This is a genomic window from Anaerobacillus sp. ABA4_114 (genome assembly GCF_056159065.1).
The window spans coordinates 1,955,908-2,186,593 of sequence record NZ_JBSWUM010000001.1; the positions used below are offsets into that span (position 1 = coordinate 1,955,908).

Genomic DNA, 230,686 nt, shown 5'->3' on the forward strand with positions numbered 1-230,686 from the left:
GATACTTCTTAAACCAATCACTGCTGACAGAATCGAGTGAGCGTTTTTCCCTACGCGCAATCCCATGAATGATAGTAGAAAGTCTTGATTTTTCGCCAAAAGCGTTATCTTGGCATAGTGCAGCGATACACGTCGCCTGCCTACTCACATCTTTGAAAGGATTCTCTCTTATGACTGTCTCGAACCCTTTTACACCTTCAATGTTGATGTAGCCCGGGTCTTGCATAATATCGAAGGCAGGAAAATGAGTGTTTACTTCTTTTCCAAACGCAGTCGAGAGCAAACGAGACACTTCGACACCACGATCTAGCTCTTTTTGTTGATTGATGCGAAGAGAGTTTGTGATCTTAACCGGTACTGAAAACTTGTACATAAACTCGGAATCTTTGTTGTACACCGTTCGGAACGAAGACGTTGCGGAAAATGGTTTTCCAGCAGGGCCGATATACTGAAGGTCTCCACGTAACAGAAGGGTTTGGACATCTTCTTGTTCGAGTAGCTTCATCGCTTGTAGCGGGTGAACTGGAATCAATACCAGGTGGTCAAATTGCTCCAACCATTCTTGATCAGCGCTAAGTTCCTCTTTAATCAATTCACTTGCGCCACGATCTAGAGCAGAATCCTCTATGATGATTGACGGATGAGCGCTAAAGTAATGAAGTTGAAAGCTTCCTTTCCATTCAGGCGAGTAGGTTTCGTTGTCTCGCTCGCTTAGCCCCTGTTTACTTTTCGGCGTAGGATGTAAGAGATGACCAAGTAACAACGATTGTTCCGTCTCAATAAATTCAAATTCTTCTTCACTTAATTCTTCTCGTTTCTCATAGCGCTCGTTTAACGTTGATTCGATGGACTGTTTGCTTAACAAGACGCGCATAACAAGTTCATCTTCTGAGCCAGATTTGTTTTGATCGAGAAGAATTTCTTTTATGATCAGACTTGTTAACGTCACATAATCAAGCGGTAGTAACGGACCATCTGCGACTTTGTAATACATTGGAAAATGGAACAAATGCCTTCCTGTCAAAGACCAGTATTTAATTGGGATTAAAAGCTCGATCCCTTGACTTGAAAGTGGGCACGAGATGACATGATCGTATGTGCTCAATGCGTCATGAAACTCGTCCACTTTATAGAAATGCGACGTTTCTCTTAGATAGCAATTTAAAAAACTCTGCATTGTTGCGCGTTCAGCGAAATCTTTTGCGTGCTTCAAACGTGTTTCCTCCAATTCTCACCAAGAACTCGAATGCGATTTAGTATTTCTACTACATCAGGAAGTGTCGTCCTCGGGTTTAACATCGTGAATTTCAAATATTGTTTTTCATCAATCGTCGTTTTAGCAATCGCTGCATACGAATGATAAAGTTCCTGTTGTATTTTTCGGTTGAGCGGATTAAGCTTTTTTTCTTCTCCCCTCACATACCGGAATACAACCGTGTTTAATTCAGGTTCCGTATTTAGGAGCTCGAAGTCCTCTTGCTCACGAAGATAGTCTGCTACATCTATTGCGAGCTCGAATGTAGAATCGATCATGTCTGCAAAGAGGTCCAACCCGATTGTTTTGAGAGAAAGATACAGCTTTAATGAGTCAAAGCGCCTCGTTGTTTGGGTGGATTTTGCAACAAGATTCAGGATTCCTTCTTCATCATCTTCTTCTGGATTGAGGTAATCTGCTACATGATTCATAAGATTGAAGTGTTCGCCATTCTTTAATAAAAATGCACCGCATGAAATAGGTTGGTAAAACTGTTTGTGAAAATCAACGGTAATCGAATCGGCTTGTTCAATCCCATTTAGTTTCCATCGGTAAGTATCCGAAAGAATAAGAGCACCACCAAACGCTGCGTCAACGTGAAGCCACATCTTCTCTTCTTTTGCAATGGAAGCAAGGTCTTCTAACGGATCGATGCTTCCAAAATCCGTGGTTCCACATGTTCCTACGATGAGGAATGGAAACAACCCTTCCATCTTCATCTCTTCGATCAACGAACGGAGATGATCCGTACACAAGCGGTGGGACTCATCGGTTCTGACCGATATGACTGCATTTTCACCAAGGCCTAGCTGCCCTGCTGATTTTTTCACTGTAAAATGAGCACTCTCCGAACAAAGAATTCTCATGCGATTGAATTGTTGTGGTAAACCATCACGTTTTACATCGTGATTCCATTTCTTTTTGCAATAGTTGTCTCGTGCTAACAGCACCGCCATATAGTTGGACTGGGTACCACCACTTGTAAAGACACCATCGGAACCTTCGTCGTACTCGAATTGACTCGTTAGCCAATGGATCATTTCTTGATCCATGAACGTAGCAGAAGGACTTTGATCCCATGAGTCTAACGATTGATTCATCGCTCCGATAATGAGCTCACCCACAACGGCTGGGATGACCGGTGGGCAGTGTAAGTGAGCAATGCTTTTCTCATGAGAGACAAACAAACTGTTAGAGAGTACGGTTTTATGTAGGTCCGTTACGATGTCTGTAAACGATTGGTTATCTTGAAAAGATATGAGCTCACGAATCTCTTTCTTTACATCTTCAGGTGCTTTTCCCTGATAAGGATGTTCAGCTTGTTGCAGGGAATGCAAAAGTGTTTCCGTCGCTTGTTGAACCTGGTGCTGAAGTTCTTTTGCACCAGGTCCCTTATTTAATATCGCCGTATCAAACGGATGCGTTCCTAAAAGAGTATTCATCCTAGTTTTCCTACTGCAGATTGAACGGCATCTTGTAGGATTGTAATAACTTCCTCTACTTGTTCCTCCGTGATAATAAGCGGAGGAAGAATACGGATGACGCTGCCGTGGCGTCCGCCAACTTCTAATATTAATCCTCTATCGAAGCATTCTCGCTGAACGAGACTTGCCAAAGCTGGATTTGCAGGTAGGCCGCCAGTTTTTGTTGCTGGTTTGGATGGGTCGACCATTTCAACGCCAAGCATTAACCCTCTTCCTCTAACATCTCCGATTTCTGGAACGTCTTCTTTGAAAGTAGATAGTGCGGAAAGGAATTTTTCACCCATACGATCCGCATGCTCATGAAGACGGTTTTCTTTGATGTATTTAAGAGAAGCTGTTCCAGCTGCCATCGCCATTTGATTTCCACGGAACGTTCCAATATGTGCGCCAGGGTTCCACTTATCGAGTTCTTTATCATAAATCACGACTGAAAGAGGGAGACTTCCACCAATCGCTTTTGATAGAACGACGACATCAGGTGTAATGCCCGCATGTTCAAATGCAAACAGTTTACCAGTTCGACCGATCCCTGTTTGAATCTCGTCAACGATCAACGGAATGCCTCGTTCTTTTGTAATCCGGCGCATCTCTTGCAGCCATTCGATCGGAGCAGGTACAGATCCACCTTCACCCTGTACAACTTCTAGTATCATAGCTGCTGGAGGAAGAATCCCGCTTTCTGGATCATCTAATAGATTCTCAATATAGGTACTTGAAAGTTTGTGTCCTTCTTCACCTACACCATAAGGACAGCGGTATGCATAAGGATAAGGTAGAAAATGCGTATCCGGCATGAGACCAGGAACGCGTTCTTTCGGTGCAAGGTTCCCGCTAATCGACATGGTTCCGTGTGTGGAGCCATGATACCCTCCTTGGAACGTTAAGATCGTGCTTCTACCAGTAGCGGTTTTTACTAGTTTGAGAGCGGCTTCAATTCCATCTCCACCAGTAGGTCCACAGAATTGAATCTTGGCATTGTCAGCCATATTTTCAGGTAAGCTTGAGAATACTTCGCTTACAAACTCTTCTTTTACTGGAGTTGTAATATCTAATGTATGTAAAGGTCGTTTATCGTGTATAACCTGTTTCATCGCTTCAACTGAAACAGGGTGATTATGTCCAAGCGCGAGTGTACCTGCACCTGCCAGGCAATCCAAATAGCGCTTCCCATCCATGTCTGTTACAAAGATACCTTCTGCATGATCGATAGCGATAGGAATACGTCTCGGATAAGATCTCGCGTTAGACTCTCGATTCTCCTGTTGTTGTAACAGCGTATTGTTGGTGGTTTTTTCCTGGGTAATCATAATCAAAACTCCTTTTTCAATTGATAATCATTTTCAATAACTTCTACAGCACTAAGCATAAATGATAATGATTATCATAGTCAACAGTACTTGAGAACTATTATCAATTACATTTTTTTAGTTCCACATGGGTACATATAACCTGAATTCTTGCTATTATTTACAAATTGATAGTGTATGTTCAGTTGTTTATGGAAGTTTATCCATAAAACGGTGAAGATTGAAGGAATCATTATGGTGGGTAAGCTCTTTTCTTTTGTTGTGAAAGAAGGGTATTTAACGAATAATCTGTAATAATTTATTTATGAATCAGCTCAACAAGTTTATGAAGTTCAGGACATATCATTATAGAAGCTGAAGACGACATGAAAGGTGGGTTATCATGCATTCTAAATTAATCCCAACAGGCTATCTTGTCGGACTATCGTTACTGATCAGTAGTATCATCTATTTCTTCGCTTCTAACTGGCAGCTATTTGAGCGAACGGAAAAAGTTCTTCTAGCAGGTATCCTTATGTTGTTTTTCTTTATCCTTTCGTTTGTTTTATCGAATTTTCAACCTGCATACTCGTTCTTAGAAGAATGGATATGGCTAGCGGGAGCAATTGCGTTCGGGGTGAGTGTGGCAGTGATCGGTCAAACATACAATTCACACGCTGACTCTTACATGCTCTATCTCGTTTGGTTCATCCCTGTCGTTGCCTTCTCGTTTTTGACGAGGTATCAACCGCTGTTTGTGCTGAGTTTTCTGTTATCAGTTGCGATCTATTTCTTTTTCATCTTCCCTACTTCTTATGACCCTGGTTGGACAGACGGTCAGGAGTTCTTTTTTCTGCTGCTGTTCCTCTTGTTTTGCCATATGTGGTTCTTTTTTTCACGTTCATCCTATCTAACTTCGAGATGGATTGAATATGGAAGTTTTGGGATCATGCATGTCATATTTTTAACTCAGAGCTTTGGATCCGGTTTTTACACTGGAGTCACTGCCTGGATGTACATTGGGTATATGCTCGTTAGTTTGTACTTATGGAAAAAAACTGAAAATCGAGTGTGGTTCATTGTAAGTGGATTAGGTCTTTCTTTGTTTCTATTCTTTAAAGGCGTGTTTGTCGTATATGATGTGATTGGCATCGGAGTATACTTCATATTTCTTGCCTTAATTATCGTGATCATCGTGTTCACGCTCATCTATTTAAACCGCTTAGAACTTTCTAGCAAAGTGTCTGATCCGTGGAAACAACGAATGAAGTCCTCTTTATCTGTTATTGTTACGGTCTTCTGTACTCTTATGCTGATCAGTTCCTTTACTGGGTTACTAGCACTTTGGACATCTTCCTTTCTCACTGTGTTTCTAGCTTCGATCGGACTACTCATACTTCCATCGATGTTGGTTAAAAAGGGCGTCCCACTCCTTTCTCACGTCCTGCTTTTGGCTGGAATCACCATCATGTTTGGAAGTTCAATGATTCACTATTTCACTTATGTATTTAGTAGTGATGGTACACAAGTCCCTTATTACGCAATCGTCACGATAGGTGCTATTATGCTTTTCATAAAAGTATTCAATCATCGATGGATTGACCTGTATCTCTATTTATTATTGAATGCGTCTCTCCTTCTCTCCCTCTTTGTATTTAGTGAGAATCGTGGATTATTCGATCGCATTGAAATCGATCATTATTTCCTATTGATGGCACTGATCAATATAGGTCTCTTTTTTCTCATTAAAAGAAATTGGCTTCGCTCTAATGCAATTGTTTATACGATATCCCTGTTGTTTGCACTTACATTTATGAATAGTGGCGAATGGGAATATTGGTTTTACAACTCCTTGTTTCTTGTCATCGTGTTTACGATGATTTTCTATAGAACGAAGCGTCACCTTTTTTCCTATTGGGTAGGGATCACCTTTCTATTTGCGTTTCTAGTCTACAAATACTATGACTTTGCATGGGCACTTTTTCATAAATCGATCACCCTATTGATCGCTTCGTTCATCATGTTTGGGGTTACGTGGTACTTATCGAAAAAGGATAAACGAGAGGTTAAAGTCTCTCCTTCATTCGTTAAGACGAAATGGAAACCCCTTCTTCTCATCGTGATCGTCATGACAGCATTCATCTTTTATCAAGGGTTTCAAAATGAAATGATCGTACGGAATGGTACTGAAATGAAGCTTAAGTTAGCCCCAATCGATCCAAGGTCGATGCTTCAGGGTGATTATTTCCATCTTAACTATGAGATTTCTACTTTAAACAATGTAAAAATCGATAGGCAGAAAAAAATAACAGTTGTATTGGAGAAGAATGATGAAGGATATCACGAGTATTCAGGGATCTATGGAGTCGAAGGGAACTGGAACGACGCGTATACACCATCTAGTTCTGATGTGATCATCAATGGCGTGTTAAATGGAAACGGCTCTGTTCACTATGGAATCGAAAGCTTTTTTATACAAGAAGGGACAGGAGCAAAATACGAAGAGATGGAATATGCAATCGTAAAGGTTGGCTCTAACGGAAATGCGATTCTGACGGAGCTGGGTAAATAAACAAAAAAGCGCCTTTTCGGCGCTTTTTTCATTGTACGACTCCATGTTCAATGATCTCAACGGTAGTTTTTACATTGAAATCAGCTTCAGAAAATTCTTCAGGCCACTTATCCTCGAATGTTTTCCATTTATCGTATTCGAAGGCTCGCACATATTTCCCTAACCCAAACGGTTCGATTTTCTCTTCTTGTACTTTTTTCACAAGAGCAATTGTTTTTTTGTCGATTTCTTCTTCTATGATTCGTTTTATCTTTTTCTGATCCTTTTCGAGATCGATTGTAGATGTGTTTTCTGTGATAGCTACCTTTAATTTAAATTTCACGTCAAACGTGAGCTGATCATTTTTATAGGCTACATCAATATTACTTTTGATACGCGTAACCCCGACACTCAAAACTTTATTAGGATCTTCTACAACGAAAGAAATCGGTATTGGTTCCTGTACATCTTTTTTTAACATTTGAAGGATAGAACTATCTAAATGCCCGATTGAAAAGATGTATTTGCCATTATTGTCTAATAAAGCTGTGCCTTGTACCTGAATTTCTTCACCTAACAATTTAATTTCCGTTACAGCAGGCGTTATGCCTTTTTCAAAATTTGCATAGTGATATTCTTGTAACGTTGTTAGTACGGCGTTTTCTCTCAAGTGAGTGGTGTCGATTAAGTCTGATAAGTAAACGGAAATACGCGGTTTATCACTTGGTCTAAACTCCATCACTTCTTGCACAGATCCATCCACCAAAGCAATCCTTGCATTAGGAGAATTTTTTGGATCACGATAAAAGACATCTAACTCGTCGAATATTGGTTGATCTGTCATCAGCTCTTTTCCTAATAACAATACTTGGAGTTTTCCTCCAACGACAGTCCCTGCACTTTGTGAGTCTAAGTTATCTCTAGCTTGCCTAAGAGAATGGGCGATTGTCTCAAGAGTTGCTACGGTATCTTTCGCTTCTCTACTGAATACTGGACTCGTTTGATAGATCTCCATGTCCCCTTCTTCATCACTTTTATCAATTCCCACGACTAATGCAATCGAGGTTCTCTCTAGTGAAAGTTGATCAGATCGGCATCCAACTAACAAAATGAGTGGTACTAATACAACGATCGTTATGTATTTTCTATACTTCACGGTTTATGCCTCCTGACCTTTCGAAATAACCATCCATACACCACTAACAATAGCGGCATGAAGAATGCGATGCCAAGGCCGATTTTATTAAAAATGCCTCCGAGTTTATCTAAATTTGTTAATGAGTTCGTGAAGAAATAGAAGCAAATATAAAGCAGTGGAAGTGTGAGAAACAGAATGATCTGATGATCTTTACGTCCTAAGAGCTGTGCGATACTAAATGAGGAAGCAAAATAATATGGAATCCCAGTAGTAGCCAATATTAGTAAATAAAATGATAAAAAGATAATCTCGAAACGTTCTAGAAATGGAAACTCAATCGGCTTTACTAAGTTTAGCGTTGGCCAAACATATTCAAGTACTTCATATGGTCCATAGAAGATGAAAGAACTGAACGTCACGACCAAATAACTCAATAATGTTATACCGTTGGCAATTAATACTCCTTTTATCGCTTTCGTTTTATCTTCTAAAAATGGATAAAAGATAAATAACAGCTCTAACCCTAAAAACGAAAATGTAATACTAGGCACGGATTTTATAATTGGCATGAACCCATCTTTTATGATCGGTAATAAATTTAGTAAATCACCAGTAAACATTGGGCTCATAAATAAAAAGGCCATCCAAGACGTGAAAAAGAATACGAGAACACTAAAGCGAGAAATAATCCTTAACCCATTTCTAGCTAAATAAAAGCTAGGGATCGTAATGATCAATAGAATGAGATAAGGAGCGGTTTTTGGCAGCACCCATGTATTGATGATGAAGACGGAAGTAGCTGTAATGAGAAACATCCCTAATGCTGTATAGGCGATCCAACAAATTGAGAACACAGAACCTAGCCATTTACCAAAGAAACGTCTAAATAGCTGTATGATCGTATCTTCAGGATATTTTTTCATAACTTGAATGATAATGATCGACGCAACCACACTTAACGCATACCCAAGAAATAGCGCGATCCAACTGCTTGTGTCACCAATTTCGGCCAAGTCTCTAGGCAATGATAAAATCCCAATCCCAGATTGAGTCCCGTATATTAGTAAGGAGAACTGGGTCAAGGTTAACGTATTATTTTTAAAATTTGGCACGCTCACCAACTCCGTTTAATGTGCATCTAATTGCGACGTGATACTCTCACTTTATTAATTGTCCATAGTGGAAAACGGATGATTGAATCTTTTAAGTCTTTCCACTTTAGTGGTCCATATGGAACGCCATATGGTGTACCAACAGATTCGAGACTGACTAAGTGCATCACGATCGTCATAAAACCAATGACGATTCCAACCATTCCAAAGAATGATGCAACAAGCATCATTGGAAAGCGAATGAACCGTATGCCGAATGCCATTTCAGGGTTAGGCATAACGAAAGATGCGATCGCAGTCATTGCAACGACGATAACCATGATGTTGCTCACGATCCCTGCTTCAACCGCGGATTGTCCAATGATAATACCTCCAACGATACCAACCGTTTGCCCGATTGACTTTGGCAGTCGTAACCCAGCCTCTCGTAACATCTCAAGGATAAATTCCATCAGAAATGCTTCGATTATAGGTGGAAACGGTACCTCTCTTCTTGATTGTCCAATGGACAAGAGCAGCTCAAGAGGTAGAATTTCATAATGAAATGAAATAATCGCGATATAAATCGAAGGCAAAAAGATTGCGATGACAAAACTGACAAACCGTAGGATCCTAATAAATGAAGATGAGATCCACCTCGAACTATAATCATCGATACTTTGAAAAAATGAGTTGAAATTAATCGGTGCTACGATGACACTCGGAGATCGATCGACGATGATTGCATATCTTCCTTGTAATAAATCAGCTGCTACACTATCTGGTCTCTCAGAGGAAAGGGACTGAGGAAAAATTGAATAAGGATTATCCTCGATCATCTGCTCTAATTCACCGGAATCTAATATCGTTTTATAGTTTACCTTTTCGATTCGATCCATTAATTCTTCGAGAACTTCAGGGTTTGCAAGGTTTTCCAGGTATAAAATGCCGATCTTGGTCTTGTTTTCACTTCCCACATATGTGTATTTGATCCTTAATTGATCACTTGTTAAAAACTGTCTAAGCATAGCAATGTTATCTTCTAATGGTTCCACAAAACCAATGTGCGACCCTCGGATCGTTCGCTCATTTGCTGGCTCGTCAGGCTTTCTCTTTTGTAAACTCTGAGCATTGATATGCAATGCGTCGTTCTCACCTTCAATGAAGAGAATACAACAGCCGTGCAGTAGATTCGTTATAATATCAGTCCATTTACTCACTGTTTTCAAGTTTGGGACGGGAATAACATCTTTTACAGATTTTTGAGGTGAATGATCACCAAACAATGGACTGAGCACATTTTGGCTTATGTAAGCTGTGTCGGATAGATGATCAATGTACGTTAGAAGTGCACTTCGTCCATCAAAAATCGTAATTTCCCTAATCGATAGTCCTGGCAGGCTCGGTGAATGAATCAGAAACTCCTTGTTTTCAGCAAGGTATGACGAAATCACTTCCTCTTTTGATAAAGAAAGTTGTTTCGTTGGTTCTTTAATTTTTCTCCTTTTTCTTCTCATTCTCGTCACCTCACAAATCTTGCGCCTTTTTACTATGTACATCCCACCATTCCTCTATTCACATCGCCTTTCCGTTGTCATCGTTCATAGTATGAATATTAGTAAGTTTTTTTGAGAAACTATCTTACAAAGAGTCGTAGAGGAGTTTTTACGATGAAAGTGAGACGGCAAAGACGTTCGAAGGGTGAACAACAAAATCAGTCTTCATCCGAATCCCCATTATCAAGAAATCTAGATGAAAATGAGACGTCCATCAAAGAAATTTTTAAGGATTGTGAAGATATTACCTATAACACGTACCAGTATAGTAGTTATTTCAATGAAAATGCGCTGGTGCTCCTTTGTGAAACCATCGTTCAAAATGAAAAAGCGAATCTTCTGAAAGAAGTCATGCAAGATCTTATTCCACATGAAGTTGGTAATGCCACGGAGGTTGAGTTAAAGGATGTAAAGGAGTTTTTTATTGAACGAGGTGTTTCATCTCGAGCAGTTAAGGTGATCGATAAGGTTCAACAAGTAAGTGAGAAGGTATTGGACGGGTATATCGTTGTGCTCTTCGAAGGTTGGAACAAGGCATTAGCATATGAAGCATTTGCAGTGGAAAAACGCTCTGTTGGTGAGCCACAGAACGAAGTGTCGGTAATCGGCCCACGAGAAGGCACGATCGAAAACTTAACGAAGAACTTAGGATTGATTCGTTCTCGATTAAAATCAGATAAGTTAAAAATAAAAATCCAGAAAAAAGGTGAAAAAACGAGGTCAAAGGTTGCATATGCCTTCCTGGATGGAACGGTCCCTGAAGATACGTTAAAAGAGTTCGAAAAACGTTTCGACGAACTTAAAGACGAAGAAATACTGGAGACGTCTTATTTTGCTGAGTTATTAGAGGATTCCACGTATTCTCCATTTCCACAGTTTAAAACAACGGAGCGGCCAGACGTTGCAGTCTCTGCTCTTTTGGGAGGTAAAATCATTGCGCTCGTCGATGGAACTCCGACAATACTCATTTGTCCAGGATTATTCGTAGAGTTTTTTCAATCTCCTTCCGATTATTATCAGCGAACATTGTTTTCTTCCTTAATCAGAATGCTTAGGATTACAGGGTATATCATAAGCTTGAGTTTACCGAGTATCTATATCGCCCTCTCCACTTTTCATACTGAATTAATTCCATCTGTGTTACTACTTGCGATACTAGATACGCGAGAAGGCATGCCCTTTCCCGCTTTAGTTGAAGCACTTATCATGCTGTTCTTCTTTGAACTTTTACAAGAAGCGAGTTTGCGGCTTCCGCGTCCAATCGGTTCTGCCGTGAGTATTGTAGGAGCGCTCGTTATTGGTGATGCCTCGATCAATGCGGGTATTGCATCTCCTATGATGGTTGTAGTTGTCGCTTTAACAGGGATCGCTTCATTCTCGATTCCTCAATATGAATTTGGAACTTCTTCCCGTATCTTAAGAGTTCCTCTTATGATAGGAGCAGCAATCCTTGGAGGGTTTGGTCTAATGATTGGTTTTCTACTCATTTACCTTCATCTGATCAGTTTACGCTCGCTAGGTCAGCCGTACTTTGCACCACTAGGACCGATACGAAATGGGATACTCTATGACTTCATTTTCCGTTCTCCTCTTTCTAAACAATTAAGAAGACATAGGCAAAGTCAAGTCCTACCTGAAGCAAACGATAAAGGAGGAGGCTGAGATGATAAGAAAGAAAGTAATCGTGCTCGTTTGTTTTGTAACAACCTCCCTTCTTTTGACAGGGTGTTGGGACCATGAGGAGTTACCGGAATTTGGATTTGTTCAAGCAGTAGCGATTGATTTGGCTGAAGATGAAGAAAATAAAATCGACCTTACAACACAGTTCATTAAGCCGTCCCCTAAGATTGGTAGTGCAGCTGGCGGTGGAGATAAAGCTTTTTTTAATATTGAGACGACTGGAGATAGCGTGTTCGAAGCGATTCGAGATATTGCGACTCACCTTGGTCGTAAGGCGCAGTGGAGTCATACAAGAATCATATTGATTAGTGAAGAATTAGCAAAAGAGCGGAACGTTGGTGAAATATTAGAGTTTTTCTACCGCGATCACGAACCGCGATTGCTGATCAGTATTGCGATAATGGAAGGAAAAGCGAAAGATTATTTAGAGGATAAACCTTTTATAGAGAATACAATCAGTCAGCAATTAAAGGAACTTGAATACTCGTCTTATATGTATAACGGCAAAACAGTCGATATGAACTTGCTAGTCTTTGGTAGAGAGCTTAAGAGTGAAACAGGGATCGCAAAGCTTCCTTATTATAAATTTGCATCAACTGGTGAACCCATCGTATCAGGCATTTCTTATCTTCAAGATGGCAAGTTAAAAGGAAATCTATCTGCGAAAAAAACAGAGTCTTTACTTAAGTTAATGAATGAAACAGAGTCAGGTATTATCGAAGTTCCTTGCGAGGGTTCAAAAACAAATTTAAACGAGTCTATTGAAATTAGTCATGTAGAAACGGCGATCAAACCGACATTAAAAAAAGATAATTCCGTAGATGTCACTGTCGACATGGACATGTTTGGTGATATTGGTGAGTTGAAGTGTACAAATATCGATACAACTGAAAAAATCAACAAATATAACAAAAAGGTAGCGGGTGTTGTAAAAAAAGCTGTTGAATCAACCCTTACCAAATTGCAAAAAGAAAAGGTTGATTTAGTTGGGATAGGAAATGAAATTTATCGTACTCATCCAAAGAGGTGGAAAGCGATAAAAGCTGAGTGGCCAGGGATTTATAGCGAGGCTACATTTAATGTAAATGTCGAAATGGATATCGGTAATTCGGGGTCAGACGTTGGGAGAGCATTCTTTGAGTAAGGACGTGTCGTATGAACGAAAGAATAATCGTGACCATCATTGTCTATCTACTGCTAGCTTATACATGGTTTCTTGATCGAGATAAAAAAAGTCGAAAAGATTTTCTCTTCTATATGGGTCTAGTTGGTATTTCAGGCTACTTAAGCTTCATTTTTATTAGTGGAAAAGCCATGTTTAATTTAGACGATCTGTTAGACATTCCATTTGAACGTCCTGCTCGCATGATTTTCACCTATTTCACTTCCTAGAAAGGGCGTGCATGAATGAAACAAGTAGAAACGATCGATAAACTACAAATGGTACTATTGTTTCAGGCTTTTATCACAGGGTCTACCATCATCAACATTCAGGGCCCTTTCATTGGGATTGCAGAAAACGGAGCATGGATCTCCATTCTACTCGCTAATGGATTTGGAGCCCTCGTGATGGTTGTTGTCCTTTACATGTACGAAAAGTACCCAACCTTATCGTATATTCAATATACGAAAGTCTTGATGTGGAAACCGGTCGCTTACTTGTTTGGTATTTCTCTTGCATTGATTGTTATTCTTTTTACAGCTAACATCACGTATGGAATGGGACAATTTTTAACCACTTCAATGATGAAGGAAACTCCTTTATACATCTTTCATTTCTTAATCATTATGGTAGCTTCCTTAACCGTTCGACAAGGGATCGAAGTCATGGCTCGGATGTTCCATGGCATCCTCTACTTTCTTTTTTTCATCATATTTTCTATTTTAGTACTTAATGTTACACAGTATCACCCAGAATTTCTTAAGCCGGTTCTCTCAATAGGGTGGAAACCTGTTTTTCACGCGGCATATGTAGGTATCGGATTTCCTTACATAGACATCATGTATTTTGCCATGATCCTTCCTTATCTTAAGAGGGATAATAAGCCTTTTAAGCGCTGGATGTACGGAGGTCTTCTTCTTAATGGCATCATACTAGCTGTAACCATCATTGCATCGATTATGGTTTTCGGTCCAATGGTTACCTATGAAAAATTTCCGATCTTCCAGCTTGCAAGAATTATTGAAATTGGAGAAATCATTCAACGTGTGGAATCGGTTTTCGGAATCGCACTCATCATTGGGTCTTATATGAAAATAACCTTAATGCTATTTATCATCGTTGAGATTGTAACACAGCTATTCGACTTATCGAATAAACGGGCATTCGTCTTTCCGTTGGGGCTGCTCGTGTATCTCTTTTCCACTACAAGCTTCAACAACGAAATTGAACTTGGAGAAAGCGGTTTGATCATGGAAACGATTCTTGCTTTTTCTCTTGGTTTACTACCTTTATTGATTGTCGCTGCGCGAGCTCTCATCAAACGCTAGTTTCGTTCGTGAGCGAATTGAAGCTTGCCTCTTGCGCCGACAACTAATTTTTTCATAGCATCTCTATCACTTGTTATATATCGCGCATATACTCTTTCTTTTTCCTCAACAATTTCGATGAACTCTCCAGCTGGGAAAAGATCATCCATGTCTTCTGAAGAATAGCTTGCTGTTCGTTCTTTCTCTTTGTTGTATACATCTAACCTGTTAAATTGACCATCATCCATAACGACATGAATATGATGATAGCCTGACATTACTCCAATATCATCATGGTCACTGACATATGGTGGCGTGTTGATGTGATGCTGTTTGATCATTCCTGTAAAAACAAGTGCTACGATGAGCACTCCTGTCATGATTAACCCTTTCACTTGCTTCCCCTCATCATTCGTTTTATACAGGTTATTCATCCTAAGGAGAACTGTGAAAAAAGCAGTTTCACACCACAAAAAAGCACACCTATTAAAAGGTGTGCTTAAACTTACTTACCGGTTTTTTCTAACTTTTTCACTTGTTTACTTCTTAGCTGACCACATGCAGCATCGATATCTGTTCCGTTCTCATGACGGATTACACAGTTGATGCCGTGCTTCTTAAGTGTATCGTAGAATCCAAGGATCGATTCTTTTTCACTACGCTGATAAGAATGATCATCGACTGGATTATAAGGGATCAAGTTCACATAGGAAAGTTTGCGCTTATCTTTCAACAGCTGAGCGAGCTGCACGGCTTCTTCCTTATGGTCATTCACATCTCGTAGCATAATATACTCAAACGTTATGCGTCGGTTGGTTTTCTCAAGGTAATAATCGATCGCTGGCATCAGTTTACTTAGTGGATAAGCTTTATTGATCTTCATGATTCTTGTACGCAACTCATCGTTTGGAGCATGAAGAGAGATCGCAAGGTTAACTTGCAAGTCCTCATTTGCGAAATCATAAATCTGATCAGCAAGTCCACTTGTTGAAACCGTAATGTGTCTAGCACCGATCGAAAGTCCTTTTTGAGAGTTAACGACGTGAAGGAAGTCCATCATGTTTTGATAGTTATCGAAAGGCTCTCCGATACCCATTATAACGATATGACTAACACGTTCGTCTTGTCCTTTATCATCTAACGCGTGTTGAACGTTCATGATTTGCTCAACGATTTCGCCACTTGTTAGATCACGACTTTTCTTTAGTAGTCCACTCGCACAGAATGAACAGCCGATATTACAGCCTACCTGAGTCGTTACACATACTGACAAGCCATAATGGAATCTCATGAGTACTGTTTCAATAACGTTCCCATCTTGCAATTTAAACAAGAACTTAATCGTACCATCAGAAGATTCCTGTTTTATTTCTTGCTCTAACGTTTGGATAACAAAGTTTTCTTTCAGTAGTTGGATACACTCTTTATTTACGTTGTTCATTTCAGAAAAGTCTTTTACACGCTTTTTATATAACCAATCCCACACTTGTGAAGCACGGAATTTCTTATGACCATGTTCCATCAGCCAATCAGTTAACTGATCAAAAGTCAGTCCGTATATAGATTGTTTCATTTGTAACCCTCTTTTCAATTCTTAGCCATTCATTCCTATACTACTAGAAGTATGCCCAACAAGCAATGGGTTAAGACGAGTTTCCAAACCTTAATAAAGAGTCGTTCGTCCTGATAACTTATTTACTTTGTGATTTGCATCTTTCTTTTATCGCTGCTAGAGCACTTTCTTTGTCGGTTTCATCAACTTCATGCCATCGAATTTTTCTGCCGAATTCATCCGCTTTTGCATAAGCATAAATTTTATCATCAAATTCCGCTACGCTAATCTCCCAAAAGTAGGAAACTTCTGCACCTGTTGGTTGTGTCACATCAACCTTATACAAGTAATAATCAACTTTGTTTAACATCATGTTCGTCCTCCCCTTCGTTAAAAATTTCATGATATCTGAGTATAGTTTACACTATTAAAAAAACAGCTGCTAACCAGCTGTCTCGATTCATCCTAAGTTTTCAACATCCCAAGTGCGTATCGCGTAATAGCCGCTATTTATTTTGTCTTTTTCAGAAATTAATGTGGCTTGAAGATCTTCTGGTAGTTTCGTAAATGACTCATGTCCTGGGTCGATTCCATCATAACTACTATAGATCGGTACCGTGACGATTTGTTTTTCAATCGTATCGAAACAATGCAGGCATAAGAAGCCGACACTTCTCATTCGATATGAAAACATAATCCTGAATCGTTCGTTCATGTCATTCCCCTCCTCGTGTTTATAGCACAAGTATTGACGAACGTTCGTTCGTTTAAACGAATTTTGCAAAAATAATAATAAAAGCACCTGTCGAAACAGGTGCTTTCCCTTATTTTGCAGACTTATATGGAGGTGAGTTGATTTCTAGTGTTGACGTGCGAGATCGATTTGAAGCAATAATGTAAACTGCTCCTGCTGCAATGACTGTTACAATAATCGTACCGAGGTTAAAGATCCCTTTTTCTGCCGTCCAAACGATTGAATAGCCAAGTGCGCCTGCAAGTGTCGCATAGTAAATGAATGGGATGAGTGTTTTACGAATGACATCCCCTTCTTTTCCAACTAGCCCTACTACTGCAGAAGCTGCAACAACGTTATGAACACAGATCATATTACCTGCAGCACCACCAACAGCTTGCAGAGATACGATCCAAGAAGGATCGACTCCGATTTTCGAACCTACATCGTATTGAAATAGTGAGAACATCATATTACTAACTGTATTACTTCCAGCGATAAATGCTCCGAGCCCTCCTATGAAGGAGGAGAAAAGCGGCCAGAAGTCACCTGTTAAGGATGCGACGCCATCCGCAAGGACTATCGGCATTTTTTCAAAACCAGATGCGCCTCCTCCTGAATTCAAAAATACCTGGACCATTGGAACAGTAAAAACAAGAGCCGTCGATGCAGCGATCATAGTTTTACCAGAATGTGCCCATGCACGTTTATAAGAATTCAAGTTCATTTGATGGATGAAGAATGTAATCAGGGATACCACGATAAAGATCGTTCCAGGCAAATAAAGCGGTTGAAAACTTGACGAAATTTCCGTCCCAAATAGATTGGAGAAACTAACATTCCATGATTTTACCCATTCGAGAAACGGAAGCGTTTTCAATCTTGTGAGAACTAAGAGTAACCCTACAAGAATATACGGGGTCCATGCCCTTACCATCGACATGCTGCCGCTTTTATGAGCGATATCTTTGATTTCGATACTACCTGTCCAGCTCGGATCCCAGTTTTCTTTCTTATCGAAATCCCAGCATTCCTCTTTACTAGGCATTAAAAAGCCTTTTTTAGCTGCGGTGACAACGATTGCTAGTCCAACGAGCCCTCCAATCATAGATGGGAACTCTGGACCTAGAAGGTTCGCTACGATTACATAAGGAATAGTCATAGCAAACGCTGCAAAGAGCGCAAACTTCCAAATCTTTATTCCTTCGCTAAACGATTTGTTTTTCCCAAAAAATCGTGTCATTAGAGCAACTACGAAGAGCGGGACGAGCGTCCCTATAATCGCATGCAAGATTGCGACACGTCCACCGACCATCGTTACTAAAGCAAGAAAGTTATCGGCAATGCTCGCATCAGCTGCTAATCCTGTTTGGACACCAACCAGGATTGGAGTACCGACTGCTCCAAACGATACGGGTGTACTCTGAATAATCATGCCTGCAACAACAGCAGCCATTGCAGGAAAACCAAGTCCAACTAAGAGTGGAACCGCAACTGCAGCAGGTGTACCGAACCCTGCTGATCCTTCGATGAAGGAACCGAAAAGCCAAGCAATAATAATGACCTGGACACGTCTATCTGGTGAAATGTCGATAAACCCTTCACGGATTGTTTTGATTCCACCACTTTCTTGTAGTGTGTTTAATAGAAGTATTGCTCCAAAAATAATATAGAGAAGTGTAGCAGCAACAACTAATCCATTGACTGATGCAGCCGCAACAGTAGCCCCTGGTACCTTCCAAACAAATAACGCAAGAACAACCGCGACAATGTAAGAGACTGGCATCGCTTTACTTGCAGGCCACCGCAGACCAACAAGAAAGATTCCCACCGCCGCAATAGGTAGTAGCGAGAGAATGGCTAGTAAGCCTGTACTCATTCTTTTTCCTCCATTTCTAAATGAATGGTAATCCAATGTTAGAATGATTATTCTCAGATGTTATCGCTTCACTAACTTGCTTTGGCTTTACTGGGGAATTTCGACCTTAGAGCTTGCGATGCTATTGGTTAAGTCTCCAATTTCATCGATTATACACTTGACGACATCTCCGTGTTTTACAAAATGTGCACCTAGTGGGCTACCTGTTAAAATGACATCACCCGTATGTAAGGTCATGACTTTAGAAAGATACGATATCATTTCTTTTAATGGTACGATCATGCATTCAGTTGGACTGTTTTGTTTTTGCTCTCCATTTACTTCAGCTTTAACAAACACTTTTGACGGATCAAGGTCGGTTTCAATCACTGGACCAAGTGGTGTAAAGGTGTCAAAAGCTTTACCAAGCGTCCAATGGCCGTCTGAATGGAAGAATTGTGGTGCAGTAACATCATTACCGATTGTATATCCAAAAATGTGGTCAAGAACATCTTCTTTTTCTATATTTTTCGCTTCTTTTCCAATAACGACAGCAAGCTCTGATTCGAACTTAACTTCATCTAGCCCTTCTGGTATGGAGACTGGTGCTTCAGGTCCAATGATTGAAGAAGTAGGCTTTAAGAAAAAGACTGGTATTTCAGGAAGTTCTTCAGGAAGAGCTTCTTTCTTTTCTACATAGTTCGCTCCTATTCCGATGACCTTTTGAGGGGTAACTGGAGAAAGCAGTTCAGCATGATCTAGTGGAACTTGTTCGCCCGAATAATTCCAATCAGAAAATGGGTTACCATCAATCACTTTAAGGGTATTTCTTTCTACAACTCCAAACGACGTTTTGTTTTGATACGAAAATCTAGCAAATTTCATCGTAACACTCCTTCATCAAATTATTGTGCTGCGGCAGTTTCTTTGATTACTTTCTTGATATCCATACAGCGACTCGGTGTTGGGAACAACTTCCCTTTATTTAATAAATCATTTGGATTAAATACTTCACGAATCGCTATTTGGGCTTCGAGTTCATCATCTGTAAAAATAAATCGCATTTCTTCCTTTTTTTCTATTCCAACACCATGTTCACCTGTAATAGATCCTCCAACATCAGCACATGCTTTTAAGCACGCGGTCCCTGCTTTTAGTGCTTTCTCGGTTTCGCCCTCAATTCTAGAATCAAATAGAATTAATGGGTGAAGGTTACCATCTCCAGCATGAAAGATGTTTGCAATTCTAAGGTTATATTTATTGCTGATTTCCTTAATGTTGTTCAGGACTTTCGGTAACGTACTTCGAGGAATCACGCCATCCTGCACTAAGTAGTCAGGAGAAATCGCTCCCATCGCACCAAATCCAGTTTTCCGATTCGCCCACCATCGCCCTCGTTCTTCTTCGTCTCTCGCTACTTTCACATCGCGTACATTGTGGTTGCGACAAACAGATAAGATCTGGTCGATTTGTTCATCGATTCCTTCTATAATACCGTCAACTTCAATTAATAGCAGAGCTTCGATACCTTTTGGGTGTCCCACTGGAAATGCCCCGGCTTCTACGCCTTCAATCGCTGTATGGTCCATCATTTCAAGTGCGGCAGGCACAATCCCAGCCGAAATAATATCCGATACCGCATGGCTTCCGTCTTCCACACGATCGAAATAGGCTAGCACTGTTTTCTTACCTTCTGGATTTTTCAAAATGCGAACTGTGATTTTCGTAACGATTCCTAACGTACCTTCTGACCCTGTTAAGATTCCAAGTAGATCATAACCTGGCATATCAGGAACACCATTTTCGCTAATCTCTACAATTTCACCTTTTGGGAGAACGAGTTCTAGTCCCAGAATGTGATTCGTTGTCACGCCGTATTTAAGGCAGTGTGCGCCACCAGCATTTTCAGCTACATTACCACCGATCGTGCATACGTATTGACTCGAAGGATCGGGTGCATAATAATATCCTTTTGCAGAGATGGAGTTTGTTAGTTTCAAATTTACGTATCCAGGTTGAACGACAGCTTGTCTGTTCTCGTAATCGACACTTAGTAAGTTCTTCATTTTTACTAAGCTAATAACGACCTCTTCATGTAAGGGAATGGCACCACCGCTCAGTCCTGTACCGGCTCCACGTGCTAAAAACGGAATGTTATGGGTTGAACAGTATGTAACTGCTGCAGCTACTTCTTCTGTATTTTTTGGAAAAATGACTGCTTTCGGTAGTGATTTATGAATCGTAAAGCCGTCGCAATCGTATGATAGCAAGTCTTCTTTATGGTGCAGAATTGATTTTTGCCCGACGATTTTAGCAAGGTTCTTCAGGTGCTCATCCTCGATGTCTTTTTTCTTCTTCTTAAACAACAAGCTGTTTCACTCCTTTCTTGCATCCGTTGTTTGTGGCTGCTTTTTTTGATCTTCTTGATATGCCCAGTCAAGAAGTTGAACAGTGTGCACGATTTCACCACTACGACCATATTTCTGTACACCCATTGCCATTTGAAGCATACAGCCTGGATTTCCCATAGAAATCATATCTACATCGTCCGGCACGTTTTCCATCTTTCGTTCAAGGACGGCAGTGGCCATTTCAGGGTTTGTGATGTTATAAATCCCAGCACTTCCGCAGCACGTATCTGCATTTGGCTGTTCAATAAAGGTAACGCCTGGAATAGCCTTCAGTAGTTGCCTTGGTTCATGTCGAACACCTTGCCCGTGGGCCAAGTGACAAGCATCATGATACGTAATTCGCTTGTTAATAGAGCTTGTTGGCTTTTCATAACCTGTATCATAGAGATACTTAGAAATATCTTCTACTTTCTCAGAAAACGCCTCGGCTCTTTCTTTCCATTCAGGTTCGTTTCTCAGTAGTTCTGGGTACTCTTTAAGTGCACAGCCGCAACCTGCTGCGTTAACTACGACCTTATCGGATTTTTCAAATGCTTCGATGTTTTGCTTCGCAAGCTTTTTACCTGTTTCTCGATCACCTGCATGCACGTGAAGAGCACCGCAGCACGTCTGGTTTTTAGGTAGTTCAACATCGTTTCCATTGTGAGTCAGAACGTTGATTGTAGACTGATTGATGTCACCAAACATCACATCCATGATGCAGCCTTTTAGCATCGCAACCTGTGCCTTTGGTGTCCCTTTCGCAGGGATAACCTCTACGTCTTTATATTTTTTACGAACGGAAGTTGTGATCTCCGGCATAATCGCTTCCATTTCTGCTAAGTGCTTTGGCATTACGCGAAGGGCTCCAGTAGAACGGACTGCTTTTTGAAGGCCGCTTTTTTGGTAAAACTTTAATAAACCGCCGGCCGTTTGCAATCTGTTCGGATGTGGAAACAAGCCTTTTAAGAAAAAGGTACTAATGGCCCCTTTCATTCCGGTTAGTGGCATCGCTTGTCTCACTTGTCCACGAGCTTCTTCAATCAATCCGCCTACATCTACATCTGCTGGGCAAGCAGTTGTGCAGGCGCGGCAGTCTAAGCATTGAAAGACAGGGTCCATAAATTGCTCATTCACTTCAAGCTTTCCTTCTGCCACAGACTTGATGAGATGAACTCGACCACGTGGGGAATGCTGTTCCTGTCCTGTTTCTAGATAAGTGGGACATGATTCGAGACACATGCCACAATGGACACAATCTGCCCATTTGTTTTCATCAGGGTGATCTTCCCATAGGTAGTTGCTTAACTTATTCGTGGCACATGGCGGAGATTCATTCGACAATTCCTTTTCGGTTACAGTCACTCTATATCCCTCCTATGTACCGCTTTTCGTTCAATGTGTTCTTCGGATCATGCTTATGTTTAATTCCTTCAAATATCTTAAAGTAACTAGGTTCGTCTCCCCATACATTCACGCTTTGTCTTAATGAGAACGGTAGATGCTTAACTACTCCATATCCTTTAAGAGTGTGTGCATAGTGTTGAAGGTGATTAATCGTGTTGACAATAGCTGCGTCATCACTTTCTAAGAACACGGTACTTAGTCCGTGACCTGCTCCTCCATGAGCTTCAATGGTCACCTTTCCTTCATGGTGAATACGAGTACACTCAGAGAGAATTGAGAATACGTCCAAGTTTTTTGTACCTACCTTTAATAAAGCTTGCGTTGCTGTACTGTCAGTGAGGGAGTTAGGATGAATTTCTGAAAAGGTATTCCAGAACTCCTTAACATTTGAAATGGTCGTGTAGTTGACGCCCGCAGGCTTATATTGTTCAACCCAATTTGTTTGAAAATCCACAGATTTCTCTACATCTTCAAAAGCAATTAATAGAGAATACCCTTCATCATGAAATAATCTCTGAGATAAAGAAGGAGTAACAAGTTCAAGTGATACTGGTTCTAACATCGAATCTTGTATCTGCTTTGTATAGCCCTTTAATTCATCCAATGCTTCCTCTCGAACGGATAAACGGATAAGGTTTTCACTCTTTGGAACCGGTCTAAGCTTAAGTGTGATTTCAGTAATGATGCCAAGAGTGCCCATTGAACCAACGAGCAGCTTATTCATATCGTATCCTGCCACGTTTTTTACAACTTTTCCTCCGGTTCGAATCACTTTACCATCTGGATAAACAACCCTCATCCCGATAACGTGATCTCGTGCTGATCCATACTTCAAACGCTTAGGACCACTGTCATTCGAGGCAACAATTCCTCCGATCGTTGCTTGTTCAGGCCATGAAGGATCAAGAGCGACCATTTGGTTATGGTTTTGTAAATAATCTTGAAGCTCCTTCATCGTCGTTCCGGGTTTTACTGTGACGGTCATGTCACCCACCGTATGTTCGACAATTCCTTTCAAGTCTTTAAGGGAAAGAGTAAGATCATACTCTGACTTCACTCCTCCATATCCAAGTTTTGTTCCACCGCTAACGAGGCTAACGTGTTGACCCTTTTCATAAGCAGAACGAATGATTTCAACCACTTCTACTTCCGTTGATGGAGATCGAACGTTCTTGCTCCAGTTATTGAAAGTAACGGCAGACTCCTCGATCGAAAGCAGCTTTCGATCAAGCAAAGGCTTGTCCAAACTTAATTCCTCCTATCGTATCATTGAAAGAGTATTCTGAAATCTATGGGTAAAAAAGTTGCAAAAGCAGCTACGTTAGCCGCTTTTGCACAGTCTTTTTAGTTATTTACACGAATCTTTGCTTTCGCTTCTTGTCTTCTTTTGTGCAAGATTGGTTCGGTATACCCGTTAGGCTGATCGATTCCCTTAAATACAAGGTCACATGCAGCTTGGAATGCAATAGAGTTCTCGTAATCGCTAGCCATCGGTCGATATTCTGGATCGTCTGCATTTTGTTGGTCCACTACTTTAGCCATTCGTTTCATCGTTTCCATAACCTGTTCTTCCGTACATACACCCTGGTGTAACCAGTTGGCCATGTGCTGGCTAGAAATTCGTAGTGTTGCACGATCTTCCATCAAGTCGATATTGTGAATGTCTGGTACTTTTGAGCAACCAACGCCATGCTCTACCCAGCGTACAACGTAACCTAAAATACCTTGTGAATTGTTATCAAGCTCTTCTTGGATTTCTTTTTCAGTCCAATTTGCTTCTGTAACAGGAATTTGAAGAATATCCTCTTGATAATTCGAAGTGCTTTTTGCTAGTTCCGTTTGGACAGTTGGTACGTTTACTTCATGATAATGAAGAGCATGCAGGGTTGCTGCAGTAGGAGATGGAACCCAGGCTGTATTTGCTCCTGCCTTCAGTTGACCTCCTTTTTGCGCTAGCATGTCTGCCATCATATCAGGCATTGCCCACATTCCTTTACCAATCTGCGCTACACCCGTGAATCCTGTTTTTAGTCCTTGCTGAACGTTAGACTTTTCGTAGCTTTGTAGCCATACAGAATTCTTCATATCTTGTTTGCGGATCACTGGACCTGCTTCCATCGATGTATGGATTTCATCCCCAGTTCGATCTAGGAACCCTGTATTGATAAAGACGATACGCTCACTAACCTCTTTTATACAGTTGCGAAGGTTTAATGTCGTTCTACGCTCTTCATCCATCACTCCAATTTTCATCGTATTGCGTTCTAATCCTAGAACATCTTCCGTTCTGTTGAACAGTTCATTAGCAAAAGCTACTTCTTTTGAACCGTGCATTTTTGGTTTTACAATATAGATCGAGGCTTTTTTAGAATTTTGGTATTTGCCATTACGTAACACATCATGTTTTGCGATCAGACCGGTAATAACCGTATCTAATATACCTTCAGGGATTTCATTCCCATCTTTATCAAGTACTGCACTGGTCGTCATAAGGTGACCTACATTTCGTGCAAACATGAGGGAGCGGCCTGGTAAGGAGAACTGTTTTCCATCTGGATTTACATAATCTCTGTCAGCATTCAACGTTCTCGAAACTTCTTTTGTTCCTTTCTTAAAGGAAGCAACGATATCGCCTTTAATTAATCCAAGATAGTTCTTGTATACAACAACCTTGTCTTCTGCATCTACAGCTGCGACAGAGTCTTCAAAGTCCATGATTGTTGTAAGAGCGGATTCTACAAATACGTCTTTCACACCAGCTTGATCGCTAGAGCCAATCGGATGCTCGCGATCAATTTGGATCTCAAGGTGAATGCCGTTGTTCTGAAGTAGAATGGTAGTAGGGTTCGGTTCATCCCCCTGGTAACCAACGAATTGATCGGAATTAGATAAAACGCTTTCATTTTTCTCATTCAAACGAGCCTTCAATTGACCGTTCGCTACATAATAGCTCGTCACGTCACGGTGACTACTGCCTTCTAATGGAACAGTTCTATCAAGAACATCCTTCGCATAATCAATCACTTTTTCGCCTCGGCGAGGATTGTATGCTCCTTTACGTTCAGCACCATTTTCTTCACTAATCACATCAGTTCCGTATAATGCATCATAAAGGCTTCCCCATCGAGCATTGGCTGCATTGATCGCGTACCTTCCGTTATTTACAGGTACGACTAACTGAGGCCCAGCTTGCCTAGCGATCTCGTCATCAACATTTTGGGTTGTGATTTGAAAATCGTTTACTTCCTCTTCTAGATAGTTTAGCTCTTGTAAATATGATTTGTACGTATCAAGATCATAGGCTTTGTTCGTTTGATGCCAGCTATCTAAACGCTCTTGAATCTCGTCACGCGTTTTTAGAAGCGCCTTGTTTTTTGGAGCAAGATCTTGGATGATTTCTCCTAAGCCGTTCCAGAATTGTTCTTTTGAAACACCGCTTTCAGGAAGTACGTCTGAATTAATAAATTCATAGAGTTCATTCGCAACCTGTAGATATTCTTCTTGAACATAATCTTTCATACGCTATTCTCCTCCAATGGTTTAGCAGTTCAATAGAACTGTCTTATCGTTATGTAATATCTTATAATAGAAACGAACGATGATATAATACATATTTGGAATATGGACTATTCTTCCTAGTTATAACGCACCCTCTATAATTCTCATATCACAGGTCTATAATTCTCATATCACAGGAGTGATTCGATGGAAATTCGTCACCTTGAACACTTTACAGAAGTTGCGAAACAGCTAAGCTTTACAAAGGCAGCGGCCTCGCTGCACGTATCACAACCTTCAATTAGTAAATCGATTAAGCAGATTGAAGATGAGCTTGGTGTGCCGCTTTTTTATAGATCGAAGCAGTTAGAATTAACGGATGCTGGTGAAGCTGTACTGGTAAACGCGAAAAAAGTCCTTCTTGCCTTTGATGCGATGACAGCAGAGCTATCAGATCTCACTGCGATTAAGAAAGGCCAGATTAAGATTGGAATTCCACCTATCATTGGAGCTGCTTTCTTCTCTAGTCTGGTTAGTCGATTTAAGGAAACTTGTCCGAGCGTCACGATTCTATTAACAGAGGTTGGATCGAAACGAATTAAACAAGGTGTCGAAGATGGTTCTTTAGATGTAGGGATGGTTTGTAATCTACCTCTTCAGAAAGAAAAATTTGAGACCCTTCCTGTGATAAAAGATCCGTTAATGTTAATCGTACCCACTGATCATCCCTTTAACGGAATGGACAATGTGACGATTGCAGATTTAGAAAAGGAACCATTTATCATGTATCGGGATGATTTCACACTCTATGATCGAATCGTTGAAGCTTTTGAGAAGCGAGGTTTTTATCCTAATATCGTTTGCCAAAGCTCCCAAAAAGATTTCATGATCGAGATGGTTGAAGCAAAGCTTGGCATCGCTTTGCTACCCGATAAGATTGCCCTCAGCATCCAAAATCCTTCTATCACCGCCCTTCGTATTGTTGACTCTGAAGTAAACCTTGAACTCGGACTGATTTGGAAGAAAGATAAGTACTTATCCTTCGCAGTAAGAGAATTTATTAAACTTGCTAGGTGCTAAGCGAGCAACCGTTCAGATCCGCTTTAATAGAGCGGATCTGAATTGTTATCAGGTCATCTGATGACCTGGTTTCTAGTACCCATTATAAGGAGATGTTTTGCATAACTCAACCTTATTTTTAAAATTTTCTGAAAAAAGGTATTACGTCTTAGGCATATTTAAGGAGAACACTTTCTACGGTGTTCAAGTGATCAAGCATCGCATGTTGAGCTTCCGAAGCATTTTGGCTTTTGATCGCCAAGAAAATGCGGCGATGCTCATCAAACAGTTTTTCTAACATGGTGGTCTCAGAATAAAAGGATATTTTCCTCGTTTCTCGAATCGAATCATACATTAACTGAGAGACATGATTCATTAGCTCTAAAAGGATGTTATTGTGAGATGCTGAAGTGATTGCCATGTGAAATTTCAAGTCAGCCTGCTCACCAAGTTCATGATTTAACGCTGCTTTTTCCATTTCGTTTAGTGCTTCTTGCATATTCATTAAATCCTGATCAGTCCGTTTTGCAGCAGCACTTGCTGCACATCCAGTCTCAATCACTTTTCTAACTTCTAATAACTCAACGATATCTTCTTTCTTCATTAACATCCCATTGACCGACAGGGATTGGCTGATACTTGAAGGGTCAAATTGTTTTACGTACGTACCTTCTCCTTGCTTCATTTCGATCAGCCCCATCGCTCGAAGTGCGCTTAATGCCTCTCTAACAGCTGATCTCCCCACATTAAATTGTTCTGCTAACAAATGGACAGAATCTAGCTTTTCCCCTGGAGACAGCTCTCCGCTTTTAATTCTATCTAATAGTTGATCGGCAATTTCTTCATATATTTTTCGACGTCTGATTTGTTCATAAGCCATATTTTACACCTCTTCCCTTTCATCTTACTGTTCATTTTAACAGATTTCCTAAAGGCATATAGAAAACCGATGAGTTTTCTCTCATCGGTTTGGATGCGTTATTCCTCTGTTATCTCCCACTTGTGTTCAAACTCCACACACCCTTTTAGGGTTTGGGCGACAGGACAACCTCGTTCAAACACTGCTAACGCTCGCTCGGCAGCATCTCTCTTCCCTTCTGGAATCACAAGGTTATACGTACACTTGATTTTTGTAATCTTTAAGACGCCGTCTGGTGCTTCGATAAGCCCTTCAAATTGTCCAGACAGTTTATTAGGATAAGTTGGTATTTGGCGCGCTTCCAGCGCACCTGATAGGGTACCGGTTAGTCAGCCACCAGCTGCAGCAACGATATGGTCTAGTGTGGATGGGTGTTCTTCTTCAACAGAAACACCGTAAAAATCTTTGACGCCTCCGTGAACACCAAATTCGATCGGTTCTTGGAAATCTGCGATGTAAGCGCGTCGCTTCTTCCCTTTGTCTTGCTCAATTCGTATATTCGATATTTCGATCGGTTTACTCAAACAATCCCTCCTATATTCTTCGTTATTAATCATTTTCCACTGCAACTATTTCGTTAAACAATGTATTGAATCCTTCTGCCGATATTAAGAGAAGGGATAACGAGAAAATGGTAGAATAAAGTATCAAAAGGGGGAATGCTAAATGCCTAAAACGTGGGATCAATCGATCGAAATACATGCACCCATCGAGGTAGTGTGGGGGTATTTAGATGGTTCATTAGAAAACATGCAGAAAATCATGCCTAATGTAGTGGAAAATACACCAATTAAAGTGACTGATGAGGGTGTTGGGAGTATAGCCAGGCAGAAGTATCGTGAAGGAAAACGTGTGATGGAATATGATGTACATACACTAGAGTATATGAGTAAAGAAGAAGAGAAAAAGCTAACGATCGCCTTTAATCTTGGTGGAATGTTTGATATTCAAGGAACATATGAGCTATTTAAGCTTTCTGAGGATACGACGAAGCTTCGATATACGGGCTTTAATAAACCGTTGAAATGGTACATCAAACCGTTCGTGCTCTTTTCCAGTGATAAAGTGGTTAACGAATTTTTAGATAGAGTGAAGCGTGTATCTGAAAATCGAGAATAGAAGCCAGATGAAGTCTGGCTTTTTCATATATCTTTTCGACTGTTCACTTCAAAAGCAGCTCTGACACCTGACTCTATTGCCCCTTCGATCCAGCCATGGAAGGACGAAGTATGTTCGCCAGCAAAGTGCACTCGACCTTCAGGTTGAGTGATAACCTTTTCAAATTCTGTTATCTGGTTCGGTTTATAAAGAGTGAAGCATCCACCAGAAAATTCATTTTGACTCCAACTAAATGAAGCCCCGTTCAAATAATCATCAAATACCCGCTTTCCATGAACCTTCGCAAGATCTTCAAGCGACTGAGTGATTTGTTGTTCTAGCGATAAACTATTCCATAACATTGCATTATCTTCCCAGCTATAACTGGCGAGTAACACCCCGCTAGTTGACTCATCGGCGGTTCGACTAGGTGTATATGTATACCGGTTTGGAAAATCCGATATCAGGTTCGCACCGCCAAGTCCTTCCTCCTCCCAAAAACTCTTTTTAAATTGAATGCCGATCTTCATAGACGCCACGTAATGAAGCTCTCGTATTGCTTTCCACTTTTCAAAAGAAAACGAATGATAAGGGTACACTTCAATAAATTGAAACACAGAAAATGGGACGGTCATGATGACAACATCACTTTTAAACGTGTTGATTTCTCCTGTTTGTTGATTCCTACTTTGAACCACGATATTTCTCGGTCTTTGTACCAACCTGTGTACTTTTTCGCTATAGAGAATGTTTTCTTCTAGATCTTTAAGAAAGGACTTTGGCAAGCGGTCATTTCCGCCAGTTATCTCATTAAATTCTAACTCCGCATTAAACACAGTATTAACGATATCCGTTAAAATATCAACGAAGGATAGTTCTGAGAACCCCTCGATTCCTAATAACACCTTGATCATACGAACGGCATTTGGTGAGAGAGATGGTCCGATGGGGTTGTATCTCAAAAAGTTTTCCATGGAATAGCGATCGAACTTTCTTCTTAAGAAATCTTTTTGGCTTTGATCCCCCTTCTCATATAGCGTATAAAAGGGTTGTACGGCACTTAAAAATAATTCGACAGCTGTTTTTCCCCTTTTCTTCTGGTCGTAATGGGAAGTTAAGGATATCTGGGTTTCGTTCATACTCTTCCCTACTTACCTGAATGCCATTGGCATATAGGATATCTTTCGGTGAGCTGTTAATAAATTTATTTATTGGTAGGTTAAAACGTGAGATATATTCATATGTTAATTTATGGGTAACAGGAATCCTCATAGCACCGACATCAAGGTATTTACCATCAGTAAAAGGCTCTCTCATCGTATAGATTCTTCCACCAATACGCGTGTTTCCTTCAAGAATCGTTACGTTATGCCCCGCACTTTTTAGAAGGGATGCTGATACAAGCCCAGACATTCCTGCACCGATAATCATAACATTCAAAGTTCGATCTGGTTTAGGTAGACCATTTCGTATGATTGTAAGCATATCATCTGGATAACTCAGTGAGTGATCAATCGGTTGACTCATCGTTTCCCCTCCTTTTTTATCACCCTATGTAGAGGAAGGAATTTATATGTTTAAGTCGTACTTTATACTTGCAACACCATCTTATAGTTGACCATAGTGACTCCATTCTTTTTGACCTGCTGCTTTTTCACTTCCCGAAACCCTTGACGTTCAAAGAATGGTTTCGCGGTGATGCTTGCTTCAGTAGTCAATTGTTGTAAACCGAGCTGTTTCGCTTTTGTTAAGAGCTTGTTAACAAGCGCGGTAGCGACACCTTGACGCTGATAATCTTTATGAACATAAAGAAGGTCTAAAACTCCCTCTCCTGTTAAATCAGCAAACCCAATAATAATACCATCCTCGAGAGCGACGTATGTATCATGATCACGAAGCGATTTTAGCCATTTAATCTTTCTTTGTTCTCTTTCGTGAGGATTAGCCCAAGCAGCTATTTGTTCATACGAATAATCTCGAGAGTTAATCGAATGGACAGTATCATAAAATAAATCGATGATGGGTTGGATATCTTCATCATGGAACTTTCTAATCATCATATGAATCCCTCCTATCAATACTTGCTAACCATGCGTTGAAGAAATTTGGAAGACAGTGCACAAGTGCACTGTCTTTCAAGGGTCACCTCATGTTTTCAACGAGCATGGCCATGCCCTGACCTCCACCTACGCACAGCGTTGCGATTCCATAACGTTCATTTCTTCTCTTCATTTCATACATCAATGACGTTAATATTCTAGCGCCTGTAGCTCCGAGCGGGTGCCCGAGCGCGATGGCACCTCCGTTAACATTTACTTTACTAACGTCAAGGTTTAGTTCTCTTATAACAGCGAGTGCCTGCGCGGCGAAGGCTTCGTTAAGTTCAATCAAGCCGATTTCTTGAAGGGACATATTCGTTTTCTCTAGTAACTTTTTTACAGCAGGCACTGGACCAACTCCCATGATCTCTGGGGACACTCCTGAAGTAGTCCAATCCACAACACGAGCGAGGGGTTCTACGTTCAATGCTTTTGCTTTTTCTTCGCTCATGATAAGCATGGCTACTGCACCATCATTTCTTCCACATGCATTCCCGGCTGTTACGGTCCCATTCTCTTTAAAAACGGGATTCAGTTTTGAAAGCTTTTCAAATGTTGTGCCAGGTCTCGGGTGTTCATCTGTATCAAATAGATAAGAATCTCGTTTCGATTTAATCTCTACTGGCGTGATTTCTTCATTGAAGGTTCCTTTTTCAATAGCAACAGCTGCTCTCCTTTGGCTTTCAGCTGCAAAGCGGTCCTGATCTTCTCTTGAAATCTCATAACGATCAGCAACATTTTCGGCAGTTATCCCCATTCCAAGGTTTGAACCGAAAAGTTCGATTGGCTGCTGTCCAGCTTCTGTGTTGGAATCCACCAATTGTGTCCTATCACCTCCGAATCGACTGTTACGTAAGTAGATGGGAGCATTACTTAAGCTTTCGGTCCCGCCTGCAACGACGACTTCTGCTTGGCCAGATTGTACTTGTTGTACAGCAGATGCAACTGCCTGCATTCCAGATGCACAAAGTCTATTTATCGTAAAGCCTGGTGCCGTTTCTGAGATACCAGCGCGTAATCCTGCTACCCTCGCTACGTTTGACGATTCTGTCGTCTGTCTTACTTCTCCTAAGATGACTTCATCAACGGATTCTGGTGAGATTCCTGCCCGCTTAACCGATTCTTTTATAGCGATCGCGGCAAGCTCTCCAGAATTAATGCTCTTCAATGCTCCCCCATATCTTCCGACTGGCGTACGTACTGCTTCAACGATTACGATCCGTTCTTTCATCTTGCTTCCCCCCTATGTTCTCAGCTTCGCTATGAATATGTATAGAACCCTTTTCCGCTCTTCTTACCAAGATGCCCTGCTTTAACGTACTTCGTCAAGATCGGGCAAGGTCTATATTTCTCCCCAAGCGTTTCGTATAGATACTGCATGTTACGGAGTCTTGTATCTAATCCAACTAAATCTGCAAGTTCAAGCGGTCCCATGGGATGGTTTAACCCTAACTTCATCGCCTTATCGATGTCTTCAGGTGACGCCACACCTTCCATCACCATATTCATCGCTTCATTTCCTATCAAACAGTTCATTCGACTTACAGCAAAACCTGGAAATTCATTGATCTTTACACACTCTTTTCCAATCGATTCTCCAAATGCAATTGCTTTTTGGATCGTGTCATCTGACGTCTCAAGTCCGCAAATAACTTCAATTAGCTTCATTCTAGGGACAGGGTTAAAAAAGTGAAGGGCAATGCATTTCTCTGGACGGCTAGTTTGTGCAGCAAGTTCTGTTGGTGACATCGTTGATGTATTTGTTGCAAGAATTGTATGATCAGGTGTCATTTCATCAAGCTGTTTAAAGATGCTCGTCTTTAATTCCATAATCTCTAACACAGCTTCGATCACAAGATCTCGATCGTTCACTGCTGCATTCAACTCAGTCGTGTACTCGATCGAACCCAAGGACGAATCTGCTTCTTCCCTCGTTAGGATTTCTTTCGCAACTGCACGTTCAAACTCTTTTTCATGGTAAGCTTTGGCCTTTTCTAATGAAGATTCGTTTATATCTTGAAGAACAACGGATAAGCCTGATATAGCTACGGAATACGCAATGCCTCGTCCCATCGTCCCTGATCCGATCACTGCTACTTTCTTAATCGTCATTAAGAACCACCTCTCGTTTGATAACGCTTTCAATCTGTATTAAGGACATGCTATTCTCTAGTGAAAATTCCTTTTCCTTTTCCATAAACTTACCTGTTAGTCGATCTCAAAGATCTTTCCAGGGTTCATGATTCCATTTGGATCGAGTGAATGTTTTATTCCTCGCATCACTTCGAATGCTGGGCCATGTTCCATCTGCTGGTATTTCATTTTCCCTGTACCAACACCGTGTTCTCCAGTGCATGTCCCGCCTTTTTCGAGTGCATAGTGCACGAGGTGCTGATTTAGTTTAGTTGCTTTATCGAGTTCTGTCGGGTCATTAGGGTCTAACATGACGATCGCATGATAATTGCCATCCCCAACATGGCCAAGCAATGCGCCGTCTAACCCGTACGCTTCTATCGCTTTTCTTGCATCAATAATCGCGCCTGCTAGTTCAGATATCGGAACGCAAACGTCGGTAACCATCATTTTCTTACCAGGAGAGGCATGGCTAAATGAATAGGCAAGGTTATGACGGGCTTCCCATAGTTGAGCTCGTTTTTTTGAATCATGTTCAAAAATAAATTCATCGCAGTTATTATCTTCCGCAATGCTTTCAGCAAATGCAACGTCTTGTTTTAACCCTGCTTCGTTACCGTGAAACTCAATAAAGACGGTAGGTTTTTCTAAATAATCCGTTTCATTTGTTTTGTTTACTTGTTGAATCGATCTCGCATCAACAAGTTCCATCCTCGCTACAGGTATGCCAGCATGAAGAATGTTTGTGACAGTCGATACCGCATTTTCTATTTCTGGAAAAACGATACGTCCAGCGAGAATTGTTTCTGGTATCCCGTAAACTTTTAATGTAAGTTCTGAAAAAGTACCAAGTGTACCTTCCGAGCCTACAAAAAGACTGTTGAGGTGATAACCTGAGGATGATTTAGCAGTTAAGCTCCCTGTATGTATGATGCGTCCATCAGCAAGCACTACTTCCATATCTCGCACGACATCTCTCATCACACCGTAGCGAACGGATGTTGTGCCACTTGCATTTGTAGAAGCCATCCCACCGATCGTCGCATCTGCACCTGGGTCTACGGTGAAAAATAGTCCGTACTTTTTAAGTTCTTTATTCAATTGTGAACGTGTTACACCAGGCTGTACGCGAACTAAAAAATCATCGGGACGTACTTCGATAATTTTGTTCATAAGTTGAAAATCGATCGAAATTCCGCCTTGGTAAGGAATCACATGTCCTTCAAGGCTTGATCCAAGACCGAATGGTACGATTGGTATTCCATGTTTATTTGCTGCAGATACGACGTTACGAATGTCATCTGCATTCTTTGGAAACACGACGACATCTGGATTATGAGGAGTATGATATGACTCATCCCTACTATGTTGATCGATGATCGTTTCATTCGTACTGATTTGGTCTGGTTCAAGGAGAGCTGAGAGGATCTCAAGGATATTATTCAAAATGAATACACCTTCCAATCTTTTGTGTAAAATTATAAGTATTCTGACAAATATCGTCACTCTTATTATGAACCAAAAGTCGTCAAAGGACAATGGTCGTGCACTACATATAAAAAACCAGGTACATATTATGTACCTGGCGATTCACATTATTTTCCGATGAACATTTGCGTCCAGTAATGACCATCTTGAGCGAGTCCGACACCAATATGGGTGAAATTACCGTTCATGATGTTCTTGCGGTGCCCTTCACTTTTCATCCAGGCATCTACAACAGCTTCTGGTGTTTGTTGTCCTTGGGCGATGTTCTCACCTGCAGTCTTAAAGTCAACACCAAAATCTCTCATCATATCGAATGGTGATCCATACGTTGGACTTGTGTGTGAGAAGTAATTATTCTTCTGCATATCTCGTGATTTTTCTTGAGCTACATCACTTAATTTCGTGAATGCTTTTAGATCAGAAAGTCCTTGCTTTCTTCTCTCTTTGTTCGTTAGGTCGATTACTTGCTGTACTTCTTTGCTAATTTCTCCAGATGGTTCTGCTTGCTTTTCGTCATTCCCTTGAGCAGGTTGCTGATTATTCTGTCCCTGGTTGTTGTCGTTGTTGTTTTGACCATCTCTAGCACGTTGCTTTGCCTGCTCATCTCCCCCACCTATTCCATACTGCTCAGGGAATCCTTCAGGTAGGTACTCTCTAGGGTCAATACCAGGAATCGCTTCTTTGAACTCAAACTGCCCTTTTTTCACAATTTCTCCATGTGGGAATTTGCTACTAGGTGTTTCGGTGCTGTAAGAGTTCGGATCGATTGTAATCTGACCCGAGTTGATTCGCTGAATGCCTTCAGTTGGAGCTGTTGTATTCATATTCATTGCTTCGTTTTTATCGTTATCACCGTTTGCGTTACATGCTCCGAGTAGGATTAACCCGGGAAGTAATAACGGCATTAATTTTTTGTACATGCTTTGCCCTCCTTGTGTAATTTTTCTTACATCCTTAGTTTTTCATCAAAAGGGCAAAGTATTTGTGGTAAAAACCGTGAATTCATAATGAAATACCCATTAATGAAAAAAAGCCTCTCTGCATTAGTTGCAGAGAGGCTTTGTGTTATCAGCCAGTATTACGTAATCCGGCAGCAATTCCATTAATAGTGAGTAAAATTTCTTTTAACAATTCATCATCAGAGCTATTGTCAGCTCTGTATTTTGAAATCAACTCGACTTGAAGTGAGCTCAATGGATCTACGTACGGATTTCTTAGGCGGATGGAATCTTTAATGTTCGGTGTTCCATCCAATAGTTCTTCTTGACCTGTAATCGTAAGGATCACATTTTTCGTCAGATGATATTCTTCTACAATCATGTTAAAAATGCGTGCTGCTACATTTTCGTCTTTAATCAACGCCATATACTTTTCAGCAGTTGGTAAGTCTGCTTTCATTAGCCCCATCTGCAAGTTATCGATTAATGAAGCAAAAAACGGCCATTTTTCATACATCTGCTTAAGTTCGTTCAAGCCTTCTGAAGTCGATGCGTACTGATTGAGTCCAGTTCCAGATGCGTACCACGCCGGCATAAGCTGGCGACTTTGTGTCCAAGCAAACACCCATGGAATAGCACGGAGATCATCGAAGCTATTCGTACCTTTTCTACTCATCGGACGAGAACCGATGTTTAGTGCACCTAATTCAGGTAAAGGCGTCCCGTTTGTGAAATAAGTTAAAAATCCTTCATCTCTGAACACAAGGGACTGATACTTCTCAAGTGAAAGCTCTGACATCATTTCCATCGCTTCCTGCCATTTTTCTTGATCTGGATCTTTTTCTATCCCCGTTACAGCTGCTGAAAGTAATGTAGTTGTTGCTTGTTCAAGGCTTCTGTACGCAATATCGTAGAGAAGGTAGCGAGAAGATAGTACCTCTCCTTGTTCAGTGATTTTCACACCTGCTTTATACGTTTCTGGTGGCTGAGAAAGTAAACTTCTTCTCAATGGTCCGCCGCCACGTCCAAGTGCTCCGCCTCTACCGTGGAAAAATTTAAGCTTAAGGTTTCGTTCTTGTGCGATCTGGCTAATCTCTTGCTGGGCTTGGTAAAGCTTCCAGTTTGCAGTAAGGGTTCCGCCATCTTTACTGCCGTCAGAATAGCCTAGCATGATTTCTTGACGGTTCCCAAGTTGGTTAAGGTGCTTTTGATAGACGTCTAGGTCAAAGAGCACTTTCATCGTATTCCCACCAGCTTTTAAATCATCGATCGTCTCAAGGAGAGGTGCTACGTTAAGATTACTTTCGATACTTCCATCGGAGTGCAATCGGTAGATCCCTGCCTCTTTTGCAAGTACTAAAACCTCGAGAAGATCACTTGCTGTTTGGGTCATACTGATTAAGTAAACTGAGATCGACTCGTTCCCAAACTCATTGTGTGCTTTCTTTATCATCGTGAAGATATCGAGGATTTCTTGAGTCTCGCTCGTATAATCTTCGTATGTCGACAATACCGGTCGAGGATCTTCTAGGACTTCTGTAAGTAGATTAACTTTTTCACTTTCGGATAATGAGGAATAATCATCAGAAAGTTTGACGCGCTGCAATAATTCATGGATCGCACCTTCGTGTTTCCCACTGTGGTTTCGAATGTCTAGTGTTGCTAAGTGGAAGCGGAAAAGTGTAACCTGGCGGATAAGCTTGTGAAGGTCATCAAAATGGAAGCCTTCTGGATAATGTTGACGAAGGCTATTTTCGATTAGCCTTAAATCATCAATGAACTCATCCGCATCTTTGTATCCCATATTTGTACCGATCTTATTTAGTTTCTCAAGAACATAAGATAGCTTCACACGGTAAGATTCATGTGGCACTCCCCACCGTTTAACGTGTGGAAGCGTCTCTTCATCTTGTTCAATCGATGCGATAAGTTCACCGCAAATCGGAACGCGATTAGAAGACTGGCTTAATTTTTTCATGAGCTCTTTTACGGATTGCTTATATTTAGAAATAACGACTTCACGCTGTTTTTCTAGCGTCTTCCAAGTTACTTCAGGCGTAACAAATGGATTGCCATCTCGGTCTCCACCAATCCACGAACCAAAATTTAGGATGTTTGGGATGTTCCATGAGACTTCTGGATAATGTTCTTTTAAGCATTCATCAAGTTCCTCATGGATTTCTGGAAGCACATCAAACAACGTCTCTTCAAAATAAAATAACCCTAAATTCACTTCATCCATAACGGTAGGTTTCTTATGACGGAGCTCGTCTGTTTGCCAAAGTGTTGTAATTTCGTTATAGATTGAGTCCTTGATACTCTTTTTCTCTCTAGAAGTTAGTAATGGGCTGTCCATTTCTCGAAGAGCATTAGCGATTCGCTTATGAATTTCAAGCACTGATCTACGAGTCGACTCAGTTGGGTGAGCTGTCAGAATCAATTCCAATGAAAGGGATTTGAGTGTTTCTTCGATCAACTCTCCGGGCACATTGTTTTGTTTAAGCGTTGATATTGCATGTGGAATAGAGCCAGGCTGTGATTGGTCTTCTTCAAGCATTTGATAATCTCTTCTTCTTCTAATTCTGTGATTTTGTTCAGCAATGTTTACAAGATGAAAATATAATGCAAAAGCACGAATAACCTGTTTCCGTAATGGAGATTGTAGGTTTTGTATCGTCTCTTCTAACTCCTTTGTCATTTCATCCGTTGCATCTTGTCTGATCGACTTCGTCTTTTCACGAATCGACTCCACTTTTTCTAGAAGTTCAGGTCCGCCATGCTGCACTAAAACGTCACCGAGTAAGTTACCTAACATATTGATGTCACGCCTTAGTGCAACGTGGTGGTTTTGTTGTGATGTTGTTGCTGTATCGAGTTTTGCCATCTGCGACCATCCTTTCTTGATTTTAAATTCGAAAATTAAAATTATTTCAATATTTCTATTATATACAAGAAATTTTATTTTTGTCACGTAATAAGAAAGCGTTTGTAGATAGTTGCATTCCCTATAGTAACTAGTGAGAAAGGGATGGAAGCGGATACATTATTTTTGAAATTTTTCTCTGAAACCATTGAAAAACCCGCAATATTTGCGGGTTTCTAAACGACTTTTTATAAGTGGAACTTTTTCCTGAACTGCTCGATCTTTTTGTTTTCCCCTACGATAAGAATCACATCATTACTTTGAAATGCGACTTCTGCATACCGACTTAGAATCGGTGAATCATCCCTCAAGATCAGAGAAACGTTAAGATCATACTTTCTTGAGAAGTCTAATTCTAGAAGTGTTTTTCCGACGAGTTCTTCAGGTACTTTTAATTCAACTGCTGAAACGTTTTTTGTGATTTCGATGTATTCGATCACGTTAGGCATCGTAATCTGTCTTGCTACTTTCATTCCAGCTTCTTCCTCTGGATAAATCACTCGATCTGCACCTAAATTTGATAGGATTTCTCCGATTTCTTTACTTGTAGCCTTTACGATAATTTCCTTTGCATTACGTTCTCTTAGCCTGTTCGTAATAAGGATGGCAGAGTATGAATCTGTCCCGATCGCAACGAATACAGCATCGAATTGGTCGACATTCAAATCGTCCATCACACCATTCTCTCGAAGGTCCCCTACAATCGAATGGGTGGCGTATTTTTCAACATCCTCGAGAGGACCTTCGTCTTTGTCACAAACGATCACATCGCATTTTTGTTCATACAGTTCTTGTATGATTCCCTTCGCGAATCTTCCTGCACCTAATACTAGAAATTGTTTTCTCACATGATCAAACCCCTTCTTATCCCACTGCTAGGTCTTCTTTTAAGTATCGAGTTTTTGATTTTTCAATTTTAAAAACAATATAAATAAAGCTAAAAATACCTATTCTTCCGATGATCATCAAAATGCATAACAGGAGCTTAGAGAAGGTTGCTAGTTCTCCTGTAATCCCCATCGACAGTCCAGTGTTCGTTAGGGCTGAGAGTACTTCAAAAGCGATCAATTCAATTTCCTGCAATTCGAAAAGTGAAAGTGCAACAGTCGATAACCCAAACAGAAATACAAAGCTTACAAAGATTAGAAAAGCTTTATTGATCGAGTCTTGTGAAATCGTCTTCTTCATTAGTGTTGTATGTTCTTGAGATTTTGCAACAGACACCATCTTAGCCATCAAAACGGAGAAAGTTGTTAAGCGTAAGCCTCCACCTGTACTAGACGAAGCGCCACCAATGAACATAAGAATCATAAGAATTAGGACTGTCGTGATGTGAAGTGTAGATATGTCGATCGTCGTTAATCCACCGTTCCGAGTTGTTGCAGATAGAAAGAACACATTGAACAATTTATCTGTAAATGAAAGGTGATGGAACGCTCCATTATGTTCTAGTGTATAATAAATTACTGCTGCTAAAAGAAATAATGACGTATGGAGCCGTATGTTGATTCGTGAGAATAAACTCCTTTTACGGCGAAACGGATTTATGTATTCTACGATCGTGGGAAACCCAAGACTTCCGATAAAAATCATCACCATGGTCGTTAATAAAAACAAACGACTTTCTTGAAATGACATAAGGCTATCGCCAAAGAGGTCGAATCCAGCGTTTGTAAAGCTCGCGACACTGTGAAATACCGTTACGAAGATCGCTTCTTTCAAAGAAGTAAATTCGTCTCGTATTCCGTTGAACATTAAAGCAAATCCTATCGCTTCCACGATAAGCGCGATAACAAGGACTGATATACTTAACGATTTAATCGTTTTTAGTTTGGATTGATTCTGATCTTTTGAAAGGAGAAGCATACTCGACATGGTAAGCTTCTTACCCATCATCATAAATAAGTAACTGATGAGGACGAGTATTCCTACTCCACCAAGCTGCATTTCAATGATGAGGATTGCTTGACCAACCCTCGTTAGCTTTGTAGAAACATCGATAACCGATAATCCAGTCACACTAAGGGCACTGGTTGATACAAACAAAGCATCAACAAATGGCAGGCCTCCTACATTTGCAAAAGGTAGGACATAGAATAGGCTAAACAGTAAAATAGTCCCCACGTACATCATGAAAATATAACGAAAAGATTGAATGGTTGATTTGTTTTTATACATAACATCTCTCCAACTAGTGGGTGTCTTCACATTTATTTACAGCATATACACTATATCATACATTAAAAACAGGCCATGAAAAAACTCCTTATTATTAAGGAGTTTTTGCTTGCTGTTTTATTATATAGTCGTATAATCCCATAGCACATACAGATAAGTCTAGCTCTATGTAGCGATAGATGTGATGGTCGGTTGCGATTCCTTGATTACTGAGTGTTGTTTGCACTTTTGTAAATAAGTCATCCGCAATCAGTTTACTTACATATTCAGGTGCACCCTCGTTAACATCATTTACGATTGTTTCAGCTGAACGAATGAATTCAGGTAACCAATACGTTAATTGTTCGGTTACGTGTTCAGGTGCATCCGATTTCCCGTAGTGTCCAAAATAAATCGCATCAGGGTTGAAAGCCATGATCTTCTCAAGCGAATCAAGCATATCATGGGGGTTGAACTGATTAGGAGATGTTGATGGTAGGTAAAGCTCAACATCTGATAGAGGATAATAAACCCCTATCGTATCGCCTACAAAAACACCGTTTGTTTTAGAGTCATGGATTGAAAAGTGATGCTTCGCATGGCCAGGAGTATCGTTGAATGTAAGAACTCGATCCTCTCCAACCGACAACTTTTCTACATCTTCCATCGTGAGTAAACGATCGGATGGAATCGGAATGATCGGATCAAAAAGTTCATCAAATTTCTCACCGTATACAGCTTTTGCTCCTTGAATTAAGCGTGAAGGATTCTCAAGGTGTCTGTAGCCTTTTTGATGGACGATCACTCTAGCATTAGGACATTTTTCAAGGAAGAGTCCAGTCCCTCCAGCGTGGTCAAGATGAATATGTGTCACGATGATGTTACGTACTTTCTTTAAGTCGATGCTCAGTTCTTCAAGACCGTTTAGTAAATGAGGAATCGATGGACTTGCACTCGTTTCAATAATCGTGATTTCTTCTTCTGCTAGGATATAGCTACCAGTTCTTTTTTCTAGGTTTAGATCATTTAGATCGACAAGGTATAAATCTTCACCAATTTTTTCAGGTTGGGTCATTTTGATCTTCCTTTCATCCAAACTTTTTCTTTTTACCATGAAAGGCTTCTTCAAGACGGCCACAAACTCCTCTAATTCTAGGGAATTGCTAGTATGGTTGCAGTGTATTTTCAATCAATCGAGTAATGTCCTTAAACCTGTTCTTCCCGCCAAATGGACTATCGAGAAGACTACACAATGCTACGAGATCAGCTAGCTTCGCTAATTGCCTCCAGTTGGGCGATAATACAATACTGTTGTTCTTTAAACCAGTTAGGAGCCCCTCTTCAAACGACTCCATATTCGGAAAGTGATCGTAGCGAATCATGTTACCAATATCTAAATAAATGCTCCCCGAAAAAGCGAATTCCCAGTCTAATACAGCACTCACTTCAGTTCCTTCAATCAAGAGGTTAAGTCCGTTAAAGTCACCGTGAACGAGCCTAGCTTCACTTTCGTCTTCTATGAAAAGTGCAGCATGTTTTTTTGCATATGCAAGGATTCGGTGCGTTAAAGACTGTGAGATTCTTGAGGTCATCGGTCCGTTTTGAACAAACGATTCAATTATTCCAATAAAGGACTTTGGAGTTAGACGAAATGGTTCTTTTACTGTTACATTCGCATCTAAAAAGCCATGTGAATCAAACGATAGATTCCGCAACGAAGCGAGTTGTTCACCAACGGAATGACCGATCGAATACATCTCATTAGATGAAGAAGTTAACCGATCCCTTAATAACACTCCTTCTTTCCATTCAACCAGTGCAACACTAAACTCTGGTCGATGTGAGAGGTGTAGGAATTCAGGGGTTCTGACTTCTTTAGGTAGAATTTGATTAAGATTCTGTTCAAGGGTGAGTGTTTTCTTGTTCGTAGTGAACCTGGCAACAAGAGATGACCCATCATGGAGGTCTAATTTGTAATTAGAGTGGCTCAATCCACCTTTTAATAAATGAATGTTTGAGATAGATAATCCGGGTTGATAGCTTTCTACAATAGCAGAAAAGGTCTTTTCATCTGGTTCGATAATCGGCTTATTCCGTTCCCAGTTCGTTTTCATCGAGCACCTCCTACTGTTGTTGCTAAAAAAAGAGCTCTTTCGTTTTTAGAAAGAGCTCTTTGATTAATTCCAACTTATTGGTAATGGCAAAACATCCTGGATGTTTTTTTCATAGCTTGTTCTCTCATTTTCCGTCATCCAAATCGTCACTGATCCCTTATCTTGACTTGTTCGAATCAAGCGCCCCACGCCCTGGCGGAGTCTAAGCAGCATGTAAGGTAGGTCCACATCCCCTTCAGGATTCCCCGCATGCTTGCGCTTTGCTTGGAAAACAGGGTCGTTCGGTGGCATTGGAAGAGATGAAATGATGACGTGTGAGAGTGACTCACCCGGGACATCTAAACCTTCCCATAGGTGATACGAACACAATACTGCAGAAGGATCATCTTGAAATTCTTTAACCGTTTCACTTATTTCACGATCGCCTTCGTAAATCATTTTAAATGACCAGTCTTTCCTGCCTGCCCATGTTTTAAAACGGTTCATTTCTTCTGATGATGAGAATAGGATCAATGAATGACCATTATTCTTCGTAAGTGAATCTCCGATATCGCTCCACTTTTCTTCTTCATCACCTTCAATATTCCCTTTTAACTCCATCTGCTCTTCGTAGTCAAACGGTGAGTTCACAGAAAATGAAGCGTGTTTTTCAATCCCTAAACTGTTAGAGATATAAGAAAAATCCCCTGCTTGTGATAACGTTGCTGAAGAGAAAATGAATGGAATTTTCTGAGAGAAAACTTCTTTTCTTAATATATCTTCAACGAGTCTTGGCATGATGACGAGGCTCGTATCAGTAGTTGTTTCTTCTAGCCAATGAATTCCCTCACCATCTTTAAGGAAGGTTCTTAACCCATAAGCGAAGAACTCTAAATATTCTTCCATGATCTTTACATGATAATCATCCATCACATATAGCTCTGAATCGAATACAAGTTGTTCTAGTAGTGCATCTACTTTATGAACGATGGTCTCAGCTATCGAAACGATCGAATCAGTTCTTGAAACATCTTTTCGTACGGACCCTTCAACGGATTTCGCGTTTTGACTTAACTGTGCGAACCACTCATCGTGAAGTTCGAGGATATCCTCTACAAGCGTGAGTGATTCTTCTCTGACGTCCTGATCCATATATCCTGTAAGGACATTCGAGAGTGTTTCAGAATGAAAACGATAAGTTAGCCCTTTTTGTGCCGAAAACTCAAGTAAATGGCCTTCGTCAAATACAACAGTACTTGCTTCAGGCAAAAGAGGCAGCTGTCCTTCTCTTTTACGTGATTCTTTCGTCCAAATATGTTCCATATAAAAGTCATGTGAGCAAATGATAAGATCGCTTGCTTGACGATAATGCTTACGGTTCAGCGTTTGCCCACAGCGGTGACGCCAATCACAAGTAGAACATTGCTGCAGTGGATCCCATGCGATTTTTTCCCATTTTTCATTAGGAACCCAAGGGTATTCCTTTCGATCACCGTATCGATAAAAGGATTGCATAGAAGCAGCTGGTTCATAGACAAAATCAGGGATTTCGTCATGAACACTTAAGATATCTTCGTCATCCGTGCGATGGGAAAGATAGTCTAGTTTTTTCACACATACATATTGTTCTCTTGCTTTTGCTAGTCGCACATCTACAGTTAACCCAAGTGCCTTCTCAAGCTTTTCGATGTCTCCACCTTTTTTAACAAGCTGCTCGATCAGCGTTTCATCTGCACAGGAAATGATCGCTGGCTTTCTCGAGTATCTCGCATAACAGATGGCATAAAGCAGGTAGACAAATGTCTTCCCGGTTCCTACTCCAGCTTCAGCAAATACAACGCTTTTATTCTTAAAAGCCTGTTCGATTTGAAAGGCCATAAAGATTTGTTCATCTCGGAGCTCATAACCGTGCTCGGGAAGAATGTCATAAAAGACATCACCAATGTAGTCTCCAAGCACATCATAAAATGAATCTTCTTTTGTTATTTCAAATGGTAATGGTTGAGTCATGTACGGTCTCCTCTTCTAGATTGGTACGTCCTCTTTTTCAAGAAAACCAACCCTTATCATAACAGATATCCTAGGAAAAGTGGTGATTAACTCTCGTTGGTATGCCGTAATTTTCTGGTAGATAAGAATCGAAACGATTGTTACCAGAAAAAAACGCCTGACTAGGCGTTTTAAATCAAAAGGTTAAATAAATCCTGATCTTTATTGATCTCAATATAAGAGAAGCCGCTCATCTCCATTCGTTCAATTAAAGGGTGATAATCCTCCACTTTGTTCAATTCGATACCGACTAGAACGGGACCTTTATCTCTATTATTTTTCTTTGTGTATTCAAAACGTGTGATATCATCGGTAGGTCCGAGTACATCCGCCATGAATTCTTTTAGAGCTCCAGCACGCTGAGGGAAATGAACAATAAAATAATGCTTTAATCCTTCATAGATCAATGAGCGTTCCTGGATTTCTTGCATACGATTGATATCATTATTCCCTCCGCTAATGATACAAACAACATTCTTACCTTTAATTTGATCTTGATAAAAATCCAAAGCAGCGATCGAGAGTGCTCCAGCTGGCTCAGCTACAATCGCATTTTGATTGTACAACTCAAGAATCGTCGTGCATATTTTCCCCTCTGGTACAAGAATGACGTCATCTAAAAGCTGTTTGCAAATCTCAAGTGTCAGTTTCCCTACTTGTTTCACTGCAGCACCATCGACGAATTTGTTGATGTATTCAAGAGGAACCATTTCATTACGATCGATGGAACTCTTCATTCCAGGAGCTCCTTCTGGTTCAACACCGATCACTTTCGTCTCTGGGTTAATACTCTTTACGAATGAACCGACACCAGATGCAAGTCCTCCTCCACCGATAGGAGCCATCACAACATCAACATGGTCAAGATCGTTCATGATTTCAAGTCCAACTGTTCCTTGACCTGCAATCGTATGATAATCATCGAATGGATGGATGAAGGTCTTCTCTTCATGATTGCAGAAATCGATCGCTGTTTTGAACGAATCATCGAACGTATCTCCAGTTAGGATGACCTCAACTGAAGAGCCACCGAATAGTTCAACTTGTGATACCTTTTGTCTAGGAGTCGTAGCCGGCATAAAAATATGCCCTTGAATGCCAAGTGTTTTACATGAATACGCCACGCCTTGAGCGTGGTTTCCTGCACTCGCGCATACGATACCGCGTACTTTTTCCTCGTTGCTTAGTCCATGAATGCGGTTATAAGCACCTCGAATCTTAAATGACCTAACGTTTTGTAGGTCTTCCCTTTTTAAGTATATGTTGCATTGATAACGCTCTGATAGGATTTCATTGCGTTGAAGTGGTGTTCTTTCTGCTACGTCCTTCAACACCTGATTTGCGATAATGATATCTTCTACTTGTACTTTGCTAATTGTTTTACTCATTCTCGCTCTCCCTTTATTTAATAAGAATAATCTAACTTTTTAGAAATCATTTTAACATAGTTTAGCACAGTTTTACGTTATTGAATAAAAGAGTTTCATTTCTTTTCACTTTCATGTCGTGCTACAATTCGTTCAAGAGAAAGTGAAGTATGTTAGGGAGGGAACGAGAATGGCTAAATGGGCGTTTGTATCAGATTTTGATGGTACAATCTCAAAAAAAGATTTTTACTGGTTCATTATAGAAAACTACTATCCTGAAGGAAGAGCACTATATAAAGAGTGGAAATCTGAGAAGTTACAAGATATTGAATTTCTCAGCAAAGTCTTCAAATCGATAAACAAAGAGGAAGCACAGATTATTGAGGACATCAAAGCGCTGCCGATCGACCCTCATGTCCCCGACTTTATTAAGGCCGTTCAGCAAAATGGTGGCGACTTCTTTATCCTAAGTGCAGGAACGGATTACTACATCAATCACTTGCTTCGTCACTATAGGGTTAACGATGTTGAGGTCTTCTCGAACACGGGCTACTTTAAAGATAATAATGTCCACTTATCTATCGATTCCACTCATCGACACTTCTCAAAAAGATATGGCATCGATAAATCACTTGTTATTAAAGAATTGAAAGAACGCTATGACGTCGTATATTTTGCTGGGGATAGTGAGCCTGATTCACATGGTGCTAAGGAAGCAGACTTAACGTTTGCTAAAGATGTTCTTCAAGACATCCTGAAAGATCTTAATGTTGCATACATTCCTGTGGATTCATTCATTGACATTGAAGATGAACTGAAAAGCAGAAGTGTTTTAAAGTAAACGTCGCTTCACCCTACAGGAATGTATGAAAAAGACTGTCGGAAATGTTTCCGACAGTCTTTTTTCTACCTAGTTTAGTTAACATAATAAAATTATATTAAATTTCTGTTCGAATATCCCACAGTTCTGGAAAAAATCGGTGATCGAGAACTTTTTTTAAGTATCCAACTCCCGAAGAGCCTCCGGTGCCTTTTTTAAACCCTATTATTCTTTCAACAGTTTTCATATGTCTAAACCGCCATTGTTGCAGCCAATCTTCAATATCTACTAGTTTTTCAGCAAGTTCGTAGAGATCCCAATATTGATCAGTATTCTTATAAACAGTGAGCCACGCGTTTTTGACAGATTCATTGCCTTCGTATGTGTTTGTTACGTCTCTCTCAAGCACTTCTTTGTCGATCGTAATTCCTGCACGATCAAGTGCTCGAATAGCAGCATCATAAATGCTTCTTTCACTGTATGCTTCCTTTAATATTTTGTGGAGCGATTGATCTTTTTCATAAATTTTCAGAACGTGAGGTGTTTTGTACCCAAGTGCAAATTCAATCATCCGATACTGATAGGATTGAAAACCTGATGCTTGCCCTAATGAATCTCGAAATTCCATATATTCTGATGGAGTGAGTGTAGACAACACATCCCACGCTTGTATGATCTGTGTTTGGGTTTTTGACACTCTAGCAAGCATTTTAAAAGCTGTAGATAGTTCATCAGTTTCTATGGCTTTGATAGCCCCTTTTAACTCATGCAAAATCAGCTTCATCCACAGTTCGCTCACCTGGTGTATCACGATGAACAACATCTCATCATGGTGATCCGAAAGACGATTTTGACCGGAGAGTATTTTATCAAGGCTTAAATACTCACCGTAGGTCATGTTTTCTGTGAAATCAGTGTGGACCGATGACTCTGTAGGATCAATGTGTTTTTTATCCAAGTAATAACCTCCTGACTGAATTTGAAAGCGTATTTAATTGTAAGCAAGTATAGATGCAGCCCTCTTGCAAAATTATATCATTCTACCTTTTAATGTGAATCCTTGATTTACCAAAGAAAATGAAGAAGCATCAGGTTTCACTGATGCCCTTAGCTTTTGTTCCTTGATGAAAAAATAATTGCCATGCTCCCCTGCTCTGTTTCCAAATTGAGCTTCTTAGGCTTCTAGATTCACTCTCTTTTCTTGTCAATGTGTACGTAATCAGGATAATGTCATCTGATAATTTCACTACGTTTGAGTGCGTCATAATTAATTCCGATGGTTGCTCTTCTACTAACCCTTTTAGAATATCAGCCTTACTCAATCTTACTCCAGAACTACCAAACTCTTCAAATTCATCTGCGATCAGTTCATCTAAGGCTTTCTTGGACTTTCTGATTTGTGGCAATAACAACTTATTCTCAAGTTCAGTAATCAAATCTTCTATTTTTTTCTCTGTTTTCATTGATTTTTCAACCACCTTATGGTTTTTAAGTAACTAGTAACTGTATATTTTATTATCAATACGGTAATTGAAATTTTAGAATAATGCATTAATTTTAAAGGGAGGTTATCCCTCCCCTTCATTATGATAAAACGTTACTAACGTCTTTCCACCGTGTATCGTAAGCTTGTACAACAAAGTCATTTTTCTTTGCGTACTCTCTAATCACGTCCTTTATCTCATCGGGTTGATACGTGAAATTCCGATTATTAGCTAATGCGGGATAGCCTGATCCTCTCAATAAGTAATCGGATGAAGCTATGCTATACCATCTTTCTTCGTCTATTGGCTCTCCGTTAATTGTAATCGAATTGACCTCTGTACCATCATATTCGATTTCTGCCCCGGAAACATGCAACCTTCCAACATATTTACCTCTGAATCCTGGTCCCCTTCCGTCAGCCATACAAACGGAACTGTCGAGAGAATGCTCAAACGCTTCTTTCAAATACTTCCCCTGTATTTCGAAATAAGTAGGGTTTAAAGGAGATGGACAGATTTCAATCAACTTCTTCTCAGAAACAAATTGAATGATTCCTGCATTCGCTATTCCGCTGTTGATTAAACCGATCTCGCATTTAAATCGATCTCTTAATCCATCCGCAATCAAATTAGATAGTGGGTTCTCTTCCAAGATATCATGCCAGAGCGGCTTTTCCACTGTATACAGAGGTGTGCTTAAATTCTTAACAGCCTCTTCTTTACTACTTTCAAAAATACGTACGATTTCTTCATCTTGTTGTGCTTTGGAGGTAGAGATTGTTGAAGAAGCTAATAGTTCGATGCCTTCTTCAGCTATTTCTAATTCTACAATCCCAATATATTCACCATAGTTACCTGCTGAATTAATAATCGTACCATTCACAACTCTTGCCTGGTCATATAAAACGTGATCATGAGCGGATAGAATAAGGTCGATCCCATCGATGGCTTCAGCGAGTTCAATATCCGCTTCAGTTCCAACATGATTTAAAACGATGCATAGATCATACTTTCCTTGATGTTTGTTCATCTCATCTTTAATCGCCTGCTTGAAGTCTGAAATTGTAAAACCCATCAGTTCATTAAATTCTTGAAGATCAGGGGAAGCACCCGTTATTAAAATGTTAATCTCATTATGTCGTATAATTACGCTACTTCTAACACCTTGGATCGGTTCTCCGGTGACTTTACGTAAATTACAGCTAATAAAAGGGAGAGAACTGTTTGTTGCCATATGTTCAAGTGTTTCGATTCCGTTGAACAATTCATTATTACCGATCGTGATAGCAGAATACCCTACACTTTCGAGTAGCTTGACCGCTGCTAAACCTCTTGTCCCCTGTAGTTCTATACTTTTAAAATCAGCAAAGTCTCCACCATCCAGTAATATGGTGTTTTCATCCATGTAATGTCGAATCAATGAAGCCGCTTTAACGAAATTTTCAAAATGGCTATGTACATCGTTTGTGTGTATAATGTTTACCTTCATGAATGCCTCCAATAGTATGTAAAAAACTCTTATTTTCTTCCAATAGTACGTATTCTTAACTAACGGATAAAGTCCTGCTCTTACTTACAATTTTCTTATTATAGGATAAAGAAAAAACCCCGCATAAAATGCGAGGTTTTATTTCATCTGTACTGCTTCATGTTGATGATGTGATGCTTGGCGCTTCACGTATACCACATAAATAACCATCGCAATTGCAACAGACGTAGCAGATGCTAAGTAAATATCTGAATAACTAAACGTAGAAGCGATTAAGCCGAATAATATTGCTCCTAAACCAACACCTAGGTCAAAAAATGAAAAGAACGTAGCGTTTGCCATCCCTTTTCTGTTTAATGGAGCTTCTTGAACAGCCCATGCTTGAAGAGCTGGTAACACCGTGCCAAAACCTGTTCCAAACAATACTGCTGCGAGTAAAAGCATAAATTCATTACTTAACAAGGTCAAATCGATCATCGCAAAAAGGACGAGCATAGTCCCTGGAATAAATACAGCTTTATGCCCTTTACGATCATATATTTTTCCAGCGAACGTTCTGACGATCATTAGTGAAAAGGCAAATACAACAAAATACAGTTCGATGCCTTCTATGTTTAAGCTTGTTGTATACAATGGTAAGAACGTAGCGATTCCACCGAATACCATCGTTATGAAAAACAAGAGAATCGAAGGCATAAGAGCTGTTTTTTCAAAGAGATCCCACTTTTTTCTTTTAACGATCGTTTTTTCTCTAGGTTTGTAGTGGATGGTCGCTGCAATAAGAAATGCAGCTAAACCACCGCCAGCTGCAATCATAAACAAACCAGAAAAATTGATAAAAGGGATAAGAAATAGTCCAAGAGCAGGCCCAAATGCCATCGCTAAGTTACCGGCAAGTCCAAAATACCCCATTCCTTCTCCTCTTCGCTTAGGTGGGATTAAATCTGTAGCGATCGTTCCAACTGCTGTAGTAGACATTCCCCACCCTAACCCTTGAACGATACGCATCAAAAATAGTAAGGCTAGACTTCCAGTGAAAGCATAGGAACCAACAGAAACGACAAAAACAAAAAGACCGATTAAGTAAACGAACCTTCTCCCTAAAGACTCTAACATATGACCACTCCATGGCCTTATAAGAAGTGCAGAGAGTGTAAAGACTCCGACTACGAGTCCTATAAGCTGATCACTTCCTCCTAGATCATTCACAAAAAGAGGAAGCGTTGGTAAGGTCATTTGAAATCCAGCAAAAATAAAAAAATTAGAAAAACATATAAAGATAAAGTCTTTAGTCCATATCTTTTCTTCTGCGTGCGGCCGACTCATCAAATTCCTTCTTTCTCATTTCATTCTTGTCTACATCATACCTCATTAAAAGCTTCGACTCCCGAAATATGCTCATAAAAAAAGTGTAGCTCTATGAGCGTGAGCTATCACTTAACAAGACTTGATTAAGAAACTCTCGTATGACTTTGGGAGATTCTAACCTAGCCGCTACGGCTGGTGGGAGCGTTCCTCTCATCCCTTCAAAAGGCGTACCGATCCACATTCTTTCACGGTCGGTCACCACAAACGGGAAGGACACGGTACAATTTATGTACTCTTTGTCTTCTACTCCCTTAATCTTTGAACTTGAGATGATCGTGACGTTATCTTCTAGTTGGTTGATTACTCGTTTCCACTCTTTGTTTAGTTTCGTACCATAAGGAATGGAGATTAAAACTTCACCTGCTGATTTCATTTCTTTAAATAATTGCTCTGTTTTAATCGCATGGAACCACGTTAATTTAGGGTGTGGATGTTTAATCCAACTACCAATTTGTGATGGACTCACTAACTCTCCTCGATCGATTTGGTGAGAAACAAGTTTCCGCAGTGTTTTTGTTGACGATATCCTTTTTTGAATAAAATCAACATTGGAGACGTGAATAAACTTTCCTCTCGTTCTCGTCATCGCAACATTTATGAGCCTTTCACTATTCGCACCTGTAATTAACATACCTGCTCGATCTTCAGGATCACCATCAACCGTATCGAATACCATCATATCTTTTTCGCTTCCTTGAAAACGATGAACTGTTGCTGCTAACAAATCTAGGTTATCTACTTCTAGTAGATCTTCTATTAAAAAGTTCATTAGATTTGCCTGAGCTCTATATGGTGTGACGTAACCGATCGATGTCATTCCACTTTTAATTGCTTCATAGATAGCTTGAAAGGATAATAGAAGCTGCCAAATGTTCATTCTTGATTTCGATGAGTGGCCAATAAAACAAAAGTGACCTGTAGCGCTTGTATCGATTAGAGCAGAAGGTTGATCTTTGAAAGGGTGCATCCTTGCAATCCCTTCTCTCGAAGAACGTGTCGAAGGATGGTCCTTAACAAGAGAGTGGTAAATGTGGTGATTCGTAAAGGATGATATAGCAGGATGCGTTCGTCGTTGTTCATTCAAAAGGAATAAGTTTGGATGGATATTAGCTCCATCGATCCCCTTAACGATTCCCGAACAATGAAAGATGTCTTCTCGCAACCATTTCGTAATAAAAGGGCTTCTCCCTGAAGCGATTGGGGGGAGTTGTTTAAAATCACCGCAGATGATTACTTTTTTACCAAGGGAAGCGGCAAATGCGGCCTGTGGCACATAAGCCATGCTTGACTCATCAACGATCACTAAATCAAAGCGTTTCTTATAGATCGTTTCATCGATTGCTGCCCGAGATAGTGTTGTACCAACAACTGCTGCCTCTTTTACAAATTTTGCTTCTTTTACACGTATCTTTTCGAGTACGTATGCGAGTTTTGATTCGAGCCTTACTAACTCCTCTGAATCACGTCGACTGAAAGATTTCGATAAATCCTGCTTTAAGTTCTTACGCTCTTCAACTAGTCGTTCTTTTTCTCCTGCTAAACCAGGGTGTTTCTCCAGTAAGAGTTGGTCCGTAAATATGGGAAGATGAGAGCTGATATTTCGTTGCGATCCATACCTCATAATTTTGCCTTCTTCAAACTTGTCCTTAGTATCTGTGAACTGAACCGTTTCTTTCATAAGTACATCTACAGCTTGATTACTATGTGACAGAATAAGAACCCTTGCCCCTTTAAAATAATGGTTAGCTGCGGTTCTGGCTAATTTATGCGTTTTTCCTGTACCAGGCGGTCCCCACACATACGTCACAGGATTGTATTTCGAGCGTAAAATCAGCTCGTGCAGGCTGTTCTTTATTTTGTTCTCTGGGTGTTTAGTGGTTTTAGAAGGGGTCATTAACCTCTTCACTCGTTCTGTTCTTACTTTACTCTCTTTGATTTCATCCAACCTTAGGATTAATTCCTCTAACAGCTCCCACGGATCGTGGAACAGCCTTGCTTCTTTAATGATAGTTCCAAAACCGCCTTCTAATTTTACGATCACGTTACTACCTTCTGAAGACAGGATCCGCCCTTCTCTTTTAATATCTTTTATTTCTAACCGAACTTTAGAACCTGTAGGTATTTGAACGCTACTAGTCGTCTCAAAATAATATCTGTATTCTCCATTATTACTCGATAACAGTTGCCCATTAATGATCCGGTGTGGTTTACTTCCAAATTTTTTTAAATAGAGTATCTCTGATTGCAGTGCTTTCTGCCATTCTTCAAGTATCTGTTTCATCTTACATCTCTTCCTTTTCAAAAGCCTTAATGGCTTTTAACACTATATCACGGACTGTCTATTCTCTCTACCTAGTTCGTGTGATTTTTTATATGTTGGAGAAAAACTTCCAGCGCTTTTGTTTGAAAAGGTGATCTCATGACGATTGAGAACATTCGTTTATATAGAAAACCTGGCAGCTCGATCACTGCTAATGTACCTAGTTTTAGTTCTTTTCGTATCGCCCATTTCGATAGAAAGCTTATGCCTATGCCTGCTTCAACAGACTCCTTTATTAGCTGTGTACTTCCGAATTCCATTTTGTTTGAAGGAGATAGATCTAACTGATGCCACATGTTTTCAGTCGCTTCTCTTGTACCAGACCCACTTTCACGCACAATCCATGTTTCTGATGATAAGGTGTTTAATTCCCCTGTTACTAGGGGATGATTCGGCTCAGAGACGATGACCATTTCATCTTCCGTAAAATTTGTTACCGAGAGTTCTTTTAACGGATGATCTCCCTCAATAATGCCTACATCCAACTGATGTGAGTAAACTAAATCTCCTATCTCTTTCGAATTTCCAATCGTTACGGTTGGAGATATTAAAGGGTATTTTTGATGAATATGTGCTAACACGTGAGGAAGTACATATTCCCCGTACGTATAACTCGCTCCGATACTGATTTTCCCACTTGTTTGATTCGTAAGTTCATCGATTAGATCAGTCATTTTAGAATATACGTTCAATAATTCCTTCGCATGATGATAGACGATTTCACCAGCTCTGTTTAACGACATCGTTCGATTATCCCGTTCAAGTAGCCTCGTGCCAAGCTTCTGTTCAAGATTCTTTATGTATTGACTAACTGCAGGTTGCGTCATATGTAAATCGTTTGCAGCTTTAGAGAAATTTTTGTTCTCTACGACCGAAACAAACACTTTTAATTGCTGATCCATTTTTATACCCCCATTATAAGTAATAACTTATATACATCATTATAATTATTTATTTCACTTATAACAAATGACGTTATAAAATGGAAGAGGAATGGAGAGTGCGGTTATGAACATAAATACAATGAAACATGAGGCACAGCTGTCACATAGAACACGCTGGTTTGCCGGAATACTATTTACTTTCGTTATAGCGACGCTAGGGTATTTTCTAGCAAAATTACCAGGGTTCCAACTAACCGGTCAGCTTGCATCAGCAATATTTATCGCCATTGTTTATCGACAAGTAGCAGGCTATCCAGAACTATTTCGTGAAGGCATAACGTTTTCATCAAAAAAGATTCTGCGATTTGCCATCGTTCTTTATGGCATCAAACTTAACGTGGGTTTTATTGTACATGATGGCTTATCGATCATCTTGATGGGATTAGGAGTTATTCTGTTTTCATTTATAGCAAGCCACTGGCTATCAAAGCTATTGAAAGCGGATCGTTCGATAACAACATTGCTCGCTGCTGGAACTGGTATATGTGGAGCAGCTGCGATTGCAGCTGTTGCACCGATATTCCGATCAAAGGATGAAGATACCGCAATTGGTGTAGGAATCATCGCTTTGTTCGGAACGATCTTCTCTGTGGGATATACAGTGATTCGTCCTTTACTTTCCTTTAGCCCGAGTGAATATGGTGTATGGGCAGGTATTTCTCTTCATGAGGTAGCGCATGTTGCTCTTGCCGCTGCCCCTGCTGGAGAAGAAGCTTTAGCGATGGCACTTCTCGCAAAGTTGGGCCGTGTATTCTTACTGGTCCCCGTCTGCTTGATCCTTATCTATTTGAGCAGTAGAAAACGAGATAAGGGAGAGTCAAGTACGATTCCTTTTCCATGGTTTTTAGTTGGGTTTGTGGTGATGAGCCTCGTGGGTACGTATGTATTAGGTCCGGTCGTTCCATTTACTGAAGATGCCATGCAGATGGTAAATACAATCACAACCTGGTGTCTAACAGCTGCGATGGTTGGTCTTGGATTAAATGTAAGCTTGAAAGATTTAAAAACAAAAGCATTAAGACCGGTCTTCGTCCTGTTGATCGTGTCGACTAGTTTATCAACACTCACATATGTACTTGTAAAGGTCATTTATTAATTCGACCATATTAAAAAAGAGGCAACGTCTATGACGTTGCCTCTTCAGGCTGTCGAGAAAGTCTCAACAGCCTGTTTTTTGTTTTTTCCTCTTTCTCCCTCATTTCGCTCTCTCGTTTTGTTACCCTATAGATAGATTCTTTATAGGCGGTGATTTCTTTGTTTCAATCTAGAAAAGCGCGACAAAACGAATTAGAAATGGTAACGATTGATGAACTAGTCCCTGAAAACCACTTACTTCGCAAAATCGATCACTACATAGACTTTTCCTTTATTCCAGAGAAAGTACGTCCCTACTATTGTGAAGACAACGGACGTCCCTCGCTAGATCCTCTAGTGCTGTTCAAGATGATGTTTATCGGTTACATCTATGGCATTCGGTCTGAACGAGAATTGGAACGTCAAATTCAAACCAATGTCGCTTATCGTTGGTTTCTAGGATTAAATCTTACAGACACTGTGCCTCATCACTCCACGATCAGCTGGAATCGTCGAATGAGATTCCATGAGACGGATATCTTTCAAGAGGTCTTCGATGAAATCGTTCATCAGGCGATGAACCATCGTATGGTTTCAGGGCGTGTGCTTTATACAGATTCAACTCACTTGAAAGCCAACGCCAATAAGAAGAAGTTCTCCAGAAAAGAAGTGAACGTTGAAACGGTAGACTACATTGAAGAGTTGAATGAAGCCGTCGAACAGGATCGGACTGATCATGGAAAAAAGCCTCTAAAAGAAAAGAAGGAGGTGAATAAGACGAAAGAAATCAAAGTCAGTGACACAGATCCAGAGAGTGGCTATTTGTATCGAGAACACAAGCCTGAAGGGTTCTTTTACTTGGATCATCGCACGACAGATATGAAATTTAACATCATCACAGACGTTCATATTACCCCAGGTAATATTCATGATTCCAAGCCTTATTTACAACGATTAGACCGACAGATGAAACGATTTGGATTTAACGTTGAAGCTGTAGGCTTAGATGCCGGTTACTTGACCACGCCAATATGTCATGGATTAGAACAACGAAATGTGTTTGGGGTGATTGCCCACCGTCGTTATAAATCCAGAAAAGGAATAATGCCGAAATGGAAATATACATACGATGAAAACGTAGACCAGTATGTCTGTCCGCAGGGTGAATCATTAACATACGCGACAACCGATCGAGAAGGCTATCGTCACTATAAATCTGACCCAACTATATGTAAGGCCTGTCCACTGTTAGCCCAGTGTACGCAAAATCATAAACATCAGAAAACCATCACCCGACATGTGTGGGAAAGTGCGAAAGAACAAGTTCGGGAGAACCGGCTTTCCAATGAGGGAAAGTGGATATATCGCATGAGAAAAGAGAAAGTCGAGCGTAGCTTCGCAGATTCAAAAGAACTGCATGGGCTGCGTTATTGTCGTTTGCGAGGAAAACAAAAAGTCCGCGAACAAGCGTTACTAACAGCTGCCTGTCAGAACATGAAGAAGATTGCCCTTCACCTAGACCGGATGAGCTAGGTGAAGGAGAGTTTTTTTCATATGAATACCACCAAGATCAAAAGACGAAGACCAAGAAAAGAAAGATAAAAGAAAAAGCTTGTAGAGGAACCGGGGGTTCCTCTACAAGCTGAAGAGGCAACGTCTATGACGTTGCCTCTTCTTGTTTACTCGAAATCATACTCTGCGAGCGCAATTGCAATTCGATTTTCGATATCTTCAATTTTGTCTTCATCTAAAAATTGATTGATGATGATTGAGAAAACAAGTGGCTCTTTCTTCATGACATAGCCCGACAAAGAAGAGACACCTTGCAATGTACCTGTTTTAGCAATCACGATGTTTTCGGCTGCTGTGTCAATCATACGGTTTCTCAGTGTTCCACCAACTAATCTGCCATTCGCTCCAGCGATCGGTAATGACTTTAAATAATAGTCAAACCATTCCTTAGCCTGCAGCTTGTAGAGTAATAGACTAAGCTGATTCGGCTGCACCAACGTAACGTGAGATATTCCTGATCCATCACGAAGTAACATCTCTTCGGGGTTTAGACCTTCTTCAGTGAGGTATTCATTCACAACCTCTAGTCCTGCTTCCCAACTTCCCTCGTGTTTCGTTAACTTACCCATCTCTTTGACTAAAATCTCCCCATGCCCATTGTTGCTTAGTTTCATAAAAGGAATGAGTAATTCATGAAGGGGCATCGATTTTTTTTCGATCAAACCATTCATTTCATCTGCAGCTTTACCGAGTCTTACGTCTCCCTCAATCGCTATACCAACATCCTTTAGCAATCGTTCAAACAAGTGAAGTGCATAGGCTGCAGGGTTTGAAACAGAGATCCAACTTTTCTCTAATGAGTCGTTTAGTGAAATGACACCTTCGATGGTAATGATATTCGTTCCATGTTTACGGTTTATCGTTAAATCCGTTTCTACATCTTGGCTAGTTGTCGTCGCCGTATTTTGAACCAATACGTAATCGGTATCAGGAGAAGTACGTACTATAGCTCGCTCCCCTTCCTTACTACCCGGATAAACTTCTATAATAATCGTACCTGCGTCATAATCGGTATTCGGAGATAGGGTTAACGCAGAAACTTGTGAACCATAATACTCACTTTCATCCGTCCAAATCATATCTTCAGAAAGCTTTGTGGAATCGTACCAAGATTCGTCTCCAATAAGGTTTCCTTCGATACTCTTAATTCCCTTTTCTCTTAGTGTTCTCGCAAAATGTTGATAATCTTCTAAAAGTAATGTTGGGTCTCCCTGTCCAATAAGAAAAAGGTCACCCTTTAACGTATTTCCTTTTATCGTTCCATTCGTAGCGATTTCTGTCGAAAATTGATAATCATGACCAAGTGTCTCTAGCGATGCTGCTGCTGTAATCAATTTCATGTTCGAAGCAGGAGTTAACCTCGTGTCTCCATGATGGTCGAAGAGTAATTCTCCTGAATGCGCCGATCGCACGCTTATGCCTGCAATCGATCCTTTGAGACCTTCTTCTGAAAGAATCGTATTGAGGCTAGTTGATAAATCTTGTTTCTTTTCTGCTTCCGATTGATTTCCTTTGCCGAATGATAGATTGGAGAGTAACAGTATTGCACTAATCATGATGCCAACGCCCACCTTACATCTAAATTTCAATAGTTGATCTCTCCCCTTTAGTTCTTTGTTAAATTTCATAAAACCTTCTTATTATGCAAAAATAAAAATGGAGTCATAGCGATTATATTCACGTCGCTTGACTCCATTACAATTTATAATTTATTAGAATGAACGATATCATTTAGTATGTTTCAGCTCCTGTTCTGGTTTCATTCGTGACACTTTTTCTTCTTTCTTATGCTCTTCTTGCATCTGAAGTCCCCAGCCGTCAGGAAAAAGCAAGCTTCCGCTCAGCGATACGGTCCTTCTTTCACGCATTTTCTCATCTCCTTTTCGATTATTTGTATAGTATTTCGTCAACCGAATGTTTTTTTCCTCTTTATAAGTCAAAAATATATCTTTTTACCTAAAACCTTGTCTAAAGTACTATACCGCTGGTGAAGTTTGACTATTTATCAATAAAAAAGCCAGGAACCATTAAGGCTCCTGGGGGTCTTCCAATGCTTTCTTTGCAAGTAGGGAAATGACGGCATCATCCATCGGTGGATTGTGAAGCCCTGCCCGAACATCGCGATAATAACGTTGCATCGGGTTATCATTAAATAAACCTCTAGCTCCTACGATTCTCATTGCAAGATCCACAACATTAGCCGCTCCGTTTGTTGCGACATGTTTAACTGCTGCAAGCTCTTCACCCATGTTCTTTCGCTTTTCTGGCTCAGTCACCCATCTAAAAGCTATACTATACATCATCTCTCTCGCTCTTAAGAGTTCTAACTCCATTTCCCCTATTTTACGTTGTACTTCAGCGACATCTTTTATTGGACCAGGTAAGCTGTTAGGACTGTAAACAGTCGCGAATTTCACCGCATAATTTCTTGCAGCGATTGCAACCCCTAGATAGCATGCGGGTATATGGAGTAACCACGCTTTTGGTAGCTTCATTCCCTTAGAGTTTAGCGAATCTTCGATGAGTGCATCGTTAGGTAATTGAACGTTTGTTAATACAAGATCATCGCTTCTTGTCCCTCTCATCGACATGGTATTCCATTTTTCTTCAATGGTAATTCCGTTTGACTTCATGTTTACTAGAAAGAAACCTTTATTCCCGGAATCATTGATCTCAGCGGATACTAGAGCGTAATCAAGAGCTGGTGCCATCGAAGTGAAGCTTTTTCTTCCACTAATGATCCATCCGTTTTCATGTTCGATGGCTTTCGTTTCGGGCATTCCACCTCGTGTAGGACTACCGCTCGCAGGCTCTGTAGCCGCTCTATTCAACAACGCTTGTTCATTGACCACCAAATTAGCCATACGTTCAAACAACTCGTCAGACCATTCTTGGTCATCAACCATCTCGAGCATGATACCAAGATGCCAACCGACCGATAAAGCGGTGGAAGCATCACCTGATGCAATTCTTTCTTGTAACATGACAAACTCATATAGATCGATCCCTTTTCCCCCGAACTTTTCCGGGACGGTAAGAGAAGTATATCCTTTTTCTTTCATGGCCTTAAAATTCTCAAAAGGAAAGCGACCTTCTTCGTCTATATCATTCGCATTTTCCGAAAACGTATCAGCTAGATCGTCTGCGAGTTCTAACAGGTTTCGTTGACGCTGGTTTTTTACATATGGGTCATATAAATGCATGTCACTGCCTTCCTTTCCAATCCGTTCTTCCCATCATCATACAACAACGAAGAACATAATCTCTAGTAAATTGATCGGAAATAGAAAGCCTTACTTGTTCTGAAAGCGATACACAAGATCTTTATAATAAAATTCAGGAGATACGATGAGATCCATCTCTTTTACATCTTTTTCAATAGCATAGATCAGAATCATTTTAACGTGCCCTTCAGATTCCAGCCTGAACTTATTCCACCCTTTCTTATCAACAACAACAAAGTCCACAGGCTCTACTTGTTCACCTTGTACTTTCAATTTAGTATAGTAGCCTTTAAAAGCCTTTCCATATTCTTCGAAATTTTCTACGAACAGTTCAAAAAAGGCATACTCTTTGTTTGCAGGAAGTTCATTCAATTCAGCATCTTCAGGTGGCTCTTGTAGCCTTGTTACTTGTAACGTTAGTAATTTATTATCATCCATATCTTCTTCAACAAAGCTTTCGCCGTCTTCATATATTTTTTCTTCTTTTACAATCGGCTCTTCTTCAACAACTTTACTAGCTGCTTCAGGATCGCTGATCATGGTATACCAGGCTCCTGTAAAAAAAGCTGTAATCAAAATTGCCATCGTGATTCCAACTAAGATCACCCTCATCAACCATTCCCCCTCTATCCTTATAGACGAATGCACGTTAGAAAAGTTGCAATTAAAAAAACAGCCTTTTCAATAAGGCTGCCTTCTTTAAAACTTGACTTCTTCATTTGTATTTTCTCCAACCAGATCACGTACAGTTTTACTCTTATCGACTTCTTTACCATCCTTATGTGTACCAAAAAGCATATCGATAAACGGATTAGAGACACCATACCAATAATTTTCATTTTTATAGTGATGTAACAAATGAGTTTGTTTCAACCACTTTCCAAATTTGGTTTTAGGAGTAAGAGGCTGATGTGCAACAAAGTGTTTCCACTCATACACGAGAAGCATCGTCATCAAGCCTGAAGCAAACGCGATCGTATTCACGATAGAAGGAAATAAAAGGTAGTATATGAAAGAAATAACAAGCATTTGAGGGATACTATACCATACTGGTAAAAACATTAAATGTAGGTCGTTTGGGTCTTTGTGATGGTCATAATGCAGTCTTTTTAATAGTTTAAGTGCAAAGAGGTTTTTTGGTGGCTTCAAATGAAAAAGAAATCTGTGGGTGATATATTCATTAAAGATAAAGAGAATCAACCCAGCGATAAATGAAAGGACAATGAAATGTGATCGTCCATTAACGAATAGGTAGATTAGGCATATGGAAAGTAACGCCAATATGAGCATAATATCCTTTATCCTAATAAATTTTTGAAATCCTGTTTTTTTCAATAAAATTCCTCTTCCCCTATTTTTTTGATGAAACATACGACATAGTGAAATAATATTTATTAGGGTTATTCTCGATTCATGATTAAAAACCTTCAAAAAAAACCATCCAATAAGGATGGTTAAATTTTCGTAGGTTTTTGTTTAAGCTTTGACTTGCGATTTTGGTGAGCGGCTGGTGAAGTTTTTACCCTTTCCTTCTCCGTCTTCGCGTCCTGTTCAAATGCTGCCATACCTTTCCCGAATAAAAGGCTCATAGTGAATCCTCCTTAAAATAACATTACACACCAATTTCCGATTTATCGACGGTTAAAACTTAAATTTGGAAATTTCTTATAGAAAATTTTTAATGCTCTTCAAGCTTACTTTCTGTTTCACTACAGTAGGCTTGTACAGCCTGCAACTGACTTAAAGATTCTTCAATTCGTTGCTTGTTATGCTCTTTTTCAACAGTTTGTAATGCTTGTTGTAAACTCGCTTCGGCTCCTTTTAAATCTCTGCATGTATCCTGTACGTACCCTCTTGCATTCTTTTCCATCGTCCCACCCCTTTAATAGTAGTATGGAGATAACCTTATTTTTTCATTCAAAAAAGACAGGCTATGTGCCTGTCTTCAAGTTCCGTCTACTTGATCTTTGAGATCTTCAAGCTCTTTTAGGAGTGTTAGAACCATTTCGTCACTTTGCTTTAACTCTTCATTCAACAAGGTGATCGTATCTTCTTTCCAGGTGAACGGTTCACCGTCGTCAGGGATTTTCTTTACCTGCTCGAACTTTTCACCTTCTTCAATTCCAGGTACAAAAGCGATTAACACTTCACAGCCTGCGTCGCCGAGCGCAATTCTTTTCCTTAAACTAACTTCGCCGTAGTCAAAGTGTCTAGCTGCTATACCACCAAATACGCTTGACGTCATCATACAAAGGTGTGGGGCGTCCTTTACAAACTCACCAAAAGGGCACGAATGGGCTTTAACAATGACATAGTGAGGTGTAGCTTCCGAGATATAAAATTCTCCTCCGATGGAATTTTTAATATCTACGATGACGTCCGCATAGTGATCAGGAGTCCAATCATGTATTTGATAGTAAGATTCAAACCACTCTCCTGTGCGGAGACCTAACTGTTTGATGTATTCTTGAGCCTTAGACCCAATTGTTCGATGATGGATATGAGCATACTGAGTAATCAGCTTACAGAGAAATTTTTTTGCTGACAAAGACTGGTTAACAGTCATACTCACCACCTGTCCTTTATGCTGTTTCTTTCATCATAATGCATAAACGACAAAAATAATAGAATTTTTAGAAAATTAACTGTTAAGTTCAAATTTTTGAAAGATATTATCTTCTAAAGGTGGATAGATTTCTTTACCTGCAATTTGATTTATTATAATTTTATTTCGGTTAACTGAAAGGCCCAGATTCGTAGAACCAACGCCATGAGTATGTTGCATGCCGCTATGCACAAATATTTCTCCAGTGGTATCCTCGTTTAACATCAACTTGTAATCCTTTGAGACATTGTATCTTCCTAAGTCATCCCACTGAATCAAGTTACTCAATCCGCTAATGCAGTTCGGTACGAACGGACGGTATCCTGTTGCAGCGACAACCACTTCGCTTTCAATGAGAAATGACTCGCCCTTTTCCCACTGTCGACATTTCAGTTCATATCCACTTTTCGCTTCCTTTTCAGATATGCCATTCACTTCAGTCAATGGCATTAAGGTCACATCCATTTCTTTACCGCCAACCGTTTGTTCATATAAAAGATTATAGATATCTGTAATCGTATGAGGACTTATTCCCTTATACAGAAGCTGTTGGTTACTGAAGATCTCATCTTTTTGTTCCTGAGGCAGTTCATAAAAGTAATCGATATACTCAGGTGAGAAATGTTCAAGACTTAACTTTGTTTCTTCCATCGGGAAAAACCCTTTTGACCTCGTTATCCAATTGATCGAATATCCATGTTCTGTTCTCTCTTTCAAAAGCTCCCTGAAAATTTCAGCAGCACTTTGCCCTGAACCAATAACCGTTATACTTTTCGCTTTCTTGCAACGATCTTCATGTTGTAGATACGTTGAAGAATGGAAGACATCTTCTTCAGACATTCCTTGTAGTGATTTAGGTAAAGAAGGAATCGTTCCTACACCTAATATCAGGTTTTTCGTAAGGTATGAATGTGTCTCTCCAGTTTTCGTATTTTCGATTTCAACTTCATAGCGGTCGATCGGCGTTCCTAAAGGCGTTACCGAGGTAACTTTACTACTGAACTGACAGCTCTTCAATCGTTCAGACGCCCATTGACAGTAATGATTGTATTCATTTCTAGGCATTTCAAGCCTTTGAAGGAAGTAAAAGTTGTATAATCTGTTTTGGTGTTTTAGATAATTTAAATAGCTAAATTCATTTGTAGGGTCAGCCATCGTAACAAGATCCGCCATAAATGGAACTTGTAGCCGCGTCCCTTCAATAAGCATCCCAGGATGCCAATCAAATTCTTCTTTTTGTTCAAAAAACAGTGAATCGATCTCCTTGATAGGGTCTAATAAAGCAGCAAGTCCTAGATTAAATGGTCCAATTCCGATACCGATGACATCATATACTTTCTCTCTCATATAATCCTATCCTTTCTATCTTCTCTCTAAGAATAAGTATAGCAGAAATGTGCCTGATTTATTTTTCAAACAAAAAAAGACAGCCCTCTTAGACTGTCTTACATAGAATGTTGCGTTCTTTTATATTGATATTTTTTCCACTGAAAACGTACGAAGCATCCAATGCAAAATCCGAGGATCGCAATAAATGAGGCGAGGGCTACCATGATAGAAGCAGTGATGGCTAACCAGTTGATGCTTGAAAGAACAGCGAGTAATGCTATTGTGAGTAAACTAACAGCGATTTTTTGGTTGAACGCTTGTTGATCTTTGTCTTCTAAAATGTAAGGTGGTTTACCTATGAACAATTTACCAGCGGACATGATCGGATTGAAACCAAACAACAAACTCGAAATACCAATCAATAAAGGGATGACTAAAAATATATAGTGAAGTGTGAAAACGAATGCAGTAGCAAATAAAAAGATGAACCATTGATTAATTCGAACTAAAGGACGTGGAATACCAGACATTTTAATCCAACCTTTCTTATAGGAATATACTTCTTTTATTTTAAACATCTGCTCAAGAATTGTATAGTTATTTGCCCATAAAAAAACCCGCATTAAGCGGGTAAATTAATCGGTGGTTATCGGAACTAGATGCTCCATCTCAACATTTTTTAAGAAAGGATCCATCAACGATACAAACTCATTGAACCGATCTGACTTCATAAAGCCTTCGGTGTGGGCAGAGAGAGAGTCCCACTCCACAAATATTACGTATTTGCTTTCAGTCTCGATCGACTTTGTTATTTGATGGCTTATAAAACCTGGAGAAGCTGATATGTATTGAACTGCCTTCAAGAATGTTTCTTCAAAGTCTTTCTCCATTCCTTCATTTACGATAAAAGCTGCTTTTTCAATGACCACGAACGTTCCCACTTTCTTTAATAAGGTTTTTCTTGATAAAAATAATTTGGAGATACAATCGTATTCTTATACGGTTTATGGAAAATATGAGTTGTTGCTGGAGAAATCGGTGGAATTAACCATGTCCAATTTCCTGTTACTTTCCGCTCAGCTCGCGCTTCATTTGTCTCGAACTTATGAAACTGTCGAGCAGCTGTATGATGGTCTACGATACTAACGTTATCTTCTTGAAATGAGTATAATACAGCTCTGTTAAGCTCGACCAAGGCCCTATCTTTCCATAACGAGGCATTTGAAGAAGTGTCTAAATTCATGATCTCAGCCATTTCTGGAATTAAATTGTAGCGTGTTTCGTCCGCTAAGTTTCGTGCACCGATCTCTGTTCCCATATACCACCCATTAAATGGAGCTGCAACGTAATCGATACCGCCAATTTCAAGCTTCATGTCAGATATGATTGGTACCGCATACCAACGAGCTTGTAAGGAAGAGATATCAATTTCTGGGTGTCTAAGCTCCACTTGAAGAACGATTTCAGGTGGTATGGTAATGACGGTAGGCTCGTTATCATCTAGTTGGAAAATAATTGGTAACACATCATGTGGCGTACCCTTTCCTCTCCATCCGAGTTTAAGAGCTTGCTTAGTTATTTCTATCGAATCAGGATCACCGATCGTACCCTTTTCTAACTCATAACCAGCATAGCGAATGAGTTGGTGATTCCATATTCTAATTCTTCCAGGCTGGAAAATCGTAATTGTTGGTCGAATTCTTCCATAGTTTGTAGCTGAGTGAATATGATGGAGTAAAGCGTCCGCTACCTCTTCAACTGTTGTTGCAGAGCGCTTGTCAATTACGGTTAGAGTATTCCAAAACAGCCTTCCGATACATTTATTACTATTACGCCATGCCATCTTTGCTCCGTGCTGTAACTCTTCAAATGTATGCTCATACACACCTGTTTTTTCAATTTGGTCTTTAACCTCGTGTTTGCGTTCTTTTAAACGTTCAGGTGTATGATTTAATTCGTAATATGCTTGCTCTAAAAAAGAGTAAGCTTCTTCTAGCAATGTAGCATTGTTCACGTTCATGTCCCTCCTGCAGCTAGAGACGGTCTTATCGCCTGTTTAATTGCTCTTATGTAAGAGTCCAAGAGTATCATACCACAATGTTGGTTGATCCTATAATAAATACGTTTTACGAGAGGAAAAGGTATGGATCTACAACAGAAACGTCCAGGTCATCGTGACCTGGACGTTTACATTATTTTACTTCCTCGAAGTACTCCTTGTAGAAACCTCCGACCTTACCTGTGTTATCAACTACAAATAAGAATTCTTCAGTTTCATTTTTAACTTCGTAGGTTTTCCCTTCAGTCAACACACGGTTCACCATGTATTTTTTTGCGTCAGTGTGCACGCATTTTACTTCTCTTAGAGTTGGGCCATCTTTCCAATTTTCATGAATCATAACGTTCACTCCCTTTCCATTTCTTATTCTACTACAAGTTAGATTCAATCCTCAAACGAATACACGATCGAATCTCCTACAGGTTTATATCCCATCTTCATATAGATCGAATTAGAAGTTGGGTTTGATAGATCTGTATATAGACAGCAATAACGGTTCCCTTTATCTAATAAATATTGGCTAAAAGCTGCTACGCATGCAGAGGCATACCCTTTCCGTTCATGCTCAGGAGGTGTAAAAACAAAGTTAACCGTTGTTCCTCTCATGGTCGGTCTAGATTCATTTGCCATCGAAACCACTTCTCCATCAACCTCCCAGAGTACGGCTGATTTTTCATCGATAAATTGTTGTGCTCTTTCATGACTATCTTCGTCAGAGAATGGTTCACCCATCGCACATGAAAAAAGATAAACCCATTCTTTCAACAGAGTAAAATCCTCATTTCTGATTTTTCTTAATTTTCCACCTACACGTTTAGGAGGAATGACGGTATCTAATCGATAGATACGCTGGTTCATTTTTAGATTCCGCTTGCAGCTCGTAAGCTCGCAGTACCTCTTTGAAAAATATTCTACAATTGTTTTCTCACCTAAAACACCTGGAAACAAATAATCTTGTTGAAGTTTTTTAACTGCAAAATCTAATGTTTCGTGTGATACTTGTTCACCTGCAAGTATAAGATTATGAGGCGGTGTTTGAATAAAGCAAAGTGTAATACGCCCTGCCTCTTCAATTGTACCGAGGAGAACCTTCTCTAGTTCTTCACCATTTTTTTGATTTTTTACAAGTCTAACCAGAAGCCCTAAAGGGAGACTATGTAATGCTTCGTTTTGCTCAAGAAAATCCTGGACATAACCTAGATACTCACTTGGATCAGTAAATGTACGTAATTCCACTTAAATTCCCCCTGGTTACAAATCAACTATTATTAAAAGAGAACCTGAATCATTATGATTCAGGTTCTCGATTATTACCCTTCTAAAAGCAATTGTTCTGGATCTTCAAGAAGATCTTTAATCTTCGCTAGGAAGCTAACGGCTTCACTACCATCTACAATTCGATGATCGTAAGAAAGCGCAATATACATCATAGGACGATTTTCCATTCGATCTTGGTCAATCGCTACAGGGCGCCACTGGATTTTATGCATTCCAAGAATTCCAACTTGCGGAGCGTTTAGAATTGGTGTGGAAAGCATAGAACCAAATATACCGCCATTTGTTATTGTAAAGGATCCGCCTTGAAGTTGATCTAGTGAAAGCTTGTTATCGCGAGCTTTCTTAGCTAGCTCACTAATCTCGCTCTCGATTCCTGCAAATGATAGTTTGTCTGCGTCACGCACAACAGGAACGACTAGTCCTTCCTCAGATCCTACTGCAATACCGATGTCGTAGAATTTCTTAAGAACCATTTCTTTGTCCTGAATTTCTGCGTTTAGACGAGGATATTTCTTCAATGCCCCAACTACCGCTTTTGTAAAGAAGGACATAAATCCAAGTTTTACATCATTATCTTCTAGGAATTTGTCTTTACGACGCTTACGCAAGTCCATGATCGCAGTCATGTCTACTTCATTAAACGTTGTTAACATAGCAGCAGTGTGTTGCACCTCTACTAAGCGTTTTGCAATCGTTTGACGACGACGAGACATCTTCACTCTTTCTACTGGTTTACCGTTAAATTCGTCCTTAGCCTGCGCAGCTTTTTCAGGTTGCTTCTCTTGCTTTTTCTCTTGCTTTGGAGCTTCTTTTTCTTTCTTACTAGAGTCAGCATGAGCTTTTACATCGTCTGGACGAACGCGGCCGTAAGGATCTTGAGTTTGAACTTTATCTAGATCGACACCTAGTTCACGAGCAAGCTTTCTTGCAGAAGGAGATGCTACTGTACGTCCGTTACCTGACTTTTCTTCTGAAGCTTCAGGTGCAGCGTGTGCAGAAGCTTCCTCGTCAGACTTAGATTCTTCAGGCGTTTCGTTTTGCTGTTTTTTCGCTTCAGCCTTCTCTTCTTTATTGTCAGAAGAAGGTTGTTCAGAGGAAGAGTCTTCCTCGCTTGCGTCACCAAGGTAAGCAATGATTTCTCCAACTTCTACGTTGTCACCAGGCTCTTTCAATAATTCCTTGATTACTCCGTTGTTTTCAGCGCTTACTTCGATATTTACTTTATCAGTTTCAAGTTCAACAAGGTTATCACCTTTTTCAACTTTGTCGCCTACTTTAATTAACCATTCGGAGATTGTGCCTTCTGTAATAGATTCTGCTAGTTCAGGTACTTTAACTTCGATCACGACGATTTACCTCCTTGGTGGGATACTGTTTTAGATGGCTCTAAGACTTCTTGAATGATACGTTCTTGGTCTCTCTTATGGATATTAGGCTCTCCACCTGCTGGACTAGATCGATCAGGACGACCGATATAATCGATCGAAACTCCCTCAGGAGCAATTTCACGAATTCGTGGAGAAATGTAATTCCATGATCCCATATTTTTTGGTTCTTCTTGTAACCAAACGATTTCTTTTACGTTAGAATAGCGTTCGAAAATCTTCTTAATTTCTTCTTCAGGGAATGGGTACAGCTGCTCTACACGTAGAACATGTAGCCAGTCCATGTCTTTATCTGAAGATTCGATTTCTGCTGCTAGATCTACAGCGACTTTACCAGTTGAAAGAACGATACGCTCAACTTTATCTTTCTTTTCACCGAGTCCTTGTTGTTCGATCACACTTAAGAATTGTCCTTGGCTGAACTCAAAACCTGGTGAAGAAGTACGTTGATTACGCAGTAAGCTCTTTGGAGTCATGATAACGAGTGGTCTAACCTCTTGCTCTCCAAGTATAGCCGCTTGTCTTCTTAAAATATGGAAGTATTGCGCTGCGCTCGTCAAGTTCGCAACTGTCCAGTTGTTCTCAGCAGCAAGTGTTAAGAAACGCTCAACTCTTCCGCTGGAGTGCTCAGGACCCTGTCCTTCATAACCGTGTGGAAGCAAGAGTACCATTCCAGATTTTTGACCCCATTTCGCTCTTCCTGCGGATACAAACTGATCAAAGATGACCTGTGCAGCATTCGCAAAGTCACCGTACTGGGCTTCCCATATCACGAGGGATTCTGGTGCGAATACATTGTATCCATATTCGAAACCGACAACGGAAGCTTCAGATAAAGGACTGTTATGAATAGCAAAGGAAGCTTTAGCTTCTGGTAATTCGTGTAATGGACAGAACGTTTCACCTGTTTCCTTGTCGTGTAAAACAAGGTGACGCTGCGCGAAGGTTCCTCGCTGTGAATCTTGCCCTGTTATACGGATAGGTGTACCTTCGCTTAAAATAGTAGCGAATGAAAGCGTCTCACCTAATGCCCAATCAACTTTTCCGCCTTCTTCTAACATATCTAATCTACGCTTAAGAATTCTTTCAAGTTTAGGGTAAACGTTGAAATTATCCGGACGTGTAAGTAGATTGTTATTAATTTCTTTTAATGTATCTAGCGGCACGGATGTATCGATCGCTGGTATTCCTTTAACGATTTCTTTCGGTGGCTGTATTTCCTGAACATCTCCACCATCTTCATTATCCTTAGCCACTTTGTTATAATCCTCTGAAAGCTCATTCAATACTTCTTCATCTAGCTTTTCACCGTATCCAGATTCAAGAATTCCTTGCTCTTCTAGGTAGCTAGCATAACGTGCTCGCACTGTAGGATGGTTTTTGATTTTCTCGTAAAGATGTGGCTGCGTTACAGCAGGATCGTCCATTTCGTTATGTCCGAATCTTCTGTAGCCAATTAGATCGATAAGAAAATCTTTATTGAACTTCATTCTATACTGATAAGCAAGGTTCATTGCTGATAAGCATGCTTCAGGATCATCTGCGTTAACGTGAACAATCGGTATTTCATATCCTTTTGCTAGGTCACTCGCATATCTCGTTGACCGTGAATCAGTGCTCTCAGTCGTGAAGCCAAGCTGGTTGTTAGCGATGATGTGGATCGTACCACCTGTATGGTAGCCACGTAGTTGGCTAAGGTTTAACGTTTCCGCTACAACACCTTCACCAGGAAAAGCAGCATCCCCATGAATAAGGATCGCAAATGACTTTCTTATATCCTGGATCGGTTCACCTTTTTGGTCCCTTGTTTCCTGTGCCGCTCTTGCATAGCCCTCAACGACTGGATCTACGAACTCCAAGTGACTTGGATTATTTGCTAAGGTGATCGTGGCTTCTGCAGTTTCAGAACCTTCAAACTTACGATCAGCACCCATATGGTACTTCACATCGCCTGTCCAACCGTAGTTGATTCCCATTGAACCTTCTGATGGAACAAGCTCCTTATTCGGTGCATGATGAAACTCAGAGAAGATCTTTTCATAAGGTTTATTCAAAACATGTGCAAGAACATTTAAACGACCTCTGTGTGCCATTCCGATCATGACATTTCGAGCACCGTCGCTTGCACCATCTCGAATGACTTCATCAAGCATCGGCACCATCGAATCAACGCCTTCGATCGAGAAACGTTTTTGCCCTACAAACGTTTTATGAAGGAATTTTTCGAACCCCTCAACCTCTGTCAGCCTTCTTAGAAGTGCCTCTTGTTTTTCTTTGTCTAAAGAACTAGTTACTGATCCACCCTCTACCATCTGATCGAGCCAGTTACGTTCTTCACTGTTGTGAACATGACTGAACTCATAAGATAGAGATCTTGTATAGAGATCCTGCAAACGCTGAATCGCTTCATACCCATCATTGATATCAGAAGGGGCATTGTTCCAGATCACTTCTGCAGGAATCGCTTTCAAGTCTTCTTTTGTAAGATCATACTTTTCAGGATTCATAAAATCATGATTCGATTTTTCTTCTTTAAGTGGGTTGATAGCTGCAGCTAAATGACCATATGTACGAATGTCATCAGCTAGCTTGACCGCTGCAATGACTTTCTTAAGATTTCCGGGTTGAACGTTTGATTCAACAGCGTCATTAGAACTTGGTGGCGGCCCCCACTGTTCAAATTTTTCACGTAGATCAGGATCTACTGATTCGGGGTCTTCCTGAAATTTCTCATATAGTTCAATGGCATAGCCAAGGTTTGGTCCATAGAATTCCTGCCAAGGATGTTCCATTCTGGACTGTTTGGTATTCAAAGCTCGCTACCTCCCTACTGGGAATGTTCTAATACGTTTGTATGATAAATTGTATTAGCTCCCATATTACCGCTCGATAAAAAGTTCTGCGGTTTCATTATTAGTCCTTTTCACTCTTTTACAAGTTTAAAAACCTCATTTGTAAAAAAACGCTTACATGGATAGTTTAGCACAGTGTATATATAGTCACAAAGCACTTAACCAACTTTTCGAAAAAAATTTCAAAAATGATGGTATAAGAGGAAATATTTTTCGAATATTTACACAGCGCAATACTAAATTACCATAAAGTATTCCCATAGTGAATACATATATCGATAATAAACTGGTATTGTTTGCAAAAATAAAAAGTACGCCGATTTGGCGCACTTTAAAGCTGATGTATTCCCTCCACAATCGTTTGAATAAGAAGGTTGAGGTCCTCTTCTTCAATCGATAGGGGTGGCGACATGGTAAGGACGTTATTATAGCCAGCAACAGTGTCTCCATTTTTACCGATCAACACGTGACGGGACTTACAGTATCCGATCACTTTGTTGAGAGATGCGACGTCTAGCGGTTTCTTCGTGTGACGATCTTCAACGAGTTCAATTCCTACAAGCAATCCTAAACCTCTAACATCCCCTACATATGGATGGTTCGATAACCTGCTTTGAAGCTCGGTCCTTAGCTTTTCTCCTAGATCTTTGGATCGATCGAACAACTTTTCCTTCTCCATAATCTCTAGATTCTTTAAAGCGACAGCACAAGATGCTGGGTTTCCTCCAAACGTGTTGATGTGTCGGAAGTGATCATATTGATTATTCCGTTTAAATTCTTCATAGATCTCTTCTTTAACCGCTGTAGCTGATAGAGGTAGATAGCCACTAGTCAGTCCCTTTGCCATCGTTACGATATCTGGTTTAACTCCATAATTCATAAATCCAAATGGTTTACCAGTTCTACCGAAACCACAGATTACTTCGTCACAGATGAGAAGTGCACCGTGCTTTTCACACACTTCTTTAACTTGTTTCATGTAATGATCTTGTGGTATTAAGATACCTCCACCAGTAATGATCGGTTCCATGATCATCCCTGCGATCGTTTCACTCAGTTCCCAGGTCATCATGTTGTCGACCGCTGTAACGGATGGGAGAGTATGTTCCTCATTCACCACATCTCGATATGAATCTGGCGGTTGTACGTGAAGAAATCCCTGTCCTAACGGTTCATACTTATATTTTCTTTGTGCCTGGCCGGTAGCGGCTAATGCGCCCATCGTATTTCCGTGATATGCTCTGTACCTAGAAACGAACTTGTGTCGATGAGTGTCTCCTTTTTGCTCGTGGTACTGCCTCGCAATCTTAAAGGCCGTCTCATTCGCTTCAGAACCACTATTAGAGAAAAAGATCACATATCCTCCACCAAGCATGTTGTTTAGCTTTTCAGCAAGTCGAACTGCTGGTGAGTGTGTATGCGTGAGTGGATAATAAGAAAGTTCTTTTAGCTGAGTATATGCAGCCTCAGCAAGCTCCTGTCTTCCGTATCCTACATTTACACACCATAGTCCAGCCATGCCATCTAAATACTTATTCCCCTCATAGTCTGTAACCCATGCACCATTCGCTTTTTCGATCACCATCGTCGATTTTGGATCAAATGGTCGCATGGCATGCCAAACGTACTTTTCGTCTTTACCTGCAAGGTTTTCGTGTGCTGTATGCATTCTCCACTCCCCCTTACTAATAGTCAAAACGGGTCGTAATCATTTTACGCCGCGTATAGAAATTTACGCCATCTTTCCCATTTGCATGTAAGTCACCGTAGAATGAATCCTTCCAACCTGAAAACGGAAAGAATGCCATCGGTGCTGGTACACCGACATTTACTCCAAGCATTCCTGCATCTGCTTCTTCACGAAATTTACGAACGGCAGCAGCGTCTTTTGTATAGATCGTTGCTCCATTCCCATATCTTGATTTTTCGATAATGCCTAGTGCATCTGATAACGTATCAGCATGCAGTAAACTTAAAACGGGTGCAAAAATCTCCTCTTTTGCAATCGTCATATCTGGCGTTACCTCATCAAAAATAGTTGGACCGAGAAAATTCCCGTTCTCTTGTTCTTCCATTTCTTTTCTTCCATCACGAATTAAGCTAGCACCTTCTTGTAATCCTTTTTGAATATATCCTAAAACCTTTTCTCGATGTGATTTACGAATCACTGGTGTAAGTAAAACATCTTCATCTAATCCATTTCCTAACTTCAACTCTTCTGCTTTTTGTTTTAAAGATGTTTTAAACTTTTCCCCATCTCCAACGACTACAACGGCACTACATGCCATACATCGCTGGCCTGCACTTCCGAACGTAGAGCTTAAGACTTGTTGTACGGCTTTTTCAATGTCAGCATCAGGCATGATGATGTGATGGTTTTTCGCGCCAGAAAGTGCTTGAACTCGCTTACCATTCGAAGCGGCTTTTTCATACACATATTTTGCAACAGGCTGTGATCCAACGAAAGAAATCGCTTTCACATCTTCATCTGTGAGCATCCCGTTCACCACATCATGGGCACCGTGAACGATATTGAAGACTCCTTTTGGAAGTCCTGCTTCTGTTAAAAGTTCAGCAAGTCGGTTTGCTAAGATGGGAGTGCGTTCAGAAGGCTTCAATACGAATGTGTTACCACAAGCGATCGCAAGTGGGAACATCCAAAGTGGAACCATCATAGGGAAGTTAAACGGTGTGATACCTCCAACGACGCCCACTGGATACCGATACATCTCAGAGTCGATATCTTCAGCGATTGTAGAAAGATTATCACCCATCATAAGGGTAGGAGCTCCTGCAGCAAATTCTACGCATTCGATCCCTCGCTGCACTTCCCCATAAGCTTCTTTATAACTCTTACCGTTCTCTTTCACCACAAGTTCTGCTAGTTCTTCATGGTGGTGAACTAGCAATGAATGAAAGGTGAACAGCACCCTAGCACGCTTCGGTACAGGAACATTTCTCCAAGTTTTAAATGCCTCTTTAGCAGAACGAACAGCAAGACTTACATCTTCCTTGGATGATAAAGGTACACATGCTAATCTCTCTTCAGTTGCAGGGTTTTCAACATCTAGCGTATCGATACTCCTTGCACTGACCCATTCACCGTTCACGAAATTCTTCAAAACTACCGTATCGTTTTTAATAACTGCCATGAAATGCCCTCCTTTAGTCTAACTCCTACAATTATTGTAGGTGATTAGTGATTAAAGGGTCATTAGACAAAACGTAACATGGTTTCTGTAGTTGTTTTACACGGTGCTTTATGTCTGCAGGTAATCATATGCGTGAAGAGAAAACTCGATCGCTTGTCGTTTCGGAGAACTCATAAAATCTTTGCCTAATAATTCTTCAAGTTTTTCAAGGCGATGATAAAGCGTTTGTCTTACAACATAGAGTTGTTCAGCCGTTTCCTTTTTAGAACCATTGCAACACATATATACTTTAAGTGTATTTAATAGGTTACTATTATTCTTCTCATCATAATGAATCACTGGAGATAAATAGTCGAACATAAATTCCTGCAATTCTTTGTTTTTTGTAAGCTGGAAAATCATACGATAAATGTGGAAGTCTTGATGATAGATGACTTTAGAACTTTTGTTACATAGCTTATCATTGATCGTTAAAGCTTCTAATGACGATTCATAACTCTTGTGCATTTCTTTCAATAACCGTACATGTTTCCCGATACTAATCCGGTCAATCTCAGGAACTGTCCGATTTTTCAGCGTATCGTTTGCCATCAATCGATCGAAAGCAGTCCTTAGTCTTTGAATGACATCCGATTCTTCACGTCGATTTAGTAATATAATGACTAGTTTATTTCTTGTGGTTAATGAAAGAACGAAAAAGCCTTCTTGCTCAAAGAGCGATCTAACGAGAAGCATGAAGTAAGTGATCTGCGACGATGTCTCGTTTTTCTTATTAACAAAACGGCATGTGCACACTAATAGCCCTTTTGGAATCAATGTTGCATCGATATCTACTAAGTAAGATAAGATTCTCTCTTCTGTGTGTTTGCCTTCTAGCCAATCATATAACCATTCTGTTTCCTTGACGCGCTTTTTCTCTTCGATATATAATTCGCGAAGTAAAAATTGAGCAATGGCAGTTGCGCTTCGATCTAATAAGAGCATGTCGTAATCCGATACAGAAGTATGCGGAGCTGGAACTAGGATTAACTTAGCAAATAAATAATCCATCGCCTGGACGTTTTGAAGGACGAGGCCCTTACCCGTAGGCTGCAATGTAATGAAATGAAGAAAGGTTTCTTTTTTTTCGTTAGACACGTCGGGTATAAATTGTGCTTGACCATCTTTTGGTTGGTAGATCACTTGCATACCTGTTTTATTAGAAAGATGCGCTAGAATGTTTTGAAGACACTGGGGCTGCAGCAGTAAACTATTCAATTCTTGTGAAAACTGTTCAAGATCCGAAATCAATTGATAATGATGCGCGATAAGGAGAGAGTGTAGATCTTGGGTAATATCGACAAACCTTACTTCCTGATTGAAGATGATGATGGGGAACTTGGATTCATCTGCAAGCTGTATAATCTTTTCAGGGATTGAGTCCATATATGTACCGATTTCTATACAGAGCCCTGCAGCATTGCTCTGGATCAACTGCTTGACAATCGATAGAAAAACATCGAGGTTATCTTTCCATACGAATCCTGTTGATAAAATCAGTTCGTCCCCATTAAGCAATTGTCTAACTGATGTTACTTCCATAACATGCACCCATTTTATTCTACGGTTCAATCCTTCACGTCCAGCGATCACGGTTGCATTTTGAAATTGTTCTCGTTCAAGGACTTCCTGTACCGTTAAGCTCGTCATCCGAAGCATTCTTTATCCCCCTGTCATTCAATCGTCTAATGAGAAAGGTATTGTTAGGAGATACGCTTTTATCTTTTTAGTCTATTAAATATAGTTATACTTCTTTGTTTTGAATTCCTTCAAAATATTCAAAATAGTACGGTAATTGAAATTTTTATATGAGAAACAAAAATACCGGACTATTGTCCGGTATCTGCACGAGACTCCATTTCCTCCAAAACCTCTAGTAAGTAATGATATTGTTTTCTACTTCTGAAATCTTCCTCTTTCCAATTTCCTCTAATCCAGGTTGTTAAGTCTTCAACAGAATTAAACACTTCTCCACTCGTGTCAGCTTTCCGAATCATGTAGCGACCATTCTCATCGTCGATTGTAACTTCACAAGGATAAGCGCTGTCCTTAGAATACAGATTGTATTCCATCCCCATCCTCCTTTAGGATACAGATTGAATTTGCTTTAATAAAAGTGCAGAAAAGTACTTTCTCCCATTAGCAGTTTTGATTTGGAGAGTCTCTTTAGAGTCTTCTTTATTATCTGTATTCATGCTAAATTCTATAAATGCGCCTTCCAAATTTTCTAACACACCGCTGATCTTATAGCCTCTATCAATAAAGTAGTCGATCTTTTCACGTTCGATTATATACGCCTCATGTTCACTCATTGCACTTCCTCCTTTATTCGATTGCACTACCGACCTCTTTCACTGACTCCTTTTCGGTCTCAGTATCAATGATCCAATCTCTTCCTACGGTTATCCCTAAGTATTTCTCGTCACTAGGCTCAAGGATTTCTGCTTGAGAGTACTTCTTGAACCACCAAAACTTTGCAAGTAGATAGTAAGAGATAGCACCAACAAGAAAACCAACTAAGAATGAATAAGTAGATAGATAGTACGCTGCTACTCCTCCAATAATCCAGGCGATCAAACCAGCGAGATTAACCCCATAAGCGTAGCGGAATTGTCCATGATCTTCATAAAGGTCTGGCACATTCACCCTTCTTTTTCTCAATACGTAATAGTCACAATACAAAATGCCGATAATCGCTGATAAAATACCTCCGACTACAAGTAAGATCGGTATAAGAATATTGAACAAGCTCCACGGCTGTACGACGGACCCAACGATACCAGCGATGAATACACCTGCCCAAAAAGGAACTTTTGGTCCTCCTACGTTTGAGAAAATCGTAGCTGCTGGCACAAGGTTAGCAGATACATTTGTCGACCATTGTGCTAATACGATCATCAGTAGTAAGATGCCTAAGATAAGTCCCGTGGCAGCTTCTTGCAATGCAACGACTGGGTCATAGTTTGAAACGGCTATATAAGAAACTCCTCCGATGATTACCATAAACGTTTGTGTTAGCGGCAATGCGATTACACTCCCGATCAACGTTCCTTTATTCCGTTTAAGCCAGCTCCTTTCAAACTGAGGAGCTTTAATAAATCGTGAGATAGAAGGAATATCTGCTGAAATCGTCGCCCAAAACCCCATGTTGCTAAAGATCACGACTAAAAAAGCTGAGACAGCTGCTCCTCCGGTTACGGGACTCTCGATCCAGCTCCAAACTTCTCTACCTTGTGCAAGAGCTTGATCAGAGAGTGAGATATACATCCAAACAGAAATAAGGATGATTACTGGAGCAGCAAGATCTGCGAACCTTTCGACAGCTTTGATGCCAAGAGATGTATTCACTAATTGAACTGTCGCAAATAGCAGGAAACATACGAACCAGTTATCAAAACCGAACAAAACATTTAAGATGGCATTCATGGCAGTTGAACCAAAATACGTGTTGATTCCAAACCAGAATGAAGCAGCTAGCCCCCTTACAATCGAAGGGATATGTGTGCCAAGGGTGCCAAACGGTGCTCTCATGTATACTGGAAATGACAGACCGTGTTCGATGCCGATATCTCCTATTATCGTAATAAATAACCCGATCGCAACGGAACCGATCAATGTTGCGATCACAACCCATGTAAGGGAAAGTGATTGTACACCAGCCCCGCCGATCGCAAACGCTGCTAACACCACTGCCATACCGACCCACATCATCGCAAAACCAGTCGTTCCGATTTTCTTATCCTTATGAGCAATTGGCAATAAGTCAGGTGATTTCAAATAGCTTACATCTTTTTTCATTCAGCTATCTCCTTTAACACTGCTTATTGTATTGTGATGGTTTTGTCTGTCTTTTGGCTAAACTGTCCGTACTTTGCACGCTTTATATAGTGTCCAGATCCCGGTGTGCCTACGAATTGTTTATTCTTGATGACATAATCTCCTCTTACAAGAACAGAAATAGGCTCGCCAGTTACTTCCATTCCTTCGAAAGCATTATAATCAACCGCCATATGGTGTGTTGATGCTGATAACGTTCGCTTTATTTCAGGATCGAATATTACGATATCTGCATCTGCTCCTACGGCAATCGAACCCTTATTTGGAAATAGTCCAAAGAGCTTAGCAGACCGTGTAGACGTAACATCAACGAACTGATTTAAAGAGATTCTTCCTTTTACAACACCTTCAGAGAATAAGATACTAAATCGATCCTCGATCATCGGTCCGCCATTCGGGATTTTTGTAAAGTCATCTCGACCTAAATCTTTTTGTCCCCTAAAATCAAATGAGCATTGGTCGGATCCAATCGTCTGAAGTTCACCTATTCTTAACGCATTCCATAAAGCGTCTTGATTCCACTTTTCTCTAAGTGGCGGACTCCATACATACTTTGCACCTTCAAAATTAGGTTTCTCTAGATATGATTGATCAAGAACTAAATATTGTGGACATGTTTCACCATAGATATCATAGCCTTTCTTTCTTGCTTCTGCGATTTTGTCAGCGGCTTCTTTACAGCTCACGTGAACCACATATAGCTGAGAGTTTGCGAGTCCTGTTAGTTGTGCCGCACGACCGGTGGCTTCCCCTTCGACTTCAGGAGGTCTTGTAAGTGCATGGTAGATCGGTTCAGTCTTGCCTTTAGAAAGGGCATCTTTCGTTAAATATTCGATGACGTCACCGTTTTCAGCGTGCACCATAACTAGAGCTCCAAGCTCTTTAGCAGCTAGAAGCGTTCGATAGAGGGTTTCATCGTCTGATTGAAACACATTTTTATAGGCCATGAAGACTTTAAAAGATGTAATGCCTTCATTTTTTATAATTTCAGGCAGTTCCTTCAGTACTGAATCATTGATTTCACTGATCATCAAGTGGAAGCTATAATCGATCACAGATTTATCTTTTGATTTGGCATGCCATGTTTTTACGGCGTCTGCTAACGGTTTACCTTTTTCAGTCAAACAGAAATCGATGATAGAGGTTGTCCACCAAAAGCTGCTGCGATCGTTCCTGTTTCAAAGTCATCTTTTGTAACAGTTCCGCCAAACGGCATTTCGAGGTGTGTATGAGGGTCTATCCCACCAGGAAATACGTAGCAACCTTTGGCATCGATTTCCTCTGCTCCATCCTCATTCAATGAGCTGCCTATCATCGCAATTTTACCGTCTTTGATGAGTAGATCCGCCTGGTAGGTTTCACTTGCAGTAACGATCGTGCCATTTCGAATTATTTTGTTCATGATAAATCCCCTTTACTTTGTAATTTTACTGTCTTTTAACGCACCTAAAATCGACTGCCGATCGTTCCATGTCATCACAGGTAGTTCATGGGGGACTTCGATCATATCGATCGCACCATCCACTGGACAAACGATCGAACATAGATTACACCCAACACAATCTTCTTCTCTTACACGGAGGATAGGGTTTCCACCCTCATCCTGTAATCGATCGATGCATTGATGAGAAGTATCCTCACAAGCAATATGACACTTATTACAATTGATACACACATCATTATTGATCCGAGCTACCACGTTATAATTTAGATCAAGATTTCCCCAATCTGAATAGGTGGGTACTGACTTTCCAATAATGTCTTGAATCGATAAGATTCCTCTATCATCGAGGTAGTTTGATAATCCTTCAACAAGGTCTTCGATAATACGAAAGCCGTGATGCATAGCGGCCGTGCAAATTTGTACGTTACTTGCTCCCATCAACATAAATTCTACGGCGTTCTGCCAGTTAGAAACGCCACCCATCCCAGAGATCGGCACGTTGATACGGCTGCTTCTCGCACACTCACTTACCATATTTAAAGCGATCGGCTTAACAGCAGGTCCACAATATCCACCGTGAGCTCCTTTCCCACTTACATTGGGAATCGGAAGCCATGTATCGATATCAACTCCTGCTAAACTATTGATCGTGTTTATCATACTTACGGCGTCTGCTCCACCTCTTACCGCTGCTTCTGCAGTTGCAGTGATATCTGTTATGTTTGGCGTTAACTTAACGATAACCGGTGTTCCTGCGGCTTCTTTCGCCCAGGCCGTTTGCTTTTCTACAAGGTCTGGAACTTGACCTGATGCAGAGCCCATGCCACGTTCAGCCATACCATGAGGACATCCAAAGTTTAACTCTAGACCGTCTACTCCTACAGCTTCAACTTTCTTTACGATTTCATGCCATGCTTCCTGTTTCGGTTCTACCATTAACGATGCGACTACAGCATGTTCAGGGAAGCGTTTTTTCGTTTCATAGATTTCTTTTAAATTCACTTCAAGAGGCCGGTCCGTGATCAGTTCGATGTTATTAAACCCAGCTACTCTCTGACCATTAAAGGAAACTGCTGCATATCTTGATGAAACGTTTAGAATAGGGTCACCGAGCGTTTTCCATACGGCTCCTCCCCATCCTGCCTCAAATGCACGCTGCACTTGATATCCTGAATTTGTGGGTGGAGCTGAAGCTAACCAAAACGGATTTGGTGACGTTATTCCAGCAAGGTTTGTTCTTAAATCTGCCATATACATTCTCCTTTCTACGCGGAATACATTTCTTTTAAACTTTCGTGTACATGGTACGCAGCTGTTTTTCCTTGCTGAGCAGCTGATACGACCATCGCTTCTCCTTGTCCCTTGCCGAAAATCACGTCTCCGCAAGCGTAAACCCGTGAATTTGACGTTTGCATGGAATCTTTATTGATCAAAATGACACCATCATGATGAGCTAAGCCTAACTTTTCAATAAAATCAGTGTGACGCTTTTGTCCAATCGCTTTAACCACAGCATCACATTCGATGATAAACTCAGAATCTGGCACTGGCTCTGGTCTTTTCCTACCGTCACTTGATGCCTCGCCTAACTGCATCTTGACGCATTTTAACCCTTTAACGTTACCATCAGCGTCACCTACTATTTCGATCGGCTGTGTTAGCCAACGAAATTCTACGCCGTCTTGTTTTGCAAACTCATATTCAAAGTCGTATGCAGTCATCTCTTTCTCTGTACGTCTGTAGATGATCTTCACATTTTCTGCACCAAGCCGTACAGAGCATGTTGCACCATCGATCGCGGTATTACCTGCACCGATCACGACGACCTTCTTGCCTTCTAGATGAGTGGGAAATGGAGAAGACTTTGTACTTCTCACAAGTTCGATCGCATCATGAACTCCATTAAATGTTTCACCAGGTACGTTAAGATTCGGTACATTCCCCATACCGATCGCAAGAATAACTCTTTCATTTGTTTTAAGAAGTTCATCAAATTCGATATCTTTCCCTACTCTAACTCCTGTGTTTATCGTGACGCCGAGCTGTTCGACCTGCTCTACTTCCCATAGAGAGATCTTCTTAGGAAGCCTGAAAGAAACGATTCCGAATGTGTCTAAACCACCAGCTTCTTTTTCCGCTTCATAAACAGTTACATCATAACCAAGTAATGCTAGCTCTCTCGCAGCAGATAGGCCTCCGGGGCCACCTCCTACAATAGCTACCTTTTTACCGTTAGGTTCCCCTTTCTTAAATAACACTTGATCGTTTTTAATTGCCCAGTCTGTCGCATACCGCTGTAAATTACCTATCAAGATCGGTTTCGTAGAGTGATTTAATACACAAGCCCCTTCACAAAGCTCTTCAGTAGGACAGACCCTCGAACAACTAGCACCTACAGGGTTCGCTGTCATAATTGTTGTAGCAGAACCCTTCATGTTACCTGATGCGATTTTCTTAATAAACGATGGAATATCGATTCCTGTTGGACAAGCGTTTATACAGGGAGCATCATAGCAATAAAGACACCTGTTAGCTTCATTTAATGCCTCTTGATTAGAGAGTGGCAACTCAACTTCTTTGAAATTAGCTGTAAACTTGTCAGGTAAAGGCGATTCAACAGTACTCATGAACGTGTCCCCCTTCATTAAAATAAAAAGCAGGTGTATTTCATGCCTACACCTGCTGCTCATTATTACGGTAACAATGACGTCATTTCATTATAGGTTTCCGGTCTTCGATCACGGTAGAACTGCCATAAATCACGAACTTCACGAATCAACTTCTTATCCACTACTCCGATGATGACTTCGTCTTGATCACGTGATCCTGTTGCAACAAAGTTCCCCCTAGGATCAACTAGGTACGATTGACCATAGAACTCCCCCATGTTCCATGGTCCTTCCATACCTACCCGATTGATTGCTCCGAGGTAATAGCCGTTTGCAACAGCATGTGCAGGCTGCTCGAGCTTCCACAAATACTCCGATAATCCTGCAACTGTAGCAGAAGGATTGAATACGATCTCAGCACCATTCAATCCTAGCAGTCGTGCGCCTTCAGGAAAGTGCCTGTCATAACAAATATAAACCCCTACTTTCCCAAATGCGGTATCAAATACGGGATAACCAAGGTTTCCTGGTTTAAAATAGTACTTCTCCCAAAAACCGTGTCCGTTATCACCAACCGCTACCTGAGGTATGTGCTGTTTACGATATTTACCGAGATATGAACCATCTGCATCAATTACTGCTGCTGTATTGTAGTAGGTTGAAATGCCCTCTCGTTCATAAATAGGAAGAACAATAACGATTCCTAGATCTCGTGCAACAGCCTGAAATCGCTTCGTAGTCGGTCCATCTGGAATTTCTTCTGCAGCGTCATACCACTTTTTGTTTTGTTCAGCACAAAAGTAAGGTCCATAGAAGATCTCCTGTAAACAGACGATCTGTGCGCCACGTTCACTTGCTTCCTGCACCAACTTTAAGTGTTTTTCTATCGCTACCTCTTTATGCTTTTCTACTTCTTCATTTCCATCAACATCGTTTTTAGCCTGAATTAAGCCTATTTTTACTGAATCAGACATATGTACGATCCTCCTTTGACCGTCCTCGTAATTGACTGAATTTTCTTTCTATAAAAAGTGTAGAAGATTGTTGTAGATGAAGCACTATACATAATGTAAAATCGTTTCTTCAAAAAACGTTCAAAGTGTCGTGAAAAAAAAGACTCACATTATGTGAGCCTAACCTATAAACCTGTCATTGTATTTCTTACTTGGAAGCATGCATGAATCTCTTTTACCGAACAATGCATATCTTTTTTTCGCGATCACATCGTACATTTTATCTCTAATGAAGCCAGGAAGAATACGAATGATACTAATGAAGTTAAAAACGCCCCCTAGTCTTTTACATATGTAGAGAACAGCTCTAGATTTATAATAAACGCGTCCATCAGCAATGACGATGATACTATCTGGTATCTTTTCTACATCAGCATTCTTCAACAATTCGGCAGCAACTTCCGATTGAAGCGATGCGAATTTGAAAACACTTTGCTTGTCATGCTTCAACATAAACTGAACGAGTCCATTACATAGATTGCATACACCATCGAATAAGATGATGGGATTATTACGATCAGTCATCAAAATCCCCCTTACATGTTCAATACTTCACATTCTTATCATACCATTTCTTTCTAGTTCTTCTCTATAGATATGCTATAATTTTTCTGGTAACGAAACTATACAGTTAGGATGTTCTCATATGTACCCTACTCAATCACTCAGAGACAAACTAAAATTAATAGTAACCGTTTTATACCCAATCCTCATCACACAACTCGGACTATACTCGATGAATTTTTTCGACACACTTATGAGTGGTAGAGCTGGTGCCGGTGATCTCGCTGGTGTAGCGATCGGATCAAGTTTATGGGTGCCTGTATTCACTGGATTGAGTGGGATTTTGCTTGCTATTACCCCAATCGTTTCTCAGTATATAGGAGCAAATCAAGAAGATCGCGTCTCATTTTCAGTCTTACAAGGGATCTATTTATCGATCGCCTTATCAGTACTCATCTTAATAGGTGGAGGAATTGCTCTAAATCCTCTTCTATCGCTAATGGACTTAAACGACCACGTGCAGTATGTTGCGAAAGGGTATCTAATTGGTTTATCTTTCGGGATTCTTCCCCTTTTTATTTATTCAGTCCTAAGAAGTTTTATCGATGCACTCGGTCAAACAAGAACAACGATGATCATTACACTCATGTCACTTCCGATCAACATATTCTTCAATTATGTATTGATTTTCGGTAAGTTTGGCTTTCCAAAACTCGGTGGGATCGGTGCAGGGTATGCTTCTGCGATAACCTATTGGTTCATTTTAATAATCAGCTTATTCTTTATCTTAAAAGTACGTCCATTTCGAACGTTCGACTTGTTTAAACGCTGGTATGGTGTATCACTATCCACTTGGATCGAACAACTGAAAATAGGAGTTCCAATAGGGTTTTCAATATTCTTTGAAGTTAGTATTTTTGCAGCAGTTACGTTATTGATGAGTGCATACTCTACAGAGACGATTGCAGCTCACCAGGCTGCTATCAACTTTGCTTCGCTTTTATATATGATTCCATTAAGTATTTCGATGGCATTAACCATCGCTGTTGGTTTTGAAGTTGGCGGAAAACGGTTTCGTGATGCTAAAGTGTATGGGTATCTAGGTATTGGATTTGCTGTTGGGATGGCATTGTTATCAGCGTTCATACTCTTTTTCTTCAATGATGCCATAGCGGGTTGGTATACGAGTGACAGGGAAGTTTTCGAATTGATCAAGGTGTTCCTGATCTATGCTGTATTCTTCCAACTTTCAGATGCGATTGCTGCTCCGATACAGGGGGCATTACGCGGTTACAAAGACGTGAACATCACGCTTATCATGAGCCTCATCTCATACTGGATCGTCGGACTTCCTTCAGGGTATGTTCTGGCTAAATTCACTTCATTCGGACCTTATGGGTATTGGATCGGATTAAGCTCGGGCCTCCTTGTTGCTGCGATCACATTGTTTTTACGATTACGCTTCTTACAAAATAGAATGTCCCAAAAGGCATACACATAAAAAAATGCGTCCCGAATTCGGGACGCATTTTTGTTTTAATTATACATTTTTTCAGCTTTAGCTTGTAACGCTTCATCTTCTAGGTATTCATCGTAAGTTGATTCTTTATCGATGACACCATTCGGAGTAATTTCGATCACTCTGTTCGCAATCGTTTGGACGAACTGATGGTCATGACTCGTAAAGATAAGAGAGCCTTTAAAGTTGATGAGACCATTGTTCAGTGCCGTGATCGATTCTAGATCAAGGTGGTTCGTAGGATCGTCAAGTAGAAGGACGTTTGAACCACTAAGCATCATTTTAGAAAGCATACAACGTACCTTCTCTCCTCCGGAAAGGACGCTTGCCTTCTTGTGAACTTCTTCACCTGAGAATAGCATTCTTCCTAAGAAACCACGAAGGAAACTCTCTGTTTGATCTTCAGGAGAATACTGTCTCAGCCATTCTACAAGGTTCAGATCCTGTCCTTCAAAGTAATCGGAATTATCTTTCGGGAAGTATGCTTGAGACGTCGTGATTCCCCACTTATACGTACCGCTATCTGCTTCCATTTCACCCATCAAAATCTTCATTAGTACTGTGTTCGCAATCTCGTTTCTACCAACAAGTGCCACTTTGTCATCCTTGTTAAGACGGAAGCTAACATTATCTAGTACTTTGACACCGTCGATCGTCTTCGTTAACCCGTCTACAACAAGAAGGTCGTTTCCGATCTCACGGTTTGGTGTAAACGCGACGTAAGGATACTTACGAGAAGAAGGTTTAATGTCATCAAGCGTGATCTTATCAAGCAACTTCTTACGAGATGTTGCTTGCTTTGATTTAGAAGCGTTCGCACTAAACCTTGCAACAAAGGCTTGAAGTTCTTTAATCTTTTCTTCCTTCTTCTTGTTTTGGTCCTCTTTCATCTTACGAGCAAGCTGACTAGACTCATACCAGAAATCATAGTTACCTACGTAAATCTGGATTTTACCGAAGTCAAGGTCTGCCATATGCGTACAAACTTTGTTTAAGAAGTGACGGTCGTGGGAAACGACGATAACCGTGTTTTCAAAGTTGATCAAGAACTCTTCAAGCCACTGAATCGCTTTAAGATCAAGGTTGTTCGTCGGCTCATCAAGTAAAAGAATGTCAGGAGAACCGAACAGCGCTTGAGCAAGCAACACTTTTACCTTTTCAGAACCAGGTAAGTCTGCGAGCTTCTTATGGTGAAGGTCTTCTGAAATTCCAAGTCCAGTTAGCAATACTGCTGCGTCAGATTCTGCTTCCCAACCGTTAAGTTCAGCAAATTCTCCTTCAAGCTCAGCAGCCTTCATGCCATCTTCATCAGAGAAATCTTCTTTCATATAGATTTCATTTTTTTCCTTCATTACTTCATATAAACGAGCATGACCCATAATAACCGCATCAAGCACTTCATACTCTTCGTACTCAAAGTGGTTCTGCTTTAAGACTGCAAGACGCTCGTCTTTCCCCATACTTACGTCTCCAGTTTGAGGTTCAACTTCACCGGAAAGAATTTTAAGGAAAGTTGATTTACCAGCACCGTTCGCTCCGATTAAACCGTAGCAGTTGCCCGGAGTGAATTTAATATTTACATCTTCAAAAAGCTTACGATCACCATACCGTAAGCTAACATCAGTAACGTTAATCATTTAGGTCGTATTCCTCCATCTATAATTAATATACAGGGTATTATAACATGTTCGAGCTCGAATAGATATGAACCTCAACAGATTATGTGATCGGATAGATCCAGAACGATTCTTGCTTAATGAACTTTAACATCTCAGAATTGAGATCGAGCGTGCCATCCTTAAGCCTCGGTACCATCGCTTCCGTTTGCGATCTGTGTGCTTCGATGGTTTTTATTTTCGTTTCCATAACGTCAGTTACATCGAAAACGCGATCGGGTTTCCCTAGGACCTCTTCTCTTTCAGGAGTGATGGGTAAACCATAAATTGTTGGTCGCTTTTCATGTGGTATACGTTTGACAGCCTCCACAACAGCATGTCCGCATGCATCGTGATCCGGATGGATGCCATGCCCTGGATAAAATGTGATGATTAATGAAGGTTGTAGTTCGTCGATCAACCTTCCTATCGACGAGAGAAGAAGTTCTGGATCTTCAAACTCTAGCGTCTTGTCTCTAAAACCAAGCATACGAAGGTCTTTCACACCCATCGCTTTACAAGCATTTAGAAGCTCTTCCTTTCTTACTTCGGGAAGCGTTTCTCTTGTTGCGAAAAATGGATTTCCCATGTTCCTACCCATTTCTCCAAGTGTGGCACATGCATAGGTTACAGGTACACCATCTTGAACAAATTTCGTCATAACCCCGGCTGTCCCAAATGCTTCATCATCTGGATGAGGAAATATCACTAATACTTGCTTTTCCATTTTTTCTCCCCCCTTATTCGAACGGTGTATGGCTGAGTTGTACAGCAATAGCTAATCGTCCGCTATCATCGTGACCAGCCATCAGAAGTCTTCCATTATTATCGAGTTGATAGTCTGTTAACCCTTCAGCATACATCCATCCTTCATCTAATTTAAAACCGATTCTGTAAGGACCTGCTCCTGCGATCTTAACGTTTGTAAATCGAACAGAACCGTTCCTTATATATGCACCGACAGATAGTTTTTCTTTATTTTGTGCTGCATAGGCACCACTCGTCGTTTCAAGGTGCAGATATACTTGTTGATTCTCAAATTTTTCAAGTAGTTCTTGTACATGTTCTATTTGTATTGCCTTCATGATATTTGCTCCTTTTTTAAGGCAGATTAACTAAAACTAGTATAGCTCATCTCTTCTTTACGGTAAAACGATACACAACCGACAGTTTGCAAAAAGGTGTTATTAGACAAGATAGGTTTTATTCCGTTATAGTTAACTGTTGAATGTATGCGAAATTGATTTATGCGGAGGGAACGGCAATGAATATCAATGAAGAATATAACATCCCGAATGAAATAAAAGAAAGAATTGATAAACGACAAAAAGAAGCGAGCGATACCGACTCCTATTTGATAGGTTCAAAAGGCTATACAGCCCCTGACTCATCAATCGTAAAGGACGCAGTAACAGCATTGATTCTAGGAAAAAATGTTCTATTAAAAGGTCCGACTGGTGCTGGTAAAACAAAACTCGCAGAGCTCATCAGCTACATGTTCAACCAACCGATGTATTCGATCAACTGTTCAGTTGATTTAGATGCTGAAGCACTCCTAGGATATAAGACATTGTCTTATGACGATCAGAACAATGCTCATATTACGTTTGTGCCTGGACCTGTTGAAAACGCGATGAAGAAAGGACAGCTACTCTATATTGATGAAATAAATACAGCTAAAGCGGAAACACTACCGATTCTGAACGGAGTACTCGATTATAGACGAATGGTATTGAATCCTTTCACAGGAGAAACGGTTAGAGCAAAAGAAAACTTTGGCGTTATCGCTGCGATCAACGAAGGTTACATCGGAACCGCACCACTAAATGAAGCTTTAAAAAACCGTTTCATCGTCATCGAGGTTCCATACTTAGAAGGTAAAGCCCTTAAAGAGATGCTACAAGATCAATCGTTACTTTCTGAATCGACCCTACTCGATCACTTCGTTACGCTATCTTCTGATCTTCAATCGAAAGTAATCGATGGTCAAATTTCAGAAGAAGCCGCTTCTACCCGTTCTTTACTAGATGCTTGTGATCTTACGACTTACATGGAACCAAGAAGAGCCATCAAACGGGCGATTACAGATAAACTTGAGGATGAACGGGAAAAAGCAGCAGTTGAAAACATTGCAGAAACGATTTTTGGTCGCTATCAGGAGACAATATAAATGAAGTTTTTAAATTTTGCTGAGAATCAGACGGATCCTTTTCTGCATCTTTCACTGTCTGACCTAGCAGAAACCTTGAGTAACAGCGAAATTGATGTGCAATTTGCCTTTCATTCTTACTATAGGCCTGAAGAAAGCTTAGTGACAGTGAGCCATTACTGGAACGATATTTTTGATGGTTCGCAGTTTGATGGAATGAAGAGCGATGTATACTTACGCTCACTCGGTAATGTGCACAATACTGATTATGTGGAAGTCGACAAGTATCTTTTCAACCTACACAATCGATCATATCCGCTATTTCGTAAGCAATTGTTTTCCCTTCTAGAAGATATACGTCTAGAAGCGATTTGTATTAATAGAAGACCTGGAACGGCTTACGCTTTTGAAACGAGAAAACGTTTATTTCAGAAGCGATTTAGAGGAAGAATGGAAGTCCACGTTCGACAGCAGCAGCATCTTGATGCGCTTTTCTGTGCAATCTACCTTCAAGCAATCGGCAAGCCAGTCGCATTGAACGACCACTTATCGCCTTATAAACCATATATCAGGCATATGATTACTGAAATAAACAAAGCAGTGAGTACTGCGGATGTGGCTAAACTCGCTGAACTGTTTTCTGATGAATTGAGCGGAGATTTGAAGGATATGACAACCGAGTACCTCACGATGTATGGAAAGTCTTCTAAACCTGAAATTGTCACGGAAGAGCAAGCTCCAGAGCTCAAAAATGAGGACACACTAGAAACGAGCGATAATGAAGACAAAGAGTCTCATGATGAAGAGTTGAATACTTGGCATGAAGAACAAGAGCAAGAAGGTTCTAATTTTCTTCAGTTCGATCTAGAAGAAGGTGCGAAATCAGATCTCATCGGTGAAGGTGAGCGTAAAGAAGAGTCTGGAGATCAAGCATTTGTTAGTGTACAAGGTGCTTCTAAACAGTCTGAAGGAAGTCAGTTTGATGAGGAAGAGATTTTGAAAAACAATAATACCGCCTCATCTTCAAAAGAAGCACCGCTTGGTGAAGCAAACAAATTCGTCAAAGAACAACAACGAGAATCAGAAAAACCTACTGAAGATGAAAAGGCAGCGTATCGTACTGCTAAAGGTGAAATCCAGTATGCTGAGAAATCACTAAGAAGTGCTATTCAAAAAACGATTGAACAGAAACAGATCGCTCCACGAAGTGATCTACACTTTGGGCGATTGAACAGAAAACTCCTTAGACTAGTCACAGATAAGAACCCAAGATTATTTTATAAGAAGAATGCACCTAGCACGAAGCTTGATGTGACTTTCTCTCTCCTAGTCGATTGTTCTGCTTCTATGTATGACAAAATGGAAGAAACACGGCTTGGCATCACGCTGTTTCACGAGACGCTGAAGGGGCTTGATATCAAGCACACGATTACAGGATTTTATGAAGATGCGTTTGAAGCAGATGATGAACAGCAGCCGAACACTCTGTTTAACGTGATCGATTACAACCGCTCTACACTTCCTAATGTAGGTCCTGCTATTATGCAGCTCGAACCAGAGGAAGATAATCGTGATGGCTATGCGATTCGTAAAGCCGCTCAGGAACTACAGAGCCGTCATGAAAAGCATAAGATTCTCATCGTCTTCACAGATGGTGAGCCTTCTGCTTATGATTATAGTGAAAATGGAATTATCGACACGCATGAAGCAGTTAACAACACTAGGAGGCAAGGGATTGAAGTGATCGGTGTCTTTCTTTCAAATGGTGAACCACAGGAGAAAGAAAAAAACACGATGAAGAACATCTATGGAACGCAAAGCCTTGTCATTCCTTCTGCTCAAGATATTCCTGCTTACCTCACACCACTGTTAAAACGCTTGTTATTGCGATTTGTATAGTTATCAAAAACGCGTCCGATTTGGACGCGTTATTTCTTTAGCTGCTTATAAATATCAACGAGTTCTTCAAGACTCATCCTGACGAGACCACTTGTTGAAGGAGCGACGAAATCTCTTGTGCCTTCAACCTGATTATGCTGTTGAAACCCCCAACTCACTTTTTTAATTCCTGAAAACTTTTGGTATACACCTTTTCCAACGAAACAATTTATTCTTGGTCGATACAGCTTAATTTTTTTGAGGAGCTGTTTTCTGCCTCGGTTGTAGTCCTCAGTCGTTAATTCTTTAACACCTCTTGTCGGCCGATCAACAATGTTTGTCAAACCATATCCGTATCGAAGCAATCGACCGTCTTCTTCTGGCTTTAGCTGCCGGTCTGTTAATCCTGAACGGTATAATACTGAGTAAAACCGATTCGTAGGGTTTGCATAATGATGCCCTACTTCTTCTGATTTAAGCCCAGGGTTAAAACCTATGAAAATGATTTGTAAGTTCATATCAAGGTGATCGGGAAGCATAGCACCCCTCCTATAGTTCTATAATTCCGTAATGAAACTTTGAAGTTTTTCGGATTTGCTGGTCAAACCCTAGTTGATCGAATCGGTCGCTTTTCCAGAAATCTTTAAGAACAATCCTTTTCCTTGCTACGCGTTTCGCTTCTTTTACCATCTCAATCGTTAAATCATCGTATATCGCTACGTTTCGAATGCCTTGTACACCGTCAGACTGAAGGATCGTCTCTTCAAACATAGGGTCAAAGTAAACCACGTCATAGGCGTTATCTGGAATGGTAGGCAATACTTCTTCATATCTTTTTAACGTTATCGATACTCTGCTCATCGCCGCGTCTATTTGTTCGTTACCCGTACTCCACTTCTTCAATCCTTCTTTGAGTAAAATTCCAAGCAATGAACCCTCGCATGCATCTACTATGCCACTCGAGCCCATTGCTAAGCTCCCTACGATACTATCTGAAGCTAGTCCTGCTGTACAGTCCAGTAAGCTCATTCCTTCTCTTAATCCACAAGCTTCAACAAATGGATCGCTATTTCCTTTCATAAGGGACTTGCAGCGGAACATAGCGGAGTTTGGGTGAAAGAAGATCGGCTCTCTGCTATCTACATATAAAACTAACTTGTTATTTCCAACTACGAGGATTGGTTGTTGAGTCTCGTTTAAAAGTTCGTCGACGGAACGTTTTCTTCTATTTATGTAGTGACCATTATAAGTATGTGCTAATCGTTTTGCTTCTTCTATGGAGGAAGAGGTAGGTCTTCCTGCTGTAGTATAGATCATGTTCTAACCTCTTTTCTATCTAACTATCATACAATAAAATGTCTAAATAGAAGAGGACAAAAAGAGGTAAAAGTAGTTAGTTAAAAAAAGCAGTCGGCAGACTGCTTTTTTTAGAATTTAGAATTATACCATCGAGCCGCTTCCTCGACCTCTTGTTTTGTCAGTTGGTGGCCCATCCTCTCCCAGTGAACGGTTACGTCTGCTCCTGCCTCTGTAAGAATGTTCTTCAATTCGACCGTTTCTTCTGATGAACAAATTGGATCATTTTCTCCTGCACCGATAAAGATCGGTGTATTGGTTAAATCGGATGTCAAACCACGAATCGGAACCATAGGGTGATGTAAGATCGCTGCTCTTAGAGAATTGCTATCATGAAGTAGTAAGCTTCCGGCAATATTCGCTCCGTTTGAATATCCGATCGCGATCACGTTATCTCGATCAAAACCGTATTTCTTTGAAGCATCGGTAATAAAATCGTTTAATTCTTTTGTACGCTCTACTAAGTCTTTTTCGTCAAAAACGCCTTCAGCTAGTCTTTTGAAAAACCTTGGCATCCCGTTCTCAGACACGTTTCCTCTTACACTTAAATAGGAGTTCTCTGGTGCTATGAGGTTTGCGAGTGGTACAAGATCTTCTTCTGTACCACCTGTTCCATGTAGGAGCAGCAGTGTTGGCTTCGTTGAGTCACCTTGTTTAAAGATGTGTTTCATATTTCATCACCTTCCAGTACTCTAGCTTCAGCTGGTTCTAATACACGTTCAATCTGCGTCCTTTTCTCTTCTAACCATGGAGGCAAGAGAAGGTTTTTCCCCATTTCTGTTGGGTCTTCATCTCTTGCAAAACCTGGAGGGTCAGTAGCGATTTCAAATAGTATGCCGCCTTCCTCTCTAAAGTAAATCGCATTGAAATATTGTCGATCGATTACAGGCGTAGGTTTGTATCCTTTCTCTTCGATATGTGTTCTCCAAGATTCATGATCTTCAAAATCATTTGCTCGCCAAGCAATATGATGAACTGTACCAGAACCGAGTGACCCTGCTTGGAGCCTTGTTTTCTTTACATCTACGGTGTTTCCTATCGTGCCGCTCGATTTAAATCTAACAAAGTCTCCTTCTTCAGCCACTCGTTTAAACCCGAGTACTTCTTCCAATACCTTATTTGTAGCTTGAGGGTGACCTGAAAGAAGTGTGGCACCTCCAAATCCTTTTATTGCATGTGAAGAATCAACACCTCCAAAGCTCCATGTGTTCCGTTCACCTTCTTCTCGTTCAACGAGTTCAAGATGTAACCCATGTGGATCATCAAACTCTAATACACGCTCACCAAATCTAATTCGTTCACTGTTTGTGACATTAAATTTATCTAATCGCTGTTTCCAGAAAGCTAAGCTTCCTTCTGGAATGACAAAACTCGTAACACCTACTTGCCCGGACCCTATCCTGCCTTGGTGCGCATTTGACCACGGGAAGAATGTCATGATCGTGCCAGGTGCTCCTTCCTCATTACCAAAATACAAGTGATAAGTACCAGGATCATCGAAGTTTACAGTTTTTTTAACTAAACGTAAACCTAATACGCCGCTATAGAAATCAACATTTTCTTGAGGGTTTCCTACAATAGCCGTTATATGATGTATTCCAGTTGTATGCTTCATAGTAAACATTCTCCTTTACTAGTTATGGTTGCAGTGATTCCCTTTATTTGAATCAATTAATCTTCAAATTATCTTTAATTCGAGATATTCGACTTAAGTGTATTAAACTTTATCACTACTGTCAAATGTTTTGGATTCCGTGTATAGGACAACCCTCTATTACACCATGCTAGTAGTAAAGGAGTGATGTTATGCTAAGTATATATGAGGCTTTAACCATCATGATCAGTTTTTCGGCCCTGGTACTCGCCATCGTTCACTCTAAAGATCGATCGTCCTAAGAAAACAGAAAACCACTCCTAATAAGGAGTGGTTTTCAATGCTTGTAGAGGAACGGCTCAGCCGTTCCATTTAGTGTGCTGAAAAAGTCTCGGTATTTCTATGACAGTAGTCGATATTCTCGACTCCAATTAAGGTTTATGTTGAGAAATGGTTGGTCAGAATCTCCAAACTCGTCTGTTAACCATTGGGACGGAAAGTTCATTTTGGATTTATACACTTCAAGTAGGAGAGACGATCGCGGACTCCTGCGGTCGTACGGGCGGCCGAGACCGGGGTGTGGGTTTCACCTCGGGCTTGGACGTTCGTACGCGGAAAGCATGCGATCGTCATCGGGAGCACCGAATGATGACATACTCGACAAGCTGAGAAAACCACTCCCAACAAGGAGTGGTTTTCAAACTGTTACGGTAACACTGTTTTATTCATAAGGTAGCGATCGACTTCTCTAGCGGCTCCTCGGCCTTCATTGATCGCCCAAACGATCAAGCTTTGTCCTCTTCGAACATCACCGGCTGCAAAGACGCCATCGATATTTGTTCGATAATCGTCAAACTCAGCTTTTGCGAGTTTTCTATCGTCCTGTTCGATCTCGAAATGTTCAAGTACCCCTTCTTCGGGTCCAGTAAATCCGATTGCGATCAACACAAGGTCGACTGGCCATACTTTTTCAGTACCAGGTAACTCTTTCATAAACACGTTACCGCGCTTATCGACGTGTTTTTCAATCGTAACGGTATGAAGTTCTTTTACATTACCATTTTCATCTCCAACAAATTTCTTCGTCATGATCGAATATTGTCTAGGATCATCCCCGTGGTTTGCTGCAGCTTCCTCGTACGCATAGTCAAGCGTGAAAATCTTAGGAAATTCAGGCCATGGATTATCGATCATTCGATCAGCAGTAAGCTGAGGGTGCTTACCGAATTGGTGGACACTCTTACAGCCGTGTCGTAAAGAAGTCGCAACACAGTCTGCACCAGTATCTCCCCCGCCGATTACGATGACATGCTTATCTTCAGCTGAAACGTACTGCTTATCTTCTAGCTTTGAGTCTAGTAAGCTCTTTGTATTTTTCTTTAAGTAATCCATCGCATAGTGAATGCCACCAAGCTTTCGTCCTTGTATTGGCAAATCGCGATGTTTTTGAGCGCCTGTACATAGAATGACAGCATCATGCTGTTTCTTAAGCTCTTCTCGAGAAATATCTTCACCGATTTCAGTATTTGTAACAAAACGCACGCCTTCTTCAGCGAGGAGCTTCACTCTACGTTCGACTAATTCTTTGTCTAGTTTCATATTTGGAATTCCATACATTAGCAAACCACCGATACGATCATCACGTTCATAAATGGTTACTGAGTGTCCTGCTTTGTTCAATTGGTCTGCAGCTGCTAAACCAGCTGGTCCTGATCCAACTACTGCAATTTTCTTCCCTGTTCTCTTCTTAGGTGGTTTCGGAACCATCCACCCTTCCTTGAACCCACGATCGATGATTTCTTTTTCAATACTTTTGATCGCAACTGCATCACTAGGGATAGCTGCTACACAGGCACCTTCACAAGGAGCGGGACACACTCTACCTGTAAACTCAGGAAAGTTATTCGTTTTTAAAAGACGATCAAGCGCCTCTTTCCACTTTCCTTCGTAAACAAGGTGGTTCCACTCTGGGATAAGGTTATAGAGCGGGCATCCAGAGGCATTGCCGTTTAATTCGATACCAGAGTGGCAGAACGGAGTGCCGCAGTCCATGCAGCGAGCACCCTGTTCTTTCAGTTTTTCTTCAGATTGAGGTAGCTGGTACTCTCCCCAGTCTTTCAATCTTGTCAATGGATCTCGTTCACTAATTTTTTCTCTCGGATAGTCTATGAATCCTGTTGGTTTACCCAAACAAATACCTCCTTATACCGGTTCCAGATCGCTTACTTTTGTCGGCTTGACATTACCGTTCTTAGCCTGCTGGAACACTTCCAGTGCTGCATCATCATCTTTGTATCCTTGTTCTTTTAACTCTTCTAGTGAAGCTGTAATCTTCTTAAATTCTTTCGGAATTACTTTAACAAATTGACCTACGAACTCATTCCAGTTCTGTAAGATCCGAATTGCTTTTGGACTATCAGTATTATAGGCATGTTCCTGTACTAGCTTTTTCACTTCAAGAATCTCTTCATAATTCGTTAAGGATTCCATATGCACTAATTCAGGATTAACATTTTCGAGAAATGCGTCTTTGTTGTCACTCAGTACATACGCGACTCCACCTGACATTCCAGCTGCAAAGTTCTTACCAGTTGATCCGAGTACTACGACACGGCCGCCGGTCATGTATTCACAACCGTTGTCGCCAATGCCCTCAACAACAGCTTTCACGCCACTATTTCGTACGCAGAATCGTTCGCCGGCAAGACCACTGATATATGCTTCACCAGATGTTGCACCATAAAAGGCAACGTTGCCGATAATTGTATTTTGATCTCGTTCAAATGTAGAGAGCTTTGAAGGATGGATGATCAGTTTACCACCTGATAGTCCTTTACCAACGTAGTCGTTCGCGTCTCCTTCGAGTCTCATCGTTACGCCATTTGGAACAAAAGCTCCAAAGCTTTGACCAGCTGATCCATTGAAATTCAACTTAATCGTTTCTTCAGGTAACCCCTCTTCACCATAGCGTTTTGTGATTTCATGACCAAGCATTGCTCCCGCTACGCGATTCGTATTGTGTATACTGAACGTTCCTTCGAAGGACTTCTTCTCCTCAATCGCTCCTAAACAAGCTGGAATAATAGAAGTACGGTCGAGTGCTGCATCAAGGTTATGATCTTGGTTTCGTTGATGGAACGTACCAACTTCATCAGACATGTGAGGGCGATATAGCAATGGTTCTAGGTTTAAAAAGCCTGCTTTCCAGTGTTCCTTTGTTCGACGACTCACTTCGAGTACATTCGTCTTTCCAATCATTTCTTCTATTGATCTGAATCCAAGTTCAGCCATAATCTCACGAACTTCTTCAGCTATGAATGTTAAATAGTTAACGACATGATCAGGGCTTCCCATGAATTTCTTACGTAATTCTGGGTTTTGTGTAGCGACTCCTACAGGACAGGTGTCGAGGTGACACGCTCTCATTAAAATACAACCAAGAACAACGAGAGGTGCAGTAGAAAACCCGAACTCTTCCGCGCCAAGTAGCGCCGCCATGACAACGTCTCGACCAGTCATCATCTTACCGTCTGCTTCTAAAACGACGCGATCACGTAGGTCATTCAGCACTAGCGTTTGGTGTGTTTCAGCTAATCCTAATTCCCATGGTAATCCTGCGTGCCTAATACTTGTTCGAGGAGAAGCACCGGAACCACCTTCATAGCCACTTATAAGAATGCAATCTGCCAATCCTTTAGCAACTCCAGCGGCAATCGTACCAACGCCCGCTTTCGCAACGAGTTTTACACTGATGCGAGCTGAAGGGTTTGCATTCTTCAAATCATGAATTAACTGTGCTAAGTCTTCAATCGAATAGATGTCATGGTGAGGAGGTGGAGAGATCAATCCTACACCTGGAGTCGATCCACGTACTTCAGCGATCCATGGATATACCTTCTTACCTGGTAGTTGACCACCTTCACCAGGTTTAGCACCTTGTGCCATCTTGATTTGAATTTCATCCGCATTTGTTAAATAGTGACTAGAAACGCCGAATCGACCAGAAGCAACCTGTTTGATCGCACTTCTACGAAGATCACCATTTTCATCTGCTTTGAAACGGGATGGATGTTCTCCACCCTCACCACTATTACTTTTCCCTCCGATACGGTTCATCGCGATCGCAAGCGCTTCATGTGCTTCTTCGCTGAGTGCACCATAGCTCATCGCGCCCGTTTTGAAACGTCTAGTAATTGATTCAACACTTTCAACTTCCTCGATCGGAACAGAGCCGTTCGATTGAAAATCAAAAGCCTGCCTTAAATATGTTAAGTTTTCTTCATGTGCCATCGATGAGAACGTTTTGTAGAGCTCATAATTATTGCTTCTTGCTGCATGTTGAAGGGTGTGAATCGTTTTTGGATTGAAAGAATGATGCTCTCCTCCCCTTCTCCACTGCATGTCACTTCCTGTTTCAAGCGTTACATCCTCATACTCAGAGTCGTGATATGCGAAATGATGTCTTAGTAAAGTTTCCTTAGCAATTACATCGATTGGAATCCCATCGATTTGAGATGCTGTGCCAGCAAAGTAGCGGTCAATGACTTCATTACTAATTCCGATCGCTTCGAAGATTTGAGCACCTCTATAGCTTTGAATCGTGGATATACCCATTTTAGACATCACTTTAACGATTCCTGACGTTGCAGCATCAATATAGTTATCGATCGCATCTTTGAATGAGAATCCTTGAATTGTGCCGTCACTCAGCATATGAGCGATGGATTCGTATGCTAGATAAGGATAAATCGCATCAGCACCATAACCGATCAACATAGCGAATTGGTGAACATCCCTTGCTTCGCCAGTTTCAATTATAATACTCACTTTTGTTCTAGTTTCTTTCTTGATCAAGTGATGGTGTAGCCCACTTATTGCTAATAACGAAGGGATTGCCGTCATATCTTGACCTACACCACTATCAGATAAGACGAGAATGCTCTTTCCATTTTGTATCGCACGATCAGCCTTTTTAAATAGTGCTAAAAGTGCATGCTCCATTTCCGTTTCTCCACGTGACGGATCAAACAATAAGTTAAGTGTTTCAGTCTGCTTACTTTCATCATGAAGGTTCTGGACTGCATCAAATTTACCCTTTGTCAGAATTGGTGTTTCGAGGCGAATTCTTCTACAGCTTTCTTTATCTGTATCGAGTAAGTTTCCTTCTGGTCCTAATAGCGTCATCGTTGACGTGACGGATTCCTCACGAATAGAATCGATCGGTGGATTTGTTACTTGTGCAAACAGTTGCTTGAAATAGTTAAATAATAACTGTGGACGATCCGACAACACTGCAAGTGGAACGTCATTCCCCATTGAACCGATCGGATCTTTCTTTTCCGTAACCATCGGTGCAATGTTCTTCGTTAATTCTTCATACGTGAATCCAAATGCTCGTTGTATCTGAACGAGTTCTTTTTCGTTCCTTAACTCTAGATCAACTTCCTCAGACGTTAGACTCATCAAATTATTAGTCAGCCATTCACGGTACGGGTATTGAGTTGCGATTTCTTCTTTGATTTCCTCATCGTAGACTAGTCTTTTTTGTTCAAAATCCACCATCAGCATTTTTCCTGGGCTTAGGCGGCCTTTCTCAATGATTTTTTCCTCATCTATTTCGATGACCCCAACTTCTGACGAAAGAATGAACGTGTTATCATCAGTAACGACATATCGAGCAGGACGTAATCCGTTTCGATCTAGCATCGCTCCAATCTGACGACCATTCGTGAAGGCAATTGCTGTAGGACCATCCCATGGTTCCATCAAACAACTATGGTATTCATAAAACGCCTTCTTCGGATCTTGCATCGTCGTATCTTTATCCCAAGGCTCAGGAATCATCATCATCGCTGCGTGTGGAAGTGATCTTCCTGATAAAGTTAAAAACTCCAAGCAGTTATCAAGTGAGGAAGAGTCACTTCCATTTTGACGAATAATCGGTGCGATCTCTTTCATGTCGTCTCCGAACACATTTGATTTCAATGCGCCTTCACGCGCTCTCATCCAATTTACGTTACCACGAAGTGTATTGATTTCACCGTTGTGAATTAAATAGCGGTTTGGATGCGCACGATCCCAGCTTGGAAACGTATTCGTACTAAAACGTGAATGCACCATTGAAAAAGAAGATGTAAAATTCGGATTTTTCAAGTCGAGATAAAACTGATCAAGCTGTTCTGGTGTTAACATTCCTTTATAAACGATTGTGTCTTTTGAAAAACTAGCCGCGTAATATTTCGTTTTCGCTAACTGTGGATCACGTGAAATTTCTTTTTCAGCTTTTTTACGAATCACATAAAGCTTTCGTTCGAACGCTTCTTCAGAAATATTACCTTTTTTAATGAATACCTGTCTGATGACTGGTTGAGCAATCCGTGCTGCTTCACCAATCGTTGATTCATCGATTGGAACTTCTCTCCAACCCATTAACTCTTGGCCTGCATCTTTTATCTCATTCTCAAGAATCTTTATAGCTCGTTGGCGAAGATGATTATCTACTGGCAAGAACATCATGCCTACACCGTAAGCGCCTTTTTCCGGTAAATCAAAATTCGTTTCACTAGCAAAAAATTCATGAGGAATTCCTAGCATAATACCTGCACCGTCACCCGTGTCAGGATCGCTTCCCTGCCCTCCGCGGTGATCTAGCTGGCGTAGCATATAAATTCCTTTTTCGATGATGCTGTGCGCCGGCTCATTATTCATATCTGCAATGAGTCCGATACCACATGCGTCATGTTCATGAATCGGATCGTACAATCCTTGCTTTTCCGGAAAGTTACTTCTAACCATAATCCCACTCCTCGCTCTTATCACAAATCGCCATGGTTTATCTCTTTACCGCCATAACGTCTTAATTGTTTAAATATTCTACATTTATTGTACGTTGCATGGACTCATGCTTTCAATATATAATTTAGATATAATCAATCTAATAATGATATGAATTAAAGAAAGGGTTGCATAATATGGAGTTACGGCAGCTATATTACTTTATGGAAGTGGCTAGACGAGAACATGTAACAGAAGCTGCTACCTCACTTCATGTTGCACAGTCAGCTGTAAGTAGACAGATTTCAAACCTAGAATCAGAACTTGGTGTTCAGCTGTTCTTTCGTGAAGGAAGAAACGTAAAGTTGACGCAAGTAGGACACATTTTTAAAGATCATGCTGAGACTGCTATTGCAGAAATTGAAAGAGCGACTCAAGCTGTTCATGAATATTTAAATCCCGAAACTGGAACCATTCGTGTGGGATTTCCAAACAGTCTTGCAGCAAAAACCCTTCCCACTGTAATTTCTGCATTTAGGAATGAGCATCCAAGCGTTGGGTTTCAACTTCGTCAAGGTTCCTTACAAGAATTAACTGAGGCAGTCAGTAAAGGCGAAATCGATCTAGCTTTCGTCTCTCCTGTCCCGAAAGATCGTACAGATGTAGAAGGTCATATATTCTTTACAGAGAAGCTTCTCGCCCTCCTTCCGTTTAATCATCCGTTAGCTGACAATCCAATGGTCAGGCTCGGCCAACTGAAGAACGATCCTTTTGTACTGTTTCGTTCTGGATATGCGTTACATCATCTCGTTACTTCAGCATGTCAGCAAGTGGGCTTTAAACCACGTATCGCGTTTGAAGGGGAAGACATCGATACGATTAAAGGCCTTGTTGCGGCAGGTCTCGGAGTGAGCTTGCTGCCTGAAATCACGCTTTCTGAACAATTACCCCCGGAAACGGTCAAGATTGAACTATCCGAGCCCAATGTAACGAGAACAGTTGGGGTAATTATTCCAGTCGGAAGAGATCTCGCTCCATCCGAAAGGAAGTTTTTTGAATTTCTTACCCATTTTTATGAAGTTCTTAACCGCTTTGGCCAATAAATAGGACATCGGATACATATTGCACCATCAAATAGAAAAAGGATGAGACTTGAGGTCTCATCCCTTTTTATCTATTAGCAATCAAATTACAGATTTTTATCTTACAACACCTTTATGGTGATTTTAATACTCTCTAGTCTTAGACGGTAACGTTAAGAAAAACGCTAGTATCATTCCAAGCAGAAATATTACTACGCTTGCTAGGTACATTCTCTCATACCCGGCTAGTACTGTACTTTTTTCTATGGAAACAATCGTTTTATCACTTGCTGAAACTGCAATGAACCCTGCTAATATCACTGGGCCAAGCGATGTTCCGATCGAACGGAACAAACTAACGAGAGATTGACTTGCACCTGCTTCTTTCTCTGACGTGAGCTCAAACATAATGTAGTTAAGAGGAGTACCCATTGTAAATCCTATGCCGACCCCAGAAAAAATCATACCTATGATAAGCATTAGCCATCCGTTTGCTAGGAAACTAAAAATGAGTGCCCCTATTAAACTCAAACTAAAGCCAGTGAGCACAACTTGTTTCGCTCCCCATTTATCGAGTAAAACACCTCCGATCGGTGCAGCGAATCCAGAAGCAAGAGCTAGGATAACCATGACATACCCACCTCTTCCGGTTGAAAGCCCCAAAAGCAGCTCTGAAAAAGAAGGGATAAAGATCATGCTTATGATCCCTATTCCGGTAATCGTTGAGATTAACAACGCTAAGACAATATTTCGATTACGGAAATATGAAATGTTGATGATTGGATCACCATGCGAAGCTTCTATCGTTAAGAAAGGATAAACTAAAACAATACTAAAGAGTAATAACGGCCATACTGTTAACGTTGTAAAAGATTCGATAAGGTTATTCGTATCCAGATTTGTCAATCCGAGTAATAACGAAACAATAATGACGGATAGGAAAAGAGCTCCCTTCCAATCAAGCCTCGAACGGTACCCCTTTTGTTCTTCTAACGGCAGCTTTAATGCCATAAGAAAGATGATGAAAGCAATGGGGATATTCATGAAGAAAATCCATCGCCAGCTTACTTGAGCAACTAGAAATCCTCCTACAGCAGGTCCGAGAATAGAAGCGATTCCGAACATGGCTCCTATCAATCCGAGCGCCATTCCTCTCTTCTCTTTAGGAAAACTACTCCCAATAACAGCGTTTGCAATAGGAATAATACCTCCAGCTCCTGCTGCTTGAATCGCTCTTCCTGTTAAAAGCTGTAGAAGTGACCCACTTATACCGGCAATAAGAGAACCGAGAGCTAACAGGAATATACCAACAAGGAATATTCGCTTCCTACCATAAAGATCTGCCAGTTTTCCGATAATCGGCATACTGACTGCGTAAACAAGGGTGTAGATCGTAACGACCCATACAGTAAATTTCAAATCGATATCGAGTTCTTTAACCAATGTGGTTAAAGCAGGTGAAATCACACCTGAATCTAATGCGCCTAAGAATACTCCTAGGAGGAATGTTAGAAGGAGAAAACGTTGTTGCTTACCCATCATGGTCCACTCCCTTGAGAACAATATTTGGTCTACTCAGACCACAATAATTGCTTGAGATGTTTGTAATCTTCAACGTAAAAGTCTGCTCCATCTGCAGTATTTTGAAATAAACATGTTTTCATCCCAACTTCTTTTGCTGGTATGATATCTAATAAACGGTCACCCACAGCTAGATCTAATTCATGCTTGTTATGTAAATAGCGATAAGAAGCTGCGTCTGGTTTTCTTGGATATCCATCATCACCTGCTACCAGATCGGCAAAAAGATGTTCCATATTAAAATGCTGAAGAATGGTGATGACTTCTTCCCTTGGTTTGTGAGTCATGATGACATTAAGGTCTGATTTGTTCAGAATTTCCATAACACCTTCAAAAGGAGGCTTCTTACCAGGAGAAAGGGCGTTATCTAACACTCTAAATTCTTCAACTTGTTCCATTGTTAATCCAAATACATTTGTGGCATGTCGAAATGAAACTTTTAACTCTTTCAATATCTCTTCATTTGAAACATGTTCAGGAACAAACCGTTTCATAATACTAACAAAAGCTGGATACGTATCGAATAACGTGCCATCAAAATCCCATAAAATCTTCACGACTTCACTCCTTTACGTTAATCCTAAAGAAAAGCCGCTCGATCGAGCGGCTCTTTCATTAAAACTGAGTTTTTTCCTCTAAAAAGTTCTTTAGTTCAGAGATTGGCATTCTTTGTTGTTCCATTGTATCTCGGTCTCGTACAGTTACTTGCTTATCTTCAAGGGAATCAAAATCGAACGTAATCGCAAATGGTGTACCTACTTCATCGTGTCTGCGGTAACGTTTACCGATCGATCCAGCTTCATCGTAATCCACCATGAAATACTTCGCAAGTTCAGCATGAACTTCCCTAGCTTCATCCGATAATTTCTTTGAAAGTGGCAATACTGCTGCTTTAAACGGTGCTAAAGCAGGATGGAAATGCATGACACTACGAGACGTGCCATCTTCTAATTCTTGCTCTTCGTACGCTTCGATTAAGAATGCTAGTGTAACGCGGTCTGCCCCTAATGATGGTTCGATGCAATAAGGAACATAGCGCTCGCCTGTTTGCTGATCGTGGTACGTAAAGTCTTCGTTCGAATGTTCCATGTGCTTTTTCAAGTCATAATCTGTTCTTGAAGCAACTCCCCATAGTTCACCCCAACCGAATGGGAATTTGTACTCGATATCAGTAGTCGCATTACTATAATGAGAGAGCTCATCTTCAGCGTGCTCACGAAGGCGGATATTATCTTGATCAACGCCAAGATTCAATAGCCAGTTCTTACAGTAATCTTTCCAATACTGGTGCCATTCTAGTTCATCTCCAGGTTTGCAGAAGAATTCTAACTCCATTTGCTCAAATTCACGCGTACGGAATGTAAAGTTACCAGGTGTAATCTCATTTCTAAAGCTTTTTCCGACTTGTGCAATTCCGAAAGGCACTTTCTTTCTCATCGAACGCTGCACGTTTTTAAAGTTCACGAAAATACCTTGTGCTGTTTCAGGGCGAAGATAAATGTCGCTTGTACTTGAAGTCGTTACCCCTTGCTGTGTTTTAAACATGAGGTCAAATTGACGAATCTCTGTAAAGTCTTGACTGTCACACTCTGGGCACTTAATGTTATGATTTTCAATCAACCGCTCCATCTCTTCAAACGATAATCCATCAGCAATCATTTCGTTGCCTTCTTCAGAAAGTGCATCTTCAATCAGCTTATCTGCACGATGACGTGTTTTACAGCTCTTACAATCAATCAACGGGTCGTTGAAATTTCCTAGGTGACCAGATGCAACCCAAGTCTTAGGGTTCATCAAGATTGCCGCATCCAGTCCGCTATTGTGAGGAGACTCCTGTACGAACTTCTTCCACCACGCTGCTTTGATGTTGTTTTTAAGTTCTACACCTAATGGACCGTAATCCCAAGTGTTCGCTAAACCTCCGTAAATATCGGAACCAGCGAAAATAAATCCTCTGTGCTTTGAAATGGCAACGATTTGTTCCATCGAAATACTCATTTAAATCTCTCCTTCTTATCATTGTCTAACAACATAAAAAGCTCCCGCCCTCGGACAAAAATTTGTCCGGGGACGAGAGCGTATGCACCCGCGGTTCCACCCCAGTTGATGTGAAAGAACACATCCACTTTACGGTATCAACTCCAGACCGCCGTTTCACTAGACCTTTTTCGGGCTTCCACCGTCCCCGAATCTCTATAAAAAGGGTTACCTAGCTACTATCTGTCCTTCACAGTTGTTAGCTTATATATGTAATTGATATCACATATGATACAAAAAAGTTTTACTGAAAGTCAAGCGCAATCTACTCAGTATTCATAGACTACCCACTTGCCTAACTGTTTACACACATCAGATTCTTTACTTCTAAAAAAAGAGCTATCAATCGATAGCCCTCCGTTTTTGTATACGCACAGGTGTTGGATCTTTTTTGCGGTCGAGAAATGCTCGGATTTCATCTTTCTTCAACCCGATTTCTCGTGCAACTTTCATCAGCATTACCCACTCTTGATCAAGTGCTTGTTCTGGCCTGGTTTTAATCATGGCCACCCTCTCCTCCTTTGATATTTCCAGGAGGACCAGCCGTCATCGTTGAATGTTCTCAACATTAGACCTGTGTCTTTGCGTCCCATTCTTTAGAATGGTTTGCCTTTTTCTGGAGAGTTAGAACAGACACGCACTACAATGTAACGGCAGTGCTAAATCAATAGTAAAACGGGACTAAAAATTGAGAAAGTTTAATAGTTTATACAATTATACTATATTTTAGCAATAATTCAATATATTTTGTATCGATTCTAACACTTTATCTTCTGCATCATAAACTAATCATGTATGATCTTGCTAAAGCTTGATCAGGGAGGGAATCGAATGGAACGAAATCAGATTGGAACCGCATGGCAAGGCACTCACGTCGTTTTACTAAGGTGTACTCCCTTAAACAAAGTTGTAGGATTTTATCCTAGTCTCCATGCACCTACAGAACCTGTAAGTCATCTTTGCAGTGAAGCATTATCGACATACCTCAGCATCGGTTATGTCATATCACATGTACATTCATTACAGGACGGAACGGTCGAGTATATCTTGACAAAAAATTAAAACAGCCCGTCGAGATTGCCTCGACAGGCTGTTTATTAAAAGTCAGATAAGTAATCTTTTACTTGATCTGGATTCTTTGTGTTGGCACTATGAAGATGCCCAACTTTTTTTCCATCTTTATAAACGAGGAGACTTGGAATACCCATCACTTCATTTTCCTCTGTTATTTCAGGGAATTGCTCAATATCAATTTGTGCCCATTGTTTATCGCTATGTTCTTTGATGATATCGTCGATAAATAAGTCAAGGCGTTTACAGTCCGGGCACCAATTCGCTTCGTATTTTAATATCGTCACTTTAGAATCATTGATTAGATTATCATAAGATTGTTTTGATTCGATTTGTTGCATGTAAATCTTCTCCTTTACTCGTTACTATAGGCTAGTATAACTTACAATGAGATCATTTGTCTGTAATTGTGATTACAGTTTTCTATAAAGAGATACCAGTGTTAACGAGTGCTTCAGAAATAACCATGTGGCCACATTCATTAGGGTGTATGCCATCAAAGGACAAAAGCCGTTCTTCATTGCCCTCAAACAAACGATAAGCATCTGCCACTTTTACATCATTATTCTTTGTACATGTTACTAGATTTTGATTAAATCGATTGACCCAATCTTTTGCGAATGAAAGATGGGGATAAGGATTATACAAATTAACGATTCGAATCATAGCAGGCTTCTTTACTGTCATCGATAGGTGGCTTACAATCCAATTCATGTTTGTACAGCATTCTTCGAGCGCTTTCTGGAAAACAGCTTCTTCCTTATTTATAGCAAACTCTTCAGCTGCATCGATCAAATCATTTCCACCGGCCGTAATCGTAATAACATTGGCATGTTCGATCGGTAACGATTGCTCTAGCCAGTCTCTAACGTCGCGAGTAGTTGCTCCATTTCTTGCATATTTTGTTAGGAGAACATTTTCTTCTAACTTATCAAAGATAGCCGAACGATAGTAATCTGGAAAAGTCGGTGAAAAAAGGATTGTGCCTGTACCTAATGTAATAGAATCTCCAATAGCCGAATAAAGAAGATGCGACAAACCATCACCTCTTTCCAAAGATGATTTACTATATTCATCGCACCTATAAAAAGTTCATCTCAACATTCGAGTGATTCTGTATTAAAGTGAACTCAGAGCACACTTTATTGTTATAGACAAGCAGCGGTACAAGGAATTCTCCGGCCAATTGATAGAGATCTTCTTGTCTTTCTGGCTGTTCAAGGACATTCACTTCATCAAAGGAAATACCTGACTGCTTAAGGAGTCTTTTTGTTTTCTCACATTCAATGCAACTTGTTATCGTGTATAATCGAATATGTTCCATGTTAGACAAGTACCCTCCTAACAATTAGAGTATAACGGTATACGATTTATGATAATGTAAGCTATCTTACTCGTGAAAATTACTTGATTTAAGAACTGAAGGTGATCTTATGGATAAATTGACGATGCTTTCCCAGATAAACTTATTTGATGAAATGGAAATGAATGATTTAGTACAGATCGATCGTGTTAGCGATATGAAGCCAGTTAAAAAAGGAACCATCATCGTAGGACCTACAAAGCCGATGAAAGCGTTATTTTTATTGAAACAAGGAAATGTACGTTTGTATCGCTCCAATGATAGCGGAAAACAATTAACGGTCGATATTCTTGGAGATGGCAACATTTTTGGAGAAACCTCTAGTTTCTCACTAAGTGATGATTCTGTTTATGTTGAAGCGATGACAGACGTTTATTTATGTATTATCGGAAAAGAACAATTTGAAACTTTGCTCTCAGAAAACCCCAAGCTCGCCATAAAATTCATTGAAATACTGTCTTCACGCTTAAAAGAAATTTATGAAATGAGTGAAAACATTGCACTCAGAAGTGTAAAATATCGGGTGTTGTCTTTACTATTAAAACTTAGTGAGAAATTTGGAAAGCGTAAGAACGAATGGCAAACGATCGAGATCAAGCTTACACATTACGACATGGCTACGATGATCGGTTCTACTAGAGAAACTGTCAGTGCCACAATAGGAGACTTGAAAAAAGCTGGATACATAAAGAAGAACCCGTTAACTTTCGCCATACATGCTGAAAAAGCTAACAATTATTTAAGTGAAAATGGAGAGTAAAGATCAGAAATCTACAAACTTAAGCTGCCGAGGAATCCTCGACAGCTTTTTTAGTCATAATGATACTCTATAAAATACAAATCGAATCATTATGATTGCGTTTTTCCATCCGTTCCTTTTTGATTATCTTTTGTTCCTTCTAATTTATCCCATTTAATCGGTCTGTTTAAATTAAGTTTCTTTTTCAAATTCAATAAGCAGTTAAAATGACCAACATACCACTTATCGAATTTCACCATATGAATGGTCTCCCAGTCTCTCATCTCCTTTGTACATCCATCACAATGTATTTCCATTAAAGGCACTTCCTCTTAAGTAGATTTGTTTATTTATATTCAAACTACCAGGAATGTGATTGGTCATTTGTACGTAAAAAAGCGCATCCGTAGATGCGCTTCCTTATCTTACTTTAAATTTTCAGGATTTAATCCATTGAGATAGTCTGGTACAAACTTACCATCTTTTCTTATCAATTCATCATCAAACCAAATTTCTCCTCCACCATATTCAGGTCTTTGAATCAGCACCATGTCCCAGTGAACTGCTGAATCATTTCCGTTTGGTGCTTCGTCATAAGATTGCCCTGGAGTAAAGTGGAACGATCCGTCGATCTTTTCATCGAACAAGATATCTTTCATCGGCTCGCGAATATACGGGTTAACTCCGATTGCGAATTCACCGATATACCTAGCACCTTCATCAGTATCGAGTATGCTGTTCAATCGTTCTGTATCGTTCGCTGTCGCATCGATAATCTTTCCATTTTCAAACGTTAGCTGAACATTTTCGAAAACGAACCCATTGTATGGAGATGGTGTATTGTACGTGATCACGCCATTAACACTATCCACGACAGGGGCGGTAAATACTTCTCCATCAGGGATATTCAGTTGCCCTGCACATTTAATTGCTGGTATATCTTTGATGGAAAAGCTTAAATTCGTATCAGGTGAAACGATTCTTACAGAATCTGCACGATTCATTCGGTCCACAAGCGCATCCATCGCTTCATTCATCTTCGCGTAATCCATCGTACAAACATTAAAATAATAATCTTCAAATGCTTCTGTACTCATACTAGAGAGCTGAGCCATAGATGGGTTAGGATATCTCATTACAACCCACTTCGTATGTTTAACTCGTTGATTACTATGAACCTTTGTTTTATATACCTGATTAAACAATGCCATTTTTGCTTCAGGTACATCAGCAAACTCATTGATGTTGTCCGCGCCGCGAATACCGATATAAGCATCCATGCCTTCCATCTGGCGAAGATCATGTGTAGTCCAAGCTTCGATTTGCTCCTCGGTCGCTTCTAATAATAGTTCACGAATAATCTGATTGTCTCGAAGGTTCACATGTGGAAAGCCGCCTGCTTTATGTACCTCTTTTACTAAGCTCCGAACAAGTGAATTATCGATATTAAATGCTTCGATTAAAACATGCTCACCTTTTTCAATTCTTGTAGAATAGTGAACAAGATTTTCTGCTAATTTCTTAATACGAGAATCGATCATATTCTCCCTCTTTTCATTAATGACTTTACACCTATATTATAAGCGCTCTGTTATCTATCCTTCAAATGATTCGTTAATAACAAAAACCGGAGAAAGTCTCCGGTCTTCTGTTATTTCGTATTTGGATCGTATTCCATGTAAATCACATGCGTTTTAAGGTACTCGTTTAGACCATGTTTTCCATCCGCACCACCGATTCCAGATTGCCCCATGCCTGCGTGGAACCCTTGAACAGCTTCAAAGTTTTCACGATTAACGTACGTTTCACCATACTTAAGCTCATTAGAAGCTCTCATCACATCATGAATATTATCACTGAAGATAGAAGATGAAAGACCGTAACGTGTATCGTTAGCCGCTTCAAGAACATGATCGAAATCGCTGTAGATTACGATTGGTAGGACAGGACCGAAAATTTCCTCTTGAATGATCTCCATATCTTGAGAAACGTCCGTTAACACGGTTGGTTCAAAATAATAGCCTTTCTCTCGGTCTATTCTCTTTCCACCCGTTTTCACTACTGCACCTGCTTCAACAGCATTGTTCACCATTTTCTCAACTGATTCAAGCTGTTCTTTGTTAACCAATGGACCGATATCGCATCCTTCTTCATCCAAAGAGTTGCCTACCTTTGTATCTTTAAAGGACTGAGTGATTTTTTCAATAAATTCATCTGCAACGTCTTCGTGGACATATACCCGTTCAGCATTCGTACAAGCCTGGCCGTTATTCGTAATTCTAGAAGTCGTGATTTTCTCAACTGCTAAATCGATATTCGCATGCTTTGTAACGATTGCAGGAGCTTTTCCTCCGAGTTCCAGGTTGACTTTCGTGATATTTTTAGCTGCTGCCTCCATCACTTTTGATCCTGCTGGATAACTCCCGGTTAAACTGATCATCGCAACATCAGGTGAAGATGCGAGCGGATTTCCAATATCAGATCCTTTACCAGTCACGAGGTTGAAGACTCCTTTTGGTAAACCGACTTCATGGATGATTGAAGTGAGTTCACATGCAGTGTTTGGAGTATACTGACTAGGTTTAATAATGATCGGGCACCCGGTTACAAAAGCTGGAGCTACTTTTCTAGCGAAGATGAACATCGGAAAATTCCATGGTACGATTCCCCCAACAACGCCAATTGGCTTTTTGAAGACCATGATGTTCTCATTCGGGCGGTCGCTAGGAAGTACTTCTCCTTCATATCTTCTCGCCCATCCTGCCATGTATCTAAAATAATCGATCGTAAGCTCTACTTCAGCTTTCGAAGCGTCTACCGTCTTTCCGTTTTCTTCAGTGAGCATCGTGATAAACGAATCTTTAGCTTCTTCTATTTTATCTGCAATTTTATATAAGTAATCGGCTCGTTCAATCGAGGTTTTCGCTTCCCACTCTTTTTGAGATGCTTTTGCAGCCGAAATGGCACGTTCGATATCCTTTTCATCCCCAAGCTGAATTTGTGAAATGGTTTCTTCCGTCGCTGGGTTGATGACATCGATCGTTTCTTCACTGTTACTATTCGTAAATTCTCCGTTTATATATAGCTGATACCGTTTCAATTGCAATACCTCCTACGTCTTGATGGAGGATACATTCCCAGGAATAAACATTTCAAAACCTTAAGGACGTCTTGAGTATGCTTAGATACTAGTAATTCCAGCGTGTAATGGTCTAGCGATCCATTTTTGAAGTGCTGCATGATGCTGTTTCGCATCTTCATATCCTTGATCATACAGAAGGGATAACCTTTCTTTTGAACGTTCGATACGATCCACTGCTAACGGTGTAGATGGTTGGATGACATAATAGTGTTCGGGATTTGACTCAATATGCTCGAGTGTTCGATTGTATCGTTCATACCTAGAATTGATGGCTGAGGCAAGCTTCGGATTTCTTTTATACAGTCGTTTGATGACCCACGAGAACTTGGACCGTTTCTTTCGATACCCGGCATTCCGTGTTAGTACGACGACATTCAAATGATTACCGTCACGTTCAGATTTAAAGATCGGGATTGGATCTGCAATTCCACCGTCCAACAATAGTTTATCCTGCACTCTCACTGGAGGAGCCATAAAAGGTAATGAACTAGAAGCTCTTAAAATCGATAGGAGCTGATCAGGTGCTTTTTCATTTTGAAAATAAACGGGTTCACCAGTGTATGTATCGGTCGTACCAACTATAAATTTCTCAGTAGTGGATGCGAAGGTGTCGAAATCAAACGGTACATGTTCAGTTGGTATGTCATTAAAAATCAAATCCATTCCAAAAAGCTGTTTCTTTCTTATTAAATTTTTATAAGACAGATATTCAGGGTGATTCACATAGTCGATGGTGACCTTTCTATTCCTCCCTGGCTGCCTTGAGAGATAAGATGCTGCGTTACAAGCTCCGGCAGAAACACCGATCACATAAGGAAAATAAAGCTCGTTCTCCATGAAGTATTCGAGTACGCCAGCAGTATATACACCCCTCATACCGCCGCCTTCTAATACTAAACCGATCGATTCCAAAGATAATCCCCCTTTTACATTTTTTTCTTATAATAAGTGTAAGGGATTACTCCGTTTAGCTCTACACGAAAAAAACCCCTGCAAGGGCAGGGATTATTCTTCACGCTCTTCATTTTTAACCGTTTTGTGACCGGTAGAGGCTTCATTAGGAAATGCTGTTTCATCTGCGTGCTGAGGACGTTTTCGCTGCATGCCTTTCTTCTTATGGTCGAATGCTTTCCCTCTTCCCAAAAGAAATCTCCTCCTTTCCAACTTTCATGAATAGTATCTCTCGCGTACCTTACTCTATTCTGAAATAAAATTAAAAAAGTTGAAATGGATTGTATATAAAACCAACAATGTGTGCATCATATATTTTGAAGAGGGAAGTTAAAAGTGCAAAAGGAATTACGGCTAACTTATCTAGGGAGATGGTCGCGTTGAACAACTCTGTTGGGAAAACAAGGCTCTAACTACTTTCATTAGAAAGAGGTGTCTCCAAAAGACAATTACCGTTTTACCCCATCGCTTTATTAGCAAAAGCTAACCTTCCTTCTTCAAGAGGGTCTTATCCATAAGGGTAGGGCCCTTTCTTTATGTGATGGGTTCTTCAACACTTAGGTGTTTTTTTGCTAAATCCAGCTGTTGAACGATTTGCTCTGGAGATGTACCACCATAGCTTTTTCTTGCACTCATCACGTTATATGGTTTTAAGACTTCAAAAACATCTTCACTAAATAAGTCTGTAAACTCTTTGTACTCATCAAGACTAAGATCCAGCAGGTACTTGTTTTGCTGAATACAATGGAGAACGATTTTTCCGATCATTTCATGTGACTCTCTAAATGTCATCCCTTTGTTAACAAGGTAATCGGCAATATCGGTTGCATTCGAATAATCTTCATTAACTGCTTTTTTCATGTTTTCTTTCTTCACTGTCATGGTCGCGATCATCGGTGCGAGAAGCTGAAGTGCGCCATCTAGCGTTTTCGCTGTATCAAACATTCCTTCTTTGTCTTCTTGCATGTCTTTGTTATAAGCAAGCGGCAGTCCTTTTAAGACGGTAAGAAGACTGAATAGATTTCCGTAGACGCGACCTGTCTTTGCTCTTAGCAATTCCGGAACATCCGGATTTTTCTTTTGCGGCATGATGCTGGACCCTGTACAGAAAGAATCATCGAGTTCGATGAACTGAAATTCCTGGCTGCTCCAAATCACCAATTCTTCTGATAAGCGAGACATGTGCATCATAAGCATGGAGGCATTCGATAAGAATTCCAGAATAAAGTCGCGATCACTGACAGCATCCATACTGTTAGGATAAACAGCATCGAAACCGAGAAGCTCAGCGGAACGCTGTCGATCGATTGGAAAAGTCGTTCCAGCAAGAGCTCCAGCTCCGAGTGGCAGCATGTTCGCACGCTTCAAGCTATCCTGAAATCGTTTTTTATCCCGTTCGAACATCCAAAAGTACGCGAGAATGTGATGAGCAAATGAAACCGGCTGTGCACGCTGCAGGTGCGTATACCCCGGCAAAACGGTTTCCACATGCTCTTCAGCCTGGGTGATGATGGCTTCTTGGACAAGCTCAATATGCTTAATAAACTGCTTCACTTTTTTCACAAGGTACATATGCATATCGGTTGCAACTTGATCATTTCTGCTTCTACCGGTATGAAGTTTCCCACCTACAGGTCCAATCTCATCGATTAAAGCTTTCTCGATATTCATATGAATATCTTCATGAGAAACATCATATTCAAATTCGCCAGACTGAATTTTTTCGAGGACGATCGATAAACCGCGCTTGATCTCTTTCATATCGTCCTCTGTAATCACACCGCACTCTGAAAGCATTTGAACATGGGCTAGGCTGCCTTCGATATCTTCTTCTGCTAGTTCCTTATCAAATTGAATGGAAGCTGTATATTCTTCAACGAGTTTATTGGTTTGTTTGGTAAAGCGTCCTCCCCATAACTTAGACACACTAACATCTCCTTATTGATGGACTTTTTGCTTTTGCTTTTTGTGAACTTCAGCGTTTACTTTCGTTGGTAAGCCCCACAACTTAATAAATCCTACCGCTGCCTCATGATCGAACATGTCTCCCTTAAGATAAGTAGCTAACTGTTCGTTGTAAAGGGAGTTCTCTGATTTACGTCCAACGACTGTATTCGTTCCTTTGTGTAGTTTGATACGTATTTTCCCACTCACTACTTTTTGCGTTTCGTTAATGAACCCTTCTAGCGCTTGACGAAGCGGTGAATACCATAAACCGTCGTAGATCAGCTTCGACATTTGTTGATCGATCGTTGTTTTGAACTGAGATACTTCACGTGTGTGTGTTAAGAACTCTAGCTCTTTATGAGCGTTGATCAAGATCAATGCACCTGGGTTTTCGTACACCTCTCTTGATTTGATCCCAACAAGACGATTTTCGATGTGATCGATACGGCCGATTCCATGCTTTCCACCGATGATGTTTAGTTTTTCGATCAAGTCGACGAACCCTAATTGCTCATCATTCAATGCGACTGGGCGGCCTTCTTCAAAGTCGATTTCGATGTATTCAGGTTTATCAGGCGTCATTTCGAGTGGTGCCGTCCAATCAAATGCTGCTTCAGGTGCTTCCGCCCAAGGATCTTCAAGTACTCCAGCCTCACATGCACGACCCCAGATATTCGCATCGATTGAAAACGGGTTATCTAGCTTTACAGGAACCGGAATCCCTTTTTCTTCTGCATAGGCAATCTGTTCATCACGTGTCATGCCCCATTCACGAACTGGAGCAATCACTTTTAGGTTCGGGTTCAGCGCTTGAATGGAAACTTCGAAACGCACCTGGTCATTTCCTTTTCCAGTACATCCGTGTGCGACGGCTGTTGCGCCTTCTTTTTCTGCTACTTCTACAAGAAGTTTCGAAATTAAAGGACGTGAAAGAGCGGAAGACAGCGGGTATTTCCCTTCATATAGTGCGTTTGCTTTTAGTGCTGGTAGCAGATATTCTTCTGCAAGTAATTCTTTACCTTCGATCATATATGCTTTCGAAGCGCCAACGTTCAGCGCTTTTTCTCTAATGGTTTCTAGATCTTTACCTTCACCAACATCAAGTCCAAGAGCAATCACTTCATAGTCGTATTTCTCTTGAAGCCATTTGATTGAAATTGAGGTATCTAGCCCTCCGGAATAAGCAAGAATCAGTTTCTCTTTACTCATGTGATCCACTCCCTATCTCTGTATTAATATATATACTAACGTATATTTATTCAAATTGCATCAAAAAAAATCAATTTTTTAATAAAATTTTTAAAAGTGCTTTTTGGGCATGCAGACGATTTTCTGCTTCCTGGTATACAACGGAATGTGGACCGTCTATAACGCCTGTTGTAACCTCTTCTCCGCGGTGTGCTGGAAGACAGTGCATAAAGATGTAATTTTCATTCGCTTTTATACATAGCTCTTCATTCACTTGATAAGGTTCGAACACACCTTCACGTTCTTCTTGTTCAGATTCTTGCCCCATACTCGCCCATACATCGGTTATGATCACATCAGCATTTTGGATCGCGACTTCTGGATCTGTCGTCACTTCAATAATAGAACCTGTTTCTTGTGCAGTTTCTTTCGCTTGCGACAAGATCGTTTCATCTGGTTCATATCCCTCTGGACATGCGATTGTAAAATGCATTCCTACTTTTGCTGCTCCTTCAATTAAAGAGTGTGCAACGTTGTTTCCATCTCCAAAATAAGCTGCTTTTAGGCCTTTTAAGTACCCTTTCTTCTCTACAATCGTAAGAAGGTCTGCTAGGATTTGGGCTGGATGATGGAGGTCTGTGAGTCCGTTAATTACCGGAATCTCGGATGCTTCTGCGAACTGTTCAATCGTATCGTGTGCATACGTTCGAATCATCACGCCATCGAGATAGCCAGCTAACACATTCGCTGTATCAACAACTGACTCCCCTCGCCCTAGCTGAATATCTTTTGAACTTAGAAAGAGGGCGTGCCCTCCTAGTTGCAGCATCGCTACCTCAAATGAGACGCGAGTTCTCGTTGAAGACTTTTCGAAAATCATCCCAAGGACCTTTCCTTTTAGCTCTTCATGTGGAATGCCTTGTTTTTGTAAGTCTTTTAATTCTTCTGCGACTTTTAGGATATATAATAGTTCTTCAGTTGATAACTCATTGATCGTTAAGAAATCTTTTCCTTTTAAGCTTTCTTCAATTTTCTGTTCATATGTTTGAATCATATTCTCATCCTTCCTATTGTGTAACTTGCTTAAGATCGTGCCATTCTTGAATAGATGTAACGCTTGTTTTCTGTTGTTCGCCTAACGTAATCAATTGAAGTGTGTCTAAGTGTGTGAAGCATGGAATCTTGTAACGTGTACCTAACGCTCTGATTTGGAAACCTAAGCGATTTTTCTCACGTCCGATAGTTGGAATCGAAATAATTGCTTCAACCTCCTTGCTGATCAGTTGTTCAATCGCTGTTAGATTCTTCTCAACTTCTATAGACTGAACGCCTTCGCTCACTAGAAAGTTATGTGTACCAGGAGTTGCATATAATGTGACGCCTTTTTTTGTGAGCTCATCAAGTAGCAGAAGAGCGGCGTCTTTCGTTTCGTTATTGATTGAACATAGAACTGCTTTTGGAAGGCTAGATTTAACTGTAGGGATAATCGCCTTACTCAGTGCTTCCGTAACCGTTGAAGCGACAGAGAGCACTTCTCCAGTTGATTTCATCTCAGGCCCTAGCACATGATCCACGTTTTTTAACTTACCGTTTGAGAATATTGGAAACTTAACGGTGTAATACGGCTTTTCTTTCAATAATCCTTGTTCAGGAAGCTTACTTCCGTTGTTTAACTGCGCTTCGATCGCCCATTCAACGATTGGAACATTCGTCACTTTGCTCATTAACGGCACCGTTCTCGAAGCTCGTGGATTGATTTCCAACACGTAGATAGTATCTTCGCTAATGACAAATTGAATGTTCATGAGTCCACTGCATTGAAGTGCCTTCGATAGCTTTTCTGAATAGGTGGTGATTACTTGTTTTTGTTCATCCGTTAACGAGATTGGTGGATAGATAGCGGTACTATCTCCAGAGTGAACGCCGGCACGTTCAAGGTGCTCCATAATACCTGGAATCGCGATCTCTTCGCCATTACAAATGACGTCTACTTCACACTCCGTGCCTTCAACGAATCGATCTAATAGAAACGGCCACATTTTCTTTGAACTTGAGCCAAGTTTTTTCGTATATCGCTTCAGTTCATCCATCGTTCTAAAAATAAACATATTCTGTCCACCGATTACGTAGGAAGGTCTAACGATGATTGGGAACGTTAAATCAGCTGCTAACTGTTCCATTTCTTCAGGGTCATATGCCATTTTCCCTTCAACATAAGGAATGGTTAAGGAATCCAAAAGCTTATAAAACTGATCTCTGTCTTCCACTTTATTAATGTTCTCAACAGGCGTACCGAGGACTGGAATACCTCTTTCATGCAGTTCCTCCGCAAGGTTGACTGCTGTTTGACCGCCGAACTGAACAGCTACTCCCACAATGTTTTCTTTCTCAATAACAGCTAGCACATCTTCGATTGCAAGTGGTTCAAAGTATAAACGATCAGCAATAGAGTAATCTGTGCTCACAGTTTCTGGGTTGTTGTTCATAACGACAGCGCGGTAACCGAATTTTTTAACTGCGAGAGTGGCATGCACAGAGCAATAATCGAATTCGACTCCTTGACCGATTCGGATTGGACCTGACCCAAGAATAAGAATGGATGCATCAGGCTGATTCTCCGCTTCATCTTTTCCAAGGTACGTTGAGTAGAAATACGGTGTGACGGCTTCAAACTCACCTGCACAAGTATCCACCTGCTTCATTCCTCGCTCGATTCCTACTTCTTTACACTGAGTACGCACGATATCGATTGTTTTACCGATCGCCTCAGCAATAAACTCATCGCTAATATTTAGCTTCTTCGATTGAACAAGCAGCTCTGTAGACGGTTCAGTCGTTTGTTTCAATTTCAATTCTGTATCGACGACCTTTTTAATTTTTACGAGGAACCATGTGTCGATCGACGTGTGGTTTCTTACCTCTTCAATGCTCAGCCCTCTTTTGAACGCTTCTCCAATAAGGAATAATCTTTCATCTGTAGGCGTTGTTAAGCTCTTTAGTAATTCTTCATTCTGTAAGTTTTGATAGTGTTCACCAGTTAAGGCATAACGTCCGATCTCTAGTGAGCGGATCGCTTTATTGAGCGCCCCTTCAAAGTTACGATCAATCGCCATCACTTCGCCTGTTGCTTTCATTTGTGTACCTAACACGCGATCTCCTTCAGGAAACTTATCGAATGGAAATCTTGGTAGCTTGACGACAAGATAATCTAGAGCGGGTTCGAATGCTGCGAACGTGTTCCCTGTTATTGGATTTGGCAATTCATCTAAGGTGTAACCGATCGCACATTTTGCTGCCATACGGGCGATGGGATACCCTGTTGCTTTTGATGCAAGTGCTGAGGAACGACTCACCCGAGGGTTAACCTCAATAATGTGGTAATCGTTCGATTCTGGATGTAAACCGATTTGAATATTACAGCCGCCGATCACGTCCAGTGCTCGAATGACTTTTAACGAAACGTCTCTTAGCATTTGATACTGATAATCGTTTAGCGTCTGTGAAGGTGCGACGACAATTGAATCACCGGTATGAATTCCGACCGGATCCATGTTTTCCATGTTACAGACAATCATGCACGTATCATTTTTATCTCTCATCACTTCATATTCGATTTCTTTCCATCCAAGCATACTTTTCTCGATCAACACTTGATGTATTGGGCTAAGGGATAGGCCTCTCTCCACGATTTCTTCTAATTCCTGATCATTCGCAGCAAAACCGCCCCCTTCACCGCCAAGTGTATAGGCTGGTCGCACCATAATCGGGTAACCGATTTCCGATGCGAACGTTAACGCGTCTTCTTTTGAAAGAGCGATCTTTGATTCAGGAACCGGCTCTCCGATGTCGATCATCATCTGTCTGAATCTTTCGCGATCCTCACCATTTTGAATCGACTCGACTGAAGTTCCAAGCAGCTCGACATTGTGCTTTTCTAATATTCCTTTTTCATATAAGTTAACGGCAAGGTTAAGCCCTGTTTGGCCGCCTAGTGTTCCGATTAGTCCATCGGGTTGTTCCTTCATCAATACTTCTTCTACATATTCAAGTGTCATTGGCTCCATATAAACGCGATCTGCAATTGAAGAATCGGTCATGATGGTTGCTGGATTATTGTTGATAAGAATAACTTCGATTCCTTCTTCTTTAAGTGCCAGACACGCCTGTGTTCCAGCGTAATCAAATTCTGCAGCTTGACCGATCACGATTGGACCAGATCCTATAATAACGACTTTTTTCAGTTCTTTACGTAAAGGCATAATGATGTTCTCCTGTTTGTGAAATTTGCTGTAAAAATGAGTTGAACAGAAACGCGGTATCAGAAGGTCCAGCATGTGCTTCGGGGTGGAATTGAACCGATTGGATGCTGAGCTTGTTGTGTTTTAACCCTTCTACGGTTTCATCATTTATATTAGTGAACGATACGGTGAAATTGGTTTTTTCAAGGCTTTCACTCACCACTTCATAGCCGTGGTTTTGAGAAGTGATATAAACTTTCCCTGTTTCTGTATGCTTAACAGGGTGATTTGAACCTCTGTGTCCAAAAAGAAGCTTTCTCGTTTGTGCACCATGTGAAAGCGCGAGAAGTTGATGACCAAGACAGATCCCGAATGTTGGGTATTGTTCACTAATCTTTTTAATGGTTTGGAACTGATCTGATAAGTCTTTCGGATCACCTGGTCCGTTACTTAACACAATGCCATCTGGTTTTAGAGCAGTGATGGATTCGTAACTAGTGTTATATGGGATAACCGTTACACAACATCCTAGATCAAGTAAGGACGTTAAGATCGATTTCTTATATCCATAGTCCATCAAAATCACGTGAGGACCATCAGCAGGATAATGCTTCGTCTCTTTAGTGGAAACGAACGGGACAAACACATTGTCATAGGTCCAATCTTCTTCGATCTCATTGGGAGCTTGTGATGTGATCTTCCCCTTCATCGTCCCATGTCCTCGAAGCAGCTTTACTATAGCTCTCGTATCAACACCGGTAAGGGAAGGAATCTTTTTTTCCTCGAGTCCATTTGAAAATGAGTTCTTAGATAAGTAATGACTAGGGATATCACACTGTTCACCTGTGACGACTCCGTGTAAGTAGAGCCCCTCACTTTCACTATCCAGCTCATTTAATCCATAGTTTCCGATCTGCGGATAGCAAAAAACAATGATCTGTCCTGCATAGGAAGGATCAGAAACAATTTCTTGATAACCAGTCATACTCGTATTAAAAACTACTTCTCCAAAAGCCTCTCCTTCATCATTCATTAGTTCGCCTTCGAACACAGCACCGTTTTCTAGAACGAGATATCCTTTCTTCATTTGTGATCCTCTCCTTGCAGTTCAAATACTTGCTTCAATACGAATATAAATTCATTTATTTCTTCACAGCTTACATTTAATGGAGGTAAAATTCTGATTACATTCGGCCCAGCTGGTAAAACAAGTACGCCTTTTTCTCGAAGTGCCTTGATGAATGAAGCTGCATGATCTACTTCGATTCCAAGAAGCAGCCCTTTCCCTCTTACCTCATGTACAGCCGGGTATTTCGTGAATGGTTGTAATTCACTCATAAGAGTTTCTGAAGCGCTTTTCACTTTTTCCAAAAGGTCGATCACTTCAATCACTGTCGCAACCCCAGCCGCGCTTGCTAATGGATTGCCACCAAATGTGCTTCCGTGAGTTCCTGGGCCAAAGGCCGTCGCGATTTCCGATTTTGATAACATAGCTCCGATCGGAAATCCAGATCCTAGACCTTTTGCAAGTGTGATAATGTCCGGATCAAACCCATACTGTTCATGTGCAAATAGCGTCCCCGTCCTACCGATACCAGTTTGGACTTCATCCACAACGAGAAGGATATGATGCTTTTTACAAGTAGCAACGAGCTGATCGATCCAATCTTTGTTTGCTGGTCTAACGCCTCCTTCACCTTGAACGAGTTCAAACATCACAGCGGCGGGCTTTAGCTCTTCGATCATTGTGAGGCTTTCATAATCATTGAATGGTAGATAATGAAACCCTTCAAGCATGGATCCGAATCCTTGCTGAAGCTTCGGTTGTGCAGTCGCCGATAACGATCCTAACGTTCGACCATGAAAGGAATTTGAAAAAGTCACGATTGCTTCTTTTCCGCTCCACTTTCTTACAAGTTTGATCGCCGCTTCATTTGCTTCTGTTCCACTATTACAGAAGAACGCTTCGTCAAAACAGCTATTCTGAGTAAGAAGATTTGCGAGCTCTTCTTGTTTTGGGATGTTGTAGAGATTTGAACAATGCCACAGCATATTAAGCTGCTCCTCTATCGCTTTCTTTACGAATGAAGGCTGATGGCCAAGATTACAAGTGGCAATACCCGATGTGAAATCAAGATACTTCTTCCCCTCCGTATCGTAAAGGTAGCTTCCGAACCCTTTTTCTACGGTTAACGGAAGGCGATTGTATGTTTTCATAAGGCTTTCTGTAACTTTAGTTTGATGCGACATCCTCTAGCTCCTTCCGTACGATTCGGGTGCCAATCGAGCGATTCTCGACGGCTTTTTGTAACGCTTGCTCTTCTTTTCCATTTAAAATAATGACAGAACTGACTTCCTCAGATAACGCTGCTAATGCGCTTTTTACTTTAGGAATCATCCCTCCGAAAATAACGCCACTTTCGATCAATTCCATAATTTTTTCTTCATCTAGACACGGATAAACAACGTTCTCTCCGTTCACTGTTTCATAAATTCCTGGTATATCGCTGACAAGGCAAATAGGGGCTCGTAATGCTTTGGCTACGGCAGATGCTGCTTCATCGCCATTGATATTTAGTGTTTCTCCGCCTTGGTCCATACTGATTGGTGAAACGATCGGAATATAGCCACCTTCAGAAAGCTGGGTTATCAGTATCCTATCTACCTTATTGACTTTCCCAACCCGACCGAGTGCTCGGTCGATGATCTCACATTGAAACAATGCTCCGTCCACTCCGCTTATTCCTACTGCCTTCCCACCAGCTTGGTAAATCTTTTTAACTAGTAACTTATTTACTTTTCCACTTAGGACCATTTCAACGATATCCACCATCTCTTCAGAAGTTACTCTCATTCCATCTACGAACTGTGTCTCGATCGAGGCTTGCTCGAGCATCAATGAGATCTCCGGACCGCCTCCATGGACGATGACTGGATGAACACCATAGATTTTTTTTAATTTTACGATGTCATGATAAAAGCTTTCTGGTAGTTCACTTAGAACACTGCCTCCACATTTAATGACAAAATAGCTTTTCTCACGTTCGGTATGATGCATTGATTCTGACGTAGTCATAAGAAAGGTCACACCCCCAAGCAACGGCTTTTTCGTTCCCATTATGAAGATCGACATGAATCTCAATCGTTTCACTTTCTAAGTATTCCTTTGCTTTCTCTTCACTGAAAGCTGTTGTAATTCCGTGATCGACGACGTTGATCGGTCCGATCGATATGGATAGTGATTCTTCCTCAACTGTTTCACCGCTATAACCGATCGCACATACGATTCTTCCCCAGTTTGCATCGGCACCATGAATTGCAGTCTTGACGAGGTTAGATCCTACGATCGATTTTGCGATCGCTGTGGCGCCTTCTTTTGTTTCGGCCCCACTCACATGAACTTCAACTAACTTAGTCGCTCCCTCTCCGTCTTTCGCGATCATTTTTGCTAGCTGCTGGCTGACATATTCTAGAGCGGTAACAAATGTTGACCAATCTGAATGGTTTTTATTTAACGGCACGTTAGCTGCTTTTCCGTTCGCCATTAAGAGCACCATGTCGTTCGTACTCGTTTCGCCGTCCACTGTGATCATATTATAGGTTCGATTCGTTATGTCATTTAGAGCAGATTGTAAAGCCTTCTGTTCCACAGCTGCATCTGTCGTAACAAATGCCAGCATGGTCGCCATATTGGGTTTGATCATTCCAGAGCCTTTGGCTGCTCCTCCGATCGTGACCTCTTTTCCATCGATCTCACATGTTACCGCTACTTCTTTCGTAACTTTATCAGTCGTAACGATCGCCTCAGCAAACTGGTTACCATTCGTTGAATTTTTATAGTCTGGTATTCTATTAATTCCATTAAGAATGGCATCCATCGGCAAATATTCACCGATAACACCAGTAGAAGTAACGGCTGTTTCTGTTTCCTTCAAATTCATGATGTTCGCAAACTGTTTTCTCATTTCGTATGCGTCTTCTAAGCCTTTCTTACCTGTAAATGCGTTCGCGTTCCCTGAATTGACCACGATCCCTTGTAAGGTTCCACCAACTAGACTTTCTTGAGTAACCTTAAGCGGAGGGGCTTGAAAGGTATTCATCGTGAATACACCTGCAGCGACTGCTGGAACGTGCGAGGTAATCCATCCTAGGTCTTTACGTTTTCGCTTAAATCCTGCATGAAACCCTCCTGCTTCATATCCTTTTGGTGAAGTCACTGTACCGTTTTCTAAAATAGTAAACTGCCCTTCTTCTTTAACTGCTATCGTCACATCTTTCAATCCTTTCAATTTAGAATCATGGGAATACAGGTGTAAGTTCTAAGCCTGCTTTTTCAGGTAATCCGAAGCGTAGATTCATATTTTGTACTGCCTGCCCTGCTGCACCTTTCATCAAGTTATCGATTACTGAAATGACGGTTAAGCGATTTGTTCTAGGGTCTACTGAAAATCCAATATCGCAATAGTTCGATCCAGATACTCCTTTTGGTGTTGGCCACTTTCCTTCAGGCATAATTCGGATAAAAGGATGATTGTCATAATAAGAGCGATATAGTTCAATGATGTCACTTGTTGTTTTCGATTCAGTTAAATCAATATACATACTGCACATCATCCCCCTCGTTAATGGGATTAGATGAGTTGAGAAAGAAACACGACTATCCATTTCAATTTGATCTGACAGAATTTGTTCAATCTCTGGGATGTGCTGATGTTTCCCGAGTTTATAAGCCGATATGTTCTCGTTAACTTCAGAATAATGTGTTGTTTGGCTAATCTTTCGTCCTGCACCAGATAACCCTGATTTGCCATCTATGATTAACGTAGCCGGGTTACCCCACTTTCGTTTTAGGACTGGCAGAATACCAAGTAAGGTCGCAGTCGGATAACAGCCTGGGTTCGCAATTAAAGCTGCTGTGGAAATGTCTTCACGATAGAATTCCGGCAAACCGTACACGGCTTTATTTAACACCTCTTTTGGTGGTGATGTATGTTTATACCACTCTTCGTATGTTCCTTCACCCTTCAATCTGAAATCTCCAGATAAATCGATACACGGAACACCTAATTTGAGCAACGTTGGGATAGACTCAGAGCTAACACCGGCAGGAGTAGCAAAAAAGACGACGTCTACCTTACTGGCAAGCTCCTCACATTGAAGGGAGTCGAACTCCTCTATGACAAGATCTTTAAGATGTGGAAACACTTCTTCTACTCTCATTTCTGCATTCGATGGAGATACGATCGTATCAATTTTTATGTGCGGATGTTGAAGCAATATTCGTATCAATTCTAGTCCGCTATATCCACTTGCACCTACAATACCTGCTTTCACTACTTCAACTCCCTTAAATCTTTGTTATTGAATGATTATACATACACAAGAATATATATACAATAGGTTTTTAGATATTTTAAAAATTATTTTATAAACAATAAAAAAGCACGCCCCTCGATGAGGAGCGTGCTTCAATTTGTAGAAAACCTGACGTACGATGATCCCAATGACGTAGGAGCAAGAATACCTCATGCTTTCCTGTGGACGAACGCCCGAGCATCAAAGCGGACAAAAACCGTCCCCTTCGTGTCTCGAAAGCACGTTGGACCACGGGAGTCATGAGGTATTCGCTCCTACTAAAAAACATTCAAACCATATAAACTTTCCGAACGATTATACTTACAAAACATATCAATTCAATGAACTTCTTAATTTGGATAATTAACCTTGCGAGAACGAGGTGCGGAAGACTTCTCGATTCAAGCGAGACGAGTGTGAGGTTGCTCACCGTCCATTGGAAAGGGGCGTTCGCAATTCACTCCTATTCCTTTAGACATACCTCTATAGAATTTATCAATAGCCTGAAGCACCCCCCCCTCGAAAAGGAGCGTGCTCATGTTATTTTCTATCAAACTCGAAAGTTAGTTTCTTATCAGCCGCATTCCATACCAATGCAGCGTCAAAAGATCCTTTCTTGCCTTTTAACCCTTTTATTATATTCGATTTACCATCTTTAAGTATTTTCTTGGCATTTGTTTGTGAAACTTGTTTTCCAAGGATTCGTTTCGATATTGTAAATGAGCATTTGTTCTTGGAATAACCGCTACACCCGTACAACTTCCCTTTATCGATGACATCTGAGCCACATAATGGACATGTCCCGACTTTTTTACCCAGGGCTTTCTTGGACGTTGTTGAGGGTTCGATCGTTATCCCTTTCGTATCCCATGACTCTGAAGATCGGATCGCATCTTCTGTTAATTTGGCTGCTAGCTTCTTAACTGATTCCATGAAAGCTTGAGGTGAAGCGTGTCCACTTCCAATCTCTTTTAACCTCTGCTCCCATTTTGCAGTCATTTCTGGACTTGCAAGTACTGCTTCCCCGATCGAGTCGATGAGTAATATTCCTTTATCCGTTGCTGAAACCTGGTTTTTTACGACTTCGATATATTTTCGATCTTTCAGCATCGTTATTATGCCGGCACGGGTGGCTTCCGTCCCAAGCCCTTCTGTGTCTTTAAGCACTTTTTCTAACGATTCATCTTCAAGATGTTTTCCTGCTGTTTTCATCATCGTAATGAGCTGACCCTCTGTAAATCGTTTCGGAGGCTGCGTTTTGCCCTCTACTACATCCATGGATAATACAGTCCCTGCCTGCCCTTTGTCGATTTGAGGTAGAACTTCGTCTTTTTGCGTTGAATTTATGACCTTATGCCATCCTTCTTGAACTTTCACTTGTCCCTTAGATACAAATTCTGCACGATCATCTACTAAAGTTATTAATGTCGTATAATCGACGATTGCGACATCTTCATGTGCAGCGAGTAAGCTTCTTGCGATAAGGTCATAGATTTTTGACTCCTCACCAGATAGCTTTTCTAGTTTAGGAACCTGCTCCGTTGGAATGATCGCGTAGTGATCACTCACTTTTGAGGCATTCACATATCGCTTATCGTTCATGATGGATTGTTTTGCTAATGGAAAAAACTCTTTATATGCGTCTTGCTTCTGGAGTTTAGAGAGAATTGACGGAAATTCTGCAGCTTCCTCTGTCGTTACAAAACTTGAATCACTTCGCGGGTACGATATCATCCCTTTTGTGTAAAGTTTCTGTGCGATATCGAGTGTTTTTTTCGGTGAGAACTTATACTTCTTGTTCGCTGCAGATTGGAGTGACGATAACTGAAATAGATAAGGAGGTTTATATTGTTTCCTTTCTTTTTTTACATCACTGGCCAGGCATGGTTTATTGAGACAAAAAGAGGCGATCGCATTAGCCATCTCCGGAGTATCGATTCTCGTCTTATCTTCTTTTATCCACTTTCCGACTACCTTTTGACCATTGTAATTGAATGTCCCTTTAACTTCCCAAAACGGTTCAGATTTGAAGTTTGCGATCTCTTTTTCACGCTTAACAACTAAAGCTAAAGTTGGCGTTTGAACTCTTCCAGCTGAAAAGACATCCTGGATTCCTTTCTGTTTAAATAAAAGCGTGTATGCCCTCGATGCGTTGATTCCGACGACCCAGTCTGCGCAAGAACGTGCATAAGCTTCGAAATACAAGTTCCGTGTATCACTTTCACTCCGTAAAGTTCTAAACCCTTCTTTAACAGCTTTTTCCGTTAAAGATGATATCCATAGTCGCTTCATCGGTTTTTTGCAGCGAACCTGATTCAAGATCGTCCTCACGATCAACTCACCTTCGCGACCGGCATCACCTGCATGAATAATGGATCCTACGTCTTTCCTATGTACGATGTCTTTTATGACATTGAATTGCTTCCATTTACTTTTTGTAACTTGATATTGAAATTGCTCTGGAATCATCGGTAAAGTCTGTAACGACCATTTCTTCCATTCTGACTTATAGGTTTCAGGAGGGACTAATTCGCAGAGATGTCCTACTGCCCACGTTACATAAGCACCACCCGGAAAATCAGGTGTAGGTTTAATGTAGATGTATCCTTGTTTTTTTTCAGAGGGATAAGGAGCGGCTAATCTTGAGCCTTGGTCTGGCTTTTCCGCAATAATACATACTGCTTCCAATCTAAACATCCCTTCTTCTTCATGAAATCTTTCCTTATCTCAGTATAGCTTACCACGTAATCGTTGTGGGCATAAAAAAACTGCTGGAACGCCAGCAGCATTTTTAACACCAGCCTAAATCACAATCGAACACGAATTGTTTAATGTCTTCTGGTTCTTTTTCTAAAACATAGATGCGGTGATCTTCAACAACATATGAAGCATCTACTTGATAAACAGCTGTTTTGATATTGAGTTCACCAATTTTCACTTTATTTCTATAAAGATCGATGTTACCTTTATTAAGTTTTCCTGTAACAAAACTTGTGACCTCAATTCTTTTCATCCCATATCCCTCTTTTCTAATAAATATGACCTTAAACAAAAGTCGTCTTTGATATAATGAAGAAATGATACGAGAAAGGGAGGGTAACGTTGGAACAACAGCATGACTTCGAAAGACGCAGCACGGTACATAACAAACGAAATAAAATAGGAGTTTTTCTTTCTAAATTAAAAGTTCATATCAACACCTTTATTAGTCGAACGTGGAAAGGAGCATCCTACGGTGCATTGTTCATGACGATGTTCCTCATCTTTTCGATAGGTTTTGATTTCCATACTGGACTCGGTAAAGGAATCGATATACTCATCTTCTCCCTCCTTAGTGTTTTAGGTACGTTTGCCACTTTCTTTATCGTGAGACTCATAATGAGGTTTATCATCAAACTACCGGTGTTCTTTCTATCCGCTGCAATCGTTTCGGTTGGAGTGATCATTTATACTCTCGATCAATTTAAAGCTTTTGAAAATATCCTTCCACTTGCTTATTTTCTTGCTGGTGCTGGCCTACTCATCGGTGGATTATTTGGTTATCCACTGGTCCATGGATTTAAGAGACCTTCTTCTATTTTTATGCTCGCGCTCGGCACACTAATAACTGGAATGTTCTTCTACTGGCTTTTCACTCCAGGAATTGTTGAAGAACGGTTAGATGTTCAGCAGAAATCTTTTTCACCAGTAAGTGAAAATCCGTCTCTAACAGGACCTTACAATATTAAGACGTTTACATATGGAAGCGGAACTGATAAACACAGAGATGTGTTTAGAGAGAACGTCGATATTGAAACATCCTCTGTTAATGGGTCAGCACTAATTGGAGAATGGTCTTCAATACGTGAATGGTTTTGGGGGTTTTCTGATACGAACCTTCCACTAAACGGCAGAGTATGGATGCCTGACGATAAAGGGAAATTCCCTCTCGTCTTAATCGTCCATGGCAATCATAAAATGGAAGAATTCTCAGATGAAGGGTATAGCTATTTAGGAGAACTGCTTGCAAGTAGAGGGTTCATAACTGTCTCTGTAGACGAGAATTTTTTGAATTCATCATGGTCAGGTGGATTAGGGGGCGATATTAACGGAAGAGCATGGCTTCTCCTCGAACATCTAAAAGAAATTGAGAAGCTTTCTGAAGAAGAGGGAACGCCATTTTATAAGAAAGTGGACTTTGAAAGAATTGCATTGACTGGTCATTCAAGAGGAGGTCAGGCTGCAATTTTAGCTGCGAAGTTCAATCGCTTAGATCGCTATCCAAATAACGCCTACAAGTCGTTTGACTATCAATACAATATACAAAGCGTTATTGCGATCGCTCCGACTGATTATCATACGTTAGCTGATCGAAAAATTGAATTGAACGATGTAAATTACTTAATTCTGCATGGATCATATGATAGTGACCTGTCTGAATTTGAGGGAGATCGACAATTCAATGGCATCGAGTTAACAGGTAGTGAAGATGTGATCAAGTCTGCACTCTACATCGACCGAGCTAACCATGGTCAGTTTAATACAACTTGGGGTGATAACGATACTTACTTTCCATTCACTCTTTTATTGAACAAACAGCCTTTGATCAGCGGAGAGGAACAGAGGCAGATTGCAAAAACATACGTTTCTGGATTTTTAGAAGCTACCTTGAATAACGACAACTCCTACCGACCTATGCTGGAAGATTACCGCTATGCGTTAGATTGGCTCCCTTCAACAACGTACATTAGTAAATATGAAGATACTTCTTATCATATTTTTAGTACATTCGAAGAGGATGTTGACGTCAACACAGCTTCGACCCCTTATATTGAATTGCAAGGAAACGGCCTATTGCAATGGTATGAAGGTGAATTAGACTATAGAAGAAATAAAGTGAGAGATAATCACGGCGTCTACCTTAAATGGAATCACGACTACTCTAGGAATGGTTCATACAAGCTTTCGTTTACCAAAGCGTTAGAAGATCCTTACGCGTTTAAGAAAGATAGCTCCTTAACGTTTGCAGCGGCGAATGTATCTGAAGTAGAAGAAGTTTTTGTGGATTTCACAATAACAGCCACATCTGAAAACGGGGAATCTGCTAGTGTCAAATTGAGCGATGTGATGAGTATGCATCCTGTGCTACCGATTCAGCACACAAAAACGAAGTTCTATGAAGAAGCGCGATTCGGAGCCCTTACAGAACCGGTCCTTCAAACGTTCAACATACCGATGAGTACATTTATTGAACAAAACAACACGTTTGAACCAGATACCCTTACCTCCATAACATTTCAATTTGATCAATCAGAAAGAGGAAAAATATTCTTAGATCACATTGGCGTTAACCGATAATAAAATATAAGAGGCTTCCCACAAAGGGAAAGCCTCTTTTTTAAATTATGAAATTTTACAAGAAGACTGTCCACGCTTTGCTAAGTAGCTCTGATGGTACTCCTCTGCTTTATAAAAATTCGCTGCAGGAACAATTTGAGTTACGATTGGCTTCTTAAAACGTTTTGCTTCAGTAAGCTCGTTCAGTGCAAGTTCTGCTGAAGTCTTTTGCGAATCTGAGTTATAAAAAATAGCGGAACGATACCTAGTACCAACATCTTCACCCTGACGGTTCAAAGATGTGGGATTATGATTATCAAAGAAAACTTGGAGCAGTTCCTCATACGTAATAATCGCTGGATTATATTCGATAAGCACCGCTTCAGCATGACCAGTAAGTTCTTTATAGACTTCTTCATAAGAAGGATCGATCGTACTTCCACCTGTAAATCCTACTGAAGTAGACACGACACCGTTCAGCTGCTGAAATAGTGCTTCTACTCCCCAAAAACATCCTGCTGCAAATACCGCTTTTTCCATTCTTTCCACTCCATTTCTCCAAGTGTTGTTGCTATTTTGAACAGCTTTCTCTGTATATACCTTCTCGAGCTCACTCAGAGTTAACATGTAAAGCTGTTTGCCTTGTTCCTTATAGATACCTTTTCCTAGAAGATGGTTGATTATCATTTGTTTTTTGTCTGACGTTTTCTGCAATTCCATTCACTCCTTGAAGTAGTTTGTATGATGAGGAGTGCATATAAAAAACCCTCATCTGCCCGAACAGAAGAGGGTTTGGATTTACCGATCGCCTCTTCTTATTTTCCGACTTTCGCCGCAGGAATTGGCACGGTGCTCCCGTATAACATTTATAGGAATCCGTTGCCGAGGTATCAAAGGGCCAGTCCCTCCACCTCTCTGAATAAGAAGATCCTTGAAAAGGATTATTAAGTTAATGACAATATTAAAGGTTGTAACAGTAGGTGTCAATAGAAAAGCTTGCATTAGTGTGCTAAACGAACAAAGAAATTAAAAAATATCCGATTGCTGATACGCTAGCACCGATCAGTGCAGGTTTTAGCTTAAAGGAAGCATAAGCCATCGTGTTCAACTTAAGTATCTTTGCTATTGTATTCGTATTATCGCTAAGTGGTGACGAAAAAGCACCGAACGTTCCACTAGCAAACACAGCACCGATTACGAGTGGCAATGAAGTTCCTGTGGTAGCACCGAGAGAGACTCCTAAAGGCATAAGAATTCCCCAAGTCCCCCATGAAGAGCCAATGAAGTATGAAATGAATGCCCCCACCAGGAATAACACCGGTGGCACGAATAATGCAGGAATCCAGTTTAAGTTCTTCGTTACAAACTGAGAAAATCCTAATGCTTCAGCAGAAGAAGCAAGTCCCCAAACGATCGTTAGTAATACGATGACAGACATCATATCATTACCGCCTTCAATAAAGAACGTGACAAGGTTTTTTAATGAGAACCTCTGAAATAAATAAAATAGAAACGTTAACAAAACGGTTGTAATTAGAGCGAAGACCATCGCATCTAATACATCTGCTTCGATGAATGCCTGTACTGGGCTTTTGAACCCTTTCTCATACCCACTCCAATATGTGATTAAAAGCGTTAGGAAAATTACTCCTCCTAGTGGCAGCAAAAGGTTCATAGGTTTTGCCGGAAGATCTTTTGAAACAACAGGATGACAATCTTCCCATTTGTCATCGATTTCTTTCTCCATATTCCCTGCATCAGTAGCCGGGATCTTCGTATGATGAAAGAAACTTAAATAAAATCCGATGATAAGAATCGATATTGAGAAAAAATTGTACGGAATGCTTTGCAAAAACAATCTGTAGCCATCTCCCTCAAGACCCTGTCCCCTTAAAGAAAGGTCGACTACAGAGGACATATAGCCAACGAACGCAGTCGCAATCGGCATTAGAACAATTACTGGAGTTGCTGTGGTTTCAATCACAAAGCCAAGTTCCTGAGGGGTCATCTTCACTTTCTTCAAGAGTGCTTTCATAATCGGGGCAACCGTAACGATGCGAAAGCTCGGAGCACTAAACGTCCCGAGCGTTGATAACCATGTTAAAAATAACGCTCCCTTTTTCGAAGTGATTTTTCCAGAAGCGAATCGAACGAAGCCTTTTATTCCACCAGTATATTTCATCATTCCGATGAGACCAGTAAACATGTACAAAAAGATGATGATTTTAATGTTGCTCTCATCTTTTAAACCACTCATAATAAATTGATAAAATTGCTCGAGTCCTTTTATAGGTTGAGGCTTATGTATAAACGAAGCTGTTAGTAACCCTGCTGTTAATCCAGGTATAACGAGTTTCGTCTTCATCGCTACGAGAATAACGACCAAGAACGGTACGATCGAAAGCCAATCCATTTTTCACTCCCCCTTTCCGGTTAGTTTGTGCTCGGAAAAGGGTGCTATACAAAAAGCCGGAGTAAATTCTCCGGCTACGATTGACGAAGCAAATTTGTTTTTTTGAGTTGCGCGATCGAAGACGCGCCAATTCCAAACATAGCAGTTTGTAGTTCGAACTGAATTCGTCTCAGCTGGTCTAATAGCGCTTCTTCACTGTCGTCTACTGCGCTATGAAGAAGTGCTCGGCCAAACCCTGCAAGATCAGCCCCCAAGGCAATACTTTTGGCGGCATCAACACCGTTTTTAAGACCTCCACTTGCAATGATCGGCGCTTGTGGGAGTTCATTTCGAACTTCGATCAAACATTCAGCGGTAGCGTTCCCCCAACTTTGAAACGCTTCAGCTGCTTGTTCTCTCATACTCTGATGTGAACGATAGCTCTCGACCTGAATCCATGATGTTCCACCTGCACCAGCTACATCAATAAAGCCTACTCCGCTTTCTACCAACCGCCTTGCAGTATCTCCATCGATTCCCATTCCTACTTCTTTAATCCCGACCGGAACATCGAGTGCCTTCGCGACACTTTCAATTTTAGGCAATAGTTCTTTAAAATTGGTATCTCCTTCAGGCTGAAACACTTCTTGAAGAGGATTTACGTGAAGAATAAGACCATCTGCATCAACAAGCTCGATTGCTTTTTTACATTCATCTATAGTAAATCCATAGTTTAACTGTACGGCTCCAATATTTGCGAAGATGGGGATCGTAGGAGCGTATTTCCTTACTTCGAAAGAATAAGCTGATCGGTCTTCTTGAATCGCTGCCCGCATTGATCCTACACCGAGAGCCCATCCTTCTCTTTCAGCTGATTTCGCAAGCCGCTTGTTGATCTCCCATGCCCTTTTCGTACCACCAGTCATCGAACTGATTAAAAAAGGCGAAGATACTTTTTTACCTAGAAATGAAGTTGAGAGATCGATCTCATCAAAAGCAATCTCAGGCAGAGCTTGGTGTTTAAATCTAAACTTCTCGAGTCCGGTTGTAATACCTCGCCCTTCTACTTCTTCAGTAAGACATATGTCGATATGTTCATTCTTTCGTTTTTCTGTAAGATCATGTTCCATAGGTTTCAACGGTAGACCTCCTACGTTGTTCTTTTTTCTTTAATTTAGGTAAAAGTAGTTCAAGTCTGTTCCGATTGTACCGTTGAATCATGATGAAAGGGATATTTACAACGAGTGCATACCCGACCATAATCCAACCTACTAGAGGCGGGTTCCAGAAGAAAAATAATAGTGAAGGCGGTATTAGAATCCAGTGATTGATTTCCGCTCGTTTCGTTTCAACAATGAACTTGCTAACGTACGCAACCGTAAGCGCTTTAAGTCCTTTTTTTCTAAAACCCCCTCTGAAAACGCCGCCACCATCCGGTAAAATCGTTTTCCAATACCTGATTTTCAAACTTTCATATAAACTAGCTTCAAAGCTTTTTATACGATTCCTTACTATGAAGGACTCATAGAAGGAATCAGGGACTCTCAAACAGAAATAAGAGATACAAACATGTATGGCAAGCCACGCAAAAACGTTAGTTACGATCAAACCGGCAATCGATAGATGAAATACTTGCATGGGCTACCCAACTTTCATTATTTGTTTACAGTCTTTCATTTAAGGTAATAGTTCAGTCATACGTTTTAGAGCAGAGAACACACCAAGACTGTCATCTTACTTTCACAAAGGTTATACTTACACTATACAGCCGCATGTGAAAAAAGTCGACGTATAGACCTTATTTACACTGAGGAGGAGAAAAGTATGGGAAAAAAAGCAATTGTAATCGGTGCAGGACTAGGTGGATTATCTGCAGCCATTCGCTTAGCCGCAGATGGTCATGATGTAACGGTACTCGAAAAAAATGATCGACCAGGCGGGAAACTTAACAAACGTTCTGGAAAAGGCTTTTCCTTCGATACAGGACCTTCCATTCTCACGATGCCATGGGTTTTAGAAAGACTGTTTAAAAGTGCTGATCGAAATGTAAGTGATTATATGAAGATTACACGTATTGAGCCTCAGTGGAGAACGTTTTTTGAAGATGGTGCTGAGATCGATGTAACGAGTGATTTAGCAGTTATGCTTTCAGAGGTACATAAACAATCAGAGAAAGATTATTCGAACTTCCTTTCTTATTTAGATTATTGCAAATCGATGTTTGACCTGAGCTTAAAAAGCTTTTATAGCAAGAGCCTTTCTGGAATACAAGATATGCAAAAGCTTCACTCGTTTAAGGACTTGCTCGCGATGGATCCAATGAAATCGATGAATCAGGCAACAGAAAAGTATTTAAAAGACAAGCATCTTCGTCAACTGTTCAACTTCTTTGTCATGTACATCGGGTCATCTCCATACCATTCTCCTGCAATTTTATCACAGCTAGTCTATGTGCAACTTGGGCTCGGAATCTATTACGTCGAGGGTGGCATGTATAACATTGCCAAAGGGATGTTGAAACTCCTAGAAGAGTTAGATGTTGATGTTGAAGTGAACACAGAAGTTACTCAAATCATGACAAAGGATAAGAAAGCGGTTGGAGTGAGATTATCTAGTGGTCATGTGATGGAAGCAGATTTGATCGTTAGTAACCTTGAGGGCATTCCAGCTCACGATACTTTATTGAAGCAAGAACCTGGTGCTGACAAAGTGAAGCAAGAACTGAAGAAGTACACTCCTACTGTATCAGGTCTCGTCCTACTACTTGGTGTCAATAAGACGTTCGATCAGCTTCAACACCATAACTTCTTCTTCTCAGAAGATCCTAAGCGTGAGTTTCAGCAAATTTTCGACGAGGGTGTTCCGGCTGATGATCCAACAGTATACATTGGTATTTCTTCTAAATCGGATCCTTCGCAAGCACCTGAAGGGAAAGAAAATCTTTTCGTGTTGACTCATGTTCCTCCACTTCAAGCCGGAGAGAGTTTCGAAGAATACCGAGGGAGATACCGAGAAACTGTTCTCGACAAACTAGAACGTATGGGAATGGAAGGTCTCAGGGAATCGATTGAATTTGAATATCAATTTATTCCTGATGACATCCGTGAATTATATGGTTCAAACGGTGGTTCGATCTACGGGGTTGCGACTGATCGCAAAGTTAACGGCGGCTTCAAGATTCCTTCTAGAAGCTCCCTTGTAGAGAACCTCTACTTTGTCGGTGGATCGACTCACCCTGGTGGAGGCGTACCGATGGTAACATTATCAGGTCAGCTAACAGCTGATTTAATCGCTGAAGACCTTAAACTATCTGAAGAACAAACTGGCTAAGAAGGGATCTTCATTACATGCTCAAACTAGATAAAATCGTCTTTAATTTATTTCTATTTTGGTATGGATGTGGAATCATCCTCGTTGGATTCGACATCCTACCCCCATTTCTTGAATGGGCAAATGCTTTCTTCCTCATTCTTTGTGGCGTGTTAGCTACATTTTATTTTATTCGAACGTTCGGTAAGGCTCTAGGAACGTCGATCAGTATCTTCATATTTATCATGAGCATGGCAGCGGAATCACTTGGTGTTCATTACGGATGGATCTTTGGTCAATACAACTATTCAGGAGACTTTGGCTATAAAATCGCTGAGGTTCCGATCGGAATTGGATTTGCATGGGTGATGGTCGTAGCTGTTACCCATGTTCTTTCTGCTCAGTTTTTGAAGAAGATGAATGACTCACTACTAAAGTGGTTTGCATATTCCCTAATAGGAGCACTTATTGCAGTTCTGATCGATTTGATAATCGATCCTGTTGCATACCTTGTGAAGGGTTACTGGGGTTGGGAAGGAGACAGTTTTTATTATCAAGTTCCGTTACAAAATTTTTCGGGATGGTTTTTTGTTTCTTTCTTCTTTCATGTCCTGCTATATCCCGTTTATATCAGGATTTCTCCACAATCTCAAGAACGTTTCTTATTCTGGAAGCATCGTATGGTCGCCCTATTTGGAATGGTGATGGGCTTCTTTATTTTCTTAGGCATTCTAGATCAGCTTTGGTTAGCTGTAACGATTACTGGTGTACCTACTTATGCTTTCTTGTATGCATATCGAAAAAGTATAAAAAACTTTGAGCTGTCTTCTTCTGAAAAGGTGATCGTCTAATGTTGATTAGTTATATTCTCATACTAGCGAGCTTCCTTCTATGGACTATCATAAATTCACTGTTCATGCCAAGTCTGCGTAACGAAAAAGCAACCAGGGATAAGGAGGAACTCGTTTCCGTCCTTATCCCTCTTCGTAATGAAGAAGAAAATGTAGTCGATCTTATCACGAATTTAAAAGCGCTCTCTTATCCCAACATTGAAGTACTGGTATTAAATGATAACTCTGAGGATCATACATTACCTCTACTCACCGAACATACAAAACGTGATGATCGGTTCACGATACTTGAGGGTGAAGAACTCCCTCCTTCCTGGAATGGTAAAGTGTTTGCATGTCACCAACTAAGTGAACGAGCTAAAGGAAGCTACCTACTTTTTATCGATGCTGATATGCGTCTACATAAGGACACGATTCAAGCATCGCTCGAAATGCTTAGGAGAACGAAGGCATCTATGCTATCTGGATTTCCCGCATTTCCAGTATCATTATTATTAGAGAAATTTCTCGTACCCCTTCAGCATTTCGTCGTTAACTTCCATCTGCCCCTTTTACCAGCAAACCATACAACAAGACCAGCTTTCACTGCTGCTCATGGGGCATTTATCTTAGTCGATCACAAGGCTTACAAGCGTGTCGGTGGACATCGTTCCATCCAAAACAGTTTAATCGACGACGTTCACCTTTCACGTACATTTAAGGTAAATGGATATCGCTCGATTTTAGCGAATGTAACCAAATTTACAATATGCTATATGTATCGTTCTAACAAAGATGTGTGGGAAGGGTTTACAAAAAACTTGTTTCCAGGACTCGGTCGGTCTCGTTTGCTCGTTAGTATTCTATTTCTCTTTTACGGCTGTTTTTACTTCTTGCCTGCCGTACTGCTGATCATAGGGGTTGTAAGCTATACGATAGGTGAGCCAATGTACTCTCTTTTCATTCCTTACATATTGATCACGCTCCAAAAAGCCTGGGTCGATTGGAAAACCAATCAGTCCATTCTACTCTCATTTATGATGCCGATTAGTTCACTAGCATTTATGTGTCTTCTGATCAATTCGATGATGAAAGGGATAAAACAAAAAGGATATGTTTGGAAAGGAAGAACCTACTCATGAAACAAATTGCAATCGTAGGTGCAGGACTCGCAGGACTTGCTGCATCGATTAAATTAGCAAGTGAAGGATACAAAGTCGATGTGTATGAAAAAAACGGATACGCTGGCGGCAAGATGATGCCGGTATCGTTAGGAACATACCATTTTGATTTCGGTCCAAATACGATGACGATGCCTGAAGTTTTTGATTCCGTATTTGAAGAAGCCAGTGTTGACCCAAGGAATTACTTTGATTGGATAAAAATTGAACGGCACACTAGAAACATTGATCATGATGGCAGTTCATTCATGATGAGTACAGATCCACAAGATATGGTCGACCAGTTTGAAAAGCTAGATTCATATGCAGCTAAAAACTATCAAACATATCTTGAGGAAGTCGATCGATTATACCGACTATCAAAATCGTCATTTTTCCCGAGGATGTTTCTTTCATGGAAGGACTACTTGTCCCCTTCCCTTTTTCAATCCATGCTAAAGGTAAGACCTTTAGAGAAAATGAACCATTTTCATGAACGATATTTTAAACACCCTCTAATCTTAAAAGCGTTCAATCGCTATGCAACCTATATAGGTTCATCACCTTTTTTATCACCCGCAACGTTTGCGATGATTGGTTATTTAGAAATGGTACAAGGCGTATATTATGTGAAAGGTGGAAACACCTCACTTGCACGCGGAATGGAAAAACTAGCATCAGAACTAGGGGTTACAATTCATTTGGAAACCCCAGTGAAGACAGTACATGTTAGTAATGGTCGAGCAGAAATGATCGAAACGGTTGACGGTAAGGAGCAAAAGACAGAAGAAGTCATCATCAACGGTGATCTATTAGAAGTTTACCCTTCTCTCGTCAAAGAGTCTGATCGACCATCATTTCGAGACACAAGAATTCAAAGCGTATCCCCTTCTATTTCCGCTTTTGTCATAATGGTAGGGCTGTCTTCAAGACTTGATTTAGTACACCACCAAGTGTATTTCTCAGAAGACTACCAAAAAGAATTCAAAGAGTTGTTTAACGGAATATGGCCTGAAGATCCTACAGTTTATATTTCAAATTCTTCTCATTCAGATCCTGATGTTTCGCCTGATGGTGATAACCTCTTCATTCTTGTTAATGCACCGCCTCTTTCTAATCATAATGAGATGCCTGAAGAAGCGTACAAAGAACGGATCTATGACAAACTTGAAAAACATGGGCTTCCTATTCGAAAACTAAAAGTAGTTGAGAAAGTTATCGGTCCATCTCAAATCAAGGACCGCTTTAATGCTTATCGAGGAGCTTTATATGGTATATCCTCCAACACTCTCCGAAATAGCTTTTTACGTCCTTCAAACCGTTCAAAAGACATAAAGAACGTCTATTTCGCAGGTGGAAGCACTCATCCTGGTGGTGGATCACCTATGGTCGTCATCAGCGGAAATAATGTTGCGAATCATATCATATCGAAACACGCAAAAAAAGACTCTAGAGTGTCTTACAACTAAAAAAGCATGGAGGCGCCGACGCTTCCATGCTTTTTTATTATTATGTAATAAAGTTAAAGGGTGTTTTTAAATTTTTCTGGGTTCTTCACATAGCTTTCTATTATAAAACCACAATCCGTACATAATAGGTGTTCAATTTCCGACCCTAAACTCAGTTTTCTTCTCATCGGAGTCATGACGGCATACCCTGAATGCTTTCCTTTTCCAAGATCTGTTCCACCACATTTTGGGCACGTTGTCGTAGGAAATTTAGTCATTAAGATCCCCCTCCTTATCATCCCATTTTCCCTCATCGTACAACCAATTTTATCACTGATCTAATAATAGGTACATATCAAAACATGTTATTGACTAAGTAGTCAATGAGGTGTATTCTGAAATTGACTTCAGAGTCAACTATGGTTTACGGGGAGGAGAAGATATCATGGAAGCGGTAGAATTAAAGAATCTTTCAAAATTTTACAAGAAAAGCCGTGGAATTGAGAATGTATCACTTACGATTCATGAAGGAGAAATCTTTGGATTTATCGGTCCGAACGGGGCGGGTAAAAGTACAACGATACGTACGCTATTGAATTTACTACAGCCGACAGGTGGAACTGCGACAATTTTCGGTAAAGATATCGTGTCTGACTCGAAGGAAATTAAGAAGATTGTTGGTTATCTTCCTTCAGAAGTTCATTATTACGATGATATGAAAGCAATCGATTTGCTGCAGTATTCTGCTAAATTTCATCAATACAAAAATACGAATCGAATCTATGAACTTGCTGAAAAGCTTCAGTTGGATTTAAACAAGAAGATGGAGGATCTTTCTTTTGGTAATCGGAAAAAAGTTGGAATCATTCAAGCGATCCTCCATGAACCTAAACTTCTCATTCTTGACGAACCTACCGGTGGTCTCGATCCACTGATGCAAAACACATTCTTTGAATTGATTTCTAAAGAAAGGGAAAAAGGAGCAACGATCTTCTTTTCATCTCACATTCTGAGTGAAGTTCAAAAAATGTGCGATCGCGTAGCCATCATTAAAGATGGCAAGTTAGTTACTGTGGAGAAAGTTGAAACCTTAATCAAAAATAGTCTTAAGAAAATTAGTCTTACCATAGAGAATGGTGAAGACGTTCAATTCCCTTTTGAAGGTGTCAAAGATAAACAAACTCATGATAAGAACACAACGTTCCTTTATCGTGGAGACATGAACGTGCTCTTAAACCATCTAGCAACTCTCGACATTTTGGATGTGCTCATCCAAGAACCTTCTCTTGATGAAGTATTCATGCACTATTACGAATGAAAGGTGAGTGAACCAAATGATGATCTATAACCGTGAGATGAAGAAAAATATGAAGTCACTTTTGATTTGGTCCATCATTTTAGCTGGAATCATCTTGATGACGCTCAGTATCTATCCTCAGTTTACCCAAGATCAACAGACAATGAATGATTTGTTAAGTGCTTACCCGGATTCATTTAAGCAAGCTTTTGGAATGGATCGACTTAATATTGGCTCACTACTCGGCTTTTACGGGATGCAAATTCATTTCATGACAACATTGTTTGGTAGTATTTTTGCAGTCATGCTTGCGTCGAATATGATTGCAAAAGAAGAAAATGAGAAAACGGTTGAATTTTTACTATCAAAACCAATTACAAGAACTCGAGTAATCGCAGAAAAGCTTCTAGCTGTCTTGACGAATATTGTGACTCTCAATGTCGTTATTATGCTAGTTTGTTTAGTCGGGTTTCAATTTGCAGATGAAGATGTTCCTTTAAAAACATTCGGGCTATTGATCATTGGAACACTACTCATGCACATCACGTTCGCAGCTATAGCCCTTTTATTATCCGCAACCATGAAGAAAGCGAGAACAATAACTTCTGTTTCGCTTGGTCTTGTATTAATTTCGTATTTTCTTAGTGTGGTGTCAGGTATAACGGATGGTTTGGAATTCCTAACGTATTTTAGCCTATTCAAATACATTGACCCAGCAGATATTATTTCTAACGAATCGCTGAATTCCTTATACGTTGGCATTATGTTAATCGTTATCGTTTTAAGCATTTGGGGTACATTTAGCTATTATCGTAAGAAAGATATCGCCGTATAGGAAAGGAGGAATCTGTATGTATTCAAATTTCGAAAAACTGGCAGATGAAAAGAAAAAGCGAATTCTCAGTATTTGTATAGAAGAGTTTGCCGATACTGGGTATGAAAAAACGTCGACGGATACAATCACGGCACGTGCAGGAATTTCGAAAGGAATCTTGTATCATTATTTTAAAAACAAGAAAAACCTTTTCATCTATGTTGTCGACTATTGCCGAAAGCTGATTGGGGACAACATAATGGCCGAATTACAACATGTCGAGTCAGAGGATTTCTTTAACCGAGTAAAAGAAGTTGTCTTAATTAAAAAGCGAGTTCAATTTCATTATTTAAAAGAAACTGAGCTTGTCACACAAACACTTCTTAACCCTCCTCAAGGTATGGAAGAAGAAATTCGATCCATGCTTCAGAAGAACATCGACGTGTATAGTGACCAATACCTTGAAAAGCTTATTGACCGAAGTCTTCTTAAGGAAAATGCAACTCCAGATAAAGTGATCAATCTCACGATGACGATTCTAGACCAAATCGCTCAAAAAAACCTAAAAGCATATCAAGAAAAAGCAATGAGCTTTTCAGAAATACTTGAAAAAATTGAACCCGAGTTAGATGAATATATCGATATCATTAAATACGGAGCGTTGAAAAGAGCTTAAAATAAAAATCGCGCCTCGCGCGATTTTTATTTAGCTTCGTTGGGATTTACTATACGATAAAGCGGCCGTCGCCATAACCTTAGCTGCGACTAACATCGCCCTTTCATCAAATGAAAAACGAGGATGGTGATGAGGGTATACTTGTTCTGCATCTTGGTTTAAAGCACCTGTAAAGAAAAAGGTACCAGGCACATGCTGCAAATAATAAGAGAAGTCTTCTCCACCCATTTGAGCTTCGTGTTCAGTTACTTCTTTTACATCAGGAACTAGCTTTGCATAGTTCTTCAATAGCTCTGTTTCCGTTTTATGATTGACTAGTGCAGGATAGCCATGAACATAGTTAAGCTTATAGTCGACATCCGCCGCTAAGCATGTCCCTCTAACCACCCTTTCGATCTCTTTTTCCATTAACTCTTTTACGTTCTTTTTGAATGTCCTCACCGTCCCTACTAGTTGAACATTATTAGCGATGACATTGAATGCGTTCCGTGCATCAAATGTTCCAACTGATAGGACAGCAGAATCCAGGGGGTTCACTCTTCTGGATACCAACTGCTGTAAGTTGACTACTAATTGTGAAGCGATCACGATACTGTCCTTTGTTAAATGTGGCTGTGCACCGTGACCACCTCGTCCGATGATTTCAATCTCGAACCGGTCAGCGGCAGCCATAAACGGACCTTCTTTATACATGATCTTTCCAGTTTCCTCTGTAGCCCTCAGGTGTGTGCCGAACACGACATCTACCCCTTCTAAGCAACCATCTTCAATCATTGCTATCGCACCACCAGGCTGATATTCCTCTGCATGCTGATGGATAAAGACGATGGTCCCTTCTAACTCATTCTGTATCGCATTTAGCGCTTTTGCTAAACAAAGTAATATAGCCGTATGTCCATCATGACCGCAAGCGTGCATCACACCATCCACCTTGGATTTATATGGAACCTCATTTTCTTCCTGGATTGGCAGCGCATCAAAATCGGCTCTCAAAGCAACGGTTTTACCAGGCTTCGTTCCTTTTAACGTTGCAACTACTCCTCTACCACCAACGTGCTCTCTGACATCATGACCTAACTCTCGATGATAGTTCGCTATAAGTTTGGGAGTTTCAACTTCTTCAAATGAAAGCTCAGGATATTGATGAAAATGTCTTCTCAGTTCTACCATCTCACTATATAAATCTTCAAGCTTATTAAATAGTTGATTCATAGCCTTCTCCCTTCAAAATGAAATGATCTGATATCTTAATAAACTAAAGTTTACCATCTTCAGAATAAAGAGAATATAACAAGCAAAAAACCCTCACGTCTTCAGTGAGGGTTCTACCATCTAACTTCCACTTATTGCAGATAATAGTTCTTCTTTTTCGTCATCTGTCACATAAGCGCGCTGATCAAATACATTGTACTCTTTTTTTCGAATCGATTTCAGAATCGCTCGGTAGAAAAGTGCTGAACTTTTAACTGGGAGACGGGCGTCGAGAGGATAAAGGTCGATCGTAGCAAAAGCATTCTCATAGTGATATTCCGCTCGAGCAGCAAGCTTCTCCCACAATTCAATGAATTCTGGCGTTACCTTTCGATTAAAAAGATCTGCCGATGATACACCGCTAGCGTTCATTTCATCGGTCGGAATATAAATACGATCTCGATCAAGATCTTCAGAAATGTCTCTTAATATATTTGTAATCTGCATCCCGATGCCTAAAGAAACCGCGCCATCTGAAAGTGACTCAACCTTTTTCGGTGCTAAAATCGGTAGAAGCATCAAACCAACGGTACTGGCAACGTGATACGAATAATGTTCAAGTTCACTCAACGATTTGTATCTAGATTTATAGAGATCCATCTCCTGTCCTACAATCATATCTTGAAAAGGTTGATGGTCCATCTTGAATTTTTGAAAAACATCGTGGAGAGCAATCCACATAGGGTCATTCACCAATCTTTCACCGTTCAAAAACCGAGCGAATTGAGATCTGAACTCAGTCAATTCTCTCTCTGGATCAGTGCCTTCATCTACAATATCATCGACTCTCCTACAAAAACTATAAACGGCCCAGACTGCTTTCTTTTTGTTTGAGGGTAACAAGGAAAAAGCTTTATAAAATGTTTTTGAATGATGTTTTATAATCGATTCACAATGTTTATACGATTGCTCCAGCATTTTCACTCACACCCTTTCTATTTCTTTTACTAAGAGATCGGCACCTTGCATCACGATCGGTATTCCACCGCCTGGGTGTACAGATGCTCCTACAGCATATAGGTTTTTGTAATTTAATGGTTTAACCTGAGGACGAAATGCACCAGACTGTGTTAACGTTGGTGCTATTCCAAAACTGCCCCCTTCAAATAATCCTTCCACTTCTGCATCAAGTGGGGTCCGAATTTCCATCCATTCGATTGCTTCCTTCAAATGTGGGAAGCCTCTTTCTTCTAGTACTCCGATGATTTCATTTGCTAATGAATCTTTTTCTTCCCAGTTAGTAGCAGTACCTGAAGGCACCGGGATTAGTGCATAGAGGACACCTTTACCTGGAGGGGCAAGAGAATGGTCTATTTTTGAAGGGTGGAACGTGTAGATCGCTGGATCCTTTGAAATCGATCGGTTTTTGAAGACGTCTTTCATATGAGCTTTAAACTCATCCGTCATGAAAAATTGATGGACATCGACTTCTTCATAAATTCGGTCGAGTCCAAGATAAAGGAGCAAGCAACCTGATGATGGTGTATACTTTTTCTTCGGTGGCTTCTCGGCTTTAATCAAATTATGAATCATTGGAAAATCACCGTTAAAAACTACCTTATCATAATAAAATTCACCATCTAAGGCTCGGAATCCTTTACAATCGTTCTGATTTATTATCAACTCTTCAACTGCAGAGCCAAAGTTAACGGTAATCCCTTCTTTTTGAATATGTTTTTCTAATAGGGATATGAGGCTGGCATACCCGCCTTTGATATACCAGATACCATGCTCGTACTCACTAAAAGGTACTAGTGAATAGAGCGCTGGAGATCCAGAAGGATCGCCACCAATGTATAGCGTTTGTAGTGAGAAGGCATCCTGTAAACGCTCGTCTTTGAAATATTGGGAAGCCTGTGAGCGAACGTTTTGATGAGCTTTTAGTTCTAAGAGGAGCTTCATATTTTTAAAAGTAAAAAATTCTCTCTTATGAATAAAAGACTTTTCTAGAAAAGCTTTTTTTCCTTTATTAAATCTTACTCTCATATCATCTAGGTAGCGTAAAAACCCTTCTTCCTCTCCAGGAAACATCGATCTAATTTCATCTACCTGATTTTGAATATCACTCGTTTTGGTGAATGAAGAACCATCAGGGTAAATCATTCGATAAAGTGGATCACAGCGGATCATTTCTACTTCTTCTCTATCAATTCCCGCTTTTTTTAGAAACTCATAAATCATCTCTGGCAATAGTACGATCGTTGGTCCTTTGTCGATCTTGAAGCCTTCCCTTTCAACAAATGCGAGTCTACCACCGAGAACGTTAGCTTTTTCGTGTATCGTAACGTTGTGCCCTTTTCTAGCAAGCATAAGAGCAGACAACATGCCACCGATTCCGCCACCAATAATTCCTATGTTCATGTGCCGCTCCTTTCTTGCTGGATGTTTTCTTGATGTAGAAGATTCGTAGTGATCCTTGCCGATTCCATAATCGTAGGAAGACCACTTCCTGGGTGTGTTCCACCACCTACAAGCCAACAGTGTTCGAATTCTTTAAACTGGTTTGGAGGTCTGAAGAACATCATCTGAGGGAGGTTATGAGCAAGATTAAACGTCGCACCTTTGTAAACGTTCATGTCGTACTCCCAATCAGTAGGTGTGTACATTTCTTCTACCTCAATATGATCTTCAAGATCGTTAAAGCCTGTTTTTTCTTTTATTTGGTTTAATACTAACCTTCTGAAATCATCTTTATGTTTCTCCCAATCTATTAAACTAAAGTTGTTCGGGACTGGAGCTAGAATATAGATAGAAGATTTCCCTTCAGGTGCCAACGTTTTATCCGTTACGCTAGCATTCTGAATATAAATAGAAGGATCTTCTGAAAGCATTTTTTGTTTAGTGATTTCCTCGACATTTTTCTTATAATCACCAGAAAATACAACTGTATGGTGTGATAAATCATAAGATTTGTTAACACCTAGGTAAAGCATGAATGCTGAACAAGAATATTTCTTCCGTTCCATCTTTTTAGGGGAGTATCTTTTTCCTTTTCCTTCTGGAAATAAGTGATTTACGGCGTGTGCAAAATCAGCATTAACGATAACCTCGTCAGCATATTCCTTTCTTCCATCTGCAAGTTCAACACCTTGTACACTTGATCCATCGATAAGAATGCTTTTAACTGCTTTTCCGGTATGGATGGAACCGCCTTCTTCTTCGATGACCCTTGCCATCGCTTTGCATATTTGGTTCACGCCTCCGATCGGGTGGAAAATACCATATTCATGTTCCATATACGATAAAATGGTAAACGCTCCAGGGCACTCCCATGGTGACATACCAAGATATTTCGCTTGGAACGTAAACGAGAGGCGAAGACGCTCATCATCAAAATATGTGGACAGGCGTTCATAAACGCTATCCGTTACGGTAAGCTTAGGTAACGCTTTTAAAAACCGCCACCTTCCATAATCAAATAACGAATCGTGCTTGTTTTGTAAAATTGGCATAAGAGCCTCGAACTTCTCTTTTTCTTCTTTCATAAACGTTCTATACCCTTCACCGTTACCAGGGAATAAGTTTTCAATTTGTTCGACCATTTCTTCTCTCTTACGTGTTGGGAAAAATGACATATGACCAAATTTCAACTCATACATAGGATCAACTTCAACTAAATCTATATAGTCATGAACATTACGACCTGATTGCTCAAAAACTTCTTCTAGTATATGCGGCATATTAAGAAAGGTTGGACCCCTATCGAATACGTAACCCTGACGCTCGAACGAGGATGTACGTCCTCCTACAAATGATTGTTTCTCATATATCGTCACTGCATATCCTTTACTGGCTAATAACATAGCTGCAGTCAGTCCGCCTGGCCCAGCACCTATTACAATGACTCTTTTGTTTTTACTCATGAAAACTTCCCCTTCCAGCTCATCCGCAAAAAGTCGTACAATTGTTATACAAACATTATACAGTTACGTGAAGATTTGTTCAATTATTTCGATGCTTCCGATTCGCTTTCATCAAAAAATACATGCTCAAGTGTGAAACACCCATCTTCTGATAACTCTAGTTTTCCAAAAGAATACTTTGGTTGTCTTCGCTTATAGGTTGGGGAGCCAGGATTAAAAACGATTTTCCCATCATATTCTTTATGAACAGGGATATGCGAATGACCAAAGATGACGATATCTACCCCATCACCTTCAAATAATTCCACGGCACGTTTTTCAGTTGTTTTACGACGTCCGTGTCCATGAGTAATCCCGATTCGCAATGATCCTATCTCAACGATGTTTTTTAAATCGAACTTTTCTTTAATCTGGTTATCATCGACGTTCCCATATACTCCTGAAGTTGGCGCATAGTGTATTAATTCTTCGTATACATCGATTGTTTGCCAGTCACCCGCGTGGATGATGAAGTCAGCATCTTCAAGCTCATTCACAAGTTTAAAAGGCAAGCTTTTCTTTTTCTTTGGTAGATGAGTGTCTGCGATAATTACGATATTCAATACATTCGCTCCTTTGTCGACTATTCCTACAAGAGGTGAATTATCTTGAAGCACACTGTTCGTCCTGGTGAAACTCTAACAAGCATCTCGGGAGATTACCGCGTCCCCCTTTGGGAAATATTACAAGTAAATACTTTGCCTAATCCTAACCTTATCTATCCAGGTCAAATCATCTTGATTCCTGGGTATCCTGATCCTTCTACTATTCCCTATACGATTTATGTATCACTCTCTACCCGTAAACTATCACTTTACAAAAATGGTGCCATTGTAAAGGTATACCCTGTTGGTGTCGGTCGTATGCTTCATGAAACCCCAAAAGGTTTGTACATCATCATCAATAAAGCGCCTAATCCAGGTGGGCCATATGGTACGATGTGGATGAGCATTTCAAAAAAACACTATGGTATACATGGTACCAACGACCCTTCATCAATAGGTAACTATGTATCTAGAGGATGTATCCGAATGTATAATGAAGACGTTGAAGAGCTTTCTAGAACGGTTCCTATTGGAACGCGAGTAGAAATAGGTACTTAAACGAAGAGACACCGTCGATTTGACGGTGTCTCTTCGTTTATTATACTTTTTCACTATAGTAATCGTATAGCAATCTGCCTGCATTTGCGATCGCGTCTCTTCCATATCGATTTTCTATCAGTCCAGCTGTTAAAAACGCGTAGAAAACAGGGCCATGCTGAGTGAATAATATTCCTACATCATGCTCGATTCCTTCTAATTCGCCTGTTTTATGAGCGAGTTCCCCTTCTGAAAGATGAGAAATCTTTGAAGGAAACTTATCTTGAAATTGTTGTTTTGTTAATACTGATAATGCCCATTCTTTAGACTCATTTGATAGCATGTTACCAGAATGAATTGCGTGTAACAATGTCACTGTGTCGCTAGCACACATCAAATTGTCTTTTCCTAATTTCAGAGATTCATGATCCATCATCTTTCTCATCAATGTAGAATGGTAACACCCTAATTTTCTCATCGTACTGTTGATAGAGGAAATCCCTAGTAGATCGATCAACTGATTTGTTGCTGTATTATCAGAGGAGATGATCATCAATATGATAAGATCCGAAACCTTCCATCCATCCTGTATAGAAAGGTGAGATAGCACCCCTGATCCCTGAACACAATTATGGTTCTCTACCATGATCGTATCGTCTAAATGAATCCGTCCATTTTCTGCTTGATATAATGCTTCAATCATAATAGGGATTTTTATTATGCTAGCAGATGATACAGGCTGTTCGGATTGTAATGTGATATCACCATCTGGACCTTTGATAAGAATTGAATGATTACCTTCAAGACCAATGAAACAGTCTTTTACTTTGTTTGAGATCATACTGAAATCTAACATCAATTTCCCCAATATCTCCTAACACCACAGAGCTCCTCTTCGTAGATCGTTCCCTTTAATGGTGTTATTTCGATTATGCGGCCTGTACTTGGAGAGTGAATCATCTTTCCATCACCATAATACATCCCGACATGGTGAACGCTCCCTTTTCCTTTCTCATAAGCGAAGAATAATAAGTCTCCCACATCCCAATTTCCATCCTGTACGTGCTCACCTGACTTCATCTGATCATGAGCGTCTCTTGGGATGGTGCAACCGATCGAACGTGCCATGTTATAACTAAAACCTGAACAATCATAGCCATAAGAGGACATCCCTCCCCAGAGATAAAGAAGTCCAATAAATTTTTCTGCGTTTTTTACTAGCTCATCTCCATTTCCAACATCACCATTTACTTCAACTAATTCTGAGTGCTCCTTTTTGATCAAACTATCACCATGTGGTGTCCAAACTCTATATTCATCAATAGTGTGATCAATTAGAGGAAGTCTCGTTTGATAGCTTAGATGCATCGTATCATCACCTTGATTGGTTACCGCAGCACCATGTTTTATTATTGATACATAGACTCCATCGCCATCATAAATTTCTTCTGATAGTTGCTCTGTAGGAATCCAGCCTGGGTAGCCTCTTGGATCCTTCGATGATGGCTGAGAAGGAACGATAACATGAGACCAGTCATTTTTTTCTTCTAAAATCAATACCTCATCCCCATAAAGGACCTGAGATTGAACTCGGTTTTCATCGCATAGTGCAAGGCTCGATGAATAGGAAAGTTGATCTAACCATCCTTCTAGATCTACTGGGTTATGTATCGCTTTTTCATCCACGGTTCTAGCGCTTTCCGGATTAGACCACAAAGTGGCTACTGTAACACTTACTGTTTTTCTAGTTAATTCCAATTTGTAAACCCCCTTGTTTAACTGAATGTATACCTAATCCTGTGTATGAGTTAAATGTTATCATACTTTTGTTGTACGCTACCCCTCCATCAACATTCTCTTCTTTAAACATTAGGGGGGCATCAAAATCGAAACGCGTAATATTTTTCTGACTTGCAGCAAAGTGAGCCGCTGCAGTAATTCCTAGTTTTGATTCGATCATACTTCCAACCATACACTCTATCCCAGCGCTCTCCGCTATGGCATTTATCTTTAAAGCTTGATGGATTCCACCTGCTTTCATTAGCTTAATATTAATCAAGTCAGCTGCACGGATCGAAACTACCTGTAACGCATCTCGCGCTGAAAAAACGCTCTCATCAGCCATGATTGGAGTATTCACAGAATCCGTCACTCTTTTAAGCCCTTCGATGTCATGGGCAGGAACAGGTTGTTCAACAAGATCGAGATTAATTCCTTCTTGCTCTAATTTCGTTATCGCGTAAATCGCTTCTTTAGCTGTCCAGCCTTGATTGGCGTCTAATCTGATACTTGCCTTATTACCTGTGCGATTTTGTACCTCTTTAATCCTTTCTAAGTCACGTTCGATCGTATCCTTGCCTACTTTTACTTTTAATATGTTAAAACCCTCACTTACATATTTAGAGGCATCATCTCCCATCTCTTCAGGAGAATTCACGCTTACTGTGTAGTCTGTTTCAAGCAAATCTCGAAACCCGCCTAGATATTGATAGAGAGGTAGATTGGACTGTTTCGCAAGAAGGTCATAAATAGCCATATCAACAGCAGCCTTTGCACTTGTATTTCTTACTAAAGAAGTGTGCAAGACTTTAAAGATGGTCTCGTAAGAAGATAACTCTAATCCAATCAATTTAGGTGAAATATGATTGTTTATCGATGAAATCACACTTTCCTTACTTTCACCTGTGATCGCAACGGTAGGTGGTGCTTCTCCCCAGCCAATTACATCTTCTGCCGTAACTTTCACAATGACAGATTCTGCTGTAGTAACCGTTCGAAGTGCTGTTTTAAAAGGTTTTTTTAATTGTGCACGTACAGCAAATGTTTCGATATTAGTTATTTTCATCACGATTCTCTCCTTGCATATGATTGTCTGCAACTTCATAAGAAAGAGCCAGGGCGCAAACGCACCCGGCTCTTTAAACTATTTGATATCTGCCGTTTTAAGCTCCATATAACCAACAGGGTGTCTAACGATTCCTGTTACATCTTCACTTTGTAAATAAACATGATTGTAGAAGTGAATTGGGAAAATTGGCATTTCATCGAATAAAATCGATTCTGCTTCGTGCATCAATTCAAATCGCTTTTCTTCATCTGTTTCATTCTTTGCTTGTTCGATCAAGCTATCAAACTCGTCATTGCTCCACCCAGTTCGATTCATAGAATGCCCAGTTTGGAAGCTTTCTAAGAAGTTAATTGGATCAGCGTAGTCAGCAAGGAACGAACTACGGGAGAATTGCAGTTTTAATGCTTTCTGCTCTGTTGAGAAGACGTTCCATTCCTGGTTCGCAAGCTCCACATCGACTCCTAGCGATTCTTTATACATTTGTTGAAGTGTTTCAGCAATCTTCTTATGAGAATCACTCGTATTATAAGTAAGTGTTACAGCAGGAAGTGTGTCATACCCTTCTTCTTCCATTCCTTTTTCAAGCAGTTCTTTCGCTTTTGCTGCATCGGTAGAAACTAGATCTCCTCCGACTTCTCTAAAATCTCCTCCTGATGGGTCTTCAAATCCGTATGCAACAAATCCTTTAGCTGGTTTTTCTTGTCCTTTTGTTACGAATTCTACAATTTGCTGCTGATCGACAGCCATTGCGAATGCTTTACGAATGTTTGCATTTTGGAACGGTTCCATTTCAGTATTAAAGCGATAAAAGTACGTTCCAGACTGGTCTTCTACTTGTGCTTTTCCTTCGTCGAATAACTGTTCACTCAAGTCTGCAGGTACGTCAGATGTATGAAGATCTCCTGTCTTATACATTTGATACTCAGTATTTGTATCATCGACCATCGCCCAATGAACTTCGTCAAGGTTTACACTTTCTGCGTCCCAATATTCTTCGTTCTTCTCGAAAACAAACTCCGTTTCATGAGTCCATTTTGAAAGTTTGAATGGACCATTACTTACATAGCTATCTGCTTCTGTATGCCATTCAGGGTTTTGTTCTACTGTTTCTTTATGAACAGGGAAGAAAGCAGGGTTTGAAATTAAAGTTGGAAAGAACCCAACAGGGCTAGTAAGTTGTACTTCAAGTGTTTTTTCATCAACGGCTGTTACCATCATATCTTCAGCGGAACCTTCGCCAGTATTGTAAGCTTCTGCTCCTTCAATAAAGTAAGCGAGAAAAGCAGCTGGTGATGCTGTATCTGGGTTAGCAAGTCGTTTCCACGCAAACTCGAAATCTTGTGCAGTTACAGGCTCCCCATTCGACCAACTTGCGTCTTCTCTAATGTTGAACGTATAGGTTTTTCCATCTTCTGAAACGTCCCACTCTTTTGCAGTAGCCGGTTGTGGCTCATCATTATCATCGAGCCTCGTCATACCCTCCATCAAGTTATTCAGTGCATTCCATGATACACTATCAAACCCGATCGGTGGATCAAATGACGTAGGCTCTGCTCCATTGTTTAATTTAAGAATTTTTGAGCTTTGTTCTTGGCTATCTCCTTCACTTCCACTATTCGAATTACTAGAGCTGTCTTGCGTTGTTGTACAGCCTACAATTCCAATAAGAAGAAGAAGCGAAAGAAACATGGTGACTATTTTTTTCATTTCGTTTCCCCCTAAACTAGTTTATAGAAAAGTCGCTCATAATGAGCACTCTACTATCCTATTATTTTCTAAGCTTTGGATCTAATGCATCCTGTAATCCATCTCCTAAAACGTTAAAAGCAAACATCGTTAATGAAATGAAAAACGCAGGAAAGAATAATCTCCACCAATGTCCTGACAGTATGGCAGATAGTCCGTCATTCGCCATGACTCCCCAGCTAGCAATTGGAGCTTGAACGCCAAGCCCAAGAAAACTCAGGAAGGCTTCGGCAAATATTGCTGTAGGAACAGTTAAGGTCATTTGTACAATGATCGGTCCCATTGTATTTGGAAGCAGGTTCTTCCTGATAACACGACCTGCACTAGCTCCAAACGTTCGAGATGCTAGAACATGTTCAGAGTTTTTTAACTGCAATACTTGTCCTCGAACGATCCTCGCCATTCCGACCCATCCTGTAACGGTCAAAGCCACGATAATAGTAAATAATCCTGGTCCCATCACGACCATCAGTAGAATAACCATCAAGAGATATGGAAGACCATAAAGGATTTCGATGATTCTCATCATAAAATTATCTACGCGTCCACCTTTGTATCCTGAAAAGCCACCGTAAGCTACACCAATAATGAAATCGATAAATGCAGCCATAAACCCTACAAACAACGATATTCTTGCTCCATTCCATGTTCGTGTAAACATGTCCCTGCCAAGGTTGTCGGTGCCAAACCAATGTTCGGAAGATGGTGCCTGGTTCCCATTCGTAAGAACTTGATGGTCATACGAATAAGGTGAGATGATCGGTCCAAATACGGCCATCAAGATTAATAGGATCAATACGATTAATCCTGCCATCGATAACTTGTTTTGTCTTAAGCGAATCCATGCATCCTTCCAATAAGAGACAGACGGCTTTGCAATATGATCGACATCGTATGAAGAGTTTTCAAGAGGCACGAACAAGTCGTCAGGTGTATAGGGCGTACCTTTGTTTGTTTTTTCTGGTAACGACATCTCTAATTCCCCCTCTTGTGAAGCTTAATTCTAGGATCGAGAATGCCGTAAGCGATATCTACGATAAATAACATCATGATTAAAAACGCACTATAAAACACCGTTGTTCCCATGATAACTGGGTAATCTCGATCATTAATCCCATTGATAAAGTATTTACCCATACCTGGAATTGCAAAAATTTTCTCGATAACAAAGCTTCCTGTCAGTACACCTGCGACTAGCGTACCTAAAATCGTGATGACAGGTAGTAGTGCATTCCTCATCGCATGCTTGATTACGATCTGATACGTTGACATTCCTTTTGCTTTTGCTGTCAGTATATAATCTTGATTCAAAACCTCTATCATGCTCGACCGGGTTAAACGAGCAATGATCGCCATAGGACCTGTAGCAAGCGCAACTGCAGGAAGCACCATATGCATTGGTGAAGACCAAGTGGCCACAGGGAAGATCTCCCAGTTTACAGCTAACTGTTGAATGAGTAATGTAGCCATTATAAAGTTTGGAACGGATATCCCTATAACTGCAAACGTCATTGCTATGTAATCGATCGTGCCATTATGCTTTAAAGCAGCAAATATCCCGAGGATCACTCCCGAAATAACTGCAATCGCTAATGACAGCATTCCTAACTCCGCTGAAACAGGGAATCCCCTACCAATCATCTCATTTACAGAAGTTGATGATTGTTTGATAGAAGGTCCAAAGTCTAACGTTGCAAGTGATTTTAAATAGATAAAGTATTGAACGAATACTGGTTCATTCAAATGGTAGTGTGCTTCAAGATTTCGTTGAACAGCTTCGCTAGTATTACGTTCCTGGTTAAATGGTGATCCAGGAATGGCATGCATTAAAAAGAATGTAATCGTCACGATAATCCACAGTGTAATTAGCATGGCGAATAATCGATTTGCAACGTATTTCGCCAATAAAATCCCTACTTTCTAACTAAATGTCGTTCTTGATGCTAGTTCTGTCATGACAAGCATAGCTTGGTAGGCTTCTAACATATCTTTTGCCTGAAACTTTACTGTTGTACCAGTTTCAATCTCAGCTCCTGGCATGATACTCGCCCATTCGGCCTGTCCATAATTCGTAAATTCGATACGGAAGATCGGTTTCTTTGGAGGAACTAAAGGATCTACTCGATGACGACTTTCGATGGCAGCAGTCGTTTGCTCCCTTAGTAGTTTGCCAGTTTTGTTGGGTGATGGAACTAATCCAGATGAACGCGAAATCGATTCTTTTACTGTAACAGTGATAACGTTTGGAATAAGCGCTTCTGCTTCTGCAGTCGCTCTGTCATCTCCAGCTACTAATAAAACAGGAACGCCGTAGTACCCAGCTACGAACGCATTCAACCCTAGTTCTCCAACGGTTATGTCATCAATATAGAAATTTTTTACTGCATGTATCATTGAATGAGACATGATTCCTTTTAATGATGCCCGAGCATGGTAGCCTATGAATCCTGCCCCGTCATATGTATGGTCTAATCCTTCAACCATCGAAAACGGTTTTACATCTCCAGAAATAAGTTTTGCATCTTCATGTAGCTTTTCTACTAAAAGGTTGTTCATCTTGGAATGACTGTCGTTTACAATCACGTCTTCCACTCTACTTGCTAGAGCAGCCTCAATTACGTGGTTTGTTTCTTGCGTCATCAACTCTTGGCCGCGACGATAATTATGTTTAGATGAATCCACAAACGTATCATCTACGATCCCAGAAATCCCTTCCATATCGACTGATAAATATAGCTTCACTCTTTCCCTCCTTCCACTCAATTCTCAACTTTCTGAATAATTATATCACGAATTCTCAAAATTTACTAAAAAGAAAAAACCACCTGTTTCCAGGTGGTTCTCTTTACTCGATCTTTTCAGATAGTTCCGACCAGCGTTCAATTTTTTCTTCTAGCTCCATCGTTAAGGCTTGCTCTTCTTTGTATAATGTATCTACTTTCTCAAAGTCGCTGCCGGATTTTGTGATTTCTTCCTTTACGTTCTCAATCTTCAATTCGATTTCTTCAATCGTTTGTTGAATGGTCTCCCATTCTTTCTTTTCGTTATAGGACATCTTATTTTTCTTCGGTTTGTCCTCTTTCTCTACTACTTTGGTGGTTGCAACCTTCTTTTCTTCAGCTTCAAGCTCTTTTTCTCTTTTCTTCACATCTAAATAGTCAGTGTATGAACCATAATAGTGATCGATCACACCGTTTCCTTCAAATACAAAAAGCTGTTCTGCAACTTTATCTAAAAAGTATCGATCGTGCGAAACCGTAATAACCGCGCCAGGAAAATCGGACAAATAATCCTCTAATACTGAAAGTGTTTGTACATCGAGGTCATTTGTTGGCTCATCTAAGAAAAGAACGTTAGGCTCTTCCATCAAGATTCGAAGCAAGTAGAGTCTTCTTTTCTCTCCACCAGAAAGCCTGGATACGTACGTCCACTGCAGCTCTGGTGAGAAAAGGAAGCGTTCTAGCATTTGTGAGGCAGTGATACTCCCACCTTTTTGAAGGCGTATTTGTTCGCCCCCTTCTCGAATGTATTCAATCACTCTTAAAGATTCATCTAGTCCTTCGTTTTGCTGAGTGTAAAAACCGATCTTAACAGTTGTTCCAATATCAATTGTGCCGCTATCTGGTTTTATCCGTCCCGCTAGCATGTTTAACAACGTTGTTTTACCAGACCCGTTAGCGCCAATGATTCCGATGCGATCTTGAGGAAGAACAAGGTAGCTAAAATCGTTTGTAATATAATGATCGTTGAACATTTTAGTAACATCTTCTGCTTCGATAACTTTCTTCCCTAGTCGGCTAGAACCAATCGCCATTTCAACGTTACCGTCAGTCTTATGTTCTGGTGCTTCCTGCATGGTCTCAATTCGCTGCTTTCTCGCTTTTTGTTTCGTGGTTCTAGCTTTTGCCCCGCGTTTTAACCATTCTAATTCGCTTTGTAGCAATTTGTTTTGTTTATGAGCTTCTTTTTGTTCTCTTGCTTCTCGTAAAGCTTTTTGTTCTAAGAATGTTTCGTAATTCCCTCCATATTCAAACAAACGTCCCTTATCAAGCTCAAAAATACGGTTCGTAACACGATTTAGAAAATATCGATCATGTGTTACCAACAACAGTGTTCCTGAATATGTAGAAAGGTATTGTTCTAACCACTCGACCGTATCGTGGTCGATATGGTTTGTTGGTTCATCTAAAATCAATAAATCTGCTGGTTGAATAAAAGCTTTTGCTAAAGCCACTCGTTTTTGTTGCCCACCAGATAGTGTATTCACATTAGATTCAAATTTCGTTAATCCAAGCTTTGTAAGGATCGTCTTCGCTTTCGTACTAAAATCCCATGCATCCAATCGATCCATTTCCTCTTGAGCCGTAAGAAGACGCTCTTGGTAACCTGTATTTTCTGGATTATCAGTTACGTTTTGAAGTGCTACTTCATAGTTCCTAACTGCATTAAACAATGGTATATCACTGTCAAAAACCGTTTCAAGAATCGTTTTTCCTTCATGAAAAACTGGATCTTGTGGAAGATATTCCACTTGAAATGAATTTGCATGAAATAAACTCCCACTGTCTGCTGATTCGAGCCCAGCTAAGATTTTAAGAAGCGATGATTTTCCCGTTCCATTTACGCCTATTAAACCAATCCTCTGTCGTTCTTCTAATGAAAAAGATATTTCATCGAAAAGAGTTTTTTCTCCATAAGATTTGGTAATATTCTCAGCCTGAAGCAAGCTCATGACACTCATCCTTTTCTCTCTATAGTCTGCTTTCTATTTTACCCTTTTTGTCTTTAGAAAGGAACTAATTCACAACAATCACTGGATGAAGTGTGAGTTGCTCATCACTCTCTCGTACTGTGAATTGAAAGTCACGGTCTGTCATATTGCATAGCGAAAGGCTCTCGAGATTCTCTCGACAGCCTTCTTTTAGTATTGCTTACGCGTTCTTTTTTTGCTTCTTGTTTTTTTTATGTTTTTTGTTGTTGTTTTGGTCAGCAGAAAGTTCACTTGCAAACTCAGTTTCATGCTTATGAGCTTGTTTTGGATTTTTCATTCGTCTTCACCTCCACTAGTAATAAGGTGTTCTGAATGTTATATTCTTATACTTAGTACGGTATGTGAAATTTAAAATAAGAAACCCTCAAACACGGTCGTCTTCCTTCGATCGTTCTAGCAACGATACCTGAGGGTTAAGCGTCACGTTTTCCTGTCCTTCTTTCCAATAAAGCTCCACCTCTTCACCGTTTAAAACAGCTGGGAATGCAATCAAACCATTTTTGATATCGATGATCTTCACTCCCAAACTGAGTAAGTTTCTAATAAACGTCTGAGCCTCTAATTCCATAAATTCCATTCTAGACTCTTTTTTGAATAGAATATCTTCATCTACTTTTGTTTTGTGACGATATAACAAGGTTTTCTTATGCTGCTCTAGCTGTTCATACTGTTCACCAAAAGATTGAGTCACGCTCTTAAGACCTGCCAGCTCTCGCTTTACTTTAGGAATCGTCTCATTCGCTTCGTGCTCTGTAAAATATCTCTTGTTCATGTGAGTTCTCCTCCATCCGATTATTCAATAGTATGTATTTACCCTTACTTGACATCTTTAAGCATAATTCGACGTATTTTTGCTTTTTGTTGTAAACCCTATAAATAGCTCTACAAATCCGCTATGATGGATAGTGAGGGGAACATTATAAAATAAGGAGGAATTTCTCTTGGCAAAAGTTACTGTACCAGATTATGGAACATTTGATGTAGAGGAAGGAACGAAGCTAACACTTGCGCTTGAAGACAACGATGTACATATTCTTCATCGATGTGGTGGTAAAGCTAAATGCACAACGTGTCGCGTTGAAGTGCTAGATGGCGATTTTGGAGAACTTACTGATATCGAAAAAGAAGCTTTTAAGAGAAAGGGTGTAGAAGAGAACCTACGCCTCTCATGTCAAGTCCGAGTAAACGGTGACTGTGAAGTTAAGCCAGCTATGACGATCGAAAGCTCGGGTCTTGATGACCCTGGTCCTCGCCCAGAGAAATAAAGAGTAAAACGCCGGTTCGTAGGAACCGGCGTTTCGCTTTTTATCTTCTTTCATAAATAACAAAATCATAATCGTAAGGATTCTTCTCATCCTTCTTATTTATATCTCTAGATTTCTCAACCCAATCCTCACTCTTTAAATCAGTGAAGTATGCATCGCCTTGAAATTCATTATGAATTTCTGTGATGTAAAGCCGATCGGCGTAAGGCAAGAGCTGACGGTAAATCTCAGCACCTCCGATTACAAACCATTCCTTTTCATTATCTTCTTCAGCCATTTTTAAAAATTCTTCGATAGAATGTAGAATTGTTACGTTTTTGATGGAAAGCTCACGCCTTGTAATCACGTAACTTTCTCTTCCTGGTAGAGGCTTCCCAATGGATTCAAACGTTTTCCTACCCATTACGATTGATTTTTGCAGCGTCATTTTTTTAAAGTATGCAAGATCAGCTGGTAGATGCCACGGCAAATCATTGTTCTTACCGATCAAATGATTTTCATCCATTGCAAGTAAAAAAGAAATCATACAGATACCTCTCCCTTTATGTGTGGATGCGGATCATATTCTGTAAGTTCAAAGTCTTCAAATGAAAAGTCGAATAATGATTTAACTTCAGGGTTAATTTTCATTTTAGGTAATGGTCTTGGATCTCTTGTTAACTGTAATTCAACCTGCTCTAGGTGATTATTGTAAATGTGTGCATCTCCAAGAGTATGGATGAATTCTCCAGGCTCTAAATCACATACCTGCGCCATCATCATCGTGAGTAAGGCGTAGGATGCGATGTTGAATGGTACGCCAAGAAAGACATCTGCTGAGCGCTGATAGAGCTGACATGAAAGTTTTCCATCAGCTACATAAAATTGAAAGAGACAATGACATGGAGGAAGCGCCATCTCATCCACTTGTGAAGGATTCCATGCCGTAACGATCATTCGTCTAGAATTAGGATTCGTTTTAATTTGATCGATTACGTTTTGAAGTTGATCTACCGTTTCACCATCAGCTCCAGTCCAAGACCTCCACTGGTGACCGTATACAGGTCCTAGTTCTCCATTTTCATCCGCCCATTCGTTCCAAATGCGGACGCCATTATCTCGAAGATATTTTACATTGGTATCTCCATTAATGAACCACAGTAATTCATGGATAATCGATCGTAAATGAAGCTTTTTCGTAGTTAACGCAGGAAAGCCTTCTTGCAAATCGAATCTCATCTGGTGACCAAAAACGCTAATAGTACCAGTACCCGTTCGATCAGACTTCTTTGTGCCGTTATGTAGTATTTCTTCGCATAATTGTAAGTATGTTTTCATCTATGCTTCCCTCCCAAACATTTGCTAATAGTTATTGTACCACTGGAACGTTCTCATTCACACATCATATGTTATATGAGAAATTAAGGAAAGGATGAATATGTGATGGGAAAAGGAGACAAACTTCCAAAGATTCTTCAGGATCCTAATCTTCAAAATTGGTTGAATACATTCGATGATTTTTTTAAGGATCCATTTTCTAATTTACTTCCACACCAGGCATTTCGTGTCGACCTATATGAAACGAATTCTGCTTTTATCGTTGAAGCTGAACTTCCTGGCGTATCAAAAGAACAAATTAAAGTAGAGCCATTAGGAGATAGCATCCGTATTTCCATTGAATCAGACAGCTTTCAAGAAGAACGGAATGATAAACAAAAGTACTATAAACAGGAAAGAGCGTATTCGAGTACTAGCAGATTGATCAAACTGCCCTATTCCTTTTCAATGAAGAATGTGAAGGGGAAATATGAGAACGGTATCCTCGAAGTCATGATACCTAAGAAAGATCGAATAAAAGATACCATAAACTATTTAGATGTCGAATAAAAAAAGACGGAGGGGGATCCCTCCGTTTCTTTATTACATGCTCCAATCGATGAAAGCATTTCCTTCAAGGAATCTTTCACAATCCATCGCTGCCATACACCCAGTGCCTGCTGCTGTAATTGCCTGCCTGTAAGTAAAATCTTGCACGTCTCCACACGCGAATACACCTGGAAGGTTCGTACGAGTAGTTCCTGGTTCAACATTGATGTAGCCTTTGTCATCCATGTCTATTTTTCCTTCAAGAAAATCAGTGTTTGGTTTATGACCGATCGCTACAAAGATTCCATCTGTCTCAATCGTTTCTTCATTTCCTGAATCACTTTCTTTTACTCTAATTCCGCTTACTTTCTTTCCATCTGAAACAACTTCAACAGGTGAGTAGTTAAGCTTCCATGAGATCTTTTCATTATTACGCGCTCTTTCTTGCATGATTTTTGATGCTCTGAGTTCGTTCCTTCGATGAAGAATCGTAACTTCCGAAGCGAACTTAGTAAGGAAAGTGGCTTCCTCCATCGCAGAGTCTCCTCCGCCCACAACGACGATCTTCTTATTTCTAAAGAAGAACCCATCACACGTCGCGCAAGTGCTTACACCTCTACCCATATTCTCGGATTCTCCTGGTATTCCTAATAACTTTGCCGAAGCACCAGTCGAAATCAATACCGCATCTGCTTCTACATCACCAAGCGTATCGGTTTTTAAAGTATAAGGTCTTTTTGAAAAATCGATATCCTTAACCCAGCCTCTTTCAATTCGAGCACCGAAGCGTAATGCTTGTTTCTTCATGTTTTCCATTAACTCTGGGCCAAGTATTCCATCAGCAAACCCAGGAAAGTTTTCTACATCTGTCGTCAAGGTTAATTGACCACCCGGCTCTGGACCCTCGATAACGAGAGGCTCCATATTTGCTCTTGCTAAATAAATTGCAGCGGTTAAACCTGCTGGTCCTGTTCCTACGATAACTGGTTTATTCATAATGACCCTCCTCTATAAGCTTCATTATTTTATTTTTCCTTATTTTAAAGAAATAAACCCTCTATACGCATTTAGTATATCGTATTTACTGAATATTGCTTATTATTCTGCTCAATTGAAAAGGTTGTTCATTACCATTCCTTCTTGATAAAATGAACAAGTGTAGAACTTGCAATCAGCATTGAGGTGATAATAGCATGAATCCTATCGTAGAGTTTTGTATGAGCAACCTATCAAGCGGTTCACATAAAGCGATGGAAATACTTGAAAAAGACCATGATCTAGATGTATTAGAATATTCTTGTCTAGGGCATTGTACGTTATGTAGTCAGGAGATGTATTGTCTCGTTAACGGAGAGCGCGTTACTGCTACATCTTCAGATGAACTCGTACGTAACGTATATCAATTTATTGAAGAAAATCCTATGTTTTAATTTGAGTTTGGTCTGGGCATAGTATTGAGTGACACCTAAAAGGAGGATTGCTCAATGAAAAGTCGCAATGGCTACGATCCCAAAACAGGGGCTCAGGGTACTAAAAGCGGTGAGGATGCTCTCCAAATGAATAAAAAAAGAGGCCCGCAACAAGCGCGCCCTAAAAAGAAGTAATACGACGCTGCTCAATTGAGCAGCGTTTACTTATGCGATTCTAAAACGATACAAAAACCAGAAATCCTTTATTGGTGACTCACCACTAGCAATGATATGATGCTCCCCTTCGTCATCAACTGTTATCCAGTTCTCGTGATCATCCTGATAGGCTGGATAAAAATTTCCTTTTTTAAATAATTTCCTTTCATTTTCAGTACCTGTTAAAGGATCTTCTTCAAATACATCTCTTATACATTGAACGAGTTCCATCTCTATTCATTCCCCTTCCAATCAAACAGAAACACCCCGCATGCCTCATTATGAGAGCCATTTTGGCGGAGTGTTTTTATCCCAATAAATTTTCCCAACTTCATGATGCTCACTAAAGTTATCTTTTTCGTCATGATAATGAAAGTTAAACCAGTACCCATCCTGAGGTGGATGGTCTCTTCTCACATGAAACCTCATCAAGTCATTCCCTGTTTTCTCGTTGTACACGTGCATGATACGTTCACCATAACCACCAGATGGTTTATCAGTCAAACGAAGTGAACGAACGAAATCAACATCTAGTTCTTCGACTTTAGATGTAATGACCTCGCTTACTTTCGGAACGATTAAATTTATATATTCGGACCCAACACGGTTAGCAATCGTGTCGCCAAACTTTCTTATTCCTAATTCTTCAGTTTGTAGTGAAGCATATGTAATGAATTCTTCTACTACCTCAGATGATGAAGAGCGTTCTGCAATCTCAGGCCATCGTAGGGGTTCTCTCTCGACTTCTTCATATGATAGTTGAGGAGGCTCGTCCGTTTCAACAACGTGTGAAACGTCTTTTTGGTAGTTAGCTTCAGTCTTTTGTGCAGGTTTAAGATCTTGTAAATATTCTGTTGGTATAACTGTACCAAGCGTGATTACAGCAATGAATGCTACAAAAAGCTTTCTTGACCATAACGGAAAGCGCAATCGTCTACACCTGACTTTCTCAAATAAAAGATTTCTTACATTGTCCCATGAAGACGACGAAAATACCAGATAATTTTTTAACTATTCTGTTACATATTTTGAGCGCTTCGTTAAAAGCGCTCATCCACTTAACAAGTAAACATTTCGATTCGATTAAGATCAATGCCTGTATATACCCATCTTCTTCCAGTCCATCGAAATCCAGATACAGATCTTCTGCCAACAAAAACTGGCCAGAACCAGAAGCGATTTCCACCTTTCATCCATATATACGTGTAGCGGTATAAACACCCTCTGATCGCAAACGGGTCTACTGCCTGCGTTCCTGCTTGTGCTGACATAGGCATTTGTGGTGTCGTTGATGGTGGACTAGAAGGTGGCTGCATCACTGGTTGTTGTTGACGAGGAGCCTCATAGGTATGAATGTGGTATGCGATGTGCTCATGTTCTTCACTGTACATCATTTCCATCCCTTCTCACTTGATATAGACACTGTATGCCCTTCTTAGGTGAGAGGTTCATTTGGACAACAAAAAAAGCACCTCTTTGAGTGTGCTGTCGCTTCATAATCAAATAAAATTATTATAAGAAATGGTGACCCGTACGGGATTCCGACGCGTTAGCTAGTCCTGCTGATTTCTCTTCTTCGAGAGAACTTCTGCAGGGGAACCCTTGGGTGAGAAGCCCGTAAGCTTCTTTGAAATGGTGACCCGTACGGGATTCGAACCCGTGTTACCGCCGTGAAAGGGCGGTGTCTTAACCGCTTGACCAACGGGCCACTAAATTGGAGCGGGTGATGGGAATCGAACCCACGACATCAGCTTGGAAGGCTGAGGTTTTACCACTAAACTACACCCGCAAATGGCGGAGGAAGAGGGATTCGAACCCCCGCGGGCCGTTAAGCCCCTGTCGGTTTTCAAGACCGATCCCTTCAGCCAGACTTGGGTATTCCTCCAATATGGTGGAGCCTAGCGGGATCGAACCGCTGACCTCCTGCGTGCAAGGCAGGCGCTCTCCCAGCTGAGCTAAGGCCCCAAGTATGTATGGCGCGCCCGAGAGGAGTCGAACCCCTAACCTTCTGATCCGTAGTCAGACGCTCTATCCAATTGAGCTACGGGCGCATACCTATGTGATTCTAATGGTGCGGGTGAAGGGACTCGAACCCCCACGTCGTAAGACACTAGATCCTAAGTCTAGCGCGTCTGCCAATTCCGCCACACCCGCGTGTGTGGTGCCGGCCAGAGGACTTGAACCCCCAACCTACTGATTACAAGTCAGTTGCTCTACCAATTGAGCTAGACCGGCGAAGTATTTTTATAGAGAAAGAATGGTGGAGGATGACGGGCTCGAACCGCCGACCCTCTGCTTGTAAGGCAGATGCTCTCCCAGCTGAGCTAATCCTCCAAATAAACAGCGACCTCTATATTGTATAACTACTTGTCCATTCACGTCAACACTTTTTTTCAAAGACATTGTGTCGAAAAACGTTGTTTATGAGGACAAGATTTATATTATCAATAATCTTACTAGATTGCAATAGTTTTTCACATAAAAAAAGCAAGGGATTTAATCCCCTGCTTATACTGATGATTGAACAAGAGTTTTATTTTTCTTTGGAGGCGCACTGCGTTCAGGATATTTCTTGGCTACCACTTCAACATCTACCTTACGATACTCTCGAATATTAGAGGCTTCCCTTAGTAGCTGATCTTCAACATAGTGACGCTTTCGTTTCAATAAAACCCCTCCTCATACTTAGTAACCCCTAGTTACCCTCTTTAGACCAATCATAAACCTGGTCTTTATTACCATATTTAAGCTGGTAATGATAGGTAGGATATAATGTATTCCTCTAGAGCACGTATTATGAACGGTCGATTGAAAAATGAAACTTGTTTATTTTTTCACCGGTAGCTTTTTCAAGAAACGTCACTTCTCCTTCGTTAGAGACCATAACGATCGTTTGTGCTCTGGTGCCATACTTTTCAGATTTAATATAGATGGGCGACAAAAGTCTTTCCCATTCTAGCGGGATACCTGTGTTTGGAAGATCTTTATCTGGCGCTGGTTCAGCATGATCAAGTAATTTGAACAGCTGATCAGAGTCAATCTCTTTAGTTTGGTCAAGATAATCTGATAGTTCTCTCTTGATTCGATCCACTTTGGGCCAGCTTGTATTCAACAGGTGATTACTTACAGCATGAATGCCCGACTCAACTTTCCTAACCTCGTTCTCGCGGTTTGAATAGTAAAAGAACTCATTTACATTACCCACAAACAAGTTGAAACCATTGTAGTGATCCTTTTGTTCCTGCAAACTCTTTAAATAATCGTATGGATGAATAGACTGCGTGAGGTAATTGACAGGCAGCTCCCCTCTTGACCGCTCCTTACGATCTTCATTAGGCTCTCGAAAATTTGTTAATGCAGCAATGTTACCCTCAGTCGTAATTCCAAGCCATGTACCTTTTGCTCTTAGGTCTCTTCCAGCTAAAAGGTTAGTATAATCAGTCCAATAATGAGCCCTTTCAGTGGGTCGTTCGTAGAATTCATCTCGATTAGCAATTAAAATGAATGGGTATTTTCGGTTAACATCGATTGCAACTGCGATTAAACACATACGATTTGCCGCCTTCCGATAAGCAGAGGAGCACAGTGTTAACCACTGTGCTCCTTCAACCCTTTATTGTATCAACTTAACCAGCACAAGATGATGAACAGTAACGTTGTTGTGAGTCCATGCACTCATCACAAACGATGTGTAGTTTATCACACTCTACATTTGCGCAGTTAATGTAAGTGTCTGCATGTGTGCCGCAATGATAGCATGTTCCAACTACCTTTGCTTCATCCGTTTGATTGACATCAACAGCTAAGCGATCGTCAAACACAAAACACTTACCATCAAAATATTTCCCTTGTACTTCTGGGTCTTTGCCATATGTTACGATCCCACCATGAAGCTGAGATACATCATTAAAACCTTTCTTCTTCAAATAACCAGAAAACTTTTCGCAACGAATTCCACCTGTACAATACGTGAGTACTTTTTTGTCCTTTTGATCTGATAAGTTCTCTTCAATCCATTCCGGTAATTCACGAAACGCTTTTATATTCGGTCGAATTGCATTTCTGAAGTGACCGATATCATATTCATAGTCATTTCTCGCATCAATAACGATAACATCATCTCGTTCAAGTGCATTCATAAACTCTTTTGGCTCAAGATAATTTCCCGTAAGCTCATTTGGATCGATATCCTCATCAAGACGGAGTGATACGATCTCATTTCTAGCTCGTACGTGCATTTTTTTAAATGTGTGAGCTTCCGCTTCATCGATCTTAAATTCAATGTCAGAAAAACGAGGATCGTTCCTTAACTCTTGCATGTATTGCTCAGTGTATTCCTTTGGTCCTGAAACAGTACCATTTATGCCCTCTTTACCTACGAGTATTCTACCTTTTAAGTTTAGAGACTTACAGAATTTCAAATGCTTTCTAGCAAAGTACTCGGGATCTTCTATTTCTACATACTTATAATATAACAGCACTTGATATGCTGAAGCTTCTGATTGCAAGCCAAAAACCACCTTCTGCGTATTCTAAAATCAGTATTAAATCTTACCTGATTTCTGATGTGATGTAAAGATGATTCTCACGATGTAAAGTATTCATCCTTAAGCTTTTCCAACTCGATTAAAGAAGCCTCTGCCCATCTTCCACCTTCGTGTTTTAGTTCGTTGACTTGTGTGTCCACCGCTTCCTTTAACGACTCGAGGTAATCTGGAATTTCTTCATCATAGTGGTTGATGGCGGAAATAGGGACAAGCGCTTTTTCGTATTGTGATAGCGCCTTACGCTGGTGAAATAATGGCACGTCGAGCTGCTTCGGGTTGTGCAGGTCCCCTTGTGTTGGGTGCTTAATGACTGCAAGAACCTTTACGACTGCTTTGGGAGATTTCACATCGACGATTTCTCCAATGTATCTCCCTGTTTTATAACCTGCTGTAACGATTTCACCTTGTTCAAATGACTTTTTATCTGCCATGATGTCTTCACTCCTTCACCAATGCTTTTACAACCTGATGATATCACAAAATCCTCCAGGGTCTGGAGGATTTCATCTTGTAAATACATGTTTTCCAATTGTCTTAATGACATGTCTGCTTCGAATCCAATCATCAGTGGCTGTTTTTGGATTATAGTAAAACAATGCCCCGGAGCTTGGATCTTCACCTTTTAATGCTTCATATGCTGCAAGGTAAGCCTTTTTTCCAGGTTTCTTGCTATATTGACCGTCAGATACTGCTGTATATGCTCCACTCTGAAAGATAACCTCTTTGATCGAATTTGGGAACTTTGATGAACGAACACGGTTTAGCGTAACAGCCGCAACTGCCACTTTCCCTTCGAACGATTCTCCTCTAGCTTCACCATTGATCAATCGAGCTAGCATTTCAACTTCTTTTACAGAGTATTTTTTAACTGATAATTGGTGACCTTTTACTTCTTTTACATCATTCATATTATTAATAGGTAGGTTCATTCGTAATGCTACCTGGTGCTTTGTTTCTGGATCAGGTTTTGTTTCTTTAGGAGTATCTAATTCTCGTGTAGGCAGTTTCGTTTCTGCTTTAACCGAAGTAACTGCTTCAACCTGATGTGATTGATAAGAGATCAGATTTATGAAAAGAGTCATAATCATTAACAATGATACATGTTTTTTCACTTAGCCTCACCCTTCCTATCTCTCAAAATCGTCACAGTTAGAAAGGTTAGAGCATATTCATCATCATTTCAATAGGAAATCGAAGGCCGTATTTCCAGAAAACCGTACAACATGAAACTTATTCCACCTTATTTAAATTCACTATTTGCTAAAACTTGCAACGTCAATTCGTCACTAGGTGGGTTATGGAGTCCTGCTCGTACGTCTCTATATAAACGTTCAATCTTGTTCTTTTTCATTAAACTTCTACCACCGATTATCCTCATAGAAAGGTCGACTACGTCGATCGCCGCGTTTACTGCTTGATGTTTCGCAGCGAATAGCTGTGACTGCATCTGCATTCGCTCTTCAGGATACTTATCCCACTGATCGGCAACAGAATATAGAAAATGGCGTGCACTCAATAGTTTTAATGAAATCTGTCCAATCTTATCTTGAATATGAGGCACTTCACTCAATGGTTTATCCAAACTGTTCGGCTGATACGTATTTACGAATTCGATCGCTTCCTGCTTAGCTGCTTCAGCAATTCCAAGGTAAACCGCAGGTATATGCAACAGCCATCCAGGTGGTATAGCTTTCGTTTTCCGCTCTTTGTCATACACTTCTAATAATCGTTCAGCAGGGACATGGACACCATTAAGAACAAGATCATCACTCCTCGTACCCCGCATTCCAATTACATCCCAAGTTTCTTCAATAGAAACTCCTTCATCTTTCATAGAAACGAGGAAATCGCAAGCTTCCTCACTGTCTTCCAAAGTCGCTTTCACAATCACCTGATCCAGATGAGTACTAAGAGTTGTAAACGTCTTTCTACCTGTCAAACGATATCCTGAATCAACTCTCTTAGCAATCGTTACAGGTAGCCCACCTCTCGTAGGGTCCCCTGTCTTTTCCTCTGTTTGAGCACGATTAATGATCGTTCCTTCTACAACATCTCTAGAAAGTCTCCCGAATGTAATGTCGTTCCACGGTCGTCGATCGTTTAGATCTTTCAAAATACCAAGATGCCAGCCGATCGAAAGCGCAGTAGCCCCCTCTCCTTTACCTAGCTCTTCTTGAATTAAAACAAGCTCATATAAAGAAAGGTCTTCTCCACCATATTGCTTTGGAACAGGTAGCGCTGAGTAACCAGATGTTCTGAACCGATCTAGAATCGATGTTGGAATACTCGCTTCTTCATCGATTTTCGATGCGAATTCCTGTAACTCTTCACTTAAATCCTGCGCTAAATGATGAAGTTTTTCTTCACGCTCATTACGAATAAATTTTTCTATCAAATAAGTCACCTTCCTTTAGTTGACTACTTATCACCGTTCAATTACGATAAAAGCAAATTAAGTTCTTATATTTAACAGTTCATCGATTCGGTCTTGCTTGAAGCCGATAATTACTTCTTCATCGATCACGATCGTAGGCGTAGACATCGATTTATGAGTATTGATCAATTCATCACGAGCTCTTGCATCTTCTTTAATATTAAGCAGCTCATATTCTATCCCATTCACATCGAAATATTGTTTAACAAACTCACACGGCGGACAAGCAGGCTGCGTGTAAACTTTTACATTCTTCATAAACGTCACTTCCCTAATAGAATCTTTTCCGTATAAAACATATCACCAGCGTTTCATACTTGCAACACATCTGTTCTTTAAAACGTTTGTTCCCGATCGATGAAGGGAATTATGCCGACAAGTAGTTGAAACTTTTTTTGAAGATAGAACGTATAAGGTATTACATGGTACCCAACTTTTCATTCTTTTGAAGGAGTGACATATATGAACAACTTATCTGAACAAAATGATAAACAGCGAGAAAAAGCGGAAGAAATTATCCAGAGCTTTTATAATGAAGATGACTCTGATAAAATCCTACAATCTTTATCAGGATTAGGAGAAGATGCTCAGAGGAACGCAGGCCAATCTTTAGAAGCGTTAAAACGTCCTGTAAAAGGAATGATCGACCAACCAGATAATGATCTTCCTGAAAACCTCCACAAGCTAAGGGAGCATGTATCTGAACTAGAACCAACTTATTTAAAGAAAACTAAGTTCAACAAGCTAATGAACAAAGTTCTTGGACGTAATGAAATCGAACAGTATGCAAAAAAGTATAAGACCGTGGAATCTCAAGTAGAGGTTATTGTTGAGTCGTTATTAACAGGCAGAGACAAACTTCAAGAAGACAACTTGATGTTGAGAGAACTCAAAGATGTTGCACGTGAAAGGATCGGCGGGTTAGAAGAGCAAATGGAACTTGGACAGACGTTAATGACGATGCTTGATGAAGAAGCTGCGAAAGATGAATGGAAGGAAAATCCTCTACCCATTCAAAAAGCCCAACAAAAAGTGGTCAGCCGCGTAAAGAATATGTCACAAGCTGTAATGGTGTTGAGACAATCGATGGCTTCCGTTGATCTAATCATAGAAAATAACGAAAAGCTAGAAGAAGCGATTTTCAATGCTGTTACGATGACGAAAAACATCATCACAGTTACCGCTTCCATCCAACTTGCACTTGGTAATCAGCAAAAAGTTATCACAGCTGTTCAAAATGTGAATGAAGCAACGGAATCAATGCTGCTTCGAAATGCAGAAATGCTCAAACAGAACACTGAGGAAACGATTAAAACTCTTGAAAAACCTGCAATTGCGATCGAATCTTTCCGCAAAGCTTATAACGACGTATTCGAAGCGATCGATCTTACAGAAAAATCGAACGCTAGAATCATCGATAGTGGAAAACTATTTATTACTGAGATGGAACAACTCAACAATGAAATGAAGCTTAAGCTTGACGGATCAACTGTAAAGCAAAAGCAGCTTTCTGAAGCTGCAGACCGTCTATAAGACTGGAGGTTATGAACGTGGGGCTACTAAACTCTCCTGAATATCAATGGGTGGAGAAATTTTTGCCTCCCAGATTTAAAACTGTGGAATCATCGTTATTACAAGACGTAGGTTCCTATGAATTTTTAAATTTTGCAGAGCAACTATTAGATGAATTTATTCATAAAATCTCAAACGATTCTCACAAACAAGAAAAATGGAAGCGAACAGAAAAAGGATTTACTATTTTCTTAAAGATCAAACGGAATCTCATTCTTTTTTCAGGGTATGACAGCCAAAAAACTCGCTCTTCTACCCCAAAAAAATTCTTTATACAATGGCAAAGACAAGTTAAGTCTTCGAGTGAACATGGGAAATGTAAACAGGGGTTGATCTTAATCAATGATCGCGGACGAATCATCAAGCGAAGTGTGAAACGGTCCCCTTATTTTTCCGGCATCTTTCATCGAATTAAACAATTAGATCGAGCTCTATTAGGTCCAAAATACGTAGCCCATGCGCCTCAAATTGATGCTACTTTACAAGAAAATGTACAGTTGGTCGAACAGCTTTTGAAAGACCCATCTATCAAAGGGGTTATTTATTCAAGAGCAAACCGACTGTTAAATCTCATCAGTACGATGTTACCTGAACTAGACCTTCTTGATATCGAGGAAAGACACACTGTGAAACGAATGCTATCCACTGAAATCCCTGACCTTTTAGGAGGATATATCGGTTTATCTAAGGATAATAAAGAATTAAGACACGGTGACCTGTTTCAGGCGTTATGTAAAATGGAACTAACGCTTCACCAACTGTTGGAAAAGTTAGAGCAACTAAGATTATCCAAAGTTGACCACCTCTTAAAAGTTAACAAGATGAGATACGATAACGAATAAAAGCTAGCTGTCAAAAAAGACAGCTAGCTTTTATTATACTTCTTGCTCTATATTTTCTTTCATGATCGCTTGAATGCGTTCTGTTACTTCTTCTTCTGATAGTCCGTGTTCTTCCACATAGCGATTACGTGGAGATACTCGGCATTCATGAGAACACCCTCGCAAGTATTTATGCTCATTCTCTTCAGAAGTAATGATTTGCTTATTACAATCTGGATTTGCGCAGTTGACGTATCTCTCACAAGGCTCACCAGTGAAATGGTCTTTACCAACGATCACGTGCTCTTTTTGATTGATCGGAACAGAAATCCGCTCATCGAATACGTAACACTGACCGTTCCAGTATTCACCTTTCGTTTCCTCGTCTTTACCGTACGTAACGATGCCACCATCAAGCTGGTTCACATCTTCAAAGCCCTGATTGATCATCCAGCCAGTGAATTTTTCACAACGAATACCACCAGTACAATAAGTTAGGATCTTCTTGTCTTTTTTATCAGCAAGATTTTCCTGCACCCACTCTGGTAAATCTCGGAAGTTCTTGATATCTGGATTTATCGCACCTTTGAAATGACCAAGCTCATACTCATAGTCATTACGAGTATCTAGAATAATGACGTCCTCATCCTGCATCGCTTCACGCCATTCTTTAGGGGATAAGTGCTTTCCACCTACTTTGGTAGGATTGTGGTTATCCTCTAATCGAAGAGTGACCAATTCAGGCCGTTCACGAACGTGCATCTTTTTAAACGCATGCTCATCTGCTTCGTCTATCTTAAAGAAAAGATCAGAAAAACGTTCGTCAGCATGCATCATATCCATATAAGCTTGAGTTTGCTCAACTGTTCCAGAAAGAGTTCCATTGATGCCTTCTTCAGCAACGAGAATTCTGCCCTTTAATTCATGTTCGTTACAAAACTCCTGGTGTTTCTCCACAAACTCTCCAGGATTATCGATTTGTACATATTTATAATACAATAATACGCGATAGTCTTTATTGCTCATAATCGTATCTCCTTTATTTCACTGTTTCCATAACAGGCTCAACCGCTCCAAAATATTATTATAATAAATTCTCGCTAGAATGCAAATAGATGGTTTTGAATTACCATATGGTTTCAGGGATGAGCACAGTAAGGAAGCTAAACGATTTCAATTGATGGTTTTACAAATACCTTCACATTTCCTTTGATGGCACGTGTGATCATGCACCCATCTTCTGCTCGTTCTGCAATGTCCATGATCTGTTGTCTCAGTGATTCATCAGGAGATTCCTTCAAATAGACAACTGGGAAATGGTGAATCGATTCAACATGTATTCTTCCTTCTTCACTCACAATTAATTTAGATGAGATTTGAATATCGTCAAAAGGAATCTTTTTTGCTTCAAGATAAAGTCCAAGCGTCATAAAATAACAAGCTGCAGAAGAGCTAAGCAATAGTTCATCAGGGTTGGTGCCTTCATCTAAGCCCCCCATTGACGTTGGGATCGTTACACTTGCTGAAAGATTTTCAGAATGAATTTCACCTTTCCCAGTTCTCCCGCCTTTGTAGCTTCCCTTTAGCTCAAATACATGTTCCATCCTACATACCTCCATCTAATTTTTCTTATAAGAAAACTCCACTCTTGGAACAGAGTGGAGGTTGATTTAACAATATTGCTCGAAAGCTCCTGTCAAGTTTTCCACGATGTCTTCAACTTCGTGATCTTCAATTTCTTCACGAGGAATGAAATGGAGAACCTGTCCATCTTTCATCAATGCCATGGAAGGAGAAGAAGGTTCGTATCCTTCTAGATACTCTCTCATTTGGGCAGTTGCTTCACGATCTTGTCCGGCAAACACTGTCACAATATGATCTGGTTTCTTTTCATGTTCAATTGCTTCACGAGCTGCTGGTCGCGCTAAACCTGCCGCACAGCCGCAGACAGAATTGATCACAACTAGTGTTGTACCTTTCGTGCCAGTTACAAATTCTGCAACATCTTCAGCAGTGGTGAGTTCTTTAAAACCTGCAGAAGTTAATTCGTCTCGCATTGGCTGAGCCATTTGTTTCATATATTCTTCATATGGATTCATTATGAGAACCTCCTCTTATTTCGATTTCCGTGCTTGCGTCATTTGATGCCATACTGAGCCTTTTGCTTCTTCGCCACCCTTAATACGCTCGAGTGCAATCCTTGCTTGCATCTTTACTTCGAACTCTGGATCTTCTGTTGCCTGTTCTAAAGCAGGTACTGCTGATTCATCGCCTACCTCGTATAAGAACATGGCAGCCCTCCAACGAACAAGCTTGTTTTTATCAGATAGGGCTTCCACCATTTCAGGAATTGCTTCTACATAACCTAAATCAGACAAACAGTCTCCCGCAGTACGTCTCACAGTCACTGACTTATCTTTCAACGCTTTATATAGTAGAGGCAAGACGTCTTTTGATTCAATCATCCCAAGATAAACAGCAGCTAGTCTACGTATAGAAGCCTTTTCATCTTGTAGCGCTTTTTCTAGTAAAGGAAGGTCGGTGATTTCTGGATCTAATCGATCTAGAGCAGCATATCTTTCCTTCCATTCTGGATGGTCGAGCATCTCAAGCGTAACATGCTTCTTTTCTTGTTTTCTTGAATCAGGCTGTCCTGGGTTAAAAGCATCTTTCACAAGTGCCCCAAGTCTTTTTTCATCATAAGTTGCAGATACTTCCTCAGTGACTTCAACGCCAACTTCTTCCGGAGAACCATAGCGAGGATTTTGCTCTTTCCACTCTCGTTCCATTACCATATTGTCAGAAGCTGAAGAAGCATCCATCGCCGCTTTCATAAATCGATCAGGTAGACCGAAACGATGTTCTTCTTCACCATCGAGCAGCTTTACCTGCATAGGAATACCCCTAAACATTTGAATGAACACTTTTACTTCGCCGAAATCATCGTCAACGGCATCCTTCGAATTGCTCGTTTCATTCGTTTCTTGTCCAAATGCTGCCCTTGCGCCAGGTAAGATATCTTCCCAGGCAAATCTTGCATTACGTTCTAAAGCAATAAAGTCCATTACATGATAGATTTCTTTTACACCAGGAACTTCCATTAGCTGTTGAATATAATCCGGCGCGTCAGCAAGGTCACTCCCCTGCTTATACTGGCGCGTATCCCCTGCGGCTAATGATTCGTTCAGGTTGATTTTCATCGAATTTGGACTCGGTGTTGGTTCGATCGATACGATCTTCATAGAACCTCCCCCTTCTTCAAGTGATTTTATCATAAGTGATTAACATGTACCATTAAGACCCATCACTCATTAAGTGTAACAACCGTCGCATTTTCTTTGTACTCATAATAATAACTTAATACATCATCCACATATTCATCACTATGGTTGTAAGCATACAGAGCAGTTTCTAACTTACCTTCACTCGCTCCGTTAGCTGATAGATAACTTGCGGCTGTGAATGCTGCATCAGTAATATTGTATGGGTCTGCTTTGCCATCCCTGTTTCCGTCTTTTCCATAGCCGCCGTATTTATTAATCAAGGCAGGATCAGTGATATCGATATCGTCACCCTCATTTAATTTTCCTAAGGCACTACCTTCATATTGCCAACCAAGCCATGTACGAGGCATGAACTGGTAATGACCGATGGCCCCTTTTGGACTTTCTAGAGATGCCATCGTTGAAAATTTGGTCTCTACGCGATGCACCGCAGCAAGTAATTCCCACTGTATGTCATACTCTTCAGCAGCTTTTTTATACGTATCGACGTATTCTTCTGGAATATGAGACTTCGATAATTGAAAACGGAACGGTTCACTGTTCCCTTGCAGGAAAAGTGCGAGTATGACACTTGCTATAATCGTAGTTATTATCAATCGTGCAGGTCGTTTCAACGTTGCCCTCTTCCTTCCTATTTTCGTTCGTTGATGTCTGTAAATTCTTCGCTTGGAAGATGGATCCATTTTCCTAAATAACCGTGATCGAATAGCGCCTTAATTAGAATTAATAAAATTGGCGAGAGAATGACCCCAGCAATTCCGAACAGTGATAGAGAAATGATCATAAAGGAGAGAATTGTAAACGCAGACACACCTAAAGAGTCACCAGTGATTTTCGGCTCCATAATCTGTCTAACAAGCATGACGACTCCTAATAAACCGATTAACCAGAATGCTAGTGTAGTCTGACCCACAATGAACAAATAAATCGCCCATGGTAAGAAAATTGCAGATACGCCTAGCAATGGAAGAATATCAAAAAACGCTGCTAACAATGCGATTGTAAAAGCATTATCCACTCTTAATATCCATAGCCCGCAAAGAACAAGAACAAACGTAATCATGATTAGTTTTAGCTGAGCTTTAACATAAGCACCAATCCCACTAAGAACGTTTTCTTTTAAGAAATAATATGCTTTCTTAAATGTGTTAGGCGTGCGTTTGTTCGCGATTCGTTTCCACATTTCGATTTCTACACTCAAAAAATACGCAAGAACGATGCCGATCACAAAATTGATAATTAATGTAGGGATCGATGTCACAAAAGAAAAGATGCCATTAAGAAATCCAGTCAATATAAACGAAGCTTTCTCAACAACGGTAACGGAGTATTCTTGTGCTTTAAGTAAGACATCAGGTGGTAATGCATTCATCTGGAGCTGAGCCCACTCAACATAATTCAACACCTGCTCTTGAAAGATGTCTACATAGCCAGGAATCAAAGATATTAGGTTTTGTAATTGCACGACAAAAATGGCACCAGCAAGAAAGACTACACTTAATACGACTAAAACAAACAGCAGGGTCGAAATCGTTGTTGCTACTGTTTTTCCCAAACCTTTTCTATGTAAAAACCTAGCGAACGGTTCGATGATCAAGAAAATAACATATCCAACAAAGATAGGAGCTGCAATATCAAACAAAAAGCTAAAAACAAACATGATTAAAAATACTGTTAAGACAATCAAACCAATATCGAAAGCGGTACGAGCATATTGCCTATAAAACGTTAACATTTCTTCACCTCTTGTCACTCTTATGACGTAAGCATATCTTTTTTACGCTCTCTTTTCCATAAAAAAAGGGCTTAGATCCCTATTTTTTATGTGTGCAGATGAAACAATGGCTTTTCAGAAGGTTTGCCAAAATAATAGCCTTGGCCTAGTGAGATTCCAATATCGTTACAGAAGTCAGCTTCTTCTTTCTGTTCGATCCCCTCAGCTAATAGTTGGATTCCTTCTTCGTTTGCGAGTTTCGCAATTTCGCGCAATGCATCCTGTTTACTCCTATCCCTATAACATTGATCGATAAATTGTCGATCGATCTTTGCGTAATCAGGTTTTAAGGCTAGTAGAATTTCCTTTGTTGCATACCCAGTCCCTAAATCATCGAGGGCAACTTTCATGCCTTCTTGTTTATAAGAAGTAAAGATTTTCTTCAAATGGTCGATGCGTTGAATCTGCTCCGTTTCCACCACTTCAAACACCAGATCAACAGGATTTACGTTATAGTCTTCAACTGCTCGAAATGTCGTCTTCAAGCAATGAGCAGGGTCATAAATAGAAGAAGGTAAAAAGTTAATAAATCTCTTGATTCCATTCGGAAGGAACTTTGAGCTGATTTCAATCGCTTTGGTTCGAGCTGCGCTATCTAAAAAGGATTGTAAACCAGAGTTTTGAGCCATTTCAAAAAGTTTGAAGGGCTGAAATGAGTAATGATCATTAGTAGGTCTCAATAGAAATTCATATGCAACGGTTTCGTTTCTTTCAAGTGATAAGATCGGCTGCATGTGTGCAGTAAACAGACCTTCTTGCATTATGGTGATATAGTTCAGATTCTGCAACCGAACATAAAAATGTGGAAAAGCTATCGCAGGCTTCTTATCATCACGTAAAGTTAAAGTAGCACAGCTAAATGTTTTTGAAGCGTTTGAACTAAAATGGTCGTCAATCCGACTACATATGTCTGTCAAATCGGTAAGGTTGTCATACGGGATTAAAAAGCTTTCTCCTGAAAGGTTAAATAAAGCGTTTAAACTTTCTAACAATATCGGGGAAGGCGTCGTAATTTCGAAGATACCATTCGGCAAGACTTTTGGAATAAATCCACAATTATTACAGAGCAAGTTTATCATCATCTCCTTATCATAAGAAAAGACAGGGGAATGCCCCCTGTCTTCCTACACTATAACTCTATTTTAAGAGGTTTTCATATAGGTCTGAATAAGTTTCAGCAGACTTTTCCCAAGAGTAATTCAATCGCATCGCACGTTCAACGAGCTTTCTCCACGTAAGGCTTTCGTGATGGTAGTAGTGTAATGCGAGTCGAATCGTACTTAGCATATCGTGAGCATTATAATCAGAAAAACTGAAGCCATGCCCTTCACCCGTATACTTATTGTAAGGTTGTACCGTGTCCTTCAGTCCACCTGTTTCTCGAACGATCGGTAAACTTCCATATCGTAGTGCTATGAGCTGACTGATCCCACACGGTTCAAATTGAGAAGGCATTAGAAATAGATCGGAGGCTGCATAAAGCTGTCTTGCAAAGTCATCATTAAAATAAATGTTAGCCGAAAATCTACCTGGGTATCGATGCTCAGCTTCTCTAAGCATGTGCTCGTAGTGCTCATCTCCAGTTCCAAGAACGACAACCTGTACTTTTTCTTCCATGATCTCTGGAAGTACTCTGAAGAATAAGTCCATCCCCTTTTGCTCAACAAGCCGAGTGATCATAGATATCATTGGAATACCTTCACCTTTTTGAAGACCAAGCTTTTCCTGAAGATCGACTTTGTTTTTTTCTTTTAGAAGAAATGATGCATGGTACGTATATTTTAACGCAGCATCTGTTGATGGATCATAAAGCTCGCTATCGATTCCGTTAATGATTCCTTTGAAATCAGCTTCTCTCTTCCTTAAGATCCCATCTAGATATTCTCCAAAATAAGGCTGCTTGATTTCATCAGCATAAGAAGGGCTAACAGTCGTAATATAGTCCGAGTATGTAAGCCCGCCTTTCATAAAACTTACGTTACCGTGAAATTCTACACCCTCATTCGTGAAATGTAATTCACTCAAGTCCAGAAGGTCATGAAGGATGTCTTTTGGAAATATCCCTTGATAGCGTAAATTATGAATCGTGTACACGGTCTTGATGCTATCGTAGTGAGGATGATTACGGTAATGCGCTTTTTTCAATACCGGTACCATCCCAGTTTGCCAATCATGACAATGGAGGATATCTGGTCGTTCATCCAAATAAGGAATAGCTTCTAAGACCGCTCTACAGAAGAAAGAAAACCTCTCTCCGTCATCGTAATATCCATAGCTACCACTTCTTTTAAAGTAGTATTCATTGTCGATAAAGTAATAGGTAATACCATTGTACCGTAGTGTTTCGATACCACAATATTGATGTCGCCATCCTACTGGTACCGTGATTGCTTCTTTTAGCTCAAGTTTTTCTTTAAACGATTCATTCATATCCTCATATTTCGGGAGGATGACAGATACGTTGATCCCTTGCTTTTGTAGTTCCTTCGGTAAAGCACCGATCACATCACCAAGGCCTCCCGTTTTAATGAACGGGTGGCCTTCGGATGCGGCAAACAATACATTCATGAATTGTTCCCTCCTGCTAAATAACTGTAGACTTTGCAATTACTCTCGGTTCATCTTCAGATGTCACTTTTTCATGTGGTGAGACGGATACATCCTTATCAAGGATAACGTTCTCAATAACAGCGCCCTCACCGATTTCACACTTCTGCATGATGATACTGTTACGAATAATCGCACCTTTTCCTACTCTGATTCCTCTAAATAAAATACTATTTTCGACTGTCCCTGAAATCTTGCAGCCATTGGCAATCAAGGAATTAGCAACGGTTGAAGACTCATCATACTTAGCAGGTGCCTCATGCTTAACCTTCGTATAGATCGGACCTTTGTTGTAAAAGAGTTCCTGAGTTACATTTGGGTCAAGCAGTTCCATGCTATAGCGGTAATAGCTCTCAACGTTATCGATAAATGTCACGTAGCCGCCGAAATGACAGCCGTGAACATTGTAACGCTCTAAGTTACTCGCTATTGCCTCATTAACTGACTTGTATTTACCCGTCTCCATGCTCTCTTCAACGATTGAAATAAGAAGGGATGACTTCATCACGAAGGTATTCAGGTACACATCGTCCCCAGGCAGTGGCTCTACATCAAGATTTAGCTTTTCAACACGATTTTCTTCATTCGTATAAAGAACATTGTACGTATTGCCACTTACATAAGGATCATCACATGGTTTATATACTAACGTAATATCCGCACCGTTTTCTTCGTGTTCATCGATCACGCTGTTAAAATCTACATTCCATACTAACTTTCCATTCGTTACGACAACATAGTTTGAAAGACTACGCTTAAAGTATGATAGATTCTCATAAAATGAACGGATATCACCATTTTCAATTCGTTCCTCACTTGCTGGAGGCTGGAAGAACAATCCGCCTTGATGTCTATCTAAATCCCATTCTTTCCCTGACCCTAGATGATCTAGTAAAGAACGGTATTTCTCTCTTGTGAAAACAGCAACCGTATTAATACCTGCATTCGTCATGCTTGACAGTGAAAAATCGATCAATCGATATCGCCCTGCAAAAGGAACAGAGGCAAAGCTCCGATGACTTGTTAATTCGCTAAGATCATTCTTTTCATCGATTAAGTTAATGACACCTACTACTTTTCTCATCGTTCATCCTCCTGTTCTATTTTGGTACAGAGACTATTTCGCCGTCAGCAATCAAGGAGATAGATCCGTCTTTATTTCCAAGCTCCATGCCATCTTCAATCACTGTACCACTCTCAATGATTGCATTCTCGATCTTAACATTCGCACCAATTTTCACATCAGGCATAATGATTGAGTTCTTGATCGTTGTACCAAGGCCAACGTGCACCCCGTAAAATAGTACTGAACGATACACATCGCCATACACTACGCATCCTTCGTTCACGAGTGAACGGCTCACGTTCGCCTTTGGAGCGATGTATTGTGGTGGCTGGTTTGGATTTACAGAATAAATTCTCCAAGAAGGGTCATTTAGGATTAAATCTGGATCGTCATCTAACAGATCCATGTTAGCTTCCCAGAGACTTTGAAGCGTTCCAACGTCTTTCCAGTAACCGCTAAACGAATAGGCATATAGATCCTTTTGGTCTTCGATCATCGCAGGAATGATGTCTTTTCCAAAGTCGTTTGAGGAGTTGGGATTTTGCTCATCTTCAGTCAAATACTTTTCTAAAGCTTTCCAACTGAAGATGTAAACGCCCATAGATGCTAGATTCGTTTTCGGTTCTGCTGGCTTTTCTTGAAACTCTACAATTCGATCATCGTCGTCTGTATTCATGATCCCAAAGCGATTCGCTTCGTTCCAAGGCACTTCAAGCACCGCGATCGTAGCGTCTGCTCCTTTTTCTTCGTGATAATCTAGCATTTCAGAATAATCCATTCGGTAGATATGGTCACCTGAAATAACTAGAACGTATTCAGGATCATATTGACGAAGGTAATACATGTTCTGATAAATCGCGTTCGCTGTTCCTTTGTACCATTCTCCACCTTTTTGGCCTAGGAATGGCGGCAATACCGATACGCCTCCGTTCTTTCTATCAAGATCCCATGCACTTCCGATACCGATGTAAGAGTTGAGTATGTAAGGCTGATACTGTGTTAATACGCCAACGGTATCAATCCCTGAATTACTACAGTTACTTAACGTGAAATCAATGATTCTGTACTTACCACCAAACGGGACAGCAGGTTTAGCGAGGCGCGTTGTTAACTTGCCGAGTCTCGTCCCCTGTCCTCCAGCTAATAGCATCGCTACACAACGTTTTTTAGACATATCGATTTCTCCTTTCAAGGTTGCTTTTATTTTTTTTGCCGAGAACCACGATACCTAATGGTGGAATTTTGAGCTGAAGACTATATGGCTGATTGTGATACGGTTGTTTTTCACTAAGCAACTTGTCTGCATTCACCTGCCCGGATCCCCCATATTTTTCCTGATCGCTATTAAACATTTCTACATAGTGTCCAGATGAAGGAACGCCAATTCGATAATCGTAGTAGACATTTGCAGAAAAATTGCAAATAATGATGTCGCAATCACCCTTCGCCTTTCCTTTTCTCATGAAAGAGAGTACAGATTGCGAACTGTCATTCGCATCGATCCATTCAAACCCTTCTGGATCATGGTCGATTCGCCATAATGCCCTTGATTCCAAGTAAAATCGGTTTAAGTCTTTCACATAACCATTCATTTTGTTATGAAGATCATAGTCAAACAACATCCAATCGAGTTCACTTAAATCTTTCCATTCATCAAACTGCCCGAACTCTCCTCCCATAAACAGTAGTTTTTTGCCTGGGTGTGACATCATATACCCGTAAAGCGTGCGAAGATTAGCAAATTTCTGCCAATAGTCGCCTGGCATTTTGTTCAGGAGTGATTTCTTTCCATGTACCACCTCATCATGAGATAGCGGCAGGAGATAGTTTTCAGAGAACGCATAGAAGAATGAAAATGTGAGTAGATTATGATGATGTTGTCGATCATCCATGTGAAGTTCCATGTACTTTAAGGTATCGTTCATCCAGCCCATATTCCATTTATAATTAAACCCAAGACCACCTTCATGGACTGGGGCACTTACGAGTGGATAGTCTGTCGACTCCTCAGCCATCATTAAAACATTTGGGAAGTGTTCAAAAATCGTTTTGTTTAATTTCTGGATGAATTCTTTAGCTGCATGATTTTCTCCTACCCCGCCAGCTCCCTCATGATGATATAAAATCATTTGAGAAACAGCATCTATTCTTAAACCATCGATATGATATAAATCAAACCAAAAAAATGCATTAGAAATTAGAAAGCTAACGATTTCGGGTTTACTATAATCAAAGTTATATGTTCCCCAATTCTTTCTCTCAGCAAGCTCTGGATCTGATGGTTCGAAAACCGGACCACCATCGAACTGCCCGAGACCATGAGCATCTTTACAGAAATGAGCAGGAACCCAGTCTAAGATAACTCCGATATCCTCTTGATGGCACCGATCAATGAATGCCTTCAAGTCGTCTGGCTCACCAAATCGACTCGTTACAGAGTAATAACCTGTGATCTGATATCCCCACGAACGGTCGAACGGATGCTCCATCACCGGCATGAGTTCAATATGAGTATACCCATGCTCTTTCACATAAGGAATCAGTTCTTTCGTAAGGTCATCGTAAGAGTAATAAGAGCCATCCTGTTTTTTTCGCCATGAACCTGGATGTACCTCGTAGATTGATATTGGAAGGTCATACGGCGGTGTTTTCTTCCTTTTATTCATCCATCTACTATCTCGCCAATCGTACTCATCGACTTTCTTTACGATCGATGCAGTTTTGGGCTTATGCTCTGAATAAAAAGCATACGGGTCGGATTTCATTAAAAGTGAGCCATCTTGTGAAGTAACGCCGTACTTATAAAGTTCACCTTCACGAAGACCTTCAATAAACGAAGACCACAAGCCAGATTCTTCAATCTTGGTCATTTCGTTCCTTGTCGCATCCCAGTCGTTGAAATTTCCAACAACAGCTACTGCTTTTGCGTGCGGCGCCCAAACGGTGAAACGTACCCCAATCTTGCCATCCTCTTCTGCTAGATGAGCACCCATCGATCGGTAAGCTTGAAATAAGTTCCCTTGATGAAATAAATACCGATCGTAATCTGTCGGCATCGAAACTGTCATTGCGACACCTCTCTCTCATGCTAATGGTAGCGATTTACTTATGTACTCCGCTACTGTTTTATCATTCGACAGCGTCATTCCAATTCCTTTTCAATCCATGTATTTTCATGAAAAAAAAGTTGAAATTAATATTGATTCGTCGAAATGTTTTTTCAATGTAAAGAAACCGTGGAATCCCCCACGGTTTCTTTACAATTACGATACATTCTCTTGTGATTGAGCCATTCTTTCTAATAGTTGGTAAGTCATGGATACTGACCAAGCTAATGGTGTATTCTTATTCGGGACATCCGTTCCACCAATATATAGCTCAGGTATCTTCCCGCTTTCTGGCGTAATCGTCATCGTCTTCTCGAAGTATTCGTTCATCTTATCTACTTGACCGATTTGACCATAACAGAGACCTAGCCATGGGAATCCAAAACACCATTCTGCTTCACTGCCTCCATTATAGTATTGATCACCTTCGTAACGGAGGACTCCACGTTCCCTTTCAAGTCGTTCAGTAATGCGTTCTAAGATTTTTATGGCTGTTGATCTAGAAACGACTCTCAGCGGATAGATCAACGATAAAAGTGAGAGGTCGACTTCCTTTGTGGCACTTTCTGCTGGAAGAAGACGATCAAGGGTTCTCTCTCCTTTTTGAATGAGCTCTTGCGGCACTTCGACTAACGTTCTTACTGCTTTTAATCCAGCTACACACGCTCCAACGCTTGAAGCATGAATTTCTACATTTTCTTCCCACATACCATTATCAGGGTTTTTCCAATACTCGAGACATTCGAGATAATTCACTAGCTTTTGAACGATGCGATAGTCGACTTTATCACGTAATATTGGTTTTCCTACTTGTATTCCTTGGCCTATTCCAAACAGCAGGATGCCGATCGCATCATTTTGAGCATGACCCCATTCGACAGGAATCTCCTCTAGGTCTTTTGAATATCTAGAGTGAATGTATTCATGTAAATATACTGGCTTCTGTTTTGTATGGATATCTAGCTTCCATTCGTATTTTCTAAGTAATGAAAGAAGGGAATGATAGGCCTTCTCGTACCTTGTACATTTCGATGTTAAATAGGGCATCACAGTATAACAGACGTCTCGGATCCATATATAATCATAATCATCAGAAGTACTCGCAACGTAAGCTCCATTCGGTAACCTCATGCTTTCGAGTACGTTATGCAATTTATATTGGTTCATCCCACTCACCTGCTCCTTATTTTTTACTATAATTGTTACCCTATTCGACATTTTTTTAATCACAAAAAGACCGACCCTTTTTTTAGGGTCAGTCGATTGTACTAGTGATTGCTGTGATTTCTTCATCAACAGGCTCTAGTCGATAAACATAATCGATGTATGTGAGCAGGTTGTCACGTGCTTCTTTTACTTTAACGAATTCTGTTTCGCGTATGAATGCATGTACGAATTTTTCAATTCGTTTTGCAAGGATATCGTCATCAGTTTTCATCATCAGAACGCTTAGATCGATACAAGCGCAGTGATGAGTGTAATAAAGAGCTTTGTCATAGTCGGTAATATCCAATGACTTGCCCCCTTTCTAGGAGCTTACCTATAGTATTTGCAGGGGGACTCCACATACACGAAGAAAAAGATAACAATGATTTCTTAAAGGACGAAGGTATAACCGTCCTTCTGCTCAACTTTCTTTTCTTTTAAAAGCTTACCCATCGCACGTTTGAAAGCAGCTTTACTTATGTTGAACTCACGCTTGATCGCTTCTGGATCGCTCTTATCTGTAAAAGGCATCTTCCCACCGCGATCAACCATATATTGATAAAGTTTGTCTGCATCTTCAAGTCGTGCTTCTTTCACCAAAGGACGAGTCGAGACATTGATCCTGCCGTCTTCTCTTACGAATGTAACCCGGACCTGAACCCTTTCTCCAAGCCGCACGTTTTGCTTCATTTCATCATTGTGAAGAAATGCAAGGTAACCATCATCTGTGAAAACTGAAGCTCCTTCATCAGAAAAACGGTAAACGACGCCTTCCGTTTCTTTATTTTTCAGATCCTCGCTTGCTTCGGTAGAAAGTTCTTTGATTTCTTCAAAGTTGCTTAAATCTGCAAACAGCCGATTCTTCTTATCGAGCTTAAGTCCGCAGTACAACTCGTCTCCTACATCTGGCCACCTCGTGCGGTCTGTTGGCAAGTCGTCTTTTGAAAGGAGCATGTCCTTTTGAATGCCAATGTCTACAAAAACACCTAGTCGAGGTTGCACACCGACCACTTTAAGGATTGAAAAAGAATCGAGCGTAACGACTGGCATCGTCTCAGTTGCAGAAAGCCTGCCTTCGTGATCATGATAAAGAAAAACTTCTACTTCATTTCCTTCGTCATGTTGCTCTACCGCCTCATTCTTGTGCAGCAAGACATCTTCGTTCCCGTTCGTTAAAAAATATCCATATTCTTGTTTACGAGCTACTTTTAGCTTCGTTATTTCTCCAGCGTATAATTGTGTTGCCAACTCATTTCACAGCCTTTCATAATCCTTTACTTAGTATATCACTACACCAATATGTATTCTCTATTTATCATAAATCTTTTCATCCTGTAAATACTAACATGGACTTCAATCAAAGGAGAGGTGCACCATGTCAACTTACCGAAAACTTGAAGAAATGCTTAAAAATGCCGATGAGCTCGTTGAATATGCAGGTGAGCAGCTTGAAAAAGCTACTCAAGTCGCGCCAGGAATTACGGATAAAGAATACACTGAAACTCAACAGCTTCTTGAGCAAATGGCGATCGATATCGATAAAATGATCCATAGTGCCACACCAGAACAACGAGATGCATTAACACGAGCAAGACAGCAAGTACAAGATCGTCAAAACGACTTCATCTTAGGCTTCGATACGTAAAGGTCTGCATTTCTGCAGACCTTTTACTATCCTGAATACCCGAAGGAACCGAACTCACTTGCTAATTTCTCAGAATGCTTGCGACGTGCCTTTCTAGCTTTCATTCTCTCTTCTCCACCATCGTAAACAAATTTTTCTTCCTTCGTTTCTGGCAATGCTTCAGGTACCATCGTTGGTTTCCCTTCTTCGTTTAACGCTACAAACGTTAAAAACGATGTCGCACAAACTTTCTTCGCACCTGTAATGACGTTCTCAGCGAATATTTTCACTAATACTTCCATCGAGGTGTTGTGTGTCCAGCTGACATAAGACTCAAGACTAACGACTTCTCCCTCGCGGATAGGCTGAAGAAAATCGATCGAGTCCGCTGAAGCCGTCACTACTGCTGACCTAGCGTGTTTTGACGCAGAGATCGCTGCGATGTCATCGATGTATGACATGAGTCTGCCACCAAAAAGAGTTCCGTGTGTATTTGTATCTGAAGGAAGAACAAAGCTTGATTTTGTTGTTCTAGAAACGCGTATTAATTTTTTTGTTAATTGAGTATCTGACATAACGACATTCACCTTTTCTAAAACAGACCGACTGCTTGACCGTCTTCTGTTACATCCATATTTAACGCCGCAGGCTTCTTCGGAAGTCCTGGCATCGTCATTACATTCCCTGTCAGTGCTACGATAAAGCCAGCGCCGATCGATGGTCTAAATTCCCTCACATTAATGGAAAAACCTGTCGGTCGTCCGAGTAAAGCGGCATTATCAGATAATGAATACTGAGTCTTCGCCATACATACCGGTAAGTGAGACCATCCGTTTGCTTCAAACTCTTTTAGTTGCTTGAGAGCCTTAGGACCGAATTGCACCCCATCGGCACCATAAATTTCTTGTGCAATCGTTGTAATTTTATCTTCAATAGATGCATCCAGATCATAAAGTGGCGAGAAGTTGTTTTCGGAATGCTCGATTTGATCAATAACTGTTTTAGCAAGGACTTCTCCACCTTTACCACCCTCTGCCCAAACATCAGTGAGAGCAACTGGCACATCATTTTCATTACACCAATCGAGAAGCGCGTTCACTTCTAAATCAGTATCTGTCATGAAACGGTTGATCGCAACGACGAAAGGTACGCCGAATTTTCTAATGGAAGAAATATGCTGCTGTAAATTCGCTAAACCTTCCTGTAGTGCTGCAACGTTTTCTTCTTTAAGGTTATCTTTTGGAATTCCCCCGTGCATTTTTAACGCTCGAATTGTAGCAACGATCACGGTAGCTGCAGGATCGATATCGCCAGCTCTTGTTTTGATATCAAAAAACTTTTCTGCGCCTAAATCCGCCCCGAACCCTGCTTCCGTCACGACATAGTCAGAAAGCTTTTGAGCCATTTTTGTCGCTGCTACACTGTTACAGCCATGAGCAATGTTCGCAAAAGGGCCACCGTGTATTAATGCAGGTGTGTTTTCTAAAGTCTGAACGAGGTTCGGATTCATAGCATTCTTAAGGAGGAGTGTTAGTGCACCCTGCACCCCAAGGTCAGCTACTGTAATCGGAAGTTTGGAACGGTTGTAACCGATAACGATTCGTCCAATTCTCTGCTTAAGGTCCGTTAAATCTGATGCTAAACAAAGGATCGCCATCAGTTCAGATGCCACAGTGATATCGAACCCGTCTTCTCTCGGAACACCTTGGGTTGGACCACCTAGCCCGATCGTCACTTGTCTTAAAGCTCTGTCATTAAGATCCAAAACCCTTTTCCAAGTTATTCGTCTAGTATCAAAATCGAGTTCATTACCTTGATGGATATGATTATCGATCATCGCTGACAATGCATTATGAGATGATGTGATCGCGTGGATGTCACCTGTGAAGTGAAGGTTAATATCCTCCATAGGCATTACTTGTGAATAACCTCCACCAGCAGCCCCTCCTTTAATTCCCATACTAGGACCAAGAGAAGGCTCCCTCATTGCAACGATTGCTTTCTCACCGATTCGATTAAGCGCCTGAGCAAGTCCAACTGTAACTGTGCTTTTCCCCTCACCAGCCGGTGTAGGATTGATAGCCGTTACAAGGATCACTTTCCCAGATGGATTCTTACTCAGCCTCTTCATGCTTGAAAGTGAGATTTTTGCTTTGTAATGCCCATAAGGCTCCCATTCATCCTCCGTTAAGCCTAAGCCGCTTGCTATTTCGTTTATTCGTTTCATTTTTGCATCTTGTGCAATCTCAATATCACTCTTCATTCGAACTTCCGACTTCATCAAATCCCTCCATACCCTATACTATTTCCATATATATCTTAACTAAGTTTATTAATTACGTTAAGAATAATCAACTGGAGTCTTTGAAAGCTTGACACTTCTCTTAAAATACAGTATATTTTAAACAACCGTTTATATTGCTGATTATTTATTGAATTTAGTCAGACCTTCTCGACTGTGCATTACGTACATAAAGATTGTTGCTTGATTCACAAACATACAATATGAATGGGGAAAATTAAGTTGCACGAAGAACGTGCTAAGTTTTTAGGAGGAACAAACATGCAAAACGGAAAAGTAAAATGGTTTAACGCTGAAAAAGGTTTTGGATTTATCGAAGTTGAAGGTGCTGACGATGTATTCGTACACTTCTCCGCTATCGAAGGCGAAGGCTTCAAAACTCTAGAAGAAGGTCAAGAAGTTTCTTTTGAAATCGTTGAAGGAAACCGCGGACCTCAAGCTGCTAACGTAAACAAGCTTTAATTAATATACGTTTGGAAGAGACTGATGCATGCATCAGTCTCTTTTTATGTTGAAACGATTAACGGATATTCTTTTGGGTCATACTATTCCAGAACAATACGTAAAGGTGGGATAGTATGTCAGAACCGTACTCTGATCTTCAACAGATCGAAATGTCGATTAAGTCGGCTCAACACCTCGTTGGACAAGCTACTAAAAGCATGAACGACAATCAGTTGAAGGCCGCACAAGATGCGTTGAATCAAGCTAAACAACAATTTCAACAAGCAGTAGCACATAAAACTGGCGTAAATGAGAATTTCTTTGAGTTTTCCAGTGAACTCATTGAAAAATGCGATACGCAGCTTAGGGAAGCACAAGAATAAAAGCAGCCAGTCGGCTGCTTTTTCTGTGTTTAGTTATCATCAAGTTCGATCACACTGTCGATTTCAGTTCCCTTTAAAGCTTGTACAGCGAGTCTATGCGATTCTTTATTTTCATTTCGTGAAACGTGCTCATAAATTGGCTGCAGTCTTAATTCCTTCAAGGTAGCCTCAATGCGATCCATCCATTTTGTTAGAAGCGGCTCATATACTGCCCATTCTCCTGAGAGCTGGCTGATCACTACTTTTGAATCTCCTTTGATCATGACCTCGGTATCATCGACTTTAATGTTCTTTAGCTCCTGTAAGCCAGTCCAAAGCGCTGCGTATTCAGCTTCATTATTATTTTCAAGATAGCTAAGAGCTTTATTCACACGAATCCTTTTTTTCTTTCTTCCTTCAAAAAAATAAATCACAGCGCCACAGCCAGACTCTTTAGATTCCTTATCAAAACTTCCATCAAAAAAAATCTCGACGGAAGAAAGGCTTTCTTCCTTTTTTGATGTGAATTTTTCAAATTCTTTCAGTGACCATTTCGTCCCCCGGTTATCAAGAAAATAAAGGTCGATGGAGCGTCCGGTTTTTTCAATATCTTTTGCCATTAAAATCGCTTGATGTGCAGGTATCTCATCAGATGTCATCCATGCTTGAATTCCTCGAGGCGTCTTGTATTTCCACTTTACAATCACGTTCATCATCTAAACTCCTTATTCATGTAAGGTGCTTTCCGAGCTGCTTTAATTCTTCACCTACAGAACATTCCGTAATACAAAAACGCTGGGCGTGGCACTTGCCATAGTCATGTTGATTCACTCTTTTTAACAAACACCCATCACAGTATGTATCTAGAATTAGACCCACTTCCATCATAACTTCTTTTTTCTTCATTTCTTTCACTCCTACACTCGTCCCCTTCTATATCAAGTTTCTCCATTTACCTTAAATGTATGTCTTCCAGTGCTGTTGATGTATATGATAGAATACAAAAAGACTTGATCAGGGGGGAGGAAACAAAAGTGATTGAAGTTTATATAGATGGAGCAAGTGCTGGTAACCCAGGACCATCAGGTGCTGGAATCTTTATAAAAGGGGATGGAGAAGTCATTCGCTCTTCGGTTCCTCTTGGCACACTTTCCAATCATGAAGCAGAGTTTCAGGCTTTGATTGAAGCACTACGCATTTGCCTTGAAAAGAAACATCGAATCATCTCGATTCGAACGGACTCTCAGCTTGTGAGTGATGCGATCGATCGAAGACAGACGAAAAAGCGAACGTATGAAACTTACCTCTCCAGTGCCCTCGCATTGGTAGATGAATTTGATCTTTGTTTTATTAAATGGATTCCTAGTTCTAAGAATAAAGTAGCAGATGAGCTTGCTAGAAAAGCCATCCAATTAAACACAGCAGGATAACCTATATTCTTATCCTTAATCCCAATGCATCTAGCTCCGTTTGTAACTTCTCATAATCCAGAGTCAGCTTAATATCTTCAAACGAATGTTCAGCAAGGTCTGGTATTTGTTTTTCGATTTTTACGAGTTGAAGACTCAACATAGCTGATTCTTCTCCCTCTATTAACTTCTTTCGATATCTGTTATATTTTGCATCTAATGTTTCGATGCTCGTATATACTCCTTCTACAGAGCCGTATTGTTGGACAAGTGGCAATGCTGCTTTGTCTCCTACCCCAGCAACCCCTGGGATATTATCACTTTTATCTCCTAATAATGCTTTCACATCGATCCACTGATCTGGCGTAATTCCATATTCCGTCCTAAAATGATCTTCCGTGTACACCTTGTCTCCTTCTTTACGAATCGCAATAATTTGTGAGACGTTCTTATTCAGAAGCTGCAACAAGTCTCTATCATTGCTATAAATAAAACAGTCTCCCATTTCATCGAGACTCCATCGATGTGAAAGAGTTCCCATCACATCGTCCGCCTCAAACCCTTCTACAGTTAATTGAGGAATTCCTGTTGCATCAAAGAAATTCACTGCAGTTTGGTATTGCTGAATCAATGGTGGTGGAAGCTCACCTCGAGTACCCTTATATTCTTTGAAAAGCTCCCTACGCTTTGATTCATCTCGTTTGACGTCCCATGCAACTGCAAAATGAGTTGGGTTATAATCATTAATCAACGACATGATTTTTTGAAATTTCACCCTTAGCGCATTCGTATAAAGTCCTTCTGGTGTTTGGGTTAACTGATCTTCAGATTTCCCGTAAGCAGTCGCAAAATATCCTCTACTAAGTAAATTAAATCCATCTATTAGAATTAATCGGTTCATGAATTTGGTCATCCTTTCATTACATACCTTCCTTTATGGTAACATAAACCGTCTGCATGAACTTTTCCAATTTTTTAGTGGACTTCATCTTAAACAAAGAAACAGACTGCCGATTAACGGCAGTCTGCGTTGGACTTATTGTTGAGGATTCTTTAATTTCTTAGCTTCAATCTCTGCATATGACGGGATGTTCTGTTCCTTCTTCGCATTGTTGTTACGCTGAGCATTTGCATTTCCTTTTTTCTGACGACCCATGATGACACTCCTTTATCTTTCGTTACGATTAGTGTGTCAGAGTCGACCATTTCTATTCAAGAATTAATGAAGCGCCTGCTTGTAGGAACGAAGAAACGTGACGTATTGTTCTGATGCTTCCTGAAATGCTTTTTCGTCTCGACGATCAAGGGCTAAGTTGATCGTGTCTTGATAACGGTTTTTCTGGAAGGTAAAGACAGCTTCATCAAGGATTAATTGGGCGTACAATTCCAACTCAAACGTTTCTTGATCTTTCTTCTTTTTCATCGCTTTTTCTTTCATGTTGTCTCTATACGATTTATGATGGTTGTTCATGTTGCTCTCCCCCCTTAGAAGCTCTTTTTATTATTATACGAGGGAATCGTCAAAATATCAATATTTTTCAGAATATTCCGATTAAATTTCGTTTTTATTTGGTCAACCTCTTCTAGGGCATGCTATTTAAGCGGATAACGATCGATGTCAAAGTAATTCTTTTTTAAGAGCCTCGGTTGATCCATCAATTCCTTAAAGGTAAACGAGGAAGAAAGCTTGGAAGTATCGATCAACATCATTTGTTCTTCAACATCCCCAACAAGTTCATCAGTTTGGTAACACATCCCGCAATCGATACATTGAACAGAAGGTAGCTCCTTTATTTCAACTGCTCGCGTACCATCAGGAAGTTCCCAGTATCCAGTGCCTAGAGTCTCGAAAGCTCCTTCCGTTTCACACCATTTACACCTCATGAACTTTCCTCCTCCACATCATCCTTTTTATTGTATTTGGCTTGCTCAGCTTTAAACTTCTTTTCTTTCATTAAATCTCGCTTCTCTCTTTGATCTTTTAAAGAAGCATGATCTGGATCTTCACCATACTTACTTCTTCGATTCAACCTTTGTAGTCCTTCTGGCACAAGGTTAAATCGTTCATCCGTCATAAGTGAACTTATCCCGATCGCCGGTTTCTTCTCCGTCTGGTAGATACTATTAAAATACGTATCGGCCGTTCCAGGGGTGTAATTTTCTGGTTCTGGATAAGACGTGATCACACCTTCGAAATTACGCAGGATAACCTTATTCGCACTTTGGGAAATCATGTAGTTCGGTTGAAGGGCGATCTTCCCTCCTCCACCTGGTGCATCCACTACGAACGTAGGTACCGCGTAACCTGATGTGTGTCCCCTTAATCCCTCGATGATTTCGAGACCTTTTGATACTGGCGCTCTGAAATGTCCGATGCCTTCTGATAAGTCACACTGATAAATATAATATGGGCGAACTCTTATCTTAACAAGATCATGCATCAGCTTCTTCATAATCGCCACGCTATCGTTGATACCTGCGAGAATAACAGCCTGATTTCCAACAGGCACTCCAGCATTTACGAGCATCTCACACGCTTTCTTTGATTCCTCGGTTATCTCAATGCTCGTGTTGAAGTGAGTGTTCAGCCAGACAGGGTGGTATTTCTTTAAAATGTTACAAAGGTCCTCCGTTATTCTTTGCGGAAAGACAACTGGTGCTCTCGTACCGATTCGAATGATCTCCACGTGTGGAATTGCACGTAAATTTTTTAAGATGTATTCAAGGATTTTGTCATTGATCAACAGTCCATCTCCACCTGAGATAAGAACGTCTCTTACTTCCGGCGTTTTAGAAATGTAATTGATCGCTGCATCTAATTGTTTCTTCGGAACTCCCATACCGATTTGTCCTGAAAAACGTCTCCTCGTACAATACCTACAGTACATTGAGCACTGGTTCGTAACAAGAAAAAGTACACGATCTGGATAACGATGGGTTAAGCCTGGAACTGGAGAGTCTTCATCTTCATGAAGTGGATCTTCAAGGTCATATTTTGTTTTGTGCATTTCTTTAGAAATAGGGATTGACTGCATTCTCACTGGACACCTAGGGTCATCTGGATTCATCAAAGATGCGTAATAAGGTGTGATATTCAACGGAATCGTTTTCGTTGCAATTCTAACTCCTTCTTCTTCATCTGGAGTAAGGTTAACGACTTTACGAAGGTCGTCGAGCGTTCGAATCGTATTAGTAAGCTGCCAGATCCAGTCGTTCCATTGATCTTCTGTAACATCTTTCCAAAGTTCGATATCCTTCCAATGTCGTGCTGGCTTATAGAGTTGCATAAGCATCGTACATTCCCCCTTCTTGGAATCTACTGATATACTATGCAAGTTTGATGCCAGCTCCATTATTTCTTTAAAACTCTTTTAAGTATACATTTATTACTGACCTTTTCTTTCGCATAAATAATTTATGCTCAATTTTCGGCACCTTCGTATTTCGAGAGTTTGTATTGCAATGTTTGCCTAGGGATCTGAAGCTGCTTGGCTGCTTTCTGAATGTTTCCTCCTGCGCTTTCCATAGCCTTCTCGATTAACCGAACTTCTGTATGGCGTAGCACGTCGCGAAGTGATTCAGACGACTGCATTGGAGTCTCGCTTATTTGTATAGCAGGGAAATCCTCTATAAACAATTTGTCGGTCTCTGACAAGTTCATCGCTGATTGGATAACATGCTCAAGCTCGCGAACGTTACCTTGCCACTTCCGATCACACAGTAGCGATAAAGCATCTTTCTCAATGCTTTGAACATTTTTGTTTAATACAGTATTATACTTTTGGATGAAATGATGGATTAGGTCAGGTATATCCCCACGCCTTTCTCTCAAAGGCGGAATCTTCAAATACACGACATTCAATCTGTAAAACAAGTCTTCTCGTAACCTTTTTTCTTTTAGTGCTAATTCAGGCTCTTCGTTTAACGCTGCGATGATCCGAACATCGACACGACGTGTTTTGACTGCTCCCACTCTCCTAATAACACCATCTTCAAGAACACGTAGCAATTTTGCTTGTATTTCTATTGGCATCGAATTGATCTCATCGAGAAACAACGTTCCTTTATCAGCTAACTCAAACAAACCAGGTCGTTCTTCAGCACCTGTAAACGTCCCTTTAGATGTACCGAACAAAATAGATTCTAGAATGCTTGAAGGCAACGCTGCACAATTTTGAGCGATAAATGCTCCTTTTCTTCCTGAAGCATTATGGATCGATTGAATAATTAGCTCTTTACCTGTACCTGTTTCCCCATACACGAGAACAGGCGATACTTGTTGCGCGGCCATCCGTGCCCATTTCTTCACTTTCAGAAACGTTTCATCTGATGTGATGATGTCTGTAAACGTGTATGACGTGCCATTATCGAATTCCTTTGAAGTATTGTTCGTCAACTTAGCTTGGAGTTCCATCACTTTATCAGAAAGTTTCTTTATTCTACTGATATCCCGCGCAATTTCAACAGCACCTACTAGTTCATCGTTCACGATGATCGGAAGAGTGGTATTTATGGTAGAGACAAGACTTCCTCTTACATTTCTATATGTTTGATCTTTATTAAAGATCGGCTTCTTTGTTGAAAGAACATATGAAAGTGTGCTCGTTTCTTTAGAAAGTGAAGGGAATGCTTCAAGATAGTGTTTTCCTAAGACATCTTCGACATTCAATCCATCATGCTTCGCGGCGATTTCGTTATAATAGATCGTCAAACCCTCACTATTAACAGCATGGATTCCTTCATCGATGCTTTCTAATATTGCTTGAAACATCCCATCCGTCATGGCGCTTTGTTTGACCATAAGCTACCCTCCCGCCCATTTTCCGTCTGCATCGCCAATTATTCGGCACTAACACCAAGAGATTTACTCCATAGATTCATATCTTCCCAATCGGAATAAATTTTCACATTATTAGTGAGCCTTCCACCGTATTCATATCCAAGTTGGCAAAAGACTGCGTTCATCCCAAACGATAAGCTCCTCGCGATCGAGTAGGCGTAGTAGATTTCTTCCTCTAATAGGGTGGATTCAAGAGCGTGAATCAGATGTCTCATCGTACCACCTTTTCGACTATCAGGTAACGTTGCACAATCTGTAATCTCGGCATTCTGGAACGTTCTGTTTACTTCTGCAGATGCGGCACTCGTAATTTTTTTATCATCTTCAACCAAATAAAAGATCGTGCCTTCCTTCATTACTTTTCGTATATACTCCGGTTGGTCCATCGGAGTTGGGTATACGTCGAATACCTCTTTATACAAGATTGATAGCTTTTCTGCATCTTTCTCAGACGCTCGTCTCATGTTTGGTTTTTCAGAGAGAGGTGAAGGTGTTTTCGCAAATACCCCATCGATGATTTTTTCTTCTTCTTCCCAGCGTTTCGCATTACGGCGCCAGCTTTGTTTATACTTCGTCATCACATGCATATCGACACCAGAAAAGTAGCGATTGATTGTTCCTTCGTATGAAAAACCCATGCTGATAAATGTTGAAAAGTCTCCTTCTTTCACTTTGACGATACATTTGGAGTAATCGTCTGTAAAAAGACGAAGCACATGAGCGATCACATGCTTTACATTTCCTGAGTAGTGTTCAATTCTAATACGTTCATTAAAAAGATCGTGATTACAATGAAATGCATAGTCAGTCCCTTTATAGTGCTGGTCCATCGCTAATTCTCTATGCTCTCCCATACCTTCCCCCACCTTTATTTCCTTTTTATTTTTTTCGCTTTTTTCTTACCGAAATCCTCCACGATAAAAAGAATAAGAACGGTTTCCCGTTCTTATCAAGCTTAAAAAAATGTCTAATGACGTGTTCTAATTATTAGATGCTTACGCTGATCATCTTCATCATTAAACTGAAAGAATTGCTAACTATATTTTCTTATGCTTGGCCACACCATTCTATAATGGTATGAACGTAAATTTCTGCAACGAGCATCATTTTATCAATGTCTACATATTCATTCGAATAATGAGCAAGAGCTGTTTCTCCAGGACCAAAGATTAAAGAAGGGGTATCTGCCAATTCAGTAAGTAGGCCTCCATCAGTCCCCCAAGGAGATGCTTCGATTTGTATTTCTTCGCCAGCGCTCTTCTTATAATTACGCTGTAAGATAGCTAGCAATGGATGTTCGACAGGTACTTCTCCTGGGAGCCACCTAGCTCCAAACCACTCGAGTTCGACGGGATGCTTCTTTAACCATTCATCATCAATCGCGTTAAGCGCGCTCGCCATCTCTTCCTTGGCATCCTCTAAAGTCTCCCCTGGAATAACACCCATCCTGCCTTCGATCGTAATTTGATCAGGAACAGAAGACGGCCAGTCGCCTCCTTTTATTGTTCCTAAATTGATCGGAACTGGAATAGGAATTTCTTTATAGAGTGGGTCGTTTATATTTTGGTTGCGATTTCTTTCGAGAGCTTGAATCGCGTTGATTACAATCAAACTCTTCTCTAACGCTGAAACTCCCTCATACCGTGTTCCCCCGTGAGCAGATTGACCGTTGATCCGTAATCGAAACCACATGGAACCCTGTTGCTTCGGAAACACTTTCAAGTTAGTCGGTTCAGGAATGAGTGCAGCGTCTGCTTTATAATTTCTCTGAATGGTTGAAAGCGTACCTGTCCCACCGCTTTCCTCTTCTACGACGCTTTCAAAGATCAGGTCTCCTTTTAGAGAAATACCTAGTTCTTTCAAGCATTTAAGAGCGAGTAACATAGAGGTATTGCCGCCCTTCATGTCTGTCGAACCTCTTCCATAAAGCTTTCCGTCTTTTACCTCACCACTGTATGGATCACTAGTCCAGTCCTCTCTCTTACCAGGGGGCACAACATCAACGTGACCATTTAATATCAGTGAACGTCCTCCACCCGTACCTCTTCTTACACCTACGACGTTCGGGCTATCTGAGAAGTCAGTACGGTTGGCACAAAAGAAAGGGTGAGATGTCGTTTCCTCACCCGGAACAAACCGATCGACTTGTAACTCTAACTGCTTAAGTTCTGCTTCAACGATATCTTGTACATACGCTTCGTTCCCTTGCACACTGTCACATGTAACGAGCTTTTGTAAGAGTTCTATTCCATATTCTTTGTTTCTCTCCATCCATTCCTTTACGTTTTTTTCCATGCTTTAATTCCTCCTGACGAGCTCGATTTCAATTTCCGCTTCAGTTGAATTAAGGACGTCTTCAACGGTGTATCCTGGCATAATTTCAATCAGCTTCAGACCACCACTCTCGATCTTAAGTACAGCCCTCTCTGTTATGATCATGTTTGCTCCTTCCTTTACAGTAAGAGGAAGCGAACAGGTTGTAAGTATTTTGGGCTTGCCATCCTTTGTGGTATGACTCATCAGAACGATCACCTTTTTTGCTTTTTGAGCGAGGTCGATCGCTCCTCCCATACCTGGCACCCGCTTTCCTGGGACGATCCAGTTTGCAATATCACCTTTACCACTTACTTCTAATGCGCCAAGAATCGTAATATCGAGATGGCCCCTTCGAACCATCCCAAACGCTTCAGCGCTATCGAAAAAAGAAGCTCCTTTGATGATCGATACGGGATAGCCTCCCGCATTAGAAAGATTTCCATCTTCATGTCCTCGTTCAGGACTTCCTCCCATTCCTAATATTCCGTTCTCCGTGTGTAGCATGACCCCTAAAGAATCAGGAATATAATCAGCTACGAGAGTAGGAATACCGATTCCAAGGTTAACCATCATCCCGAACTCAATCTCCTCTGCTGCTCGTTTAGCGATCAACTTTCTTGTTTCAGCTCCCATACCCATTTCCAATCAACCCCCTTACTTTGTACGACATGATCAACGAAAACACCCTGTGTGATGATCTCTTCAGGATGCAGCTGCCCAATATCCACAACTTCATCAGCTTCTGCTATCGTAATATTCCCTGCTGAAGCGACGAGGGGGTTGGTATTTCTCGCACTTTGATCATAAATGAGGTTCCCATACCCATCGGCTTTTTTACACGAAATTATCGCTAAATCTGCTTGTAATGCAGGTTCAATCATATATTCTCTTCCATTAACGGTAACTTTCTCTTTTCCTTCTTCGATCGACGTTCCTAGTCCAACGTCCACCAAGATTCCTCCGAGTCCCATGCCGCCTGCTCGAATCTTCTCAGCAAGGGTTCCTTGAGGGTAAAACGTTACCTCAAGGTCTCCGCTATGCATCTGCTTCCCAGCCTCTGGATTAGAACCTATATGCGAAGCGATCAACCTTTTCACACGCTTCTCAGTGACGAGCTTTCCTGGTCCGATCCAGGGAAACCCTGCATCGTTAGAAATCAACGTAATACCCTTTATGCCAGAATCCAATATCCAATCGATCAAGGTTGGTGGAGAACCAACGCCTCCAAAACCACCGCACATGATCGTCATTCCATCTTTCAAAAGGTCAAGATCATCTAGATGGCAGAGTTTACTCTTTCTCATTTTCTTCCTCCCCTTTATCAACTGATCGATCTTGCTTCATATAGTCCCTGATCCATCAATTCTTTCATTAAACTCGTGAATCCTTTATAAAGTTTATCGAGTATCAAGTCTATTTCTTTTTCATTTATGATGAGGGGTGGTGCAACGAGAATTGCATCGCCTGCTGATCCGTTTAGTCCTCCTGCAGCAGTGTAGACGAGTAACCCAGCATCGTAGCAATGACTGATCAATCTATTGGTTATTTGATGTTCAAGTGGGAACGGTTCTTTTGATATCGTATCTTTCACAAGTTCTATGCCTGTGAGCAGACCCTTTCCTCTTACATCTCCTATGATTGGAAAAAAGGATTTGAGCTTCACTAAACCGTTCATAAGATGGTCACCTTGTTGTTCAACATTTTTGATGACGTTGTTACGTTCTAAATAGTCAAAGACCGCTAGACAAACTGCCGATGATAAGGGATTCGCGCTAAACGTATGACCACTCAGGACAATCTTCGACCCATTATAGATGGTTTCGATGATTCGGTCTGATACTAACGTTCCTGCCATAGGCGTAAATCCGGCACTCATTCCCTTCCCTAATGCGATGATGTCAGGTTGAACGCCCCAGTGTTCCATCGCATACATCTTTCCTGTTCTCCCAAGTCCAGTCATTACTTCATCAGCGATAAATAAAATATCATAGCGATCACAAACTTTTTTCATTGCTTTAAAATAGTGATCAGGCGGCACAACGGCTCCTCCGGCTGCGCCGATCACTGGCTCACAAACAAATGCTGCGATCGTATCAGCACCAAGTCTCTGAATTGTTTGTTCAAATTCTGCCGCATAAAGTTCCGAGCAGTTCGGGCACTTCCCCTCAAACGTACATCGATAGCAATAAGGCGGAGAGAGAGATGGGTAATGTTCTAGCATGGAAGAAAAGCGACTTCTACGTATCACATGTCCTGACATCGATAATGCGCCCATCGTAATCCCATGGTAGCTCATCCATCTTGATATTACTCTGTTCTTTGTAGGCCTCCCTTGCTCCTGCCAAAATTGAACAGCGATTTTCAGTGCTGTTTCCATCGCTTCAGAACCACTATTTACAAAGAAGATATAATTTAAATCCCCAGGTGCTGAGTTGCATAATTTTTCGGCTAATTCTTCAGCGGGACGACTAGTGAACTGTGAACGGTAAACAAACGATACTTTCTCAGCTTGCTTGGTCATCGCTTCATTGATTTCCTTAACGCCATGACCTAAGTTCGCAGTTATGGCACCAGAAGAACCGTCTATAAACGTATTGCCATCTTCGTCATACAAGTAAATTCCCTGACCGTGAGAAATGACCCCATAGTCCAATCCGAGAAGTGGTTTGATTAAATGAGTTCTATTCATAAAATCACTTCCCCTTTTTCTTTTTATTATTAGCCTATGATGAAATACAGGAATTTTCTATCTACTTTTTATACAAAAAATTCTGACTTTATTGTACGATTTGGATAAGAGAATGGGGGGACATCCATGTCGATCACAGTATATGAAGCGCTTCAATTACCAGAGATGAAAGAAATAAAATTGATCGCAGGAAAACAGGGGCTTCACAATAACATTAAATGGATCACGATTGTAGAAGTGATGGAGGATGTTTCACGCTTACATGAAGGTGAGTTTTTAATTACAACAGCGTATGGTTGGCATGAAGCAGAAGGATTTTATTCAGATTTAATAGATACGCTAGCGAGCAGGAAACTATCAGCACTCGCCATTCATACTGGTTTCTATCTCGATGTGATTCCAACCAGTATGATCGAAGCTGCTAATCGTACGGGGCTACCTTTACTCGAGATACCTAGAACGATGAACTTTTCAACTGTGACGAGGAGTATCCTCGAACAGCTCGTTAACAAACAGCTTTCTATGCTCGCATATACGCAGCGAATACAAGAAGATTTAACTTCACTCGTTTTAAAAAACGTGGGACTTTCTGTCATTTCACGATCTCTATCGAAGCTTATCAACGGAAATGTGTTCTTATATGATAAAGATCAAAACCTATTAGCAAGTTCATCACTCGTTCATAGAAAAATTCACGTAGAGGAGACGTATCATATAAGAGGAGATGGACGGGTCATCGGTAAGATGGTGATTCAAAAAGAAGGTGACATCTCACCTTTAGACCGCCTAGCGTTAGAGCAAGCTATCCCGATCTTTGCAATCGAATTTCAAAAACTACAAATTATTCATGATACGAAAGTTCAAATTCAAGCTGATTTCTTAGATATATTGCTTACAAAGAACTATGAAAGTGAAGAAGCCATCCTAAAGAAAAGCAATGAATTAGGATTTGATTTCGAAGGAAAGAATCGAATCGTCATCATTTCCTCACATAACCTCGAACACCTAGAAAAGTTCGTTCACGAACGGCTTATAACCAAGACAAAAGGCATTGCAAAAAGGAAAATCGATCACCTTATACTTTTACTCACAGGAGATTTAACTGACATCGATGCATTTCAAACTCAGAGCTCTTCTTCTGGTATCAGCTCCTACGTCGTCGGAATTCATGATCTCGACAAGGCACTCAAAGAAGCTTATGCCGCTCATTTATTCTCAAAGTATAAAGGTAATCCAATCGTAATGTATGAAGAACTTGGCGCGTATCAAATGTTTATACAGCTAAAAGACAATGGCGTAGACCTCAAAACGTACTACGAACCTCTTTTGCTTCCAATTATCCATTATGATGAAAAACATCAGTCAGAACTTCTTAAAACACTTGAGACGTTTCTTGAAAACAATCTCGTCATCAATCGAACCGCAGAAAAACTTTTTGTTCATCGCCACACATTAAACTATCGAATCAAACAGCTTGAGAAATTAACCGGAATCAACATTTATTCCTACGAGCTTCGCATTCACATTCAAATCGCACTGTTAGCTTATCTAACCGACCGTATTCTTTCAAATTAAAGTCCGCACGCATTCGAGCGTGCGGACTTTTTATTATCGTCAGAAAATTGGTTATCCACAGAATTCTGTGGGTAATTACTCACCGACCATGATACCCCCTAAACTTTCAAAAATACCTCTATAGGGTATATGGTTTCACCTGTTGATAAGTGTCAGAAAGCTTATCATACTAAGGATTCCTCCATTTATCAACAGGTGAGAAAAAAGGGGATTGTGGAAAAAAGGATCGATTCAGTCCATTTCGACGATACCAATAAAACTATGCTACAATTATGTTTATATTGTTCTCTGAAAGGAAGACGCGACTATGGAACACCTCCTCAACCCAAAAGTAAAATCAATTGAAATATCAGGTATAAGACAATTCTTTAATATGGTTGCTGATTACAAAGACATGATTTCACTCACGATCGGTCAGCCAGACTTTCATACTCCAGAGCACATTAAAGATGCTGCGAAAGTTGCAATCGATAACAATAAAACTACGTATACACACAATGCTGGTATGATCGAGTTACGGAAAGCAGTTGGACATTTTGTCCAATCAAAATATGGCTTATCTTATGATCCAAATCATGAGATCATTACAACTTCAGGAGCGAGCCAAGCTATAGACATAACGTTACGTACGATTCTAAAGGAAGGCTCAGAAGTTCTATTGCCTGGACCTGTGTACCCAGGGTATGAGCCGATCATTACACTCTGTGGAGCAACACCTGTTCATATCGATACAAGACAGAATGACTTTAAGCTTACACGTGACTTAATTGAAAAATCTTTGACTCCAAAAACAACATGCATCATTCTTCCTTCGCCTTCAAATCCGACAGGCGTAGCTCTTTCTGAGCAAGAATTAGCTGATCTATCCGAGTTACTGAAAGATAAGGAGATCTTTGTTTTATCTGATGAAATTTATTCAGAGTTAGCATTTTCCGGAAAGCATACCTCAATCGCACAATTTGAAGGGATGCGAGATAAGACAATCGTCATCAACGGATTATCTAAATCACACTCAATGACCGGGTGGCGAATCGGTTTCCTATTCGCCCCAGCGAATATCGCAAAGCATATTTTAAAGGTTCATCAGTACAACGTTTCGTGTGCTTCTTCCGTATCACAGCATGCTGCATTAGAAGCTCTCGAGCATGGGGCACCAGATGCCATTCCAATGAGGACAGAATATGAAAACCGAATGAACTATGTGTTTAACAGACTTGTAGATATGGGCCTCTCTCCTGTTAAGCCTGATGGCGCTTTTTATATCCTCCCATCGATCGAACAATTTGGCATGTCTTCCTTTGACTTCGCGATGAAGCTTGCAAAGGAAGGAAACGTTGCTGTAGTCCCAGGAAGCGCGTTTTCAGCATATGGTGAAGGCTATGTGAGGATTTCGTTCGCATACGATATGGAAATTCTAAAAGAAGGCATGGATCGTCTCGAGTCATTCCTCTCTAAGTTATAAAATAAAAAACGAGTCCTGATTGTTGAATCAGGACTCGCTTTTTTTACGGTTCTATAGGATTGTCTTCATAGCTAATCCAGTCACTAAAACTGCCGAGATAAAGCTTTGCGTCAATTCCTGCATCGTGATAGGCCAGTAGGTTTACACAAGCGGTTACACCTGAGCCACAGTAGATGATCGGGGCATCATTTTCTTTCGTTACCCCTCCCCTACTCTCTTTGTCTTTCCACGTATGATCTGAATTTAAGTGGTTTTTCCAAAACAGGTTCGTCGCAGTTGGGATATGACCAGCTCGATTATCGATCGGTTCATTTTGTCCTAAATACCTTTCTTCTGCTCTCGAATCGATGATTTTTTCTCCTCGTTTGATTGCGTCTCTTACCTCTTCCATCGTAACGATCATTTCCTCATTAAGTGTAATAGGGTATGCGGTACGCTTCACTTCTACTTCTTCCGATTCAAGTCTATATCCAGCATCTTCCCATGCTTTAATTCCACCATCGAGAACTGCTCGATTCGTATGACCAGCGTAGCCAAGTAGCCACCATAACCTTGAAGCCATAGCGCCCATCTGTCTGTCATATGCAATTACGTTAGAGTTCTCGTTGATTCCAAGCTTTTCTAATGCAGCCTGTAGCTTGTCCCTGTTCGGGAGGGGGTGCCTACCGCCATGCTTTTTTACTGGTCCTGATAGATCCTTCTCTAGATCTGCATAACGAGCACCAGGGATATGTCCATTAAGGTATGCGTTGTACCCACTTTCTTTGTCAGATAAATCATATTGGCAGTCTACTACTATAGTATCTTCATCACCGAGGTGTTTCTTTAACCAGTCAACTGATACAATATTGTTCATCTGTCTCCCTCCTCTACTTTGCTAGGTACTTAAGTTCGTTGATCTTACTTGCAAGCTGCTTTTTCTCAATAGAGCTCATTTTCATTTCGATTTGAGACTCTACAAACTGATCTACACTCTTCTCGATGTTTTTTCTTACATTGATCACTTGCTGATCATAAAAGCGAAGAACCTTGCTTTCTAAACTTTCTTTAATACGTTCCACATATCGTTTCACCGGCTCCTCTAGAAGAGCTGAGAGTTTTGTTTGCAGGTTTGCACTACCTTGTTGTTCAAAGAACTGCTTTGAACTTTTATATTCTGACCGAGCAGTCTTCACTAGTTCTTCACTAGAAATCCATTTTTTTAAAGAAGCTGTAAATTCTGGAGTTTCCATCTCCTCAATTTTATCCATTTCACTTAAGAAATCTGGCAACTCTTTGTTGATCAAATTGAATAATTCTCGATGATTTGATTTCAATTCATGTTGAATAAAATAGTCCATCCTTAGTGAAGCTGCTCTCATTTCTTGAATTAAATCTTTTTCTAAGTCCCCTATAAGGTCGTTTATCGCTTTACCTAAGCCCTCTTTTCTAGTAAGCATGGACGGGTTAAATGCTTCCTTGTAAAAATCACCAAACCGATAAAAAAGACGTTGAGGAATATAATGAATTAGCTCTTCAATTTCTTGTTTGATCTTACTTTCTGTAGACTTAACAGAATACTCATTTATCTTCTTGACCGCATTCGACTTCGCTGTTTTTAACCGCTCGATATCCTCTTCCTTCTCAACACTATTACTATCAAAATTCGTTAACCATGATTCAAGCATCACAATCATTCGGTTAAGCTCACTCCAGTTCGACTGGATTGCCATTTTCGATAGATCAGACTCAATGAACGTATAGAAACGATCTTCAAACCGTTTCACACCGCCCTTTTCTTGCAATACGTCCGGAAGTGTTGAAACAGAAGCTTCATCGGTCATGGCAACTAAACTCGATACTGGAAATAGCGTAGGCTGTCGTATCCCGTATTGAGCAAGTTGGTCCTCAACATGTTCTTCAACAATCGAAAGTTCCTCACTATCTTTTGCAAGGTCTGCCGCATTCAACAAGAAGAACATCTTATCCATTTCAAAAACGTCTTTAACTCTACCCAGCTGGATGAGAAACTCTCTGTCAGCCTTTGAAAATGCGTGATTATAATAGGTAACATAGAGAATCGCATCTGCTTCCTTGATGTATTGAAAAGCAACCCCTGTATGCCTCGCATTAATCGAGTCAGCCCCTGGCGTATCCACTAGAGTGATTCCTTTTCTAGTAAGAGCGTTGTCATGATATAAGGAGATGGAAGCGATAAAACAAGCTCTAGATTCGTTAACAACTAAATCTTTGTACTCTTCTATCGCAACAGTACGACGTTTTCCTAAATAGTCAAGCTGTGATTTACCTTCTAAAACCGCTCTTAAAAACAATGCGTGTGGTTTTGTATCTGAGGATTCTCTTGCGAATATTTTTCCACTCTCAATTAAGCGTAAACTATCTTCAATCGAGAAAGTTTTCTCACCGAAGAACGCAAGTGAATGCTGAATATCTTTTAGCAGTTCTTCCTCAGTTTTATAAAACACATCAGCTGTTTCGTGCACGTGGTCAGGGCTTACGGGACATACTCTGTTTAGAGTTGCCGTCGTAGGATTTGGAGATGAAGGAAGAACTCTTTCACCGATCAGCGCATTAGCAAATGAAGATTTACCAGCGCTAAACGCCCCAAAGAGAGCAACTGTGTACGATTTGTGCTCAAGCTTATCCGCTCTTGACAGCAGTGAACGACGACTTTGAGTAAGTCCAGGAACGTCTTCGATTATCTCGGCAGCCTTATTCAGTGCTGTGACGGTTTCTTTTCGAGACGGTAGATCATCATGAGAGCTGGTATCGGCAATTGTTTTTTTTCTCTCTACATGCGTTCTTTTTATAGATTCATTCGAGTGATCAGGTTCTACATAAATAACCTCTTTTTTAGGAAGCTCAAGAAGCTCTTCCATATCGATTCCTTTAGCTTCTGAATCGCGTTTCCCTGTTAATAGATCTTCCAATCCTTCTTTCGTTTTGGACGCTTCATTCACTAACTTGAAATATTCCTTCGCTCGTTCTTTACCTACTGCATTAGAGAATTTCTCTTTCTCTTCTTCTTGAAAATTTTGCAATTCTTTCTCTAACTTCTCTATAAGAGCGTCTTTTTTACGTTCTGATTGTCCTTTGACCTGAGACTTCAACCTGTTTGATATATTCTCTGTGAAGTGTAAAACAGCCTCGCCAGTTGCTCCTGTACCTTTTTCAGCTTCATGCTTCACAATCGCGTAATCAACCGAAACGGCATAGTCAGCTAATTCATTCTTCTGAACCATTCCTGCCTCTTCTTCTAGTGAAAGTAGCAACTGTTGAAAATGCCATTCTAATTGAGACTTGACCTGTTCTTTTAGTTTCTCTACGAAAACGTCGTGCCGCTGTTCTCTTTCTTGCTCCGTTTTTTTATCGCGAAAAATCAATCCAACTTTGAAGCCCGGCTGTATGGATTCTAGGTATGCCCTTCCTGCCTCTCTTACCTCATAAGGCATCAACATAGCACCCTTCGAAATGTTTGTTGCCTCAGAATCGAACTTTGTCTGCATTTGAGCGATTCTTTCTTTTTGTGATGCGATTGCTTTTGACATAGCAGACACTGCGTCGCTCACTTCATCATCTTCTGGATGAACCGTCGCCACTTCGTTAATCAATGATCGGGCAGACTCGTATACGCTCAGAACCTTGTCTTCTTTTGATTTTTTTGCAAGTCCTTCAATATACACCTTCAGTTGCTCAAACTGGTTATGTGGGTGAGAACGGTCCCTGAGTGAGATGAAGAAGAAGGACTCTAACGTCATGCCCCAAGCTTGAAAAGAAGAAGCTACAGACTTCTTAAACGCGCTAAAGGATAACTCTGATTCTTTGTGTTTATCGATTTGATTGACGATTAAAATAATTTTCTTTTTCTGACGATGGAGCTCACGGATGAATTGATAGTTCACTTCAGATTGAACATGGTTGTAATCCATTACATAAAACACAACATCAGCTACATACATTGAATTCTCAGTCGCTAATCGGTGCGCCTCATCCGTTGAATCGATTCCTGGCGTATCGATAAGAATGACGTCCTCTTCAAGAAAAGACGACGGAGCACTCAACTCGACTTGAGCCACTTCATCACCGTTCAGACAGTAGTTTTTTACTGTGTCAATATTGTATGGTGCTTGAAACACCATTCTTTTGCCATTAAAGAAATCTACGGCTGCACCCTGCTCTCCACTTCTCACCCTTACTGTGTTTGCACTAGCAGGTATCGGACTCGATGGTAGTAGATCTCGATCGAATAATGAGTTGATTAAAGTAGACTTTCCAGCAGAGAAATGACCAGAAAATAAAAAGTGCTGCTCTCCACTCTCAAGCTTCGCAATTAGCTGTTCGATTTTAGAAACTTCTTTAGAATCCAACTCGTTTTTGATTAGTGCTAGCCTCTTTATCAGTAATTCTGTATTTTTTAGTTGTACTGTCTGCTGACTGTTTTTCATATCGTTCCGCTGCCTTTCAAAGTAGTGTCTCTATAAGGATAACGTTTTCAAAGGGTTTTTCCCAGTATTTATATATGAAAAAAAGCCGGGAAAGGCCCCGGCTATGATAATTAAGAATTTTTCTTTTTGTCGTTAAACTTACGGCGCTTTGCACCAGAACTACGGTCTTGACGGTAGTTTCCTTTACGTCCACCGCGGTCGTTGCGGTTACGACGGTCGCGGCCGCCACCACCACCTCGGCCATGGCTTTTCTTCGCACGTAGAGGTGCGATGTCTGTAATTTTAACTGGCGTTGTATCTGGTTCTCTAGTTAGAAGCTTAAGAGCTGCAGATACGAGCGTTACTGGATCGTGATCGTCTAGAAGCTGCTCAGCTGAAGAACGATATCCGCTGTGATCCTGTTCTTCGATCGTGCTTTGAAGCTGTTGGATAGCAGACTGCTGCTGCCCTTCCATCGCTTCAGCAAAGCTTGGAATCGAACGCTTTTGCATCGAACGCTTCGTGATCTTTTCGATCGTCTTAAGGTGATCGTATTCACGATGCGTGATAAATGTTGAAGCGAGACCGGACTTACCAGCACGTCCTGTTCTACCGATACGGTGAACATAGCTTTCTGGGTCTTGAGGAATATCGAAGTTATAAACGTGTGTAACTCCGCTGATATCAAGACCACGAGCAGCTACGTCTGTTGCTACCATGATATCGATGGTACCGTCTTTAAACTGTTTGATCACCTGGTCACGCTTGCCTTGAGGAAGATCACCATGGATGCCTTCTGCCATATAGCCACGTTTCTTAAGGCCTTCCGCTACTTCATCAACACGTTTTTTCGTTCTACCGAAAACGATCGCTAGCTCAGGAGCCTGAATATCAAGAAGACGACAAAGTAGATCGAATTTCTTCGGTTCACGTACATCGTAATAATGCTGATCGATTTGAGGAACAGTCATTTCCTTTGATTTCGTTCTAACCGTCTCAGGATTCGTCATGAACTTCTCTGCAAGGATCGCGATACGCTTAGGCATCGTCGCTGAGAATAGAAGCGTTTGACGCTGTTCAGGAACACCTTTAAGAATTTTTTCGATATCTTCGATGAAGCCCATGTTAAGCATTTCATCTGCTTCGTCAAGGACAACGAAGGAAACTTCTTGAAGACGGATCGTCTTACGTTCCATATGATCGATTAGGCGTCCTGGTGTTGCTACAACGAGTTGAGGGCGCTTTTTAAGGGCTTTGATCTGATGACCGATACTCTGACCACCGTAGATCGGAAGCGCACGTACACCCTTTGCTTGGCCGATACGATTCAATTCTTCAGCTACCTGTACAGCAAGCTCACGAGTAGGTGCAAGCACGATTCCCTGTACATGTGATAGAGATGTATCGATTTTCTCGATCATTGGAATACCAAACGCTGCAGTTTTACCCGTACCCGTTTGAGCCTGTCCGATTACATCTTTATTCTGTAGTCCTAGAGGAATCGTACCAGCTTGAATTGGTGTCGTTTCTTCGAAGCCCATCTGATTTAAAGCTTCGAGTATTGTATTACTTAATCCAAGGTCTTGAAATTTTTTCAACGTATAAAAACTCCTTTTTACATTTAAATGCTATAAACTGGAGAATGCTCTCCACATCATTTTTAAAAAGAGCATTTTCCTTATGTTGGAAAATGCTCTAAACAAGCAATTCTTCATTCACATATAGCGCTAATTAACAGTACCACTATCGCATTAAAAATTCAACTGCGAGAAAAAAATATTTTACATTTATGAATCGGCATTCGGAAGTCGCTTTTTGAATTTCTTTTGCAGGAGAGCGGTTACATCCCCCATGGTTCCTGATCCGATTTGATTACCACTCACTTCGATAATAGGTCTAACTTCCTGTGTTGTACTCGAGATGAAAACTTCATCGCTTTCAAGTAGTTGTGACTTACTGAACGCTTTTTCAACAGTGGTGATCCCAGAATCCTCCGCAGCACGTAAGATTGCTCTTCTCGTAATGCCATCTAGGATGAATTGATTAGCAGGATGCGTGTAAAGAACGCTATCCTTCACCATGAATACATTCGTAGAACTTCCCTCTGTCACAATTTCCCCTCTATGGAAGATCGCCTCATCAAAGCCTTGTTTTTTGGACTCTTCTTTTGCTAGTACATTTCCTAGCAAGTTTAAGCTTTTAATATCGCAGCGCAGCCATCTAATATCTTCTGTGAACATGGCCTTCCCAGGTGGAGGTGTTTCATTACTTTCATATTCTTTGGTATATGCCACTACTACAGGTTCAGCTTTTGAAGGGAATGGATGATTACGAGGTGCGACGCCTCGAGAAACTTGCATATAGAGGTGTCCATTCGAAACGTTATTCCGTTCGACTAGCTCATTCACTTTCTTAGTGAACGTAGCTTGATCGAAAGGCAGATCAATATGAATTTCCTTGGCACTTCTTACTAATCGCTCAAAATGACCTTCTAATTCAAAGAAGCGGCCATCATAGATTCGTATCACTTCATAGACACCGTCACCGAATTGATATCCTCTATCTTCTATATTAATAGAAGCGTTTTCTTTTGATATTATTTCATCATTTAATAGAATCATGTTAATCCACTCCCGTCTAACATATATACCATTTCACCTTAACATATTCTTTGTGTCGAAAGTATAAACACACTTTTTAATTTTAATACAAATTATCTATTTACAAATTGTGGCTATTAGACTAGTATTTGTATCTGTAGAGAACATTCTAACATTTCAGGAGGTTACACGGATGAAAAAGGTTTTATCTCTAACTATGCTTCTGGTTCTAGTATTCGCAGCAGCTTGTAGCAATGGTAATAGCGCTAACGAAAATGCTTCTGAGAATAACGGCCAGAACAACGAGCAAGCTAGCTCTGAAGAAAATGGTGATCAAACTGATGTTAAAGGTGCATTACTTGATTTCCAAATGAACCTTACAGGTATGATCAATGAAAAAGATGCACCGATCGCCGCTTTTGAAGCTGCTAAAGCGCAAGAAGAAAAGCCATCTGATGAAGAGCTTGCAACGATGAAAGAAGAAGCAAAAACTGCTGCAAACACGATCGCTGAAGATATTCGTGGCATGGAAATTCCAGCTGAACTTGAAGCTCACAAGAGTGACCTTGAAGCCGCTCTAGAAGATCTTGCAAAAGCATATGAAACAAAAGCATCAAACCTATCTGATGAAGCTGGTTATGTTTATGAAGAATCAGATAACCTATTCGCTTCAGCTGAAGAAAAGTTAGCAACAGTTTACGAAGACGCTGGACTTACAGCTCCAAGCATCTCTGCAGAAGTAGCTGACTAATATAAAAAACCGTTACTCTGTAACGGTTTTTTATATTGACTTCATATAGATCAAAATCCATAGATCGTCATGCCGCCATCTACAAATAGTGTTTGCCCCGTCATATAGTCCGACGCTTCAGAGGACAAAAACACGGCAGCTCCGACGAGATCCTTCAACTCTCCTACTCGATTCATCGGTGTTCTTGATAAGATATCTTCAAGATATTCCTTATTCTCAAGCAATTGATCCGTTAGTGGTGTTCTGAAATACCAGGGACCGATCGCATTTACTGAAATACGATCTTCTGCCCACTCTAGCGCTAAATTCTTCGTCATTTGTATCATGCCCGCTTTCGTTGCAGCATACACAACACCCGTACGAAGAGCTACATGTCCTGCAACTGAGGAAACATTGATTATCTTACCTCCCCCATGTTCCCTCATGATGGCTGCGCATGCTTGCGACATAAAAAACGCCCCCTGAAGGTTCGTTTGGAAAATCTTATTCCATTCATTTTCCGTTACGTCTGAAGCTTTCGATCGGATATTCATGCCAGCGTTATTAATCAATACATTGATCTTCCCAGCTTCTTGATAAACCTGCGACACCGCTTCTTCAATTTCTTGTTTGCTCGTTATATCTGTTTGAATCGGATAAGCCTTTCTCCCCTTATCTCTGATCAAACCTGCCGTTTCTTGAATATCAGAAGAAGTTCTAGCAAGGATTGCAACATCTGCACCTGCTTCAGCCGCACCGATCGCAACGGCTCTTCCAATCCCTTTTCCTCCTCCTGTTACTACTACTACTTGATCTGTCAATTCGAATGAAGGTAAATAATTCACCAAAGCCCACCCCTTGTAAAAATTGTGTCACATGAATTTCTTCTAGATATCGGGCGAACTTCCTGCAACTATTTAATTAACATAATGTTGTTATGGTAATCAAAACAAAAAGATTATGTATGGATAATATTTCCTTGTGATATAATCAAACTAAAAGGGGGATAGCAGATGCGACAGGATACACTCGGAACTTCCTTACGTGAACTTCGAATGTACCTTGGGCTATCGCAGGCTGATTTAGCAGATGGCATCTGTACTCAAGCATTGATCAGTCAGATTGAAAACAGTGACGTTTCACCGTCAGCAGAACTTCTCTATCACCTAGCATCTAGACTAGGAGTAGACATCAACTACTTTTTTAATATGATAGAAACGCCTCGCCTGGATTATGTGAACGAAGTATGTCGTCAGGTAAGGCGACACATTAAGAACCGTGAGTATCATACCGTCGCTGAAATCCTCTCTGATGAAGAAAACAACCCTCTCTTTTCTACGATTAAAAATCGTCAGTTTTTGTTGTGGCATAAGGCGATCTGCCACTATTATATCGAGCATGATCCTCACAGTTCATTCCAGTTACTTAAGGACGCCCTTCTATTAACTGCAACCACCTCGAAAAATTTTTCTGAGCGAGAAATAGAAATATTAATCAGTATGGCGATTTTACACTGTGAAGAAAAAGAATGGGATCAAGCGCTTCCACTGTATAAGAAAGCATTCTATCATGTTCGCTTTTACCCTATCATCAACGATGAGACGATTGAGATCAGACTATACTATAATTATTCTAAAGCTCTTTCCTCTACCGGTGATTACGAAAAATCGCTCTCAATTGCGAAAGATGGCGTGCAAATTTGTCGAGAGAAACAGCGGTTTTATTTATTTGGTGAGCTCACCTTTCAATGTGGAAAGCTACATCACCTTCTTGGGAACAAGGATCTTGCACAAACATACTTGTCCACCTCATCCACCATTTTTCAATTAGAAGAAAATACACCCTATAAAGAACACGTCGAGACGTTTGTTAAAAAGATTGGGTGCTAACCCTATTTATGCTTCGTTTTTTCTATTAAAATCACAATAAAGTTAAACAATGATACAAAGAATAAACCAGCAGTGATGAATAACGTTAGCTCTTCCATCATGCTACCTCCTTTCGTATGAGGCTATGGACTATTCATTTTTCTACGATCGTATTTCATTTTTGCACACACGTGAAAGACCCCTTTTCATTAATTAGTGACAGTATGGTAGATCGTCTTCATCGAGTTGAACCATAACCCCTTGAGCCATTTCACTCGATTCTACTGGAGCAATCGCATAGCCACCTAATAAAACGATGGAAACGAGTAGCATTAATGACCATCTTTTCATCACTTCACCCCCCTTTGTTACACTTATATTACAGGTTTGGGAAAAATTATGCGTTTGTCCTATTCTATGCTTGGACATAACTAAAAAGCCTTATCCTTCTTAGGATAAGGCTTTTGGATCATTCCAATAAACTTACTTATACTTTATGACGATTTAATGCTTCGATCACCTGTGAAACAGGCTCTTGATAGCGCTCTCGACTCCATGAATTATAAGATGGATGTGGTACATCTTCGATAACCGTCCAATTTTCGCTAGAAACGTTTGCGAGACGGAAGAACTTTTGCGCGAATCTCCCGCACGGTACTAATGTCACTTCTTTATCTAATAAAGCAGCAAGACGCTCCCTAAACTTATGAAGTATGAACGATTGAACGATATTGAGCTCTTCTTCTTTAAAAGAATCCTTATGGTTATATTTTCGAATTGTTTCTAATCGTTCTAATAAATCCGCAGCAGATTCGATGTCATTTTGATGATAGGGACGCTTCTGCATCGGGATGTTGCATACGTTCAACAATCCGATCGTATCTAGTGAAGGCCGATCGACGTCATCCTCTTCATGCTTTTTTAACAATAATCCTAGCGGCTTGTTGTATTCCTGACCGAATAGCTTTTTTGCCATCGTAGCACCTGAAGCTCCAGCTACAGGAACCCCATTCTTAACCTCCGCAACATGAGGTGATTCTAGAATGAAAATCAACCTAGATTTAGGTGTGATGAATGGCTCAACACAATAACGTTCAGCTAATCGATTATATTCTTCTTCATATTGTTTATCCAAGTTAACCACTGCCTTTGTTCATATCTTATAGGTGCTCTTCATTCGATCGGGATATCATCCATGATGTCACTTTGATTTAAGTGATATTGAATTTGTCGTGCCATCAATTCGTAGCCATCGTCGTTTGGATGGAACTGATCCTCAAAGAACAGATTTTCATCAACTGAATTGAAAAGTTCATAAACAGGCACAAACGTTGTGTTCTCATCTTTTTCTACAGTGGTTTGTGTTATGCCATTCCACCTTTGAACGATTTGATCGATCTCAGTTATTGATTGGAAACTCTCTAATAAAGGATTATAAAGTCCGATGAAAATAATCGGTGCATCGCTATTCAAAGAACGAATGCGATTCATGATCTTATCAAGACGATCGACATAGGAAGACTGCTCTCTTTGAAAATCTGCCATCTGTAAGTCTAAGAAATGTTCTCTCACGACTTTCATCAAATCGTTCCCGCCAATACTCATCAAAATAACATCAGCGTCGCTCACTGCATTCTCAACTTCTTCTTCGAAAAGAATTTTGTATAATTTTGGTGTTTGTCTACCATGTACTGCGTAATTTTGGACTGAAACGCGAGTATCCGTGTCACTCTCTATATTCGTCGAAAGACGCCCGATATAGCCTTGACCAGTGGAATCACCGCTTCCTTTTGTAAGCGAATCCCCTAGTCCAACCATTCTTATATCAGCATCTTCTATCTCTTCAGGTTCGTTTTCGTTTTGGGCAGCCTTCGTTTTTTCTTGTGAACCAGCTTCCTCTTCCTCTTCTAATTCGTTTCTTTCAGCGATAGAAGAGATGACGGTTTCATTCGGTACTTCATTCACGACCATCATCGAAGCTGCTTGTTTTAGTTCATTCAGCCGCTGACTCCTATGCTCCATGATTGGCTTGATACTCAATAGGATGACACCGGCGAAGGTGAGGAAAACGATCAGCCAAATATTTTTCTTACTCAAGTTAAAGCCCTCCTCAGTTCAATACCTTCTATACCCTTATTATATCTTCTTATAACTACTAATTCTAACAGATGCATTCCTTTGCAAGATAACATTACATCTTTATAATAGATATGTAACGTAGTGTAGTGTCAGGAGGAATAATTATGATGATAACGATTACCCAGCCAGCATTGAACTGGTTCAAGCGTGAAATGGCATTAGAAAAAGGTGATTCGCTCCGCTTTTTTGTACGCGTAGGAGGATGCAGCACCGTTCAAGATGGTTTCTCACTCGGAATGACCGTTGAGGCCCCAACTGAACCAGCTTTATCGACCGAAGAAGAAGGCATTACGTTTTTCGTTGAAGAAAAAGACATTTGGTTTTTCGAAGAACTTGACTTCACTGTTAAATACAGCAGAAAAAAAGACGAAATCGTTTTTCAACATGGGAAGCAGTGATCAAAAAAACGCGAAAGCAATGAAGCTTTCGCGTTTTCAAATCAGCTTAAACCTTTCTAGATGGCTGATGAGTCCTTCGCTCTTAAGCACTCTCACTTGCTCATTCCCTAATAAGTCAAAATGCGGATACCCTTCTCGATCATGGATCCATTCGCCTTTAAAATTGTATTTCTTCCCCCACTCCACTAACTTAGCTACATCTCTACAGCCAGCCTTTGTAACAGTTTTGTATTGAGGAAATCGAGGGTCATACCAATAATGAGTTAGAAACGCAACTTCTCCATTCGCAACGTTTCGTTTCCATTCTTTTAATTCTTCTTTTGAAAGTCCAAATGCCATCGTTTTATAATTCCTTACTCAACGGTTTTTTCACTTTTTCATACTCTTCATGCCACTTCGGAAAACGTTTCTTGATCGAGATCGGTCGAAAAGATTCCTTCTTCACACAAGTATGTACCGATTTTCCTGTCACACAAATCGTATCGTCTTCTTTCGTCACTTCATACCCATAAACGACTCTAATTCCGTCGTAGTGTTCAACCCAGGTCTTGACTCGTACTTCGTCTCCGTAACGCACAGGGCGTTTATAGCTCGCTTCAATGTCAACAACAGGAGATAAGATCCCTTCTTCTTCCATATCAGCGTATTTAAATCCGAGGTCATTTATTAGAGTGGTTCGTCCGAGCTCAAACCAAATCAAGTAGTTGGCATGATAAACAACGCCCATCTGATCCGTTTCAGCATAGCGGACAGTGATTGGTGTAGTTGATATAAACACTGGATATCCTCCTTACTTATAGCTAACCATCTCTAGTTTATCATAATTGCACGTTACGTAATGAAAAAAGCCGAATGGAAATCGCCATTCAGCTCCAATCGGTTACCGATTATTTATGTTCCTCGTCTTTAATTTCTTCTCTCATCGCATCGATGCTATCCGCACGACGTTCGTTTTTGGCTTGAATTTGCTGTTTTTGTTGATCGCTATCCGTAAATTCAATCGATGCTTCAGCATCATGGATGTTTTCGATCGTATCCTGTACCATTCTCTTCAACTTTTCAGCATTATCTCGTCGATCATCAGGTTTTGCTTTCATTATGTTGCCCTCCCTATTCATACAGTCCTGCAACTCAGTTGCCCTACTAGTATGTGTGAGAAAGGGTGGTCCTATCCTTTTATCCTTTAGTTTTGCAAGCTTTTTGGAAGGGTTCCATAGAGGGCATTTTCGTAAGCAAGCATGTCTTTCCGCATTTCTGCACTGCATCCGTTTGAAAGCAAAATGTTTTCCGCTGCCTCAAATACTTGCCTTAACAATCGCATCGCCATTCGGTAGTCAACGACTACGTTCTTTTTTATGTCTTTCTCATACTGTGAGAGTTCAAGCATAAGACGATACGTACATTCTAAAAGCCTCATCGGTACATCGTTTAACGTTTTAGCACTGCCATTCTCTAAGAACTCTTCGAATTGTACATCATCTTCATCACAAAGTAAGAAGTATGTTCTAGGTACATCTTCAAGGTCATGCTCGATTCCTGAGATCGTTAACGTCATGACCGCTAGTCTTGAGGCAAATCCTCCAGTCAGTGCGGCTGTTCCACAACCATACGGAGGACCTGAAGCTTCAAACATTTTAAAGATTTCACTGCCTAGTAAATCTTTTCTTTCCATAATCATCACCCACCTTACGGACCCTTTACCCTTTTTTTATTGGAAAAAATCGTCTAAACGGCTTCTTCAAAGATAATAGGGCTCATAAAGTCGATACTTTTCTGAGTGATGTCGATGAAGTTTCGCCAATATTCCTTTACGTTCTCATCGTATTTTCCTTGATCAAAACTAATTTGTAACCATGACAATTCTTCAAGCAGCCTTATCGATGATCCTACCCAAATTTTTTGTCCTTCGATTTGGAGTGTGAACGGTTCTTCAAATCGAAAAGGGAGATAAATGCCTGTATGGTTTGGATGAAGAATTAGATTTTGAAAAATTGTACCTTTAAAAAGCTTCGCATACGTTAATAACACACGGTCATTCTTCGCTGCTGCTTTTTTCAAGCTATGCAACGTTTTACTTTCCCCTAGTTCTAGGCTGGCGATCGCCTTCTCCCAATTTAACTCTTCACGGTAAGGAACTAGGTAACCCATCTGTTGCATCTTTATTTCTAACTCCTTGATTAGGAGTCCAGTTTCTGGTGCCTCTTTGGAACTGAAATTTGAAATTGGTTCTATTCTTGCTGTAATCGTCATAAAGATCCCCCCGAAAAACATATCTATTGTAATCATTCGCTTTTCTTATTACCTTTAAGACGTTTTTACAAACTTTGTTATAAATTGTTATAAATGAAATAAACCAGAAAGATCACTCCTTCTGGTCTAGCAAGCATTATTTCCCTTTAGGGGGAGCATAGTCTGGCTTTGGATTCCCTTTTGTTTGCATCTGCTTCCCTTTGTTTCCTTCTGCTTCTGGATGAAGGGAAGATAAATGGTTAGGAGCAAAAGATTTCGGAAATCGCTTTGGATTACTCATAAAGATCTCCTCCTTTACAGTTATACTGTGCAATAAGAGGAGAATTATCAGGTTTTAGTGTTAATTTTTTGCGTGTTTCTTTTCAAACTTGTCTTCAATACGCTCGATTGCTTCTTTGTCGTTCATGAGTTCCTGCTTATACTGAGAGACCAGTTCTTTGAAAGTAATCTTTTGTGTTTTTCTCATCATGTTCTCCTTTCGTAACGCGTCGCTTTATTGCAAGTATTCCCGAATTCAGAATATTTAATACAAAAAACGCAATTTTTTTGTGAAATGATACAAAAAAGACCGTCGAGTTTTACTCGACGGTCTAGAACTTTTATTAATTTGCTTGTAACTTGTCACGAAGAACCATTTGTAGAATTCCACCGTGACGATAGTAATCGATCTCTACTTCGCTATCGAAACGAGCGACTACATTAAACGTCTTCTCATCACCTTCTGGAGAAATAGCCGTTACTTTAATTTCTTCACGAGGCTTAACATTTTCAGTAATTTCTACTGCGAATGTTTCTTTCCCAGTTAGGCCAAGAGAGTCAGCAGAATCTCCCTCTTTGAATTGAAGTGGTAATACACCCATCAATACGAGGTTACTTCTGTGGATTCTTTCGTAGCTCTCTGCGATGACTGTTTTAATACCAAGAAGGTTAGTTCCTTTTGCAGCCCAGTCACGCGAGCTTCCCATACCGTAATCTTTACCTGCAAGAACAATCAGGTCAGTTCCGTCTTCTTTATACTTCATCGCTGCATCGTAGATTGGCATAACATCTTCTGTTTTCCAATACGTCGTCCAGCCACCCTCAGTGTCCGGTGCGATTTGGTTACGAATACGAATGTTTCCGAACGTTCCTCTCATCATGACTTCATGGTTTCCTCGGCGAGAACCATAGGAGTTAAAGTCGATCGGACGAACACCTTTGTCTTGAAGATATTGACCTGCTGGCATATCCTTCGCGATGGCACCTGCTGGAGAAATGTGGTCCGTCGTTACTGAATCGCCAAACTTCGCGATGGCTCTCATGTTTTTGAGCTCATGAATCGCTTCTGGATCTTTTGAAAGGTTTTCGAAGAAAGGAGGGTTTTGAATATAAGTTGACTCTTCATCCCAGTTGTAAAGATCGCCTTCACTCGTGCTCAACTGGTTCCAACGCTCGTTTTCTTCAAAAACAGTTTTGTATTGACGCTTAAACATTTCAGGAGTAACCGTTTCTGCTACAGCTTCTTTTACTTCTTCAGGAGATGGCCAGAGGTCTTTCAAATACACGTCATTGCCATCTTTGTCTTTACCGAATGATTCATTGTGAAGGTCAAAGTTTACACTTCCTGCAAGTGCGTAAGCAACGACTAGTGGTGGTGAAGCAAGATAGTTTGCTTTTACTAATGGATGAATACGACCTTCAAAGTTACGGTTACCAGAAAGAACAGATGTTACTGTTAGATCGCTCTTTGCTACCGCGTCTTCGATCTCTTCTTTAAGTGGACCTGAGTTACCGATACATGTTGTACAACCATAACCTACAAGGTGGAATCCAAGATCTTTAAGATATGGCATTAGTCCAGACTTCTCGAGGTAATCCGTTACAACTTTAGATCCTGGAGCAAGACTTGTTTTAACATATTCAGGTACTTGAAGTCCTTTTTCGACTGCTTTCTTCGCAAGAAGTGCAGCACCAAGCATTACGGAAGGGTTCGACGTGTTCGTACAGCTTGTGATCGCAGCAATTGCAACCGCACCTGTTTTCATCGTTACCTCTTTACCATCATGGAACTTTACAGTTGTTTCTTTCTTGATTTCATCCTTATCCATGCCTAGCCCCTGGTTACCTTGAGGAGCAACAAGCGCTTTATTGAACTCTTCTTTCATGCTAGAAAGAGGGATCAAATCTTGTGGACGTTTAGGTCCAGCTAAACTTGGCTCAACTGTTGAAAGATCAAGTTCTACGACGCTAGAGAACTCAGGATCCTCTGATTCTGGCGTATAGTAGAGACCATTTGCTTTACAGTACTCACGCACAAGGTTGATGTGCTCTTCTGAGCGTCCAGTTAAGCGCATATACTCAAGAGCTTCTTCGTCTACAGGGAAAAAGCTACATGTAGACCCTTGTTCAGGAGCCATATTTGAAATCGTCGCACGGTCTGCAAGCGGCATGCTAGATAGACCAGGACCGAAGAATTCAACAAACTTACCTACTACTTTCTTTTCACGAAGTAGCTGCGTAACTTTTAGCGCAAGGTCAGTTGCAGTCGTTCCACTTGCAAGTTCACCCGTTAGCTTCACACCGATAACTTCTGGTACTGGGAAATAGGAAGGCTGACCAAGCATTCCAGCTTCAGCTTCAATTCCACCTACACCCCAACCAAGAACACCTAGACCGTTGATCATCGTTGTATGTGAATCTGTTCCAAACAAAGTATCTGGATAAGCGACATTTTCACCGTCAAAGCTGTTTTCTTGTACAACATTTGCTACGTACTCCAAGTTAACTTGGTGAACGATTCCAGTTGCTGGTGGAACAGCGCGGTAGTTATCGAAAGAATCTTGCGCCCATTTAAGGAATTTATAACGCTCAAGGTTACGTTCGAATTCTTTATTCATGTTAAATTCTAATGCATCTTCAGAAGCATATTTATCAACTTGAACAGAGTGGTCAATAACAAGGTCAACCGGAATTTCAGGGTTGATCTTATCAGGATCTCCGCCCATATCAGCCATCGCTTTACGAAGTGACGCAAGGTCAACAACTGCTGGTACTCCAGTAAAATCCTGTAGGATAACGCGAGAAGGTTTAAACGGTACGTCGATATCAGTCTTTTGCTCGCTAGTTCCCCATTTAGCGAGGTTTTCAATGTGCTCCTCTTTAATTACCTTACCGTCGTACTGACGCAGCACGGATTCAAGTAAGATCTTAATCGTGTAAGGGAGCTTGCTAACATTTGCGATGCCTGCTTCTTCTAGCGCTTGTAAGCGGTAGAATGAATATGTTTTACCATTAGCATCGAACGTTGATTTTGAATTATAAAGTTCATGATTTGCCATATGTAGTTCCCTCCTTCAAATTGCATAACAAAGCGGTAGTTGCAAAAACGCTTTCAACTTCCCTTTATCCATATTAGTAGTTTTTCAAACATAAGTAAATAACAAGATTGTTATTATACTTCATAAGTTTACCTTATCACTACATATTTTGACGGCCTGAGGACAAAGTAACATGGTGGAGGTGAAAGCTGATGGGTAAGCGTAAAGCGAATGGCGTACGTCCTGGAATGAACGATGCTGATGCACAGGGGAACGGAGCGGGATCTGATAATGAATATGCTCACGAGCATCTGTCCGCAGAACAGCGTGCGTTCAACAAAAAAACGAAGAAACGTCAATAGATGAAATACCAAACCCGTCATCAGAAAATGACGGGTTTTCCGTTTAAACGTCTTTGTTCATTTCAGCTTGTATGGATTGTAAATCTTTCTGAAACTGAAGCAGTTGTTCACGCTGATGTTCTGAGGCGTTCACTAGTGCTCCTTCAATTTGTGACATCGCTTCCCCTACTTCTTGTTGGAGATGTTTCAGGTCTTTTCCGTAATCACTGCTCGTATCGACGACTTCCTTACTCGCGTCTATCGCCTGATCATATCCTTGTTGAGCTGCTTGAAATGCCTGCTGTTTGTCTTTGTTATATGGCATCGCTCGGCCTCCTTATCCAATGGTTTCACCATAGTTTTATCCAAAATAAGGCTTGCTATTCCAGTCGTATAAGATGAACCTCCATGCAAATACTAACCGTAAAGGAGGGATAAACCATGACAGAAAGCAACACGTTTAAAGACATGCGTAAAAATGCCCCCAAAGGTCAAACTGGCCAACAAGAGCCAATGAAAGGCTCACATAAAGTTAAGAAACGTAATCAGACGAGACAAAAAAATGGTGAAGGGTTTTAATTATTTTATACTATAAAAAAAGGCGACCTATTCGTCGCCTTTTTTTGATGAGATCGACCGTAACGCGTCGATTATATACATCTCTTCATCCTTACTGACCGTTCTAAGGTCCAGTAGGATTCGATCTTCTTTTAGCCTTGCAATCACCGGAACTTCGAATTCCCTCAAGCCTTTCTCAAGCTCATTACTTGTAAGCCGGTCAGAGGTAATAGCGATTACGAACGTATCGAGGTTAACTTCAGGCATGGTACCACCGCCTACTTGAGAAACATCTTCTAGAATTTCAGTATGGTACCCCGTTGTTTTTTCATGTAAGGTTTCGATAAAGTCACGCGATCTTACGTTTATTTCCTCTTTTGATAATAAGATATCCCTCACGACAGGAATGTTCGTTTCTTCATTCATCAAGTGCTGCTGTAACGTACTTTCTAAAGCAGTTAAAGTAAATTTGTCCACTCGTAATACTCTTGCTAACTGATGCTTTTTCAGGTGATCGATGAGCGCTTTTTTACCAGCGATAATCCCTGCCTGTGGTCCACCAAGCAGCTTATCGCCACTAAACGAGACAATGTCTGCACCTTCTTTTAACACAGTCGGTACGGTAGGTTCCTCACCGATCCCATATTTATGATAATCAAAGATTGCACCGCTTCCTAAATCTTCGTAATAGATAACCTGATTACTTCTTGCAAAACTTGATAATGTTTTCCGCTCCACTTCTTCAGTAAACCCAACAATAGAGAAATTACTACGATGTACTTTCATAATCATGGACGTATTTTCAGAAACGGCCTCTTCATAATCATAAAGATGTGTTTTATTTGTTGTACCAACTTCTTTTAATAATGCTCCACTCTCCCTCATGATTGAAGAAACACGAAACGATCCTCCGATTTCAACGAGCTCGCCTCTTGAAACGATCACTTCTTGTTCATTCGCTAAAGCACGTAGCACTAAGTATACTGCCGCAGCATTGTTATTAACGACCATGGCTGCTTCAGCTCCAGTAGCTTCACAAATCAAGCTTTCAGCAATATCGTGCCTAGAACCTCTCTTCCCTGTAGAAAGGTTATACTCCAGAGTCGAGTAGCTACGTGCAACGTCTGTTAGACCTGTCAGCGCTCGTTCACTAAGTCGAGCACGGCCTAGATTCGTATGTAATACCACTCCTGTTGCATTGATCACAGGACGAAGATTTGGAGTAAGTTTTGCTATCGCGCTCTGTTCCAATTTCTCGATTATCTCTTTTTGAAATTCCTCTCTTGTCCTTGAACTACCAGAATAATTCTCATTAAGTAAACTACTACGAAGTTCATTAACCTCTTCCTGGATTAGGTGGGTTAGCCTTTCTTCTGGATAGACTCCGGCAAGGTCACTTCGTCTAAATGCATGCTGTATTTGATGAATGGGAGGAAGCTCCCTAACTAGTGTTTTCAACGGTATCAACTCCTAATAATGAAGGAAAGACACCCTTCCTGGGGTGTCTACCTACTCCTTCATCTGTTCCATCTCTTTAATAAAGCGATCTAATTTCGGATATTCTCCTGTTTCATGCTTGGAATGAAGCTTGTTACCATTCACGGTAACCTCAAAAGCGCCTTTAAATCCTGGTTTCATTTCTAGAGTAGTAATGTCATGGCGGAAATGATTGAAAAGTTCCTCCGCGAAACTCGCGGCTTTAGGTGCATAGTTTCACTGCATGCAGAATTCAATTGAAACAGTATACTTCAACTTTGTTCCTCCTTTTTTTTATTATGTTGCCCATACTATATCATTTCAAAAATCGAAACAAAAGAATTATACTTATGTGAGGAGGTGGTACGATGTCGAGTGAAGAAAAAATTCGTCTTACGTCTCTCTCAACAAAAGGTGGTTGAGGATGTAAGCTTGGTCCTGAGGACCTGGCGCAAGTTTTGCGTCACTTACCTAATAAAAAGACAGATCCAAATTTACTAGTTGGAGTCGAAACCTCCGATGATGCAGGCGTGTATCGATTGACCGATGAAATCGCCATGATCCAAACTGTCGACTTTTTCACACCGATCGTCGATGATCCATATATGTTTGGGCAAATCGCAGCTGCGAACTCATTAAGTGACGTGTATGCGATGGGCGGTGTTCCGAAAACAGTTTTAAACATTGTTGGCTTTCCAATTAAAAAACTCGCTCCTGAGATACTATCTTCTATCTTAAAAGGAGCTAGCGATAAAGTAGAAGAAGCAGGGGCAGTGATTGCAGGAGGCCATTCGATCGATGATCAAGAACCTAAGTTTGGGTTGTCGGTGACTGGTATTGTTCATCCAGACAAGTTCTATGCGAATGTTGGTGCGAAACCAGGTGATGCGATTGTTTTAACAAAACCGATTGGAGTTGGCATCCATACGACAGCAATCAAGCCACAAAAACTATCAAGCGAAAGGCTTGATATCGTCTCAGACACGATGGCAGAACTGAATAAAGTTGCATCTGAAGAACTCGGCTATTTCGAACCGAATGCTGTGACAGATGTTACAGGATTTGGCTTACTCGGACATTGCTATGAAATGGCAACAGGAAGTAATGTCAGTATCGAAGTTGATTTTGAAAAAGTACCAGTTCTTGAAGGTACACACGAGTTAGCCGAACAAGGCTTCATTCCTGGAGGCTCGAAAGCGAATCATCGCTGGATCTCTCAATCTGTTCAGTATACGAACCTAAGCGAACTAGAAGAGCTTATCTTATGTGACGCAGTTACGTCGGGCGGCCTTCTGATCAGTATGCCTGAAAGCCAAGCACACGCATATGTAGAGCGGATGAAAAACAAAGGAAAAAAGGCAGACGTCATTGGGAATGTTACAGAAAAACAATCATCATTCATCCATGCATATCGGTAAAAAAAAGCCGTAGGAATTCAATCCTACGGCTTTTTATCGTTCATACAAGTCGTTCTCTATTTCCTCTGTGAATTTCTCAGGCACATCATCAAAGACAACCCTGCCATCCTTTAATGCTACGATCCGAGTCGCATACCGAAGGGCAAGCTTTACACTATGGACATTCACGATCGTTAGCAGCTTTTGTTCTTCATGGATTTGCTTGATCAAAAGGAAAATCCGATCTGCAGTACCAGGATCTAAGCTAGCCACAGGTTCGTCCCCTAAAAACACATATGGAGACTGCACAAGAGCTCTCGCAATACCGACTCGTTGTTTTTGTCCACCACTCAGCTGATCAGCGCGCTGGTTTTGAAACGGTAACAGTTCGACCTGTTCAAGTACCTCTTGTGCTTTCAATTTTTCTTCTTTAGAAAACAAACCGAGTACGTTCTGAAATGTGGAGTGATAACCGAATAAACCGGTATAAACGTTTTGCAAGACAGATAGCCGGGGGATCAATTGATGTTGTTGGAAAATCATGCCCATATTTCTTCGAATCCTACGTAACCCTTCATCATCTAATCGATCGTATGACTGGTTTTGATAAGAAACCGTACCTTTTGAAAGAGGCTCGAGCCCATTCAGTGTACGGATTAAGGTAGACTTCCCTGCCCCTGTTTTGCCTAAAACACAAACAAACTCTCCTCTAGAAAAAGTTAAAGACACACCCTCAATCGCGGCGGATTCTGTTCGACCATACGTCACTGTACCGTCCGTGATTGTTATCAGTTCATCCTTACATAACATCTTGCCTCACCCGACTTCCTAAAAAATCAACTGCAATCACGATCACCATGATGATAAGAACATCAACGGCTACAGTCGAATACTGAAAGGTTTTAAAATGAACAAATAACTGCTGTCCAATGCCTCCTCCGCCGACAAGGCCTAGAATTAATGATGTTCGAACCGCTACTTCAAATCGATAAAAGTAATGTGAAAGGACGTTCGGCCATATTTGCGGAAAAATCCCGAACAAAGCACGCGTAATTGTTGGCGCACCAACAGCTTTCATAGCTTCTTGTTGCCCCTTATCCGCCGCCTCGATCAATTCTCCAATCAACTTACTCAATACACTCGCGTTATGAAAGATGATCGCAAGTGTTGCAGCAAACGGTCCGGGGCCAACAACTGTAAGGAACATTAAGCCTAACACGATTTCAGGAATAGACCGAAAGAAGCTTAATAGTATCCGAGTACCTTTATAGAATCGCCCCGCAGTGTTTTTCGCAGCGAGTAGACTAAGCGGGAGAGCTATTAATAGCCCAAGAAAACTTCCTAAGAAAGCCATCCCCAGTGTCACTAAACTCGCTTCTAACATTCGAGGAACAACCTCTAAATTGAGAGGAAACCAGTTTGAAAGGAAATCCACCATGTTGGTCAATGCGCGAAGTTTACTTAAATCGAAATTAGTGATCCTAATACTCCAAATCGTGGTGGCTAGGATCAGTAGTGCACCGGCTACGTGCTTCCAATTGAACCAAATCATGATTATTCCTTAATAAGACCCTGCTTCACAGCGGCATCTCGTATACTTTCATAGTCTTGATTACGAGCTTCAGTAAATCCAGAAGCACCGAACGCATTTAAAATCGTCTCATTCTCGATCGATAAAAAGACCTCTTGCAATTTCTTTTTCGTTTCATCATCTGTACCCTTCCCAACAGCCCATGGGTACTGAAATAGCTTGTCTGACTCCCAGATTACCTTTAGTTTTTCTTCATCTATTTTTCCTGACTCGATCAGTTGATGGTAGATTGCGCTGTCAATTGCGCCCGCATCTACTTGCTTATTCTGTACGGCTAGTGCTGTGGCGTCGTGTGATCCTGTGTACGTAACCGAACGAAATGAATGATTATCTTGATCTTGGAATACTTCTCTGTCTTGCAGTTCAATCGAAGGGATCAATGAACCAGACGTCGAGTTAGGATCACCAAACGCAAAGCTTCGTTCATTACTTCTTTCTAAAAAGTTTTCTAGTGAGGTCCAGCTGTTCGAGCTGTGCGTGATCACGTAAGAGTGATAAAACGGTTCGCCATCGATAAGCTGGGTGACAATCGCTTCTGCCCCACTCTTTTCATGTGCGATCACATAAGTTAGTGGGCCAAAGAACGCCATATCGATCTGTTCATAATTCATTGCTTCTACGACACCATTGTAGTCTGGAAATGTTGTAATCTCCACGTCTTGATCTAGCTCATCTGTAAGTACATCTTGTAATTCATCCATCGCTTGATCGATTTCACCTTCTGTTTGAGCTGGAATAACCCCAATCGTGAATGAGTCGCTACCTTCTTTTTCATTCTCTTGATCGCTGCATCCAGCGAGAACACTAGCTAGCAATAATATACTCAATAGTCGTTTCATACTGCCATCACTCCGATTTCTCTTGTTTACGTCGATCGAGCCATCTTCTTTCTTGTCCATCTCTTACGGTATAGCCTTTTTCATCTAGGCTTTCGAGAAAAGGAACGAGAAACTTCCGGCTCACACTTAGAACTTCCTTTGCAGACTGCAGTGTGAAAGAGGTTGACGTTTCATTCTTCAACAAATCCTTTGATTTCTCCCACGCTGAGCGATGGATCATCAAATCTTTCGTTAGCTCCATCGCTACCGATTCCTCTACTAAATATTGCTTTAACTCGACCTTTTCCTCTGATGGAATGCCTTCTTTATCAATAAGCACATCGATCGGTGAAGCGTTCATCCCCTGATCTCTCAGAGCAACTACGACATTCTCCATTCTTGTTTTCCAGGCTTTTGGAAAGGATGGGATAAAACTCTCAATCGAAAAATATGGTCCCTTTCGTATGACATTCTCCGTTTCATCTAACGTTCGTTCGATTAGCTTACCAGGGTACTTCGCCTTTAGTTCCTGAATCAATTCTGCCTTCGGAATGCCGGGTCTCATCGGATATTTATCATGATAATCCTGTAACCGCTCATCGATTTCAGAGCTAACGCTATTGAGAATAACTCGTGTTGTAACATCATCCTCAACAAAAACAAACTCAGGCGTCTTCTCTAGCTCTAAAAGAGTTTGATCATCCATACCAAGTGTTTGTTGAATCTCTTCTTTCGTAAGTAGCAGCTCTTTATCAAGCAGCTGCTGAAGCTGTTCTGATGGTGTCCCCATACTCATTCTTTCAAGCATTTCGACAGTCTCTTTACCAAATTTATATTTCTGTCCCATTACGTTTACAATCGATCCACCACCGATCGTTTCAACAGGTGATGGCCTTCGAATGATCACTCTGTCACTCTTCTTCGCTAAGATGGGAGTTTGAAGACGTAGTTGACATAAGACCTTTTCGTCCTCTTCGTACTCTAAAACATTCCGATCAAAAAATACGATTGTTCCCCTCACTTCAGCAGTTCCAATATGAACGGTAACGGTTGATCGTTGCTTTAATTCATGAGACATCGTTTTAGCCATCTTCAAACTAATGTCTACTGTAGACGTAGTATGATAATAATCGCTCGCTACAACAACTTGACCTCTATCAATATTATCGCGGTCAACGCCAGCAAGATTGATCGCAACCCTCTGCCCAGCATATGCCTTGCTTACTTTTTCATTATGAGACTGGATTTGTCTGACCCTCGCTTCGATCCCCTTTGGAACGATCGATACGGGTTGTCCATCTTGTAACTCTCCGTCAAAAATCGTCCCTCTCACAACAGTTCCATGTCCTTGAAGAGTAAAAACTTGATCGATCGGCATACGAAACGGTCCAACTTTATTTCTTGAAGGCACGTCCAATAGATAAGCATGGATGCTATGTTTTAACGCCTCGATGCCTCTTCCAGACTTACTGTCTACTACATGAAAAGTAG

At 40.6% G+C, this 230,686-nt stretch carries 221 protein-coding genes, 8 tRNA genes, 4 pseudogenes and 2 riboswitches (2 of these 235 running past the window's edge); of the genes and pseudogenes, 43 read left to right on the forward strand and 190 right to left on the reverse strand.

Features of this window, described 5'->3' with window-relative positions:
* The 3 genes in view from ACXAEY_RS09895 to ACXAEY_RS09905 are tightly spaced (each overlapping or abutting the next) and all read right to left on the reverse strand, a layout consistent with a single transcriptional unit that may run on beyond the window.
* Nucleotides 1–1,213, reverse strand: the 5' portion of a protein-coding gene (locus tag ACXAEY_RS09895) for an IucA/IucC family protein (protein WP_474811710.1). 539 nt of this gene lie to the left of the window's left edge; 1,213 of the gene's 1,752 nt are visible here — the first part of the coding sequence; its start codon is at nucleotides 1,211–1,213; its stop codon lies beyond the left edge, outside the window.
* Complete coding sequence (locus ACXAEY_RS09900) at nucleotides 1,210–2,697, reverse strand: pyridoxal phosphate-dependent decarboxylase family protein (RefSeq protein WP_474811712.1); 1,488 nt, start codon at nucleotides 2,695–2,697, stop codon at nucleotides 1,210–1,212. Before ACXAEY_RS09900 ends, ACXAEY_RS09895 begins: the two co-directional genes overlap by 4 nt.
* Entirely contained in the window at nucleotides 2,694–4,046 is a 1,353-nt protein-coding gene (locus ACXAEY_RS09905) for a diaminobutyrate--2-oxoglutarate transaminase (protein WP_474811714.1), read from the reverse strand. The genes ACXAEY_RS09900 and ACXAEY_RS09905 overlap by 4 nt, the downstream gene beginning before the upstream one ends.
* Nucleotides 4,047–4,428: 382 nt before the next feature.
* On the opposite strand from ACXAEY_RS09905, the gene ACXAEY_RS09910 reads away from it, so the two are divergent.
* A complete protein-coding gene (locus tag ACXAEY_RS09910; protein ID WP_474811716.1) occupies nucleotides 4,429–6,597 on the forward strand; it encodes a GDYXXLXY domain-containing protein in 2,169 nt (722 codons plus the stop codon).
* Between the two features lie 28 nt (nucleotides 6,598–6,625).
* On the opposite strand, the gene ACXAEY_RS09915 is transcribed toward ACXAEY_RS09910, so the two are convergent.
* From ACXAEY_RS09915 to ACXAEY_RS09925, 3 genes are read right to left on the reverse strand one after another with little or no spacing between them, the layout of a single operon-like run.
* Nucleotides 6,626–7,732 (reverse strand): Ger(x)C family spore germination protein, encoded by a 1,107-nt coding sequence (locus tag ACXAEY_RS09915; RefSeq protein WP_474811718.1) that lies wholly within the window; start codon nucleotides 7,730–7,732, stop codon nucleotides 6,626–6,628.
* Nucleotides 7,729–8,826, reverse strand: a complete 1,098-nt coding sequence (locus ACXAEY_RS09920) for a GerAB/ArcD/ProY family transporter (RefSeq protein WP_270182205.1) — start codon at nucleotides 8,824–8,826, stop codon at nucleotides 7,729–7,731. Before ACXAEY_RS09920 ends, ACXAEY_RS09915 begins: the two co-directional genes overlap by 4 nt.
* A 26-nt stretch (nucleotides 8,827–8,852) precedes the next feature.
* Nucleotides 8,853–10,322 (reverse strand): spore germination protein, encoded by a 1,470-nt coding sequence (locus ACXAEY_RS09925; RefSeq protein ID WP_474811720.1) that lies wholly within the window; start codon nucleotides 10,320–10,322, stop codon nucleotides 8,853–8,855.
* Between the two features lie 153 nt (nucleotides 10,323–10,475).
* Here ACXAEY_RS09925 and ACXAEY_RS09930 point away from each other — a divergent pair, with 153 nt between their 5' ends.
* From ACXAEY_RS09930 to ACXAEY_RS09945, 4 genes are read left to right on the forward strand one after another with little or no spacing between them, the layout of a single operon-like run.
* Nucleotides 10,476–12,023 carry a spore germination protein gene (locus ACXAEY_RS09930; RefSeq protein WP_474811722.1) on the forward strand — a complete coding sequence of 516 codons (1,548 nt, stop codon included), beginning with the start codon at nucleotides 10,476–10,478 and terminating at the stop codon, nucleotides 12,021–12,023.
* A gap of 1 nt (nucleotide 12,024) precedes the next feature.
* Nucleotides 12,025–13,185 (forward strand): Ger(x)C family spore germination protein, encoded by a 1,161-nt coding sequence (locus tag ACXAEY_RS09935; RefSeq protein ID WP_474811724.1) that lies wholly within the window; start codon nucleotides 12,025–12,027, stop codon nucleotides 13,183–13,185.
* A gap of 11 nt (nucleotides 13,186–13,196) precedes the next feature.
* Nucleotides 13,197–13,433 carry a hypothetical protein gene (locus ACXAEY_RS09940; RefSeq protein ID WP_474811726.1) on the forward strand — a complete coding sequence of 79 codons (237 nt, stop codon included), beginning with the start codon at nucleotides 13,197–13,199 and terminating at the stop codon, nucleotides 13,431–13,433.
* Between the two features lie 15 nt (nucleotides 13,434–13,448).
* Entirely contained in the window at nucleotides 13,449–14,531 is a 1,083-nt protein-coding gene (locus ACXAEY_RS09945; protein ID WP_474811728.1) for a GerAB/ArcD/ProY family transporter, read from the forward strand.
* Here ACXAEY_RS09945 and ACXAEY_RS09950 read toward each other — a convergent pair.
* The 10 genes from ACXAEY_RS09950 to ACXAEY_RS09995 form a co-directional block, all read right to left on the reverse strand.
* Nucleotides 14,528–14,905: a hypothetical protein gene (locus ACXAEY_RS09950; RefSeq protein ID WP_474811729.1), complete on the reverse strand. Its 378-nt coding sequence runs from the start codon at nucleotides 14,903–14,905 to the stop codon at nucleotides 14,528–14,530. The two genes, ACXAEY_RS09945 and ACXAEY_RS09950, sit on opposite strands and share 4 nt — an antisense overlap.
* 110 nt (nucleotides 14,906–15,015) lie before the next feature.
* A complete protein-coding gene (gene rlmN / locus ACXAEY_RS09955; protein ID WP_270182198.1) occupies nucleotides 15,016–16,083 on the reverse strand; it encodes a dual-specificity RNA methyltransferase RlmN in 1,068 nt (355 codons plus the stop codon).
* Nucleotides 16,084–16,201: 118 nt separating this feature from the next.
* Nucleotides 16,202–16,435 carry a hypothetical protein gene (locus tag ACXAEY_RS09960; protein WP_270182197.1) on the reverse strand — a complete coding sequence of 78 codons (234 nt, stop codon included), beginning with the start codon at nucleotides 16,433–16,435 and terminating at the stop codon, nucleotides 16,202–16,204.
* A gap of 87 nt (nucleotides 16,436–16,522) precedes the next feature.
* Nucleotides 16,523–16,777, reverse strand: a complete 255-nt coding sequence (locus ACXAEY_RS09965; RefSeq protein WP_270182196.1) for a hypothetical protein — start codon at nucleotides 16,775–16,777, stop codon at nucleotides 16,523–16,525.
* A gap of 109 nt (nucleotides 16,778–16,886) precedes the next feature.
* On the reverse strand, nucleotides 16,887–18,674 hold the full coding sequence (locus ACXAEY_RS09970; RefSeq protein ID WP_474811732.1) for an L-lactate permease: 1,788 nt from the start codon (nucleotides 18,672–18,674) through the stop codon (nucleotides 16,887–16,889).
* 87 nt (nucleotides 18,675–18,761) lie between these two features.
* Nucleotides 18,762–19,538 (reverse strand): fumarylacetoacetate hydrolase family protein, encoded by a 777-nt coding sequence (locus tag ACXAEY_RS09975; RefSeq protein WP_474811734.1) that lies wholly within the window; start codon nucleotides 19,536–19,538, stop codon nucleotides 18,762–18,764.
* A 20-nt stretch (nucleotides 19,539–19,558) separates the two neighbouring features.
* Nucleotides 19,559–21,019: an FAD-linked oxidase C-terminal domain-containing protein gene (locus ACXAEY_RS09980; protein WP_474814795.1), complete on the reverse strand. Its 1,461-nt coding sequence runs from the start codon at nucleotides 21,017–21,019 to the stop codon at nucleotides 19,559–19,561.
* A gap of 9 nt (nucleotides 21,020–21,028) precedes the next feature.
* Complete coding sequence (locus ACXAEY_RS09985; RefSeq protein ID WP_474811736.1) at nucleotides 21,029–22,408, reverse strand: (Fe-S)-binding protein; 1,380 nt, start codon at nucleotides 22,406–22,408, stop codon at nucleotides 21,029–21,031.
* 1 nt (nucleotide 22,409) lies between these two features.
* The gene (locus ACXAEY_RS09990) at nucleotides 22,410–23,696 is read right to left on the reverse strand and encodes an FAD-binding oxidoreductase (protein ID WP_474811738.1); all 1,287 of its coding nucleotides are present in this window, start codon (nucleotides 23,694–23,696) and stop codon (nucleotides 22,410–22,412) included.
* Nucleotides 23,697–23,794: 98 nt separating this feature from the next.
* Nucleotides 23,795–25,969, reverse strand: a complete 2,175-nt coding sequence (locus ACXAEY_RS09995; RefSeq protein ID WP_474811739.1) for a malate synthase G — start codon at nucleotides 25,967–25,969, stop codon at nucleotides 23,795–23,797.
* Between the two features lie 186 nt (nucleotides 25,970–26,155).
* Between ACXAEY_RS09995 and ACXAEY_RS10000 the strand changes: the two genes are divergently transcribed.
* Entirely contained in the window at nucleotides 26,156–27,028 is an 873-nt protein-coding gene (locus ACXAEY_RS10000) for a LysR family transcriptional regulator (RefSeq protein ID WP_474811741.1), read from the forward strand.
* Nucleotides 27,029–27,176: 148 nt separating this feature from the next.
* Here the strand turns inward: ACXAEY_RS10000 and ACXAEY_RS10005 are convergent, their stop codons facing one another.
* The 3 genes and pseudogenes from ACXAEY_RS10005 to ACXAEY_RS10015 all read right to left on the reverse strand — a co-directional run bounded on the left by ACXAEY_RS10005 (nucleotide 27,177) and on the right by ACXAEY_RS10015 (nucleotide 28,450).
* Complete coding sequence (locus tag ACXAEY_RS10005) at nucleotides 27,177–27,887, reverse strand: FadR/GntR family transcriptional regulator (protein ID WP_270182189.1); 711 nt, start codon at nucleotides 27,885–27,887, stop codon at nucleotides 27,177–27,179.
* A gap of 98 nt (nucleotides 27,888–27,985) precedes the next feature.
* A pseudogene (locus ACXAEY_RS10010) lies at nucleotides 27,986–28,234 on the reverse strand (OsmC family protein); the annotation flags it as partial.
* A 21-nt stretch (nucleotides 28,235–28,255) separates the two neighbouring features.
* Nucleotides 28,256–28,450, reverse strand: coding sequence for a hypothetical protein (locus ACXAEY_RS10015; protein WP_270182188.1), 195 nt, complete (start codon nucleotides 28,448–28,450; stop codon nucleotides 28,256–28,258).
* Nucleotides 28,451–28,592: 142 nt separating this feature from the next.
* On the opposite strand from ACXAEY_RS10015, the gene ACXAEY_RS10020 reads away from it, so the two are divergent.
* On the forward strand, nucleotides 28,593–29,045 hold the full coding sequence (locus tag ACXAEY_RS10020; RefSeq protein WP_474811743.1) for an SRPBCC family protein: 453 nt from the start codon (nucleotides 28,593–28,595) through the stop codon (nucleotides 29,043–29,045).
* A 23-nt stretch (nucleotides 29,046–29,068) separates the two neighbouring features.
* Here ACXAEY_RS10020 and ACXAEY_RS10025 read toward each other — a convergent pair whose 3' ends face one another.
* From ACXAEY_RS10025 to ilvA, 14 genes are all read right to left on the reverse strand, one after another.
* The gene (locus ACXAEY_RS10025; RefSeq protein WP_474811745.1) at nucleotides 29,069–30,163 is read right to left on the reverse strand and encodes a flavin monoamine oxidase family protein; all 1,095 of its coding nucleotides are present in this window, start codon (nucleotides 30,161–30,163) and stop codon (nucleotides 29,069–29,071) included.
* A complete protein-coding gene (locus ACXAEY_RS10030) occupies nucleotides 30,054–30,551 on the reverse strand; it encodes a flavin monoamine oxidase family protein (RefSeq protein ID WP_474811747.1) in 498 nt (165 codons plus the stop codon). Before ACXAEY_RS10030 ends, ACXAEY_RS10025 begins: the two co-directional genes overlap by 110 nt.
* 62 nt (nucleotides 30,552–30,613) lie before the next feature.
* Nucleotides 30,614–31,084, reverse strand: coding sequence for a GNAT family N-acetyltransferase (locus ACXAEY_RS10035; RefSeq protein ID WP_474811749.1), 471 nt, complete (start codon nucleotides 31,082–31,084; stop codon nucleotides 30,614–30,616).
* 82 nt (nucleotides 31,085–31,166) lie between these two features.
* Nucleotides 31,167–32,354 (reverse strand): thiolase family protein, encoded by a 1,188-nt coding sequence (locus ACXAEY_RS10040; protein WP_474811751.1) that lies wholly within the window; start codon nucleotides 32,352–32,354, stop codon nucleotides 31,167–31,169.
* A gap of 29 nt (nucleotides 32,355–32,383) precedes the next feature.
* On the reverse strand, nucleotides 32,384–33,235 hold the full coding sequence (locus tag ACXAEY_RS10045) for a 3-hydroxyacyl-CoA dehydrogenase family protein (RefSeq protein WP_474811753.1): 852 nt from the start codon (nucleotides 33,233–33,235) through the stop codon (nucleotides 32,384–32,386).
* A 96-nt stretch (nucleotides 33,236–33,331) separates the two neighbouring features.
* Nucleotides 33,332–34,702: an FAD-binding oxidoreductase gene (locus ACXAEY_RS10050; protein WP_474811754.1), complete on the reverse strand. Its 1,371-nt coding sequence runs from the start codon at nucleotides 34,700–34,702 to the stop codon at nucleotides 33,332–33,334.
* 149 nt (nucleotides 34,703–34,851) lie between these two features.
* Complete coding sequence (locus tag ACXAEY_RS10055; protein WP_270182182.1) at nucleotides 34,852–35,664, reverse strand: CAP domain-containing protein; 813 nt, start codon at nucleotides 35,662–35,664, stop codon at nucleotides 34,852–34,854.
* Between the two features lie 148 nt (nucleotides 35,665–35,812).
* Nucleotides 35,813–38,566, reverse strand: a complete 2,754-nt coding sequence (gene ppc, locus ACXAEY_RS10060; protein WP_474811757.1) for a phosphoenolpyruvate carboxylase — start codon at nucleotides 38,564–38,566, stop codon at nucleotides 35,813–35,815.
* A 227-nt stretch (nucleotides 38,567–38,793) separates the two neighbouring features.
* Entirely contained in the window at nucleotides 38,794–39,453 is a 660-nt protein-coding gene (locus ACXAEY_RS10065; protein WP_270182180.1) for a potassium channel family protein, read from the reverse strand.
* Between the two features lie 16 nt (nucleotides 39,454–39,469).
* Nucleotides 39,470–40,783, reverse strand: a complete 1,314-nt coding sequence (locus ACXAEY_RS10070; protein ID WP_474811759.1) for a TrkH family potassium uptake protein — start codon at nucleotides 40,781–40,783, stop codon at nucleotides 39,470–39,472.
* Between the two features lie 94 nt (nucleotides 40,784–40,877).
* Entirely contained in the window at nucleotides 40,878–41,837 is a 960-nt protein-coding gene (locus ACXAEY_RS10075; RefSeq protein ID WP_474811761.1) for an MBL fold metallo-hydrolase, read from the reverse strand.
* 88 nt (nucleotides 41,838–41,925) lie between these two features.
* Nucleotides 41,926–42,876 carry a phosphotransferase family protein gene (locus ACXAEY_RS10080; RefSeq protein WP_474811762.1) on the reverse strand — a complete coding sequence of 317 codons (951 nt, stop codon included), beginning with the start codon at nucleotides 42,874–42,876 and terminating at the stop codon, nucleotides 41,926–41,928.
* Between the two features lie 63 nt (nucleotides 42,877–42,939).
* The gene (locus tag ACXAEY_RS10085; protein WP_474811763.1) at nucleotides 42,940–44,865 is read right to left on the reverse strand and encodes an ATP-dependent DNA helicase; all 1,926 of its coding nucleotides are present in this window, start codon (nucleotides 44,863–44,865) and stop codon (nucleotides 42,940–42,942) included.
* Between the two features lie 170 nt (nucleotides 44,866–45,035).
* Nucleotides 45,036–46,292 carry a threonine ammonia-lyase IlvA gene (gene ilvA, locus ACXAEY_RS10090; protein WP_474811765.1) on the reverse strand — a complete coding sequence of 419 codons (1,257 nt, stop codon included), beginning with the start codon at nucleotides 46,290–46,292 and terminating at the stop codon, nucleotides 45,036–45,038.
* Between the two features lie 169 nt (nucleotides 46,293–46,461).
* On the opposite strand from ilvA, the gene ACXAEY_RS10095 reads away from it, so the two are divergent.
* A complete protein-coding gene (locus ACXAEY_RS10095; protein WP_474811767.1) occupies nucleotides 46,462–47,112 on the forward strand; it encodes an MtnX-like HAD-IB family phosphatase in 651 nt (216 codons plus the stop codon).
* Between the two features lie 97 nt (nucleotides 47,113–47,209).
* Here the strand turns inward: ACXAEY_RS10095 and kynA are convergent, their stop codons facing one another.
* From kynA to ACXAEY_RS10125, 6 genes are all read right to left on the reverse strand, one after another.
* A complete protein-coding gene (gene kynA, locus ACXAEY_RS10100; RefSeq protein ID WP_474811769.1) occupies nucleotides 47,210–48,049 on the reverse strand; it encodes a tryptophan 2,3-dioxygenase in 840 nt (279 codons plus the stop codon).
* Nucleotides 48,050–48,179: 130 nt separating this feature from the next.
* Nucleotides 48,180–48,554 carry a nuclear transport factor 2 family protein gene (locus ACXAEY_RS10105; RefSeq protein WP_474811771.1) on the reverse strand — a complete coding sequence of 125 codons (375 nt, stop codon included), beginning with the start codon at nucleotides 48,552–48,554 and terminating at the stop codon, nucleotides 48,180–48,182.
* Nucleotides 48,555–48,675: 121 nt separating this feature from the next.
* Nucleotides 48,676–50,064, reverse strand: coding sequence for a bifunctional metallophosphatase/5'-nucleotidase (locus ACXAEY_RS10110; protein WP_474811773.1), 1,389 nt, complete (start codon nucleotides 50,062–50,064; stop codon nucleotides 48,676–48,678).
* A 138-nt stretch (nucleotides 50,065–50,202) separates the two neighbouring features.
* Nucleotides 50,203–51,390: an MFS transporter gene (locus ACXAEY_RS10115; protein ID WP_474811774.1), complete on the reverse strand. Its 1,188-nt coding sequence runs from the start codon at nucleotides 51,388–51,390 to the stop codon at nucleotides 50,203–50,205.
* 91 nt (nucleotides 51,391–51,481) lie between these two features.
* Nucleotides 51,482–53,713, reverse strand: coding sequence for a DEAD/DEAH box helicase (locus ACXAEY_RS10120; protein ID WP_474811776.1), 2,232 nt, complete (start codon nucleotides 53,711–53,713; stop codon nucleotides 51,482–51,484).
* Nucleotides 53,714–53,784: 71 nt separating this feature from the next.
* Complete coding sequence (locus tag ACXAEY_RS10125; RefSeq protein ID WP_474811778.1) at nucleotides 53,785–54,654, reverse strand: LysR substrate-binding domain-containing protein; 870 nt, start codon at nucleotides 54,652–54,654, stop codon at nucleotides 53,785–53,787.
* Nucleotides 54,655–54,760: 106 nt separating this feature from the next.
* On the opposite strand from ACXAEY_RS10125, the gene ACXAEY_RS10130 reads away from it, so the two are divergent.
* Both ACXAEY_RS10130 and ACXAEY_RS10135 read left to right on the forward strand, forming a co-directional pair.
* Nucleotides 54,761–55,792, forward strand: coding sequence for a YeiH family protein (locus tag ACXAEY_RS10130; RefSeq protein ID WP_474811780.1), 1,032 nt, complete (start codon nucleotides 54,761–54,763; stop codon nucleotides 55,790–55,792).
* A gap of 158 nt (nucleotides 55,793–55,950) precedes the next feature.
* Nucleotides 55,951–57,303, forward strand: a complete 1,353-nt coding sequence (locus tag ACXAEY_RS10135) for an IS1182 family transposase (protein ID WP_474810836.1) — start codon at nucleotides 55,951–55,953, stop codon at nucleotides 57,301–57,303.
* Nucleotides 57,304–57,449: 146 nt separating this feature from the next.
* On the opposite strand, the gene dacB is transcribed toward ACXAEY_RS10135, so the two are convergent.
* The 27 genes and pseudogenes from dacB to ACXAEY_RS10270 form a co-directional block, all read right to left on the reverse strand.
* The gene (gene dacB, locus ACXAEY_RS10140; RefSeq protein WP_474811782.1) at nucleotides 57,450–58,970 is read right to left on the reverse strand and encodes a D-alanyl-D-alanine carboxypeptidase/D-alanyl-D-alanine endopeptidase; all 1,521 of its coding nucleotides are present in this window, start codon (nucleotides 58,968–58,970) and stop codon (nucleotides 57,450–57,452) included.
* 99 nt (nucleotides 58,971–59,069) lie between these two features.
* The gene (locus tag ACXAEY_RS10145; protein WP_474811784.1) at nucleotides 59,070–59,210 is read right to left on the reverse strand and encodes a hypothetical protein; all 141 of its coding nucleotides are present in this window, start codon (nucleotides 59,208–59,210) and stop codon (nucleotides 59,070–59,072) included.
* A gap of 159 nt (nucleotides 59,211–59,369) precedes the next feature.
* Nucleotides 59,370–60,545 (reverse strand): acyl-CoA dehydrogenase family protein, encoded by a 1,176-nt coding sequence (locus ACXAEY_RS10150; RefSeq protein WP_474811785.1) that lies wholly within the window; start codon nucleotides 60,543–60,545, stop codon nucleotides 59,370–59,372.
* A gap of 90 nt (nucleotides 60,546–60,635) precedes the next feature.
* On the reverse strand, nucleotides 60,636–61,178 hold the full coding sequence (locus tag ACXAEY_RS10155; RefSeq protein ID WP_474811787.1) for a hypothetical protein: 543 nt from the start codon (nucleotides 61,176–61,178) through the stop codon (nucleotides 60,636–60,638).
* Between the two features lie 87 nt (nucleotides 61,179–61,265).
* On the reverse strand, nucleotides 61,266–61,901 hold the full coding sequence (locus ACXAEY_RS10160) for a sterol desaturase family protein (protein ID WP_474811789.1): 636 nt from the start codon (nucleotides 61,899–61,901) through the stop codon (nucleotides 61,266–61,268).
* Nucleotides 61,902–62,020: 119 nt separating this feature from the next.
* Nucleotides 62,021–62,155, reverse strand: coding sequence for a hypothetical protein (locus tag ACXAEY_RS10165; protein ID WP_270182161.1), 135 nt, complete (start codon nucleotides 62,153–62,155; stop codon nucleotides 62,021–62,023).
* Between the two features lie 89 nt (nucleotides 62,156–62,244).
* Nucleotides 62,245–62,436, reverse strand: a complete 192-nt coding sequence (locus ACXAEY_RS10170; RefSeq protein WP_474811791.1) for a hypothetical protein — start codon at nucleotides 62,434–62,436, stop codon at nucleotides 62,245–62,247.
* Between the two features lie 75 nt (nucleotides 62,437–62,511).
* Complete coding sequence (locus tag ACXAEY_RS10175) at nucleotides 62,512–63,132, reverse strand: methanogen output domain 1-containing protein (protein WP_474811793.1); 621 nt, start codon at nucleotides 63,130–63,132, stop codon at nucleotides 62,512–62,514.
* A 75-nt stretch (nucleotides 63,133–63,207) separates the two neighbouring features.
* Nucleotides 63,208–64,518: a lysine N(6)-hydroxylase/L-ornithine N(5)-oxygenase family protein gene (locus ACXAEY_RS10180; RefSeq protein ID WP_474811795.1), complete on the reverse strand. Its 1,311-nt coding sequence runs from the start codon at nucleotides 64,516–64,518 to the stop codon at nucleotides 63,208–63,210.
* Between the two features lie 98 nt (nucleotides 64,519–64,616).
* Nucleotides 64,617–65,030 carry a DUF4395 domain-containing protein gene (locus ACXAEY_RS10185; RefSeq protein WP_474811797.1) on the reverse strand — a complete coding sequence of 138 codons (414 nt, stop codon included), beginning with the start codon at nucleotides 65,028–65,030 and terminating at the stop codon, nucleotides 64,617–64,619.
* Between the two features lie 105 nt (nucleotides 65,031–65,135).
* Entirely contained in the window at nucleotides 65,136–65,429 is a 294-nt protein-coding gene (locus ACXAEY_RS10190; protein WP_474811799.1) for an antibiotic biosynthesis monooxygenase family protein, read from the reverse strand.
* Between the two features lie 17 nt (nucleotides 65,430–65,446).
* Entirely contained in the window at nucleotides 65,447–66,514 is a 1,068-nt protein-coding gene (locus tag ACXAEY_RS10195) for a nitric oxide synthase oxygenase (RefSeq protein ID WP_474811800.1), read from the reverse strand.
* Between the two features lie 178 nt (nucleotides 66,515–66,692).
* The gene (locus tag ACXAEY_RS10200; protein ID WP_270182155.1) at nucleotides 66,693–66,899 is read right to left on the reverse strand and encodes a DUF6501 family protein; all 207 of its coding nucleotides are present in this window, start codon (nucleotides 66,897–66,899) and stop codon (nucleotides 66,693–66,695) included.
* 44 nt (nucleotides 66,900–66,943) lie between these two features.
* On the reverse strand, nucleotides 66,944–67,795 hold the full coding sequence (locus ACXAEY_RS10205; protein WP_474811802.1) for a GNAT family N-acetyltransferase: 852 nt from the start codon (nucleotides 67,793–67,795) through the stop codon (nucleotides 66,944–66,946).
* 74 nt (nucleotides 67,796–67,869) lie between these two features.
* Nucleotides 67,870–69,183: a 2-oxoglutarate dehydrogenase complex dihydrolipoyllysine-residue succinyltransferase gene (gene odhB, locus ACXAEY_RS10210; protein WP_270182153.1), complete on the reverse strand. Its 1,314-nt coding sequence runs from the start codon at nucleotides 69,181–69,183 to the stop codon at nucleotides 67,870–67,872.
* On the reverse strand, nucleotides 69,180–72,035 hold the full coding sequence (locus ACXAEY_RS10215; RefSeq protein ID WP_474811804.1) for a 2-oxoglutarate dehydrogenase E1 component: 2,856 nt from the start codon (nucleotides 72,033–72,035) through the stop codon (nucleotides 69,180–69,182). Before ACXAEY_RS10215 ends, odhB begins: the two co-directional genes overlap by 4 nt.
* A gap of 370 nt (nucleotides 72,036–72,405) precedes the next feature.
* A complete protein-coding gene (locus ACXAEY_RS10220) occupies nucleotides 72,406–73,743 on the reverse strand; it encodes an aminotransferase (protein WP_474811806.1) in 1,338 nt (445 codons plus the stop codon).
* 16 nt (nucleotides 73,744–73,759) lie between these two features.
* Nucleotides 73,760–75,226 carry a CoA-acylating methylmalonate-semialdehyde dehydrogenase gene (locus tag ACXAEY_RS10225; protein WP_474811808.1) on the reverse strand — a complete coding sequence of 489 codons (1,467 nt, stop codon included), beginning with the start codon at nucleotides 75,224–75,226 and terminating at the stop codon, nucleotides 73,760–73,762.
* Between the two features lie 108 nt (nucleotides 75,227–75,334).
* A complete protein-coding gene (locus ACXAEY_RS10230; protein ID WP_474811809.1) occupies nucleotides 75,335–76,924 on the reverse strand; it encodes a PucR family transcriptional regulator in 1,590 nt (529 codons plus the stop codon).
* 170 nt (nucleotides 76,925–77,094) lie between these two features.
* Nucleotides 77,095–77,337, reverse strand: a complete 243-nt coding sequence (locus ACXAEY_RS10235) for a hypothetical protein (protein ID WP_270182149.1) — start codon at nucleotides 77,335–77,337, stop codon at nucleotides 77,095–77,097.
* 12 nt (nucleotides 77,338–77,349) lie between these two features.
* The gene (locus tag ACXAEY_RS10240) at nucleotides 77,350–77,577 is read right to left on the reverse strand and encodes a hypothetical protein (protein WP_270182148.1); all 228 of its coding nucleotides are present in this window, start codon (nucleotides 77,575–77,577) and stop codon (nucleotides 77,350–77,352) included.
* A gap of 13 nt (nucleotides 77,578–77,590) precedes the next feature.
* Entirely contained in the window at nucleotides 77,591–79,063 is a 1,473-nt protein-coding gene (locus ACXAEY_RS10245) for an NCS1 family transporter (protein ID WP_474811812.1), read from the reverse strand.
* Between the two features lie 23 nt (nucleotides 79,064–79,086).
* Nucleotides 79,087–80,504 (reverse strand): annotated as a pseudogene (gene hydA, locus ACXAEY_RS10250) (dihydropyrimidinase).
* A gap of 12 nt (nucleotides 80,505–80,516) precedes the next feature.
* Nucleotides 80,517–81,797: an NAD-dependent dihydropyrimidine dehydrogenase subunit PreA gene (gene preA, locus ACXAEY_RS10255; protein WP_474811814.1), complete on the reverse strand. Its 1,281-nt coding sequence runs from the start codon at nucleotides 81,795–81,797 to the stop codon at nucleotides 80,517–80,519.
* 14 nt (nucleotides 81,798–81,811) lie between these two features.
* Nucleotides 81,812–83,173: an NAD(P)-dependent oxidoreductase gene (locus tag ACXAEY_RS10260; RefSeq protein WP_270182144.1), complete on the reverse strand. Its 1,362-nt coding sequence runs from the start codon at nucleotides 83,171–83,173 to the stop codon at nucleotides 81,812–81,814.
* A gap of 65 nt (nucleotides 83,174–83,238) precedes the next feature.
* Nucleotides 83,239–84,129, reverse strand: coding sequence for a nitrilase-related carbon-nitrogen hydrolase (locus ACXAEY_RS10265; protein WP_270182143.1), 891 nt, complete (start codon nucleotides 84,127–84,129; stop codon nucleotides 83,239–83,241).
* A gap of 159 nt (nucleotides 84,130–84,288) precedes the next feature.
* Nucleotides 84,289–84,693: a thiol-disulfide oxidoreductase DCC family protein gene (locus ACXAEY_RS10270; RefSeq protein ID WP_474811816.1), complete on the reverse strand. Its 405-nt coding sequence runs from the start codon at nucleotides 84,691–84,693 to the stop codon at nucleotides 84,289–84,291.
* Nucleotides 84,694–84,814: 121 nt separating this feature from the next.
* Between ACXAEY_RS10270 and ACXAEY_RS10275 the strand changes: the two genes are divergently transcribed.
* Complete coding sequence (locus ACXAEY_RS10275) at nucleotides 84,815–86,173, forward strand: MATE family efflux transporter (protein WP_474811818.1); 1,359 nt, start codon at nucleotides 84,815–84,817, stop codon at nucleotides 86,171–86,173.
* 35 nt (nucleotides 86,174–86,208) lie between these two features.
* On the opposite strand, the gene ACXAEY_RS10280 is transcribed toward ACXAEY_RS10275, so the two are convergent.
* From ACXAEY_RS10280 to ACXAEY_RS10290, 3 genes are all read right to left on the reverse strand, one after another.
* A complete protein-coding gene (locus ACXAEY_RS10280) occupies nucleotides 86,209–87,828 on the reverse strand; it encodes an ABC-F family ATP-binding cassette domain-containing protein (RefSeq protein ID WP_270182140.1) in 1,620 nt (539 codons plus the stop codon).
* An 82-nt stretch (nucleotides 87,829–87,910) separates the two neighbouring features.
* A complete protein-coding gene (gene bshB2 / locus ACXAEY_RS10285; RefSeq protein ID WP_474811820.1) occupies nucleotides 87,911–88,573 on the reverse strand; it encodes a bacillithiol biosynthesis deacetylase BshB2 in 663 nt (220 codons plus the stop codon).
* Nucleotides 88,574–88,586: 13 nt separating this feature from the next.
* Nucleotides 88,587–88,931, reverse strand: coding sequence for a YojF family protein (locus ACXAEY_RS10290; RefSeq protein ID WP_474811822.1), 345 nt, complete (start codon nucleotides 88,929–88,931; stop codon nucleotides 88,587–88,589).
* A 179-nt stretch (nucleotides 88,932–89,110) separates the two neighbouring features.
* Between ACXAEY_RS10290 and ACXAEY_RS10295 the strand changes: the two genes are divergently transcribed.
* Together ACXAEY_RS10295 and ACXAEY_RS10300 are read left to right on the forward strand one after the other, a co-directional pair.
* Nucleotides 89,111–90,016 carry an ATP-binding protein gene (locus tag ACXAEY_RS10295; RefSeq protein ID WP_474811824.1) on the forward strand — a complete coding sequence of 302 codons (906 nt, stop codon included), beginning with the start codon at nucleotides 89,111–89,113 and terminating at the stop codon, nucleotides 90,014–90,016.
* Entirely contained in the window at nucleotides 90,017–91,894 is a 1,878-nt protein-coding gene (locus ACXAEY_RS10300; RefSeq protein WP_474811826.1) for a vWA domain-containing protein, read from the forward strand.
* A gap of 29 nt (nucleotides 91,895–91,923) precedes the next feature.
* On the opposite strand, the gene mug is transcribed toward ACXAEY_RS10300, so the two are convergent.
* From mug to ACXAEY_RS10320, 4 genes are all read right to left on the reverse strand, one after another.
* The gene (mug, locus tag ACXAEY_RS10305; protein WP_270182135.1) at nucleotides 91,924–92,412 is read right to left on the reverse strand and encodes a G/U mismatch-specific DNA glycosylase; all 489 of its coding nucleotides are present in this window, start codon (nucleotides 92,410–92,412) and stop codon (nucleotides 91,924–91,926) included.
* Between the two features lie 10 nt (nucleotides 92,413–92,422).
* Nucleotides 92,423–93,190: a class I SAM-dependent methyltransferase gene (locus ACXAEY_RS10310; RefSeq protein ID WP_474811828.1), complete on the reverse strand. Its 768-nt coding sequence runs from the start codon at nucleotides 93,188–93,190 to the stop codon at nucleotides 92,423–92,425.
* 110 nt (nucleotides 93,191–93,300) lie between these two features.
* Nucleotides 93,301–93,900 (reverse strand): alpha/beta hydrolase, encoded by a 600-nt coding sequence (locus ACXAEY_RS10315; protein WP_270182133.1) that lies wholly within the window; start codon nucleotides 93,898–93,900, stop codon nucleotides 93,301–93,303.
* Complete coding sequence (locus ACXAEY_RS10320) at nucleotides 93,897–94,844, reverse strand: ring-cleaving dioxygenase (RefSeq protein WP_474811830.1); 948 nt, start codon at nucleotides 94,842–94,844, stop codon at nucleotides 93,897–93,899. The genes ACXAEY_RS10315 and ACXAEY_RS10320 overlap by 4 nt, the downstream gene beginning before the upstream one ends.
* Nucleotides 94,845–95,035: 191 nt before the next feature.
* On the opposite strand from ACXAEY_RS10320, the gene ACXAEY_RS10325 reads away from it, so the two are divergent.
* Nucleotides 95,036–95,125 carry a putative holin-like toxin gene (locus ACXAEY_RS10325; RefSeq protein ID WP_270182131.1) on the forward strand — a complete coding sequence of 30 codons (90 nt, stop codon included), beginning with the start codon at nucleotides 95,036–95,038 and terminating at the stop codon, nucleotides 95,123–95,125.
* Nucleotides 95,126–95,528: 403 nt separating this feature from the next.
* Here the strand turns inward: ACXAEY_RS10325 and ACXAEY_RS10330 are convergent, their stop codons facing one another.
* Together ACXAEY_RS10330 and gltB are read right to left on the reverse strand one after the other, a co-directional pair.
* Entirely contained in the window at nucleotides 95,529–97,013 is a 1,485-nt protein-coding gene (locus tag ACXAEY_RS10330; protein ID WP_270182130.1) for a glutamate synthase subunit beta, read from the reverse strand.
* Nucleotides 97,014–97,025: 12 nt separating this feature from the next.
* Entirely contained in the window at nucleotides 97,026–101,618 is a 4,593-nt protein-coding gene (gltB, locus tag ACXAEY_RS10335) for a glutamate synthase large subunit (protein WP_474811833.1), read from the reverse strand.
* Between the two features lie 176 nt (nucleotides 101,619–101,794).
* Here gltB and gltC point away from each other — a divergent pair, with 176 nt between their 5' ends.
* Nucleotides 101,795–102,700: a glutamate biosynthesis transcriptional regulator GltC gene (gltC, locus tag ACXAEY_RS10340; RefSeq protein WP_270182128.1), complete on the forward strand. Its 906-nt coding sequence runs from the start codon at nucleotides 101,795–101,797 to the stop codon at nucleotides 102,698–102,700.
* Between the two features lie 123 nt (nucleotides 102,701–102,823).
* Here gltC and ACXAEY_RS10345 read toward each other — a convergent pair whose 3' ends face one another.
* The 4 genes from ACXAEY_RS10345 to ACXAEY_RS10360 form a co-directional block, all read right to left on the reverse strand.
* Nucleotides 102,824–104,218 (reverse strand): MFS transporter, encoded by a 1,395-nt coding sequence (locus ACXAEY_RS10345; RefSeq protein ID WP_474811835.1) that lies wholly within the window; start codon nucleotides 104,216–104,218, stop codon nucleotides 102,824–102,826.
* 32 nt (nucleotides 104,219–104,250) lie between these two features.
* Nucleotides 104,251–104,817: an HAD-IA family hydrolase gene (locus ACXAEY_RS10350; RefSeq protein ID WP_474811837.1), complete on the reverse strand. Its 567-nt coding sequence runs from the start codon at nucleotides 104,815–104,817 to the stop codon at nucleotides 104,251–104,253.
* A gap of 58 nt (nucleotides 104,818–104,875) precedes the next feature.
* Entirely contained in the window at nucleotides 104,876–106,258 is a 1,383-nt protein-coding gene (locus ACXAEY_RS10355) for a glycine--tRNA ligase (protein WP_474811839.1), read from the reverse strand.
* 381 nt (nucleotides 106,259–106,639) lie between these two features.
* Entirely contained in the window at nucleotides 106,640–106,801 is a 162-nt protein-coding gene (locus ACXAEY_RS10360; protein ID WP_270182124.1) for an anti-repressor SinI family protein, read from the reverse strand.
* Nucleotides 106,802–106,827: 26 nt separating this feature from the next.
* Nucleotides 106,828–106,918: riboswitch (cyclic di-GMP riboswitch) on the reverse strand.
* Between the two features lie 210 nt (nucleotides 106,919–107,128).
* Between ACXAEY_RS10360 and ACXAEY_RS10365 the strand changes: the two genes are divergently transcribed.
* A complete protein-coding gene (locus ACXAEY_RS10365) occupies nucleotides 107,129–107,359 on the forward strand; it encodes a hypothetical protein (RefSeq protein WP_270182123.1) in 231 nt (76 codons plus the stop codon).
* 35 nt (nucleotides 107,360–107,394) lie between these two features.
* Here ACXAEY_RS10365 and ACXAEY_RS10370 read toward each other — a convergent pair whose 3' ends face one another.
* From ACXAEY_RS10370 to ACXAEY_RS10380, 3 genes are all read right to left on the reverse strand, one after another.
* Entirely contained in the window at nucleotides 107,395–107,709 is a 315-nt protein-coding gene (locus ACXAEY_RS10370; RefSeq protein WP_474811842.1) for a thioredoxin family protein, read from the reverse strand.
* 82 nt (nucleotides 107,710–107,791) lie between these two features.
* Nucleotides 107,792–108,406 (reverse strand): SGNH/GDSL hydrolase family protein, encoded by a 615-nt coding sequence (locus tag ACXAEY_RS10375; protein WP_474811843.1) that lies wholly within the window; start codon nucleotides 108,404–108,406, stop codon nucleotides 107,792–107,794.
* Nucleotides 108,407–108,449: 43 nt separating this feature from the next.
* The gene (locus ACXAEY_RS10380) at nucleotides 108,450–108,692 is read right to left on the reverse strand and encodes a glutaredoxin family protein (RefSeq protein ID WP_270182366.1); all 243 of its coding nucleotides are present in this window, start codon (nucleotides 108,690–108,692) and stop codon (nucleotides 108,450–108,452) included.
* A 109-nt stretch (nucleotides 108,693–108,801) separates the two neighbouring features.
* Here ACXAEY_RS10380 and ACXAEY_RS10385 point away from each other — a divergent pair, with 109 nt between their 5' ends.
* A complete protein-coding gene (locus tag ACXAEY_RS10385) occupies nucleotides 108,802–109,491 on the forward strand; it encodes a Crp/Fnr family transcriptional regulator (protein ID WP_270182120.1) in 690 nt (229 codons plus the stop codon).
* Nucleotides 109,492–109,580: 89 nt separating this feature from the next.
* On the opposite strand, the gene ACXAEY_RS10390 is transcribed toward ACXAEY_RS10385, so the two are convergent.
* The 16 genes from ACXAEY_RS10390 to ACXAEY_RS10465 all read right to left on the reverse strand — a co-directional run bounded on the left by ACXAEY_RS10390 (nucleotide 109,581) and on the right by ACXAEY_RS10465 (nucleotide 129,304).
* On the reverse strand, nucleotides 109,581–109,787 hold the full coding sequence (locus ACXAEY_RS10390; RefSeq protein WP_224882559.1) for a hypothetical protein: 207 nt from the start codon (nucleotides 109,785–109,787) through the stop codon (nucleotides 109,581–109,583).
* Nucleotides 109,788–109,895: 108 nt separating this feature from the next.
* Complete coding sequence (locus ACXAEY_RS10395; protein WP_474811846.1) at nucleotides 109,896–111,011, reverse strand: aminopeptidase; 1,116 nt, start codon at nucleotides 111,009–111,011, stop codon at nucleotides 109,896–109,898.
* A 110-nt stretch (nucleotides 111,012–111,121) separates the two neighbouring features.
* On the reverse strand, nucleotides 111,122–112,570 hold the full coding sequence (aldA, locus tag ACXAEY_RS10400; RefSeq protein ID WP_474811848.1) for an aldehyde dehydrogenase: 1,449 nt from the start codon (nucleotides 112,568–112,570) through the stop codon (nucleotides 111,122–111,124).
* Between the two features lie 81 nt (nucleotides 112,571–112,651).
* A complete protein-coding gene (locus ACXAEY_RS10405) occupies nucleotides 112,652–113,524 on the reverse strand; it encodes a patatin-like phospholipase family protein (protein ID WP_474811850.1) in 873 nt (290 codons plus the stop codon).
* A 93-nt stretch (nucleotides 113,525–113,617) separates the two neighbouring features.
* Nucleotides 113,618–113,755: a hypothetical protein gene (locus ACXAEY_RS10410; protein WP_270182116.1), complete on the reverse strand. Its 138-nt coding sequence runs from the start codon at nucleotides 113,753–113,755 to the stop codon at nucleotides 113,618–113,620.
* 342 nt (nucleotides 113,756–114,097) lie between these two features.
* Entirely contained in the window at nucleotides 114,098–115,489 is a 1,392-nt protein-coding gene (argH, locus tag ACXAEY_RS10415) for an argininosuccinate lyase (protein WP_474811852.1), read from the reverse strand.
* Nucleotides 115,490–115,501: 12 nt separating this feature from the next.
* On the reverse strand, nucleotides 115,502–116,719 hold the full coding sequence (locus tag ACXAEY_RS10420) for an argininosuccinate synthase (RefSeq protein ID WP_474811854.1): 1,218 nt from the start codon (nucleotides 116,717–116,719) through the stop codon (nucleotides 115,502–115,504).
* 70 nt (nucleotides 116,720–116,789) lie between these two features.
* The gene (gene argF, locus ACXAEY_RS10425) at nucleotides 116,790–117,752 is read right to left on the reverse strand and encodes an ornithine carbamoyltransferase (protein WP_270182113.1); all 963 of its coding nucleotides are present in this window, start codon (nucleotides 117,750–117,752) and stop codon (nucleotides 116,790–116,792) included.
* A 13-nt stretch (nucleotides 117,753–117,765) separates the two neighbouring features.
* Nucleotides 117,766–120,957 carry a carbamoyl-phosphate synthase (glutamine-hydrolyzing) large subunit gene (gene carB / locus ACXAEY_RS10430; RefSeq protein ID WP_474811856.1) on the reverse strand — a complete coding sequence of 1,064 codons (3,192 nt, stop codon included), beginning with the start codon at nucleotides 120,955–120,957 and terminating at the stop codon, nucleotides 117,766–117,768.
* Nucleotides 120,944–122,023, reverse strand: coding sequence for a carbamoyl phosphate synthase small subunit (locus ACXAEY_RS10435; protein ID WP_474811858.1), 1,080 nt, complete (start codon nucleotides 122,021–122,023; stop codon nucleotides 120,944–120,946). The genes carB and ACXAEY_RS10435 overlap by 14 nt, the downstream gene beginning before the upstream one ends.
* Nucleotides 122,020–123,186, reverse strand: a complete 1,167-nt coding sequence (locus tag ACXAEY_RS10440; RefSeq protein ID WP_474811860.1) for an acetylornithine transaminase — start codon at nucleotides 123,184–123,186, stop codon at nucleotides 122,020–122,022. The genes ACXAEY_RS10435 and ACXAEY_RS10440 overlap by 4 nt, the downstream gene beginning before the upstream one ends.
* The gene (gene argB, locus ACXAEY_RS10445; RefSeq protein ID WP_474811862.1) at nucleotides 123,170–124,012 is read right to left on the reverse strand and encodes an acetylglutamate kinase; all 843 of its coding nucleotides are present in this window, start codon (nucleotides 124,010–124,012) and stop codon (nucleotides 123,170–123,172) included. Before argB ends, ACXAEY_RS10440 begins: the two co-directional genes overlap by 17 nt.
* Nucleotides 123,975–125,207: a bifunctional glutamate N-acetyltransferase/amino-acid acetyltransferase ArgJ gene (argJ, locus tag ACXAEY_RS10450; protein ID WP_474811864.1), complete on the reverse strand. Its 1,233-nt coding sequence runs from the start codon at nucleotides 125,205–125,207 to the stop codon at nucleotides 123,975–123,977. The genes argB and argJ overlap by 38 nt, the downstream gene beginning before the upstream one ends.
* 25 nt (nucleotides 125,208–125,232) lie before the next feature.
* Nucleotides 125,233–126,270, reverse strand: coding sequence for an N-acetyl-gamma-glutamyl-phosphate reductase (gene argC, locus ACXAEY_RS10455; protein ID WP_474811866.1), 1,038 nt, complete (start codon nucleotides 126,268–126,270; stop codon nucleotides 125,233–125,235).
* Between the two features lie 561 nt (nucleotides 126,271–126,831).
* Complete coding sequence (locus ACXAEY_RS10460; RefSeq protein WP_474811868.1) at nucleotides 126,832–128,979, reverse strand: DNA topoisomerase III; 2,148 nt, start codon at nucleotides 128,977–128,979, stop codon at nucleotides 126,832–126,834.
* A 103-nt stretch (nucleotides 128,980–129,082) separates the two neighbouring features.
* Nucleotides 129,083–129,304 carry a DUF2553 family protein gene (locus ACXAEY_RS10465; protein WP_270182106.1) on the reverse strand — a complete coding sequence of 74 codons (222 nt, stop codon included), beginning with the start codon at nucleotides 129,302–129,304 and terminating at the stop codon, nucleotides 129,083–129,085.
* An 89-nt stretch (nucleotides 129,305–129,393) separates the two neighbouring features.
* Between ACXAEY_RS10465 and ACXAEY_RS10470 the strand changes: the two genes are divergently transcribed.
* Nucleotides 129,394–131,628: an alpha/beta hydrolase family protein gene (locus ACXAEY_RS10470; protein ID WP_474811870.1), complete on the forward strand. Its 2,235-nt coding sequence runs from the start codon at nucleotides 129,394–129,396 to the stop codon at nucleotides 131,626–131,628.
* Between the two features lie 45 nt (nucleotides 131,629–131,673).
* On the opposite strand, the gene msrA is transcribed toward ACXAEY_RS10470, so the two are convergent.
* From msrA to ACXAEY_RS10490, 4 genes are all read right to left on the reverse strand, one after another.
* Complete coding sequence (gene msrA, locus ACXAEY_RS10475) at nucleotides 131,674–132,321, reverse strand: peptide-methionine (S)-S-oxide reductase MsrA (protein WP_474811872.1); 648 nt, start codon at nucleotides 132,319–132,321, stop codon at nucleotides 131,674–131,676.
* A 98-nt stretch (nucleotides 132,322–132,419) separates the two neighbouring features.
* Nucleotides 132,420–132,533: riboswitch (SAM riboswitch) on the reverse strand.
* An 83-nt stretch (nucleotides 132,534–132,616) separates the two neighbouring features.
* Nucleotides 132,617–134,020 (reverse strand): Na+/H+ antiporter NhaC family protein, encoded by a 1,404-nt coding sequence (locus ACXAEY_RS10480; protein ID WP_474811874.1) that lies wholly within the window; start codon nucleotides 134,018–134,020, stop codon nucleotides 132,617–132,619.
* A 74-nt stretch (nucleotides 134,021–134,094) separates the two neighbouring features.
* Nucleotides 134,095–135,129, reverse strand: a complete 1,035-nt coding sequence (fni, locus tag ACXAEY_RS10485; RefSeq protein WP_270182364.1) for a type 2 isopentenyl-diphosphate Delta-isomerase — start codon at nucleotides 135,127–135,129, stop codon at nucleotides 134,095–134,097.
* On the reverse strand, nucleotides 135,119–135,637 hold the full coding sequence (locus tag ACXAEY_RS10490) for a glycosyl-4,4'-diaponeurosporenoate acyltransferase CrtO family protein (protein ID WP_474811876.1): 519 nt from the start codon (nucleotides 135,635–135,637) through the stop codon (nucleotides 135,119–135,121). Before ACXAEY_RS10490 ends, fni begins: the two co-directional genes overlap by 11 nt.
* Before the next feature lie 186 nt (nucleotides 135,638–135,823).
* Here ACXAEY_RS10490 and ACXAEY_RS10495 point away from each other — a divergent pair, with 186 nt between their 5' ends.
* Genes ACXAEY_RS10495 through ACXAEY_RS10510 form a run of 4 tightly spaced genes read left to right on the forward strand, consistent with a single transcriptional unit; the run spans nucleotide 135,824 to nucleotide 140,767 of the window.
* The gene (locus tag ACXAEY_RS10495; RefSeq protein ID WP_474811878.1) at nucleotides 135,824–137,329 is read left to right on the forward strand and encodes a phytoene desaturase family protein; all 1,506 of its coding nucleotides are present in this window, start codon (nucleotides 135,824–135,826) and stop codon (nucleotides 137,327–137,329) included.
* A 17-nt stretch (nucleotides 137,330–137,346) separates the two neighbouring features.
* Nucleotides 137,347–138,159: a carotenoid biosynthesis protein gene (locus tag ACXAEY_RS10500; protein ID WP_474811879.1), complete on the forward strand. Its 813-nt coding sequence runs from the start codon at nucleotides 137,347–137,349 to the stop codon at nucleotides 138,157–138,159.
* Nucleotides 138,159–139,280, forward strand: coding sequence for a glycosyltransferase family 2 protein (locus ACXAEY_RS10505; protein ID WP_474811881.1), 1,122 nt, complete (start codon nucleotides 138,159–138,161; stop codon nucleotides 139,278–139,280). Before ACXAEY_RS10500 ends, ACXAEY_RS10505 begins: the two co-directional genes overlap by 1 nt.
* Nucleotides 139,277–140,767 (forward strand): phytoene desaturase family protein, encoded by a 1,491-nt coding sequence (locus ACXAEY_RS10510; protein ID WP_474811883.1) that lies wholly within the window; start codon nucleotides 139,277–139,279, stop codon nucleotides 140,765–140,767. The genes ACXAEY_RS10505 and ACXAEY_RS10510 overlap by 4 nt, the downstream gene beginning before the upstream one ends.
* 53 nt (nucleotides 140,768–140,820) lie before the next feature.
* Here the strand turns inward: ACXAEY_RS10510 and ACXAEY_RS10515 are convergent, their stop codons facing one another.
* Nucleotides 140,821–141,024, reverse strand: coding sequence for a transcription initiation factor TFIIIB (locus ACXAEY_RS10515; RefSeq protein WP_270182097.1), 204 nt, complete (start codon nucleotides 141,022–141,024; stop codon nucleotides 140,821–140,823).
* 167 nt (nucleotides 141,025–141,191) lie between these two features.
* Here ACXAEY_RS10515 and ACXAEY_RS10520 point away from each other — a divergent pair, with 167 nt between their 5' ends.
* The 3 genes from ACXAEY_RS10520 to ACXAEY_RS10530 are packed head-to-tail and all read left to right on the forward strand — an operon-like array spanning nucleotide 141,192 to nucleotide 143,533.
* Nucleotides 141,192–142,064, forward strand: a complete 873-nt coding sequence (locus ACXAEY_RS10520; protein WP_474811885.1) for an ABC transporter ATP-binding protein — start codon at nucleotides 141,192–141,194, stop codon at nucleotides 142,062–142,064.
* A gap of 16 nt (nucleotides 142,065–142,080) precedes the next feature.
* A complete protein-coding gene (locus ACXAEY_RS10525; protein WP_474811887.1) occupies nucleotides 142,081–142,878 on the forward strand; it encodes an ABC transporter permease subunit in 798 nt (265 codons plus the stop codon).
* Between the two features lie 16 nt (nucleotides 142,879–142,894).
* A complete protein-coding gene (locus ACXAEY_RS10530; RefSeq protein ID WP_474811888.1) occupies nucleotides 142,895–143,533 on the forward strand; it encodes a TetR/AcrR family transcriptional regulator in 639 nt (212 codons plus the stop codon).
* A 30-nt stretch (nucleotides 143,534–143,563) separates the two neighbouring features.
* On the opposite strand, the gene ACXAEY_RS10535 is transcribed toward ACXAEY_RS10530, so the two are convergent.
* The 5 genes from ACXAEY_RS10535 to ACXAEY_RS10555 form a co-directional block, all read right to left on the reverse strand.
* Nucleotides 143,564–144,745: a M20 family metallopeptidase gene (locus ACXAEY_RS10535; protein WP_474811890.1), complete on the reverse strand. Its 1,182-nt coding sequence runs from the start codon at nucleotides 144,743–144,745 to the stop codon at nucleotides 143,564–143,566.
* Nucleotides 144,746–144,865: 120 nt separating this feature from the next.
* Complete coding sequence (locus ACXAEY_RS10540; RefSeq protein WP_270182092.1) at nucleotides 144,866–145,702, reverse strand: phytoene/squalene synthase family protein; 837 nt, start codon at nucleotides 145,700–145,702, stop codon at nucleotides 144,866–144,868.
* 6 nt (nucleotides 145,703–145,708) lie between these two features.
* Nucleotides 145,709–147,145, reverse strand: a complete 1,437-nt coding sequence (locus tag ACXAEY_RS10545) for a phytoene desaturase family protein (RefSeq protein WP_474811892.1) — start codon at nucleotides 147,143–147,145, stop codon at nucleotides 145,709–145,711.
* Complete coding sequence (locus ACXAEY_RS10550) at nucleotides 147,142–148,647, reverse strand: phytoene desaturase family protein (RefSeq protein WP_474811894.1); 1,506 nt, start codon at nucleotides 148,645–148,647, stop codon at nucleotides 147,142–147,144. The genes ACXAEY_RS10545 and ACXAEY_RS10550 overlap by 4 nt, the downstream gene beginning before the upstream one ends.
* Before the next feature lie 83 nt (nucleotides 148,648–148,730).
* On the reverse strand, nucleotides 148,731–149,249 hold the full coding sequence (locus ACXAEY_RS10555; protein WP_474811896.1) for a metallophosphoesterase family protein: 519 nt from the start codon (nucleotides 149,247–149,249) through the stop codon (nucleotides 148,731–148,733).
* A 42-nt stretch (nucleotides 149,250–149,291) separates the two neighbouring features.
* Between ACXAEY_RS10555 and ACXAEY_RS10560 the strand changes: the two genes are divergently transcribed.
* Nucleotides 149,292–149,789 (forward strand): L,D-transpeptidase family protein, encoded by a 498-nt coding sequence (locus ACXAEY_RS10560; protein ID WP_474814797.1) that lies wholly within the window; start codon nucleotides 149,292–149,294, stop codon nucleotides 149,787–149,789.
* 40 nt (nucleotides 149,790–149,829) lie between these two features.
* Here ACXAEY_RS10560 and ACXAEY_RS10565 read toward each other — a convergent pair whose 3' ends face one another.
* From ACXAEY_RS10565 to ACXAEY_RS10605, 9 genes are all read right to left on the reverse strand, one after another.
* Nucleotides 149,830–150,624, reverse strand: a complete 795-nt coding sequence (locus tag ACXAEY_RS10565; protein WP_474811898.1) for a serine hydrolase — start codon at nucleotides 150,622–150,624, stop codon at nucleotides 149,830–149,832.
* Nucleotides 150,624–151,526 (reverse strand): C40 family peptidase, encoded by a 903-nt coding sequence (locus ACXAEY_RS10570; protein WP_474811900.1) that lies wholly within the window; start codon nucleotides 151,524–151,526, stop codon nucleotides 150,624–150,626. Before ACXAEY_RS10570 ends, ACXAEY_RS10565 begins: the two co-directional genes overlap by 1 nt.
* On the reverse strand, nucleotides 151,513–152,613 hold the full coding sequence (locus tag ACXAEY_RS10575) for a dipeptide epimerase (protein ID WP_474811902.1): 1,101 nt from the start codon (nucleotides 152,611–152,613) through the stop codon (nucleotides 151,513–151,515). The genes ACXAEY_RS10570 and ACXAEY_RS10575 overlap by 14 nt, the downstream gene beginning before the upstream one ends.
* 78 nt (nucleotides 152,614–152,691) lie before the next feature.
* On the reverse strand, nucleotides 152,692–154,323 hold the full coding sequence (locus ACXAEY_RS10580) for a peptide ABC transporter substrate-binding protein (protein WP_270182085.1): 1,632 nt from the start codon (nucleotides 154,321–154,323) through the stop codon (nucleotides 152,692–152,694).
* 61 nt (nucleotides 154,324–154,384) lie between these two features.
* Nucleotides 154,385–155,335 (reverse strand): ABC transporter permease, encoded by a 951-nt coding sequence (locus tag ACXAEY_RS10585; RefSeq protein ID WP_474811904.1) that lies wholly within the window; start codon nucleotides 155,333–155,335, stop codon nucleotides 154,385–154,387.
* Nucleotides 155,336–155,337: 2 nt separating this feature from the next.
* Nucleotides 155,338–156,267: an ABC transporter permease gene (locus ACXAEY_RS10590; protein ID WP_270182083.1), complete on the reverse strand. Its 930-nt coding sequence runs from the start codon at nucleotides 156,265–156,267 to the stop codon at nucleotides 155,338–155,340.
* Nucleotides 156,268–156,282: 15 nt separating this feature from the next.
* On the reverse strand, nucleotides 156,283–157,104 hold the full coding sequence (locus tag ACXAEY_RS10595; RefSeq protein ID WP_474811907.1) for a M55 family metallopeptidase: 822 nt from the start codon (nucleotides 157,102–157,104) through the stop codon (nucleotides 156,283–156,285).
* Nucleotides 157,105–157,207: 103 nt separating this feature from the next.
* Nucleotides 157,208–159,094, reverse strand: coding sequence for an ABC-F family ATP-binding cassette domain-containing protein (locus tag ACXAEY_RS10600; RefSeq protein WP_474811909.1), 1,887 nt, complete (start codon nucleotides 159,092–159,094; stop codon nucleotides 157,208–157,210).
* A 403-nt stretch (nucleotides 159,095–159,497) separates the two neighbouring features.
* Entirely contained in the window at nucleotides 159,498–159,905 is a 408-nt protein-coding gene (locus ACXAEY_RS10605) for a DUF2203 family protein (protein WP_474811911.1), read from the reverse strand.
* Nucleotides 159,906–160,074: 169 nt separating this feature from the next.
* On the opposite strand from ACXAEY_RS10605, the gene ACXAEY_RS10610 reads away from it, so the two are divergent.
* On the forward strand, nucleotides 160,075–160,398 hold the full coding sequence (locus tag ACXAEY_RS10610; protein WP_270182079.1) for a 2Fe-2S iron-sulfur cluster-binding protein: 324 nt from the start codon (nucleotides 160,075–160,077) through the stop codon (nucleotides 160,396–160,398).
* A 40-nt stretch (nucleotides 160,399–160,438) separates the two neighbouring features.
* Here the strand turns inward: ACXAEY_RS10610 and ACXAEY_RS10615 are convergent.
* Both ACXAEY_RS10615 and ACXAEY_RS10620 read right to left on the reverse strand, forming a co-directional pair.
* Nucleotides 160,439–160,930: pseudogene (locus tag ACXAEY_RS10615) on the reverse strand (dihydrofolate reductase); the annotation flags it as partial.
* A complete protein-coding gene (locus tag ACXAEY_RS10620) occupies nucleotides 160,921–161,715 on the reverse strand; it encodes a thymidylate synthase (protein WP_474811913.1) in 795 nt (264 codons plus the stop codon). The gene ACXAEY_RS10620 and the pseudogene ACXAEY_RS10615, both read right to left, overlap by 10 nt.
* Before the next feature lie 105 nt (nucleotides 161,716–161,820).
* On the opposite strand from ACXAEY_RS10620, the gene ACXAEY_RS10625 reads away from it, so the two are divergent.
* A complete protein-coding gene (locus ACXAEY_RS10625) occupies nucleotides 161,821–162,264 on the forward strand; it encodes an Hsp20/alpha crystallin family protein (RefSeq protein WP_474811915.1) in 444 nt (147 codons plus the stop codon).
* Nucleotides 162,265–162,297: 33 nt separating this feature from the next.
* On the opposite strand, the gene trxB is transcribed toward ACXAEY_RS10625, so the two are convergent.
* Nucleotides 162,298–163,239: a thioredoxin-disulfide reductase gene (gene trxB / locus ACXAEY_RS10630; protein ID WP_474811917.1), complete on the reverse strand. Its 942-nt coding sequence runs from the start codon at nucleotides 163,237–163,239 to the stop codon at nucleotides 162,298–162,300.
* 197 nt (nucleotides 163,240–163,436) lie between these two features.
* On the opposite strand from trxB, the gene ACXAEY_RS10635 reads away from it, so the two are divergent.
* Complete coding sequence (locus ACXAEY_RS10635; protein WP_263622934.1) at nucleotides 163,437–163,673, forward strand: YuzB family protein; 237 nt, start codon at nucleotides 163,437–163,439, stop codon at nucleotides 163,671–163,673.
* Between the two features lie 204 nt (nucleotides 163,674–163,877).
* On the opposite strand, the gene ACXAEY_RS10640 is transcribed toward ACXAEY_RS10635, so the two are convergent.
* The 18 genes from ACXAEY_RS10640 to ACXAEY_RS10725 all read right to left on the reverse strand — a co-directional run bounded on the left by ACXAEY_RS10640 (nucleotide 163,878) and on the right by ACXAEY_RS10725 (nucleotide 171,107).
* On the reverse strand, nucleotides 163,878–164,099 hold the full coding sequence (locus ACXAEY_RS10640) for a hypothetical protein (protein ID WP_474811919.1): 222 nt from the start codon (nucleotides 164,097–164,099) through the stop codon (nucleotides 163,878–163,880).
* 48 nt (nucleotides 164,100–164,147) lie between these two features.
* Nucleotides 164,148–164,798 carry a YpjP family protein gene (locus ACXAEY_RS10645; protein WP_474811921.1) on the reverse strand — a complete coding sequence of 217 codons (651 nt, stop codon included), beginning with the start codon at nucleotides 164,796–164,798 and terminating at the stop codon, nucleotides 164,148–164,150.
* A 128-nt stretch (nucleotides 164,799–164,926) separates the two neighbouring features.
* Nucleotides 164,927–165,262 carry a transporter gene (locus tag ACXAEY_RS10650; protein WP_270182072.1) on the reverse strand — a complete coding sequence of 112 codons (336 nt, stop codon included), beginning with the start codon at nucleotides 165,260–165,262 and terminating at the stop codon, nucleotides 164,927–164,929.
* A gap of 239 nt (nucleotides 165,263–165,501) precedes the next feature.
* Nucleotides 165,502–165,576 (reverse strand) — tRNA-Glu (locus tag ACXAEY_RS10655).
* 7 nt (nucleotides 165,577–165,583) lie between these two features.
* Nucleotides 165,584–165,657: transfer RNA gene (locus ACXAEY_RS10660), tRNA-Gly, on the reverse strand.
* A 3-nt stretch (nucleotides 165,658–165,660) separates the two neighbouring features.
* Nucleotides 165,661–165,753: transfer RNA gene (locus ACXAEY_RS10665), tRNA-Ser, on the reverse strand.
* Between the two features lie 4 nt (nucleotides 165,754–165,757).
* Nucleotides 165,758–165,833: transfer RNA gene (locus tag ACXAEY_RS10670), tRNA-Ala, on the reverse strand.
* A gap of 9 nt (nucleotides 165,834–165,842) precedes the next feature.
* A tRNA-Arg gene (locus tag ACXAEY_RS10675) sits at nucleotides 165,843–165,919 on the reverse strand.
* 18 nt (nucleotides 165,920–165,937) lie between these two features.
* A tRNA-Leu gene (locus ACXAEY_RS10680) sits at nucleotides 165,938–166,022 on the reverse strand.
* Between the two features lie 5 nt (nucleotides 166,023–166,027).
* Nucleotides 166,028–166,103 (reverse strand) — tRNA-Thr (locus tag ACXAEY_RS10685).
* Between the two features lie 23 nt (nucleotides 166,104–166,126).
* Nucleotides 166,127–166,202, reverse strand: a tRNA-Val gene (locus ACXAEY_RS10690).
* 174 nt (nucleotides 166,203–166,376) lie between these two features.
* Nucleotides 166,377–166,535 (reverse strand): hypothetical protein, encoded by a 159-nt coding sequence (locus tag ACXAEY_RS10695; protein ID WP_270182004.1) that lies wholly within the window; start codon nucleotides 166,533–166,535, stop codon nucleotides 166,377–166,379.
* Between the two features lie 127 nt (nucleotides 166,536–166,662).
* Nucleotides 166,663–167,418 carry an NRDE family protein gene (locus tag ACXAEY_RS10700; RefSeq protein WP_474811924.1) on the reverse strand — a complete coding sequence of 252 codons (756 nt, stop codon included), beginning with the start codon at nucleotides 167,416–167,418 and terminating at the stop codon, nucleotides 166,663–166,665.
* A gap of 76 nt (nucleotides 167,419–167,494) precedes the next feature.
* Nucleotides 167,495–168,376 (reverse strand): oxygen-dependent tRNA uridine(34) hydroxylase TrhO, encoded by an 882-nt coding sequence (gene trhO / locus ACXAEY_RS10705; RefSeq protein ID WP_474811926.1) that lies wholly within the window; start codon nucleotides 168,374–168,376, stop codon nucleotides 167,495–167,497.
* Nucleotides 168,377–168,453: 77 nt separating this feature from the next.
* Entirely contained in the window at nucleotides 168,454–168,846 is a 393-nt protein-coding gene (gene kapB, locus ACXAEY_RS10710) for a kinase-associated lipoprotein KapB (RefSeq protein ID WP_270182001.1), read from the reverse strand.
* 72 nt (nucleotides 168,847–168,918) lie between these two features.
* Complete coding sequence (locus ACXAEY_RS10715; protein WP_474811928.1) at nucleotides 168,919–169,527, reverse strand: cell wall hydrolase; 609 nt, start codon at nucleotides 169,525–169,527, stop codon at nucleotides 168,919–168,921.
* 128 nt (nucleotides 169,528–169,655) lie between these two features.
* Nucleotides 169,656–170,819 carry an acyl-CoA dehydrogenase family protein gene (locus tag ACXAEY_RS10720; protein ID WP_474811930.1) on the reverse strand — a complete coding sequence of 388 codons (1,164 nt, stop codon included), beginning with the start codon at nucleotides 170,817–170,819 and terminating at the stop codon, nucleotides 169,656–169,658.
* Nucleotides 170,820–170,867: 48 nt separating this feature from the next.
* Nucleotides 170,868–171,107: a glutaredoxin domain-containing protein gene (locus tag ACXAEY_RS10725; protein ID WP_270181998.1), complete on the reverse strand. Its 240-nt coding sequence runs from the start codon at nucleotides 171,105–171,107 to the stop codon at nucleotides 170,868–170,870.
* 204 nt (nucleotides 171,108–171,311) lie between these two features.
* Here ACXAEY_RS10725 and ACXAEY_RS10730 point away from each other — a divergent pair, with 204 nt between their 5' ends.
* Together ACXAEY_RS10730 and ACXAEY_RS10735 are read left to right on the forward strand one after the other, a co-directional pair.
* Nucleotides 171,312–172,382 carry a toxic anion resistance protein gene (locus tag ACXAEY_RS10730; protein ID WP_474811933.1) on the forward strand — a complete coding sequence of 357 codons (1,071 nt, stop codon included), beginning with the start codon at nucleotides 171,312–171,314 and terminating at the stop codon, nucleotides 172,380–172,382.
* Nucleotides 172,383–172,399: 17 nt separating this feature from the next.
* Nucleotides 172,400–173,263 (forward strand): hypothetical protein, encoded by an 864-nt coding sequence (locus ACXAEY_RS10735; protein ID WP_474811935.1) that lies wholly within the window; start codon nucleotides 172,400–172,402, stop codon nucleotides 173,261–173,263.
* A gap of 33 nt (nucleotides 173,264–173,296) precedes the next feature.
* Here the strand turns inward: ACXAEY_RS10735 and trhO (ACXAEY_RS10740) are convergent, their stop codons facing one another.
* From trhO (ACXAEY_RS10740) to ACXAEY_RS10805, 14 genes are all read right to left on the reverse strand, one after another.
* Complete coding sequence (gene trhO / locus ACXAEY_RS10740) at nucleotides 173,297–174,268, reverse strand: oxygen-dependent tRNA uridine(34) hydroxylase TrhO (protein ID WP_270181995.1); 972 nt, start codon at nucleotides 174,266–174,268, stop codon at nucleotides 173,297–173,299.
* Nucleotides 174,269–174,405: 137 nt separating this feature from the next.
* Nucleotides 174,406–174,846, reverse strand: a complete 441-nt coding sequence (locus tag ACXAEY_RS10745; protein ID WP_474811937.1) for an OsmC family protein — start codon at nucleotides 174,844–174,846, stop codon at nucleotides 174,406–174,408.
* Between the two features lie 66 nt (nucleotides 174,847–174,912).
* Entirely contained in the window at nucleotides 174,913–175,344 is a 432-nt protein-coding gene (locus ACXAEY_RS10750) for a BrxA/BrxB family bacilliredoxin (protein WP_270182070.1), read from the reverse strand.
* 12 nt (nucleotides 175,345–175,356) lie between these two features.
* Nucleotides 175,357–176,484: a conserved virulence factor C family protein gene (locus ACXAEY_RS10755; RefSeq protein WP_474811939.1), complete on the reverse strand. Its 1,128-nt coding sequence runs from the start codon at nucleotides 176,482–176,484 to the stop codon at nucleotides 175,357–175,359.
* A gap of 62 nt (nucleotides 176,485–176,546) precedes the next feature.
* Nucleotides 176,547–177,140, reverse strand: a complete 594-nt coding sequence (locus ACXAEY_RS10760) for a lytic transglycosylase domain-containing protein (RefSeq protein ID WP_474811941.1) — start codon at nucleotides 177,138–177,140, stop codon at nucleotides 176,547–176,549.
* Between the two features lie 17 nt (nucleotides 177,141–177,157).
* The gene (gene ytvI / locus ACXAEY_RS10765) at nucleotides 177,158–178,261 is read right to left on the reverse strand and encodes a sporulation integral membrane protein YtvI (RefSeq protein ID WP_270181991.1); all 1,104 of its coding nucleotides are present in this window, start codon (nucleotides 178,259–178,261) and stop codon (nucleotides 177,158–177,160) included.
* Nucleotides 178,262–178,347: 86 nt separating this feature from the next.
* Nucleotides 178,348–179,370 (reverse strand): EAL domain-containing protein, encoded by a 1,023-nt coding sequence (locus ACXAEY_RS10770; RefSeq protein WP_474811942.1) that lies wholly within the window; start codon nucleotides 179,368–179,370, stop codon nucleotides 178,348–178,350.
* Nucleotides 179,371–179,437: 67 nt separating this feature from the next.
* Nucleotides 179,438–180,868, reverse strand: coding sequence for a glycogen synthase GlgA (gene glgA / locus ACXAEY_RS10775; protein WP_474811944.1), 1,431 nt, complete (start codon nucleotides 180,866–180,868; stop codon nucleotides 179,438–179,440).
* Between the two features lie 16 nt (nucleotides 180,869–180,884).
* On the reverse strand, nucleotides 180,885–181,991 hold the full coding sequence (gene glgD, locus ACXAEY_RS10780) for a glucose-1-phosphate adenylyltransferase subunit GlgD (RefSeq protein ID WP_270181988.1): 1,107 nt from the start codon (nucleotides 181,989–181,991) through the stop codon (nucleotides 180,885–180,887).
* 16 nt (nucleotides 181,992–182,007) lie between these two features.
* On the reverse strand, nucleotides 182,008–183,147 hold the full coding sequence (locus tag ACXAEY_RS10785; protein WP_270181987.1) for a glucose-1-phosphate adenylyltransferase: 1,140 nt from the start codon (nucleotides 183,145–183,147) through the stop codon (nucleotides 182,008–182,010).
* Nucleotides 183,140–185,041, reverse strand: a complete 1,902-nt coding sequence (glgB, locus tag ACXAEY_RS10790) for a 1,4-alpha-glucan branching protein GlgB (RefSeq protein WP_474811945.1) — start codon at nucleotides 185,039–185,041, stop codon at nucleotides 183,140–183,142. The genes ACXAEY_RS10785 and glgB overlap by 8 nt, the downstream gene beginning before the upstream one ends.
* A 195-nt stretch (nucleotides 185,042–185,236) precedes the next feature.
* The gene (locus ACXAEY_RS10795) at nucleotides 185,237–186,247 is read right to left on the reverse strand and encodes a glycoside hydrolase family 15 protein (protein WP_474811948.1); all 1,011 of its coding nucleotides are present in this window, start codon (nucleotides 186,245–186,247) and stop codon (nucleotides 185,237–185,239) included.
* Nucleotides 186,248–186,335: 88 nt separating this feature from the next.
* A complete protein-coding gene (locus ACXAEY_RS10800) occupies nucleotides 186,336–186,593 on the reverse strand; it encodes a YhdB family protein (protein ID WP_270181984.1) in 258 nt (85 codons plus the stop codon).
* Between the two features lie 83 nt (nucleotides 186,594–186,676).
* The gene (locus ACXAEY_RS10805) at nucleotides 186,677–187,534 is read right to left on the reverse strand and encodes a CvfB family protein (protein WP_474811951.1); all 858 of its coding nucleotides are present in this window, start codon (nucleotides 187,532–187,534) and stop codon (nucleotides 186,677–186,679) included.
* Between the two features lie 127 nt (nucleotides 187,535–187,661).
* Here ACXAEY_RS10805 and ACXAEY_RS10810 point away from each other — a divergent pair, with 127 nt between their 5' ends.
* Entirely contained in the window at nucleotides 187,662–187,931 is a 270-nt protein-coding gene (locus tag ACXAEY_RS10810) for a DUF2524 family protein (protein WP_270181982.1), read from the forward strand.
* A gap of 26 nt (nucleotides 187,932–187,957) precedes the next feature.
* Here ACXAEY_RS10810 and ACXAEY_RS10815 read toward each other — a convergent pair whose 3' ends face one another.
* Nucleotides 187,958–188,485: an acyl-CoA thioesterase gene (locus ACXAEY_RS10815; protein ID WP_270181981.1), complete on the reverse strand. Its 528-nt coding sequence runs from the start codon at nucleotides 188,483–188,485 to the stop codon at nucleotides 187,958–187,960.
* Nucleotides 188,486–188,502: 17 nt separating this feature from the next.
* Nucleotides 188,503–190,191 (reverse strand): formate--tetrahydrofolate ligase, encoded by a 1,689-nt coding sequence (locus ACXAEY_RS10820; RefSeq protein WP_474811954.1) that lies wholly within the window; start codon nucleotides 190,189–190,191, stop codon nucleotides 188,503–188,505.
* Between the two features lie 282 nt (nucleotides 190,192–190,473).
* Between ACXAEY_RS10820 and cspD the strand changes: the two genes are divergently transcribed.
* A complete protein-coding gene (gene cspD, locus ACXAEY_RS10825; RefSeq protein WP_224882404.1) occupies nucleotides 190,474–190,674 on the forward strand; it encodes a cold-shock protein CspD in 201 nt (66 codons plus the stop codon).
* A 116-nt stretch (nucleotides 190,675–190,790) separates the two neighbouring features.
* Complete coding sequence (locus tag ACXAEY_RS10830) at nucleotides 190,791–191,039, forward strand: DUF2564 family protein (RefSeq protein ID WP_270181979.1); 249 nt, start codon at nucleotides 190,791–190,793, stop codon at nucleotides 191,037–191,039.
* 29 nt (nucleotides 191,040–191,068) lie between these two features.
* Here ACXAEY_RS10830 and ACXAEY_RS10835 read toward each other — a convergent pair whose 3' ends face one another.
* Together ACXAEY_RS10835 and ACXAEY_RS10840 are read right to left on the reverse strand one after the other, a co-directional pair.
* Nucleotides 191,069–191,731, reverse strand: coding sequence for a reverse transcriptase-like protein (locus ACXAEY_RS10835; RefSeq protein ID WP_474811958.1), 663 nt, complete (start codon nucleotides 191,729–191,731; stop codon nucleotides 191,069–191,071).
* A gap of 16 nt (nucleotides 191,732–191,747) precedes the next feature.
* Nucleotides 191,748–191,924 (reverse strand): zinc-finger domain-containing protein, encoded by a 177-nt coding sequence (locus tag ACXAEY_RS10840; protein WP_270181977.1) that lies wholly within the window; start codon nucleotides 191,922–191,924, stop codon nucleotides 191,748–191,750.
* Between the two features lie 128 nt (nucleotides 191,925–192,052).
* On the opposite strand from ACXAEY_RS10840, the gene ACXAEY_RS10845 reads away from it, so the two are divergent.
* Nucleotides 192,053–192,448 (forward strand): reverse transcriptase-like protein, encoded by a 396-nt coding sequence (locus ACXAEY_RS10845; RefSeq protein WP_270181976.1) that lies wholly within the window; start codon nucleotides 192,053–192,055, stop codon nucleotides 192,446–192,448.
* Nucleotide 192,449: 1 nt separating this feature from the next.
* Here ACXAEY_RS10845 and ACXAEY_RS10850 read toward each other — a convergent pair whose 3' ends face one another.
* The 10 genes from ACXAEY_RS10850 to ACXAEY_RS10895 form a co-directional block, all read right to left on the reverse strand.
* Nucleotides 192,450–193,328, reverse strand: coding sequence for a 5'-3' exonuclease (locus ACXAEY_RS10850; protein WP_270181975.1), 879 nt, complete (start codon nucleotides 193,326–193,328; stop codon nucleotides 192,450–192,452).
* Between the two features lie 318 nt (nucleotides 193,329–193,646).
* Nucleotides 193,647–193,898 carry an IDEAL domain-containing protein gene (locus tag ACXAEY_RS10855; RefSeq protein ID WP_270181974.1) on the reverse strand — a complete coding sequence of 84 codons (252 nt, stop codon included), beginning with the start codon at nucleotides 193,896–193,898 and terminating at the stop codon, nucleotides 193,647–193,649.
* A 122-nt stretch (nucleotides 193,899–194,020) separates the two neighbouring features.
* The gene (locus ACXAEY_RS10860; protein WP_270181973.1) at nucleotides 194,021–194,311 is read right to left on the reverse strand and encodes a YokU family protein; all 291 of its coding nucleotides are present in this window, start codon (nucleotides 194,309–194,311) and stop codon (nucleotides 194,021–194,023) included.
* Entirely contained in the window at nucleotides 194,308–195,720 is a 1,413-nt protein-coding gene (gene kamA, locus ACXAEY_RS10865; RefSeq protein ID WP_270181972.1) for a lysine 2,3-aminomutase, read from the reverse strand. Before kamA ends, ACXAEY_RS10860 begins: the two co-directional genes overlap by 4 nt.
* A 128-nt stretch (nucleotides 195,721–195,848) precedes the next feature.
* A complete protein-coding gene (locus ACXAEY_RS10870; RefSeq protein ID WP_474811964.1) occupies nucleotides 195,849–197,228 on the reverse strand; it encodes a sigma-54 interaction domain-containing protein in 1,380 nt (459 codons plus the stop codon).
* Between the two features lie 38 nt (nucleotides 197,229–197,266).
* Nucleotides 197,267–198,121 (reverse strand): putative beta-lysine N-acetyltransferase, encoded by an 855-nt coding sequence (gene ablB, locus ACXAEY_RS10875; protein ID WP_474811966.1) that lies wholly within the window; start codon nucleotides 198,119–198,121, stop codon nucleotides 197,267–197,269.
* 193 nt (nucleotides 198,122–198,314) lie between these two features.
* Nucleotides 198,315–199,562 carry a peptidase gene (locus tag ACXAEY_RS10880; protein WP_474811968.1) on the reverse strand — a complete coding sequence of 416 codons (1,248 nt, stop codon included), beginning with the start codon at nucleotides 199,560–199,562 and terminating at the stop codon, nucleotides 198,315–198,317.
* A gap of 3 nt (nucleotides 199,563–199,565) precedes the next feature.
* The gene (locus tag ACXAEY_RS10885) at nucleotides 199,566–200,222 is read right to left on the reverse strand and encodes a 3-oxoacid CoA-transferase subunit B (protein ID WP_270181968.1); all 657 of its coding nucleotides are present in this window, start codon (nucleotides 200,220–200,222) and stop codon (nucleotides 199,566–199,568) included.
* On the reverse strand, nucleotides 200,192–200,887 hold the full coding sequence (locus ACXAEY_RS10890) for a CoA transferase subunit A (protein WP_270181967.1): 696 nt from the start codon (nucleotides 200,885–200,887) through the stop codon (nucleotides 200,192–200,194). Before ACXAEY_RS10890 ends, ACXAEY_RS10885 begins: the two co-directional genes overlap by 31 nt.
* 17 nt (nucleotides 200,888–200,904) lie before the next feature.
* Nucleotides 200,905–202,272, reverse strand: coding sequence for an aspartate aminotransferase family protein (locus ACXAEY_RS10895; RefSeq protein ID WP_474811970.1), 1,368 nt, complete (start codon nucleotides 202,270–202,272; stop codon nucleotides 200,905–200,907).
* Nucleotides 202,273–202,398: 126 nt separating this feature from the next.
* Here ACXAEY_RS10895 and ACXAEY_RS10900 point away from each other — a divergent pair, with 126 nt between their 5' ends.
* Together ACXAEY_RS10900 and ACXAEY_RS10905 are read left to right on the forward strand one after the other, a co-directional pair.
* A complete protein-coding gene (locus ACXAEY_RS10900) occupies nucleotides 202,399–203,847 on the forward strand; it encodes a PucR family transcriptional regulator (RefSeq protein ID WP_474811973.1) in 1,449 nt (482 codons plus the stop codon).
* 307 nt (nucleotides 203,848–204,154) lie between these two features.
* Nucleotides 204,155–205,309, forward strand: a complete 1,155-nt coding sequence (locus ACXAEY_RS10905) for an aminotransferase A (protein ID WP_474811976.1) — start codon at nucleotides 204,155–204,157, stop codon at nucleotides 205,307–205,309.
* A 43-nt stretch (nucleotides 205,310–205,352) separates the two neighbouring features.
* Here the strand turns inward: ACXAEY_RS10905 and ACXAEY_RS10910 are convergent, their stop codons facing one another.
* From ACXAEY_RS10910 to dat, 4 genes are all read right to left on the reverse strand, one after another.
* Nucleotides 205,353–206,165, reverse strand: a complete 813-nt coding sequence (locus ACXAEY_RS10910) for a sulfurtransferase (RefSeq protein ID WP_474811979.1) — start codon at nucleotides 206,163–206,165, stop codon at nucleotides 205,353–205,355.
* A gap of 13 nt (nucleotides 206,166–206,178) precedes the next feature.
* The gene (locus ACXAEY_RS10915; protein ID WP_474811982.1) at nucleotides 206,179–209,754 is read right to left on the reverse strand and encodes a dynamin family protein; all 3,576 of its coding nucleotides are present in this window, start codon (nucleotides 209,752–209,754) and stop codon (nucleotides 206,179–206,181) included.
* Nucleotides 209,755–209,864: 110 nt separating this feature from the next.
* Entirely contained in the window at nucleotides 209,865–211,331 is a 1,467-nt protein-coding gene (gene cshA / locus ACXAEY_RS10920) for a degradosome RNA helicase CshA (RefSeq protein WP_270181961.1), read from the reverse strand.
* A gap of 189 nt (nucleotides 211,332–211,520) precedes the next feature.
* Nucleotides 211,521–212,354, reverse strand: a complete 834-nt coding sequence (dat, locus tag ACXAEY_RS10925; protein WP_474811986.1) for a D-amino-acid transaminase — start codon at nucleotides 212,352–212,354, stop codon at nucleotides 211,521–211,523.
* 172 nt (nucleotides 212,355–212,526) lie between these two features.
* On the opposite strand from dat, the gene ACXAEY_RS10930 reads away from it, so the two are divergent.
* Nucleotides 212,527–213,084, forward strand: coding sequence for a hypothetical protein (locus ACXAEY_RS10930; protein WP_474811989.1), 558 nt, complete (start codon nucleotides 212,527–212,529; stop codon nucleotides 213,082–213,084).
* Nucleotides 213,085–213,134: 50 nt separating this feature from the next.
* On the opposite strand, the gene ACXAEY_RS10935 is transcribed toward ACXAEY_RS10930, so the two are convergent.
* Nucleotides 213,135–213,908, reverse strand: coding sequence for an SDR family NAD(P)-dependent oxidoreductase (locus ACXAEY_RS10935; protein WP_474811990.1), 774 nt, complete (start codon nucleotides 213,906–213,908; stop codon nucleotides 213,135–213,137).
* Nucleotides 213,909–214,076: 168 nt separating this feature from the next.
* Between ACXAEY_RS10935 and ACXAEY_RS10940 the strand changes: the two genes are divergently transcribed.
* Nucleotides 214,077–214,952 (forward strand): helix-turn-helix domain-containing protein, encoded by an 876-nt coding sequence (locus tag ACXAEY_RS10940; RefSeq protein WP_474811992.1) that lies wholly within the window; start codon nucleotides 214,077–214,079, stop codon nucleotides 214,950–214,952.
* Between the two features lie 2 nt (nucleotides 214,953–214,954).
* Here ACXAEY_RS10940 and ACXAEY_RS10945 read toward each other — a convergent pair whose 3' ends face one another.
* The 4 genes from ACXAEY_RS10945 to ACXAEY_RS10960 form a co-directional block, all read right to left on the reverse strand.
* Nucleotides 214,955–215,050 (reverse strand): putative holin-like toxin, encoded by a 96-nt coding sequence (locus ACXAEY_RS10945; RefSeq protein ID WP_425589651.1) that lies wholly within the window; start codon nucleotides 215,048–215,050, stop codon nucleotides 214,955–214,957.
* 94 nt (nucleotides 215,051–215,144) lie between these two features.
* Complete coding sequence (locus ACXAEY_RS10950) at nucleotides 215,145–215,282, reverse strand: hypothetical protein (RefSeq protein ID WP_474811994.1); 138 nt, start codon at nucleotides 215,280–215,282, stop codon at nucleotides 215,145–215,147.
* A 136-nt stretch (nucleotides 215,283–215,418) separates the two neighbouring features.
* On the reverse strand, nucleotides 215,419–216,066 hold the full coding sequence (locus ACXAEY_RS10955) for a uracil-DNA glycosylase family protein (protein ID WP_474811995.1): 648 nt from the start codon (nucleotides 216,064–216,066) through the stop codon (nucleotides 215,419–215,421).
* Nucleotides 216,067–216,104: 38 nt separating this feature from the next.
* Nucleotides 216,105–217,028, reverse strand: a complete 924-nt coding sequence (locus ACXAEY_RS10960) for an SGNH/GDSL hydrolase family protein (protein WP_474811998.1) — start codon at nucleotides 217,026–217,028, stop codon at nucleotides 216,105–216,107.
* A 146-nt stretch (nucleotides 217,029–217,174) separates the two neighbouring features.
* Here ACXAEY_RS10960 and ACXAEY_RS10965 point away from each other — a divergent pair, with 146 nt between their 5' ends.
* Nucleotides 217,175–217,468 (forward strand): HesB/YadR/YfhF family protein, encoded by a 294-nt coding sequence (locus ACXAEY_RS10965; protein WP_270181954.1) that lies wholly within the window; start codon nucleotides 217,175–217,177, stop codon nucleotides 217,466–217,468.
* Nucleotides 217,469–217,504: 36 nt separating this feature from the next.
* On the opposite strand, the gene ACXAEY_RS10970 is transcribed toward ACXAEY_RS10965, so the two are convergent.
* The 8 genes from ACXAEY_RS10970 to acnA form a co-directional block, all read right to left on the reverse strand.
* Complete coding sequence (locus tag ACXAEY_RS10970) at nucleotides 217,505–217,807, reverse strand: hypothetical protein (RefSeq protein ID WP_270181953.1); 303 nt, start codon at nucleotides 217,805–217,807, stop codon at nucleotides 217,505–217,507.
* 4 nt (nucleotides 217,808–217,811) lie between these two features.
* Nucleotides 217,812–218,246 (reverse strand): acyl-CoA thioesterase, encoded by a 435-nt coding sequence (locus ACXAEY_RS10975; protein WP_270181952.1) that lies wholly within the window; start codon nucleotides 218,244–218,246, stop codon nucleotides 217,812–217,814.
* A gap of 109 nt (nucleotides 218,247–218,355) precedes the next feature.
* Nucleotides 218,356–218,565, reverse strand: coding sequence for a small acid-soluble spore protein Tlp (tlp, locus tag ACXAEY_RS10980; RefSeq protein WP_270181951.1), 210 nt, complete (start codon nucleotides 218,563–218,565; stop codon nucleotides 218,356–218,358).
* An 86-nt stretch (nucleotides 218,566–218,651) separates the two neighbouring features.
* Nucleotides 218,652–219,140, reverse strand: coding sequence for a hypothetical protein (locus ACXAEY_RS10985; RefSeq protein ID WP_474812003.1), 489 nt, complete (start codon nucleotides 219,138–219,140; stop codon nucleotides 218,652–218,654).
* 53 nt (nucleotides 219,141–219,193) lie between these two features.
* Complete coding sequence (locus ACXAEY_RS10990) at nucleotides 219,194–219,718, reverse strand: hypothetical protein (protein WP_270181949.1); 525 nt, start codon at nucleotides 219,716–219,718, stop codon at nucleotides 219,194–219,196.
* Between the two features lie 136 nt (nucleotides 219,719–219,854).
* On the reverse strand, nucleotides 219,855–219,998 hold the full coding sequence (gene sspN / locus ACXAEY_RS10995) for a small acid-soluble spore protein N (RefSeq protein ID WP_270181948.1): 144 nt from the start codon (nucleotides 219,996–219,998) through the stop codon (nucleotides 219,855–219,857).
* 60 nt (nucleotides 219,999–220,058) lie between these two features.
* Nucleotides 220,059–220,184, reverse strand: coding sequence for an FbpB family small basic protein (locus ACXAEY_RS11000; protein WP_270181947.1), 126 nt, complete (start codon nucleotides 220,182–220,184; stop codon nucleotides 220,059–220,061).
* A gap of 136 nt (nucleotides 220,185–220,320) precedes the next feature.
* Entirely contained in the window at nucleotides 220,321–223,035 is a 2,715-nt protein-coding gene (gene acnA, locus ACXAEY_RS11005) for an aconitate hydratase AcnA (RefSeq protein WP_270181946.1), read from the reverse strand.
* 191 nt (nucleotides 223,036–223,226) lie between these two features.
* On the opposite strand from acnA, the gene sspO reads away from it, so the two are divergent.
* Complete coding sequence (gene sspO / locus ACXAEY_RS11010; RefSeq protein ID WP_224882338.1) at nucleotides 223,227–223,376, forward strand: small acid-soluble spore protein O; 150 nt, start codon at nucleotides 223,227–223,229, stop codon at nucleotides 223,374–223,376.
* A 43-nt stretch (nucleotides 223,377–223,419) separates the two neighbouring features.
* Here the strand turns inward: sspO and ACXAEY_RS11015 are convergent, their stop codons facing one another.
* Nucleotides 223,420–223,680, reverse strand: coding sequence for a hypothetical protein (locus ACXAEY_RS11015; protein WP_270181945.1), 261 nt, complete (start codon nucleotides 223,678–223,680; stop codon nucleotides 223,420–223,422).
* 116 nt (nucleotides 223,681–223,796) lie between these two features.
* Between ACXAEY_RS11015 and ACXAEY_RS11020 the strand changes: the two genes are divergently transcribed.
* Entirely contained in the window at nucleotides 223,797–223,934 is a 138-nt protein-coding gene (locus ACXAEY_RS11020; RefSeq protein ID WP_224882334.1) for a small acid-soluble spore protein P, read from the forward strand.
* A 27-nt stretch (nucleotides 223,935–223,961) separates the two neighbouring features.
* Here ACXAEY_RS11020 and selA read toward each other — a convergent pair whose 3' ends face one another.
* Both selA and ACXAEY_RS11030 read right to left on the reverse strand, forming a co-directional pair.
* Nucleotides 223,962–225,371: an L-seryl-tRNA(Sec) selenium transferase gene (gene selA / locus ACXAEY_RS11025; RefSeq protein WP_474812011.1), complete on the reverse strand. Its 1,410-nt coding sequence runs from the start codon at nucleotides 225,369–225,371 to the stop codon at nucleotides 223,962–223,964.
* A 51-nt stretch (nucleotides 225,372–225,422) separates the two neighbouring features.
* Nucleotides 225,423–225,614: pseudogene (locus ACXAEY_RS11030) on the reverse strand (Rdx family protein); the annotation flags it as partial.
* Nucleotides 225,615–225,757: 143 nt separating this feature from the next.
* Between ACXAEY_RS11030 and selD the strand changes: the two are divergent.
* Nucleotides 225,758–226,807 carry a selenide, water dikinase SelD gene (selD, locus tag ACXAEY_RS11035; RefSeq protein WP_270181943.1) on the forward strand — a complete coding sequence of 350 codons (1,050 nt, stop codon included), beginning with the start codon at nucleotides 225,758–225,760 and terminating at the stop codon, nucleotides 226,805–226,807.
* A gap of 33 nt (nucleotides 226,808–226,840) precedes the next feature.
* Here selD and phnC read toward each other — a convergent pair whose 3' ends face one another.
* The 4 genes in view from phnC to selB are tightly spaced (at most 7 nt apart) and all read right to left on the reverse strand, a layout consistent with a single transcriptional unit that may run on beyond the window.
* Nucleotides 226,841–227,596: a phosphonate ABC transporter ATP-binding protein gene (gene phnC / locus ACXAEY_RS11040; RefSeq protein WP_270181942.1), complete on the reverse strand. Its 756-nt coding sequence runs from the start codon at nucleotides 227,594–227,596 to the stop codon at nucleotides 226,841–226,843.
* Nucleotides 227,586–228,338, reverse strand: a complete 753-nt coding sequence (gene phnE, locus ACXAEY_RS11045; RefSeq protein ID WP_474812015.1) for a phosphonate ABC transporter, permease protein PhnE — start codon at nucleotides 228,336–228,338, stop codon at nucleotides 227,586–227,588. The genes phnC and phnE overlap by 11 nt, the downstream gene beginning before the upstream one ends.
* Nucleotides 228,339–228,340: 2 nt before the next feature.
* Nucleotides 228,341–229,216, reverse strand: a complete 876-nt coding sequence (phnD, locus tag ACXAEY_RS11050; protein WP_474812017.1) for a phosphate/phosphite/phosphonate ABC transporter substrate-binding protein — start codon at nucleotides 229,214–229,216, stop codon at nucleotides 228,341–228,343.
* A gap of 7 nt (nucleotides 229,217–229,223) precedes the next feature.
* Nucleotides 229,224–230,686, reverse strand: the 3' portion of a protein-coding gene (gene selB / locus ACXAEY_RS11055) for a selenocysteine-specific translation elongation factor (protein WP_474812019.1). 430 nt of this gene lie beyond the right edge of the window; the window shows 1,463 of its 1,893 coding nt (coding positions 431–1,893); the start codon falls outside the window, past its right edge — the gene reads right to left on this strand; it ends in the stop codon at nucleotides 229,224–229,226.

What these genes read in the sequence shown, in the direction of transcription:
- ACXAEY_RS09900 (WP_474811712.1), bottom strand. Translation starts at nt 2,697, where the DNA reads ATGAATACTCTTTTAGGAACGCATCCGTTTGATACGGCGATATTAAAT.
- ACXAEY_RS09905 (WP_474811714.1), bottom strand. Translation starts at nt 4,046, where the DNA reads ATGATTACCCAGGAAAAAACCACCAACAATACGCTGTTACAACAACAG.
- ACXAEY_RS09910 (WP_474811716.1), top strand. Translation starts at nt 4,429, where the DNA reads ATGCATTCTAAATTAATCCCAACAGGCTATCTTGTCGGACTATCGTTA.
- ACXAEY_RS09925 (WP_474811720.1), bottom strand. Translation starts at nt 10,322, where the DNA reads ATGAGAAGAAAAAGGAGAAAAATTAAAGAACCAACGAAACAACTTTCT.
- ACXAEY_RS09930 (WP_474811722.1), top strand. Translation starts at nt 10,476, where the DNA reads ATGAAAGTGAGACGGCAAAGACGTTCGAAGGGTGAACAACAAAATCAG.
- ACXAEY_RS09935 (WP_474811724.1), top strand. Translation starts at nt 12,025, where the DNA reads ATGATAAGAAAGAAAGTAATCGTGCTCGTTTGTTTTGTAACAACCTCC.
- ACXAEY_RS09940 (WP_474811726.1), top strand. Translation starts at nt 13,197, where the DNA reads ATGAACGAAAGAATAATCGTGACCATCATTGTCTATCTACTGCTAGCT.
- ACXAEY_RS09945 (WP_474811728.1), top strand. Translation starts at nt 13,449, where the DNA reads ATGAAACAAGTAGAAACGATCGATAAACTACAAATGGTACTATTGTTT.
- rlmN (WP_270182198.1), bottom strand. Translation starts at nt 16,083, where the DNA reads ATGAAACAATCTATATACGGACTGACTTTTGATCAGTTAACTGATTGG.
- ACXAEY_RS09960 (WP_270182197.1), bottom strand. Translation starts at nt 16,435, where the DNA reads ATGATGTTAAACAAAGTTGATTATTACTTGTATAAGGTTGATGTGACA.
- ACXAEY_RS09965 (WP_270182196.1), bottom strand. Translation starts at nt 16,777, where the DNA reads ATGAACGAACGATTCAGGATTATGTTTTCATATCGAATGAGAAGTGTC.
- ACXAEY_RS09970 (WP_474811732.1), bottom strand. Translation starts at nt 18,674, where the DNA reads ATGAGTACAGGCTTACTAGCCATTCTCTCGCTACTACCTATTGCGGCG.
- ACXAEY_RS09975 (WP_474811734.1), bottom strand. Translation starts at nt 19,538, where the DNA reads ATGAAATTTGCTAGATTTTCGTATCAAAACAAAACGTCGTTTGGAGTT.
- ACXAEY_RS09995 (WP_474811739.1), bottom strand. Translation starts at nt 25,969, where the DNA reads ATGAAAGATTATGTTCAAGAAGAATATCTACAGGTTGCGAATGAACTC.
- ACXAEY_RS10000 (WP_474811741.1), top strand. Translation starts at nt 26,156, where the DNA reads ATGGAAATTCGTCACCTTGAACACTTTACAGAAGTTGCGAAACAGCTA.
- ACXAEY_RS10005 (WP_270182189.1), bottom strand. Translation starts at nt 27,887, where the DNA reads ATGGCTTATGAACAAATCAGACGTCGAAAAATATATGAAGAAATTGCC.
- ACXAEY_RS10020 (WP_474811743.1), top strand. Translation starts at nt 28,593, where the DNA reads ATGCCTAAAACGTGGGATCAATCGATCGAAATACATGCACCCATCGAG.
- ACXAEY_RS10025 (WP_474811745.1), bottom strand. Translation starts at nt 30,163, where the DNA reads ATGAACGAAACCCAGATATCCTTAACTTCCCATTACGACCAGAAGAAA.
- ACXAEY_RS10030 (WP_474811747.1), bottom strand. Translation starts at nt 30,551, where the DNA reads ATGAGTCAACCGATTGATCACTCACTGAGTTATCCAGATGATATGCTT.
- ACXAEY_RS10035 (WP_474811749.1), bottom strand. Translation starts at nt 31,084, where the DNA reads ATGATGATTAGAAAGTTCCATGATGAAGATATCCAACCCATCATCGAT.
- ACXAEY_RS10040 (WP_474811751.1), bottom strand. Translation starts at nt 32,354, where the DNA reads ATGAAAGAACGGATCGTAATCGTTGAAGCAGTACGTACGCCAGTCGGA.
- ACXAEY_RS10045 (WP_474811753.1), bottom strand. Translation starts at nt 33,235, where the DNA reads ATGACGATTAAGAAAGTAGCAGTGATCGGATCAGGGACGATGGGACGA.
- ACXAEY_RS10055 (WP_270182182.1), bottom strand. Translation starts at nt 35,664, where the DNA reads ATGTACAAAAAATTAATGCCGTTATTACTTCCCGGGTTAATCCTACTC.
- ppc (WP_474811757.1), bottom strand. Translation starts at nt 38,566, where the DNA reads ATGGCAAAACTCGATACAGCAACAACATCACAACAAAACCACCACGTT.
- ACXAEY_RS10070 (WP_474811759.1), bottom strand. Translation starts at nt 40,783, where the DNA reads ATGTATAAAAACAAATCAACCATTCAATCTTTTCGTTATATTTTCATG.
- ACXAEY_RS10075 (WP_474811761.1), bottom strand. Translation starts at nt 41,837, where the DNA reads ATGACCCAACCTGAAAAAATTGGTGAAGATTTATACCTTGTCGATCTA.
- ACXAEY_RS10080 (WP_474811762.1), bottom strand. Translation starts at nt 42,876, where the DNA reads ATGAAAACGAACTGGGAACGGAATAAGCCGATTATCGAACCAGATGAA.
- ACXAEY_RS10085 (WP_474811763.1), bottom strand. Translation starts at nt 44,865, where the DNA reads ATGACTCAACCATTACCATTTGAAATAACAAAAGAAGATTCATTTTAT.
- ilvA (WP_474811765.1), bottom strand. Translation starts at nt 46,292, where the DNA reads ATGAGTAAAACAATTAGCAAAGTACAAGTAGAAGATATCATTATCGCA.
- ACXAEY_RS10095 (WP_474811767.1), top strand. Translation starts at nt 46,462, where the DNA reads ATGGCTAAATGGGCGTTTGTATCAGATTTTGATGGTACAATCTCAAAA.
- ACXAEY_RS10105 (WP_474811771.1), bottom strand. Translation starts at nt 48,554, where the DNA reads ATGAAAACAGAGAAAAAAATAGAAGATTTGATTACTGAACTTGAGAAT.
- ACXAEY_RS10110 (WP_474811773.1), bottom strand. Translation starts at nt 50,064, where the DNA reads ATGAAGGTAAACATTATACACACAAACGATGTACATAGCCATTTTGAA.
- ACXAEY_RS10115 (WP_474811774.1), bottom strand. Translation starts at nt 51,390, where the DNA reads ATGAGTCGGCCGCACGCAGAAGAAAAGATATGGACTAAAGACTTTATC.
- ACXAEY_RS10120 (WP_474811776.1), bottom strand. Translation starts at nt 53,713, where the DNA reads ATGAAACAGATACTTGAAGAATGGCAGAAAGCACTGCAATCAGAGATA.
- ACXAEY_RS10125 (WP_474811778.1), bottom strand. Translation starts at nt 54,654, where the DNA reads ATGGATCAGCAATTAAAAGTGTTTGTTTCGGTCGTAGAGAACAAAAAT.
- ACXAEY_RS10130 (WP_474811780.1), top strand. Translation starts at nt 54,761, where the DNA reads ATGAACATAAATACAATGAAACATGAGGCACAGCTGTCACATAGAACA.
- dacB (WP_474811782.1), bottom strand. Translation starts at nt 58,970, where the DNA reads ATGAAATTTAACAAAGAACTAAAGGGGAGAGATCAACTATTGAAATTT.
- ACXAEY_RS10145 (WP_474811784.1), bottom strand. Translation starts at nt 59,210, where the DNA reads ATGCGTGAAAGAAGGACCGTATCGCTGAGCGGAAGCTTGCTTTTTCCT.
- ACXAEY_RS10150 (WP_474811785.1), bottom strand. Translation starts at nt 60,545, where the DNA reads ATGCATTTATATGACCCATATGTAAAAAACCAGCGTCAACGAAACCTG.
- ACXAEY_RS10155 (WP_474811787.1), bottom strand. Translation starts at nt 61,178, where the DNA reads ATGAGGGTGATCTTAGTTGGAATCACGATGGCAATTTTGATTACAGCT.
- ACXAEY_RS10165 (WP_270182161.1), bottom strand. Translation starts at nt 62,155, where the DNA reads ATGAGCCTTTTATTCGGGAAAGGTATGGCAGCATTTGAACAGGACGCG.
- ACXAEY_RS10170 (WP_474811791.1), bottom strand. Translation starts at nt 62,436, where the DNA reads ATGGAAAAGAATGCAAGAGGGTACGTACAGGATACATGCAGAGATTTA.
- ACXAEY_RS10175 (WP_474811793.1), bottom strand. Translation starts at nt 63,132, where the DNA reads ATGACTGTTAACCAGTCTTTGTCAGCAAAAAAATTTCTCTGTAAGCTG.
- ACXAEY_RS10180 (WP_474811795.1), bottom strand. Translation starts at nt 64,518, where the DNA reads ATGAGAGAGAAAGTATATGATGTCATCGGTATCGGAATTGGACCATTT.
- ACXAEY_RS10185 (WP_474811797.1), bottom strand. Translation starts at nt 65,030, where the DNA reads ATGTCTGGTATTCCACGTCCTTTAGTTCGAATTAATCAATGGTTCATC.
- ACXAEY_RS10200 (WP_270182155.1), bottom strand. Translation starts at nt 66,899, where the DNA reads ATGATTCATGAAAATTGGAAAGATGGCCCAACTCTAAGAGAAGTAAAA.
- ACXAEY_RS10220 (WP_474811806.1), bottom strand. Translation starts at nt 73,743, where the DNA reads ATGCATACAGCACACGAAAACCTTGCAGGTAAAGACGAAAAGTACGTT.
- ACXAEY_RS10225 (WP_474811808.1), bottom strand. Translation starts at nt 75,226, where the DNA reads ATGGCAGTTATTAAAAACGATACGGTAGTTTTGAAGAATTTCGTGAAC.
- ACXAEY_RS10230 (WP_474811809.1), bottom strand. Translation starts at nt 76,924, where the DNA reads ATGCTTCGGATGACGAGCTTAACGGTACAGGAAGTCCTTGAACGAGAA.
- ACXAEY_RS10235 (WP_270182149.1), bottom strand. Translation starts at nt 77,337, where the DNA reads ATGGAATACAATCTGTATTCTAAGGACAGCGCTTATCCTTGTGAAGTT.
- ACXAEY_RS10240 (WP_270182148.1), bottom strand. Translation starts at nt 77,577, where the DNA reads ATGAGTGAACATGAGGCGTATATAATCGAACGTGAAAAGATCGACTAC.
- ACXAEY_RS10245 (WP_474811812.1), bottom strand. Translation starts at nt 79,063, where the DNA reads ATGAAAAAAGATGTAAGCTATTTGAAATCACCTGACTTATTGCCAATT.
- preA (WP_474811814.1), bottom strand. Translation starts at nt 81,797, where the DNA reads ATGGCAGATTTAAGAACAAACCTTGCTGGAATAACGTCACCAAATCCG.
- ACXAEY_RS10260 (WP_270182144.1), bottom strand. Translation starts at nt 83,173, where the DNA reads ATGAGTACTGTTGAATCGCCTTTACCTGACAAGTTTACAGCTAATTTC.
- ACXAEY_RS10265 (WP_270182143.1), bottom strand. Translation starts at nt 84,129, where the DNA reads ATGTCTGATTCAGTAAAAATAGGCTTAATTCAGGCTAAAAACGATGTT.
- ACXAEY_RS10270 (WP_474811816.1), bottom strand. Translation starts at nt 84,693, where the DNA reads ATGACTGATCGTAATAATCCCATCATCTTATTCGATGGTGTATGCAAT.
- ACXAEY_RS10275 (WP_474811818.1), top strand. Translation starts at nt 84,815, where the DNA reads ATGTACCCTACTCAATCACTCAGAGACAAACTAAAATTAATAGTAACC.
- ACXAEY_RS10280 (WP_270182140.1), bottom strand. Translation starts at nt 87,828, where the DNA reads ATGATTAACGTTACTGATGTTAGCTTACGGTATGGTGATCGTAAGCTT.
- bshB2 (WP_474811820.1), bottom strand. Translation starts at nt 88,573, where the DNA reads ATGGAAAAGCAAGTATTAGTGATATTTCCTCATCCAGATGATGAAGCA.
- ACXAEY_RS10290 (WP_474811822.1), bottom strand. Translation starts at nt 88,931, where the DNA reads ATGAAGGCAATACAAATAGAACATGTACAAGAACTACTTGAAAAATTT.
- ACXAEY_RS10295 (WP_474811824.1), top strand. Translation starts at nt 89,111, where the DNA reads ATGAATATCAATGAAGAATATAACATCCCGAATGAAATAAAAGAAAGA.
- ACXAEY_RS10300 (WP_474811826.1), top strand. Translation starts at nt 90,017, where the DNA reads ATGAAGTTTTTAAATTTTGCTGAGAATCAGACGGATCCTTTTCTGCAT.
- mug (WP_270182135.1), bottom strand. Translation starts at nt 92,412, where the DNA reads ATGCTTCCCGATCACCTTGATATGAACTTACAAATCATTTTCATAGGT.
- ACXAEY_RS10310 (WP_474811828.1), bottom strand. Translation starts at nt 93,190, where the DNA reads ATGATCTATACTACAGCAGGAAGACCTACCTCTTCCTCCATAGAAGAA.
- ACXAEY_RS10315 (WP_270182133.1), bottom strand. Translation starts at nt 93,900, where the DNA reads ATGAAACACATCTTTAAACAAGGTGACTCAACGAAGCCAACACTGCTG.
- ACXAEY_RS10320 (WP_474811830.1), bottom strand. Translation starts at nt 94,844, where the DNA reads ATGAAGCATACAACTGGAATACATCATATAACGGCTATTGTAGGAAAC.
- ACXAEY_RS10325 (WP_270182131.1), top strand. Translation starts at nt 95,036, where the DNA reads ATGCTAAGTATATATGAGGCTTTAACCATCATGATCAGTTTTTCGGCC.
- gltB (WP_474811833.1), bottom strand. Translation starts at nt 101,618, where the DNA reads ATGGTTAGAAGTAACTTTCCGGAAAAGCAAGGATTGTACGATCCGATT.
- gltC (WP_270182128.1), top strand. Translation starts at nt 101,795, where the DNA reads ATGGAGTTACGGCAGCTATATTACTTTATGGAAGTGGCTAGACGAGAA.
- ACXAEY_RS10345 (WP_474811835.1), bottom strand. Translation starts at nt 104,218, where the DNA reads ATGGGTAAGCAACAACGTTTTCTCCTTCTAACATTCCTCCTAGGAGTA.
- ACXAEY_RS10355 (WP_474811839.1), bottom strand. Translation starts at nt 106,258, where the DNA reads ATGAGTATTTCGATGGAACAAATCGTTGCCATTTCAAAGCACAGAGGA.
- ACXAEY_RS10360 (WP_270182124.1), bottom strand. Translation starts at nt 106,801, where the DNA reads ATGATTAAAACCAGGCCAGAACAAGCACTTGATCAAGAGTGGGTAATG.
- ACXAEY_RS10365 (WP_270182123.1), top strand. Translation starts at nt 107,129, where the DNA reads ATGGAACGAAATCAGATTGGAACCGCATGGCAAGGCACTCACGTCGTT.
- ACXAEY_RS10370 (WP_474811842.1), bottom strand. Translation starts at nt 107,709, where the DNA reads ATGCAACAAATCGAATCAAAACAATCTTATGATAATCTAATCAATGAT.
- ACXAEY_RS10380 (WP_270182366.1), bottom strand. Translation starts at nt 108,692, where the DNA reads ATGGAACATATTCGATTATACACGATAACAAGTTGCATTGAATGTGAG.
- ACXAEY_RS10385 (WP_270182120.1), top strand. Translation starts at nt 108,802, where the DNA reads ATGGATAAATTGACGATGCTTTCCCAGATAAACTTATTTGATGAAATG.
- ACXAEY_RS10390 (WP_224882559.1), bottom strand. Translation starts at nt 109,787, where the DNA reads ATGGAAATACATTGTGATGGATGTACAAAGGAGATGAGAGACTGGGAG.
- ACXAEY_RS10395 (WP_474811846.1), bottom strand. Translation starts at nt 111,011, where the DNA reads ATGATCGATTCTCGTATTAAGAAATTAGCAGAAAATCTTGTTCACTAT.
- ACXAEY_RS10420 (WP_474811854.1), bottom strand. Translation starts at nt 116,719, where the DNA reads ATGAGTAAAGAGAAACTGATTCTTGCTTATTCCGGAGGGCTAGATACC.
- argF (WP_270182113.1), bottom strand. Translation starts at nt 117,752, where the DNA reads ATGATTCAAACATATGAACAGAAAATTGAAGAAAGCTTAAAAGGAAAA.
- carB (WP_474811856.1), bottom strand. Translation starts at nt 120,957, where the DNA reads ATGCCTTTACGTAAAGAACTGAAAAAAGTCGTTATTATAGGATCTGGT.
- ACXAEY_RS10435 (WP_474811858.1), bottom strand. Translation starts at nt 122,023, where the DNA reads ATGAAGAAAGGATATCTCGTTCTAGAAAACGGTGCTGTGTTCGAAGGC.
- ACXAEY_RS10440 (WP_474811860.1), bottom strand. Translation starts at nt 123,186, where the DNA reads ATGTCGCATCAAACTAAAGTTACAGAAAGCCTTATGAAAACATACAAT.
- argB (WP_474811862.1), bottom strand. Translation starts at nt 124,012, where the DNA reads ATGACTACGTCAGAATCAATGCATCATACCGAACGTGAGAAAAGCTAT.
- ACXAEY_RS10465 (WP_270182106.1), bottom strand. Translation starts at nt 129,304, where the DNA reads ATGAAAAGAATTGAGGTCACAAGTTTTGTTACAGGAAAACTTAATAAA.
- ACXAEY_RS10480 (WP_474811874.1), bottom strand. Translation starts at nt 134,020, where the DNA reads ATGGATTGGCTTTCGATCGTACCGTTCTTGGTCGTTATTCTCGTAGCG.
- fni (WP_270182364.1), bottom strand. Translation starts at nt 135,129, where the DNA reads ATGGAACATGATCTTACAGAAAAACGAAAGAATGAACATATCGACATA.
- ACXAEY_RS10490 (WP_474811876.1), bottom strand. Translation starts at nt 135,637, where the DNA reads ATGCAAGTATTTCATCTATCGATTGCCGGTTTGATCGTAACTAACGTT.
- ACXAEY_RS10495 (WP_474811878.1), top strand. Translation starts at nt 135,824, where the DNA reads ATGGGAAAAAAAGCAATTGTAATCGGTGCAGGACTAGGTGGATTATCT.
- ACXAEY_RS10500 (WP_474811879.1), top strand. Translation starts at nt 137,347, where the DNA reads ATGCTCAAACTAGATAAAATCGTCTTTAATTTATTTCTATTTTGGTAT.
- ACXAEY_RS10505 (WP_474811881.1), top strand. Translation starts at nt 138,159, where the DNA reads ATGTTGATTAGTTATATTCTCATACTAGCGAGCTTCCTTCTATGGACT.
- ACXAEY_RS10510 (WP_474811883.1), top strand. Translation starts at nt 139,277, where the DNA reads ATGAAACAAATTGCAATCGTAGGTGCAGGACTCGCAGGACTTGCTGCA.
- ACXAEY_RS10515 (WP_270182097.1), bottom strand. Translation starts at nt 141,024, where the DNA reads ATGACTAAATTTCCTACGACAACGTGCCCAAAATGTGGTGGAACAGAT.
- ACXAEY_RS10520 (WP_474811885.1), top strand. Translation starts at nt 141,192, where the DNA reads ATGGAAGCGGTAGAATTAAAGAATCTTTCAAAATTTTACAAGAAAAGC.
- ACXAEY_RS10525 (WP_474811887.1), top strand. Translation starts at nt 142,081, where the DNA reads ATGATGATCTATAACCGTGAGATGAAGAAAAATATGAAGTCACTTTTG.
- ACXAEY_RS10530 (WP_474811888.1), top strand. Translation starts at nt 142,895, where the DNA reads ATGTATTCAAATTTCGAAAAACTGGCAGATGAAAAGAAAAAGCGAATT.
- ACXAEY_RS10535 (WP_474811890.1), bottom strand. Translation starts at nt 144,745, where the DNA reads ATGAATCAACTATTTAATAAGCTTGAAGATTTATATAGTGAGATGGTA.
- ACXAEY_RS10540 (WP_270182092.1), bottom strand. Translation starts at nt 145,702, where the DNA reads ATGCTGGAGCAATCGTATAAACATTGTGAATCGATTATAAAACATCAT.
- ACXAEY_RS10545 (WP_474811892.1), bottom strand. Translation starts at nt 147,145, where the DNA reads ATGAACATAGGAATTATTGGTGGCGGAATCGGTGGCATGTTGTCTGCT.
- ACXAEY_RS10550 (WP_474811894.1), bottom strand. Translation starts at nt 148,647, where the DNA reads ATGAGTAAAAACAAAAGAGTCATTGTAATAGGTGCTGGGCCAGGCGGA.
- ACXAEY_RS10565 (WP_474811898.1), bottom strand. Translation starts at nt 150,624, where the DNA reads ATGTTAGATTTCAGTATGATCTCAAACAAAGTAAAAGACTGTTTCATT.
- ACXAEY_RS10575 (WP_474811902.1), bottom strand. Translation starts at nt 152,613, where the DNA reads ATGAAAATAACTAATATCGAAACATTTGCTGTACGTGCACAATTAAAA.
- ACXAEY_RS10580 (WP_270182085.1), bottom strand. Translation starts at nt 154,323, where the DNA reads ATGAAAAAAATAGTCACCATGTTTCTTTCGCTTCTTCTTCTTATTGGA.
- ACXAEY_RS10585 (WP_474811904.1), bottom strand. Translation starts at nt 155,335, where the DNA reads ATGTCGTTACCAGAAAAAACAAACAAAGGTACGCCCTATACACCTGAC.
- ACXAEY_RS10600 (WP_474811909.1), bottom strand. Translation starts at nt 159,094, where the DNA reads ATGAGCTTGCTTCAGGCTGAGAATATTACCAAATCTTATGGAGAAAAA.
- ACXAEY_RS10605 (WP_474811911.1), bottom strand. Translation starts at nt 159,905, where the DNA reads ATGAACAAGAGATATTTTACAGAGCACGAAGCGAATGAGACGATTCCT.
- ACXAEY_RS10620 (WP_474811913.1), bottom strand. Translation starts at nt 161,715, where the DNA reads ATGAAAACATACTTACAATTATGCGAAGAAATACTACATAACGGCACA.
- ACXAEY_RS10625 (WP_474811915.1), top strand. Translation starts at nt 161,821, where the DNA reads ATGGGAAAAGGAGACAAACTTCCAAAGATTCTTCAGGATCCTAATCTT.
- trxB (WP_474811917.1), bottom strand. Translation starts at nt 163,239, where the DNA reads ATGAATAAACCAGTTATCGTAGGAACAGGACCAGCAGGTTTAACCGCT.
- ACXAEY_RS10635 (WP_263622934.1), top strand. Translation starts at nt 163,437, where the DNA reads ATGAATCCTATCGTAGAGTTTTGTATGAGCAACCTATCAAGCGGTTCA.
- ACXAEY_RS10640 (WP_474811919.1), bottom strand. Translation starts at nt 164,099, where the DNA reads ATGGAACTCGTTCAATGTATAAGAGATGTATTTGAAGAAGATCCTTTA.
- ACXAEY_RS10650 (WP_270182072.1), bottom strand. Translation starts at nt 165,262, where the DNA reads ATGATGTACAGTGAAGAACATGAGCACATCGCATACCACATTCATACC.
- ACXAEY_RS10700 (WP_474811924.1), bottom strand. Translation starts at nt 167,418, where the DNA reads ATGTGTTTAATCGCAGTTGCAATCGATGTTAACCGAAAATACCCATTC.
- kapB (WP_270182001.1), bottom strand. Translation starts at nt 168,846, where the DNA reads ATGGCAGATAAAAAGTCATTTGAACAAGGTGAAATCGTTACAGCAGGT.
- ACXAEY_RS10725 (WP_270181998.1), bottom strand. Translation starts at nt 171,107, where the DNA reads ATGAAGAATGTAAAAGTTTACACGCAGCCTGCTTGTCCGCCGTGTGAG.
- ACXAEY_RS10730 (WP_474811933.1), top strand. Translation starts at nt 171,312, where the DNA reads ATGAACAACTTATCTGAACAAAATGATAAACAGCGAGAAAAAGCGGAA.
- trhO (WP_270181995.1), bottom strand. Translation starts at nt 174,268, where the DNA reads ATGAGCAATAAAGACTATCGCGTATTATTGTATTATAAATATGTACAA.
- ACXAEY_RS10745 (WP_474811937.1), bottom strand. Translation starts at nt 174,846, where the DNA reads ATGGAACATGTATTTGAGCTAAAGGGAAGCTACAAAGGCGGGAGAACT.
- ACXAEY_RS10755 (WP_474811939.1), bottom strand. Translation starts at nt 176,484, where the DNA reads ATGAAGATCGTATCGATCGAACCAACACCGAGTCCAAATTCGATGAAA.
- ytvI (WP_270181991.1), bottom strand. Translation starts at nt 178,261, where the DNA reads ATGTTAACGTTTTATAGGCAATATGCTCGTACCGCTTTCGATATTGGT.
- glgA (WP_474811944.1), bottom strand. Translation starts at nt 180,868, where the DNA reads ATGAATGTATTGTTTGCCGCATCCGAAGGCCACCCGTTCATTAAAACG.
- glgD (WP_270181988.1), bottom strand. Translation starts at nt 181,991, where the DNA reads ATGAGAAAAGTAGTAGGTGTCATTAACTTAATCGATGAAAAGAATGAT.
- ACXAEY_RS10785 (WP_270181987.1), bottom strand. Translation starts at nt 183,147, where the DNA reads ATGTCTAAAAAACGTTGTGTAGCGATGCTATTAGCTGGAGGACAGGGG.
- glgB (WP_474811945.1), bottom strand. Translation starts at nt 185,041, where the DNA reads ATGACAGTTTCGATGCCGACAGATTACGATCGGTATTTATTTCATCAA.
- ACXAEY_RS10795 (WP_474811948.1), bottom strand. Translation starts at nt 186,247, where the DNA reads ATGAACCAATATAAATTGCATAACGTACTCGAAAGCATGAGGTTACCG.
- ACXAEY_RS10810 (WP_270181982.1), top strand. Translation starts at nt 187,662, where the DNA reads ATGTCAACTTACCGAAAACTTGAAGAAATGCTTAAAAATGCCGATGAG.
- ACXAEY_RS10815 (WP_270181981.1), bottom strand. Translation starts at nt 188,485, where the DNA reads ATGTCAGATACTCAATTAACAAAAAAATTAATACGCGTTTCTAGAACA.
- ACXAEY_RS10820 (WP_474811954.1), bottom strand. Translation starts at nt 190,191, where the DNA reads ATGAAGTCGGAAGTTCGAATGAAGAGTGATATTGAGATTGCACAAGAT.
- cspD (WP_224882404.1), top strand. Translation starts at nt 190,474, where the DNA reads ATGCAAAACGGAAAAGTAAAATGGTTTAACGCTGAAAAAGGTTTTGGA.
- ACXAEY_RS10830 (WP_270181979.1), top strand. Translation starts at nt 190,791, where the DNA reads ATGTCAGAACCGTACTCTGATCTTCAACAGATCGAAATGTCGATTAAG.
- ACXAEY_RS10835 (WP_474811958.1), bottom strand. Translation starts at nt 191,731, where the DNA reads ATGAACGTGATTGTAAAGTGGAAATACAAGACGCCTCGAGGAATTCAA.
- ACXAEY_RS10840 (WP_270181977.1), bottom strand. Translation starts at nt 191,924, where the DNA reads ATGAAGAAAAAAGAAGTTATGATGGAAGTGGGTCTAATTCTAGATACA.
- ACXAEY_RS10850 (WP_270181975.1), bottom strand. Translation starts at nt 193,328, where the DNA reads ATGAACCGATTAATTCTAATAGATGGATTTAATTTACTTAGTAGAGGA.
- ACXAEY_RS10855 (WP_270181974.1), bottom strand. Translation starts at nt 193,898, where the DNA reads ATGAACAACCATCATAAATCGTATAGAGACAACATGAAAGAAAAAGCG.
- ACXAEY_RS10860 (WP_270181973.1), bottom strand. Translation starts at nt 194,311, where the DNA reads ATGAGGTGTAAATGGTGTGAAACGGAAGGAGCTTTCGAGACTCTAGGC.
- kamA (WP_270181972.1), bottom strand. Translation starts at nt 195,720, where the DNA reads ATGCTTATGCAACTCTATAAGCCAGCACGACATTGGAAGGATATCGAA.
- ACXAEY_RS10870 (WP_474811964.1), bottom strand. Translation starts at nt 197,228, where the DNA reads ATGGTCAAACAAAGCGCCATGACGGATGGGATGTTTCAAGCAATATTA.
- ablB (WP_474811966.1), bottom strand. Translation starts at nt 198,121, where the DNA reads ATGGGAGAGCATAGAGAATTAGCGATGGACCAGCACTATAAAGGGACT.
- ACXAEY_RS10880 (WP_474811968.1), bottom strand. Translation starts at nt 199,562, where the DNA reads ATGGAAAAAAACGTAAAGGAATGGATGGAGAGAAACAAAGAATATGGA.
- ACXAEY_RS10885 (WP_270181968.1), bottom strand. Translation starts at nt 200,222, where the DNA reads ATGGGTATGGGAGCTGAAACAAGAAAGTTGATCGCTAAACGAGCAGCA.
- ACXAEY_RS10890 (WP_270181967.1), bottom strand. Translation starts at nt 200,887, where the DNA reads ATGAGAAAGAGTAAACTCTGCCATCTAGATGATCTTGACCTTTTGAAA.
- ACXAEY_RS10895 (WP_474811970.1), bottom strand. Translation starts at nt 202,272, where the DNA reads ATGAATAGAACTCATTTAATCAAACCACTTCTCGGATTGGACTATGGG.
- ACXAEY_RS10900 (WP_474811973.1), top strand. Translation starts at nt 202,399, where the DNA reads ATGTCGATCACAGTATATGAAGCGCTTCAATTACCAGAGATGAAAGAA.
- ACXAEY_RS10905 (WP_474811976.1), top strand. Translation starts at nt 204,155, where the DNA reads ATGGAACACCTCCTCAACCCAAAAGTAAAATCAATTGAAATATCAGGT.
- ACXAEY_RS10910 (WP_474811979.1), bottom strand. Translation starts at nt 206,165, where the DNA reads ATGAACAATATTGTATCAGTTGACTGGTTAAAGAAACACCTCGGTGAT.
- ACXAEY_RS10915 (WP_474811982.1), bottom strand. Translation starts at nt 209,754, where the DNA reads ATGAAAAACAGTCAGCAGACAGTACAACTAAAAAATACAGAATTACTG.
- dat (WP_474811986.1), bottom strand. Translation starts at nt 212,354, where the DNA reads ATGATTCTATTAAATGATGAAATAATATCAAAAGAAAACGCTTCTATT.
- ACXAEY_RS10930 (WP_474811989.1), top strand. Translation starts at nt 212,527, where the DNA reads ATGAAAAAGGTTTTATCTCTAACTATGCTTCTGGTTCTAGTATTCGCA.
- ACXAEY_RS10940 (WP_474811992.1), top strand. Translation starts at nt 214,077, where the DNA reads ATGCGACAGGATACACTCGGAACTTCCTTACGTGAACTTCGAATGTAC.
- ACXAEY_RS10945 (WP_425589651.1), bottom strand. Translation starts at nt 215,050, where the DNA reads ATGGAAGAGCTAACGTTATTCATCACTGCTGGTTTATTCTTTGTATCA.
- ACXAEY_RS10950 (WP_474811994.1), bottom strand. Translation starts at nt 215,282, where the DNA reads ATGAAAAGATGGTCATTAATGCTACTCGTTTCCATCGTTTTATTAGGT.
- ACXAEY_RS10965 (WP_270181954.1), top strand. Translation starts at nt 217,175, where the DNA reads ATGATGATAACGATTACCCAGCCAGCATTGAACTGGTTCAAGCGTGAA.
- ACXAEY_RS10970 (WP_270181953.1), bottom strand. Translation starts at nt 217,807, where the DNA reads ATGGCATTTGGACTTTCAAAAGAAGAATTAAAAGAATGGAAACGAAAC.
- tlp (WP_270181951.1), bottom strand. Translation starts at nt 218,565, where the DNA reads ATGAAAGCAAAACCTGATGATCGACGAGATAATGCTGAAAAGTTGAAG.
- ACXAEY_RS10985 (WP_474812003.1), bottom strand. Translation starts at nt 219,140, where the DNA reads ATGGAAAGAAAAGATTTACTAGGCAGTGAAATCTTTAAAATGTTTGAA.
- ACXAEY_RS10990 (WP_270181949.1), bottom strand. Translation starts at nt 219,718, where the DNA reads ATGACGATTACAGCAAGAATAGAACCAATTTCAAATTTCAGTTCCAAA.
- sspN (WP_270181948.1), bottom strand. Translation starts at nt 219,998, where the DNA reads ATGAGTAATCCAAAGCGATTTCCGAAATCTTTTGCTCCTAACCATTTA.
- ACXAEY_RS11000 (WP_270181947.1), bottom strand. Translation starts at nt 220,184, where the DNA reads ATGAGAAAAACACAAAAGATTACTTTCAAAGAACTGGTCTCTCAGTAT.
- acnA (WP_270181946.1), bottom strand. Translation starts at nt 223,035, where the DNA reads ATGGCAAATCATGAACTTTATAATTCAAAATCAACGTTCGATGCTAAT.
- sspO (WP_224882338.1), top strand. Translation starts at nt 223,227, where the DNA reads ATGGGTAAGCGTAAAGCGAATGGCGTACGTCCTGGAATGAACGATGCT.
- ACXAEY_RS11015 (WP_270181945.1), bottom strand. Translation starts at nt 223,680, where the DNA reads ATGCCATATAACAAAGACAAACAGCAGGCATTTCAAGCAGCTCAACAA.
- ACXAEY_RS11020 (WP_224882334.1), top strand. Translation starts at nt 223,797, where the DNA reads ATGACAGAAAGCAACACGTTTAAAGACATGCGTAAAAATGCCCCCAAA.
- phnC (WP_270181942.1), bottom strand. Translation starts at nt 227,596, where the DNA reads ATGTTATGTAAGGATGAACTGATAACAATCACGGACGGTACAGTGACG.
- phnE (WP_474812015.1), bottom strand. Translation starts at nt 228,338, where the DNA reads ATGATTTGGTTCAATTGGAAGCACGTAGCCGGTGCACTACTGATCCTA.
- phnD (WP_474812017.1), bottom strand. Translation starts at nt 229,216, where the DNA reads ATGAAACGACTATTGAGTATATTATTGCTAGCTAGTGTTCTCGCTGGA.